Genomic DNA, 230,686 nt, shown 5'->3' with positions numbered 1-230,686 from the left:
CCATGGCGGACGGTGAAATTCAGACCGTCTCGACCGACCACTGCTCCTTCACCATCGCGCAGAAGGAGCTCGGGAAGGACGACTTCCGGAAGATTCCGGGCGGCATGCCCGGCGCGGAGACAAGACCGGCCGTCATCTACTCAGAGGGTGTTGCAAAAGGGCGCATCACGAAGGAAAAAATGTGCGAGCTTCTGGCCGAGAACCCGGCAAGGCTCTACGGCCTCTATCCGAAGAAGGGTGTGCTGAAGGAAGGAGCGGACGCGGACATCGTCATCCTCGACCCAGCAGCGGAGCGAACCATTTCCGTGAAGACCCAGATCTCGAAGGCGGACTATGCGCCGCTCGAGGGCATGAAGCTGAAGGGTGCCATCGACCAGGTCTACCTCAGAGGCGAGAAGGTTGCCGAGGACGGCAGAGTGATCAAGGAGAACAGAGGTCAGTACCTGAAGCGGGGGCTGCCGGAGTTCTTCTGAGAAGAAGGAAAAAAGAGGAGCGTGACAGAAGATGGATTTGCACTTGACAGAGAAGGAAGCCGGACAGGTGCTGGCGATCAAGAGAGACCTGCACATGCACCCGGAGCTCTCGCATGAGGAGTTCAGGACAACCGAAAGGATCCGGGAGGTGCTCTCCGGGCTGCCGGGGATCGAGATCCTTGATCTGCCCGATACATCGGTCGTGAAGACCGGCGTGGTGGCGCGGCTTCGGGGCGGAAAAAGCGGCGGGGAGACTGGCCTTCGGGCGGACATCGATGCCCTTCCGCAGACCGAGCAGGTCGAAAGCCCATACAAGTCCAGATGCGAGGGAAAGATGCACGCCTGCGGACACGACTTTCACACCGCGTCGCTCCTTGGAGCCGCGATGATTCTGTCAAGAAACCGCGCAGAGGTGCCGGGAACCGTCGACTTCCTGTTTCAGGAAGCGGAGGAAACGACGAATGGCTGCCAGGAAATGATCGACGCAGGACTCTTCTCGATCATTTCCCCGAAATACTTCTTCGGTATGCACAACCGTCCGGAGGTTCCGGCAGGGCAGGTCGTGATCCAGTCTGGCGGACTGATGAGCGCAAAGTCAAACTTCGTCATCACTGTCCACGGCAAGGGCGGGCACGGCGCGATGCCGCATCTGTGCATCGATCCGATCGTCTGTGCGGCGGCGATCATCCAGTCACTTCAGACCATCGTCAGCAGGAATGTTGACCCGATGGAGAACGCGATTCTGACAATCGGCTCCATCCATGGCGGGAGCGTCGAGAACCTGATCGTTGAGGATGTGAGGATGACCGGCTGCGTGCGGGCGCTGAGCCAGAAGACGAAGGAGACGCAGATCCGTCGCCTGGAGGAGATTGTGACGAACACGGCGAAGGCCTATCAGTGCACGGCGGACATTGAATATAAGGAAGTGCTGCCGGTTGCGTATAATACGCCGGAGATGACGAAGATCGCCCACAGGGCGGCTGCAGCCGTCGTCGGGGAGGAGAACTGCGTGACGGCGGTGCCGACCCTCGCGAGCGAGGACTTCGCAATCATCATGGACAAAATCCCGTCCTACCTCTACTGGGTCGGCTCCGGGACGGAGGGAGAGTCGCTGCATGCCTGGCACAATCCGAAATTCCATGCCAACGACACAGCCCTTCCGGTTGCGGCGGCGGTATACGCCAGCTCGGCTGTGACGGCAAACCAGCTGTGAGGAGCAAACCAACGGTAACCGTAAACCAGCTGTGAAGGGCAAACCAATTGTGACTGCAAGCCAGTTGTAATGGCAATTAGCTGTGGCAGTAAATCAGCTGTGACGGTAGGCCAGCAGTGAAGAGCCAGGAAGCATGCAAGCATGATGACCGGCTGACAGGAACAAGGAAGGCAAGCCCGTGTGCTGTCAGGCAGCCTGCATGAATAGGATCGTAGAAAATAAGCAAAAAGAAGGAGAACGAATCATGATTTCACTGGATGAAAGAGGGAAACAGTGCCCGATTCCGATTGTGGACACGAAGAAAGCGTTGGAGCCGCTGGGCGTCGGCGAGGTTGTGGAGACCGTTGTCGACAACGAGATTTCCGCACAGAACCTGAAGAAATTCGCAGATCAGAGGCAGTATGCCTATGAGATGGAGAAGGTTTCAGATACTGAGTACAGGGTTCGCCTGACCGTCACCGAGGCCGCAAAGGAGCTCCAGGGCAAGGGAGATGCCACATTCAATGAGCAGGACTATCAGGCCTGTGGCATCCCGGCAGCAGCACCGCAGGGCTATATCGTTGTCATTTCCTCAGACAGCATGGGAGAGCCGGAGAAAGAACTTGGAAAGATTCTGCTCAAGGGCTTCCTCTTCGCTCTGTCGAAGAAGGAGGATGTGCCGAAGAAGATCATCTTCTATAACGGCGGGGCACGGCTGACCTGCGAAGGCTCCGAGTCGTTGGACGACCTGCGGGAGCTTGAGAAATCTGGCGCGGAGATCGCGACCTGCGGCACCTGCCTGAAGTTCCAGAACCTGGAGGACAAGCTGAAGGTCGGCGGCGTGACCAACATGTACGAAATCACCGAGGCACTGACCGGCCCGTACAGGGTTGTGAAGCCGTGCTGAAGTATGCGGAGTAGAGAAGTGTCTATCTGCCCATGAACATGAAATCTACGAATGGGTGCAGGGCAGGCGGCGTGACTTGGAGGATACCAGCATGGAGCAAATTGAATTCTGCAAGGGCGGGGGCTGCACAGCGAAGCTCGGGCCGGACATTCTGGACCGGGTACTAAGCCGTCTGCCGGCTCAGAAAAGAGATCCGGACCTTCTGGTCGGCTTTGATACAAATGACGATGCGGCGGTCTACCGTGTGAGCGGGGACCGGGCGATCGTCCAGACACTTGATTTCTTCCCGCCGATGGTAGATGACCCGTATTTGTTTGGCCAGATCGCGGCAGCCAATGCGATGTCCGATATCTGGGCGATGGGCGGTCGGCCGGTGACGGCGCTGAACATCGTCTGCTTCCCGCAGTCCTGGGATCTGAACATCCTGGGAAGAATCATGCAGGGAGGCGCGGAGAAGGTTGCAGAAGCCGGCGCGTCTCTGTGCGGCGGACACTCGATCAACGACAACGATGTCAAGTACGGTCTGTCGGTGACCGGGCTCATTGACCCGGCGCGCGTCCTGACCAACGTCGGTGCCCGCGCGGGCGACCGCCTGATTCTGACGAAGCCGCTCGGAACCGGCATCGTCTGCACGGCAGGCCGTGTGAAGGCAGCCGATCCGGCCAGTATGGATGAGGCGATCCGTTCGATGACAACCCTGAACAAGTATGCGGCAAAGGTTCTGTCGCGCTACGAGGTTCACGCCTGCACGGACGTGACAGGATTCTCCCTGCTCGGGCACCTGTCAGAGATGCTCGGCATGAAGCGCCGCGCGTCCGGATCCCCGGATGCAGAAGACGGAGGCGGGCAGGTGGCAGGCGGCAGGCAGGCGGGCCAGACAGATCAGACCAGTGATATGACGCTGCCGGACAGTACAGGCCAGACGGCCGGAGCGGGGCTGGCAGGCAATTCAAACCAGACAGACCATGCAGTGCAGGCAGGCAGCAGAAACCAGTCGGGCAGCAGTCCGCTGGGCGCTGTCCTCCACACGAGCACAGTGCCGCATTTTAAGTGGGTGCGGGAATTCGTCGAGGAGGATTTTTTCATCACGGCGAACGGACAGCGCAACCGCAATCATCTCGGAGACCTGGTGGAGTTCCATAACACAGCATTCTGGCAGCAGGAACTGTTGTTCGACCCGCAGACCTCCGGCGGCCTTCTGGCGGCGGTGCCAAATGAAATCGCCGACGAGGTGCTGACAGAGATCAAGAAGCTCGGGCTTCCCTGCAGCCTGATCGGAGAGGTGACAGACCAGTTGGACCACATCCTGGTGACGGCCTGAGGACAGCCTGCACCATATGAGACAGTGAGGAAGGTATGGTAACAGATCAGCTTGTAATCGTGAGAGGCGGCGGCGACATTGCGACCGGCACAATCCGGACGCTGAGAAGAGCCGGGTTCCCGGTTCTGATCCTGGAGTCGGCGCACCCGAGCGCCATCCGCAGGACGGTCGCCCTGTCAGAGGCCGTCTACGAAGGAAGTGCGACCGTCGAAGATGTTTCGGTTATGCTTGCACATAACCTGGACGAGGCGGAGTACCTGCTCTTCCAGGATGGAATTGCCATGCTGGTGGACCCGGACGGCGCCGCCATCCGTGATATCATCCACTCCGGCGAGAAGTATGCCGAGTGGGACACCGGTCTGACGACCCTGGAGGGTGGCGGACGGCATCTGTTTCTTACCTGTGTCGTTGACGCCATTCTGGCAAAGAAAAACCTCGGGACGACGAAAGACATGGCACCGCTTGTGATTGCGCTCGGCCCCGGATTTACAGCCGGGAGGGACTGCGATGTAGTGATCGAGACGATGCGCGGGCACAGCCTCGGCAGGGCCATTATGGAGGGAGAAGCGCTCCCCAATACCGGCACACCGGGGCTGATCGCCGGCCATGCACAGGACCGTGTCATCCACAGTCCGGCAGCCGGCATCGTGAAAACCTGCGCAGCAATCGGCGATATCGTAGAGGAAGGACAGGTCATCGCCAGTATTATGCCGGAGGGTAGTTCATCCGGACAGGGGGAAGTCGGTGTGCCGGTGAGGGCAGGCTTTACAGGCTTGCTCAGAGGCCTGATCCGGGACGGATATCCGGTACCGGAAGGTTTTAAGATCGCGGACATCGACCCCCGCACATCAGAGCATGACAACTGTTTCAGGATTTCCGACAAGGCGCGGGCAATCGGCGGAGCAGTTTTGACAGAACTCATCCACTTTGCAGCGCAGCAGAACTTTGACGAATGATTTATTTTGACAATGCGGCAACTTCATACAACAGGCCGCCGTGTGTGAAGGAAGCGGTCGCAGCAGCCATCGATGCCTTCGGCAATCCGTCAAGAGGTGCCTACAGTGCTTCGCTGGATGCAGACCGCTGTCTGTTTGAGACAAGGATGCAGCTGGCAGCGCTTGCCGGGGCAGAGGGGCCGGACTGCGTGGCTTTCACGACAAACGCAACGCAAGCCCTGAACACTGCCATCCTGGGACTGGGACTTCATGCTGGCGATTATCTGATCGTGAGTCTTCAGGAACACAATTCCGTGCTGCGGCCGGCCTACAGGCTGAGAGAGAGGGGTGTTGTCGTCCATTTTGTCGGGCTTAAGGCGGACGCACGCCTCGATATGGAGGATCTGGAACAGACCCTCAGAACCATCCGCACGCAGAATCCGGATACCCGGATCGCAGTGGCGCTCTCGCACGGCAGCAACGTGACAGGTAACGTCATCGACCTTTCTGTCGTATCGGCACTATGCAGAGAAAGTCGTGCAACCTTGATTCTGGACGCGGCACAGACGATGGGCATCATCCCGATTCGTATGAGGCAATCCGGAATCGATATCCTGTGCTTTTCCGGACACAAGGCGCTGATGGGACCGCAGGGAACCGGAGCGATCATTGTGCGGCGTGGCATAAGGCTCAGCCCTCTGATGGCAGGAGGCTCCGGCATTCGGACATTTCTGGAGACCATGCCGCAGGAAATGCCGGAGCATCTGGAAGCCGGCACGCAGAACGCACACTCGATCGCCGGGCTGCACGCAGCCCTCGCCTTCGCAGAAGGAAAGCGGGAAACATGGAGGGCGCAGGCTCTCAGCCTGCGAAAGCAGCTGCTTTCCGGCATTGATGCCATCAACCGGCAGGCAGGGGAAGAGCGCATCCACGTGTATGGAAGAGGGACAGCTGTAAATCCTGCCTCGGCCAGCTGCCAAGGTGATTCGGAGCCAGTACTTCCGACTGTCGCGTTCAACATCGGTCAGCTCGAGGCTGCAGATGTTGCTGACCGGCTCTGGCGTGACAGACAGATCGCAGTCCGGGCAGGCGGACACTGCGCTCCTTTGATTCATCGCTTTTTTGGAACCGAAAAAAGAGGCATCGTGCGGGCATCATTTTCACATGCCAACACGCCCGGTCAGGTTCAGATACTGATCGAGGAGCTCAGAGATATTGTACAAACAGAGGGCTAGGAGGTAAACACGGTATGGAGGTTGTCGGAAAAAGCATGAAGCGTGTCGACGCCTTCGGGAAGGTAACCGGAGAGGCGAAGTACACGAATGACCTGTGTCCGAAGGACGCGCTGATCGCGCACGTCGTCCATTCAACCATCGCGAATGGCGAGGTGCTTTCCATCGATACATCGGAAGCAGAGAAGGTGCCCGGTGTCGTGAAGATTGTCACCTGCTTTGACGTGCCGGACATCCAGTTTCCAACTGCCGGTCATCCCTGGAGCGTCGAGGCAGCGCACCAGGATATCGCAGACCGGAAGCTTTTGAATACGCGCGTGCGGCTGTACGGGGATGACATCGCTGCAATCGTAGGCGTGGACAACGTTGCCTGCGAGCGCGCCGAAAGGCTTTTGAAAATTGAGTATAAGGAGTATCCGTCGTTCACGACGGTCGAGGATGCCCTTAAACCGGAGGCAACCCCGCTTCACCCGGATCTTCGGAAAACGAACGAGTTGATCCACACATCGTTCAAGTCCTCGCCGGACTACGACTATGAGCAGGCAAAAGAGAGGGCGGTCAGGGAGTACGGGGCTGAGCACGTCCGGGAATATGAGCAGACGTACCGGACGCAGCGGGTTTCACACTGCCACATTGAGGTGGCAACGAGCTGGGCATACGTGGATGTAAACGGAAAGGTCACGGTGACAGCCTCGACCCAGATCCCGCACATCATGCGCCGTGTCATCGCTCAGGCGCTGGGCTGGCCGGTCGGCAAGGTCCGCGTGATCAAGCCGTATCTTGGCGGAGGCTTCGGCAACAAGCAAGACATCCTGTATGAACCGCTGAACGCCTATCTGTCGGTCGTCTGCGGCGGCCGGTGCGTCTGCCTGGAGACCACCCGAGAGGAATGCATCTCCCAGACGAGAGTCCGCCACGCTGTGATCGGGAAGACGAAGGCACTCTACACAACAGACGGCCGCCTCCTTGCGCGCACCCTCGACGGTTACGCGAACAAAGGCGCGTACGCCTCCCACGGACACGCGATTGCAGCCTCCGTCGCAACGGTCTACAAGGATCTCTACAACGACGCCTATGGCTGCCGCGCGGACATGACGACGGTCTTCACAAACTCCGCCTCCGCCGGCGCAATGCGTGCCTATGGCGTGCCGCAGTCGGTCTTCCTGGCGGACTGCCAGATCGACGACATCTGTCACAGGGAGGGCTTTGACCCACTGAAGTTCCGGATGGACAACTGCGTCGGGAAGGGCTTCCGGGATCCGGGCAACGGCATCACTTACTATTCTTACTCCATGAAGGAGTGCATGAGGCGCGGCGCGGAGTACATACACTGGGACGAAAAGCGGAAGGCGTACGCAAACCAGACCGGTCCCATCCGCCATGGTGTCGGGATGTCGATCTTCATGTACAAGGTCGGCGTCTATCCGATTTCTCTCGAGACCTCCAGCGCCCGGATGATCCTGAACCAGGACGGATCAATCCAGGTCGAGCTGTCGGCAACCGAGATCGGGCAGGGAGCCGATACCGTCTTCACCCAGATGGCCTCGGAGACCACCGGCATCACACCGGACAAGGTCTACATCGTCTCGACACAGGATACAGACCTGTCTCCGTTTGACACCGGCGCCTACGCTTCCAGACAGTCCTTTGTCACCGGCAAAGCCGTCAAGAAATGCGGCCTCGAGCTGAGAAACCGGATCCTGGACTATGCCGCCTACATGCTGGGACGCCCGGTCGAGGAACTGATGATCCACGACAACAACATCTGTGAGCGCATTCCGGAGGAGGGAACAACGATCCAGACCGATCTTTCCGCTGGAAATGGCTATGGATACGTCCCGGACGGCTCCGTGGATGAGAATGACAGGTATCAGGACTGGCTTGATGCGGATGTGAAGCATTGGAACATCGATGACCTCCCGTCCGGGAGGAAGTCGATCCTGAGGGATACCGGAAAGATCCTCGCAAAGCCCGGCAAGGTGCTGCTTTCGATGAAAGATCTCGCAGAGAATGCATTCTACTCTCTCGACCGCTCGGAACACATCACAGCCGAGGTCACGAATCACTGTAAGGAAAACACGTACGCATCCGGATGCACATTTGCGGATATTACGGTGGACATGGAGATGGGAACCGTGAAGATCGATCATCTTGTGAATGTTCATGACTCCGGCACCCTGCTCAATCCGCAGCTGGCCGAGGCCCAGGTGCATGGCGGCATGGCGATGGGCATCGGCTACGCCCTGAGCGAGGAGCTTCTGTACAACGAAAAAGGCAGGCCGCTGAACAACAACCTGCTGGACTTCAAGATCCCGACGGCGCTCGATGTCCCGGATCTGAAGGTCATCTTCCTGCAAATGGACGACCCGATGGGTCCCTATGGCAACAAGGCGCTGGGAGAGCCGCCGGTCATCTCCGTTGCCCCGGCGATCCGCAATGCCATCCTGAATGCTACCGGTGTCGCGATGAACGAGCTCCCGATGACTCAGCAGCGGCTGGTAGCGGCATTTCAGCAGCATGGTCTGATCTGAGAAAGGCGGTGCGGTATGTACGATATTGAGAATTACTACGAGGCAAAGTCGGTCGAAGATGCCATCGCGCACCTCGCCGCCGATGAGAAGGCCGAAGTCATCGCCGGCGGGACGGATGTGCTCGTAAAGCTTCGCGCCGGCAAGGATGTCGGCTGCGACCTGGTCAGCATTCATGAGATCCCTGAGCTGAAGGGCGTGGACAGGCTGACAGACGGAACGATCGTGATCGGACCTGCTACCTGCTTTACGGACATTACGAATGATCCTATCATTCAGGAAAGACTGCCGTACCTCGGCGAGGCGGTCGATACCGTCGGCGGCCCGCAGATCCGGAATATGGGCACTATCGGAGGAAACCTCTGTAATGGCGCCACCTCCGCAGACTCCGGCGCGACGATGCAGACACTCGACGCCACCCTCGTCCTGCAGGGACCGGAGGGATCGAGGGAAGTGCCGGTCACCGAATTCTACACCGGCCCCGGTCGGACTGTCCGAAAACGCGATGAGGTTCTGATCGCGATCCTGGTAAAGCCGGAAGACTATATCGGCTACTCCGGCTGCTATATCAAGTACGGTAAGAGACGTTCGATGGAAATCGCAACGCTCGGATGCTGTGTCCGGGTGAAGCTTGAGGCAGTAGATGCAAAGCAGGCAGAGGCAGGAGAGACAGGCGGAACACAGGACAGTTCGACCACGCGGCGGGAGGACGCAGCGAGCACAGAGCAAAAGGATGCGGCAGGCAGCCCCGCGCTTCCGGGCGCCGGATTCTCCCTGGCAGACGTCCGGATCGGCTACGGTGTTGCGGCACCGACTCCGATTCGTTGCAGAAAGACCGAGCAGATGCTGAAAGGCATGTCAGCAGATGACCCGGCGATCTATGACATCATTGCAACGCACGTCGAGGAAGAGGTTCACCCCCGCTCCTCCTGGCGCGCCTCAAAGGAATTCCGTGTCCAGCTCATCCGGGAGATGGCAAAACGTGCCCTTGAGCAGGCTATCCTCAGAGGCATCGGAAAAGGAACCCCCGGAGCGGGAGATTTTCTACCGGTTGAACTCGAAGGGAAACAGAAGATGAGAGAGACCATGACACAGGACACAGCAGAAGTGGCCCGGACCGCCGATGGCGGTAAAGACACTGGCTGCGGGAAAGGCGGTGAGCATCATGCTTGAGATCGTCCATATGACCGTCAACGGAGAAGAGAAAGAACTCGCCGTTGACCCGAGAGAAAGCCTTCTCGACACCCTGAGAAACCGGCTGAACCTGACCTCCGTCAAGAGAGGCTGCGGGGTCGGTGAGTGCGGGGCCTGTACGGTCCTGATTGATGGGACAGCCGTGGATTCCTGCCTCTATCTGACCATGTGGGCAGAAGGCAAGCACATCCTGACCGTCGAAGGACTCAAGAGTCCGTCGGGAGAGCTCAACGAAGTTCAGCAGGCCTTCGTCGACGAAGCGGCCGTCCAGTGCGGCTTCTGCACGCCTGGTTTGATTCTGACCGGAGTGGAACTTGTAAACAGCGGAAGAAAGTACACGCGGGAGGAGCTTCGCAAGCTCATATCCGGGCATCTGTGCCGCTGCACAGGGTATGAGAATATCCTGAACGCGCTTGAGAAAGTCGTCGGGTATCACTGATTTTCCTGCTATTAAATTCGACCTGAACCGTTTCATGTGAACCGCCTATATGAATGTATAAAACAGTGTAGTAGGAAAAAGAATATATATCAGAAAGCAGCTCCGCTTGCGGGGCTGCTTTCTGCGCATTGCCATTCCGGCAGGAGGCCTCCTTCCAGAGGGATCACCGTTGGCCGGAAATCGGTGAAACGGATCAGTGATGATCAACGGGAGTAAGAAGCTTGAAAAATCCCCATGGCGGATATACATTATATATACATAGAGGAGGTATATGCGATGCAGACTCAGGTAAAAGCGTGGGGGAACAGCCAGGGAATCAGAATTTCAAAAGAAGTACTTAAGGAGGCTGATGTAGCTGTTGATGATATACTGGATGTCAAAGTCTCAAATGGAGTGATCATGCTTGTTAAGCCGTTCAGACATAAGACTTTGGAAGAGCGTGCTGCTGCGTATGATGGAAGGCTTGATCTTGACGGGGAATTTGACTGGAGGAAACCAGTAGGGAGAGAGACTTGGGAATGAAAGAAGGAATCTGTCAGGGAGATCTTCTTAAGATTGAAAGAATTAATATGCCGGTGGTGGTTGTAAGTAAGAATTTCTTCAATCAAAGTGGGGAGATTATTGGCTGCCCTGTTTGCAGAGACGGGAAGCCAGGAGCGCTGCACATCAGGATTGAAACAGAAGAAGTTACGGGATATGTTCATTGTGAGAAAATGGCGCTGCTGGATATGAATATTAGAAGATATTCTAAAGTAGGCAGCATACATATGTCAGAGACTATTGATATCACGGATGCAATCCAGGGAATTTTTGATTATGTGTGAGCCAAACGCTCGTAGGGCGTTGGAAGGATCTGCGAGTGTTTTTTATGTTCCTGGCAAACTTCAGGTCAGGTTAAAGGTTCGGATCCTGCGCAGGCTGGTGGCAGTCTTCCGTCTGAGACCAGGTTGTCTGGGCGGAGTCATCAATATTTCGGAACTTGCGGGGGCTGCGGCCATACGTACGGTAGAATTGCTGCGTAAATGATGCAGAGCTTGAGAAGCCACAGGCCGATGCAATTTCCCTGATGGGAAGATCAGAGTTTGTGACGAGCTGGCCTGCAACCTTCAGCTGGTAGGACAGGATATAATTTTTGGGGGATATGCCAAGCTCCTTCATAAAATGTATATTGTCAATAGGTAATCCTCAAAAGAAGATTATCTATTGACAATATACACCCCAGGTTGCCTCGGAAGAAGCGGCAAATAACAAGACCTTTATCGGATTTATTGCGCTGATCATTCGCTGCAGAATTTATACCACGTTAAAAGACAAGGCAGGCACCATGGTAAAAAAGCTGAACTATTTCACGGGTACCTGCAGCTATCCGGGAACTTGAAAAAAATCGAGATGTGCAGGCAGTTGGATGACGTATACAGAATGGATCATGCGGTGACGAAGGCACAGAAAGAAATCCTGAGTGCCTTTGGAATTGAGGCATCTCATGTGAAATATAAGGCTGCCTGCATCAGTAGTGTGATGCAGGAGGGAACAAAGTAGTGGCAAAAACAATTAGCAGAGATGCATTGGAGCAAAAGATCAGTAAGTTTGAAACGGCAATCAGCAAGAACAGGCAACAGTATGATCAATTGACGAAGGAGCTGAAAGAGCTGCTGGACAAGAAGAAAGCACTGCAGAGCGAAGAGCTGATGAAGGCAATCGCTGAAAGCTCACGAAGCTATGAGGACATCCTCCGATACATCAAGGGTGATCCGTCGGAAGACGAAGAATGAAACAGAAAAAATCCAGAGACTGCAAAACCCCATTATATGAGTTTTGGTTGCAAAATCTCTGGGAGTTCACATTGATTTATTCGGGATAGTTCTCGAAGCAAGAAAACTGGAGTAGTTTTCTAGGATCGTTTTGTCCATGCAAAGGTGTAGAGATTCCATTTCCAAAATAACACAGATTAGATATATCCTGAATCCGTGAAGTTCATATTTGATAAAGAGGCAGAAATCCTTTAGTTGCCGCATTTATCACTGTTTCACATTACTGTTACAGCTTCACCCGTCGGGTGAAGGTATTTACCCCTAAATTTCACTCATTTCTCATTCCGTTTGGTACAATTAAGACCATGGAAGAGAGGTGCGCGGAATGAAGAAGATCATCGTTGAAGTATCTAATGAACGGCTTATTACCCCAAGTAGCCTTTTGCTTGTTGGAGGCGCGCTCGGCAAGAGCGACCTGGTCGAACGGGCTAACAGCACAAAGATTGACAATAAGCGTTCCCAGCCTCAGATCAAGAACGGAGATATTCTCCTTACCTATATCGGTCTTCTCTGCCAGGGAAAACCTTCCTTTGAAGCAGTCCGTGAATTGCATGCTGATCCGGATTACTATAAGGCGTTCCTTGGGATATCCTATGCGATCCCTTCTGCAGAGAACCTTCGGCAGAGAATGATCTGGTCGGAAAGCGCTCAGGGACGAGATCCTTGCTGCGAATGTCACGATGTTTAATACGATCGGCGTGAAGCCATCGCCACTCTCCTGTGCTCTTGTTCCCGTTGATATTGATGTCACTCCCTGTGACAATTCCAAGATCAATAAGGAAGGTGTATCAAGGACTTATAAAGGCTTCGATGGCCAAGCCCCTATCATGGCCTATATCGGTGACGAAGGTTTTCTGGTAAATACTGAACTGCGCGAAGGAAAGCGGCACAGCCAGAAGAGACGCCTGATTTTCTTCGGGAAACCCTTCGCCTTGCCCACCAGATGACTGCTCAACAGCTTTTAGTTCGCATGGATTCCGGAAAGGATGCCGCGGAAAACCTCGGCATCCTTATCGAAGATGGTTCCTGGTTTGTCATCAAGCGGAACATGCGCTGTGGTGAGACCAAAGAGGGGTGGCTTGAAAAGGTGCAGGGTTGCTGCATGGATATCCGTCACCCTCGTGAGGGAAAGACTGTATACATTGGAAGCAGCTGGAAGGACGTTCCCTATACGGCCGCCGGTGGAGAGCAAAAGACCATTTGCCTCCGTATAGGCTATGAAATCATCGAGCGCACCATTGACAAGCATGGCCAGTATCTGTTCCCTGCAGATATCGAAGTAAATACCTGGTGGACAAACCTCGGGCAGTCTGATGATGAGGTGATCCAGCTCTACCATGAGCATGGCGAAAGCGAGCAGTATCACAGCGAGATCAAGACAGATATGGATGTCGAGCGGTTTCCGTCTGGAAAGTTTGACACCAATGAACTCGTTCTTGAACTCACTGTACTTGCTTACAACGTTCTTCGCATTATCGGGCAGAAGTCACTTAAGAGCGGCAGCGCGCCCAGGACGAAACGAAAAATAAAGCGCCGAAGGATCCGTACGGTGATCAGCAACTTGATCCTTATTGCCGGTCATGTTTAAGAGCATTTCAGAAGGCTTATTCTCTCACTGGGAAAGAGCAATATCTGGATTCCGGTGTTTGTGGATCTGCATCAGGAACTGGTTTTATCATAATATGAAATCCGCCAGAGCCAGACATTAGGGCTTGCTTTATTAGTTGCGCTCTATTTATCCATGAAAAGTAATTGGCAACCAGAAATTCAACAACAGTAACTCGTGAACAGGGATCATTACCACAAAGGGCATCGGATAAATGCCTTAAACGAGTCGATCCCTACATTTTGAAGCTGAGCTTCACGGATTCAGGTATTATGCAAATATGGCATTTCAGAGATGGTGGACAAAACTTCTGCGAATGGGCCCGGACAACGTGGAGCTTCTGATGTAGAAGCAGAAATACCTTACGAGATGCCATAAATGCATTATAAATAGAATAATAGGTTATCTCAAGGCAAAGTCAATTCCTCACGTACATATGGGCAGACTGGAACTACATTATAATAATGACTGGAATGAGAATTATGGAATAACGGAACGCTCTTTTCCGCTCTGCGGAACGTTTTACAAATAGGCAGCGGAGGATCTTTCTCCCGATCTTCAGGGATGCATCCTGCACTGCCTGTTCCTTCAAACACTTTCTTTATGATTTAAGACATAGCATCAGGGCATCAATAAAATGCTCTCTGGTCTCTTAGCTTCCATAAAATATCTGGTACAGTTCGTCTTCTGATATTATCCTGCCGTTTTGAATGTATATTTCATCGCCTGACATTAACCTGAGTGAAGAAATAGATGAAAATAGGAGGATAATCGTTATCCCACGCTGAGTCAGAAGATTTAACATTTTCCTGGTTGTCTCACGCATCTGCAGATCTGTTTCAATAAAAGGCTTTTCGACAAAAAGGACTTTGGGCGCACTGATCAGGAACCTTGCATATGCAATTTCCTGAAGGGTTTCAGGGGAAAATCGACTGGCAGGGGCGGGCGGTGAGTCAATTTTTTCATAAATATGAAGAAATTGATCTATATTTTTTGAAAAATCACTTTTGAACCAGATATAGTTTACTTTGCGAGACAATGGAAGCATCATATTGTCACGCAGAGACATAGAAGGAACAATTGCATTCTTATAAGGGCTTTCCGGACACCAGCAGATACCTTGTTTCATCGCATGTACAATATCTCTGATCTGATGTGGTGCGCCTCCAATGATGATTTTTCCTGATTTTACCTGAGATTCTCCGAAGATAAGTGAGTGGAAACCTTTAAGAGTTATCTCGTCAAGACATAGAATTTTGATGAGTTCTCCTTTAAATACATCAAACGACACATCATGAAGGATATTTGTAGAGATGTGGTTAAAGGAAAGAAAAGGCTGGGGATCAACATACCCATCTTCATCATCATAATTGTGTTGAATAAAAGGACTTTCCTGACCTTGCTTTCTCTGGGGGAGCATGTATTTGTAAAAGGATCTCCGGTCAATAAAATCGGAGGAGAAACATGCGACAGAAGTACCACCCTTAATGACCAGAATTTCACTTGCGGAATCAAATATTCGGCTCTCCAGAGAGTCAATCATAACAAATGAGAATTCATCCTGAACCATTTTCCGTATGACGGAATCAATGATTTGAAACTCCGAATCTGTGATGAAATCTGTAATATTGTTAAGGACGATGACCTTCCGGTGTTCGTTGTAAGCCTTGATCAGGACGACCAACAGCTGTTCCCAGGGTTCGAGATCTACTACCTGCTGGTCAACTGAAATATCAATATGAAAATCTTTGAAAAGCTGCGCAGTGCGCACCCGGTATTCTGTTGAATGAATCATGGGATTTGAATCAGAAAAGATACAGATATTTTCAGCGATTGATAAATTCTTGATCAGGTTCATATGGTTCCCGACTACAAAGAACATATGATGGAATTTTTTGTAGTATGGCATATCAGTATCAGAGCAACCTGAAAAGAGCAGGTTGCCTTCAATCTGACAGTTTCCGGAAAACATGTTGAGCAGCGCCTGTTCTTCGGTCACGTTACTGCAGATAATTCCCAGTGTACGGCCTTGATATATCTGCATATTAAAATTGGTCAGGAGTTTTACACCGGACAGATATACAGACGAATGTTCCATTTTAAACAATATATGTTTCATATATGGCTTCCTAAACTGATTGCTTGTTGATTGCTGCCGGATAACAAATTTGTATTACGATTTTGCAGTGGAAGGCAGAACGACTTCAATTTTCGTCCCAATATCAACAATGCTGCTGATGTGAATGCCATATTGCTCGCCAAAAAGAAGTTTAATGCGCCGGCAAACATTCTTGAGTGCAATTCCGCTGTGTTTGCCTTTTGCCTCGACGATGGCACCTACAGAAACCCGTCCCAGGCTCCGATTTAATTCATCAAGGATATCCTCGGGAATACCAGAGCCATTATCGATGACATTAATATGAAGATCTTGATCGACAAGTTCTATGTGGATCGTTAAAACTCCGTTGTCCGTCTTTCCCTCAAGTCCGTGTAGGATCGAGTTCTCAATGATCGGCTGCAAAAAGAGTTTCGGGCACTGCATACCGAGGATCAACTGAGGATCATCCTCTATTTCAATGTTCATGGAAAGCTTGTCTCCGAATCGGTATTGCTGGATGATAAAATAATTGTTGACGTTATCCAATTCTTCCTGAATTGTAACGAGATTGCGAGTTTCTGTGATTGTATACCTGAAAAAGGTAGAGAGCGCCTCTGCGACGTTTGCAATAGATTCTACCCCAGCGGCAAGAGCGTCACCCCGGATAGAGTCTAGTGTATTGTAGAGAAAGTGCGGGTTGATTTGATTTTGCAGAGCAAGGAATTCTGCCTGTTTTGTGGAGAGCTGCATTGTGTTCTGACGGTCAAGAAGCATATCCAGCCGGCTGATATCGTCTTTCAGAATTGGAAACAGCCCTCCAATATGATCAATATAATCCTGATAGATTTGCCCATCGCGGAATCGCCTGCACAGCTTTATATAGTAGTGATATTCTGGAAATATGATGGTTATGTCATAAATCAGTATCCAAATTGTACAAGCAAGGAAACATAATAGGATGATTTGTACTGAAAATTTCAGATGGTCAGATGCAAAAACGGCCAATATACAGACTAGTACACTAAACATGGAGAATAGCGAAATAAGTAGAAGCATTTGCATCTTGTAAAACAGTGTTCTTTTTTCAGACATATTTTGTATTACCCGTACAACTTTCTGTAATCGTTTAAAGTCAAGTTCGTTGCTTTGTGAAAGAGTCGTGTGAAGTATTTCAGATCGGTATATCCAACAGCAGATGCAATTGTGGCGGGGGACATGTTGGTTCTGACCAGCAGATCCTTCGCTTTCTCAATCCGGACTTCCTTAACATACTCTAAGAAATTTTGACCGGTGGATTTTTTAAAAACTGTTGAAAGATATGCCGGATTGAAACCAACCTCATGGCTGACTGTCTCCAGAGTGATCGGTTCGCTATAGTGCTCCTGTATATATTTTTTTGCATCTCGGATTGGCTTGTCTTCGAGAGCTTGCTTGACCCTTGTGAACTGTTCAATGATTTTACAGGCAGACTGTATGAACAATTCTCTTAATGACTCGAGAGAATAGATACGTTCAATAGCAAGAGAAAGTTCCTCTGCAGTTGCAGAGATATCCTCTGGTGCATCAGGGAATAGCCGGATGCCGTATATTACAGTTTCACACAATGAAGACCAGGCGCTCTGAACAGCAGAGGCGTTATCTGATACATATCTGATGTAATCAAAATACTTCTCAGCGGCATTGCAAAATCCCTCAGCGTCCAGGAGCTCGATTTTAGTTGAAACTGTCTTGCGATAAGAAGGGGCTATCCCTGGGTATTTTGTATCGATTCCGCAATCCTGAGACAGAAGGAGAAAAGTACCTTCTCTATTGAATCTCCCGAAGAGCATTCTTTCGGCATCCTGATAGCCTTCAACAAGCATCCTTATACTTGTGAATGGTTTGCTGATTCCAATGACTCCATGTAGAGATGAATATATGCTCCTATAGTTGATAAAACTGTTTTTTAATTTCCCCAAAGCCTCATAAATCATTTGGGGATCTTCTGCAGAATAGCCAATAAGGGTAATGACTTCATAATTTCCAATGATGCTAATAACCTCATCACAAAGTGGTGTTAGAAGGCTTTCCAGAATCTCCAAAATCTTTGGGAGAATAAAAGACACCTGCTCCTGATTTTCTGAAGTGTTTCGGATGTCATCCGTGTAGATGTGTGTAACCAGGCACCGCAACTGTGGACTGATCAATTGGCAACCATATTTTTTGTCGAGCTGATCAGGGGACATCATAAGCGGGGATGACAGATGCTGGATCAGTACGTCAGTTAGAAAACTACTTTTTACGCGTTTCTGACTTTCTTTCAGTTGATCAATCAGACTGTCTTTCTCTGCATCCGTTTGATTCATCTTCTGATGTTTCGCCTGGATTTTGTGCAGAACTGATTCCAGATCCTTTTTTTTCAAAGGTTTTAGAAGGTAGTCTTCAACACCTAGTTGAATCCCCTTTTGAGCGTACTCAAATTCGCTGAAACCACTGATGATCACAAAATATGGATGCAAATCTGCCTCGTGTACCCGTTCAACCAGCTCAATTCCATTTAAAGAAGGCATTCGTATGTCAGTGATGACAATATCAGGCTTTTCTTTCAGGATCAGATCAAGTGCCTTCTGACCATCTTTTACCCGAGCTATGATCTGCATATCAAACGAAGACCAATCAACTAACAGTTCGATCAGCTGTATGACTTTTACTTCATCGTCGGCGATTACAACCCTAAGCATGGGATGCCTCCCTTTATTATTGCAATTTTGTCTGTCTCATTGATTTTAACACTTAATGTGAGAGGGGCAAATTGCAGAAAGCATAAAAATGGGATTCCTAAAAAATGACACCCAATTTCTATAAACAATAAGTTGCACAAAGAATACTGAAATTGATACAGTAACTTCATCGAAACAACAAACATGTATTCCTGTAAATACAAGAAGGAGGACAAAATGAAGAAAATTGTTAGCGTTGCACTGTGTGGAATGATGGCAGCTGGACTGGTTGCTGTGCCGGCGATGGCAGAAGATCTTCCTATATTGGGGGCTGGTATTTATTCTTCTACTGATAACTTTAATTCCTACATTGGAAAAGCGATTGTAAAAGCCAGTGAGGGGAAGTTCAAGGTTAATATTGATGATGGCCAGCTTGACCAGTCTACTCAGCTGAATCAGATTGATACAGCCATCGCAAAAGGAGCTAAGGCAATTGCAGTTTCAGTTGTTGATACGACGGCCGCTCCCGCGATCATCCAAAAAGTCCAGGATGCTGGAAACATTCCGGTTATCTTTTTCAATAAAGAAATTACGGATAAGAACGTTGTGAATTCTTATGACAATCTGTATCAGGTAACGTCTACTGGCGGTGATTATGGAGCAACGATTGAGGGCGAGATGATCGCAAAATACTGGAAAGCACATCCTGAAGCAGACAAGAATGGGGATGGAAAGATTCAATTTATAGATCTGATGGGGGACCCGGGACATACAGCGAGCCAGCCGAGAGCGGACTATGTCAAAAAAGCAATTGAAGATGCGGGGATCGAACTCGATGTTCTCGAAGAGGACACCGGCATGTGGGATACTGCGAAGGCCAAAGAAAAGATGGATGCATGGATTTCCAAGTACGGAGATGAAATTGAGTTCATTAATTGTGCGAATGACGCGATGGCTCTCGGAGCACTTCAGTCAATCGAAGCCGCTGGATTTAATGAAAAGGGAGCAGAAAGTGAAAAATACATTCCGGTTATTGGAATTGATGCACTCCCTGAAGCGCTCGAAAAGATCAGAAGCGGAGAAATGATGGGCTCTGTACTTCAGGATGCAAGCACTCAGGGAACACTGATTGTTGAGATTGCACAGAACCTGATCAATGGAAAAGAACCGCTCGATGGAACTGGATTCAAGTTTGATACCGATGGCTCAAAAGCAGTTCGTGTACCATACAAACCGGTCACTGTAGAGAATGTTGATGAAGCAGCTGCAACATATGAAGGCAATGCGGTGTCGACAGAAGTGGAGACCGAGGCGCAGTAAGCATATTTCGAGGACGTGTATACATTGGTGTGTGAGCATGTTATGCCACATACCAATGTACTTATAAAAATAATATGACTGAATGTCAGGATGAATAAAATAAGGACGCTTATGGGAAACAAGTATATTCTTGAGATGAAAGATATCACGAAAACATTTCCAGGCGTGAAGGCTCTGGATCATGTTACGTTGAGAGTAAGGCCAGGAACAGTTCATTCTCTGATGGGGGAGAATGGTGCCGGAAAATCAACATTGATGAATTGCCTGTTTGGTATATATTCTCTGGATGAAGGTGAGATTATATTGGACGGCCGCAAAGTCAGTTTTGAAAACCCGGCTGAGGCGCTTCGAAACCATGTCTCGATGGTGCATCAGGAATTGAATCAGGTCCTCGACAGAAGCGTTATGGAAAATATCTGGTTAGGAAGATTTCCAATGAAGGGAGTCTTTGTAGATCACCAGAAAATGTATGATGATACAAAAAAAATACTGGATGATCTGGACATTAAGGTGGATCCGAAGACTATTACAGGAGCTCTTCAGGTTGCGGACCGCCAGATGTTAGAGATTGCAAAAGCAGTTTCATACAATGCAAAAATAGTTGTAATGGACGAACCGACATCGTCACTGACTGAAGATGAGGTGGCTCATCTTTTTAAGATAATTGGAATGCTGAAGGATAAAGGAGTCAGCATTATCTATATTTCTCATAAAATGGAAGAAATCATGCAGATTTCGGATGAAGTGACCATTATGCGGGATGGCAAATGGGTAGCGACAGAATCTGTACATAATCTGGATACGGATAAAATTATTCGGCTGATGGTTGGACGTGAGCTGAAGGAGCGTTATCCGAAAAGATCAGTAAAGCCAGGGGAAACACTTCTAACAGTTTCAAAACTTTCCAGCATGACACCAAAATTCAAGAATGTGAATTTTACACTGAGAAAAGGCGAGATTCTTGGAATTGCAGGATTAGTTGGGGCGGGTAGAACTGAGATACTTGAAACACTGTTTGGAATTCGTGCCAAGAGAGATGGAAGCATCCGGCTGAATGGAAAAGAGATTGACAACGGGACGCCTGAAAAAGCGATGAAACATGGGTTCGCCATGCTTACAGAAGAAAGAAGACGTGACGGGATCTTTGCAGATCTGAGTGTGTATTTCAATATGACGATTGCCAATCTGAACCCATATATGAAGCATGGTTTTCTGAGTGACAAGAGCATACAGAAGGCGGTAAATAAAGAGATCGATAAGCTGCATGTGAAAACTCCGGGGGGGAAGGCAAAAATCGGTACGCTCTCAGGGGGAAACCAGCAGAAAGTGATTTTTGGGAAGTGGCTTCTTACAGATCCTGAGATTCTTCTTCTGGACGAACCTACAAGAGGGATTGATGTAGGAGCCAAATATGAAATCTATCAGATTATGAATGACCTGGTAGCAGAGGGAAAAAGCATCATCATGGTCAGCTCGGAGATGCCGGAACTTTTAGGCGTATGTGACAGAATTCTGGTGATGAGCAACGGACGGCAGGCTGGGATCTTCGAATCTAGTGAAGCAGATCAGGTAACGTTGATGGAAGCTTCAGCGAAATATGTTTCAGCGGGAGGAGTGGAGTAATGAAATCAAAATCTTCAATCAGTGATTTGATCCGGAAGCTATTTACCGAAAAGATTATCTATGTAGTGCTTCTGGTTCTTATAGTTGTCATTATCTGTATCGAACCTCGATTTTTGTCGGTATCAAATTTCAGTAATATACTGGCGCAGTCTTCGACACGTATCATCATTGCGCTTGGGGCAGGCATGGTACTGCTTGTAAGAGGATGCGATCTTTCAACAGGCCGGATGATTGGCCTTGCGGCAGTTATTTCTGCATCTATGCTTCAGGATGTAGGGTACGCATACCGAATGTATCCTCATCTGAAGGAGCTTCCGATTATTGTTCCACTGCTTCTTGTTATTGCGCTTTGCGCGTTGCTGGGGATGATCTCAGGTATCTGTGTTGCACAGCTAAAAGTTCCGGCAATCATTGCTACATTGGCTATGCAGTTGGTTCTGTATGGGGCATCCTCCATCTATTTTGACCGTGAGCCATATGGAGCACAGCCAATTGGCGGAATTACACCTAGGTTGACAAAACTGTGTACAGGAGGTGTAAAATTTGGGTCTTTCAGACTGCCATATCTGACGATTATTGCGATTGCAGCGATTGTGTTTGTGTGGATTCTTTGGAACAAGACAAAGTTTGGCAAGTATATCTATGCGGTGGGTGGAAATCCAGAAGCTGCACAGGTTTCAGGAGTCAATGTAAAGAAGGTGCTTATAGAAACATACTCTCTCGCAGCAGTTATGTATGCGATTGCAGCAGTCCTGGAAGTAGGCCGTATTGGAAGTGCATCTAATACAACAGGGAATGGATATGAGATGGACGCCATTGCTTCCTGTGTTGTAGGCGGAGTTTCAATGTCAGGTGGTGTTGGTTCTGTTGGCGGCATTGTTATAGGCGTTTTGATTTTTACAGTGATCAATTATGGCCTCTCTTTTATTGGGGTCAATATGTATTGGCAGTATATCGTAAAAGGATTGATTATTCTGCTTGCTGTCATTGTTGATATGAGAAAGTATGCGAAGCGGAAGTAAATCGGGACAGGAGCATACATTTTATTACGTTAGGAGATGGGGCTATGAGAGAGGCTGTTAAAAATACATGTTTAACAGAGAATTGTAGTAAGCTGGAAATTCGTGATTATGTTGAGAATAGGGTGATTCCTCAGCTGACGTTGAAGGAAAAAATAGGAGTGATGTCCGGACAAATCACGGAAGAGAAGCTGCTATATGATCTGTTTGATATTGTACATTATAACCATGATCCGTATCCTACACTGGCGATTGACCGCCTTGGAATACCGAACCTTCGGTTTGTTGACGGACCAAGAGGTGTTGTTGCTGGTTCTGCAACTTGCTTCCCTGTATCGATTGCACGTGGAGCTACATTCGACAGGGAACTTGAGGAAGAAATTGGAAAGTGCATCGGAGCTGAAGTTCGTGCCGTCGGCGGGAATTACTACGGAGGCGTGTGTATAAATCTCCTTCGTAATCCACGATGGGGAAGAGCTCAGGAAACTTATGGAGAGGATAGCTGGCATATTGGAGAGATGGGGGCTGCCCTTGTTAAAGGTGTCCAGAGCCAGAACGTTATGGCGTGTATTAAGCATTTCGCATTGAATAGCATTGAAAATGCGAGATTCACTGCAGATGTTCAGGTGGACAAGCGCACGCTTCATGAGGTGTATCTGCCTCATTTTAAAAAATGTATAGAGGCTGGAGCAGCTTCTGTTATGTGTGCATATAACAGTGTGATGGGAAAGTACTGTTCGGAAAATTCATATTTACTTCGAGACACGCTTCGTGATCGCTGGGGCTTTGAGGGCTTTACACTTTCTGATTTTTTGTGGGCACTTCACAAGGGGCGTGCTGTAGAGTCTGTCAAAGCGGGACTGAATGTAGAGATGCCTTGTATTGCATACTATGAGAACGAGATCCCCAGGGCGATTAAAGAAGGAAAGCTTACAGATAAAGATATCGATGAGGCTGTCAGCTATATCTTGAGAACAATCCTCTATTATGAAACCAGAAAGGACCCCCAGGAGTATACGACGAACGTGATCGCCAGCGATAAACATATTGCTGTTGCAAAAAAAGCAGCCAGGGAGGCTGCAGTTCTTCTGAAGAATGATTGGCAGGTTCTTCCGCTTGACCCGGAGAAGACGAAGAGAATTCTTGTATTAGGGGAATTGGGAAATGCGCAGAACATCGGCGATCATGGATCTTCAATGGTTCATCCATACTACGCGGTAAGCCCACTGGCCGGAATTATGAAAAGAATGTCAGATGCTCTGGTTCTTTATAACAAAGGAGATGATCTTGACCTAGCAAAAAAACAGGCAGCTGATGTAGATGCAGTCATTATTGTTGCTGGATATGTACACAGCGATGAGGGAGAGTTTCTTTCTTCGAAAGTTGAAACAGAAGCGACTGCCGGTGGTGACAGAAAATCCATGAGGCTTCATAAAAGAGACATTGATATCATCAACGCAGTGTCTGGAATATGCAGCAATACGATTGTTTCATTGATTGGAAGTAGCGCAATTCTCATTGATGAGTGGGAGAAACAAGTCCCTGCTATTCTGCTTCCATTCTATGGAGGAATGGAAGGCGGGACAGTGTTGGCTGAAATCCTCTTTGGGGACGTCAATCCGAGCGGAAAACTTCCGTATACAGTCGCATACCATGAGGAGGATTACCCGTATTTTGATCCTGATTGTACAAAAATTACCTACGAGTATTATCACGGATACGAAAAGATGGATAAGGAAAACAAGGAAGTGTTATATCCTTATGGATATGGAATGTCTTATACAACATTTCGTATTGGAAAGCCACAACTCGTTGTGTTTGGACAAAAGGCAAAGCTCATGATGGATGTTACAAATACTGGAAATAGAGCCGGTGCAGATGTCATCCAACTTTATGTAGGATGTGAGGAAAGCAAGGTTGATCGTCCAAAGAAGGTGCTGCGTGATTTTGAGCGGGTGGAACTTGAACCAGGGGAAACAAAGAAAGTTGAGCTATCAGTATCGAAAGAGAATATGGCTTATTTCTCTGAGAAGGATGACGATTTTGTGACGGAAGATATTGACTATATCGCCTATGTGGGCGACAGCAGTAAAGATCAAAACCTTCAGAAACTTAAATTCAGATTTAAGTAAGCGAACGGCAGCATTGTGAAAGGAACCATAAGCAATGAGAATCGGAACAGACTATTATCCTGAGCATTGGGATGAGGAACGGTGGAAAACCGACCTTGAGATGATGCATAAATGTGGAATTAAAGTTGTCCGAATTGGTGAATTTGATTGGTCTCTTTACGAACCGGAGGAAGGATTCTATCAGTTTGAATGGATGGATCATATTCTGGAAGTGTTGCAGAAATATGATATGAAAGTAGTGCTGGGGACACCTTCAGCAACACCGCCCAAGTGGATGTGTGACAAGTATGGCGACGAACTTTACCAAAAAGACAAAAGAGGAAGAGTTCGTCCATTCGGTACGAGGAAACATTATTGTTTCAATAGCGATATTTATCGAAACAAAGTGCGGGACCTTGTCACAAGGATAGCGGAGCGTTATGGTCGTCATCCGACAATTGAGGGTTGGCAGATTGATAATGAGCTGGGGTGGGCCAACACAACGAGATGCTACTGTGAAAATTGCCAGGCAAAATTTCAGAGTTACCTGAGAGACAAGTACAAGACGATTGATCAATTAAATCGAACTTATGGCAGTGTATTCTGGAGTGAAACATTCAACGATTTTTCACAGGTAATCGTTCCGTATGAAGGAGCTTGCTATGCAGCGGATCCGGAAGGAACACAAGGCCAGAACCCGTCTCTGGTTTTGGATTTTGATCGTTTTTCATCCGACTCCGTCATATCTTTTATGAATGAACAGATCGATATAATCAGAAGATACAGTGATTACCCGGTCACGACAAATATGCTTGATGCGGGGGTGAATAGCGGAACAGGAATCGATTACTTCAAACTTAGTAAGACACTCGATTTTACTGCATGGGATAATTATATAAATTTTCAGTGGGGGATTGCAGAAGACGCTGGGGTGTCCAGAGATCATGCACTTGTTCGAAGCTATAAGCACAAGCCCTTCTGGGTGATGGAACAGCAGGCAGCTGCGATAGGATGGTCAAAACTTGGTTCTGTTCCTGAACCAGGGCAGTTGCGCCTTTGGACATATTCCTCATTTGCAAATGGAGCAGATACCGTCATGTTTTTCCGATGGAGATCCTGCCTTTTCGGAACGGAGGAGTACTGGAATGGAATCCTTTCACATGATGGAAAAACAAACCGTAGATTTCAGGAAATTGGTCAGACGGGAGTTGAAATCGAACGACTTAATCAGAAACTTGGAAAACTGATGCCTGTCGTAAAGGTTGCCATCATGAAATCTTTTGATTGCGAATGGAGCCATAAGGTGCATCCGCATGTAGAGGGTTTTCAGTATGATCAACTGTTGCTGGACTATTACAGAGCCTTTTACAATTTGGGAATTCCAGTAGAGTTTGTTTCGCCGGATGATGATCTCTCTTGTTACAAGCTTGTTATTGCCCCTGCGTTGATCATGGTAAGTGATTCGCAGAAGACCAATCTGGAACAGTATATCAAGAATGGTGGTTGCCTGGTTCTTTCCTTTCGAAGTGGAATTAAAACAATGGAGAACACGATGCTCCCGCTTACGCCGCCTGGTATATTTGAAGATATGACAGGAATTAAAGTTGATGACTATGATCCACAATACAGAAAGCATACAGCAGTGGCAGGGGTATTTGGAAGCGGTGTCTCCAGCTTATGGTGTGATATCATCACCCCTCAAACAGCGAAAACATTGGGTGTATATACGGAGCAATACTATTCTGGGAAGTCATGTCTGACTGAGAATGCGTATGGAAAAGGAACAGTATATTATCTTGGTTGCGATCTGAACGAGGAAGCGATGAAACGCTTTGCGCAATATCTATGCCACAGAAACGGAATCAGAATGCTAATTGGAGCACAGGATGGAGTGGAAATCGTGCCTGTAACCGATGGTGTTCAGCAAGCAGTATTTGTACTGAATCACAATTCTCATACCATTATTGTCCCAGTGGATGGAACTTGTATGGAGCTGATAAAGGGAGAAGAAACAAGCGGTCAGATTGAACTCAAACCATACGACGTAGCGATTCTTCAGAGGAAGAGTTCAAATTCATGCAATTGGACTGATATGTGTGATTGATATATTTATTTCAATTGCCAAGGACCCATAGATAGAACTGACCTTTGGGCAGTACTATCTATGGGATCTTTTTATCTTCTTTTGTTCAGTTATAGTTTAGATGAACAGCAAATGAGCCTAGGCCCTCAATTTAAAGATTAGCTTGATAGATCACCATCGCTAAAAAGCAAAAGGGGACGTTCAATATTCTGGATGCGGTTTGGGCGTATCAAAGATTTCAAATTTATTGAGATCTCCGCGGTAGCGGGAAAATGCATAATCTAAAATAGTGCCGTCCTTGCGTCGAGAAATATTATGGAAGCAAAGCATTGGCGTTTCACTGGTCAGTTCAAGGAGTTCTTTGTCCTCATCTGTTTGAAAAGCCGCAGAAACGATGGATTGTGTTTTGCTGATTAACGTTTCTGGATGAGACATAAGCAGCTCGTACAGTGATTTGACAGTAAAGTCTTCACTAAGAACAAATGAGCAAAGGGAATATGGCATATAGTTTTGAATCAGAACCATAGGGGTGCGATCTGCCAATCTTCGACGGAACATATATATTACTTTATCAGATTGCGTTAACCCCATTTTAGCTTTCAAATTCGGATCCGGATCGATTACCTTTAACTGTATCAACTCGGTGTGCGGAACCTTATTTAACCGCTTGACTTGTTGATAAAAAGGTTCAAAAGATCGTATAAAACTTTCATTTTTTTGCTCAGGTTTCGTAACAATGGTACCATTGCTTGCCTCTCGCTTTAAATAACCTTCTGAGACTAATTCTTTGATTGCCTGCCGAACTGTTGAACGACTGATCTGAAAATGTTCGACTAACTGCATTTCTGTCGGGATATTCTCTCCAACTCTTATATTTCCAGATTGTATTTCTGACAAAATTAATTGTTTCAACTGGTAATATAGTGGAATTGGAGTCGATTTATCAAGGTGCTTTGTTAAAAGTGTCATAATGTACCAACTTTCTATATTTTTATAATAGAAAAATGTTCGTCAATGCATACATTGTACGAACAATAATACCTAACAACATCTAACCTTATCATAAGATTATAAAAATAGCAACTACTTACTGAATCTAGATAACTATTAAACATTGTGCACAAAAATATAGATTAATATTTATTAGATTAGTGATATTGACTTATATTAAACATGATGATATAGTCACAACATACGTACAAAAGGATGTAGAGACGATACTATGAAAATACTTAGCGTTGGAATGATGGTTTACGATACTGTTATTGGACCAGTGCCAAATAATATTTTATCAATTGACAGTATAGAGATAGACTCTCCGGTTCAATCGTGTGGGGGAGATGCACTGAATACCGCGATCGGAGCAGCTCGCCTGTCATGTGATGTTATGATGTGCGGCAAGGTTGGAGATGATTTGTATGGGAGATTTTTGCTTGATGAATGCAAGAAGAATGGAGTTGATATAAGCGGTGTGAAAACAGATTGTACGGCGCCTACACCATGTAGCTTTGCATTGCTTGACGGTACAGGCGAACGGCATTTTTTATCGCATAGAGAGATGTTTGAAAAATTATCCTATGATGACATATCAGAAGTATTAATCAAAGATGCAGATATTGTGTATATGGGTTCCTTATTAGCGATGAAACAGATGGATGATGGAGGAATTGAGAGACTTTTTAAAAAGGCGCATGAGTATGGCGCTGTTACGGTGATGGATGCAGCAATCAATGAGAAAGCAAATCAAAACTGGGAGGAGTGTCTTCCGGCAATATTTGAGGAGACAGATGTTTTTTTCCCGAGCTTATTGGAGGCTAGTGCGATTACTAAAAGTTCCAGCCTGCAAGAGATAGCGGCATATTTCTCAACATATCACATGAAGTTTTTAGGAGTCAAATTGGGAGGAAAAGGGTGTTTTGTTACCGACTATCGGACTGAACGTTTTATAGATTGCCCGCATATGTTTCCGGTTGTAGACACAACTGGTGCCGGAGATTCATTCATGGCGGGATTCTTATGTGCTATGACTCATGGGAATGATTTCTTTCGTTGTGCGGAGTTTGCGTCCCTGATAGGAAGCCTGAACGTGAGCAAAAGGGGCTCTGTGGGCGGCGTACCGTCATATGAGGAAGCAGTAAGACAGTTTTATATTTGGAAGAAGGGTAATAACGGATAAAATATCCGTTCAAATAATACAATCACTTATGGAGGACAATACAATGAAACTTGCACCGATGAAACCGATACTGGAACTTGCGGAAGAAAGGAATGTTGCATATGGCGCGTTCGTTACTGTCTCATATGAGATGGCGAGAGCAGCAATTGAAGCTGGGTCTGAATTAGACGTTCCGGTCATTTTTATTACCGGAACAGATTGCGTAGAACTTCTTGGCGGATATGATTCTGCTGTTGAAACTGTAAAGAGAGCGGCATTTGATTCAAAAGTTCCAGTTGCGCTTCATGCTGACCATTTTAAATCATATGATGACATTGTAAAAGCGATTAATGCAGGTTATTCATCGGTTATGTTTGATGGATCGGGATTGCCATTTGAGGAAAACATAAAAGCTACAAAACGTGTTGTCGACTTTGCCCATTGTTTCGGAGTGACAGTGGAAGGTGAGCTTGGAAGACTTGTCGGGGAGGAGGGGGATCTAAAAGTACTTGGACCTGAAGCCGCGCAGACCGATCCTGACGAGGCAGCAGAATTTGTTGAAAGAACAGGAATCGATTGTCTTGCTGTAGCAATCGGAACCCAGCATGGACATTATACGGCTGCCCCCCACCTCAATATCGATCGGCTGGCTAAAATAGAACAACTGGTCAATGTCCCGCTTGTTTTACATGGTGGCTCGGGTACTCCTATCAATCAGGTACAGGATGCCATCAGACACGGGATTCGTAAAATTAATGTTGCTACAGACGTCCTTGTCTCTGTAGCGGATTCATTCGAAACGATGAAGCGGAGAGAAGGATTTAAATATAATACTACTATGTTTATAAACTCTAAAGAATGTGCAAAAGAGTTTATTAAAACAAAGATGAGGCAGTTTAGGTTGGAGACTGTTTGATCTTTGAGCAGAAAAACAATTGATGGTTCGTAAGAAGGAGGACAAAATGAAACTTAGACAGCATCTAGCATTGTTTTTGACGGCTTTAACAGTGGTTTCTCTGGATGCAACAGTGGCGATGGCTGATTCGGAGGCAAATATGGAATCGGCTGACAATATCCCAATTAATGCAACCGTGATCTGGAGAGCTTTTGATGATCAGTTTCAAAGCGGATTTCGTATCATCATGCAGCAGCAGGCTGACTCAATGGGCGGAATTAACCTTGAGATGCAGGATGGCGAAAATAGTGTGACTACGGCTGTTAATAAGTTAGATACAGCTCTTACCAAAGGAACAGACATTCTGGCAATATGTGCACCGGATCGTGAGTCTTGTGAAACGATGGCACAGAAGGCAGATGCGGAGGGGGTGCCAGTTATCTTTTTCAATATGCAGCCTCTTGATGATACGATGAATAAATATAATGACGCTTATTATATTGGAGCAGAGGCGTCTCAATCAGGAGAGATGTGCGCACAGGCTCTGATCAATTACTGGAATGATAATAAAGATATTGCTGATAAGAATGGGGATGGGAAGTTACAGATCTGTATTCTTCAGGGAGAAACGGGGCAACAGGATGTAACGCTCAGAACGCAGGCGTACGAGGATACCCTGAAAAAGAATGGAATAGATTATGAAATTCTTGCAAGTGATACAGCAAACTGGGATCAGTCTCAAGCTTTGGACAAAATGAATACCTGGATTACCGCATATGGAATTGACGGAGTTGAAGGGGTTCTGTCAAATAACGATAGTATGGCGATGGGAGCTCTTCAGGCATGCTTGAATAATGGATACAATCAGGGAGACAAAGGTAAGTTTGTTCCAATTGTCGGTATTGATGCGAATATTGATGCACTTGAGGCAATGAAGAAGGGAGAGCTTTTAGGGACGGTTCTGAATGATAGAAAGAATCAGTCCATTGCGATCATCAATGCTATGAAGGCTATTGTTGCGGGAGAGGAGATCACAGAGGACACGATTGGGGTAGAATGCACAGTTGATGGGAAATACGTATGGGTACCATATGTAATTGTTGACAGCGATAATCTGGATGATACATTAGCACAGATTCAGAGTATTTCCAGCGATACAGAAACAGAGGCAAATTAATTCAAACCTGAACGATGTGGCTAGGGGGCGTCTGACAGATCAAAGCGTCTGCCAAGACGCCCTGACTGTATTCAGGAGAGTGAAGGGGTGATTTAATGGATGAATATCGCCTGAGAATGATAGATATTACAAAAACATTTCCGGGGGTGAAAGCCTTGGACAAGGTACAGTTGTCTGTACGGCCAGGAACAGTACATGCCCTTATCGGAGAAAATGGTGCAGGAAAGTCTACCCTAATGAAATGCCTTTATGGACTGTATCGTCAGGATTCAGGTACAATTGAAATTGACGGGAAACAAGTTGAAATAAGCAGTCCCAATGAAGCTTTGAAGCTGGGGATATCGATGATCCAGCAGGAATTGGCGCCAATTCCTTATATGAATATTGTAAATAATATCTGGGCAGGGAGGATGGAAAAGAAAGGCATTATCATTGATGATGCCCTGATGCTGAAGAAAACTCAGAAATTGCTCAGTGAACTGGAGTTTAATATATCTCCTAAAACGATAGCAGGAACTCTTTCAGTATCACAACTGCAGGCGGTTGAAATAGCGAAAGCGGTTTCTTATGATTCAAAAATCATTGTTATGGATGAGCCTACATCTTCTTTGACGGATGCCGAGACAGAGCATCTATTCAAGATTATCAAGAGATTGAAGAGCGAAGGAAGGTCAATTATCTATATTTCTCATAAGCTGGAAGAAATAATGGAAATAGCCGATGAGATAACGGTCATGCGCGACGGACACTATGTGATGAAAAGCAGTATTAGAGACATAACAATAGATGGCCTGATAAATTTGATGGTTGGCCGGAAGATGGAAGACCGATTTCCTCCAAATGAGCACATTGTAAAAGAGGAAATAAGCCTGGAGGTTCAAAACTTTACGAGTGTTAATCCGAAATCATTTCGGAATATTAATTTCAGTGTCAGAAAAGGAGAAATTCTAGGGATCGGGGGGCTTGTTGGAGCCCAGCGTACGGAGTTAGTTGAATCTATTTTTGGGTTAAGACCAATTGCGGACGGGAAATTGGTAAAATATGGGAAAGAGATACATAATGCAAATCCTAAAGAGGCGATAAAAAATGGATTTGCGATGTTAACCGAGGAACGCCGGGCCACAGGTATTATCCCAATGCTTTCTGTGTTTGATAACACAATGGCTGTTTCGTATAAAAAGCTTTGCGGTAATAAAATCGGCTTGATTGATAATAAAAGGCTTCAGAAGTATGTCGATCAGGTTGTAAGCAACCTGAATGTAAAAACTCCTAGTACCAAGACGCCTATAGAAAATCTTTCAGGGGGAAATCAGCAGAAAGTTTTGATCTGCAGATGGCTTCTTGCCAACAGCGATATTTTGATCCTGGATGAGCCGACAAGAGGGATAGATGTCGGGGCGAAGTATGAAATTTATAAAATAATGAGAAAACTGACCAGTGAGGGTAAGTCGATTATTATGGTATCGTCTGAAATGCCGGAGTTAATCGGAATATCTGACAGAATCATGGTCATGTGCGAAGGAAGACAGACCGGGATGTTGGAAGCTTCCGCCGCCACACAGGAACAGGTTATGAGTTTTGCGACAACTTCATCAAAGACATCAAGGAAATCGAGGTAACACGCATGAATTCGATTAATCGTAAAAAAAAGCTGAATGAAGTGCTGCTGGACAATGCACTGATTATTGCACTTTTTGCTATGATTATTGGCATAATAATAATTGATCCTGCATTCTTTCAGTGGAGGGTGGTGACGGATATCCTTACACAGTCAGCCGTTAAGTTGATTTGTGCGATTGGATTAATGTTTACGTTATTACTTGGTGGAACAGATTTAGCAGGTGGGCGTCAGGTAGGCCTTGCAGCGGTCGTATGCGCTTCTCTGGCACAGGATGTTACCTATTCGAATCGTTTTTGGCCTAACCTGCCTAATTTGCCAATAATTGTACCAATACTGATTACGCTTGGACTTGTGGCTTGTATAGGTCTAATTAATGGATTGATGATTACGAAGCTGCATATGGCACCATTTATTGCAACATATGGGATGGCATCTGCAGTTTATGGGATCAATCAGCTGTATTTCGCTAAAAAGCCTAATAATTCACAGCCGATAGGAGGGATAAAAAACAGCCTTACTGTGCTGAGTCGTTTTAAAATTGGGGGTCAGATTAGTATAATGGTTGTGATTGCCTTTGCAATCCTGCTATTTACGTGGTTTGTGCTGAATAAAACAACCTTTGGCAGAAACATTTATATTGTTGGGGGGAATGCTGAGGCAGCAAAGGTTTCAGGAATCAGTGTAACCAAAATAACGATTGCATGTTTTGTGATAGAAAGTATTCTGGTTGGGTTTGCCGGAATTCTGGAGGTGGCTAGAACTGGTGGAGCAAATAGTTCTTATGGAAACGCATACGAGTTCGATGCCATCACATCATGTGTCATTGGTGGAGTATCATTAAGCGGCGGTATAGGAAAAGTGTCAGGCGCTTTAATTGGTGTTATGATATTTACTTTTATCAGCTATGGCTTGAGTTTCATTGGATTGAATTCGAACTGGCAGTTGGTCATTAAGGGAGTAATTATCTGTACTTCAGTGGCTCTTGATATGAGGAAGAATGCAAAGAAATAAAGTCAATATCCAGAACAGAAAAGGTATTTGTGTGTTATAAGTTGAAGGTCACAAAAGTACCAATAGATCATCATCATTTAAGAAAGGAATATGCTGATAAAATTGAAAATCAGCATTATGGGAAAAGATGAAAAGAGTAAAGATGTCTGACAGGCTTACTTTGTCTGCGGTTGTCCAGGGGTTCTGGAGGCTGGATGGATGGAACATGGACGCAGATGAACTGGCTTATTTTATGAATTGCTGCATTGATCGGGGCGTTACGACGTTTGATACAGCTGAGATATACGGGAACACGGCTGTTGAGAAATTAATGGGAGATGCTTTTTCAAAGGATCCGTCTATAAGAAGCAGGATTGAACTGGTAACCAAGACGGGGATTTTTAATCATAATGGATTCGGATATTACAATACAACCAGTGATCGTATTATTCAGTCATGCCATGAGAGCTTAAAAAGACTGAATACGGATTATATTGACCTGTACTTGATACATAGAGAAGACCCGCTTCTTGATCCATGGGATACGGCAAAAGCTCTTAAAAAACTGAAATCAGAAGGACTTGTGGGTGAAGCGGGTGTATCGAATTTTGATCCATATAAATTTGATGGCCTGAATAAGGCAATGGACGGGATGCTTGTCACAAACCAGATTGAATGGAACCCGGTTTGCTTTGAACATTTTAACTCAGGGATGATCGATTATCTGACCTTCCATAAGATTCACCCTATGATCTGGTCGCCGCTTGCAGGCGGAAGAATCTTTAACAAAGATGATCAGTTATGTGAAAGAGCCTACCGTAAGATTGCTGAAATAGCGGACAGACATCATGAGGATCCGGCAACCATCATATATGCATGGATTATGTATCACCCGGTAGGTGCCATTCCACTTTCAGGAAGTAAAAATCCGACACGCCTTGACCTTGCAATCAGAGCGCTTGACGTGAAGCTGGAACAGTATGAATGGTTCGAGATCTACTCTGCAAGTGGTCAACAACAGATTCGGTAAGAAATAAATACGGCTGGCTCATTCTGAAGCTCAGCCGTATTTATTAATTTGCCGCCAACATGATACGCGCATCATTATCTTTGAAATACTTAAGATACTTGTCATCAATCTGGTCAGTAACTAAAATGTCAATGACAGAAGGAGTGCATAAATAGCAGAAAACTTTCTTATTAAATTTTGTATGATCTATAACTGCTATGGTTTGATCAGCTGCTCTGATCATTTCCCTTTTGACATTCACTTCTTCATAGGAGCGGTCTGATATTCCGAAATCGACATCGACTGCATCGCAGCCGAGAAAGGTTTTATTGACATGCAATGTTTTAAAAAAACTAATTGCAGCTGGACCACTCAAAGTATAGACAGAGTCAATCAATGTCCCTCCGCACATTATAGTAGTGATATTTGCCTTCCCTGCTAATTCCATTGCAATTTTAATGTCATCTGTTACAACGGTAATATGCTGTTGTGTAATGTTTTTGGCAATTTCAAGTGTTGTAGAACCTGAATCCAGAATAATGATGTCCCCATCTTCAATGATTGATGCAGCTCGCATGCCTATTGCCCTTTTGGCCTGCAGATTCTGATCTGCTTTTATTGAGTAAGGAATCTCATGAAGCGGACTTTGGGTAATTGATACGACGCCTCCGTGTGTTTTTACGACTAATCCTTGTTTTGCAAGGGATTCGATATCACGTCGGATTGTTACAGGGGAGACTTGTAACTTTCTGGATAACTCGGCTGTATTAGCTTTGTGAGCGCTGTTAACAAGGTCCAATATTTGCTTTTGCCGTTCGATTTGAAACATATCTTTGCTCCTTGCAATTTTCTGCTTCCATTCTATAACCATGTATCAATAAAAGCAATAAAAACAACAAAAACGAACAACATATAATATATATAGAACAATTCATCTATACAAAATGAATATCGCTATAAAGAACACTCAATGAACCACTAAAAATATTTCTGAAAAAGTTTGAATATAAAATAAATATAAGTTAGTTGTTCAATTATAATAAATTTTATTTCCAATTATCAAAGAAAAGTATATTGACAAAGCAATCGCATAGAATTATCATATCCATAATAAAACAAATAAACGAACACAAAAAGACTTACTTATATGAACTTATGTGTTCAATTATTAACAAAAAGGAGGACACTGTATGAGAAGAGCAATAGCGATTACAATCGCAACTGTTACCGGACTGACGATGCTTTCTGCTCCAACTGTTTTTGCTAAGGGGACTTATACGATAGCGAATACGCCGAAATGTATTGGGATCTCTTGGTGGGACAGAATGGAAGCTGGCAATCAGAAATTTGCTGACGAAACAGGTAACACGGTTTATCAGTCGGGACCCACGGGTGATGCGGATACGGCCGTTCAAATATCCAGCATAGAGGATGCAATTGCCTCTGATGTAGATGCGATAACGGTTATTCCATTTGATCCTTCTTCGTGTGAGACGACACTTGCCAAGGCACGGGATGCTGGCATTGTTGTTATTTCACATGAAGCGGAAGGAATGAAGAATGTTGACTATGATATGGAAGCTTTTGTGAATCAGGAATATGGCGCTCATATGATGGATCTGCTTGCTGAACAGATGGACGAAAAAGGAGGATATGCAATTGTTGTTGGAAGCCTTACAAGTACGTCTCATCAGCAGTGGGCAGAAGGGGCAGTCAAACAGCAGAAGGAAAAATATCCGGACATGTATCAGGTATGTGATGTGGTTGAGGGGTCCAGCCAGGAAGCTGCATATAATACAGCCAAGGAAGTCATTGCTACATACCCGGATATCGCAGGATTCATAGGATGTGATACAAACGATCCGCCAGGAATTGCGATGGCTGTTGAAGAAGCAGGAAAAGCAGGAGAAATTGCAGTGACGGGGACGTGTCTGGTTTCTCAGGCGAAAGACTATATGAATGACGGAACGATTGAAAAGTTTACATTCTGGGATCCGGCAGATGCCGGAGAGGCAATGTGTTATCTTGCAACGATGGTGCTTGATGGGAAGGAAATTAAAGATGGCATTAATCTTGGCGTTAAGGGATATGAGAATTGTAAAGTGAAAGATAACACAGTATTTGGTTCAGCTTGGGTCGATGTAACAAAAGAAAACATGGCTGATTATGACTTCTGATACCGAATTTGATTCTTGAGCAGAAGAGCAGTGGCCAGTGCCGCCGCTCTTCTGCTCAATTAAAGAGGATCGAATGACTTAAAAGGGTGGTGAAACATTGAAGGCTATTGTTGAGGTTCAGAACTTATATAAATCATTCTATGGTGCGCTAGCGTTGAACGGAATGAATTTCACAATCAATGAGGGTGAAATTCGCTGCTTGATCGGTGAAAATGGTTGTGGAAAATCTACGTTGATTAAAGTTATTTCTGGGTTTCATTCATTTGATAGTGGTGAATTGATTATCAATAACAAAAGATATGAAAAGATTACGACTGCTGAAGCAATTGCGGAGGGAATTCAAGTAATCTATCAGGACTTTTCGCTGTTCCCTAACATGACGATTGCCGAAAACATCATGATGTACTCGACAGTGGCGGAAAGAAAAATACATGTTGACTGGAATGACATAAAAGCAAGTGCGAAGAAGATTCTTGACCAGGTTGGTTTTGAGATAGACCCCAATTTGTATGTAGCAGGTTTGAGCGTAGCGCAGAAGCAAATGGTGGCGATATGTAGGGCGATTGTGCAGAAAGCAAAACTACTTATCATGGATGAACCTACAACGGCTTTAACAACGAAAGAGGTGCAGCGGCTTTTCGAAATTGTAAGGAGATTGAAAGATAGTGGTGTTTCAGTGCTGTTTGTGAGTCATAAGCTTGATGAAGTATCACAAATATGTGATAGCTATACGATCATGCGAAATGGGAGAAGGGTATTTCAATCAGACGTAGGTGATGCAAAAATTACAAATGAAGAGATCGTCTACTATATGACTGGGAAAAGATATTCAAATTCCAAGTTTACCTATGTTCCGAAAAACGATATTCCAGCGATGAAAGTAAATGGCTTGTGTTATAAGAAGGCTTTTAGGGATATTCAATTTACGCTTCGTAAAGGGGAGGTCCTGGGGATAACTGGTTTGCTTGGGTGTGGCAGAAGTGAACTGGCTAAAGCATTGTTTGGCCTCATTACGCCGACCAAGGGAAGTATCGAAATTTCGGGGAAAAATGTCGGTATTTTTAGGAATGTTGAAGAGGCGATTCGATACAAAATTGCTTATGTGCCTGAAGACCGATTGACTGAAGGGCTGCATCTGGATCAGTCAATTGCAGACAACATCATAGCAAGAATCATCAGAGATTATACGAATAAAGCGGGTATTGTTAATGTAAAAAGATTAAAGAAAAAACAGTACGAAAGTATGAATTTAATGGAAGTAACAGGAATGATTCCTGGGAATCCGGCAAATTCATTATCAGGTGGAAATCAACAGAAAATTGTACTAATGAAATGGCTGGCTTCAGAGCCGAATATTCTGATTCTTAATTGCCCGACAGTTGGAGTTGATGTTGGCGCGAAAAGTGATATCCACAATATCATCAAAGACTTGGCAATAGAAAAGGGGATAGGGGTCATAGTTGTCTCAAATGATAATTATGAATTGATGCAAACATGTAATCGTGTTTTGGTGATGAAAGAGGGCTGTGTCGTAGAAGAATTATTTATTAAGGATCAAACCCTTGATGAATTTGAGATGATGACGGAACGGGCAGAGAGCTGAGAAGGGAGGGAAGTGAATCATATGAAAAGACTCTGTAAGACAAGCCAATTTGCGTTATTTGCTTTGCTTGTAATAACAATTCTTGTCTTTGGCGTAATGAACCATGACATCCTCTCAGTCGCGAGCTTGTATTCGCTGGCCAGAACATGTACGGTTCCGGCAATCTTCGCATTAGCGATTATGGTTGTTATGGTAATTGGCGAACTGGACATGTCTTATTGTATGATAGGAGCGTTTTCTTCATACGCTGTTTTCTTTGCGTTACACGAAAAAAGTATTACAAAATTTCCTCTCCTGGTTATATTTTTGGCAGCGGTTGGAATTTCTATTGTGCTGCAACTTCTCAACTGGTTTTTAATTGATCAATTGCATATCCTTTCGTTTATCGCCACCCTCGGAACTCAAACTTTTTTAAAAGGGGCTATTCTGGCATTCGTCGGATCATCCTACATCTATGATATCCCTAAGTCTGCGGTTGACTTTGGAACGACATATTTGTTATCAGCGTCGTACAAAAGTGGAGTTGCAACGCAACTTCCATTGGCCGTCATCATTATGATTGGCATGTATGTTCTGATGAATCTGATTCTGGAACATACGGTTTTTGGACGCAAACTTTATGCAATTGGTGGAGACCCGGATGCGGCAAAGAGGGCGGGCATTAATGTATCTCAGACACGTTTGATAGCATTTATCATAGTAGGTGTTATTTGCGGAATCGGTGGTGTGGTACACAACTGTCTTGGACGTTGTTCTTTGCCTATGCCAACGGATCTGGTGGGACAGGAGCTGAACGGAATAGCAGCGGTTGTATTGGGACGCGGAGCTTCACAAAGGGCGAAAGGCACTGTATCTGGTACACTTATTGGTGTCTTATTGCTGCAGTTTATATCGAACAACCTGATTATGATCGGGGTTCCGTCCTACTACCAGGGGTTTGTAACAGGATTGATTATATTTGTCGGGCTCGTTACGCAAACTCAAATTGGAAGTACTCTGTTTTCAAAGATATTGGGCAAGAAAGGGGCGGTACAATGAAAAAGACTGCTGTGAGATCATTTGACCCGGATGTTGCGAAAATGCTTGCCATTACAATTGTGATATTTGTGATCATGGTTGTATTAAACGGAAATTTTGCTAAGTCCAGTAATCTGACATCAATGTGCTACCAACTCCCGGAGCTCGGATTATACTCCCTGGCAATGATGATGGTGATGCTTACGGGCGGGATTGACTTATCTGTTGTCTCTATTGGAAATTTGTCCGCGATACTGGCAGCAAAGATCATGAAATATGCGACAACGAATGGTTTCTCAGGAATAAAGCTATTTTGTTTTGTGATTTTGGGGATTATTGTTGCACTGTGCGTTGGCTGCTTCTTTGGTGCTATTAACGGGTTAGTCGTCTCAAAGATCAAGATCGTACCGATGCTGGCAACAATGGCAACGTCGGAAATAATAGAGGGAATATCTATCATATTAACGCAGGGGCATTCGGTCAATGGCGCACCAGAACAGTTTACAAGATATGGGGCAACAACATTGGCCGCCATTCCTTATAGTATGTGGATTTTGATTCTTGTGATTATGTTTACCGCATTTTTACTGCACAGAACCCGTTTCGGATTTGAGGCGAAGATGGTGGGATCGAATCCGAAAGCGAGTCATTTCACAGGGATGAATACCAGCCAGGTTTATACAAAAGCATATTTATATAGCGGGGTAGTCAGTTCAATATGCGGGATTATGATCCTCATGAGAACCAATGCTGCAAAAGCTGATTATGCGGTGACATATGTTATGCAGGCTATTCTTTGTGCTGTACTGGGGGCAACAAATCCGAATGGAGGACATGCAAAGGTGACTTGCATGGTGCTTGCGCTGCTCTCCCTTCAATTCTTGTCATCTGGTTTCAATATGATGCATTTGAGCAGCTATTTTAAAGAGTTTACATGGGGGCTCCTGTTAATTGCAGTATTAGCATTGAATTTCCTGACAGATTATATTCGCCAGAAAAAAGGCCAGCATAAAGCAGTGCAAACAACAGGCAGCGCGGCGAGCTAAGCGAGAAAAACTATCTGAAGGAGATAAACATGCGAAAAAAGTATCTTTTAGGCGTGGATGTTGGAACTTCTGCGACGAAGGGAACATTAACAGACCTTTGTGGAAATGTACTTTCAGTTGCATCCCGCGAGCATGAGATTATATCTCCGGCTCCCGGATTTGCGGAGCATGACCCCATTGGAGAATGGTTAGAAGATTTTACGAGTATTTGTCTCGACTTGCTTAACCAGATCCATGGAAGTGCAGAGGAGATCGCGTGTATTGGGATAAGCACCATTATGGCAGCTGTTACGGTTGTTGATGAACAATGTAAACCACTCAGGAATGCGATTCTGTACGGGATTGACACAAGATGCACGCAGCAAGTGAAAAAATTAAATGAAGATATTGGTGCCAATACATGGAGAAAGCGATACGGAACTGAATGTACGATTGAACACTTCGGCCCCAAACTTCTCTGGATTAAGGAAAATGAACCGGAATTATTTGCAAAAGCAAAACATGTCACATTTGCTTCAGGATTCCTTACCGCAAGATTAACCGGAAATTTCTATGTTGATCGGTATTCGGCAAGCAGCGCATTACCAATGTTTGATCCTCAGAAACAGGATTGGGACGATGACATGTGCAAGTATGTCTGTCCGAAAGAGATGCTACCACATGTAGCAAATAGTACATACTCGATAATAGGAAGGGTTACCCGGAAAGCATCGGTAGAAACCGGATTATGTGAAGGAACACCAGTGATCTGCGGGACAACGGATGCCGGAGCCGAGGCGGTAAGTGTTGGTGTTGTGAATCCGGGGGATACGATGCTTATGTATGGCTCCACTGCGTTCTATTCGCATGTTACTGATAAGTCAGTAACGGATTCATCACTGTGGGGAACGGGATTCACGATCGATAACAGGTATGCTTACACAGGAGGAATGGCAACGACTGGCTCATTAACAAAGTGGATCAAAAATCAGCTTGCGAAAGATCTGGTGATCAAAGAAAGGAATGCAGGAATAGATGCTTATCATGAGTTGTTTCAGGAAGCTGAGAGTGTTCCACCGGGAAGTAGCGGTTTAATAGTATTGCCTTATTTTCAAGGTGAGCGGATGCCAATCATGGATCCGTTTGCTAAGGGCGTGTTTTTTGGGTTAAACCTCAGTCATACACGGGGACATCTTGTACATGCAGCTTTGGAAGGGGTTGGCTTTGGAATTGATCAGAATCTGGAATTGCTTAGAAAAGCGGGTTTTTGTATAGACACTGTGACTGCAGTTGGAGGTGGTACAAAATGTAAGTTATGGTTGCAAATTGTCAGTGATATTTGCAATATAACGCAACAGGTACCGAAGATCACAATTGGAGCTTCATATGGGGATGCATTATTGGCAGGACTTGCTGTAGGGAGTATTCGGTCGCCGGACGATATTAAGAAGCTGGTAACAACCCACTATATCGTTTCTCCGAGAAACGAGAATAAAGAAACCTATATGCATCTGAAAACGATTTACCGGGAGTTGTATGAGAGAAACAAAGATATCATGCATGAGTTATGGTAACGAGCAAGAATTTTCAAATTATGCGGATCATTGCTATCAGATATTATTATTTTACAGGAGGAAAAGAGGATGAGCTTGAGTTGGATTAAGGATGTCTATGGGACAGAAAAGCCGATTATCGCAATGTGCCATTTACAGGCAATGCCAGGAGACCCTTATTATGATAAAGGGAAGGGGATGAAGGATGTATTGGATAAGGCTCGTCATGACCTACTGGCGCTGCAGAACGGTGGAGTAGACGCCGTAATGTTTAGCAATGAATTTAGTTTACCATACTTAACAAAAGTTCGGACTGAAACAGTCGCGTGTATGGCAAGGATTATTGGCGAGCTTAAAGATGAAATTTCAGTTCCGTTTGGAGTGAATTGTCTGTGGGATCCGATTGCTTCCCTTGACCTTGCAGCTGCAACAGATGCGAAATTTATTCGAGAAATATTTACAGGAGTGTATGCAAGCGATTTTGGGCTATGGAATACGAACTGCGGCGAAGTTGTGCGTCATCAACATGAAATTGGTGCTGAAAATGTTAGATTGATGTTCAATATTGTTCCGGAGGCGGCTCAGTATCTGGTAGACAGACCAATAGAATCTATTGCAAAGACGACAGTGTTTAATTGCAGACCGGATGTCTTGTGTGTATCAGGGGCGACTGCAGGAAGTGCGACAAATCCAGAAATTCTTGAGAAAGTGAAGAAGACAGTTCCGGAAACGGCAGTGTTTGCTAATACGGGGTGTCGTGTAAATACGATCGAGAAGTTTCTTTCGATTGCAGACGGGGCAGTAGTTGGAACAACATTCAAGATTGATGGAAAGTTTGAGAACCTTACAGATGAGGCAAGGGTTAGGGAGTTCATGGACACTGTGAAGGCATTCAGAGACCGGAAATGAGGCGAGTACATGGGTGAGACAGATAAGCGGTGGAAGAAGCTCGGCGATATGCTGATTAATTGGTCGTTACAGATGAAGCCAGGGGAAAAGTTGATGATCATGATGTATGAAACGGAGACATACCCGCTGGCGTTGGCAACTTATGAAGCGTGCATTAAAGCAGGTGGTTATGCGCAGATTCAGTTTATGACTGAGGAGATTAAGCATGCAATTTTGAAATACGGAAACAACGATCAGATCTCCTGGGTCCCGGAAATAGAAAAATATGGAATGGAGTGGGCTGACTGTTATCTTGGGTTACGGGGGGCTTTTAACTTAAGTGAGTGCTTTGATATACAGTCTGAAAAAATTGCCAGCTACCAAAGTGCAATGGGGGTTATTTCTGGGCTGCGATGGAAAAATACACGGTGGGGGCTCGTGAGAGTCCCGAATGAAAGGTTTGCCCAGCAGGCACATGTCAGTTATGAATATATGATGGACATGTTTTTTAATGCATGCAACATTGACTGGAAAGAACATGTGCAACAATGGCAACGTGTAGCTGATATTTTGGATAATGGCTCACATATACATTTGCTAGCTGATGGAACAGACTTTGAGTTTGATTATGGGGGAGAGAAATGGATTGTTTCCGATAACAGGATTAATATCCCGGACGGGGAAATGAATGTTTCACCAATTTGGAATTCTGTGAAGGGATATGTATCATTCGAGTTCCCGGCAACCATTGGTGGGAAGGTCATCCATAATCTGAAACTTCACTTTAAAGATGGGGTTGTCTCTGAAGTGCAGGCGGATGATAACGTGGATTTCGTTAAAAAGATCATTGCCACGGATGAGTGCTCTAATCGTATTGGAGAATTTGCTTTCGGAACCAATCCTTTCATTAATATATGTACGACTGACATTCTAATTGATGAGAAAATTGGCGGTACGTGTCACATGGCTCTTGGACGTCCATATAATGGAGCATACTACTCTTCAATTCACTGGGATATTATCAAAGATACCCGGAAGAATGCAAAGGTGTATATGGATGACAAACTGATCTTTCAGGATGGGAAGTTCTTAATTTAAATTCTATATTGAGATGAAAAAGCCAGGAGCATCGATCGTTACACAGTCAATGCTTCTGGTTTTTCTTGACACCTTGTTCAGATCATATCTACCATTCATCCGCTTGGGTGGCAATGCCGATCCCGTTTACCACTTTCTTGATAAAAAGATTATCTTTTGTACATGACCGCTGACGACAACAGGTTTCTGTGCATCTACTACAGCAAAGTAAAGGAATTCTTGTGGGGACAGAAAAAGTAACTGATTAACAAGCATTAAACTCATATCTTATCGTTGCAAAATTTTTACCATACGGTGGATACTACGTATTGGAAAAAATTGGAGGCTTCTGCCATGATAGTGGGTACTCATGCCTCCTGAGTAGACAGTTTCATATTGAAAACCACCTGTGTTCCGATAGTGTATTAGTGTCCGAACTTTTTTTCTTGATATTTACGAAGGATCAGATAACAACTTCGCTTATAGCAAGCACATATTGTCGCTTCTGCCAGCCCATCATATCTTAATGAGCAGTTCATTAGCAGATGAAACAATAGATAAAATATCTTTCTCCATAACGAAGCTCCTTTTTTAGAATCGATAAACTCCATTATAGAAAGTTATCCCGACTTTTTGATGTTTTTCCTAAAAGGAAGCGCTTTGCCGCAAAAATTCGGGATAAGTCCAAAGTCGGAATAAGTGACGTGAGAAAAAGAGTAGAAAATGATAAATAAAGAGTGAACATGACATGTACAAACGAGTTCACTATAAGTATATTATGGGTAAAATAACGAATTAAAGAGAAATAATGAGTCTATATAATGCAATATTATAGAATATTTAAACAGAACTTTCATTTATGTTTGGCATTAACGCCGAATAGAAACAAACAAAGGAGGGAAAATATGAACAAAAAAATGGTCAGAGGGATCCTCACAGCAACCCTTATCGCAGGGGTGATCGCACCTGCGGCAGTTGCATCTGAAACAGAGGGAGGGGCAACGAGTGATTTAAAAGGTGAGTTCTCACTCTTCCACTTTATGGAGGAAGATGGTGGCGGAACGTCCAAGGCTTTCTGGAACGCAGCGAACAAGTTTATGGAAGAGAATCCGAATGTCAAGATTGATTTCGAATTCACTGATTCGGATAATTACCAGGAAAAGCTTACAACGAAGATGGCTGGTAACGAGCTGGGGGATGTGTGGTTAACGAAAGGAGATATGCTTCCTACATTCGCAGACGGTGGACTGATTCAGCCGGCTGATAAACTGATTGATCAGGATCAGGAGTGGCGTGACAGTTATATTGACGGTGCATTTACAGACTGTACATTTGATGGTACAGAATGGGGCGTTCCGTTCCAGATGCAGGCGAACTGCATTGGAATTTACAACAAGGACATATTTGATGAAGTGGGCATTGATGGTTGGCCGGAGACTTTTACGGAGTTGGAGGAAGATTGCAAGAAACTTAAGGATGCAGGTTATATCCCGATTGCCATGGGCAACAAAGACCAGTGGCTTGCTGAGTCAGCCGTGTTTAACACATTCGCATACCGCTACATTGACCAAGATTGGTTTGATTCACTGTCACAGGATAAAGGAGCAAAATTTACAGACGATCAGTTTGTGAAGGCTTTGACCGATTTCCAGTCTCTTGCACAGTATTTCAATGAAGACATGAATGCCATCAATCAGGATGAGATGTTCTCCCTGTACTACAATAAGAAGGCGGCTATGTTTTTCGATGGTGCGTGGTCGATTGGTACGATGATTCAGAAGGCACCGGCCGATGTTCTTTCTGCAACGCACTGCGGGCTGATGCCTGCGGTTGAGGGTGAACCAGGAACCAAGGAAGACACCGCATCTGGAGCAGGATGGAATTATGTGATCAGCTCGAACCTCGAAGGTGACAATCTGACCGCAGCACTTGCATTTCTGAAGGCTGTCACAACAGGTGATTATGCTGGAGATGCTTTGAATCAGGGATTTATCTCATCGGGTAAGGTAGCAGATGATTTTGATATGTCCAGCCTGCAGCCACTGTTTGCAGAATATTATAATCTGGCAAAGACAATGAAGAATCATACAATCTTTGACTGTGCCCTTCCTGCAGAGATTGGATCAGGTGCACTTTATGCAGATACACAGCAGTTGATCGCAGGAACCATGACGCCGGAGCAAATGGCAGAAGACTGTCAGAATGTTCTCGATGAAAGTCGATGATAAGAACATGTAAATCAGATTTGCTTACATGTGGTGGATGAAAGAACAGATAATATGTAAAGAGATTCCGATAGTGTAATCATTGTCGGTTGAAAAGGGCACATAGATGCAGAACCATGCATGGATGTGCCCTTTCTCGGAGGTTGGGATGAATACGAGAGAGATCAGAACAAAAAAGCAGAAAATCTTCGTATACATACTTGTTCTGATTCCCTTTATTGCATTTGTTTCTGTAATGATCGGACCGTTGGCCAATTCTGTTTATTACAGTCTGACGAAGTGGAAGGGAGTCGGCTCACCAAAATTTATCGGTTTTGCAAATTATATCAAATTGTTTAAGACTGCGGATTTCTGGCTTGTGGTCGGTAATACCTTATATTTGACTTTGGTGTGTACCCTCGGGCAGGTTGGAATCGCGTTGGTCATTTGTTTTCTGATGACGATCCGCCGGCTGCGCTTTAAAACATTTCACCGGGCAGTTATCTTCTTCCCAGTGGTAATGGCTCCGGTTGTTGTCGGTTATGTATGGAGATTTATCTACAATGGGGACAATGGATTGCTCAATGCATTCCTGCGTGCGACCGGGCAATCCAGATTGATGAAAAACTGGCTGGGAGATCCTTCCATTGTTTTGAGATCGGTGTCTGTGCCGGTAATCTGGCAATATATCGGACTGTACATGGTCATCATGCTAAGTGCAGTCGCGGCCATTCCTGAAGAAATTTTTGAAAGTGCGGAACTGGATGGATGCACAGGTTTTAAAAAATCGATTTATATTACGCTGCCCATGATCTGGGACTCGTTTAAGATCTGCATCATTCTGTGTGCTTCCGGAACGATGAAGATTTACGATCATCTGGTGGCTCTTACAAATGGAGGCCCAGGACGATCATCTGAATCGATGGCAATGTACTGTTACGAATATACATTCAGGTATGGAAACTTTGGAATGGGAGCTGCAATTGCCGTAGCGATTCTGGTTTTTGCATTCGCAATAGCCGGAACATTGCAGTTTGTCATGACGAGAAGGAAGATATACGAATGAGTAAGAAAAAAGCCAAGAATGCAGGATGGAATCTTCTTGTAAATATCCCGATTATGTTTTTGTCGCTGTCATGTATCTACCCGGTGGTCTGGCTTATATACTCTTCGCTCAAGACAGACCAGGAGTTTGCAGTCAATCCCATGTCACTTCCACTGCATCCGATGTTCAGCAACTATGTGGAGGCGTTCAAAAAAGCCCATTTTGGAACGTTTTTATTCAATACAGCTTATAACAGCATTGTGTCACTAATCCTTGTTCTCTTTATTTCATTTATTATGGGGTATCTTCTCTCCAGATATAGATTCAAGGGAAGAGGAATCATATTTGGACTGCTTCTTGCGTCGATGATGATTCCGATCTATGCACTGATTGTGCCAATTTTCATCCAGGAGAAAAAAATCGGAATTCTGAATACAAGAGTCTCATTGATTCCGGTATATGTGATGATGGAACTGCCGACGTCTGTTTTTCTGATTGATGGGTACTTGAGAGGACTTTCCACGGAACTAGAAGATGCGGCGGCAATTGATGGTGCAAACCTCTGGCAGACCATGTGGAAGGTTATTTTCCCGATCTGCAAGCCAATCATTTCAACAGTTGTTATTTTGACCTTCATGCACGTATGGAATGAGTTCGCGTTTGCGCAGGTTCTGATCAGCAAAGAGGAGCTGAAAACTATCCAGATTGGGCTGACGTATTTCACATCCCAGTACATGAAGAGCTATACCTTGCTTCTTTCCGGCCTGGCGATGGCAACATTTCCGGTGCTGGTGATTTATCTTTTCTTCTATAACCAGATTATGCATGGGATGATGGCAGGAGCAGTCAAAGGATAAGGAGAGAAAATTGTTGACCTACGAAGAAATCAGAGACATCGATCCTTATATTCGGATGATGAGAGTAAAGAAAACCTATGGTCTTACTGGGAAGTGGAGAGACCTGGATCATGTTTTCACGTATCTTGTCTCAGGAAGTGCTGATTTTATTATCGGAGGCGTAAGCCATACTCTGACAGCCGGGGACGTCATCCTTTTTCCTCCATTGCTCACCCATATGATTATACAGCGGGATCAGCAGCTTCTGACGCAGTATATTTTTCACTTTGATTTCTATGAGGATAAACGAAGAACTGCTATTCCGAATCACGATATTCTCGGAAGCGAGGATGAGAACATCGTACCGCAGAAGGAACTTCTAATGAAGAACGAGGCGGTGATTTCTCACTTCAGCGAGGAATTGAGACAGGAGTTTATGCATCAATATTTGATGATGCGCGCGGAGTTCATGGACCACAGAGAAGGGAGAGAATATTTTCTCAAGCAGTATTGCAGGATGATTCTAGCCATGACACTGCGCTCTGCAGAGCCGGAAAAGATGGACGAATTGAAAAACAAAAAGGCTTGGGCACTTGTGGAAAAGACGGTCAATTTTCTGAATTCAGTACCGGTGGATGAAGAGTTAAGCAACGATGAAATCGCATTTCATATTGGAGTTTCGCCAAATTATCTTACGAAGAGCTTCAGTGAATGCCTGGGGGTATCGCTGCATCAGTATATTATTATGATGCGAATGGAGAAAGCACAGAAACTTCTCTTGAGTGGAAAGGAGAATATAACAGAGATCGCACAGAAGCTGGGATATTCGAACATATTTGTGTTTAGTAAGGCATTCAAGAGATATTTAGGTGTCAGCCCAAGTTATTTCATTGAACACACGGTAAACATCGAACAGGAAAACATGAGTGTGTTTAATCATGACAACAAAGAGGTTAACTGACATATGTGGACAGACGGAAATTACAGAAGGAATTTGATGGACATGCACATAGCAGATGACAATCCGGTTTACTTGAGTCATCTAAATACGGAAGAGTATGTGGATGCGTTAAAAGATGCTGGTATTCAGGCAGCGATGGTCAAGGCAAAACCGCATACTGGCTTGTGTTACTATCCAACCAGAATCGGAGAGATGCATAAAAATCTGAAAGGATATGATTTCTTCGGAGACATGGTTCAGAAGTGCCATGAAAAAGGAATCAAGGTTGTTGCATATTATTCGCAGATATTTGATAACTGGGCTTACGAGCACCATTTATCATGGAGGATGGTCTGTGCGGATGGAAAATGCTTCAGGGAATACAGAAATCTATCAAATTTTCGAACAGGAAGATACGGTATTGTCTGCCCGAACAATCCGGAGTATCGGGAATATGTTCGTGAGAGCCTTCAGGAATTATGCCAGAATTATGAATTCGATGGAATATTTCTTGATATGCCGTTCTGGCCGGATATCTGCTTCTGCCCTTCCTGCCGTGAAAGATATTTCAAAGAGACAGGAAAGGAACTGCCGCGCATGATCGACTGGAACAACCCGGATTTTCTGGAATATGCATACCGGAGAGATCAGTGGATGACAGATTTTGCCAAGGCATCTACACAAGCAGTGAAAGAAATACGCCCGAATGTAATAGTGGAACATCAGTTTTCAAGGATCACAATGCCGTGGTCCGATGGCGTTTCTGAAGAGCTGATGGATGCGTCAGATGTAGCAAGCGGTGATTATTATGGAGGGTTTTTGCAACAGACATTCATAAATAAATATTATCAGAATGTTTCTCCTCGTCTTCCATTTGTTTACCATACTTCGCGGTGTGACCCCGAATTGACTTATCATACGACAACAAAAACTAGGGATGAGCTATTTCTTCATGTAATCACGGCGCTGGTTCATAATGGGGCATTCCTGCTGGTAGATGCCATCAATCCGGATGGCTCTATTGTTCCGGATGTCTATCACAGGACAATGAAGGAAATATACCAGAAAACTTCACAATATGAGCCGTATGTCGGTGGGAAGATGATACATGATGTCTCCATCTGGTTGGCATCTCATGCTAAATACTCACCGGATGAGACAGGGAAAGAGATCAGTGAACATTTGCACGAGCCTGGTGTGTATCTGGATGCTCCGGTATCTGCAGCGTCCATACTGAGGGCAGAAAACATTCCGTTTTCAGTTATTGGATCCAGGAATATTGCAGACGATCCATCAAAAGTACTGATCCTTTCTCATGTTTCCCATATCCGTGCGGAAGAGATGGATGCAATTGAAAGGTATCTTCTGAGAGGTGGAAATCTTCTGATCAGTGGGCCGATCGGAAGCAAACGTCTGCAGAAGCTTCTCGGAGTCAGAGTAACTGGGCGTACGGAGCATACTTTTACCTATATGAGCCCGACGGAAGCAGGAATGCAGTACTTTGAAGGATTCAGTCATCTGGCTCCGTTGACAGTTCCAATGAGGCAGACAACAGTTGAGATTGAGAACCCGACAGATCTGACCATACTGGCAAAACTAACGCTGCCATATACAATGACTGGGACTGGTCGGTTTGCGGCGATTCATTCAAACCCGCCCGGAATTTATACAGATCACCCTGCCGCCATCGAGAAGAAACTCGAACATGGCCGTATCATATGGACGGCGGCTCCGATCGAACTTTCGAAACCCTATATGAGCAGGCTAGTTTTCTTCAGGATGGTTAAAAAACTTGCCGGAAGTCTGTCACTGGAATCGGACGCTCCGAAATATGTGGAAACACTTCACTGGATAAAAGAAGGAAAGGACTATCTGGCAGTGATCAATGAACAGGAGGAGCCACCGGTTGTTCCTGTTGATCATATTCATATCACCATACCGACTGCATATGTAAAAGCTGTGAGTCTGCCGGAAGGAGAGGAACTTCCGTGTGAGGCATCGGACGGAAAGATGACGATTACCATACCTCATCTTGAAATTGTAAAAATGATTAGACTTCAGAATTAAACTTGTTCGGAAGGGGAGCACATGAGATACGGGATATATTTTGCTTATTGGGAGAAGGAATGGAACTGCGACCAGACGAAGTATGTGAAAAAGGTAAAGAAGCTCGGATTTGATACGCTTGAAATATCCTGCGCCATTCTGAAACAGATGTCGGATGAACAACTGCGCGAATTCAGACGTATGGCTGAAGATGAAGGGGTGGTGCTGACTGCTGGATATGGGCCAGGGGCTTCTGAAAACCTCGGAAGTCAGGATCCTGATATACAGAAACATGCCATTGCGTTTTATTCTGATCTTCTTCGAAAACTTGAAATATTGAATATTCATACGATTGGAGGAGGAATCTATTCTTACTGGCCGGTTGATTATTCAAAAAAAATTGACAAAGAGGGGGACTGGGTAGCGAGTGTACGAAATGTCCGGACTGTCGGAAAAGAAGCCTTTGACAGGGGAATCGATTTCTGCCTTGAAGTGCTGAATCGATTCGAGGGGTATCTGCTTAATACATGTGAGGAGTGCAGAAGGTTTGTAGATCAAGTAGATGTACCCTCTGTAAAGATCATGCTGGACACTTTCCATATGAATATTGAAGAAGATGATATGTGCGGTGCGATACGACTCGCAGGAAAGCAGCTTGGACATTTTCATGTAGGGGAAAATAACCGCAGGCTTCCAGGGAAAGGTGGACTGGACTGGTATCGGATTGGCGAAGCACTCAGGGATATTGGCTATGACAAAACGGTGGTGATGGAGCCCTTTGTTCAGGAGGGAGGGACTGTCGGTTCAGATATTAAGATCTGGCGTGATTTGAGCCATCATGCCGATGAAAACAGACTGGATACAGATGCGAAGAATTCTGTCGCGTACCTTCGCTATGTGTTTAGTGGACCTTATTCAGACTACAGCAGATCATATAAGGCTTGACTGGAAAGCGAGGTGTCAGGGGATGAAATCATATCCAGTAATTGGAATCAGACCGATTATTGATGCCAGAAGACTTGGGATACGGGATGAACTCGAGGGGAAAACTGCCTCAATGGCACAGGCGGCCATGAAGCTGATCTCGGAACATGCTTTTTATTCGGATGGAACACGGGCAAAGTGCGTGATTGCTGACACAAGTATATCCGGAAGCGAAGAAGCGGCCAGATGTCAGGAAAAATTTCGCAGGGCGAATGTTGTCGCCACGCTTTCTGTGACGCCGAGCTGGTGCTATCCTATGGAAACCATTGATATCGACCCGCTTACCATCAAGGCCATATGGGGATTTAACGGAACGGAGCGCCCGGGTGCAGTATATCTTGCATCGGCATTATCTGCTCACAATGAAGTTGGAATTCCGGTATTTTCAATTTATGGCAGGGATGTTCAGGACATGGAAGATGATTCCATTCCTGCAGATGTTGCCGAAAAGATTCTCCGCTTTGCGCAGTGCTCCATCGCTGTCGGTGAGATGAGAAACAAATCATATGTCGGCTTTGGCGGCGTGTCTATGGGAATCATGGGATCGTTTATAGACCCAAAGTTTCTGATTCACTATCTGGGGATCCGGCCGGAATGGGTTGATATGACGGAAATTCTGAGGCGAATCGAGTATGGGATTTACGATCACAAGGAATATGAGAAGGCTCTTTCCTGGATCAAGGCAAACTGCCCGGAGGGATTTGATAAAAATTTGCCTCAATTGAAACATACAGATGAGCAGAAGGAAGAAGAATGGAAATTTATTGCTAAAATGACGCTTGTTATAAGGGACATCATGTTTGGCAATCCAAAGCTTGCACAGCTGGATGACGGAAAGTGGAAGGAAGAGGCACTTGGGAAGAATGCAGTATTTGCTGGATTTCAGGGGCAGCGTGCATGGACAGACTGGAAACCAAATGCAGATTTCACAGAGGCGATTCTGAATTCTACTTTCGACTGGAATGGGATCAGACAGCCTGCTGTTTTTGCTACAGAAGGGGATAACAATAATGGAATAGCCATGCTTTTTGAAAACCTTCTGACAGGCCAGGCAGCAGGATTCTCCGATGTCAGGTGCTACTGGAGTCCCTCAGCTTTGAAGCGTGTAACCGGATGGGACCCAACAGGCAAGGCTGAAAATGGGTTTATTCATTTGATCAATTCAGGCTCTACATGTCTCGATGGCTGCGGTGCAAGCATCGATGAAGAGGGAAAGCCAGCCATGAAGAAATGGTGGAAAGTCACGGAGGAGGATGAGAAAAACTGCCTGAAGATGACAGACTGGTGCCCGGCAAGCCTTACAGAGTTCCGGGGAGGAGGCTTTTCGTCACATTTTCTCACAAACGTAGAGATGCCTGTCACGATGGCAAGACTGAACCTGGTAGATGGCATAGGACCAACTCTTCAAATTGCTGAGGGTAACACAGTTGTTATGCCGACTGATGTTTTTGACAAGATAAACAAGAGAACAGACAGGACATGGCCAAGCACATTTTTCGCACCGCGTTTGACTGGGAAAGGTGCTTTCAGTGATACGTATACGATGATGTCGGAATGGGGCGCAAACCATGGAGCATGGACGTACGGGCATATTGGGGCGGATCTGATCACACTTTGTGCAATGCTCCGGATCCCAGTGACTATGCATAATGTGAGCGAGGACAGGATTTTTAGACCTCATGTATGGGGAGCTTTCGGTGATAAAGGAAGCGTTGGTGCAGATATAAGGGCTTGTGAGTATTACGGACCGGTATATGGGTAAAACGAAAGCATATTAAATTCATCGGGAATAATTCTTGAGTATTCATTTTCAATGTTTAAGTCGGTTTGAGCACAGATTAGACGACTTTAGGGGTAGCAAGTTAACTCTCTCGCAGGTGCAGAGTGTCAGGAGCACTCATAGACGCAGAAGGAGGCCGGGGCATATATCCCGGTCTCCTTCTGCATTCTTTTTTCAGTTTGTTCTAGCTTTCTCCCAGCTGCTGCTTTCAGTGATCATTCGTCTTGCGTTTCCTGATCGCTGCAAGCCAGACTGCTGCAGCAGCTGCTGCGATCAGGAGGCTGAACCACATTGACAGATTGTTTTCATCACCGGTGTTCGGTGTTTTCCCGGAATCTTCTTTCGGCTTTGTATCTGTCTGATTGGAATCCGGGGTATTTTTTCTCCACTGTGCAGTCAGAGTTGCGTCTGTGAATGCACCATTTTCATCTTTTTCGTGGTAGGTATCACCCGGCTGATATGTGACCGATCCGGTATTCCATCCCAGGAAGGTGTATCCGCTGCGCTTTGGTGCCGTGACAATCATGGCCGCTGTGTCAACGGAATACGTTTCATCGTAAAGACCAGACGTTCCGTCTTTCCACTTACCGCCCTTCGGATTGTAAGTGATGGTGTAGGAAATCCGCTTCCATTGAGCCGTCAGGACATTCTTTTCGGGCTCCAGAGTATCTATATGTATCTCATCTCCGCGCTTGTAGACCGTGCCGTCAGGAGCACTCCAGCCAAGAAATTTGAAATTGGTTCTTTCAGGATCCTCCTCCATGATCTTGTATCGACTGTTCGGAACATCAATTACGATCGATTTCGCCAAATGGTCGTAGGCATAATCGTAAGTAAGGGTCGTTGTCCGTTCGTCGGCCCACTGTGCCTTCAGGATAAGGTCTTTTCCTTTCATTGTAATGTTGCTGCCGGGGAAATAACCCTTACCGTCCGGATCTGTCCAGCAGAGAAATGCGCTTTTGCCTGTCGGTGGAACAAGTCCGTCTGAAGACGCAGCTTTCACTTTGGACCCTTCCGCATAGCGTGTATTGTCTGTCGGAACCGGACCGCTGCCACCGTTCAGATCGTAGGTAACCTTATATCCTTTGGTGTCCTTCGCCCAGGACGCATACAAATCGAGATCATTTGTGACCGGGGAGGCGAAGCTGAACGGATGGTTATCTGCATCGGTCCAGCCGGTAAATGAATAACCGTCCCGGACCGGTTTCTCAGGCTGCGCTACAAGCTGCCCTGCCTTTGCCGGGACTGTAAAACAAGCCTGCCCGTTTTCCGGATGGAATACAACCTTCACATCTTTTGCAACCCAGTGCGCATACAGGACATAGTCATGACCAGGCATTTTAAGCTGTGAAAAATCTGCCTTTTGGATGAAATCAGCATCCCTATACCATCCGTCAAATACAAAATAGTCGGACAGTCCGTCCGGCCTCACAACCGGAGCCTCTTCGGCAAAGGAGGCAAGCGGAGTCCCGTACTTTAACTGCACAGACTTGATATCCCTGGCTTCTGAGTAATCTGTCTTTGCATTTCGGAATGTTAGCGTGTGTACAGCGCGCTTTTCAAGAACGACCAGTGTTTTGCTGCTGTCCAAACGGGCACGAATGTAGGTTGAAAGGCTGGTATCCCATTGATCATTCCAATTAATTTCCCCGTTGTCATCATCATTATTCCGATAGCCAAACTGATAGCCATAGTAAGTTTTTGCACAGTCCTTCGGGGTAAATGCAAAATAACCGGCCCCTGTCGTCCCACGTTCCTTCAGCTGATAATGGCTGGGATCCCTGTAGGCGGTACACTGCTCATCATGATGATCAACTGTTTCGACGTAGATTTCATATCTGGATCCGTTCGAATATTCCTCCGGATATAGCAGCATCGTATCGCTCTTGATGGCGCCGCCGAAATTGAAACCATCACTAAACTCCCATATCCAGTTGGAGGGATCATACTGGAGCCAGTAACCGGTTTTTCCTTCACCGGTATATGGATTATCGTCGCCCGGTGTAAGTCCGTCATCCTCAAAATAGGACCCGAACCGTCCGGTAAACCGCATCCTGACGTCTCCGTCGGCGGATTTTCCGGTATCTGCATAATTTTTGCAGGCTGCATAACTGTTAAAGAAAAGCAGCGTCATGTTTTGTCTGTCAAAGTAAAGCTCGATGACTGTGCTGCCGTCCGCCTCGACTTTTGTTTTACCCGTTGACTTTTTCTCATTGAAAGTCAGCATTCCATAATAGGGTGTCTTCTGGGTGAAATCATCCGACTGGGCAACTTTATCCCAGTAGCTTTTTGCGCTGATTTCCGAATCCGTCAGAACATTTTTTTCTGTAGTAATCTTATACAGGACATAGGGGGCTGTTGAATCGTGCTTCGGATTGTTGGTCTGGATGTAATAAAGAACTCTGTAATGGGATGTCTTTGCTGGCTCCCAGTGAGCAAACAGGGTGATGTCTTTGTCTAATTTTCCTCCGAATTGATACGGGTCTCCGTTCTCCTTCTGTGTGTACCAGCCTTCAAGCGTATAACCGGGTTTGGTCGGCTGATCCGCAGGCTTTTCAGTTACCTCATTCCAGTGATAGTATTTCGATTCCACCGGTGTGCCTCCGTTGGAGTCAAAATCAACCCAGTGGATATCGCCGACAACCGGATACAGGTTCAGATCTTCTGCACCAGCGACGATTTTACTGTCCGGTTCCGTGGCATTTTTATTGACGGACCAGCCCATCAGCTCGCTCCGGGCGGTTTTGAAGAGATCCCTCAGATCATTTGCCTTCACGGTATCTCCCGGCGCATAGGTCTGGGTATTGATTACAGATGCATCATCGCCGGACGATGACATGAAGTATACAGAAATCTCTTTGACCAGCTTCGCCTGCAGGATGACAGGACTGCTCTCATTGTCCGCTGTCAGAGAACCTCCGTTCAGCTGGGAAGCCGTCTGTCCGAAGCCGTTAAACTCTTTCCCGTCCTGCGTGTACCAGCCTTTGAAACGCTGATGACCATCCGTCGGAGTCCCCGGATTCTGAAGCACCTCATTATCGGAAAGAATATGCTCAGCAAACACATTTCCGTTTGCATCCAGGAAGGTATATTTCTGAGTAAAGTGTGAAACCGGATCGGTTACAGCATAAATAGAGAAACTATCCGCATCAAATACGACCGTATCCGCACTCATGCTGGCTGCGGCGACCTCTGCCGGTGCCGCCTGAGTGGTTGCCAGATGATATACCATCAGGTCGGTGCTGCCATTGCTGATCGCTGCCGACACGGCGGAGTTTGTGATGGCAACTTGAATCGCGCCCTCCTGCGGTTCGTAGATTTTTTCTTCATTGTCTTTCGTATACAGGATTGTGATGTCATACGCTGCCAGCACTTTCTGCCCGCCGATGTTTACACTTACCGGATATGCTTTTACGGAAGCGTTCTCCGGCATGACGCCGGACAGCGTAATGCTGCCATCATCACTGCCGGGCTGTCGGAATGTCCCATCCGTATAGATGGTGGCCTGAAGCGTCTGCCGGATCAGTTTCATTTCTTCCGTGTCTGTTTCTGATTCAGACTTCGATTCAGGCTCCGACTCAGAATCTGTTTCAGACGCGGTTTCTGTATTCCCGGCCGGTTCGGCAGGCTGCGATTCGCCGGATCCGCTGTTTGTTTCGGACGCGTCCTGCGGAACCGTTTCACTGCCGGCTTGCGGAACCGTTTCATTGCTGGTTTCAGGAGACGTTTCTGAACTTCCTGCCGGTGCTGTTTCTGGCGTCTGCTTATGTCCATCTGTGGCGGCTTCAGATGTACCTGCTGTCCCGGTCGGACTTTCTGTCTGCTTCTGCTCAGCTACGGCACTGCCCGCTGTTTCTGCGGCTGGTGCGGAAGCCGGCTGCTCGGATTCCGATCCGGGCGCTGAGTTTGTTTCGGTTGTTGTCTCACTTTGTGCTTCTGCAGCGTGTAAGCTGAACAATCCCGCTGGCGAGCAGGCGGTCAGCGAGGCTGTTAAAAGCAACGCTGTTACTTTTTTAAGAACAACATTTCTTTTTTTCATACGTTCGTTCCCTTCTTTCAAATTATTTGTAGCAGTTTTCTTTATTTATGCCTGCATTAGATAATATTAGCACATTATTTAACATGATATGAAAACTTATATCAGATAATTTACGAATAAATATTAGCAGATATTTGATGCTGGACTGCTTCTGACTCGAAGCCCAGCCGGGTGGGATGGGACTTTTATCTGTGATCGTGAAAGTGCGAAAACCGGGGACTTTATCGGTCAAAAAACCAGGGGATACAGACAGAAGAGGAGGGGTGGAAGAAGATTGGGCGAAAAAGTTTCGCGAAAGTGTCCCGGAATGGGATAAAAACAGAGAATCCGTTTGAGGGGCGTTTGTGGCCTGAGAGTAAACTGAATGGAAAGGAAGCAGGCTCCACCGTCTGGGATGAAGGGAGCGGGTTTTGTATGGAGGGATGCACGATGACACAGAGGAAAAGGTTGCAGAAAGCGTTTTCGTTGCTTTTTGTTTTGTGCCTTGTCTTTTCGCTGGCTGGCGGGATGTCCGCATCAGCGGAAATGACGCTGCATACAGGTGCTTCAAAGGAGGCAGTATCGGAAGAAACGAACGAAAACAGCGAAAAGGAAACGGAGAAAGCGAACGCGGGACAGGCCATCACACCTGTACAGACGGAAGGGAAGACAAAAACGCCAGGGGAGACTGCAAAGGAGAAGGACGGAAGGTCAACGGAAGCGCAGGGGGAGACTGCGCAGCCGGAAACTGCCGGCTGCACGACAGAGGCGCAGGGGGAGACCGCGCAGGAAGCGGGCGGCTGTACGACAGAAGCGCAGGGGGAGACTGCGCAGCCGGAAACTGCCGGCGAATCGGAGCCGCATGACCAGACAACGGAAGGAGATTCCGGAACAGATGCCTGGAATCAGGCGCCAATCACCGAGGCGTCTGCAGGCAGAAGAGGACCGCAGGTGCAGAATTCTGCCATTACCAGCCTGGAAGCGCTTTTGAAGGATGGAAGCGGACCAGTAGGAGATGTCGACCAGTGGCAGGTATTTCGGCTGAATGCGGAGTTCAAGCTTCCTGATCTTACGGTTCATGAAGGCGACACAACCGTGATCACGCTGCCGGAGAAGCTGAAGTTCAATCAGACAACGGAGTTTGACATCAAGGATGGAAGCAGTAATGTTGTTGCGCATGCAGTGATTGATGGAAGAGCAAAAAACATCACCCTGACTTATACGGATTATGCGGAGAACCATTCGGATGTATCTGGAAGTTTCTTCTTCTATGTGCAGATGGACAGAGACAAGGTGAGCGGTGAGGAAACAATTCCTCTTAACTTCGATGTCAGCGGGAAGACGGTTTATGGGGGCGATATCCATTTTAAAGGGATCGGCGAACCACAAAAGAGCACCATTAATAAAAGCGGCTGGCAGTTATCTGATTTATCGAGCGAAGATCACACGACGCTGCAGTATCAGCTCCTTGTAAACACAGCCGGGCAGGCTATTCAGAATGTAACCATCACCGACCAGATCAAAGGCAATGGGATTACGTTTGACACGTCATCCGTCGTCATCTATAAGGGGACATGGGTGGCAGAGCACGGTGACTGGCAGCTGAAAAACGAGCAAACTGTCACTGGAAACTATGCCATCAGCTGGGGTTCTGACGGATCATCCATGACGATAAACCTCGGAAACATAGCTGCTCCAGATGGATTTGTCATACGGTATAAAGCTCAATCAAATTACGGCCTTAGCGATGGAGAGGTCGTCGAGAATGATGCCGCCCTGAAGGGAGGCCAGATTCAGCCGTATCAGACACATTTTAATCTGACCTATCTGGAGGCCGGCGGGTCTGCGGAAGGATATAAGTACGGAATTACGATTCATAAAGAGAATGAGAACGGTTTGCCGCTGGCGGGGGCAAAGTTTCGTGTGGTACGGGTAGCAAACAACTCGGAGGTTGGAACCATCACCACAGACGCGACGGGAACAGGAAGCGTAAGCGGGCTGCTGAAGGACACCTACCAGATCATTGAAGTTGAGGCGCCGGCAGGGTACGTCCTGTCGGAGAGTCCGGTGGAGGTGAAGCCGGAAGATTTCGGAACGGATAAGATCGCCGTAAAAAACAGCATCAATCAGCCGGTGAAGACGCAGGTGAAGGTTTCTAAGGTGTGGGAAGACCAGGATAACCAGGATGGGATCCGTCCGGAAAGCGTCACTGTGAAGCTGCTGGCGGATGGGCAGGAGACCGGCAGGACAGCGGAGCTGAGGGCTGATCATGGATGGACCGCGGAATTCACGGATCTGAATCAGTACCAGGATGGCCGGGAAATTCAGTATCGTGTGGAGGAAGTGCCGGTCAACGGATACACGACAGAGGTGACAGGGGATGCCGAACATGGTATCATCATCACCAATACGCACGAGACGGAGACGGTTGAGGTGAGCGGTGGCAAGACGTGGGACGACAATCGCAACCAGGACGGGAAGAGGCCTGAGAAGATCACGGTCCGGCTGCTGGCGGACGGTGAAGAGAAGGACGCCAGAATTGTGAGCGAGGCGGACGGCTGGCGCTGGAACTTCGGAAGCCTGCCGAAGTACAAGGACGGAGTGGAAATCAAGTATACGATAAAGGAGGATGCAGTCGACGGGTATACAGCTGCGTATGATGGTTATAATGTGACGAACGCTCATACGCCGGAAAAAATGAGCCTGTCTGTGAGAAAAGTGTGGGCAGATCAGGACGATCAGGCGGGAAACCGTCCTCAGAGTGTGACCATCCATCTGCTGGCAGATGGAAAAGATACGGGAAACGAGCTTGTGCTCAGCGGAGAGGGCGGCTGGACAGGAAGCTTTGATCATCTGAACTGTTATCAAGACGGAAATGAGATCGTCTATACAATTGCGGAAGATCCGGTAGACGGATATACGACAGCAATTGAAGGAGACGCAAAGGCGGGATTTACCGTCACCAATACCGGGACAGATACACCTGATCAGCCGAAGGAACAGAAAAAGAACCGGACACCGAATGGATCGAATACATCGAAGACCGGTTCTCCCGGAACCGGAGACAACAGCATGCTGGCCGGTTATTTGTGGCTTTTGCTGTTGTCGGCGGGGGCGATTGCGGTTCTTCTGCTGAGGGGCAGGAAGGAAAGGAAGCGATGATACGGGATATCTGGTAGTCGATCTGACAAAGGATCGGATTCTTGAGAAATCGCCATTCGATTTCTTCAAATCGGACCGCTCCCCGGGGAGCGGTCCGGCTGAAGCAGACTTCAGCAGATACAGTGATCTGAGACGGTGGTTCTACAGACATCAGACGGCTGTCAATTCAAATACATATGCACAGACCAGCGATGGCAGTTATCTGCTGAAATCCTTTCTGCGTGGTGAAAAGTGAGTATCCGTAACTTCTTCTGTGTACAATGGAAAAGGCGGTGAGCTGACCTGCAGGGAGGATTTTTATCTGTATAGGGAACCCTTGACGGGGGATATTATGGCATTTTGTGTGATCGATGATCTGACGGATCAGAAACGGCAGGAGGAAAGGCTTCAGGAGATGGAGGCGGAATGGAAGGAAAACCAGATGAGAGCCTGCTTCAGTCTTGCGATGCCGCATTTCCTTTGCAATGCGCTCGGTTCCATACAGGAGATTTTGCTGGAACATCCCCGGTATGCTTCCAGCCTGATAGGAGATCTGATCGTCCATTTGAGAGGCTGCATCCAGGCCGTCAGAAATGGGAGTCTCATCTCCTTCCACCAGGAGCTTGATCAGATCAAGGCCTATGTCAATATCGAGAAGATGCGCTTTGGCGGGAAGCTGAAGGTTTGCTACGACATAGAGACGGATGGGTTTTCTGTCCCGCCGCTCAGCATCCAGCCTCTTGTGGAGAATGCCATCTGTCATGGAATCTTCGGAAGAGGGACGGCAGGCGGAATGGTCACCATCCGCACCCGGGAAAAACAGGGCTTCTGGATGACGGAAATTGCAGATGACGGAATCGGGTTTCATATGGACACTGGCAAAGGTCAGGCTGGTCGGCCATGCCCTTGTTCCACGACGCAGGAAAGCGTAATGTTCCGGATTGAAAAGGCTGTACATGGAACCGTTCAGATCGAAAGTACGGTCGGGATCGGGACGCGTGTGACGGTGCTGATTCCGAAGGAGAAGAATGTATGAGAACGATCGTTGTCGATGATGAACGGATCATGCTGAGGCAATTCGGACGATTGAGCAGAGACATCGCAGACCTCAATCTTGTGGGATCGTTTGAATGTGCCTCGGATGCGGTTCGGTATGCGATGGAGTATCCGGTGGAACTGGCGTTCATTGATATCGTCATGCCGGTCCTGAATGGCGTGGAGCTGGCGCGCGAGCTTCGGAAGATAAGGCCGGAGATGGTGATTGTTTTTGTGACGGCATATGATTCATTCATCCGTGATTTCAATCAGATCGGCGGGGATTACTATATCCTGAAACCGTTCACGAGAGAGACGCTTGAGATGACCATGTCAAAAATCCGTTATCTGTCCCGCAGGCTGCGAAAGGAAGTTTACATCCAGACCTTCGGGAGATTTGTCGTGCTGAAGAATGGGAAACCGCTCCCGCTTCGCGGAAAGACGAAGGAAATCCTTGCGCTGATTGTCATAAAGAGGGGAAGGGAAATCAGCAACGAGGAAATATACAACACGGTCTGGGAAGAAAGGGCTGGCGGCGGGGACAGGATGAATGTCTACTATAACGCCCTGCACAGGCTTCGGCGTGTTCTGAAAAATGCCGGCTACGGGAATATGCTGATCGCAACGCAGAGAGGGCAGATGGTTGATGTGGACTGTTTTACCTGTGACTACTACGAATGGCTTGATGGGAATGCGGACATGAGCGAAAAATTCACAGGAGAGTTTCTGTCAGAATACTCCTGGAGTGAAGCCTATCTTGCTGACATACTCCGACATGAGGATGATCTGGAGCATGCTCTGTGATCGTCGGACGTCTTGGCAGGGAAACCAGGCAGGCTGAGAAAGGTACCATACAACTTTAATTGTTTTGAAAAGTTAACGTTAGATATGTCCTAAAATAACTCTATTTAATTGGTAAAACTGCTCATTTAACCGAAAATAATTGGGCAGTTTTACCAATTTTTATATCTGTAGACTAGACAACTGCGACAAAGATATGCTTACCTATTGACGTCATTATTCAGTATGACTATACTGAATTTAGTGATGTAAGATGAAAAACGACGAAATTAGTTGAAAAATCTGGGAATAACCTGATGGAATCAACAAACAGAGTTTCGCTTTTCATCTGTTGCAAACAATCCTGCATGGATGACGGCCATGATGTATATGTACAACTTGAACGCCACGGCTCCGGAACGCAGCGGTTAAGGGACAGATGGCCGACAGACGGAAAATAGGTTAAGATCTGGCTCCCGAATCCCGCAGGATAAAAAGCAGGCAATACCCATTTGAAGGAGGGATCATCATGAAACGCAGACTTGTCAGCGCAGTGCTCAGCGCTGCTATGATCGGATCAATGATGGCAGGGGCAACCGTTGCTCAGGCAGATACCATCGACAACAAGGACATCACGATCGGTGTCTCCATCTGGAGCTCCACGGACGTGCTTGGTTCTCAGTGTAAGAAGATTCTGGATGAGGCCGCAAAGGCGCTTGGCGTCAATGTCCAGTATGTCGACCAGGGACATGTATCCGAGAAGGTTACGGCTTCCGTCGAGCAGCTGTGCGCAGCAGGCTGCCAGGGCATCATCATCTGCAACTCCGCGGATTCCGAGATGCAGTCCGCAATCGCGACCTGCAATGCGAACCAGGTTTATCTGGCACAGTTCTTCCGCGTCATCAGCGAGGAGAACAGCAAGGATATCTATGATCTGGCTAAGGCTTCCGATTACTATGTCGGCGCTGTTCATGAGAACGAGCCGGAGAACGGCGAGAAGCTGGTCAACATCCTGCTTGACAAGGGCTGCAGGGACATCGGACTGATCGGCTGGGAGCAGGGCGATGCGACATGGCTTGGCAGATGGGAAGGCTACAAGGCCGGCGTTGACAAGTGGAACAAGGATCATCCGGATGATCAGGCAGCGCTTTCCGAACCGCAGTACGCAGGAACCACTTCCGAGGGCGGCGCAAAGGCTGCCAACGCACTGATGAGTGCGGATCCGAAGCTGGATGCGCTGATTCCGGCAGGCGGCGGCGGAGAGCCTCTGCAGGGTGCAATCTCGGCGGTTGAGGCAGCCGGCAAGACCAAGGATATCTCCATCGTTTCCACAGACTTCCTTCCGGATCTCGGAGAGAGACTTGAGAACGGCTCCATGGCGGGTGAGTCCGGCGGACATTACTGCGATCCGCTATTCGCATTCCTGATGGTTTACAACGCCATCAAGGGCAACTACACAGACTTCGCGGGAACCTTCAACGAGATCAACTTCCCGTACCTGTATGTCTCTTCTGCAGACGATTACAAGGCATATGAGAAGTATTTCGTTGATCAGCTTCCGTACACCGATCAGGAGATCGTGGATCTCTCCAACGAGAGTCTCGAGGATCTGACCAAGTCGGCTGAGGCACTGTCCATCGAAGACGCAGCAGCACGTGCAGGTGGAGCAGCGGCTTCTACCGAGGCTGAGGTGGCAACAGAGTCCGCAACAGAGGCAGGCTGAGAACGCTCTCCGGACGGCTGTGAAGGCTGAGTCAGCCGCACTTGAGCTGAGCGCAGCACAGGCCGAAAGGCCAGGCTGCCTGCGCAACAAAACTGAAAGCAAAGCGGATAGTTCATGACCGCTTTCCAACAGAAATGACCGGGCCGGTATCATTCGGTGATACCGGCCTCTCTTTCAGGATGACTTGTCAAGTACAACTTGTCGGAAAATGAGGTATTGGTATGGGTTCAACTGAACGTGTTAAGAAAGGCGGGAAGCTCTCGGGCAGGACGATGGGATTTCTCATCCTGGTCCTTCTGGTCGTCGCCTCCTGGGCGGTTTTCAAGGTCATCACGCCCGGCAACTTCGGTTCGCCGAAGAATCTGCTCAGCTACTTTGAATCATCGCTGATGATTTCAGCTGGCGCTGCCGGGTTCTATTTTGTCATGGTCATGGGGATGTTCGATTTCTCCATCGGCGCCAACATCATGCTGTCCGCCATCGTGGGAACGACGCTGGCATCCCGTTTCAATATGGGATATTTCGGGCTGATCGTCGGCTGCATCCTGACGGGGGCGATTGTCGGGCTCCTGAACGGATTCTTCTATGTAAAGCTTCACATTCCGTCGATGATTGTCACGACCGGGCTTGCGCTAATCTACGAGTCTATTGCCAGCTACATCGCAGGCGGTCAGTCAGCGACGCTTCCGTCCAATCTCAGAAAACTCGGGGCAATGCCGGGCGACCTGATTCTGGCAGTCATCGCATTCCTGGTGGCGTACCTTCTTCTGAACTATACGAAGATCGGAACCTATACGTACGCTATCGGGTCCAATGAGTTTGTCGCAAAGAATATGGGCATCAATGTCAATCTCTACAAGGTCATCGCGTTCGTCATATCCGGGGCGTTCTTCGGAATCGAGGCGATTCTGACGATCAGCTACGGGTCCTCGATGGTCGCAGAGACGGGCATGGCGTCCATGAGCCGCAATTTCTATCCGACGATGGGCTGCTTCCTCGGCCTTGCGCTGAAGAAATACGGGATCCCGATCCCGGCGATCATTATCGGTGAGTTCTTCCTGCAGATCATCTACTACGGCTTTGTGGCACTCGGTGCACCGACGGCCGTCAACGATGTCATCTCAGGTCTGGCACTGCTGATTATCGTCACGCTGACAACTAAGGTCGGCAAGGGCGAGATTGTCAAGTGATCGGAGGAGGAGAAGGACATGAGTGAAGTCAGATTACAGATCCAGCACCTTTCGAAGACCTTCGGAATCACGAAAGCGGTGCAGGATGTTTCATTTACAATCAACAAGGGTGAAATTCACGCACTGATCGGTGAAAATGGTTCCGGCAAGTCGACCCTTACCAATATGCTGACGGGTATCTATTCCATCGACAGCGGGCATTTCATCCTGGACGGGAAGGAGATCCACCCGAAGAATCAGGTCGCGGCCAACGACGAGGGGGTCTCGATCATCGTGCAGGAGCTCGGAACGCTTTCCGGCCTGACGGTCGCCGAGAATATCTTCCTCGGACATGAGAATCGGTTCGTGCACATGGGCATCAAGAACACGAACGCGATGAACCGGGAGGCGCAGAAGCTGCTGGATGATTACGGGTTCGGGCGCATTAAGGCCAGTGACATGGTGGACGATTATAATTTCGAGGACCGCAAGCTGGTTGAGATTGTCAAGGCGACATACTTCAAGCCGAAGATCGTGGTTGTCGACGAGACGACGACAGCACTGTCTCAGGAAGGTCGTGAGGAGCTGTACAAGGTGATGAAGCGCATCCGCAGTGAGGGCGGGACAATCATCTTCATATCCCATGATCTCGAGGAAGTGCTCCGGCTGTCCGATACCATCACGATTCTGCGCGACGGTGTGTACATCGACACGGTGAGCGCAAGCCAGGTTTCCGAGGAGGATCTCAAGCGCCTGATGGTCGGCCGTGAGGTGACCGGAAACTACTACCGTGCGGATTATGGCGAGCCGGTCAGCAAGGAGGTCGTGCTCTCCGTCAAGGATGTGACCGTTCCGGGGCAGATCGAACATGTCTCGTTCGAACTGCACAAGGGTGAGATCCTCGGATTCGGCGGTTTGTCAGAGTCGGGCATGCACGAAGTCGGAAAGGCATGCTTCGGAGCTTCATTTGACAGGACAGGCTCTGTGACGCTCGCGGATGGAACGCCGATCAACAGCATTCCGACAGCAATTTCCCACAGCATCGCCTATACCTCAAAGGACCGCGACAACGAATCGGTGGTCATGAACCAGAGCATCGGCGATAACATCTGTCTGCCGTCGCTTGATTCCCTGAAGTCATTTGGCTGTTTCCTGAGCGGCAAAAGGATGAAGGAGTTCGCGAACAAGTACGCGAAGGAGATGTCCGTCAAGATGGTCAACACAGACCAGTTTGTCTCGGACCTGTCGGGCGGGAACAAGCAGAAGGTTGTCCTGGCCAGGTGGATCGGAAAGAATTCGGATATTCTGGTGCTCGACAGTCCGACGAGAGGCATCGACATCAAGGTCAAGCAGGATATCTACCAGCTGATGGATCAGATGAGAAAGGAAGGCAAGTCGATCATCATGATCTCCGAGGAGTTGATGGAGCTGATCGGCATGTGTGACCGGATCCTGATCACGAAGGACGGAAAGATCAGCGGCGAACTGGAGCGCAATCGGGACCTCGATGAGAACAGACTGATTGAGAAGATGGTGTAAGGAGGAGAGACATGGCTGAAAAAAGCATAGCAAAAACAGCTTCCCATGAGGAGGAGCTGAAGAAGGTATCCAGAGCGATGCTGATGCGCCAGCTGCTCCCGGCTGTGGGGCTTGTCGCGGTTTTCATCGTCTTCAATATTCTGACGAAGGGCAGGATGGTCTCCAAGTTTAGCCTGGTTATGTCCCAGGTTTATGTGACCATGATTGCCTCCACCGGCGTCTTCTTCATCATGACGATGGGCGGGCTGGACTTCTCCCAGGGCTCGATCCTGGGCATGGCGTCCATCGTGGTCTGCATGGTCTCAAAGGTCAGCATTCCGCTGTCAATCCTTGCGGGAATCGGAACCGGTGCGGCGATCGGGGCGATGAACGGATTCTTCTATGTCAACCGGAAGATCAAGTCCTTTATCGTCACAATTTGCACGATGTTCCTCTTCCGCGGTATCATCAAGTACATGACCTCGAATTCTCCGGTCATGGGGGACATCAAGCTGACGATGCTCGGCATGAACGAAACGCTGAAAATGGTCTGCACGCTGGTTGTCATCGTGCTCGGTCTTCTGGCCTTCCGCTTCACGAAGTTCGGCATTCACCTTAAGGCAATCGGAGCCGGTGAGAAGGCGGCGAAGTATGCCGGCATCCGGACAGACCGGATGAAGTTCCTGGTCTACGTGCTGGCAGGCGCCATCACAGGATTTGCGGCATTCATCAACGCAATCAAGGTTGGTTCGGTCACCGCCTCGGGCGGCAACCAGCTCGAGACTCAGATTCTGATCGCGCTGGTCCTCGGCGGGATGCCGATCTCCGGCGGCGCAAAGTCCAGCTTCCTGAATGTCATCATCGGCTCGCTGCTCTACACCGTCCTGATTTCGGGTCTGAACATGATGGGGCTGACCACGCAGGCAATGCAGCTGGTTCAGGGCGTTGTGTTCCTGATCTTTGTCACCGTCTTTGCGGACAGACAGTCGCTTCAGGTTATCAAGTAAAGGAGATTTTATATGGAAAAGTTATATTTTATCCCGGGAAGCCAGGATCTTTATGGAAGAGAGTGCCTTCAGTCCGTCAGGGAAGACTGTCAGAAGATGACAGATTTTCTGAATCAGAAGCTGGGGGACGTGATCCGAATCGAGCTTCTGCCGACCGTTGAGACGTCGGAGATCTGCGTCGAGGACATGAAAAAGGTTATGGTCGACGACGATTGCGTCGGCGTTATCACCTGGATGCATACATTTTCCCCGGCAAAAATGTGGATCAAGGGACTTCAGCTTCTTCAGAAGCCGCTCCTGCACCTTCACACGCAGGCCAATGAGAAGCTGCCGTATGATTCCATTGACATGGACTTCATGAACCTGAACCAGGCGGCGCACGGCGACCGTGAGTACGGCTTCATCCTGGCAAAGCTTGGAATCCGCCATGAGGTGGTTGCAGGCTACTATCAGCATGAAGCGGTTTTGGAGAAGATTCGCCGCTTCGCACAGGTCGCGAAGGCGATCGGGCTCTCTCACAGAACGCGTGTGGCGACATTCGGCAACAACATGCGCGATGTCGCGGTCACAGACGGCAACCGGCTCGAATGTGAGATCAAGTATGGCTGGGAGGTCAAGTACTGGGGAATCGGCGAGATCGCGGATCTGGCCGGACAGGTGACAGATGACGAGATCGACGCGAAGATGGCGGACTATGAGAGCCGCTACACGATGGCGACCGACAACGTAGAGGCAGTCCGCACGCAGGCGCGTTATCAGATCGCATTCGAGAAGTTCATCGCCGCAAATAGTGTGACGGCCTTCACTGACAACTTCCAGGATCTGCACGGTCTCAGCCAGCTGCCTGGGCTTGCGGCACAGGATCTGATGGCGAAGGGCATCGGGTTCGGACCGGAGGGCGACTACAAGATCAGCGCCTTCTCCTCCGTTCTCATGAAGATGGCAGAGGGAAGAAGGGGAGCGACCGGCTTCATTGAGGATTATACCTACGATCTGACACCGGGACACGAGCTGGAGCTGGCCTCCCACATGCTGGAGGTGCCGGCATCCTTCGCGGCGACAAAACCGGAGATCCAGGTTCACCCGCTCGGAATCGGCGGCAAGGATGACCCGGCGCGCCTGGTCTTTGACGGCGTGACAGGAGACGGTATCCAGTGCACGCTGATTGACCTGGGTGATCATTTCCGGATCATCTGTGCGGACATCGAGCTGGTGAAGCAGCCGCAGCCGATGCCGAAGCTGCCGGTGGCCCGGATCATGTACCGCCACAAGCCGAACTTCGAGATTGGAACCGCAGCATGGTGCTACGCAGGCGGCGCGCACCACTCTGTGGTCTCGACAGCACTGAAGCGGGAGGACATCGCGCTGTTCGCGAAGCTGACCGGGACGGAGCTTGTGACAATCGGCGACGATACGACAGAGGCGGATCTGGCGAAGATGTAAACAACAGGAAACAGCAGGGCGGCATGCAGTGGCTTTGGGCGCGGCATGCCGCCCTGCAGCAGAGCGCCGGGACAGCAGACATACAGGCGCCGGATAGCGTGATATGGCGCCTGGACGGCAGGCTTGTCAGCGGCGAACGGCATGACACACGCCGGGCTGGCAGGCTTGCCAGCTGTGGATGATGGTAAGAGAACCGCAGCAGTGCAGGTGTGAGCAGGAGGAATACCCGGCGTCAGGCAGAGTAAAGCAACAGGACGGGGTAGGCAGATGGCCGGACAGGAAGCGAAATATCAGAAAATCATCAACTGGGTCAGGCAGGAAATCGCGGACGGGTCACTGAGAAGCGGGGACAAGCTTCCGAGCGAGAAGGAGCTGAGCGAGCGTTTCGGTCTCAGCAGGCAGACTGTCCGGCATGCGACCGGCGAGCTGGAGGCACAGCACATCGTCTCCAGGGTGCAGGGAAGCGGGACATACATCGGCGGCGTCCGCCAGCTGGTCTATGAGCCGAGGTACATGAGCGTTGCTGTTCTGAGCACGTTCTATGAAAGCTACATCTTTCCGCCGACTCTCAAGGGAATCGAGCGCGTCCTTTCAAAGAATGGATTCTCGATGCAGGTTTCATTTACGGACAACCGGGTCACGCGGGAACGCGAAATGCTCCGGCAGATTCTTGAGAAGGGAAACATTGACGGTCTGATTGTGGAACCGGCCAAGAGTGCGCTGCCGAACCCGAACATGGATTTATATAGGGAAGTTCAGGAGCGGAGTATCCCCATCATCTTTTTCAACGCCAGTTATCCGCAGATTGAGGCGCCCTGCGTGCGGATTGACGACCAGGCGGTTGCCCGGAGGGCGACACAGCTTCTGCTCGATGCGGGGCACCGGAAGATTGGAGCAATCTTCAAGTCGGACGACCGGCAGGGAGCGCTCCGGTATGCGGGGTATCTGGATGCCATGATGATCGGAGGCGGGGAAGTCCATCAGCGTCATGTTGTCTGGGTTGATACTCCGATGACCACGAACCTTGGGGCGCTTGAGGATTACCTGTTCCAACGGATCGAAGGCTGCTCAGCGGTGATGTGCTACAATGATGAGGTTGCCTATCAGGTGGTCAACCTTGCACTGAAGCGCGGACTGCGTGTGCCGCAGGAACTGTCCATTGTCGGAATTGATGATTCCTACCTGGCAGGGATGGGAAAAGTACAGCTGACGTCCTTTCCGCACCCGAAGGAAATGCTCGGCAGGAAGGTCGCCGAGAATCTGATGGAACTGTTCCGGAAGCCGGATTTTGACGGCAACTATCTGTTCGAGAGTGAGCCGGTGTACCGGGAGTCTGTGTGGGATCTGAATGCACAGATGATCTACAAAGGCGCGGCAGATGAGACACCGCAGCGGGAAGACAGCTGAATCGTATCCGTTCGTTCTGATTTTGTGAAGTCGTGTTATACTGACACTATAGGGGCTTTCAAAGGAGGAACGAGTTATGTTTCAGAAAGAAAAGGATGTGCTGCGATATATCCGGAGGCTTCGCTATCGCGTACGGCTGAATAAAAAAACGTTCAAGCTGCTTATGGTGCTCAGGACACTGGTGATCTTGACGCTGGTGCTGAACGTGCTTCAGCGAAACTATGAGGCAGCCGCACTCTGTATCTTGTCGCTGATCCTGTTTCTGATGCCGTCCTTCTTCGAAAAACAGCTGAAGATTGAGATTCCTCCGCTGTTTGAGGGGATCATCTACTGTTTCATATTTGCGGCGGAAATTCTGGGAGAGGTGAACCATTTCTACACCCTGATTCCGGGATGGGACACAATCCTGCACACGCTGAACGGCTTTCTGTGCGCGGCGATCGGATTCGCGATGGTCGACTTACTGAACCGGCACAGCAGCAGGCTGAATCTTTCTCCGCTCTATCTGGCGGTTGTCGCCTTCTGCTTCTCGATGACGATCGGCGTTCTGTGGGAATTTTTTGAGTTTTTCTGTGATCAGTTTTTCTTCCTGGACATGCAGAAAGATTTTATTGTGAAGACGATCGGTTCGGTGACACTTGATCCGACGCACAGTCAGAAGCCCTTTGTGATCCGGAACATTGCCCGGACGGTGATCGAGACGGCGGACGGAAAGAGCTATGTGGTAAACGGCGGATATCTTGACATCGGAATCATCGATACGATGAAGGACCTGCTGGTAAATTTTGTCGGAGCTGTCGTCTTCAGCGTGCTGGGCTATATCTATGTCAAAACCCGTGACGAGAACAGTCTTGCCGGAAAGCTGATGATCCACAGGCTGACGGCGATGGAGGTCGAGGAGGTCGATGCCTTCGTTGATCAGCAGGAGGCAGAGCGGAAGGAACAGCTTGAAAAAGCCCGGATCATCCGGAAGAAGCCCCGAAACCAAAAGAAGTCCTGAGGACAGACAATAAGTTTCATAAATCATCCCTGGAAACACGAAAAAGGTGTTGACAGGGATGATTTTGAATGCTATTGTACTAATCAGTTAATACAACAACACAACAACACAAATACACATCCGCAGGATGGTGGTGAGCAGGGATAACCCGGAGCAGACACATCAGAATGCACCTGATTGTGGAGCATAAGGGAGATGCCGGGACACGCAGGGCAGAGACGGCGGATGTGGGAGAGGGGGCGCTTCGATGTGGCATGGAGCTTTGAGAACGGGATTCCGATCTATCAGCAGATTATCACGGAGCTGAAGATGCAGATTGCTGCGGGCACCTATCAGCCGGATGACAGGCTTCCGCCTGTACGGGAGCTGGCGATGGACGCGGGCGTCAACCCGAACACCATGCAGCGGGCACTTGCCCAGATGGAACAGGAGGGAGTGCTCTACACAAACCGGACAGCCGGGCGGCATGTTGCCTCAGACCCGGAAAAGATCCGGTCTCTTCGGAGGCAGATTGCGGAGGATGAAATAGCACGGATGTTTGGGAAGCTGCAGGGAATCGGTATGTCGAAGGAGGAAATCACCGCGGCGGTCGATGCCTGGAGCCGGGAAGCCTGACCTGCCGGTGCCGGAGATCCGATCGGTGCATGTGCCACAAGGCACAGCAGGCAGATGGTTTTTCGCAGAAAAAAGGATAGCGGATACGTTCGGAAGGACGCGAGGAGGAGTCATGGAAGAGTTGAAGAAAGAGATGGATACGATACAGCAGCCTGCCTTTGAGTGCAGGAAGCTGACGATGCGGTATGGAAAGACGTTGGCGCTCGATGCGGTGGATCTGACTTTGATGCCGGGACGGATCGTCGGACTTCTGGGGCCGAATGGCTCCGGCAAGACGACGATGATCAAGCTGGCCAACGGCCTGCTTCAGCCAACCTCCGGGGAGATTCTGATTGCGGGAAGCGCGCCGGGACCGGAGTCAAAGTCGTTTGTCGCCTATCTGCCGGACAGGGATTTCCTGCCGCCCTACATGAATGTGACGCAGCTTCTGGAATTTTATAGCGATTTCTTTGCGGATTTCGACCGCGAGAGGGCGGAGAAGCTGCTTGATAGTCTCGGGTTTGAACCGAAGCAGAAGCTCAAGGCGATGTCAAAGGGAACCAAGGAAAAGATTCAGCTGGTGCTTACGATGTCGAGGCGGGCAAAGATCTACCTGCTTGATGAACCGATCGCCGGCGTCGATCCGGCAGCGAGGGATTTCATCATCCGGACAATCATCGGCAATTATGCAGAGGACGCGCTGGTCGTCATTTCCACACATCTGATTGCGGACATCGAGACGGTGCTGGATGAGGTGGTTTTTTTGAAGAAAGGGCACATTGTCCTGCACAAGCAGAGCGATGAGGTGATTGCCGAGAACGGCAAGGATATCGACCATGTATTCCGGGAAGTGTTTGCCTGCTGAGGAGGAGGAGAAGAATGTTCAGGAAGCTGTTGAAATACGATATGAAGGAAGTCGGGATGGTGATGCTGCCGCTGTACGCGGCGATGCTGGTTCTGGCAGCCGCGGCCGGCCTGTCCATGCGGTTCTCGATTATGAAAGGAACACGGGATTTCGTGGCCTCGACAGTGCCGGGCGTCGTGACCCTGATCCTGATGCTGGTTTACGGGGCATTGATTCTGGGGATGGCGGTTATGACGCTGGTCATGACAACCCGGAACTTCAGGGACAACCTGCTTGGAAGCCGCGGTTATCTGATGAATACGCTGCCGGTCACCACACAGTCCCAGGTGCTCAGCAAGTCACTGAACGGGCTCATCTGGATTGCGCTGGGCGGTGCCGCATCAGCTGTGTCCGGAACCATAGCGCTTCTGTTCATCATGAGGAAGCAGGACTGGGCAGAATTTTTCCAAACGATGAATGAGATGTTCGGAGACCGCATGTCGCCTTGGATGATGCTTCTTCAGCTCGTGATTCTGTTTGTGCTGGGGGCCCTGCAGATTGTCACAAAGATCTTTGTTTCCATCAGCGTCGGCAACCTCTGGCGTTCAAAGCGGGGGCTTGGAGCGGTTCTGATGTTTGTCGGGCTGACGGTTCTGCAGACCTTGATTGGCAACAGGCTGACACATCTGACACCGGACGCGTCGATCAGCTACTCTCTGATGGGCAACGGAATCTCGATGGTTTTTGGGCTGAACGGCGGGGAAGCCGGACTGTTCACCGCAAGGCAGATGGGGTTTGCAGCCGGGCAGGACATCGTCTACATCGTCCTGTTCCTGATCGGAACCATCTGGGTGCTCCGGAATAAGATGGATCTTCAGTGAATTTTCAGTGAATTTTTAGACCATTTACAGAAAATAAGAAAGTGATAATGAAAATCACACATCGGCTGGCAGATCGTGTATAATGATTCTGACAGCATAGCACAGAAAAGACAGTTGGGGAAAAAGGCTTCACCGGTAGGGACACGCGGGGTGAGGCGGTAGAAGACGTGTCAGACAATGCAGATGACTGCAGGAATGGAGGAAACATGAAAAAACAGATCAGATTGCTGACAGCAGCGGCGCTGTGCGCGAATCTGGCTTTTGCCGGGGCTGCTCCGGGATTTGCCGATGAGGCGGCAGCTCCGGCGGCTGAGACCGAGTCTGCTCTTCAGGCGGGACAGGAACTGGCTGGCGAGGTGCTGAATGCGGCGAATGAGGCCTGGAAGTTTTCCGGGACGATGGAGTTTGGAGACGGGCTTCTCTCTCTGATGTCCTCAGACGGAACAGATGTCAGCTGGCTGAAATCGGCCGGCGTGGAGGGAGTCGTCGCCGGGGGCGGGGATGGAACCGCAGATGCGAATGAGACGATTTCGCTCAACGGGACAGCAGTATGCGATGTACAGGCGAAATACGATGCAGAGAGCGGCAGGCTGTATTTCAGCTGCCCGGATCTGAAAAAGGGACCTGCATCCGTGGATCTGAACAAGATCTTCTCAGGCATGAAATCAGAGTTTCAGTCTGGATTCGGTTCCGGACTTGAAACAGGGATCCCTTCGGAGGATATGACCCGGCTTCAGAAGGAAGCAGCAGAGCTGTTCGGCTCGATCAGTTCAGATGAGTGGACAGATTTTATCGGCAGATATGCCGGAACCGTCATGGCAGGGGTCAAGACGGAGCAGGAGGGGGAGAGTCAGGTGACGGCGGGAAGCCTGAGTGATACGGTCACCAGGACGACGGTCTCCATTCAGCCGGATGCGATGGACAAGATTGTCAAGGACAGTGTCGGGACACTCCGTGAGGACCCGCTTGTTCTGAAGATCCTCGGAAGCGATTTCGCGGCGGATCTGGTATCGATGGCTGTGAAATCCGGATCGGATAAGACATCGGACGCCGGTACAGATAGCACAGGCAGTGTAACCGGCAGTCAGCTGGTTGAGATGTATCAGAGCGCGCTGGATTCGGCGAAGGACAATCTGTCAGGCCTCCCGGGCTTCTCTGTCAGCGTCGGCAACAACGCGGAAGGAAAGTTCACGAGTATGGATCTGAAAGTTCTGTACTCCGGAGTCGAGATACCGGTATGCACATTTGTGACAATCACCGACGGAACGAAGAATGCAACGGAGCTGGATCTTGGCGAGATGATCGCATCCTCCCTGCTGGGCGCAGCTTCAGGGGAAGGACAGTCCGACGTGGAGACGGAGACAGGTGCGCAGGATACCGCTTCATCCGGGAAGACAGGGCTGCTGATGGAGGGTACGACAGACGGCGGAAAGCTGAATGAGACGATGACCATCCAGGCAGCGGGAACACCGTACGCGACGGTGACAGTCAGCGACTGGGATATCGAAGGCATGAAGAGCGGAAAGTTTGCAGGCAGCGTCCTGGCGCAGCTTGGCGGTGAATCCGTCGGTCTTGACTTTGCGCAGTCTGATGCCGAAGGACAGAGCGTCAGCCTCCTTGTGAACGGGGAGATGTTTGTGAAGGTGACAGGCAGTGTAGGTACAGCGGATCCGTCCTCTGTTCAGAAACTTGACACAACAGGGGCAGTGGAGCTGAAGAGCAGCGATGATTTTGAGAAGTATCTCGCAGACGCGGATCCGTCCGGTCTTCGTGAAAAGCTTCAGGCGGCAGGAGTACCGCAGGAGCTTCTCGGGACAGAGACAGAGCAGGCAGCCGGGGCGGCCGCCTGAGCAGTAGGACAATAGAAAGCAAGGCCCAAAGAGCAGGGAGACGCGGAAAGCGTCCCCTGCTTTTTTTGAAGGCGACAAGCCAGAAGACATGATGCAGGTTTGCTTGCGTATCATGGCTCCTGGCGACCGCTCATCATCGAGTGCGGAGCACGAGATACAGGCGACCGCTCGTCATCGAGTGCAGAATCATTCCACAGCCTTGAGGGATTCCGCCATAGGGATTGCGCGAATGCGCTTTCTCATGAGGAGATTGACCATGTAGGCGAACAGGTTGGTGATCAGGACGGCAAGGACATAGCTGACCGGTCTGATCCGTGTCAGGAAGACCATATTGTCGACGAGAATCCGGCTCATCACGGCGCGGTGGAAGAGCATGCCGAGCGGAAGACCGATGAAGCTGGCAGCGAGTGAGAGAATCAGATTCTCACGGAGAACATAGCTGTCGGTTTCCTTCGGGTAAAATCCAAGGACCTCGACGGTTGCAATTTCACGGCTGCGCTCAGCCAGATTGATCGAAGTCAGGTTATAGATGACGATCAGCTCCAGCGCGCCTGAAAACAGGATCAGCAGAAGGACGATATAGTAGACGCAGGAGAGGGCCTTGTCTGACGTCTCTTTTGAGACAGACAGCAAGCTGACCTGCCGGATCCCCGGAATCCCGGCAATCTGCTGTGCGAGGGAGGCAGCTGCCGTTTCAGAAGAGGCATCCTTCGCAGTCATCTGAGCGTCAGGCGCCCGGATCAGAAGCGTGTCGGGTTTCCATTCCTCAGTCTGTTTTTTTAGCGTATCGGCATTCAGAATCAGAGCATTGTCGATATAGTTGTCAAAGATGCCGCTGACGGTGGCTGTGATTTCCTGATGTGCCGTGTTCTTTATGATCAAGGAGTCGCCGGCGGAGAGAGCCAGCTTCTGTGCGACTCTGGTGCAGACGAGTACCTCTCCGGGCAGTGGGAAACGGCAGACCTGGCCTGCCGTCTTCAGTGTCCAGAACGACAGGAAGGACTTCGGCTGGTCTGTACTGTAGAGTTTGACGGCTGTCATGGCGCTTTTATGTGCCTTGACGCTGACACGGGCCAGGCTGCAAGGGCAGACCGAAGAGCCTGCGGCGGTCCGGGAGAGCCTGGCTGTCACACTCTCCGTCTTCGAAGGCTGGACACTTGCCTCGATCTGGTAGCGCTGGATCGTCTTGTACTGGAGATCGGTGATCCCGATCAGGGAATCCTTGACGCCGAATCCGGTCAGTACAAGCGCTGCGCAGCAGCTGATGCCGACAAGCATCATGAACAGGCGCTGTTTGTAGCGGAGCATGTTCCGGAGCGTGATTTTGTGGAGAAATGAAAGCCGTTTCCACAATGGGGTAACGTGTTCAAGCCAGATTCGTTTTCCGCTTTTGGAGACGCCTGGGCGGATGAGCTCTGCAGGCCGGATTGACAGTTCACTGCGGACAGAGAGCCAGGTGCAGAGCAGGATGCCGGTGATTGATACGGCGCCCGTCAAGCCTGCAATCGGCAGGCTGAAGATATACTCGATTCTGGCAAAGCCATAGACGGAGCTGAGGGCAAGCCAGAAGACCTTCGGGATGAGAAGGGTGCCGGCGAAATATCCGACCGCCCAGCCCAGAAACGCTGCACTCCCGGCGTACAGAAGGTACTTGGCGCTGATCTCCGCAGTTGAAAAGCCAAGTGCCTTGAGCGTCCCGATCTGCGTGCGCTCCTCCTCGACCATCCGCGTCATGGTTGTGACGCAGACCAGCATGGCGATCAGGGCAAAGAACAGTGGGAATAAATCTGCGATACCACTGACGATCGAAATGTCATTTTTGAAACTGATGAGACTGGAATGATCTTCCCGGGTGAGGACGTAGATGTGAAGGGATCTGTTTTCCGCGAGGCTGGTGACGCGGTCTCTGACCTTCTCCACCCGTGTTTCATACGCTTCGCCGGTGTGCGGGATTTCAGGATCAAGCGTGAGATCGATCTCTGTGAATGCAATACTCAGAAATGCGCGCTTCGGAACAAACAGAAAGCCATCGAGCTTGCCAGCGCCGATGGTGGTGCTCCCGCGGCTTGTGCTCAGCCAGAGCGGAGAATCACACAGGCCAACGATGGTGAATGTCTTTGTATCCAGAAAGCCGGCGGCCTGATCGGATTTTGTGGTGTCGACCGTCAGCTTTTTTCCAATGTCAGAGAACGAAAAGAGCCTCCTGTCGGCCAAACATTCGGATGCAGTCTTTGGCATGCGGCCGGCCGTCAGAGACGGAAGATTGACCGTATTCTGGAGCGACTGGATACGGAGCGCATAGCGCTGCGCCGCGCCGGAAGAGGTTCTGCTTTCCGGATCTGCTTCAGATCCTGCGCCCTGCATTGAGGCAACTTCTACCATGGCGTCTGTGCCGGTACCGCCCTCAGCAGTGGCAACCCCTTCGATGTCTGAGAAGGCCCTGACGTCGGAGGACAGTAGAAAATTGCTGCTGAGAATCCGGATATCGTAAAGTTTCTGACGGCTGAGATAGTCGTCGCAGGTCCGCTGCATCGCCGGCTTGGTGATTTTGAGGCCGGCGAAGAAGCCTGTGCTCAGAAAAAAATCAGAAAAAGCGCAAGATACCGTCCGGAAAATGTGCGGATGCTGCGCTTTGTCAGCTTGAAGATGGCACGATGGGTTTTCATAGCGGCACCTCACCACTCAATCTGGTCTGCCGGGATGACAGCTTTATTTCTTTCATTCGACTGGATGCGGCCGCTGCGGATCCTGATGATCCGGTCTGCCATCGGTGCGATTGCCTGATTGTGCGTGATGATCATGACGGTCGTATGGTGTTCGCGGCTTAGCCGGTGGAGCAGCTTCAGAATTCCTTTGCCTGTTTCGTAGTCGAGGGCGCCGGTCGGCTCGTCGCAGAGCAGGAGCTTCGGATTCTTTGCCAGGGCGCGCGCAATGGCGACGCGCTGCTGCTCGCCGCCGGAAAGCTGGGCCGGAAAATGTCCGCCCCGATCCTTCAGGCCGACGAGGGAGAGCGCCGTCGGCGCGTCGATCGGGTTCTTGCAGAGCTGCGCGGCAATTTCGATGTTTTCGAGCGCTGTGAGGTTCGGAATCAGGTTGTAGAACTGGAAGACAAATCCGACGTCATGCCGGCGGTAGTCGACCAGCCTGCGGTCACTGAGCGCCGAGACTTCCGCACCGTCCACAAGGATGCTGCCGGATGTGACGGCGTCCATCCCGCCAAGCAGGTTGAGCAGCGTCGTTTTTCCGGCACCTGAGGAGCCCAGCAGCACGCAGAATTCTCCCTTCTCTACGCTGAACGAGACGTCATTCAGCGCCCTGACAGGGACTTCACTCGTTCCGTACAGCTTCGATACATGATCAAATTCGATATACGCCATGATACCCACCCGGCCTTTCTGATCCTGTTTTGTCTTCACTCCACTATATCATGGAGTCATACACTTTTGTGCGGGAGGACATTGAATTCAGTGCACCTGCATTGGGAAAGCCGTCCCGCACGCCTGCCCGCTGCCGCTGCCCGGGATTCATCTGGAATGCGCCGCATTTACACAGCGAAAGCTGTGCCCGGAGATCGGACTGGATCACCTCCGGGATTCGGAAAGGCTTCGGAAGCAGCCCGGAATATCAGCCGGAACGGTATTTGAAAATATTTCGGAATTATGAAAGCATTTCAGCAATTTCCGCAAATATTATTCTGTCAGATGGAGTATAGTTGTGCTCGAAGCGATGATGGCAGAAAACACAAAGGGATGGAAAATGAACCGGGACGAAGCGGGAGAATACCTGTACTGTGCACTGGATATCGGTCAGCTGCTTCTTGCCAGCGGCGCGGAGGTGAACCGGGTCGAGGATACAATCAGCCGGGTGATGGCGGCGGCCGGTGTTCCGAAGGTCGAGGTGTTCTCGATCACGTCGAACATCACGGTGACTGCGCACCTGGATGGCTTCCAGACGCTGACCCAGATGCGGAGGGTGTACGCGATCCACACCAATATGCGGCGGATCGAGGAGCTCAACCAGCTTTCGAGGGATATCTGCGCAAAGAAGCTGAAGCCGGAGGAAATCCGGGACAGGATCGAGCACATTCAGGAGGAGAAACCGGCAAACAGCCGCCTGCTTCCGGTCGGATATGCCATCGTATCAGGTGCATTTGCACTGTTCTTCGGCGGCGACCTGAACGATTTTGCGGCTTCCGTGCTGATCGGATTTCTTCTCTGTTACATCGAGCGGCTGATTTCAAGGTTCACGGACAATATCCTGATGACAGCGCTGATCTGGTCGACAGCCGGCGGCTTTCTGGCACAGCTGACAGTCCTTTCAGGGCTGGGACATCACGCAGACCTCATCAGCATCGGCAACATCATGCTGTTCATCCCCGGAATCGCCTTCACAAACTCGATCCGGGACATGTTTGTCGGCGATACCATCACCGGCCTGATCCGGTTTATGGAGTCGATTCTCCTGGCGGGCATCATCGCGGTCGGGTTCACGCTGGCGGGGCGCATCCTGACCGGGCTGCTGTAATAAGTGTGCGGCAGGATAATGCTTCCGGGATGTGCAGGGGCAGTCCGTTGGAAAGTGCATGACAGGGAAAGCGCAGGGTGCAGTCCGTTGGAAAGTGCATGACAGGGAAAGCGCAGGAGGAGAGTGAGGTTACTGTATGGAAGTCTGGAAGATTGTGCTGCAGTTTGCCACGGCAGTGGCAGGCTGTTTTGGATTTGCGATCGTGTTTCATGTCGGACGCAATGAATGGCTGGTCGCATCTTTGGGCGGAGCGGTATCCTGGGCAGCCTATCTTTTGATGCTTTCTGTATCCGGGAATGACTATGCAGCGGCTTTTGTCGGGTCATCGGCTTCTGCCTTCTATGGTGAAATGATCGCCCGGAAGGTTCATGCTCCTGCGACAGTCTTTACGGTGATCGCCTTCGTTCCGCTGATTCCCGGAGCGTCCCTGTACCGGGCTGCCGATGCACTGATGAACGGGCACAGCGGGGCAGGCAGACGCCTGGCGGTTTATACACTTGCATTTGCAGCCTGCATGTCAGCCGGCGTCGTTGTCACAACCCTGATTCTTCGGAAGATCGGGAAAGCCAGAGCAGGCAGGATAGCCGGATGAGCGTCTGTCACTCCGTCCGGAAATCGCGTATACTGTTCCTGACATGAAATCGGCAGCGGGTGTCTGCCTGATCGCAGAAGGAGAATGAATATGAGCATCATCGATCTGAGTGGTTTTTGCCGGAAGGCAGAAGAGAATCACGTACTGGGTGTTGTGATTCAGCAGCATGGAAAGGAGATCGCAAGGCAGCTGTGGGATGCCGCGAGGCGCCGTGATGTCTACTCGGTCAGCAAGAGCTTTACGTCTGTGGCGGTCGGGATTGCGCAGCGGGAGGGGCTTCTGTCGCTGGATGAGAAGCTGACGGATGCCTTTAAGGAAGATCTTCCGGACTTTGTCAGCCCGCATCTGGAGAAGGCTACTGTCCGGGACCTTCTGACGATGTGTCTCGGCCAGGAAAAACCCTTCCTGATGGGCGCTGACCGGCCATTTTATCCCGAGACCGACTGGGTGAAGCTGGCGCTTGCGCAGTCCTGGGTCTGTGACCCGGATACGACATTTTTGTACAATAACGCCGGTCCGTATCTGGCCGGCATGCTTGTGCAGCGGCGGTCCGGCTGCGACCTCATCCACTATCTGATGCCTCGACTGTTTGCGCCGCTCGGTATTCACCTGCCGACCTGGGAGATGGATCCGCTTGGCAACAGTTACGGGGCGGGCGGACTGTTTCTGAACATTGACGAGCTGGCAAAATTCGGGCAGCTGCTGCTTCAGGATGGAAGATGGAACGGAAGACAGCTGATTCCGGCGGACTGGGTTCATGAGGCAGGAAGAAAGCAGGTGGACAACGGGGAGGATGGCTACGGCTACCTGTTCTGGATGGGACCGCATGGCAGCTTCCGGGCGGACGGCAAGTACGGCCAGTTCGTGATTGTCATGAAGGATATGGACGCTGTCGTTACGATCATGTCAGAGAGCCACACCGAGCGGAATATCCTGAATGCCGTATTTGAGGAACTCTACCCGCAGCTGGAGGCGGCAGACTGAGCCGGTTTTATGGGCGGACATCACAAAAAAAATCACAGAAATTTCTGAGAGATATCATGGAATTCTGACACCAATTTTACAGGCGCAGGCTATACTGTTTCACGGATGCCGGAAGGATGCACAGTACGCGCTGTGGATTCCCGCGAAAATCAGCATGGCCTGCGCCTCAGGACAGGTGGAAAACCTACGGGATGCAGTCCACGACCGACTTTCGGGCTTTCTTACCCGATTCTTTTTGAAGGGGTCAGAAACAGCGGACAGACGGCATTGCATGCAGATTCATCATTCTGCAATAAATTGATGATTCAAATCTGGAATATCTGAACAAATCATTCCAATACCGTGACATATCTCATTTTTTGTAAGGTATATTCTCCAAATAATTGCGAAGATAATGATAATAATGTTATAATCTCCTCAAGTGTTTAAACAAGAGCGGATCGCTTTCCGGATGCCTGAGCCGGAAATCTGACAAAAAGGAGGAGACGGATATGCTGGAGCAGTCCTGCTATGATCTGGCGGACAGGTGCATAGCAAAACATGGAGCAAAGCCATCCTCGCTCATCCCTGTGATGGAGGACATCCAGGATGAGCTGCGCTATCTCCCGGGGGAGCTGTTATCCTATGTAGCGGAAAAGATCGGCGTCAGCGAGGCGGAGGCCTACGGCGTTGCGACATTCTACGAGAATTTCTCATTTGAACCGAAGGGGAAGTTCGAGATCAAGTGCTGCGACGGGACAGCCTGCCATGTAAAGAAGGGAATTGCCGTGATCGAAGCCCTCCAGAAGGAGCTGGGGCTTGGCAAGGACAAGCATACGACGGACGATATGCTGTTTACGCTGGAGACGGTTTCCTGTCTGGGCGCCTGCGGACTGGCGCCGACCATGATGGTCAACGGGAAAGTTCACCCGCACATGACACCTGACTCTGCTGTCGCGCTGGTCAGAGAATTGAGAGGTGAGGAATCATGACGATCGCATCGAGAGAGGATCTTCAGCGTGCGCGTCTTGACGCTGACCGGGAGATGAAGAAACAGGATGTCCGCGTGCTGGTATGCGCGGGAACAGGCTGCGTAGCCTCGGGGTCAGAGGCTGTCTTTGAGGAGTTCAGGAATCAGCTGGAAGGAAGGGAAGGGATCTCCCTCTCCTTTGCGCCTCACGAGCATACGAAAGTGGCGGCGGTCTGCCATACAGGCTGTCAGGGCATCTGCGAGATCGGCCCGCTTGTCCGGATTCAGAGCGGGGATCAGGTCATTCAGTATGTGAAGGTGCAGCCGTCAGATGTCAGTGCAATCATCATGAGGACCATCCTGCACGGCGAGGTCATCGACCACCTGCTTTATCACCAGCAGGCGCAGTATGTCAGTCCGGACGATATTCCTTTTATAGCGAAGCAGACGCGGGTCGTTTTGTCCAACTGCGGAAAGTACGAGCCGGATTCGCTGGCGGAGTACATCTACTCGGGCGGCTTCTCGGCGCTGGAGAAGGCGCTCTTTGATATGACACCACAGCAAGTGATCGAGGAGGTCTCGAACTCGGGACTCAGAGGACGCGGCGGCGCAGGATTCCCGACCGGGCGCAAGTGGTCGCAGGTCGCCCGGCAGAAGGACCCCGTCCGCTATGTTGTCTGCAACGGGGACGAGGGTGATCCGGGTGCCTTCATGGACGGATCGGTCATGGAAGGCGACCCGTACAAGATGATCGAGGGCATGATGATTGCAGCCTACGCTGTGGGGGCGCAGGAAGGCTATATCTATGTCCGGGCGGAGTATCCGCTGTCGGTCGCACGGCTTCGGGAAGCGATCCGGAATCTGGAGGAGGCCGGGCTTCTGGGATCGAACATTCTCGGAAGTTCATATTCCTTCAGGCTGCATATCAACCGCGGAGCGGGTGCTTTCGTCTGCGGAGAAGGGTCGGCGCTGACCGCTTCCATCGAAGGAAAGCGCGGGATGCCGCGCGTCAAGCCACCGCGGACGGTCGAGCACGGGCTGTGGGCAAAGCCGACGGTTCTGAACAATGTCGAGACGTATGCGAACGTCCCGCGCATCATCACCGACGGTGCCGCATGGTTCCGCTCCATCGGTTCTGAGAACAGCCCGGGGACGAAGACCTTCTCTCTGACAGGCGCAATCCAGAATACCGGTCTGATCGAGGTGCCGATGGGAACGACCATGCGGCAGATCATCTATGATATCGGGGGCGGTATCAAGGACGGGGGAACCTTTAAGGCGGTTCAGATCGGCGGCCCGTCCGGCGGATGTCTGACGGAAAAGGAGCTGGACGTCGGACTGGACTTTGAGTCAGTTAAGAAGTATGACGCGATCATCGGATCAGGCGGCATGGTCGTCCTGAACCAGAGCTCTTGCATGGTCGAGGTTGCCCGCTTCTTTATGGGCTTTACTCAGCGTGAATCCTGTGGGAAATGCACGCCCTGCCGCGAGGGAACCAAGCGGATGCTGGAGATTCTGCAGAAGATTGTCGACGGAAGAGGAGAGATGAGCGATCTGGATGAGCTGGATGATCTGGCGCAGATGGTCCGTTCCATGTCGCTCTGCGGTCTTGGGAAGAGCGCGCCGCTTCCTGTCATCAGTACACTCCATCAGTTTCGGGATGAATATGTGGAGCACATCGTGGACAAGAGATGCCGCGCGCATGTCTGCGCGAAGCTGCGCCGCTTCATCATCGACCCGGACAAGTGTGTCGGCTGCGGAAAGTGCGCGCGCAACTGTCCGGCAGGCGCGATCATCGGCGCGAAGAAGATGCCGCACAAGATTGTCACGGATGCCTGCATCCGCTGCGGAAGCTGCCAGGAGAACTGCGCGTTTGACGCGATCTATATCGAGTACTGAGGAGGGGTGAGAGATGGGGGTCATGACAATCAATGGAAGGCGTGTTGCCTTCACAGATGAGAAGAATGTGCTGTCCGTCATCCGCAAAGCGGGGATCAACATCCCGACTCTGTGCTATCTGTCGGAGATGTCGACCTTCGGAGCCTGCAGACTCTGCATGGTGGAGGACGAGCGGGGGAAGATGTTTGCGTCCTGCTCGGAGGTTCCGAGGGACGGGATGACAATTTATACAAATACAGTCCGCCTTCAGAAGTACCGGAAGATGATCATTCAGCTGCTTCTGGGCTCGCATGACCGGGACTGCACGACCTGTGCGCAGAGCGGGGACTGCCGGCTGCAGGATCTGGCGCACAAGATGAACATCACCTCCGTGCCTTACCACGACACGCGGGATGTGCACACGATTGACACCAGTTCGCCGTCGATTGTCAGAAACATGAACAAGTGCATCCTCTGCGGCGACTGCGTGAGGGCCTGCTCGGAGCTGCAGGGGCTCGGCGTTCTGGAGTTTACGAGAAGAGGGGCGGACGCCCTGGTCTCGACGGCGTTCGACCGCCCGATTGCCCAGACCAGCTGTGTGAACTGCGGCCAGTGCCGTGTCTACTGTCCGACCGGAGCGATCACGATCCACTCCAACGTGGATGAGGTCTGGGAAGCGATCGGCGATCCGACGGTCCGGGTTGTCGCGGAGATCGCGCCGGCTGTCCGGGTCGCTGTGGGAGACGCATTCGGCATGAAGGACGGCGTCGGCGTGATGGGCATGATCGTGAACGCGATGCACCGGATGGGGTTTGACGAGGTTTACGATGTGACGCTGTCGGCGGATCTGACCATCATGGAGGAGGCACAGGAGTTTCTGGAGCGGCTGTCGGAGAACCGGAATCTGCCGCTGATGACATCCTGCTGTCCGGCGTGGGTGAAGTTCTGCCATGACCAGTATCCGGAGTTTGAGAAGAATGTCTCAACCTGCAGAAGTCCGCAGGGCATGATGAGCGCGGTCCTGAAGGAGTATTACAGGGATCCGGAAAATTCGCAGGGTAAAAAGACGGTTGTCGTTTCGGTGATGCCGTGCACGGCGAAGAAGATGGAGATCCGCTGGAAGAGAAATTACACAAGAGGGCAGCAGGATACGGATATCGCGATCACTTCGACGGAGCTGATCAATATGATCCGCGATTTCGGCCTGGAGCTGGGAGATCTCGATCCGGAGGCCTGCGACATGCCGTTCGGCCTCGGTTCGGGCGGCGGCGTGATCTTCGGAACGAGCGGCGGCGTGACCGAGGCGGTTCTCAGGAGGCTGGCGCCGAATCACAGCAAGCAGCTGATGGACAACATCGCCGACTGCGGCGTCAGGGAGAAGAAGTGGATCCGGGAGTTTACGGTCAGCTACAAGGACAGAGACCTGAGGATCTGTGTCGTCTCCGGGCTTGGAAATGCAAGGATCGTGCTCGACAGGCTCAAGGCCGGGGAGGTGCAGTATGATCTGATCGAGGTCATGGCCTGCAGAGGCGGCTGTGTTATGGGCGGCGGACAGCCGGTTATCCTCGGGCGCACACCGCGGGATGCCCGCACGGCAGGACTCTATCGAATCGATAATAATGAATCTGTCCGGAAGTGCGATGAGAATCCGCTCGTCCAGAACCTGTACAAGGGCATGCTGAAGGACAAGGCGCACGAGCTGCTGCACGTACATGCAGCAGAAGAAACCCGGTAACAGGGCGCGCAGCTGCAGGCTTTGGCATGTGCAGGGGACAGACCTTGATCCGTTCACGAGACATATGGAGCCGGTAAAGGCTTTCGCATATACATGCACAGACAGATGATGCCGGTATCCGATGCCGTGGCCTGCAGAGAACCGAACATACAGAAAAAAGCCAGCCGGAGCAATGCAGCCCCGGCTGGCTTTATTTCGAAGACGGCGAGTCAGAAGCCATGATGGAAGCTTGCCTGTATATCATGGCTTCTGGTGAACGCTGACAGAAAATAAGCGAAGAACCTTACTCCAGCTCGAATGCGCCTGTATAAAGCTGGTAGTAGACGCCCTTCTGGGCGATCAGCTCGTCATGCGAGCCGCGTTCGATGATTCTTCCGTGGTCGAGCACCATGATGGCGTCTGCGTTGCGAACGGTGGAGAGTCTGTGTGCGATGACGAAGACGGTGCGTCCCTTCATCAGGTTGTCCATGCCTTTCTGGACAAGGGCCTCGGTTCTGGTATCGATGGAGCTGGTTGCCTCATCGAGGATCATGACTGGCGGGTCAGCGACCGCCGCGCGGGCGATGGAGATCAGCTGGCGCTGCCCCTGTGAGAGCTGCGCGCCGTTTCCGGTCAGGAAGGTGTCATAGCCGTCCGGAAGCCGGGTGATGAAGTCATCGGCGTTTGCAAGCTTCGCGGCGGCGATACATTCCTCGTCGGTCGCATTCAGGCGGCCGTAGCGGATGTTGTCCATCACGGTACCGGTGAAGAGATTGACATCCTGAAGCACGACGCCCAGTGACCGCCTCAAGTCGGGCTTCTTGATCTTGCGGATGTTGATGCCGTCGTAGCGGATCTTTCCGTCCGGGATGTCGTAGAACCTGTTGATCAGATTCGTGATCGTCGTCTTTCCGGCGCCGGTGGCACCGACGAAGGCGATCTTCTGGCCCGGCTTTGCGTAGAGCGTGATGTCGTGAAGCACCAGCTTGTTCGGGACGTAGCCAAAGTCGACATTGAACATCCGGACATCACCCTGCTGCGGCGTGTAGGTAAGCGTCCCGTCATGATGCGGATGCTTCCACGCCCATTTCCCGGTCAGATGGTCTGCCTCATGGATGGTTCCGTCCTTGTCATAGTCTGCATTGACCAGCTCCACATAGCCGTCGTCTTCCTCGGGCTTTTGGTCCATCAGCTCAAAGACACGCGAGACACCTGCAAGGCCGAGTGCAATCATAGAGACCTGCATGGATGCCTGGCCGATGGACTGCGCCAGCTGCCTGGTCATGGCCAGAAATGATACAATCACGCCGATTGTGACGGTGTCGATCCCGGTCAGTGTCAGGTTCGGCGCCTTGAGCGTCACGAGAAAGCCGCCCAGGATTGCCAGAGCGATGTACATGATGTTTCCGACATTTCCAAGAATCGGCATCAGCATGAAGCCGGCGCGGTTCGCGCGGTCACTGTCCTCGAAGAGTTTCTGGTTAAAGGTACGGAAGTCAGCCTTCGCAGCCTCCTCGTGGTTGAAGATCTGGACGACCTTCTGACCATTCATGATTTCCTGAACGAAGCCCTCCTCGGCAGCCAGTGATTTCTGCTGATCGACCATACCGCTTGCGGAACGTCCCGCGAAGGTTTTCGAAATCCGGCTCATGACGTACATGAAGAACGCGACGCCGATGGTCATCCAGACAGAGAACTTCAGCATGGAGATGACGATCGCGATGACGGAAAGGCCGGTCTGATAGATCATCGGGAGCGACTGACCGATCATCTGCCGGATCGCATCCGTGTCGTTGGTGTAGGTGGACATGATGTCGCCGGTCAGGTGCTGGTCGAAATAGCGGATCGGAAGCGTCTCCATGCGGTCGAACATGTCATCCCGCATGTGCTTCAGCGTGCCCTGCGTTACCGTCGCCATGATCTGGGTATAGATGTTGGAGGCAATGACGCCTGCCGCGTACACGGCGATCATGGTTCCGATGATGGAGAGCAGCTGCGGATAGACTGCCTGCAGGCCCTTGGTCAAGCCGGGCGTGATGGCGGTGTCGACGAGGGTCTGCAGGAAGACCGACGCGATGACGCCTGAAAGCCCGGAGACGGCGAGGCAGATCAGGACGATGACAAGGCGCCATTTGTAAAAATGAAACATATATTTCATCATCCGGCTGAAGGTGCCGGGCTTTACCGGCGGACGCCCCGAGGGCTGCTTTTTCCCGGAACGGACCTTGTCTGCGCTGCGCGGATCCGAAGCCAGGGCTTCAGGCTTCGCCTGAGCCGCTGTGGCTGCCTGAACGGCCTGGGTCTGAACGGCTGTTTGATTCTGTGCTGCTGCCATCTTACGCATTCCTCCCTTCCTGATTCTGTGCCCCTGTCTGCGTTTCTGTCTCGTCCTGCTGGGCACTGCGGGTCTGGGAGTCGTAGACCTCCCGGTAGATGCCATGCTTTGCGAGCAGCTCCTCATGCGTACCCTGCTCAACGATGCGTCCGCCGTCCATGACGATGATGTTGTCGGCATCCTGGACGGAGGAGACGCGCTGCGCAATGATGATCTTCGTGGTGTCCGGAATCTCCTCGCGGAATGCCTTGCGGATCAGTGCGTCTGTCTTCGTATCGACGGCGGAGGTCGAGTCGTCGAGGATCAGGATCTTCGGCTTTTTCAAAAGCGCCCTGGCGATGCAGAGCCGCTGCTTCTGACCGCCCGACACATTGGTTCCGCCCTGTGCGATTATCGTCTGGTATTTGTCCGGAAACTCCTGGATAAAGCTGTCAGCCTGTGCCAGCTCGCATGCATGGCGGATTTCCTCATCTGTGGCATCCGGGTCTCCCCAGCGAAGGTTCTCGCTGATCGTACCCGAGAACAGGACGTTTTTCTGCAGAACGCAGGCAACCTGATCGCGCAGGACTGTGAGGTTGTACTTCCGGACATCCTCGCCGCCGACGCTGACGGATCCCTCAGACACATCGTAGAGTCTGGAGATCAGCTGTACGAGGGACGATTTTGATGAGCCGGTTCCGCCGATGATGCCGAGCGTGGATCCGGACGGAATGTGGAGACTGACATCGGACAGCGCATATTTTTTGCTGCGGTCTGAGTATTTGAAGGAAACATGGTCAAAATCCACGCGGCCGTCGGCGACCTGTGTCAGTCCATTTTCGGGTGAGGTGATCGTAGCGTCGTAGGAGAGAACTTCCGCGATACGTTCCGCCGATTCCTCGGCGATCATACACAGCACGAAGATGAAGGACAGCATCATGATGGCAACCAGGATCTGCACACCGTAGTTAATCAGGGACGAAAGTTCGCCTGTGGTCAGCGCGGAACCCTTCGTGGAGATGATCAGGCGGGCACCGATATAGCTGATCAGGGTGATGGAGGCAAACACGCAGGCCTGCATGGAAGGCGTGTTGAAGGCCAGAATCTTCTCAACATGGGTGAAGTCGTGCCGAACCTCCTCCGATTCCTTGTGAAACTTGTCCTTCTCATAGTCCTCCCGTACGAAGGACTTGACCACGCGCATCCCCTGGATGTTCTCCTGCACGCCATTGTTCATCGCATCATAGCGCTTGAAGATGCGGACGAAGATCGGATGCGTCTTGATCGCGATGCCGAAGATAATGATTCCCAGAATCGGAATCATGACCAGGAAAATCAACGACATTTTTCCGTTGATGGAAATGGCCATAACAACCGAAAAAATGATCATCAGTGGCGCACGAAAAGCCCCGCGTACCAGCATTGCGAAGGCGTTCTGGACGTTCGTGACATCGGTTGTCATGCGGGTAACCAGGGAAGCCTCCGAAAAGCGATCGATGTCGTGGAAGGAATAGGTCTGTACGCGGTCAAAGATGTCCTGCCGCAGGTTCTTTGCCAGCCCGCAGGAGGCCTTCGAGGACTCTGCTGCGGCTGCTGCTCCGAAGAACAGGGAGATAAATGAGATGACCAGCAGCCACACACCGTAGTACACGACTGGCTGGATGGACCGTTCTCCCATGTGGTCGATGAGCTTTGCCATCAGGAACGGGATGATGACTTCCATGATGACCTCGCCCGAGACCAGCAGCGGGGAGAGGATGGATTCCCGTTTGTATTCCCGAAGGCTTTTTGCCAGTGTCTTGATCAAAGCTGTTCCTCCTTCTGAGTCTGATTGGGACGGATCGTTTTTGCCGGAATTGTGTCAGGATTGTTTCCAGATACATTGTCCAGCAGCTTGTGCAGAAGGCGCCTGAGCTCGACAGCCTCCTCGGGTGTAAATCCGCGCACAAGCTCCTGCTCGGCCTGCCGTTTCTGTCGGATGGACTCGTCCCGGAACCGGTCGGACTTTTCCGTCGTCCGGACGATTCGGCCACGGTGGTCGTCCGGGTTGACCTCCACCGTCAGAAATCCCTTTTTCTCCATGCGGGAGATGATGCCGACGACCGTCGGGTGTGAAACCTGGAGATGCGTTTCGATTTCCTTCTGCGTCACGGCACCGCCGTGCGTATGGATGAAAAACATGGTCTGAAACTGGCTCATGGTCAGTCCGGATTCCTTCAGGCGGGTGTCCGCCTGGTTTTTCAGCCGTTCGCCTGCAATTTTTATCAGATGGCCGATATCATCGCACACACCACAAAGTCCTCCTTTCTGAGATGGAATCTGCAGCAATATACAGTCAGCATCGGCTGCAGATCGCTCCATATATGTAGCACGCTACAATTAAAAACGAACCTATTATATGCCTCATTTTTCAGAAGTGTAATTGTGAGATGCTCCAAAATGTAGCACGCTACACAATGAAAGCGGGGACATTCTGCACAAGGCCGGATCATCTGTGTCAATTTCTTCGCGCATTGGGGAGAGCATCCATGTTATGATGAAATAAAAGAAGGGCGGCTGCACCATTGGCCGGTACATACAAGAACAGACGGAGGATTGATGATGGCGGAGAGAAATCTTGATTTTGACACATTCGTTGACCGCAGAAATACAGATTGTCTGAAATATGATTTCGCAAAGCGCAGAGGCCTGCCGGAGGATGTACTCCCACTCTGGGTCGCAGACATGGATTTTCGAACCTCGTCCTATGTGGAGGATGCGCTGGTGGAGCGCGCGAAGAACGGTGTGTTCGGCTACACTGAGTCCGGGGAAGCTTATTTTCAGGCGGTTGCCGGCTGGATGGAGCGCCATCACGGCTGGGGGATTCATCCGGAGTGGCTAATCAAGACGCCGGGTGTTGTGTTCGCTCTGGCGATGGCGGTCAGAGCCTATACAAGGGAAGGCGATAACGTCCTTATTCAGCAGCCCGTCTACTATCCGTTCAGCGAGGTGATTCTGGAGAACGGGAGAAATGTGGTCAGCAGCGATCTCTACCTGGGGGAGGACAACCGCTACCACATCGATTTTGACGATTTCGAGCGCAAGATTGAGGAGAATGACATCGGACTGTTCCTGATGTGCAGTCCGCACAATCCGGTCGGAAGAGTCTGGACGCGCGATGAGCTGATGAGGATCGGGGAGATCTGCGTCCGTCACAACGTGATTGTCGTCAGTGACGAGATCCACAACGACTTCGTTTTTGAGGGGGAGCACCATGTCTTTGCGACGCTGAGCCCTGAGTTCGAGCAGATCTCGGTCGTCTGCACGGCGCCCAGCAAGACCTTCAATCTCGCAACGATGCTGCTGTCGAACATCTTTATTCCGGATGTCCAGCTGCGGAAGCGCTTTCTGAGGGAGGTCAGTGCAGCAGGAATGAGCCAGCTGTCAGCCTTTGGTCTGACGGCCTGCCAGGCGGCATATGAGCACGGGGAAGAGTGGTATCAGGCGATGCTTTCCTATGTAAAGGGAAACATTGATTATGTGTATCGCTACGCACAGGAGCATTTTAAAAAGATCAAGGTGGTTCATCTTGAGGGAACCTATCTGCTGTGGCTGGATTTTCGCGGGACAGGGCTGTCGTCCGGGGAGATAGACCAGAAGATCATCTACGAGGCAAAGCTGTGGCTGGATTCCGGAAAGATTTTCGGGAGCGCCGGAAGAGGCTTTCAGCGGATCAACACTGCCTGCCAGCGCGCGACCCTCGAGGAGACGATGGAGCGGATCAGGAGAACTTTCGAAGCGTAAGCCGGCGCAGCAGGGTTGTGATTGTACCACGCAGCCAATAAGACCTGCGTCAGGCAATGTCAGGGGGCGTGAGTGGAAATGGATGAGGAGAAGAAGACCATCCGTGCGCAGATCCGCAGGCTTCGCGCGCAGATGACCCGGGAAGAGATCGGGCAGCGGAGTCTGGAAATCTGGCAGAGGGTCCTGGAGAGCGACGCGTACAGAAGCTGCAGTGTCATTTACATCTATATGAGCCTTCCCGGGGAGGTAGAGACCAGGACACTGATTCAGCGGGCCTGGGAAGACGGAAAGAAGGTCGCCGTGCCGAAGACCGACCTGGAGAAAAGACAGCTCCACTTTTACGAAATCAGGCATTTTGGACAGGTGAAGCCCGGTGTGATGGGGATCCTGGAGCCGTCGGAGGAAGAGGGAGCCAGGCGCGCGCCGGATCCGGATGGGGCTGTTCTCATGATCATGCCGGGGGTTGCCTTTGACAGACGGCGCAGCCGGATCGGATACGGTGGCGGGTTCTACGACCGGTACCTGGAGCTTCATCCGCATCTTCAGACGGCGGCGGCAGCCTTCGATTTCCAGATTCTGGACAAGGTGCCGGCCGGCGAACATGATAAAAAGCCAGACTGCATCTATACGCCCTCGGAAGTGATCCGGTAACGGCGGAGATACAAGAACACAACAGCACAAGAACACAACAACACAACAATATAACAATACAAATATCACAACATGAGGCTGCTCTGGCGACTGGCACAGGGTGGAAAAACTGGTATCGAATGGAAGAAAGTGAGGAGATGGGAGACAGGCCGGGCGTGATGCCTGGGCTGCTCACAGAGGGCAATCGAAGAAAGGAGAGAAGGGAGATGGCAAACAGAAAATGTGCGGGCCGCCTGATCGCGGGAGTTCTTTGCGCAGGACTGGCGTTCTGGGAATTTGGGACGGGACCGGCAGCAGGCATCCTGGCGTTCGCAGGGCTGACAGCCTATGGTGCGGAATCAGACGCGGAGGCCGGCGCTGAGATAAAATCTGAGACGGATACGGAGGAAGATGTGGAGTCAGAAGCAGGGACAGAGACAGCCCTGCTGCTTCACCCGACGATCCGAAGATACTTCATGTATGCCAGCGGGCAGCAGAGCGGGGAGGAGCTTCTGGCCCGGATTTCATACCCGGAGATTCATATTCCGATGGAGGAGGCGCGCTTTTCTGCACTCAGCAGTGCGCTCTCTCAATACAACAGCGAAAAGAAGGTGTCCTCCCTCGAGGCGCTGAAGACACTGACAGAGTCCGCAAAAGAAATCCACCAAGATGGCAATACGGATGTTTCCTGTTCCCAGGAATGCGAAGCTAAGATTGCCAGGGCAGACGGGATCGCTTTCAGTATTGTGGAGAACGACTCCAACTATCTGGGAGGCGTTCACGGTTACTATGAGAAAACCGGGACAGCCTATGACAGCAGGAGTGGACAGCTTCTGGCTTTCACAGACGTGGTGCAGGACTGCGATGCGGCGGCAGCCCGTGTTGTGCAGAAGCTCTCCCAGGAGTATCCGGAACTGAGCTTCCCTCCGGAGAAGGAAAAGCTGGCCTCTTCCATGAAGCAGAGGGATGCCGGACAGGATCAGTCGGTCTTGTTTCACTGGTATCTGACCCCGCTTGGCGTGAACCTTGTCTTTCCGCCTTACACGCTGGGATGTTATGCGGAGGGGCAGCAGGAGATCCAGCTTTCCTTCGAGGAGGATCCTAGTCTGTTTCACTCCAGATACAGCCAGGTTCCGGAGACATTCGTTGTTCCATTTGATCAGGATACGGGCATCCGGGCGGATGTCACAGGAGATGGGGCAGTTGACCGCATCACTGTCGGCGGCGAGATGGACGAGACAGGGGCGTACAAGGATCTTACCGTCAGCGTGAACGACCAGGCGCTGACGCTTTCGGATTTTCCATATTACAGCACGGAGCTTTATCTCATCAGGTCGAACAGCCGCTATCAGCTTTACGCCTTCTGCAAGTCGGACAATGATTACCAGATCCTGAAGGTCTTCTCGCTTGGAAATGGAGCACCGGCTGAGCAGACGCCGCCTTCTGCAGACGAGGGGCGTCTGGACCCGTATAATCTCGGCGTGAGATCGATCGAAACAGATAACGGGAGTGAGACGGCAGAGATCGGCCAAAGCGGCAGCTATGAGCGCGCATACAGTGATGAGACGAATGCGCTGACCGATCCGGGCAGCATGCTGCTTTCGACCCGGATGGATGCCATGAGCACCTACCAGGCCTGCAAAGCCTATACGGCTGAAGCGGGATATCCGGTCAGCAGCGATCCATACTATCAGGCAGACGCAGATAATATCCGGCTGACCCTGAAACAGGCGGCTGAGTTTGAGACCGTCTCGGAAAGTGGAGAGCAGACAGGAAAGGCATTCTACCCGGAAGGTACTGTGTTCACGATTCTGCGGACGGATGGCGCAGGGACGGTGGATCTGAAGCCTGCAGCAGGAGAGGATAAAATTGCACGGGTGAGCGGCGACTTCTCTGACTGGCCGCAGCAGGTGAGCGGATTCGAACTGGAGACACTTTTCGACGGAACCGTGTTTGCAGGGTGATTGTTTTGCGAAACCGTTCTATAATACCGGCTGAGAAGACGTAATTTGGCTGTCTGAAGAGGAGGAACAGAGATGTCTGTGAAGTCTGGTAAGCTCGTGATCGTCGGAGCAGGAAAGGTTGGAAATGCGGTTCTGGATTCGGTTCTGCGTTTGAGCATCATCGATGAGATCGTGGTGATCAACCGAAACCGGGACAAGGCACTGGGAGCGGTCCTGGATGCCAGTCATACGACCGCATTTGAGTACAGCACCAATACGAGCATCCGGGTCGGCGACTATCCGGACTGTGCGGATGCGCAGATCATCGTGGTGACGGCGGGGCCAAGTATTGTCAAGGGTGAATACGACAGGAGCATTCTGCTGAAGCGGAACATCGAGGTGATGAATGGGGTCATGGCGAACATTACCCGGTACACGCGGGAAGCCATCCTGATCATCATATCGAACCCGCTCGATATTCTGACGTACTATTTCCAGAAGAAATACAACTATCCGGTAGACCGGATCTTCGGAACGGGGACGCTCCTGGATACCGCGCGCTTCAACAAGATGTTGGGCGATCTGTGCGGCGTCGATGCCAAGAATGTGACCGGGTTCGTTCTGGGCGAGCACGGGGAGACGTCGTTCATTCCGTGGAATACGGTCAATATCGTGGGGGTGCCGTTTCAGGAGATCGGCGAGAAGTTCAAGCCGTCTGTTCCCATCGACAAGGAGAAGCTTTTGAATGAGACGAAGGTGATCGGTCCGGAGATTGTCCAGCTGAAGGGGTATACCAGCGCCGGGGTGTCCCTTGCGGCCTGCCGCCTGATCGGGGCAATCGTGCGAAATGAGCGCTGCGTCGTCCCCGTTTCCACTGTGCTCCGCGGGCAGTATGGCATCGATGATGTCGCGATGAGCATGCCCTGTATCATTGGAAGCGATGGAATCAGCCGCGTGATCGAACTGACGCTCGACGAGGAAGGCAGGAGAGACCTGGAAGTCTGCCACGCACACCTGAGGGAGCTTCTGGAGTCGGTCGGAGCATAAGGAAAACAAAGACTTGTATATGGATAAAAGGAAGCAATCAATACAAACGAGACAACAGAATCTGAGCACCATGCAGTACCCGACGAGGTGGAGCATGGTGCTTCATTTCCTGCGGGGATCAAAGAGATGGTTTGCTGCCGCGATTTTCAGCGCCTGCGTGGTATCTCTGCTTGATCTGGCAAACCCGAAGATCATTGGCTTTACAGTGGACTCCGTAATCGATTCGGGAAGCGCCTCCGTTCCGTCCTGGCTGTCCGCCTTTGTGAAGGCAGCCGGCGGAATTGGAGGAATCAGAAGGCATCTGTGGCTGATTGCGGTTCTGGTGGCAGGTGTCGCTGCGGTGCGGGCGGTATTTCGCTATTTCTTTGAGTTTTTTAACACGAAGGGGGCGGAAAAGCTGGTCAAGACGATGCGGGATGATCTGTTCGGACACATTCTGCACCTGCCCTACGCATGGCACAGCGAGAATGCGACCGGCGATATTATCCAGCGCTGCACGAGTGACGTCGACACAGTCAAAACGTTTCTGTCAGACCAGCTGTCGGCGCTGCTGCGCACCCTGATTCTGATGGGGCTGTCGCTGTTTTTCATGTTCCGGATTCATGTCAGGCTTGCTGCGGCGGCAGCCGTCTTCATCCCGGTGATTGTCCTCTACAGCCTGTTCTTTCACAGCCGGATCGGGGCGGCTTTTGAGAAGGCCGACGAGGAGGAGGGAAGGCTGTCCACGATTGCGCAGGAGAATCTGACAGGTGTCCGCGTGGTGAGGGCATTCGGACGGGAGCTCTATGAGTGCCGCCGCTTCGAGGAGCAGAACCGGATCTACACGGGATACTGGGTTCATCTGATGAAGGTACTGTCCATGTTCTGGACGAGCGGGGACCTGGTTTCATATCTCCAGACGCTGGTTATCCTGGTTTACGGTTCATATCTGGCTGCGTCCGGCCGCATCACGGCAGGGGAGCTGATCGCATTCATTTCTTACAATGAGCTGCTGAACTGGCCGATCCGTGCCCTTGGCCGAACCATTGCGGAGCTGTCCAAGACGGGCATATCAATCGACAGACTTCGATATATTATGAACGCTGAGGTGGAACAGGACGCTCCGGATGCCGTCTGCCCGCCGATGAACCGCGATATTGTGTTTGACCATGTGAGCTATGCATATGAAAACGGGCAGGGGGAGGTGCTGCGGGATGTATCGTTCCGGATCAGGGGCGGAAGTGTTTTCGGAATCCTTGGTGGAACCGGCAGCGGGAAGTCGACACTGATGCATCTTCTGGACAGGCTTTATGACCTGCCGGAGGGAGACGGGAGGATCCTGATCGGGGATACAGATATCTCGAACATTCAGACAGCCTATCTCAGACAGCATGTCGGGATGGTTCTGCAGGAGCCCTATCTGTTCTCAAGGACTCTGTCAGAGAACATCGCCATCACACAGAAGCGTGTGGTGCTGGACGAGGTGCGCCGGGCGGCGCGGACCGCGAGTCTGGACGACACGATTGAGCATTTCACGAAAGGATACGACACGTACGTCGGCGAGCGGGGGGTGACACTCTCCGGCGGACAGAAGCAGCGCACGGCGATTGCGCAGATGCTGATCCGGCAGCCGGAGATCATGATCTTTGATGACTCTCTGTCCGCCGTCGACGCCGAGACGGACGCGAAGATCCGGGAGGCGCTGAAAAAGCGGACGGCCGGCAGCACGGTGATCCTGATCTCCCACAGAATCAGCACACTGATGCATGCGGACAGCATCCTTGTCCTGGATAAGGGAAGAGTGGCCGCGCAGGGAACGCATGGTGAGCTTCTGGAAATGAACCCGATCTACAGGAGAATCTATCAGCTTCAGATGCAGGGTGCCGAGGAGATGCAGGAAAATAGCCCTGAGGAACGGCAGCCGGAAGGACAGCAGTCCGGCAACCGGCAGGATCCGCAGGAGAATGACCCTGAGGAATGTCAGCCGGAAGGACAGCAGTCCGGCAGCCGGCAGGATCCGCAGGGGCGGGAGACAGTTAGTGGAAAGGCGCGGACGGAACAGAATGGAGAGGAGGCGCGCAGATGAAGGAAGACAACAGGGTTCGCCATCCGCTCTTCGGATTTTTGAAAATCCGTCCCTATGTGCGGGCATACAGACGCACGATCCTGACTATGGTGCTGTGCGGCGCCTTCGTCTCGATGATCGATGCCGTCTACCCGCTGTTTAATCGGTATGCGCTGGATCATTTTGTAGCGGGAAAGACGACGGACACGATGCTGCAGTTTGTTCTGCTCTATGTCCTGGTCCTGATGGTTCAGGTGGTCACGAACTTCACCAGCACCTATTTCAGCGGGAAGGTGGAAATGTCTGTGGACAGGGATCTGCGCGATGCTTCATTTAAGCACCTGCAGGAGCTGTCCTTCTCTTACTTCAACCAGAACAATGTCGGGTACATCCACGCGCGCGTGATGAGCGATACGGGCAAGATCGGGGAAATGACGGCCTGGAGGCTGATGGACCTGGTGTGGAATGGGTCCTACCTGATCTTTATGATGATCCTGATGCTCGTCATCAACCGGCGGCTGTTTCTCTGGCTGCTGATTCTGGTTCCGATTGATTTCTTTCTGATCTGGCTCTTCCAGAAGAAACTGATTGTTCTGAACCGGAAGATCCGGGAGCTGAATTCGCGCATCACCGGGAACTTCAACGAGGGGATTACAGGGGCGCGGAGCATCAAGACGCTCGTGGTTGAGAAGCGGATGCAGGAGGATTTCGAGCAGGATTCCGAGGAGATGCGTCGCGTGTCTGTCGGAGCCGGACACTTCAGTGCGATGTTCATCTCGCTCGTGACGTTGATGGGATCGACAGCGCTGGCTCTGGTTCTCTGGAAGGGCGGCCAGATCACGATGGATGGAGTCATCCGGATCGGGACGCTTTCCGTCTTCATGAGCTATGCGCTCTCGATGATCGACCCGATTCAGCAGATCGTTGTCACCATCAGTCACCTGATCGGAATTCAGGTCAACATCGAGCGGTTCTCCAGGCTGATGGAGGAGAAGCCGGATGTGGCAGACAGCCCGGAGGTTCTTGCAAGGTACGGCGACATCTTTCATCCGAAGAAGGAAAACTGGGAGCCGATTCATGGAGACATCGAGTTTGATCATGTGGACTTCCGCTACCCGGACGGGGAGGAGTATGTTCTGAAAGACTTCTGCCTCAAGGTGCCGCAGGGGACTAATGTCGCCATCGTCGGCGAGACAGGAGCGGGCAAGTCGACACTGGTCAATCTCGTCTGCCGGTTCTACGAGCCGACGCGGGGGAGGGTACTGATCGACGGGCGCGACGCCAGGGAGCGTTCGCTTCTGTGGCTGCACAGCAGCATCGGATACGTACTGCAGACACCGCATCTTTTTTCCGGAACGGTCCGTGACAATCTCCGGTACGGCAATCCGGATGCGGACGATGATGAGATCTGGAAGGCGTTGAAGCTGGTGTCGGCGGAAGACGTCGTCCGCAAGATGGACAAGGGCCTCGACTCGGAAGTCGGAGAAGGCGGCGACCTTCTCTCGACAGGAGAAAAACAGCTGCTTTCATTTGCGAGGGCGCTGCTGGCAGATCCGAAGATCCTTGTGCTGGATGAGGCGACCTCCTCGATCGACCTGATGACGGAGCATAAGATTCAGGATGCAATCAGAACGGTCATCGCCGGGCGCACAAGCTTTGTTGTGGCGCACCGGCTGTCCACGATTGTCGGGGCGGATGTGATCCTCGCTGTAAAGGACGGGAAGATTGTGGAGCAGGGGACACACCACGAGCTGATGCAAAGACACGGCTACTACTACGAACTGTACACCCGGCAGTACGCCGACATGGCGGCAGACCTCGCCGCAGGAGGCTGAGCGCGCCTGATCCGCGCAAGCGACCGCTCCGCAGCGGCAAAATCACGCCTCACTCCTTCGTCCGAGCGGCCATGTAAGCGCCGTCCGGGACAATCTCGATCCAGTATCCGTCCGGATCCTCCAGAAAGTAGATGCCCATCGCGGTGTTCTCAAAGCAGATCCAGCCATTCTTCTTGTGATAGGCATGTGCCTTTTCGAAGTTGTCGGCGGTCAGGGCAAGGTGGTATTCCTGCTCGCCCAGGTCGTACGGCTTTGTGCGGCCTTTCATGTATGTCAGCTCCAGCCGGAACCCGGTTCTGCCGTCGCCGAGAAAGACGATCGTAAAGTCCGGCTGGTCATTTCTGGAAATCTCCTCAAGCCCGAGGGCGTCATGGTAAAATTTTAGGCTCTCCTCCAGGTTTTTCACGTTAAAGTTGAAATGATTAAAAGTAAACATTCTGTACTCCTTTCATGAGGGGATCGCTTGCGAAAGCGTGCTTCGCGGATGCGATGTCTGCGTTTTCGTGCATCGGGTAGATGGCGTCAGCGCTGCAGTACCGGAGAAAATCCCGGATGCCATACCCCGGCTCCTTCAGCCTCAGGTCATAGGGGATCATGGCGGCAGCAAAATGTGTGCCTTTGATCCGCGAGAGTTCATCGTGATAGAAATGAGCCAGACGCCGGTCATCTGCATCGCCGTCCCACCACCAGTTGTTCAGGTCACCCGCATGGTAGAGACTGCCTTCCGGTGTCCGGACCACGAAGGCGACACCGAGGTCGTTGGAAGCCAGCGTATAGACAGAAAACAGTGTGGACGGTGCAAGAGAATCCCGGCTCATACCGGGAGCATTCTGAAGAATGAATGCCTGGCCGGCTTCAGATGACGCGGAAGCTTCGGACACCAGTGACTGGTGCGGACGGAGAAAGAAAAGTCTGCGGCTGTCTCTCAGGTCCGGGAAGCGTTCGTCAATCAGAGGTTTCATGTCCCAGGAGAGGAGATAGGCATCAGCGTCCAGACCGAAGATGTCCGGATTATAGTGATCGCCATGTGAATGGCTGACGAACACATAAAAAGGCTTTCTGTCGTCTGTGCGCGCGGGAAGCGTTCCTTTCCACCAGTCAAACAGAAAGTCCGCCTGCTCCGTTTCAACGAAAAAACCACTGTGAAAAATATGTGTAACCTGCATGAATCGACACCTCACGAAATCATTTCGCAGTCGGAAAGGTTTCCAACCGTCCATTTCCATGATTGTAGGGCATACGGGGCGCTTTTGTCCATGGGGCTGTTCTGCCGGGTGGCACAGATAAACACTGCACAGATCGTCTTTTGAACCGCTGCCTCAATTTAAAACGTTGAAACATGGTGCACGGCTGCGGCATTTTGGCAGCGCCTGGTGTTTCATGGTATACTGGACTAAAACAAAAGGCAGGCGGAATACCGCAGAAGGCAGAACGGGAGAGCATATGACGGATCAGGGACTTGAAGGAAATGAGAAAATCGAGGAGCACATCGGGATGCTCCAGAGGGAGCCGTCCCCGGAAATGCTGGCGGTGACGCTTTCCACGATCCGCCGGAGAATGAAGCAGGGCGGACAGTTTGTCGTGGCGGTGTCGCCGGAGAAGACCCAGAATCTGGAGCTGCGCATTCTGGAGAATGAAGGAAAGCGGTGGCTGGAGGCGTACACCAGCTTTGAGGAGGAGATGAAAGGCGCTCAGCCGGTGATGTCGACCTTCCTGTCTGACATCGGACAGGTGCTGAGGATGGCGCTTCAGAGCGATGAGGTGGAGGGGCTGGCTTTGAATCCGTACCACCGCGCGATCCTGCTCGACAAGCATCTCATCCGGCTGATCCTGGGAGAGGCTTGAGCGGACAGCCGTCAGGGGCTGGGAGGTATCAATGGCACTGTATGCGCTGGGAGATCTTCATCTCTCCTATCAGTCAAAAATCAAGTCGGTGGCGCAGCGGGAGAGTGCGCTCTGGCAGGGACATGAGGAACGGTTTCTCGAAAACTGCCGGGCCATGGTGACGGATGCGGATACCCTTCTCCTGCTGGGGGACCACAGCTGGGGAAACAAGCTGCCATACTGCCGGAAGGATCTTGAGTATATCGAGTCGCTGCCCGGACGAAAGATTCTGCTGAGAGGAAACCATGACCATTTCTGGGATGTCAAGAAGACGGAACAGCTGAACCGGATGTATGAGGGAAGGCTTCATTTTCTGCAGAACAACTATTTTCTCTACAAAGACTACGCACTGGTCGGAACCAAGGGCTACTGCTTCGAGGGACCCTTCTACATGTCCCCCGGCGGGCAGATCGTGGGGTACGACGAGGAGGCATACGCCCACGCGCAGGCCCTGGTGGAGCGGGAGGCGGGGCGTCTTCAGAAGTCGTTTGATGCGGCAGTCAGGGATGGACACCGCAGGTTCATCATGCTGCTCCACTATCCGCCGACCAGTCTGATGGAGAGGGACAGCATCTTTACGAAGATGGCGGAGCAGTACCACGTCGAACAGGTGATCTACGCCCACTGTCACGGCGAGGCACGCTTCCATGACAGCATTCGCGGCAGAAAGAAGGGGATTTTGTACAGCCTCGCTTCCGGCGACTGCCTGAGGTGGAAGCCGCTGAAGGTGCTGAGCTGAGGGGATCAGAGCGGCAGCGGATACCATGCAGAGCCTACGGATCAGGGATCGTACAGTGCTCGCCGTTGTCTCAGTCAAGCACCCCGGGATTGAAGACTGTGCATATGGAAAGGTCGGTCAGAGGCGCTGTGTGCGGACATGAGGAAGGTATGGAGCAGAGTACGGTATGGAGCAGAGTACGGAGGATCATGGAAAAGTCTATATCGCAATTGACCTGAAGTCGTTCTTCGCCTCCTGTGAGTGCGCAGCCAGAGGACTGAACCCGCTGACGACCAATCTGGTGGTGGCGGACGCCTCCAAAACGGAGAAGACGATCTGCCTTGCAGTCTCTCCATCGCTGAAACGCTACGGGATACCGGGGCGGGCAAGGCTGTTTCAGGTAGTCTCGGCTGTTTCCGCAGTCAACAGAGAGCGGAAGAGCAGGGCGCCCGGGCGGGCATTTTCGGGAACATCCGTCGATGACGAGGCGCTGAAAAGGGATCCCGCTCTGGAGCTGGACTATATCGCGGCGCCGCCCAGAATGCGGCTCTATATGGAGACGAGCGCAAGGATCTACGGAATCTATCTGAAGTACGTGGCGCCCGAGGATATGCATGTCTACTCGATCGATGAGGTCTTCATCGATGCGACACCCTATCTGAACACATATGGACTGACTGCGCACGAATTCGCCAGGAAGATGATTGCGGATGTCCTGCATGAGACCGGCATCACGGCGACGGCGGGCATCGGTCCGAACCTGTATCTCTGCAAGGTCGCAATGGATATTGTGGCGAAGCATATTCCTGCGGACAGGGATGGTGTGCGGATCGCGGAGCTGGACACACAGACGTACCGTCGGCAGCTCTGGAGCCACCGGCCGCTTACCGACTTCTGGCGGGTCGGACGGGCGACAGAACGGAAGCTGCAGCAGGTCGGGCTTTTTACGATGGGAGACATCGCCAGGTGCTCGCTCGGAAAGCCGGAGGATTATTACAATGAAGACCTTCTCTATGACCTCTTTGGCGTCAGCGCGGAGCTTCTGATTGACCATGCCTGGGGCTGGGAGCCCTGCACACTGGCGGATATAAGGGCATACAGGCCGGAGAACCGCAGCATTTCATCCGGACAGGTTCTGCTGGAGCCGTACGATTTTGAGCATGGCAGAGTCATCATCCGGGAGATGGCGGAGAAGCTGTCGCTGGAGCTGTTCTCCAGGCGCCTTGTCACCGATCAGCTGGTGCTGGATGTGGGATATGACATCGACAACGTGGAAAACCCGGATCTTCGCGCGTATCTTCGGGGAAAGGTGACGCTTGACCGGTATGGCAGAAAGGTGCCCAGGCCGGCGCATGGGTCGGAAAATCTCACAGCACAGACAGCCTCCACGGAGGAGATCATCCAGGCTGCAGTCCGTCTTTACGACCGGATCGCAGACCGCAGGCTGACGATACGAAGATTCAATCTTTCGGCCAGCCATACCGTCCCGGAATCGGCCGTGAAAAAAGAGGAGACGTACGAACAGATGGACCTGTTTACAGACTATGATCTTCTGGAAAAGCAGAGAAAACAGGAACAGGAAAAGAGAGAGCGGGAGAGAAAGATGCAGGAGGCGGTGCTTGCGATCAAGAATCGCTTCGGGAAGAATGCGGTTGTCCGCGGGACGAGCTTTGAGGAAGGGGCAACCGGACGCAGGCGGAACGAGCAGATCGGCGGACATCAGGAATAGCTACGGCCTGCACCGGTCAGACATTGGCAGGAGCGGACAGATGGAGCGGGCAGATCGGCGGGCATCAGGAGTAGGCGCGGCCTGCACTGGTCAGACATTGGCAGGAGCGGACAGATGCAGCGGGCAGATGGGAGAACCTCAGGCGTGAGCGGGCAGACCAGAGAAGGGGGAAAACAGGCAGTGGGAGAGAACCAGCCGGACTACAGCGATATCATCAATCTGCCGCATCATGTCTCTGTCCGGCATCCGCAGATGTCCCGGACGGCCAGAGCCGCTCAGTTCGGTTCATTTGAGCCGCTGAGAGACTACAGGGACGTGCTCACGGAGGAACGACGGCTCACTGACGAGCGACCGGTGCTATCGGAAGAAGATCAGAAAAAGCTGAATGAGATGGTTGCGAAACTGACGGCGGACACGGCGCAGCCGTCTGCCAAACACCCGAAGATCCGGATGACGGTCTTCGTGCAGGATGAGAAAAAGGAGGGCGGCAGGATCGAGGAGATCCCCGGCATCCTCCGGGCTGTCAATCTGGAGCTGAGATATCTGGTGCTGGAGGACGGCCGGAAGGTTCCGTTCAGAGACCTCCTGAGGCTGACCGCCGAACGCCCGGAGCAGTTCTTTTGAACCGTCGAAACAGACTTGCGGAAATGGGCGCGCGGCGGAAGCCCACTGCCTATGGGCGGTGGGAGGAACCTTGTAAATTCGCAACCGTTAACCTTGGCTCTTGATTCATGAACGGCACCAGGGATTCTCAGGCTATTTTACCGGCGTCGCGGAGCAGGTTTTCCGTGAGGCGGACAGCCTCGTAGACCATATTGTCGCAGTGCTGCTTTTTCGGAGCCCCTTTTTCTGCGTTCACACGGAGCAGATCGCGGCACTGCGTCATGCCGTCGTGGCTCTGCTGAAACTGCTTCCAGTAGGACATGACTGTCCCCGTGTCACTGATACCGTACAGACCCAGGACAAGCAGGCCGCCTGACATGGCACCGCAGACGCCGCCGATTCTCATGCCGGAGCCGAAGTTGGCGGTCAGGTCAGCTGCCATCTGGCTGCTGAGCCCCTTCTCCTCGCAGAAGGCCATCAGCACAGCCTGCGCGCAGTTGTAGTGAACGTTCGGATCATTTCTCAGGGCTTTTGACCGCTCAAGATATTTGCTCATATTTGTCCTTTCCGCTGCTTTTCACTGCAGCAGTTCCCTTCGTACGGGGGATCTCCGGATGTCGAGGCCTGCGGTTTTTGGTGTGGGGCAGCCTCCTTCGCTCCGGGCGATAGGGGATATCTGATATCTGTATAGGTACAGCATGCTCAGAGCTTATAATCCTGAAGCAGCCTGTGCTGCCCCGGATCCGCATCAAACACGCGGATTTCGCAGTTGTGCGCACGTGGCCGCCACATGTAGCCGCTCTTCTTATCAAGCATGTAGCCGGAGAGTGCGCGCATCGTCCCGCCGTGGCAGGCAATCAGGATATTCTCGCAGTGATGCGCCTGTCCCTCTTTCACGATGTCGTCCAGGCAGGCATGCGTGCGGCTGACCAGGGAGGAGATGGGCTCCACGGTTTTCGGGGCCGGAAAGATGCCGGGCATCGCCCAGAACAGGAACATAGGAAGCCCGAGATGAAGATATGGGCGAAGCTCATACTTCCCAAAGTCCACCTCGATCAGTCTGGGATCGATGATGACATCTTTTTCCGGGACATTCCCGATGATGACAGCCGTGTCGACAGCACGCCTGAGCGGACTGGCATAGACCGCGTCAAAGGTGACATCCCCGATCAGCTTCCTTGCCGCTTTTGCCTGACTGAAGCCGGTTTCGTTGAGCGGCTCGTCCGTACGGCCCTGCATCAGATGTTCTTTGTTCAGCTTTGTCTGTCCATGCCTGGTAATCCAGATTTTCATCCTAAGCCCCTTCCGGTACTGCAGAGAAGTCTTTTTCTTTACAATCTTTACAATAAGAAATAAGTGTCAAAAGTACCTTTTGCCACGCGCATGCAGGCATGCGTGGTGGCAGACTTTTGACACCATAATCATAAGTCATCCTTTGTGTTCAGGCAAGGGATCAAATCACCGCCTTGTACCATTGAAAAGGCGTAAAACAGAGTGTAAAACAGAGGTAATGTAAAAATGAACGAATGGAAGGACAAAGCGTTGTTATAGCAACGGATACATTTTTATAACAACGTATAATGGCGGTATAAAAACGTGATACTTGATATTGTCAGATAGAAGTCAGGAGGATCAGGAGATGGCAGAGCTTGGAAATGTACAGCAGCTGAAAGGGATGCTTCAGAGACTGGGAGCGGGTGAAGACCTGGCTTCTGTGAGAGAGGACTTTGTGAAGTCATTCAAGGATGTCCCGGTGAAGGACATCATGGCGGCGGAGCAGGAGCTGATCAAAGATGGAGCAGATCCCAGAAAGATCACGAAGCTCTGCGACCTGCACTCCGCGCTTTTCCACGGCAAGACGGAAGGCGAGGTCATCCGCGAGCAGAAGCGGATGAAAAAGCAGGATCTTCTTCAGCTTCCGGAAGGCCACCCGGTCGATTACTTTATCCGCGAGAACAGTGCACTTGAGCTCATTCTGAACAATCTGCAGATGGCGCTTGAGAATGGCGGACACGATGACAAGGTTCAGCTGGCAATGGTCCGCCTGAAGAAGATCCGCGCCTTGTACGGGAAGAAGGAAGAGCTGATCATGGCCCCGCTGGAGCGCTACGGCATCACCGGCCCGAGCGAGGTGATGTGGGGCGTTGACGATGAGATCAAGGCAGAGGTGGGCAGGCTCGCCCGCGGCCTTCAGAGAACGAGTGCGGAGGAGCTGAAAGAACCGATTCTTGCGGTGATCAAGCGCATGCGCGAGATGATCTACAAGGACGAGAACATCCTTCTGCCGATCGCGATGCAAAACCTGACGGATGATGAGTGGGTGGATGTCTACCGCGATCTTCCCGAGATGGGACCGGTCTTCATCACGGAGATCCCGAAATGGGCGCACGGGGAGCAGGTGCTCATGGAACGGATGCAGGCGGAGAAAAGCGCGGCGGAGGCGGAGGACATGAAAACGCCGGCATCCGGCGCTGATTTTGAGCAGGCGGTCGTTCATTTCGATGGAAATGGATCTGAGAGCCCTGCCGGCGAGATGACGATTGCGCAGCTGCGCGGTCTGATGAAGATTCTGCCGCTGGACATCACCTTCATCGACGACCAGATGATCAACCGTTTCTATAAAAATGGAGACAAGGTTTTTTCACGCCCGCTCTCGACACTGGGACAGTCGACTTATCAGTGCCACCCGGTGCCGATCCGCGCGGTCGTGAAAAACCTGACGGATGATTTCAGGAGCGGTGCGAGGGACTCCTTCACACGCTGGATCCCAAACCCGGACCGGCCGGTGAAGGTGACCTACCTGGCGGTCCGCGACAAGGAAGGAACCTACCTTGGCGCGGCGGAGATCATCCAGGATATGACGGAGGCGTTCCGTCAGTTTCGCAGCATGGAAGCCGCTTCGATGAAGGCGGAGGCGCTGAAGGCCGCAAGGACGCAGCCAGGTCAGCCATAACAAAAACACAGCCGGGTCAGATATCACACAGGAGACCGAGGGACGGTATGGCAGGATCTCCGACGGAAAGACAGGAGGAAAGGGCGATGGGCATGCTTCAGATAAAGAGAGTCTATGAGGCGCCGGAGGAGCAGGACGGCTATCGGATTCTGGTTGACCGCCTCTGGCCGAGAGGGATCAGCAAGGAAAAGGCAAAGCTGGACCTCTGGGAGAAGAGCATTGCGCCGACAAAGGAGCTCCGGGCCTGGTACGGGCATGTGCCGGAGCGGTTCGAGGAGTTTGCCGGAAGGTACCGGGAGGAGCTGAAAGGCAATCCGGACATGGAGGCGTTCAGAAGTCTGGTAGCAGAAAAGCTTCAGGATGGGAATGTCACCCTTCTGTATGCGGCGAAGGAGGGTGCACTCAGTAATGCCGCCGTCCTTCTGGAAGATCTGAAGGCTTGAGCGTATCGGCTGCAGTCTGCCGGCTGCCGGGACAGGGTGTCCCGGCGGCTGGTTTTTTTCTTCTTGACATATACCCCCTGAGGGTATAATATGCTGTTGTCAGCAGATACCCAAGAGGGGTATATAATACGGGAGGCAGATGCAGATGTCGTTTGCAGCCTGCCGGGAATCAGGCATCTCTGCCGGAGGGCGACGGAGGCAGACTCCGCGGACAGAAAGGATCTTCTATGACACAGTATACAGTAACAGGAATGAGCTGCGCGTCCTGCCAGGCTCATGTTGAAAAGGCGGTTTCGAAGGTGCCGGGTGTGAAGGCGGTCTCGGTCTCGCTTCTGACCAATTCGATGGGCGTCGAGGGAACGGCGGACAGCGCCGCTGTCATCGCGGCGGTTGAGAAGGCCGGCTACGGTGCCAGCCTCAGGGAGGAAAGCGCAAAGAGCAGCGAAAGAAGCGCAAGCGCCAGACTCAGGGCGGAGGAGGAAGCCCTGAAGGATCACACGACACCGAAACTGGTCAGGCGGCTGGAGTATTCCGTCTTCTTCCTCGCTGTCCTGATGTACATCACCATGGGCCACAATATGTGGGGATGGCCGCTCCCGGCATTCCTCTCGCACAATCATCTGGGACTGGCACTGACACAGATGCTCCTGGCGGCAGCCGTGATGATCATCAACAAGGACTTCTTCACCTCCGGATTCAAGTCTCTGTTTCACGGTGCGCCGAACATGGATGCACTTGTGGCACTCGGCTCGAGCGTGTCCTTCGGCTGGTCCATCTACATCTTTTATAGGATGACGGTCCTGGTTACGCACGGAACTGCCAACATGGATCTGATGTCGCTGTATCACAATCAGCTCTACTTTGAGAGCGCGGCGATGATCCCGGCGCTGATCACTGTCGGAAAGACACTGGAGTCACTGTCGAAAGGCAGAACGACCGATGCACTGAAGAATCTGATGAAAATGGCACCGAAGACAGCCAGTGTCGAGCGGAACGGCCAGATGGTGACGGTCGGAATTGACGAGGTTAAGAGCGGAGATATCTTTGTCGTGAAACCGGGCGAAGCCATCCCGGTCGACGGGGTGATCGTAGAAGGATCGACTGCTGTCGATGAATCTGCTCTGACAGGTGAATCGATTCCGGTCGATAAGACATCCGGGGATGCTGTCAGCGCGGCGACCATCAACCAGAGCGGATTCATCCGCGCAAGGGCAACCCGGGTCGGCGAGGACACAACCTTTTCGCAGATCGTGCAGATGGTCTCGGACGCGGCGGCAACCAAGGCACCGATTGCCAAGATCGCAGACAAGGTCTCCGGCATCTTCGTGCCGGCGGTCATCGTGATCGCGGCTGTGGTTCTGGCCGGCTGGCTTCTGACAGGACATCCGCTCGCCGTTTCGCTGGAACACGCCATCACCGTGCTTGTCATCTCCTGCCCGTGTGCGCTGGGCCTGGCGACACCGGTTGCCATCATGGTCGGAAACGGGATGGGAGCCAAGAATGGAATCCTGTTCAAGACGAGCGAGGCGCTGGAGAATACCGGAAGGATTCAGATTGTTGCGCTGGACAAGACGGGAACCATCACAGCGGGGAAGCCGGAGGTGACCGATGTGCTTCCTGCGGCAGGAAGGACAGAGGATGATCTGCTGAGCCTGGCCTATGCGCTGGAGATGCAGAGCGAGCACCCGCTTGCAAGGGCGGTCGTCGCGGAGGCGGAGAAGCGTCATCTTCAGCCGAAGAAAGTCCATGACTTTAAGGCACTCTCCGGAAATGGACTGACCGCATCCATCGGAAATACCATCGTTCACGGAGGCTCAGGCAGCTACATCGGCAGCATTGCCGCGATCCCGGGAGATCTTCAGAAGAAGGCGGATGCACTTGCGGAGCAGGGAAGAACGCCTCTGTTTTTCGAGCAGGACGGCAGGCTTGCGGGCATCATCGCGGTGGCGGATGTCATCAAGCCGGACTCTGCACAGGCCATCCGGGAGCTTCAGAAGATGGGAATTGAGACGGTCATGCTGACCGGGGACAATGAGCGGACAGCCCGCGCCATCGGCAGGCAGGCCGGAGTGAACCGGATCATCGCCGGCGTGCTCCCTGACGGCAAGGAGGCTGTCATTCGAGAGCTTCAGAAACGCGGCAAGGTTGCCATGGTCGGAGACGGCATCAACGATGCTCCGGCGCTGACCAGAGCGGACATCGGCATCGCAATCGGGGCCGGAACGGATGTCGCCATCGACAGCGCGGATGTCGTTTTGATGAACTCAAAGCTGACAGATGTCTCAGGTGCAGTCAGACTGAGCCGTGCAACCATCCGCAACATTCATGAGAACCTGTTCTGGGCGTTTGCCTACAACGCACTCCTGATTCCGATGGCAGCCGGCCTCTATCCGGGTATCCACCTGAACCCAATGTGGGGAGCCGCAGCGATGGCGCTTTCAAGCTTTACGGTCTGCATGAACGCCCTTCGGCTGAACCTCGCGAAGGTGCACGATGCCGCTCATGACCGTCCGATGAATAAGAAGGCGCTCGAAACAAAAACAATGGCCGACGCTTCGGATGCGAGCATGGCGGAAGCAAGCCCAGACGACCGTCAGACAGCGGGCAGAACGGAGACGGAGACCGTCCTGGTCGGGGGCATGATGTGCGAGAACTGTGAGCGGCACGTCATGAATGCCCTGAAGTCGGTAGATGGCATCGTCAGCGTCAAAGCAGATCACAAGACGGGGAAAGCCATTGTGACCTACACGTCAAAACCAGATGAGACAGCGATGAAACAGGCCATCGAGGATGCCGACTACGAGTATGAAGGCGTTCAGGCCTGAGCGTGCGTCAATCCCGAGTGAGCGTCAGTCCCGGTACTGAACCGTCGAAATTCTACATATCCATATATCGAAATGAGCCATTGAAAGCCCGCGCCAGATGAGGCGGCCTCAATGGCTCATTTTCTTGTTTGACGCACCTTTTCGGGAGGTGTTACCATACAGCTGTTATGGAAGTATTGAGGTGAGATCAGGCGGAAATACCGGCAGGAGATGAATATGAGACGCAGAGATTCAGATATAAGACACAGAATGGCAGCCGCTGTCCTGGCAGCAGGCGTGCTTGCGGGCAGCGCGGCGGTATACGCGGGGGAAGGAACGACAGCCCCGGCAGGAACAGAAGCCTCGAACGATGCGGAAGTTCAGGCGGGGATGACAGAAGAAGCGATGTCGGAGGCCGGCAAGGTGGCGATATCGGAACAGGAGCACGGGATTCCTGCCGATGAGTGGCTGCCCATCGGATCGGTTGTGAAGGTCAGGGGATATAAACGAAGCTTTATGGTGCTCGGCCGTGCGGTTCTCAACGACAGCGACAGCTGCTACTATGACTACTGCGCCTGTCTCTATCCGGACGGATACATGGGCGGGACCCTCTATTTCTTCAACCAGGATCTGATTGCCCGGGTGGAGTCGGAGGGCTACGAGGATGCCTATGAGAAGCTCTACCGGGAGGAAAATCTGGACGGGCTTGATGTGGAAGCCCTGACAGATGGAAGCCAGACGGAGGCTGCGAAGGGGGAAGGCCCGGAGAGTGGCGCAGCCGCAGGGGCGCAGGAAACGGAAGAAAGCACAGAAGCAGACCAGGCCGGGCAGACGGAGCCAGCGGAAAGTGAAACTGCGGGGACTGTTTATACAACGACAACAAATGTCCGGCTCAGATCAGAGCCATCCACCGACGGAGAAGCGCTGACGACGATCCCCGGCGGCCGTCAGGTGACGGAGGATACCGACCGGAAGGAGAAGGACGGCTGGATTCCGGTGCTTTTCACAGACAACGCCGGGAAGGTTTTGTCTGGCTGGATCAAGAAAACATATCTGAAGTGAGAATAATTTGTTGCAGAAGTACAGCCGCTGCGGATTCAGGCACCGGCTGACAGGTCAGGAGAGAGAAGTTGAACATCAACGAAACCATATCGAAGGAACTGGGCATCGGCCTCTGGCAGGTAGAGGCGGTCGTGAAACTGATTGACGAGGGAAACACCATTCCGTTTATCGCCAGATACCGCAAGGAGATGCATGGCTCTCTGAATGACGAGCAGCTGCGCAGGCTGGATGAGCGGCTGACCTATCTCCGCTCGCTCGAGGACAGGAAGGCGACGGTTCTTTCCTCCATCGAGGAGCAGGGAAAGCTGACGGAAGCGTTGAAAACGCAGATCGAAGCAGCACTGACGATGGTCGAGCTGGAGGATCTGTACAGACCGTACAAGCCAAAGCGCAGAACCCGCGCGACCATCGCGGCGGAGAAAGGGCTCCAGCCGCTTGCGGATATCCTGCTGAAGCAGGAGACGGATGACACGCCTGAGAATCTTGCATCGCCATACGTCGATTCAGAAAAGGGCGTGGCGTCGGTGGAGGAGGCTCTTTCCGGTGCAGGGGACATCATCGCAGAGAACATTTCGGATCGGGCAGATCTGAGGACCAGAATCCGCGAGATTACGACGGCGGAGGGGATACTCACATCGGAAGTGAAAAAGAACCAGGACGATCCGCAGTCCGTGTATGCACAGTATTTTCATTTTCAGGGAAAGGTATCTGCGCTGAAGGGACACCAGATTCTGGCGCTGAACCGCGGGGAGAAGGAGAAGGTTCTGACCGTCTCACTTCAGGCTCCGGAGGATCAGATCCTGGGTGTCATCCGGCATGCTGTCATCACCCGGCCGGATGCGCCGGCGGCAAAGTTTCTGGAGCAAGTCTGTGAGGATGCCTACAGCCGGCTGATTGAGCCTGCGATTGAGCGCGAGGTGCGCGGCGGCCTGACAGCGCAGGCAGAGGACGGAGCGATCGATGTCTTCGGGAAGAATCTCCGCCAGCTTCTCATGCAGCCGCCGATTGCGGGGCAGACTGTGCTTGGCTGGGATCCGGCATTCCGGACAGGGTGCAAGCTGGCGGTTGTCGACGAAACCGGCAAGGTGCTTGACACGACCGTCGTCTATCCGACGGAGCCGACGACTCCGGCAAAGATTGCGGCAGCGAAGAAGAAGGTTGAAGAACTCATCTCAAAATATCATGTGACGCTCATATCCTGTGGAAATGGAACAGCCTCCAGGGAGTCGGAGAAGATTATCGCGGAGATCATCGCGGAGGTGCCGGAGCAGGTGCACTATGCGATTGTCAGCGAGGCAGGGGCGTCGGTGTACTCGGCAAGCGAGCTGGCGACGGAGGAATTTCCCACGTTCGATGTCGGACAGAGGAGTGCGGCCTCCATCGCCAGACGGCTTCAGGATCCGCTGGCGGAGCTCGTCAAGATTGACCCGAAGTCGATCGGAGTCGGCCAGTACCAGCATGATTGTGATCAGAAAAAGCTGGGCGGAAAGCTGGAAGGTGTGGTCGAGGACTGTGTCAATGAGGTTGGCGTCGACCTGAACACAGCATCCTGGCCGCTGCTGCTGTACGTGTCCGGCATCACCAAAAAGACGGCAAAGTCGATTGTCAGCTACCGGGAGGAGAACGGGAAGTTCGAGGACAGAAAGCAGCTCCTAAAGGTATCCGGGCTCGGTCCGAAGGCCTTCGAGCAGTGCGCAGGCTTCCTGCGGATCCGGGGCGGTCAGAATCCGCTCGACATGACCGGGGTACATCCGGAGTCCTATGAGGCGGCAGCCAGGCTGCTGAAGGAATTCGGATATTCCAAGGAGGACGTCGAGAAGGGTCAGATCCGCGATCTTGACAGCCGCATCCGCTCGGAGGGCGGCATCGGAAAGCTGGCGGAGCAATTCGGTGTCGGAAAAGAGACACTCGCAGATATCGCGAAGGAGCTGGAGAAGCCGGGAAGGGATCCCCGCTCTGATATGCCGAAACCGGTCCTCAGATCGGATGTCATGGATATGAAGGATCTGAAGCCGGGCATGATTCTCAAGGGCACCGTCCGGAACATTGTGGATTTTGGCGCATTTGTCGACATCGGCGTCCACGAGGACGGTCTGGTGCACATCTCCCAGATGAGCGACCATGGCTTTGTCAAATCCCCGCTGGATGTCGTCTCAGTCGGAGACATTGTGAATGTGAAGGTGCTGGACGTGGACCTGAGCCGGAACCGGATTTCCCTGTCGATGAAGCTCGGAGAACCGGCGGTTCATGGGAAGAAGCAGGATGGGGCTGCATCCGGCAGCCATAAGCAGGATAAACAGCGTCTGGACAGCCGCCGCGAAGACGACAAGAACGGCAGACAACGCCAGAATGGAAGACGCGGGGGTGTAAAGACCGGGATACAGCATCAAAGTGACAGGCATACAGATGGTAAGAGCGGCGGGCAGCGCCCGGACAGACGGACGGGCAGGGGCAGCCGGCAGGAGAACGGCGGGCTGGATCTGTCGGCACTGCTCCGGAAGTGGAACTGAGCCTGCATGGATGTACCTGGGTCCACTTCTGCATTTGACACCCGTTTGGTGCGGTGATATGGTACGAACAGAGGATGATGATGGCGGGCATAAGAAACCTGGCTGAAGGAAAAGGAAAGGAAATCAGATATGTACGGCAAGATTGCAGTCGTGTATGACGGAGACAGAGATGACATCGTGGATATGGCCGATGCGGTCGCAAAGGGAGCAGAGGACGCCGGCGGGAAGGTTGATATGTTCACCGCCGAGGAGTTCAACACCAACATGGCGGTTTCCTACTCGGGGATTGCACTCGGAACGCCGATGATCAAGAAGGGAGAGGCGCTGAACTGCAGGTTTGGCCGTCTGTATAACGCTCTTAAGCCGAAGCTTCAGGGAAAGAAGGTTGCGCTTTTCACAAACAAGGACGGGGATGACAACTGGATCATCCATCTGGAACGTGATATCCATGGTGCAGGCATCATCCTGGAGACTGCAAGTGTCGTCGCGGACGGTGAGATCACGGATGATATTCTTGCGGAGTGTGAAAGACTCGGAAGGGAGATCGTCTGACCAATCTGAAAGACGCTTCACACAGCGGCGGTGTTCCAGCCTCACAAGAGGAGGGAAGGCAGCCGCTTTTTCCAGCTCATTTTGTACGAAGCGGCAGAAGATGCCGGACTGTATTTTCGCCGGCTGTGCTCCTTGAATAACCGTCAGGCTCAGGATAAAATGATGGCAGCAGTGTGAAAAGCAGTTTCAGATATACAGAGAGGAGTCCTTCATGGACAGAAAAACGACCCGCCGTGTGGTGCTGGCGCTCATTGTCCTGTCAGCAGCCATTTATCTTCTGCAGGTTCTGATCTTTCATGATGAGCGGACAACGGTTTTCTATCTTCTGCAGGATCTTGCATTTATGCCGGTCACCATCGCCATCGCAACCCTGGTGGTCGGAGAACTCGTAGATGAACGTGAGAAGAAAGAGCGGCTCGAAAAGACAAAGATGCTGACAAGTTCATTTTTCACGGGAATCGGCGCTTTCCTGATCCGGGAAATTCTGCGGAGGACCGATGCAGACGATTTTGTACACGAGGTCGTGAAAAATGGCGCTGAGCAGTCCGGGACGGTCAGGGCAATTCAAAGGCAGCTTGAGAATGTGAAGCTGAACGTGCACATTGATGCTGCCGGTTATACGAAAATTCAGCAGATCATCCGTTCGAACCAAACCAATATTCTGGTCATCGCATCCAATCCGCTGATCATCGAGCATGAATGCTTCTCCGAGATGCTCTGGGGCGTGTTCCATCTCATGGATGAATTTCGTCTGCGTGGATCCTGGGATGACCTTTCAGAGCAGGATATCGGACATTTCAACCAGGACTTTGAGAAGGTTCTCCGTCTTCTGCTTATGAACTGGGTCGGGAATGTACGGTATCTGAAGGAAACCTATCCGGCATTTTATGCGGCAGCATCGACAAAGATCGAATGATGCGGGAACGTCGATGGCATAGAAAAATGCAGAGAACCCGGATTCGTGAGCGGAAGGGAGGTGGAGGATGGTGAACACCGTGATCGGGATCAAATCGGCTATGATGGACAGGGCTGGCCAGGAGGACAGAGCCATGGAAGAGTACAGTGAGGAGCTTTGCGGAATTCTATCCAAAATTGAGGAAGCAAAGGACATGCTGGCGCAGCTGACGGATGAGATGGATGACAAGGACCAGAGCACAGAGGATGTGGATGAGGCCATGGATGCGCTGGACGATGCGATCGATATCCTGGGGGATCTGATATAATACACAGAACCTTCATAAAAGATGAGTATATTCATTTACAGACTGTATAAGGGAGGTATTACAATGCTGAATTCGAGAGTCAGGGACCTGATCAATACGCAGATCAACAAGGAATTTTATTCTGCATATCTGTATCTGGACTTCGCAAATTATTTTTATGATGAGGGGCTCGATGGCTTTGCGCACTGGTACGATATTCAGGCGCAGGAAGAGCGCGATCATGCGATGCTGATGAGAACCTATCTTCAGAATAACGGAGAACGGGTGGTATTCGAGGCGGTTGACAAGCCGGATAAAAGCTATTCCAGCCCGGAGGATCCGCTGCATGAGGGCCTGAAGCATGAGCAGTATGTCACAAGCCTGATCAACACCATATATAAGGCTGCACAGGATGTCAATGATTTCCCCACGATGAAAAGCATCAAGGAATAAATGCCGCAACCACGCGGGTTTCCGGGCTTGAAAAAGAGCGTTGACAACAAATTGACAACAATATCGCAACTCATTACGTTCAGGAATGAACGATGATGAATTGTCACAGCAATTGAGACCTAAGAAGCACCTATGTGCTGACAGAGGCACCCTTCAGGAAATATATCCTGAAAGGTGCCTTTTTGCATGCAAAGGAAAGCGGAAATCATTGTCTGATCTGTATTGCAGCTGTTGACGAGGATCTGAAAGGAGAAACGCATGGAGACTGGGAAGGAGTACACCTATCAGCCAATCGCTTCTGAAAAAGAATATTACGATCTGGAGCACCGCTCGGAAATCCGCGAAGGAGCTAGGAAGCTTCGGAGACAATATCTCCGGTACAAGGAGGCAGAGATCATCTACAGCATGTCTCACAAGAAACTGCTGGAGCTTGCCGGAAAGGCGGGTGCGATCTTCCGGATGGATGGAACAGTCCTGATCAAACGGGACATCTTTGACAGTTTTCTGGAACAGTTCAGAGAGGAAAGCACATTGAAGCGCGGACGGAGGTAAGCGATATGAGCGGCTGTATATGGAAGTTTTCAGATCAGATTGATGATGTTGATGTGGAGATGCTTCACAGAGACTTTATTACGTTCAGGGAGGCAATGGAATACTACGGGCTTAATGAAAAGCCCGTAGTACGGTTAGCCAGAGAAGCCGGCGCCGTGTACAAGATCGGCAAGATGGTGCGGGTTCGCAGAACGATTTTTGAGGCGTATCTGAGGCGGATCATGCTGATAGAAACGGCAGAACCAGATGAAGGAGAAGAAGGAATACACAGAACGGGGGAATGATCTATGTGCAAGGTTTACGCAATCTGTAACCAGAAAGGGGGCTGCTCCAAGACCTCGGTAACACTGAATCTCGGGGTGGGTTTAGCAATGGAAGGCAAGAGAGTCGCCCTGATCGATGCGGATCCTCAGGGCAGCCTGACTATCAGCCTGGGCTATCCGGATCCGGACGAACTGCCGGTCACGCTGGCCACCATCATGACAAATATCATCGAAGAAAATGACATGCCGGAGAACTACGGGATGCTTCATCACCAGGAAGGGATCGAACTGATCCCGGCGAACATGGAACTCTCCGGCATAGAAGTATCCCTGGCCAACACCATGAGCCGAGAAATGATCCTGAAGGAATATATCGAAATGATCCGTGACCGGTTTGATTATATCCTGATCGACTGCATGCCGTCGCTTGGCGTGATGACGATCAATGCGCTGGTCGCGGCTGACAGGGTTCTTGTTCCGGTCCAGAGTTCATACCTCCCGGTTAAGGGCCTGCAGATGCTGCTGAAGACCATCTCCGTTGTGAAGAAACGGCTGAACAAACAGCTGGAGATCGAAGGGATCCTGATCACCATGGTGGACTACCGGACCAACTACGCCAAAGATATCACCGCCATGCTGTGGGAGAGCTACGGAATGAACGAAGAGATCGGCGTGCTGCAGACCTTTATTCCGTTCTCCGTCAAGATCCAGGAGGCGAGCTCAGAAGGCATCAGCATCTTCCGGTATGCGCCGAAATGCAAAGCAGCAGACAGTTTCGCAAGCCTGACAAAGGAGGTACTTGAGCATGAGCACTAAGCTGAGAGCAGGACAGAAGATTAAACTTAAGAGTGTAGAGGAGCTGCTGGGTGTTACCAATGAAGAGTCTGCATTGGATATCGAGATCGTGAAGATCCGTCCCTTCAAGAACCATCCGTTCAAAGTGGTCGACGATGAGAAGATGCAGGATCTTGTGGAAAGCATCCGGGCAAACGGGATCCTGTCTCCGGTCCTGATCCGCCCGATCGGATTTGACCGGTACGAGATGGTATCCGGGCACAGACGCATGCATGCCGCGCAGCTTCTGGGACTGGAGAGTCTTCCGTCGATCATCCGGGATATGACAGATGATGAAGCCGTGGTGCGGATGGTTGATTCCAACATTCAGCGGGAAGAATTGCTTCCGAGTGAGAAGGCGTTTGCCTACAAGATGAAGATGGAAGCGATGAAGAGGCAGGGCTATCGTAGTGACCTGGGTTGTGACGGCACTTCTGGCCAAAATGACCAGAAGTTATTTGGAAAGGTTTCAAGAGATATTCTGGCGGAAGAGATGGGTGAAAGTTCAAAACAGATACAACGGTACATCCGTCTCACTGAACTGATCCCGGAACTCCTCGACTATGTTGATCAAAAGCGTATCCAGTTTACCGTCGCTGTCGAGATCTCCTATATCGAACAGGAAATCCAGAGGTGGCTCTTCGCGTATATCAGGGACAACGGTATGGTGAAACTGAACCAGATCAGTATCCTGCGCACCGAGCTGCAGGCCGGTGCTATGACAGAATCAAAGATGATCACGCTGCTGAACAACAGCCAGCCGGGGAAGCTTCCTTCCTCCAAGCTGACATTCACGGAAAAGAAACTGCGGGAATACTTCCCGCCGGAATATACCACAACACAGATGAGAAACGTCATTGAGAAGCTGCTGGGGGAGTGGAAGCAGGCCCAATGACGGCAGAGGGGGTGCTGACTGTATGAAATTCAACTACTATTATGGTTCCGAAGCTGATCTGTTCAGCTTCATACGGATACCGAAGATCATGCTGATTGACAAAGTATTTCAGACGCTTTCTATGGCGGCAAAGGTGCTATATGGGGTACTTCTGGACCGGATGAGCCTGTCCATGAAGAACGGATGGCTGGACGAGGAAAACCGTGTATATATCATCTACCAGATCGGTGAGATCCAGGAGGATCTGGGGTTTACGAAGAAGAAGGCCATGGATCTTCTGGCGGAACTGGAAGAATTCGGTCTGCTAGAGAAGAAACGGCGCGGACATGGCCTGCCGAACATCCTGTATGTGAAAAGCTTCATGTCGGAAAAGGAGACCAGAGGTTCCGAAACGGGAACCTCTGAGGCAGAACAGGAGGGAGACAGAAGTCCCGAAGACAGCACCTCTGAACCAGAGACTTTTGATTCTATTGGTTCCAGAAGTGCAGAAATCAGCACCCAAGAGGTTCCAAAATCTGCACTTCTTGAAGTCCCGGAATCTGCACCTCTTAGGAGTAAGACTAATATGAATAATACTTACAGGAGTAAGACAGAATCTAATCCTATCGTATCGACTGGTGAGGAGATGCCTGCCAGGCAGGATGCGACACGAAGCGAAGAGAAGCGATACACAGATACTCCTGCAGTCAGGGCAAAAATCTATGAGCAGATTATACGGGAGAATATCTGTTATGACGATCTGCTGATTTCCCATGCAGAGGACCGGGAACTAATCGACGGTATCACAGATCTGATCCTGGAGACAGTAGTAGGGACCCGGGATGAGATCCTGATCGCCAGCAGCCGTTATCCTGCGGAAGTCGTCCGGAGCAGATTCCTGAAGCTGAACTATTCTCACATCGAGTATGTGCTGCATTGTCTGAGGCAGAACACGACCAAGGTGAAGAATATCCGGAAATACCTGCTGGCAACACTTTTCAATGCACCGTCCACCATGGACGGATACTACCAGGCAGAAGTTAATCACGATATGCCGCAGTATGCACTGGCACGATAACTAACTTGTTGGAGGGAGAAAAAACACATGTTGGAAAGAGATTTGTCAAGGGGCATTTCACCGTAAAGATGCGGAAAACCTCTATCTCAATGTAGCTATCCTCTTTGCCACAACAACAAACCTACCGTCCTGCGTGTGGTAGTTGCAGGTGGACAGCGCAAGCAGCTCGTCGCCGTACTCTGCGGAAAGGCCGGTGTCATAAATCGCCGCTGCCTTTACTTGCCGGATATGTTCGTCAAACACTTCCTGATCGGACAAGTCCGTATACTCATAGTAGCAGAACACACCGGCGTCCTTTTTGTCATAGATACGGCTGTAAAAGGCCGCGATCACCTGATACTCCCTTTGTTCATAGAGGGTATCAAAACGGATGATCGGGTGATCCTCGTAATAGCTTTTGTCCGCATACTTTGGTAAGCTCCCGAACATGGTCTTGTTTTTCATGTGGTGCCCGTATATCAGATAATACTTCCCGTCGGGTGGGCATTTCCCGTCGATGGAGGGAACGCCGCTGCCGGAATAGGAGCCGTCAAAGGCGCGGTTGAGGTAGTATTCCGGCCTGTCCGGGGAATACATCACGGGATAGTCTATATCCGTTCCCTCAATGGTGATCCAGCCAAAAAAATCTGAGTTCTGTTCATACAACGGGGCATATTGCGGCAGCAGCAAAGCGCCGTGTCCCTTGCCATCAAACTCGTAGACCGTCACCTGATCCAGCTCCCACGTGCCGCGCAGTTTGTCCTTCTTCATCAGAACGATCAGCCCGATCAACACAGCAATCAATATCAGCAGCATAATGCCCATAGCCGCCGCTTGTCGCCGCCGCATTCTTTGCCGCCTTAGACGCTTATCCTGTACCCTTGGCTGTGCCGAGATCATCTGTCTGCGTGAGCCGGTTTGCATGCTCGTAATGCCTGTTTCTCTCATAAAGCAGTTCCCCTAAAAACAAAGTGCGGTGGCGGCATAATACCGTCACCGCACTTCTTCATGGCTCTGTTATATTTTGTTATCTGCTCGTTCTACGCTTCCTACCCTTACCGTAGACGGTCACGCCTCCGAGACCAATCAGGGAAATAGCCATAAGTGCAATCCACAAGCCGATGTGACTGTTATCGCCTGTCTTGGGGGATGTGTCATTTCCACCGATGCCTGTTGTGTTGGACTTCCACCGAGCTGTAAAGGTGTGGTCACCGGTTACTTTGTAGCTTGCGCCTGCCTCATACCTTGAGCCTTCCCAATAGTCGAAGGTGTAGCCGCTCTTTGTGGGCTTCGGCAGGGTAATCGTAGCTCCATCCTCCACAGAAACGGTGACTGTGCCGGTCATGCCGTCCAGCGTACCGCCATTCAGGACGTAGGTGATGGTATACTTGGTGATCGGAACAACATCGTCGCCCTTCGTCCACTTGGCGTACAGCGTGATGTTTGCCGTGATCGGAGTGGCGAAGTCAAACGCGATGTTGCAAGTTGCGTCCTGATACCAGCCGCCAAACTTCCAGCCGGTCGCCGTAGGACCAGCAGGCTTTGTCGCCGTCTTGCCGCTTTCTACGGTCTGAGCAGAAGGAGCCGTACCGTGACCGTTTTCGTCAAAGGTCACGGTGTAGGTGATCGGTACAGGAGGTTCCTCGCCGCCGCCAGCCTTTGTCCACTTGGCATACAGCGTAATGTCTGCCGTGATGGGCGTGGTAAAGTCAAAGGCATTGGTACAGGCCGCTTCTTTATACCATCCGCCAAAGGTCCAGCCGCTTTCCGTGGGATCGGCGGGCTTGGCAGCCGGCTTTCCGTGCTCCACGGTCTGCGCGGCAGGAGCCGTGCCGTGGCCGTTGGCGTCAAAGCTGACGGTGTAATAGGTCGGCGCGGGCGCTGCGTCGGTCATAATTGTCACCGTCTTGTCCACACGCAACTCGCCCAGCGCGGATACATACTTGTCGTAAGCGCTGTTGGACGTGTAGTGACTGCCGTTTTCCACCGCGTCCTTTAGCGCGGGAACCGCGCTCACGTCCAGTGTTGCCAGGTTGTTGCCATAGCAGGAAAGCTCCGTCAGGGCGGTGTTCTGGCTCACGTCCAGCGTTGTCAGATTGTTGTCATAGCAGAGAAGCTCCGTCAGGGCGGTGTTCTGGCTCATGTCCAGCGCCGTCAGATTGTTGCCAACGCACCCAAGCTCCGTCAGGGCGGTGTTCTGGCTCACGTCCAGCGTTGTCAGATTGTTGCCAGAACAGGAAAGCGCCGTCAGGGCACTGTTCTGGCTCACGTCCAGCGTTGTCAGATTGTTGATGCCGCAACCAAGCTCCGTCAGGGCGGTGTTCTGGCTCACGTCCAGCGTTGTCAGATTGTTGTAGGAGCAATCAAGCGCCGTCAGGGCGGTGTTCTGGCTCATGTCCAGCGTTGTCAGATTGTTGTCATAGCAGAGAAGCTCCGTCAGGGCGGTGAAGAACTCCACGCCCTGAAGGGACGCGATGCTTTTCCCCGAGCAGTCCATCGTTGTGACCGCAGCGAGCTCCGCCGCGCTCAGATACCCGTCGCTGTCGAGGTCATACTGCGCCACAAACGCACGGAAATTGTCGTCCGGGAAGTTCACCGCGTCGATCGCGACGCCGAGGGGCGCTGCGGGCACAAGCGTCACCGTCTTGTCCACACGCAACTCGCCCAGCGCGGATTTATACTTGTCGTAAGCGCTGTTGGACGTGTCGTGACTGCCGTTTTCCACCGCGTCCTTGAGCGCGGGAACCGCGCTCACGTCCAGCGTTGTCAGATTGTTGTAGGAGCAATCAAGCACCGTCAGGGCGGTGTTCTGGCTCACGTCCAGCGCCGTCAGATTGTTGCCAGCGCAGGAAAGCTCCGTCAGGGCGGTGAAGAACTCCACGCCCTGAAGGGACGCGATGCTTTTCCCCGAGCAGTTCATCGTTGTGACCGCAGCGAGCTCCGCCGCGCTCAGATACCCGTCGCTGTCGAGGTCATACTGCGCCACAAACGCACGGAAATTGGCGTCCGGGAAGTTCACCGCGTCGATCGCGATATCGCCCGGACCCCTCAGACCGCCGCGAGCAGGAGCTTTGTCTATGGCTTCAGGGAACTCCGGCTCGTCGGGCGTCTCGTCGGCGGTATCCTGCGTCTCCGGCTTAGTTATGCCGTCAGCGGCGTTTTCTTCCACGGCAGGCGCAGGGGCTACTTCGTCAGCCTGCTCGGCGGCTGCTTGCTCCGGCTCAGCCACGTCGTCAGCGGCGTTGTTTTCTTCCACGGCAGGCGCAGGGGTTGCTTCGTCAGCCTGCTCGACGGCAGTTTGCTCCGGCTCAGCCACGTCGTCAGCGGCGGCGTTGTCTTCCGCGGCAGGCACAGGGGTTGCTTCGTCAGCCTGCTCGACGGCTGCTTGCTCCGGCTCAGCCATGTCGTCAGCCGCGGCGTTGTCTTCCACAGCAGGTGCTGGGGCGTCCTCGGCGGTCTGCCCGACGGCAGCACCATGCGTTTCCGGCTCGCTGGGCGTCTCGCCCACAGCCTCCTGCGCTTCGGTGCGTTCTTGCGCACCCTCATTGGAAGGCGCAGGAGCATTCTCTGTCCATTTTGCAACGAGCCTCAGATTCTCGGTAATGGGCGTATTGAAATTGAACCGCGTATCTTTCTCGGTAAACCAGCCGGAAAAGGCATATCCCTCCCGTGCCGGGGCGCCCGGCTCGTTGGCCATTCCGCCTTCTGCGATCTTCTGTTCCTTGACGGCTGACCCGCCTGCGCTGTCAAACGTGACGGTGTAAACCGTACCGTCATTTCCTTCGGCATAGGCCATGCCTGAAAGCGGCGCCATGCCAAGGAGCAGGACCAGTGTCAACAGGACACTTGTCAGTTTCTTCATTGCTTTCATTTTATTACCTCCTCCGGATTATCGCTCGTTCTTCGTTCTATTTACCAGACGCGGATCAAGTGGCTCTCTGTGTCCAGGACGAGGGAGCTTCGGGTCCCTGCCGTTGCCGCTTGTTTTCTCGTTATCTGCTTCTCGCTCATTTTCGTTTTCCTCCTATTCAAGTTTTCTCAGGCATGTCCTCATCCTGGATGAACCGTATCATTGCTTCGGATTTCACATCAAAACCACCCAGATTTCAAAGTCTGCTTATCTCAGACGAAACCTCCATGATTCTGAAACATAAGCAGGTGATATCGTCCAGCATCATTATACCGGGTCAAAATTCAAAACACCCTAACAATAATGTCAGTTTTTCACATGAAAAAGCCCGGCGACATCAAAAAATGTCGTCGGACCTTCCGATCCTTTGTTCTATTCTTCCTTTTTTACCTCCGGGATCGTGATCCCGCTTCGCACGGCGTTGACCGCCAGCTCCGTCCGGGAGGACTGCCCCGTCTTGGAAATGAGGTTGTTCACATGGTAGCGGACGGCGCTCAGGCTCAAATGCAGCCGGGCCGCGATCTCCTTGTCCGTCAGGCCCTCCGCCAGCACCCGCAGAACCTCCAGCTCCCGTTCGGTAAACTCCGTGCTCCTGGCAAAGCCCAGGTTCGTCACCGGCGGCTGATCGGGAAAAATCGTCTCACCGGCCATCACCCTGTCCATAATCTCCAGCATGGGCGCTTCCTGCACCTCCTTGTACCAGAAGGCGTCCACACCGATTTCCTTTGCCCGATGCAAAAACGTGGGGTCGGGCATGGAGGTGACGATGATGATCTTCACCTTTGGATAGACCGCCCTGATCTGCGCCGCCGCGTCCAGGCCGTTGGAGCCGTCCTTCATCACCACGTCCATCAGCACCAGGTCGACCCTTCCGCCCGCGCAGTAGATGTCCGCGACCCGTGCCGTGTCCACGGACGCCGCCAGCTCATAGTTTTCAGAGGCGGCGACAAAGCTCTCAAACAACTGTCTTGACATGATCTGATCGTCCACGATCAGCACTTTATAGGGCATTTTCAACCTCCTTTGGCAGTTCCAGTAAGATGGCGAATGAGGGGGTGGAGCGGATCGTCATGGTGCCGCCCCCCTGCTCCGTCAGAGCACGCAGGGATGCCAGCCCGCCCTTTTCCCGGATTTCACCGTCCGGCTGCTCGCCATTGTTGGCGAACACAGCCATAAGCTTCCTGTTTTCTTCTGTAATCGTAATACGAAGTTCATCCCCGCCCGCGTGACGGAGCATGTTGGTAAGGCATTCGTGCATGGCCGTGGCAAGGATGCGCTTGTGCGGTTCCGTCTGCGGCAGCTTGCCGGTAACGGTGATCTGTACACCCAGTCGCGCCGCCGTTTCCATCATCAGGTCATACTCATCGGCAGGCACTTCCGGTTCCCCCTTAAGGAAGGTAAGGTTTCGGCGCAGCCGCCCGACGATCTCAGCTCGTTCTTCTTTGCTTCCGCCGCTTTGCAGGTATCGTCGGATGGAGAGCAGGTTGCTTCCCAGCTCGTCGTGGATTTTGATCTTTGCGTTAAGAACCTCCTGCGCCGCGGTCAGATCAACGATCTCCCGGTTAGCCTTGGCAAGCCGCCGATTGAGAGAGGACACCTTCTCCTGTATGCTCCGCAGAGCCAACGTCTTTTGATAGGTCTCCGTGATGTCCGATACCCGCAGGATGCGGGTTTTCTCTTTTTCATCGGAAAGGATTTCCTCGGAGAGCGCCCAGGCCGTATCATCCGCAAGGACGATCACCGGCGTTTCCCCCAGCATGACCGCTTTACAGTCGGTTTGCAAGCTGCCGGATCGCAGTGTTTCGGCAAAGGCTTCCCCGTCAGAAAGCACATTCCCCGCTGCTTTTAGGCAAAAGTCCTCCATGGCGCGGTTCGTCATGACGATCTGACCGCCGGGCAGATAAGCGCAAATGCCCATCGGAAGGCTGTCTGTCGCTTCTTTTACGGACATAGGCGTGATCCGGTTTTTTTTATATATACTGACGCTGCGGAAAAGCAGTCCCTCCGCAAGTCCCAAAAGCATGCACGTCAGGAGAACAAGCCAGCCCGGGAGGCCGGCAAACCATGTCACCAGGCTCACAGCGGCAGGGCTGTTAGCAAGAGCGGTATAGGTGCAGATACATTGATACAGGAAGTAGGAAGGCAGGATGACGGGAAGTACCGCCCACAGTTTTCTGTACCGTTTCTGCCGGACCAGCAAGGCAAAGAGGACGACAGCGCCCAGGAACAGAAAGAGGGTGATAAGCCCCATCAGCGCCCACAGCGTTTTATCCAACAAGGCATCTGCAGGAAACACACTCATGACTGCTCCCCTCCTTCTGTGAAGGTGAGCAGAATCATCATGTCCTGCTTGTCCTTTGTAATCACTACCTTGCGGGAAAAGCTGCTCCCGTCATGCCACTGACCGTTTGCCGCATAAACAAAATCGTCTGCCTTGAGCATCATGCGGACAATCAACTCTTTGCCCTCGGCACGCACTGTAACGATCATATCCGACAGGGTATCAAGGCTTTCTTCCGCAATGGCCTCGATATGCTCATAGGCGGCGATTACCATTTCAGAGGGGAATGTCCCTGCCCCGAAGGAGGACACCGCCGTATTGACTCCACACAGCCGCATGTATTCCAGGGATTCCGCAACCGCCGCTGTCAGCTCGTCCACATCCAGGCGTTCAGCGATCAGCAGCTCCAGATTGCTGCGCCGCTTGATATAGGCGGTGAGGACGGCAGCTTTGGCAAGCTGCCGGTCAGGATCTCCTTCCGGGCTGTCGAGCAACGCTTCGATCTGATCGAGCTTGGGTTTCAACAGTCCTGAGATACGGTCGTACAGACGGCTGCGAGTCTCGACCTCTGCTTTTTCCTGCTTGATCCGGTTTTCCTCTGCCAGGTAAGCATTGCGGGCCTCCATCTGTGCCGTCGCATCCTCCAGTTGCTGATTCAGGGAGCGGACCTGCTTCAAGTCCACCATCCATTCCGCGCTGCCGCCGGAAATGGGATGCCGCATGACCTTCACGTCATCGCTCTCCGGGAAGGGGTACTCCGTCTCGGCAGTCTGATACACCACCGATCCTTTGCTGTCCAGAATGACGGCGGGAAGGCGGGTGGCAAAAAACAACTTTTCGTAGTTTTTGTTGGCAGGGATCATACCGACAATGATACAGGCTTCCAGAAAAGCAATCATGCAGAAGCCGAAAAACTCTCCTCCGTTCCATAGGATGATGCCGTTGACTCGGGGAGCTGTATCCAAGAGGTAAAGAACACAATAGACTGTTTCGGCAATCAACGGAAGAACCGGAAGAAATCGAAGCTTGCCGCGTATCGTCCGGCGACACTTTCGCAGAATGATCCAGTAAGACAGTATGAACAAAACCAGAAAGCCAAACGCAAACAGGAAAAACAGAGGGCCATTCCGGTGCCCGACCCCATCGCTCAAAATCCCGGAAGGAAAGTGAAACGCCAGAAAGTGCAGGTCGTTGGTGAGGACACCCAGCGCCAACAGAACACCGATGACGATGGGAAGATAGCTGACCGCGGGCAAAGGCTTCTCTTTGGGCCGGTAAATGTACAGCGCCAGGTAAAAGCAGAGCAGGGAGATAGCCATGACTGGGATATAATAGGCGTACCATAAATACCGCTGCACCGACGTAAAGCCGTAAAACAGCCGGTACTTCATGATCTGCAAAACATAAAACAGAATCATAAGCACCGCGATCCAGAGAAGAAGTTTGCGCAGGCGGGCGTCTGTGACACGCTTTTGGACCGTCAGGACCCATAAGAGCGTGAGTATGCTCATAAAGAGTTGTGAAAAAGTGTATGTGAAATCCACGCCCCACAGAATGACGTGCAGGACGCCACACAGAATAAAGGCTGCGGCAAACAGGGCGATATTCCGCTTTGAGGTTTTTGAAAGCATCACCCTGCACTCCTCCTTTCGCATCCTGCCACAATTAAACTGTCTTTATTATAGAAGTCACAATACGCTTTGTCCCTAACAGAAATGTCAGGATTTTGCGTTCCGTTATGGAAAAACACCGGCTCATCGGAACAGGGACAGGCTGCTTTTGACGATGCGGTTGACAAAGGAGATCACTTCCTCCCGGCTGTACTTGTCATACCCGCCCACCACAACATTCATCAGTCCGTTTGACAGATGGGTATAGAGCATTTCAAGCTCCGCATCGGAGGCGTGGTGAAGCTGATGCTTCCACGCCGCAATGCTGGACGGCCTTGCAAGGTCGATCATCCGTCCGAGAACGGAGGGGCTTGCGCCGCCGAAGATCAGTACGCGGCAGGCGTCCCCATGCTGCTCCACCATGGTATAGAGCGCGGCGATCAGCGCACTCACGTCAAAGCCGTCGATCAGCCGCAGAGATTGCCCAAAGGCATCCAAAAGCTCCTGCTCGATGCTCTCCATCAGCGCAAAGCAATCGCTGTAATGGGCGTAGAAGGTGGCCCGGTTCAGCTCCGCCAGCTCGCAGACCTCCTTGACCGTGATCTTGTTGACAGGCTTTTCCCGAAGCAGGGACAAAAAGGATTCCTTCAATACACGCTGCGTATAGCGCACTCTTGCGTCGTTCTTTCTCATGCCGCTTCCCCCGTACACAAAAAGTTTACCGTTATTCTCAACACCGTCCCGCGCGGTGTTGCTTTTCTTTCTCGGATTGAAACATTGTTGATTGCCGGTCCTTTATTTTTTTATTATACTGTAAGTGTGAAAGATAATCAACATTTGTCTTTTTATGGAGGCGACGGCGTATGTTCCATACCTATCTTGTGACAGGCGCAAGCGGCTTTCTCGGACGGGCCGTGCTTTCGGAGCTGAAAAAGAAGGGCGTTCCGATCCGTGCTTTGGTGATGGAAAACGACCCGCTGGCCTCCGGGCTGCCGGAGGGTGTTTCCGTCCTCTATGGCGACGTGTGTGATGACGCCTCGTTGGAGTGTTTCTTTTCCGATGCAGACAGCGGGACCTGTGTCATCCACTGCGCCGGGATTGTTTCGGTGGCGTCTCGTCCGGGGGAGCGGATTTATCGGGTGAACGTGGGCGGCACAAACAATATCCTGCGGCATTGCGAAAGGGCGAGGGTCGGCAAACTGGTCTATGTCAGCTCCGTCCATGCGATCCCGGAAAAGCCGAAGGGAACGGAGATCACCGAGGACGCCGTATTTTCGCCGGAACTGGTGCGCGGGGATTACGCCAGGAGCAAAGCGATTGCGACATCTCTTGTCTTTGAGACGGCAGGCCGTGGGCTGAACGCCAGCGTGGTATTTCCCTCCGGGATCATCGGGCCGGGCGACGTGGGGAGAGGCAGCATCACCAATATGCTGCTGTCCTTCCTGGCGGGAAAGCTCCCCGTGGCGGTAAAGGGCGGCTATGACTTTGTGGACGTGCGCGATGTGGCGGCCGGTATTGTCGCCTGCGCAGAACAGGGGCAGCCGGGGCGCGGCTATATTCTCTCCGGGGAGTATGCGACCATCCGCGATATACTCAACGCGGCAAAGGACGCGCTGGGAATAAAACGGGCCGTATCATTCCTTCCGATCTGCCTGGCAAAGCTGATCGCGCCCTTTTATGAAAAAAGGAGCCTGTGGAAAAAGCAGCCCCTGTATTTCACGCCCTATTCTATTGCCGTCCTTGATTCCAACGGTTTGTTCAACAGAAGCGCCGCAGCCGCCGCTTTCGGCTATGCCCCGCGCTCCCTGCAAAGCAGCGTCCGTGACATGGTGCTGTGGCTGAAACATCTGTAAAAGTTCCTTGATAGCAAAGGACACCCCTGTTTTATCGTTCCTGTTCTCTTGGCCTCCTTCTTCTTTGTGGCTGGTTCTCCCGACCATGTCCCTCCGCCTTGTTTTTTCTTAAAACCTCTTGAATAGACCGCTTCTGTTCAAACGTCCATTTCTCGCCTGAAAGCTCCTTCACCTGTACTCTTGCCATGTCCATGATCGCCGGATCGTACTTGATGCCATAAGCGTCCTGCACCTTGGAAGCGGCCTCTTTTTCCGTTTCCGGTCTTAGCTCCAGGCGCGCAGCCCATAGCTCCGTTTGGTCAAGGCCGGCACTCTTTTCCTCCAGCCCGTGATACTCCGCAAGGGCAGCGTCCAGCTCCCCAGAAAAGCGGGCGTCGACGGTTTCGGCTTTCTGAAGTTCTGTCTCCATATCTGTCACCCATTTCTTGACTTCCTTCATCTCACTATCGTCTGCCCGATGGAGGTCTGAAAGGATACGGGTCTTTTCGGATTTCAGCTCCTCTACATCCTCCGTCAGTGCGGCTATGCGCTGGCTAAGCCTGCGATGCTCTCCAATTTTCAAAGGAGACAACTCCTTTTTCTCTGCAAGCAAAGCCTTCCGTTCCGTGAGCAATTCTTTAAGCTTTGCAGCGATCTCGGTGTAGCGGTTGAATCGTGGCCGGATACTCCGCAGAGAGTCTTTGTTTCTCTGAATAAAGCTCCGTGTGCGGATACCCTGATAGGAGAGGATGAGCATTTTCATTCGCACCCGCTCCATCGCCTTTGCAATGACCGGGATGGTGTCCTTTAACGTTTTTAAGAGCTTTTGCACCTGCGCCTTGAGTTCACGTAACAAGGCATTGTCCTTCCTGATCTGCCGGTTCAGCTCATATCGGTCGGAGACAAAGCCCTTTGCCTGCCGTGTGCGCAAGTTGCAAAATGGTTTTTCGATTGTAATATCTGTCCGCAAAGTAGAGCAGGGTTTCGTACTTCAATCCCTTGCTGCGGATGTGGCCTGCCAGAAGTTCATAGGGGTCTTCAGCATCAACAGGGGCTTTTTCCAGAAGTTCCAAAGCATCCAGCGTTTGCAGATAAGCCTTGTTTTCCACGTTGACGGTGACTTTGGGCGGACATATAGAGACGCCAAGCTTTTCATCATGGCGGATACAGTCCCTCGCTGCATTTGTGGCAAGAAGATACTCCGAGGGCATCTGGGTTGTCAGCCCCATGTGGTGGAGGAGCCGCAATCCGGTTTCATAGCCTTTGTCGGGGAGAAGGTACTTGTCGGCAATCAGCTTTTCTTTATTGATCCCCATTTCTCCGAAGGGTGTAATAAGCGTCCGAAAATAGATGCCCTTCTGATGGCAGCGCAGCTCCGGCACTTTTCCTCCATCCATCAACCGCTTGACTGCCACGGCAACTGCCGCCGCAGCTTTCTTCCCCGATAGGTTAAAGGCTGCCGCCATATCACCGGCAATCTTCTCCGTATAGATCGGGTCGCCGGGTGTCTGTTGTTCAAGATAGTCCAATATATATGCCGTATAGGTCACGCGAATTCACCTCCTTGTGATATATCTTATTCGTATTACTCTTTAATATTCCGAATAGATTATATTATCAGTTTCCCTATGTGTCAACAGAGTTGACATGATATTCACAGGCTGTTGATGAAGTCCATCGCCTTGTCCAAGTCCTCATTTTCCATAGGATCGGTGACGGATGCCTGGGCAGGCTGCCCGCTCTGTAACAGGGCGACCAGTGCGCCAAGGCCGCCCGTTCCGCTTTCCTTCAGCCCTTCCTTTATCGTGTCCAATACCTGCCGAAGAAACACATCCTCTTTTTCTCTCGTTTCCAGATACGGGTCCGCCGCCAGCTTTGCCTCCCGGTCAAAGTATCCATTTACGGCGGCGATCACGGCGTCGCTGTAAGAACGGTATTTACCCCTGTCTCTGTTTTGGAGATGCTCCCATGCCTTGCGTCCCTCCAGCTTGTCCAGGTTAATACGCAGCGTGGTTGTAAACAGATTCTTCATACCGTCCCTCCCAAGCTGCGGCGAGCCGGCAGCTCATAGCCCTTTGCTGTGGCGCAGATGTCGGAATTGATGGTGACACGGCTGGGATCATACTCGGCAAAGTTGCGGATCAGGCAGCTCCCGCCGCCCATCACATGGAGCTTCATCAGCTCCGGGGTATATTCGTGTTCCCGGAGACGTCGCATGATCCCGGCTACATACTCGGCGGCAGTTTCCCGGATGGCGTCCAGATATTGCTTGCCAATGTCCGCCTTGCCGTAGCGCAGAACATCCTCGATCACGGTATCGTCCACCGCCACGCCGAAACGCTGCATCAGCTTTTCCCGGACAGCGATCATGCACTGATGGGTGCCGAACTTCTCCGTGTAGCACTTGCTGGGGATGGGCTTGCCGTTGTTGATATACATGACGTTCATGGTGCCGTTGCCTATGTCGCAGAGCATATTGACGCCGCGAAATTCACGCAGACGATCCGCCACGGCGGAGAAGCCCTGGGGGAACACGGCCGCTCCGGCAAACGTCACATGATAGTCCTTGCCCCGGAAAGAGAAGTCAGCCGCCTTCCTTTGGAGCAGGTACGCCTTGAAACTGTCCTTCTGTTCGCTCACCCATGTGAGGGGCAGGCCGACGGCCAGATAGACAGAAGCGGAGGACAGTCCCCGAATCAGAAGTTCCCTGGCAACGGCAGCCAGCGTCAGGATATAATAATCCGTATCGCCCATCTTATCGGCGGCAAACTCCTTGTGTTCGTCCCCGATGATATAGTACCGGCCCTCATAGATCAGAAGATCGCTTTGGAAGGTCGGCTCCTTGTCATAGGCGGTGTCAGCGGAACTGTTTTTTGAGAGAATCCAATAAAACTTGAAAAAAATTTTTTGAAGGGAGGTGTCGGCGGTGTATGAGAACGAGCGTAAAGATGAGATTTATCTGTTGAGCGACGGGGAAGAGCGCAGCGATTCAGAAAACAAAGGCAGTCCGTCGGCACTTCTCATAGAGGAAACGGCAGATTATGAGAGTGAGGATATTCTTACAGAGGAGATCGAACGGCAGCTTACTATAGAACGGGCCGTAATCGAAGAACTGGAAAATGAAGCGAAGGAAAGCCCGCCGGACGAAAGGGACGAGAATGAAGCCCCCGAACGAAAGCAGCTCCGCAGGGAAGTAGAGGCAGCGTCCCTTGCCCGATTGGAGGATGCCGCCAGAACACAGGCCGACTTTGAGAATATCGTTGCCTGGTGGGACAGGCTGGACGCCAACCGGGAGCGACGGGAGCGCTATCATGAAATCCTCCGCAGCGGAGACGATATTCCCTTGGATTACGGCGCTTCAACCAGCGAACCACTTTTCCCGGATACGCTGAGCGGCGTATTGGAAAAGCAGATTCGGGCGGGGGATTTTCTCGACGCCATTTTCTACTGCCCTTATGACGTCCATGAGTTTGTGACGGAGGAATACCTTTCCAAAAACCTTTACGAGCTGTCTGAGGGGCACAAGGAGCTGCTGTTCCTCTGGGCTGTGTGTCTGTTCAGCTCGGCCAGGATCGCCGCCATACGGGGCCAGACAGATCGCAACATCCGTAAGGTGCGCACAACGATGCTGAAAAAGATACGAAAAAAGCTGCTTGCCGCCTTGAAAGAAAAGGCGGAAAAGCAGCAGTCCATGACCTTGCAGGAAAAGAAATTTCTGGCGGAGAACGGCGGGATGGTTGACGGAGAGAAAACACGATAGCATAATGATAATATGATTTTAGCTTATTCAGATTACAGTACATATCGGAGGGGTTGCGCATGAAAAACCTGTTTGAACGCACCAGCTCAAATTGGGTGCGGTACAGCGAATATGAGTGGCGGACGGCAGAGGACGGCACCCTGTATCTGACGCCTGCGAAAACGGCGCAGCCGAACATTTACGACCCGTTGGCGGAGTACCAGCGGATCGTACTGGATGCGATTGATATAGGCAGAATGGGTATGGGACACAAGCCGGACGCGGAGATACAAAAGGCAATCCAGCAGTTCGCCGTGAAGTATGGCTTACTCGGCCTGATGACGGCCCTGCCAACGACACCCGCCTTCATGGACTATGAGGCGGTGTACCTGCCCAAAAACCACTTTCTCAAAGAGGAAACCATGTCTACGGAGGAGTACCTGGTCCTGTTTTTCCCCTTTGACAAGCCGGATATCGTCAAGCGCGGCGTGGAATCCATGTGGAATATCGAGAATGACCGTATTATGATGGCGCTGGCGATGACCATGTCCGATAAACCGATGGCGGTCAACATGAGTTTCCAGCGGGAATATGCCGAACGCTATGAATGGATGAAGCAGCAGTTTACCGATTGGGCCTTTACCTATGTAACAAGTATGCTCTATTATGAGGACTATGACAGGATGAGCCCGGAATCCCGGCTGTTGATGCAGCAGGGGATGGCGGCCTTCGGCGGGATCGCGCCCACCTATCATATCGCCCTGTTGGATAAGCCGACGATCATTTGGGACTTTCATTCCCTCCTGTTGGGCGTGCAGATGATGTTCAGCTTCATGCTTACAGACAGCGAGAAGCCCATACGCCTTTGCAGGCATTGCACCAAAGCCTTTGTCGCCAGTAGGCCAAGCGCCGTATTTTGCAGCCCGCAATGCAAAAATAAATACAACGTTTACAAGAGTAGGGGGAAGAACAAGGGACCGAACGGTGGGGAAACAGAAAACGACTGATCTCTGATTGACGAAAAAGAAAAATTTCGCTGTTTTCTTTCACACTAATATCGTTCAAATTGTAAGCGTGAAAGAATCTAAAGCGCAAAAAAGCCCGCGTTCGGTTATATTTGCCGAACGCGGACTTTGGTATTATAGTGAGTATCGCCGTCAGAATCGGCGGGAATCATGCCTCATAGACCAACTCATGCAGGATGATTTCCTCTGCGCGGCTGTGGATGCTGTTCATGCGACGCACCCACTCCATTTGATCAGAGGCTTTCAAAGTCTCCGTCACGCCCTCCTGCTTTGCCATGGCTGCTACGATGTTTTCCATGCGATCGTTGCAAGTCCGGTTGATTTCGGACAAATGCCGGAATATGCTTTATTCTAGGATTACTGGAATGCTGAAAGTGGCTGCGCATTTGGAATACCAAGTTCTGGTACTTGGTGCCTTCGGGTGCGGCGCATTTGGTAATGATGCGAAGGTGGTATCGGACTTGTTCTATAAGGCATTAAAAGAGTTCGATTACGACGGGATGAAAGCGAAGGATTTCTTCCGTCGGATTGATTTTGCTGTACTGGATCGTACTCCGGATCAGTATAATTTCAAAGAGTTTTCCCGGAACTTCTCTGATTTCTACCGGGAAGAGGATAATGAAGAAATCCAATATGCACTGAAGAAGATGAAAGAAACTGAGGTGAAATTGGATCAGATCAGGGGAAGTATGATCGGCGGAGCGATCGGTGATGCACTCGGATATGCGGTCGAGTTTTCATCCGAAAATGAAATCTTTGGAACCTATGGAGCTGACGGAATTACGGAGTATAAGTTATCTGGCGGAAAGGCACTGATCTCGGATGACACACAGATGTCGTTGTTTACGGCAAACGGTATTCTTGTCGGAGAAACAAGAATTGATCTGCTTTACGGAACGGAGCATTACGAGCTCTTTAAGTGGGAAGCCATTAAGACCTGGAGAGATGAATGGTTCAAGCCAGCGGAAAGCTTCCCATCATTTGGGGAGAGGTTTTCTGCTGCCCGGAAAGGTCTCGGATGGTTCATGGACAACAGTCGCATGCATCCGAGTACCGGTGTGGTTAAGCTATGGGAGAAGGAACCGGAAACCGTTGAAAAGCTGTTCAACGAAGTACTCTTTGCAAAGACCAGAGATGTGAATAAACTGCAGAACCAGATGGATACCTTTATCGAAGAGTATGAACTTCTGCGCCAAAGGCATTTTCCCGGGAACTGGTCTTATAAACATGACCGGCATTCTATATCCATTTTTCTGGCTATGAATGATCCAGATTTCAATTATGTTTTCAAAAGCAGTGAAGCACATGCCATGGCAAAGTATACGGACTTTGGTTTTGCTATTGGTGCAGGCGGAAGTTTCAGCCTGGAAAACTACTACAGACTCTGCGATGAGATAGTTGGAGCGCTGAAGGAACATCCGACTTTACTGGAGAAGCACTTCGATAAGCTGACAGACAAATGCTATCGTGATGAAAGCCTGCATCTATTGGCCTTCGACTTGATATATTGCTGTAATACGTATGGATATTACCGCGGGCTTGTTGCACCAGTGACCGGAAAAACAATCAGGAAGACGGTTAAGAATGAACTTACTCCTGAACAGGCAGCAAAAGCAGAGGCAGAAAGAGAAGCCCGGATCCAGAACTTAGAGCAGGAGCTCTCAGAACTGGAGCAGAGTATCAGCGATTATGTTGATATCTCTCTGATTGGTGTACAGGTCACTTCTGGAAAGTACGGGACTGGAACTGTCGTTTCCCAGGATATTAACCGCGTTACTGTGCGGTTTCCGGGTATCGAAAGGTTTTTTATTCTTGATGAAAAATATGCTGCACGTCCGCGTTTTGAGAACGATGATGAGATTGTGTCAGTCTTCACAAAATACGGAAGAGTGCAGGAACGGATAAAAGCGATACAAAAAGAAATAAAGCTGTTGAACGCGTGAGGCTATAACCGTGATATTTCACCTGTGCATTTTTTATGAGGAGTGATCTTGTGAAAAAAAGCGATATCAAGAAAACAAAACTGGATATCCTTAATCAGACACGCGACCGCGATCCGATGCCGCGGCCAACAGTGTTTCGTGATAAAAAGAAATATGACAGGAACATTTTGAAGGATGAAGACCGAAAGGGAAAATCTCGTAATGAATGAAAGGATGTGAGACTATGGGAAAGAACCTGGTGGTATATTTTTCACCGACAGGGACGACAAAGAAAGCAGCACAGAAACTGGCTGGCTTGACAGGAGCTGATCTGTATGAGATTAGACCTGAGATCCCGTATACTACTGCAGATCTGAATTGGCAGGACAGTGGATCCAGAAGCTCTGTAGAGATGAAGGATTCTGCATCAAGGCCGGCTATTGCAGATCACGATGCTAATGTTGAAGCCTATGATACAGTCTTTATTGGATTCCCAATTTGGTGGTATACAGCACCGACTATTATCAAGACATTTATTGAGGCATATGATTTTTCCGGAAAGATTATCGTATTCTTTGCAACATCCGGTGGGACAGATGTAATGAAAGCAACGACGGATCTGATGGAAACGTTAAACGGTAAGGGGAAGGTCCGAGGCGGTATACTGATGAGCAATCCCGTTTTTTCAGACAAGATGCTGAAGGAATGGGTAAATAATCTGCAGCTTCCCTGATTGAGGTTGCTGGTGAACAGGCATTTATATGCTGAGAATGGAACACAGACATGGCGGAAAATGAAAAGCTCACAATCTTACATCTGATGGACCTTCTCCTGGATCGGACAGACCGTGATCATACGATGACAGCAGATATGATCTGTACGACTCTGGAGAAAGATTATGAGATCGTCTGTAGCAGGAAGACTGTTTATCGCGACATTACCAGGCTTCGGGAGTATGGCCTGAAGATCGGACAGCTGCGCGGCAGCACTCCGGGATACTATGTTGATGAGCGGGATTTTGAACTGGCTGAATTAAAGCTTCTGGTTGATGCAGTGCAGTCATCTAAATTTATAACGGAAGAAAAGTCCAGGGAACTCATCAGGAAGCTTGGAAGACTGACCAGCAGGGAGAACAGCAAGCAGCTGCAGCGTCAGGTGTATATTATTAACCGGCCGAAAACGGGTAATGACGCGATTTATCAGAATGTCGATGCGATCCATGAGGCGATCCGCGAAAACCGACAGGTGACGTTCCACTATCTGGAATGGACTATGAAGAAGGAGCTGCAGCAGAAGCATGGCGGGCAGCTTTACCATGTATCTCCCTGGAGCCTTACCTGGGATGACGAGAACTATTATCTTGTCGGATTTGATGAGGAAACAAAGCAGATCAAACACTATCGCGTAGACAAGATGGAGGACATCAGTCTCACTCATGACAAGCGAAATGGCCGTGAACAGTTCCGGGATTTTGATCTCGCTGCGTTTGCCAAGAAGACTTTTGGGATGTACGGAGGAACGGACACAAAGGTTACGCTCTGCTGTGAAGAGAATATAGCCGGCGTGATTCTTGACCGCTTTGGCAAGGATATCATGATGTTCCCGAGAGATAACCATACATTCAGGGTGACTGTGTTAGTGACTGTCAGTCCTCAGTTTTTTGGATGGATCACTGGCATCGGAGCGGGAATCCGCATTGACGGGCCAGAGGAGGTACAGGAGGAATACAGGGAATACTTAAGGAAAATAATGAACCTTTACGAAGATAGCCAGGATCCGTGATTCTGCACAAAAATCCCGAATTACCCAGATTTGGGCATTCCGTTATGCCATTATGATAATCGTCAGGGAGACCCCTGCGGTGGAAGTATATGATGCATGATGGAGGGGTTCATTATGGTTATTCTGAAAAACAGTCTGCGTGAGTGCAGAGAAGCAGCTCATATCAACCAGAAGGAACTGGCAGCTCAGATCGGGATTGCCAGGGAGACACTCGGAAAGCTGGAACGGGGAGACAACCAGAATCCCTGTTACAGGCTTGTATATGAAGTTGCTTCATATTTTGGCAAGCCGGTAGAAGAGATATTTCAGTATGAAGACGCCGGCGAGTAAACCGGGACAAGTAAGGAGGTCCTGATGACGAGTAAAATGGATTGGACATATGTTTCCACTTATGACCACATGCTGATGCTGTAGCGGTATTTATCCTCTGATGATCGCTGCAGCGTCAGTAAATCTTATATCAGAGGTGGTCATTATGGAAACAAGAGGCAGAGCATACAGACGATATCGCAGGCATCTGGCGATCGTTCATAAGAAAGGCCTGTCAAGGCGGCTTATAGGCGAGGACTGGTTTCAGGTGGACGGAAAGTACAGCAAGGGCCATATAGGATGCGGCTGCGGGTTGTGCAAACCGGGGAAGCGGTTCAGAGAACCATCCTGGGCTGATGAACGGAAGTCTGCAGAATATTATCGTGATATCGATGACTATGAGGACGGTCGGTATTGAACTTCTGGCTGATCAGCAAAAGAAATGCAATGAAGAGGGGCACGGGAATCCGTATGGGTGGATTCTTCGTGCCCTCTTTGTGTGCTGACGTTATCCGACGACTTTACCGAAAATCTTGAAGCCTTTGCTTTCGTCGATTTCAATCGGATCATATTTTTTGTTCAGGGAGATCAGCTGGATCCCATCTTCGTTGTCCATATATTTCTTACAGTAGGCGTTGCCATCGTAATAGAAGATTCCGATCTCACCGCTGCTCAGCGTTTCCTGCCGGTGAACCCAGACAGTCTGTCCATTCACATACAGAGGCTCCATACTGTCGCCGGCGAGGGTGATGCCGAAATCGGCATGGCTTGACACTTCATTTCCCACATCAATCATTTCATAGGCATCCGAATCCAGATATTGTCCGGTACCGGCTGAAGCTGCCAGATAGAACCGAGGGAGCTGCCTGCGGAAGGGCAGGATCTCTGCCGGTGACCGCTTATAGAGGTCATTCTGCAGCAGAAGATCGGCATAGTCGTAGATCTTTTTCATTCCGGCACTATTCAGATGAGAGAGGGGATTGGCCTGATCGAATACACCGAAGGTTTCGTTGATATTCTGAATCTGGTATACCTCACAGAGCCTCAGGAATTGCCAGGCGTTTGGCATAGAGTCTCCCTTCTCCCAGTGGCTGATGGAGCCGGCTTTCACATCCATTCCATATTTTTTCATCAGAAGGGTGGATACATCCTTCTGCTTGAAGTTCTTCGCTTTTCTTGCAATTGCAAGAGTCTCGCCAAATGAGAGCATATTTATAGATCTCCTATCCCCTGTGAATTCTCAGTGTGACCTCGACGGAAGGCAGAGTGCCCCGCAGTGTGAATCTACCATATGACCAGTATCCATGTCAACAGTTTTTATGGGCAAAAATCTAAATGAAAGAGAAAAAGAGACTTATAAATCTCTTGAAATCTCAGAATAATAGTTTTATACTCGCCATACAACAAGCGGATACCGAAGGGAAAACAGGAAGGGGAGAGATGACATGGGGCGTACAATTCTTCATTCAGACTGTAACTGCTTTTATGCCAGCGTAGAGATGCTCCACCATCCTGAAACCAGAAATGTTCCCATGGCTGTAGGCGGAGATCCTGAAGCCAGACACGGCATTGTACTGACGGCAAATTACATCGCCAAGCGCATGGGAGTTAAAACAGGCATGGCGTTGTGGCAGGCCAGACAGGTGTGTCCGCAGATTGTCTTCATATCACCGCACTATGACCAGTATATCCGGTTTTCCAGGTACGCCAGGGAGATCTATTCTTCATTTACTGATCAACAGGAACCATTTGGCCTGGATGAGTGCTGGCTGGATGTAACAGAGAGCACTTCCATCAAAGGTGAAGGTCTGAAGATCACAGAAGAGATCAGCAGCCGGATCAAAAAGGAACTGGGTATTACCGTCAGCATAGGGGTGTCATGGAACAAGATTTTTGCCAAACTGGGATCCGACTATAAGAAGCCTGATGCGATCACTGTTTTTACGCAGGAGAACTTCAGGAAACTGATCTGCCCGCTGCCAGCAGGAGACCTGTTCTATGTTGGCCGCGCAACACAGAGAAAACTGGGGAAGCTGGGGATCTTTACCATCGGGGATATTGCGGAAAGCGATCCGGAGATATTGCATTCCCATTTCGGAAAGGTCGGATATGTGCTGTATTCCTATGCGAACGGCTGGAATGATGATCCGGTCTGTAAGGAAGGATATGAGGCACCGGTAAAATCCGTTGGCAACAGCTGTACAACGCCCCGGGATCTGACTACCGATCTGGATGTCAGGATCATCCAGCAGGCACTGGCGGAAAGCGTCAGTGCAAGGCTTAGGGAGAACGGGTTCCTGTGCAGGACAGTCGAAATCTCGGTTCGGACAAACGGGCTGGTCTGGTTTTCCAGGCAGAAGAAACTTCCACGGCCTACGAATGTGACGGATGAGATTACAAAGGCTGCATGGGAACTGTTCCGGGCCAACTACCGGTGGGAGGCACCGATCCGCAGCCTGGGAATCAGAGGAACAGATCTTGTGTCCGGTCAGATGCCGGTGCAGCTGGATCTGTTTACGAATGAGCAGCAAAGAGATAAAAAAAACGAATGGACAGGGCTGTGGATGAGATCCGCAGACGGTTCGGATACTACGCAGTGCAGCGGGCATTTGTCTATGAGGACAAGGCTCTGATGAAGCTGGACGCGAAGAAGGATCATACGATACATCCGGCCGGCTATTTCCACAGCGCGATGTAGAACAATAAACTTGTGATGAATATCAGCGGAGGATGATCATGAAGACTTATGACAGGAAATGTCCGTATTGTAATCATATGAACAGGAAACTGTACCTGGAAGAGACCGGAGGCCTGATGGAATGTGAAAAGTGTGGGGAGGTATCCTATGTCCTGATCCCGCAGGCAGGCGAGGTATATGACATGAGAAGCCGCAGCATCAAGAAGGTACGGGAATTCATTAAAGGATCAGCGCTAAGTGCAGCTGGACCTCTTGAGGCGATATGACAGGCTGCATCCGGATCGAGACAGGAGGCGATGTAAGTGAAGGTATATGTGGAGGTTCTGGTCAGGTATACGGCGGAAGGAACCGTAGTGCCGGTATCTTTCATGTGGGAAGATGGCCGCCGGTACCAGATTGAACGGGTGAAAAATGTTCAAAGATGTGCCAGTCGGAAAGCCGGAGGATGCGGGATCATGTACACCTGCATCGTGCAGGGGAAAGAAACACATCTGTATTTTGAGGATGACTCCGCCGGCAGGTGGTTCCTTGAAAGAAAAGCTTCATGAGGAGGATGATTATGTACGGGAAAGACGGGAGATGGTATACGACGCATCACAGAAGTGTCGGAAAGAAACTGGAGACATACCGTTTTCTGGTGAGGTTCATCGGAGAGACGGGTTACTCCCCGACTGTCCGGGAGATTGCAGATGAGATGCGGGTATCCACATCAACGGCGCTGTCTTATCTGCGGGATCTGGAGAATGCAGGCCTGATCCGCCGTGAGGCGGACAAACCGAGAACAATCAGAATTGCAGAGACGACATCTTATGGAATCTGATACATGGTGTTGCCTGGATGCCCGCTTACGGTCAGCTTAAGCAATTACCAGGCAAATGGAAAGCATATCTTTTCAAAGCGGGATATGGAGGCTTATACATCTTGTCCGCAGCATGGCTTTGGTGCTTCGGAACGGCGGACAGCAGCTCCTAAGCGGTTTTTATTTCCCTTATCCGTATGAGAGCGTAATAATTCATATGGAGGATCGCAAATAGATGACACCCAGAGGAAAGAAACCATACAATGACAATAACGTTGACAGAGCCCCATGGCTGAAAGCGGTTTACTGTCCCAAATGCGGCAGGAAGATCAGTGAAGTCAATATGGCTGATGGTTATTTTACCTGTGGAAAGTGCAGATACAATTTCTATAAGATCATGATTGGCGGGTTCGAGGTAAACGTCTCGGCAGAGCTGATCGACAACAACAGGCTGGTAAGAGCTTTGCTGAAGCTTATACGCTGTGAACTTTTTAAAATCCTTTTGAATACTGATATTACGAAGACAGCAATGATTGACGAACAGATCCGGGATGAAGACGTGGATTCTGAATTCCCTTACCCCGGGTATTATTGATACCGATTAACAACACATGAAATACAACTGAACAGATTGAGGATATGAGGGCCGGGCGACGGACTGTGAAAAGATGGCACTTAGGGTCGCGCTTCGTATCCAAGAGTTTGCTAAGGGACTGAATCTGAGCACTCCTCGAAGTTATTGCGGGGAAGTGTAGGTCACCAGTAGTCCGGCAAAACGTTTATTACTTCCGATCTGGAAGATGCTGTGGGCAGATATGTCCGGCAGCGTTTCTTTCAGGTCATGGAAGGAACGTTTTGCCGGGCTTTTTTGTTTACAAGCACATAACTATTCACAATCACATAACGGACCCGAGTTGCAATAGGGTAAAGGTTTATGGACATATTGACTGCTCGTATCATCCGCAGGGATGGTGCGGCGGCAATAGAGTACCTTTCATTATTGCGCTCATTTTCGGGGAAGGTACTGCGGACTCCACATTCAAGATCAGGCCTTTACCCTTCCGGCATCCGGCGTCGGAAGGGAAGGCCAAGATGAAACCTGGAGATAAAAACAAAACCAACAGCTGGGGCGAGAGAAGGGAAACCGCCAATACCTCCTGGGAAACCCCAGATGACCGCCGGCACAAGATGCAGGAGTATCTGTCTGCGAAAAGAAAAGTAACTTACCGGGAACTGGCCGATGAATACGGGATCACCAGAAGAACAGCTATGCGGGATATAGAGATACTTACCGCGTCGGTTCCGTTGGAGACAGTTCCAGGCAATGGCGGTGGTGTGAAAGTGATGGACGGATGGCACAGCAACCGTTTGTACATGAGTGAAGACCAAAAACTTTTGCTGATCGAGCTCAGGGAAACTCTTACCGGAAAGAAACGCGAAATCATGGAAAGCATCCTGACAGACTTTATTATGCCGATTTCCTGAAGACGAAGAAAAGAAATTATTTCAAAGGTGACAAATCTTCGTAACTTTGGCTGATACCATGCAGCCATCGAAGGAAACAGTGATCACGGTTGAGTGTGCAGGCCAGCTGCAGACGGCGCACACGTTCTTCGAAATAAATCATAAAAGGAGAAAAGAAACCGATGATGAAAAAAGTATTTGTATGTGTCTCCATGCAGAAGAATGCGGAGCACACGATCCAGTTTGCAAGAGCGTGCTGCAGCCATGTAAGAGAGAGAGGAATGATCCCGATCGCATCCCAGTATCTGTTTCACGATGAGACAAGAAATGTTCCCGTTGTTGCTGATCTGGATGCCGGGCATGAGTATCTGGTTGATATCCGGATCTGCAGGGAACTGATGATGATCTGCGATGAGGTCTGGGTATTCATGGATAAGGATCCGGACGATCTGATGGTCATGGTCCTGAGTATGGCGGATGAGCTTGAGATGAAGGTACATATCTTCAGGAAGGGAGAAGCATGCGAATTGTGTATGGCTTAAACACTGGAGACAGGTTGACGGTTGCGGATACACAGATGAGGCGTTGGAGCAGGGAACTCGGAACACGGATCAGGAAATGTACGGTGATCCATGAATATCCCCATTTTATCCAGGCAGACTTCGGCGCCTACCGTGAGTCCATTAATAAAGCAAGTATTCACTGCAATGCAGTTCTTATTTGGAAAGGATGGGAAGAAGGATGAAGTTAAGGAGTGTAAGGCCGGTCGGCAGCGGATATCAGAGTTCCGGATGCCGTAATCATGAAGGATACCCGGATCCGACTGCTGGCAGCGCATTGGCCGGATATCAGAATGGCAACAGACCATCCGGCAGGCAGAGGACCCGGAAAAAAGATAAGACCATCAAGAGAAAGATCCATCCGGTATCTGAGATGGCAATGGATCTGGCAGCGTTAGGAGCGCTGACATAAAGGCAGGTAGCAGACAGGAGGAGAGTAATGAACAGGAGCAAACCGGTCAGACAGATAACAGTCAAGCTAAATCCCGAGGATGTGGTTTCCATCGACTTCTTCCATCGCATTGAAAACCGCGACCGGGAACTGTATCCGACTATCTTCTCCTACCTGAATGCTGCAGTCGAAATGCTGGAAGTCTCTGTCAGTGGAGACAGGGACTTCCCGGTCCTGACACAGATGGATCTGCAGCAGATTGAATTGAAAGTGCTTGAAGCACTCCGGGTTTATGAGATGAAGAAGAAAGAAGAGCGGATGGCACCGTAGATATAGGATGGGGGCAGACACGTGAAGTATGGAAAAATGACACCGGAACAGATGCTGTTTTATGTCAAAACAATGGACGAGAACCACGACAGATTATGCCAGTCACGGGACAGGCTCATGAATGAAGTAAAGGCAATTCAGGACAGAAAAGAAATACTCTCATGGGATGAGATCGCATCCGCTATCGCGTTTCCGAAAGCGACCTCTGATCAGGAAAGAACCAGCGGAGGGAATCCAGATGAGTATAAGTTGCTTCATCAGGCAGAAAGGATCAATCAGATCTACAGATCCCAGATGGAAGAGCTTTTTGACGAATTGGAAAGTGTGGAAACGCAGATCACAAAGTATCAGTATGTTAACCGCTGTATCACCAGGCTTGAAGCAAGAGACAAGGAGATTATAAATCAGTTCACAAGGAAAAACCTGACGTTCGCGAAAGGGGCAGAGTTGCTTCATATGGTTAGAAGTACCATATATAAAATGCAGCGGAAGGCTTTGATAAAGCTGACAGAGATTTATAATTCAGGAACTTGAGAGGGACAGCGGGAAGAGACAGGTTTGAGTTGGCGGGGCAGTGGATGTTGCTCCGCCTTTAATCTGCTGCGAACATACCTTTTCACAACTGCGGCATTTCAAGCATGCCTGCGGAAGTTTATCCTCCGGAAGTGCTGAAAGTGCCATCGGCGCAATAAAGCCGCCACCCGTATATGCTTTTTTCATTCCTGTCCGGCATGGCTGTTAACATCATTGTGCAAATATTTATCTGCCCTGTTTCATATAGTTCAGAAAGAGGTTGACTGCCGGAGTAAAGGATTCATATTTTTTCCAGATTACGGTGGCTGCCTGTATGATCTGTGTTTCCAGAGGGCGGAAAGCCAGAGCACTGTCACCGGAAACGTTGATCAGTCCGTCAAAGCCGATCGCATAACCGACCCCATCTTCCACGAAAAGAGAGGCATTGTAGATCAGGTTGTAAACGGTGACGATTTTCATATCTGCCAAAGCGGGATCGGATGACAGCAGACCGGCAGCTGCACGGGGAATGATCAGGGGCTGATCCTTCATGTCGTGAACGGAGATTACGTCCTTCCCGGCGAGAGGATCATCCCTGCGCATCAGGACACCCAGCCGGTCCTCCTGTGGCAGGCGGATCCCCTGATACTGATCATGGTCATAGTCCGTAAAAATCAGGGCAACATCTATAAGTCCACTTTCCAGCTGCTCCATAAGGTCGGCGGTATCTCCGCTAGTAATGGTAAAATGGATGTCAGGATACTGTGCGTGGATTTTCCCTGCAGTTTCCGAGATGTGGTGGAATGACCTGGATTCACCGGCACCGATGTGGATTTCACCGGAAACATTGTGATGTGCCCTGGAGATTTCCCCTTCGGTCATCTGCATCAGGTGAATCATCTCTTCCGCCCGTCTGCGCAGGATCATTCCTTCCTCGGTAAGACGGATCCTGCGGCTGCCACGTTCAAAGAGGGTAACGCCAAGTTCTTCCTCCAGGTCCCGCATCTGTCTTGAAAGGCCGGGCTGCGATACATGCAGGGCCTGTGCGGCGGCGGAAATGTTTCCTTCCCTCACAACAGCAAGATAGTATTCCATGATCCGGATATCCATGGGAGCCTCCTTTCTGAAACTATGCAATTATAGCATAGATTAGTATCAGATATAAGTATTTGTTTATAAGATTTCGACTCATTATAATAAAACCGGAAAACAGATATCAGGAGGGATCATCATGAAGGAAAAAATGCTGGACGGGAAAGTGGCAATCGTATCAGGAGCCAGTTATGGTATGGGCCAGACAATGGCGGAACTCTTCGCCTCTGAAGGGGCAAAGGTGGTCATGACAGCCCGTGGAAAAGAGAAACTGGACGCGGCGGTGGAAGAGATCCGGGCGAAAGGATACGAGGTGACCGGCGTTGTGGCGGACAATAAAAATCTGGAAGATGTAAAACATGTCATTCAGACAGCGTTGGATACCTACGGTGATCTCGATATCGTGATCAACAACGCGGCGATCGGGGAACAGAAGATGATCGATGAGACGGATGACGAATGGCTGGAGCATGTGTACCAGACAAATGTGTTCGGACCCTTCCGCTTTATCCGTGAGGCCCTGAAAATTTTCCTGCCGAAGAACGAAGGCTGTATCATCAATATTTCTTCCGTCAACGGAGACAGACCGTTCTGCGGAGCATCCTATACATCATCCAAGGGTGCCATCAATACGCTGACAAAGAACGTGGCTATGCGCCTGATCGACACGAATATCCGTATCAATGCGGTTGCCCCCGGAGCAACGGTCACACCGGCCCATCTGGTAAATAAGGCCGGAGAGCAGCCCGGCGGAGCAAAGATGCTTGAATACAGCAAACACTTTGTATACTTCCCGGGGCCGGAATGTGACCCGATCGATCAGGCCAATGCCTGCCTGTTCCTGGCTTCTGACATGGGAAGGCATGTAAAGGGACAGGTCATCCAGGTGTGCAACGGAGCTTTTTTATAAAGAGGTGATGATAATGAAGCTGTATCAGGATCAGGTTTTCGACGAAGAAAGAACGTTATACGGGGCAGAAGATGTGAATGTCGTTTCCTGCCGGTTTGACGGACCGGCAGACGGAGAAAGTGCCCTGAAGGAGAGCCGGGATATTCAAGTAAGTGACAGCTTTTTCAACTTAAGATACCCGTTCTGGCATGACCATAACCTGCAGATCAGTCATAGCGAGATGACGGATCTTTGCCGGGCAGCGCTCTGGTATTCCAGGAATATTCATATCAGGGATTCGAAACTGCATGGTATCAAGGCACTTCGGGAATGCGATGATGTTGTGATCGAAGGCAGTGATATCATATCTTCGGAATTCGGCTGGTCTGTACGAAGCATTGCTATGCGGGATACAACTGTGTGCAGCGAATATTTCATGATGCGGTCGGAACACCTTACTTTTGACCACGTAAAACTGAACGGAAAGTATTCGTTCCAGTACATCACGGACTCTGTATTTACCAACTGTGAATTCGACACCAAGGACGCTTTCTGGCATGCAAGGAATGTTCTGGTAAAGAACAGTGTGATCAAAGGTGAATACCTTGCATGGTACAGTGAAAACGTGACGTTTGAAAACTGTACGATCATCGGAACACAGCCGCTTTGTTACTGTAAGGGGTTGAAGCTGATAAACTGCCGTATGATCGATACAGATCTTGCTTTCGAAAAATCCGAGGTGAATGCTTCCATCACTACCGTGGTGGACAGCATTAAGAATCCGAAGAGCGGAGTGATCACAGTTCCTGATATTAAAGAGATGATCATGGATGATCCGGCGGCCAAAGGACAGATCTGTATTGAGAGTGTTGCGATCAGCGCATGATATTTGCGGAAGAATTAGAGAAGGATTAAGGCAGGAGGTCAGAATCCATGAAGAGCAAGAGAGTTATTTTAGCAGCTGGTCTGCTGGCATTGGCTGTATCCGTTTCCACGATTGTATTCGGAGCGTCAGGTGAGGAGGAAACGAAAAAGGTTGCCTCTGATGGAGCCTTCATACAGACAGATGATCCGCAAATGCCTACGAGGGTAATTGAGGAAGGAACGAAAATACTGCTGCACTTTGGTGATACGGTTATTCCCGGAATCCTTAACGACTGTGATACGGCACAGGCATTGATCGAAAAACTGCCCTATACAGTTCACATGAACAGCTATTCTCACGATTTTTGCGGTGTCATGCCGGACGAACTGCCCTACAATGAAGAGGAAGTGCATTATGGCTGGCTGAACGGAGATATCGATTATGCGATCGATGCACCGTATTTCACCATTCTGCATTCGGATGAGGATATTTCAGAGCAGTACGGCTACCAGGTAAATATCGGGGTGATCACCTGTGAGCTTTCACGGATCAGGGATCTTGACGGAAGCTATGATGTACTGATTGAACTGGATGAAGCAGACGAAAACGAGCAGGTTACAGAGAACACTACGGAAAAGGAGTAAGCCATGTATGATTTTGCCAGAGGGAGAACGTATATCGCTGCGGCAGCCTGCATTCTTGGGATAGGGCTGTTTTCAGGCAGTTATACTGTAAACGCTTCGGGAACGTCCGGATCTGAGAATTATTCAAAGTACACAGAGTACACACCGGTTAAAGCTGAACCGGAAGAGATCATCCGCGGAGATAACGAGCATATACTGGTAGCCTATTTTTCCCGTTCCGGAAACACACAGATCAGTGCGGATGCGGTATCTTCCGCAAGTTTCACGGTAAACGATGACGGCACAGCAACAGGAAATGCGCACCGGATGGCGCAGTGGATCGAGCAGGAAACCGGCGGGGATCTGTTCCTGATCCAGACGGAGTACACATATCCTGTCAATTACGCTCAGGCAGTAGAGGTGGGAGAAGGCCAGGATACCGATGGATATCATCCGGCGCTTGCTTCCCACGTGGAAAATATGGAGCAGTATGATATCATTTATCTGGTATATCCGATCTGGCACTACACACTGAGCGTTCCGGCCTGTGCCTTTCTTGATGAATATAACCTGTCCGGGAAAACCATCTGCGCATTCGCGGCCAACGCGGGAAGCCGGTTCGCCGATTCTCTGGAACGCATTTCAGAAGCAGAACCGGATGCCGTCGTGATCGAAGGGGTATCTGTCAGTGAAAGGGAAATTGATGGCGCTGAGGAGACAGTGAAAAACCGTGTAAGGGAAATTGAAAAGGAACTGTCGGAGGCCAGCCTGGCAGAACAGACAAAAGATCAGGATATGAAGCTGATGATAGGAGAGACCGCTGTTGCGGTTGCCTGGGAAGATAATGAATCCGTAAAGGAGCTTAAGAAGCTGGCTGGTGAAGGGCCTGTGACCATTAATATGTCCATGTATGGAGGCTTTGAACAGGTGGGCGCAATCGGTTCATCCCTTGTCAGCAATGATGTTCAGACAGTAACAGAACCCGGGGACATTGTGCTCTATGCAGACAGCCAGATCGTGATCTTCTACGGATCCAACTCGTGGGCCTATACAAGACTGGGTAAGATAACAGATTGCACAAACGAGGAGCTGGCTTCTTTACTGGGCAACGGGGATGTTACAATTACACTGTCTTTGTGAAGCGCGCGGAAAATAATCATGGCTTAAAAGCAGGAGTAAAATGAATGAGAGAAATCAACATAAGGTCACGGAAGATGCTGAGACTGTTTCTTCTGCTTCTGTTATGCTCTATGGGCATGTCAGCTCATGTACAGGCTGCAGCGAAGGCAGTTGCCATGACCGTTGGCCAGAAGAAGCAGCTGCCGGTTAAGAAAACCTGGAAGAAGGTCAGTTGGAAGAGCAGCAAACCCCAGATAGCTGCTGTTTCAAAAAAAGGGAAGGTCACGGCAAAAAAGGCAGGGAAAGCGGTTATAACTGCGAAAAGCGGGAAAAAGAAACAGAAGTTCCTCATAACCGTGAAGAAAAACCGGATAAAGCTTGTCATTGGCGGAAAAACATTTCAGGCTGACATGGAGAACAACAGGACCGCCCGGGCATTTATTCGCCTGCTGCCGGCGACGCTGCGAATGGAAGAACTGAACGGAAACGAAAAGTACTGCTATCTGGATCAGACACTGCCGGTTAATGCAAAGAAGCCAGGAACAATAAGGGCCGGTGACCTTATGCTGTATGGTGATGACTGTGTGGTTTTGTTTTACAAGACTTTTCAAAGCAGTTACAGCTATACAAAAATCGGGCATATAAGCAATATAAGAGGTCTGGAAGATTTATTGGGGAATGGAAACATAAAAGTCCTATTAAAGCCCTGAACCCCTTTGGCAATAGCGCAGAATAATGAGGATGCGGAAAAGATCTATCAAATGGGGTACAAATACAACTGCGTTTGATTCAGATGAACAAAGAGGAGCTATTACAGGAATAAATAGGAAACGTACGGAAACATAAAAATACATTCGGGAAACGTCAGGAAACAAAAACCCGCAAATTGGAAACAAAGTGCCCTCAAGTAGAAACACAAAAAAACATTTTCATGGGTATAATGATATTGTCGAAAACTGAATAGACGGGGCAGACAGAAACCAAGGATCGCTAAGTGCAGCGGTCCTTTTCTTTTGCCCTTCTGCCGGGAAGGAGGAGAGCAATTACAGGCAGATGAAAGCAATGGGTTATCTTATGAAGAGGAGGCATGTGAATGACAGTAGCAAAGAGAGCAATGTCCATCCTGCTTTCAGCGACGATGCTGATGGGAAACCTGGTTTCACCCATAACAGCATTCGCCGGGGAGACAGGAACAGAAGGAAATGAAGCATACGAAGTGCCGGCTGGTGAAACCGGAGCGGAGCAGCCGGTTACGGAGGCACCGGATTATCTGGTAACAATCCCCTATTATGAGGAAGCAGCATTCATGGTTGACGAAAACCATGTAAAGAAGCGCGAAGATGAGAAGGAGACAGTTCTTGCCTACAAAGCCGGGGATGATGTGAAGATCACAGTATCGCAGCGCGAAGGATACGAACTGGAAGAGATCAGGCTTCTTGATGATAAGAAGAACGAGCAGGGATACACCTGGGAGAAGGAAGATACTTTTGTTTTCCTGATGCCTGAGAAGGATTTGAAGGTAAATGCCTCTTTCAGGGAACTTCCGGTTGAAGAGGAAACAGCAGCTGCAGCAGTGCAGACCAACGAAGCTGCAGAGGACACACTTGCACCGGCTGAAAGTACAGCACCATCTGAAGAGTCTGCGTCGGATGATAACACAGTATCGGAGGCTGTCCCGGAAGATGAAAATGCTGGCGAAGCAGAACCTGCGTCACTGGAGGAACCTTCCAACGATGAAGAAACAGATGCGGCAGCAGAGACCGGAATAGATATGGTTAATTCCCATAATGAGGAAACCACTGAGTCCAAAGACCTGCAGATCCCTGCTATTGATCCGGAGACAGAAGCTGACGGATATCCTGTTGGCGGCAGCATTGTCTGTCTTGGAGAGATCAGCATCAGTGCGCAGGCTTCGGAATATGACACGGAGTTTACCTTTGATGATACACCATATCCGCAGGATACCTGCCGCTACGAGCTGAAGTCCAGCTCCGTGCAGAACGGCGTTCCCGGTCTTTACGAGATGATATACCGGGTGGATGAGAGTACGACAGGCCGCTTCTGGTATGTTGTGCGTCCGGTCAGGGTACTGGAAAACGCCGGGCAGACAGACGCGGCGGGTGTCGATCGCAGCGGGGATGAGAGTGAGCAGGACTCTGAAGATGACGGGGAGGATCACATAGAAACGGAGGCGGATACATCAGCTGCGCTGGAAAGTGTTCTGGCCCCGGCAGAAGAAGAGACCGAAGCGGTTTCTGAAGTGGTATCAGAGGCAGTATCAGAAGAGCCGGGCAGTGAAAGCCTTGCAGATACTGAGGATATGACGGAAGGAATTGAAACCGAGACGGAATCAGATCCTGAGGAGGCTGCAGAGAAAAAGAACTCTCACACGGTCCATATTTCGCTTTCGGAGTCATACGTGGTTACACTCGATCATGAGGATGGATCTTATGCATCCGGGGAAACCGTATGGTTTTCCGTCACATCTCCCGCTGATGTTTATATCAGCAGTGTGGCCGCTCAGCTTTCCGGAACTGTTTTCGATGAGGAGGCTTCAGAGCGCAACTATCTTGATATGACTTATCAGGAAGATGAAGGTGGTTACACTTTCGTGATGCCGGATGAGGATGTCGACATTGTGGTAACCATTACCGACGGACCGAAGGCGGAAGAAGCTGTCCAGATCAGTGAGGAAGCCATCGAGATGCCGAGGATGCTCCTGGCTGCGGCGTCTGCAGACGATGATGAAGACTGGGACGAAGCGACTCAGATCGAGGCAAATAAGTATTACTTCACCAGAAAGAGCGGTACTTATTCCCTGAGCTCCTCCCTGGTCAACCAGCAGTCCAACGACCATATGAAGAACGTCCGCTACAGTGTGGACGGAGTTGCAAAGAAAGTACAGGCCTTCTGCCTGCAGTCGACGCTTCCCGCGCCGCCTTCCAATACGACCTATAAGAACTATGTGGATCTGGACGGCGGCGGAGATGAAAAGCTGCTCCGCAAGGGCCTGTTTTACATGTACGGCGGACCGGCGTTCGGGGATACCATCAGCGGGATTAACATTAAGACCCAGATGACCAACGGAGGATGTTCCAATAACACGGATTACTATGGCATTACCCACTACACACTGGGATATATCTATACGGATTCCTTTGGAGGACATCTTTCCGACAAGGCAAAGACGCTGATCAAAAACATTATCGCAAACCTGAAAAAACTTCCGGATCCCGGCAAGGTGGAGCTGGATCCGCTCTCCGGGACGGGAACCTATTCGGCAGCAGACGGATGCTATAAGACAGGAAACTTCAAGTTCTCCGGCTATGCAGAAAACACTGCAACCATTGCACTGGAGAACGGCGTGACGCTGCACAACGTCACGAAGGGAACGACCGGAACCGGCAGCGTGACCATATCTGCAGGAGATACCTTTTTCCTGACAGCGGCAGCGGGCACCGGAACGGTTTATTCCGGGAAGTACTCCGTGAGCACCAAATATCCGGTGGATTATCATGCCTGCGCACTGAAGTTCTCCGGGTACCAGGACATCGGCTTTGCCTATTACACCGGCGGCGCGATTAAGTTCTCCGTGGACTGGCCGAAGGAAGCAATCGTGAAGATTGTAAAGAAGGATAGTTCGACAGGTGTGCCCCTGGCAGGTGCCGTTTATGGTCTGTACTCCGATGCAGCCTGCACAAAGCTTGTGGCACAGTTCCCGCCGACGGACGCAAACGGAGCTTCCCAGGTAATCATTCCTGCTACACAGGCGACCATGTATGTCAAAGAGATCTCAGCCCCGAACGGGTATTACAGAAATCAGACAGCATATACGGTATCAACGCTGGCAGGTGTGACGACGAACCAGGAAGTAACGGATGAAAGAGTAAAGGCAACGATCCATCTGGTAAAGAAGGATCAGGAGACCGGCAGCACCCCGCAGGGAGATGCGGCTTTTGAGGGAGCCGTTTACGGCCTGTACGCAAAAGCAGCAATCAATCATCCTGACGGGAAGACCGGGACAGTGTACGCTGCTAATGACCAGGTAGGAACCTTCCGCATCGATAAAGCCGGGAACGCATCTCTGTCGGATCTGTTCCTTGGCAGCTATTACATCAAGGAGATCACGCCTCCGGTCGGATATCTGATCGATCCGGATGCCCATGATGTCACCTGCGACTATGAAGGCGACATGGTGGCGGTTGTGGAACGTACGGCGGAGTCTTCCGAGACCGTGAAAAAGCAGCCGTTCCAGATCATCAAAGCAGGCAATGACGGAGAGACAACCGATGCGCCGCTTCTGAAGGGTACCGTATTTTCTGTCTATCTGATCAGTTCACTGACAAAGAATGCGGACGGCAGTTACAATTTTGACGCTGCTACGCCGATTGTGGTAAATGCGGACGGCAGCCGCGAGCTGTTTACGGATGAGAAGGGCTATGCGAAGTCTATCCCGATCCCGTATGGAAAGTATATTGTGAAGGAGACCACAACGCCGCATAATTTCAATCCGGTGGATGACTTCAGGGTAACGGTGTCGGAGAACCTTCCGGATACACCTCAGGTCTGGAGAGTGCTGCTGGATGAGCAGTTCAAGGCCAAACTGAAGATCATCAAAAAGGATGACGAGACAAAGAGACCGGTCCTCCTTCCGAATACGGAGTTTAAGGTATTTGACGTAACGAATGACTGCTATGTGGAGCAGGTGACAACATATCCGTTCCCGGTGAAGCATACTTCCTATTTTACGGATGAGGACGGATACCTGATCCTGGCGCATGCGCTTCCGCTTGGTGAATACCGGATCGAGGAAGTGAACGCACCCGATGGATACACCATCAACACTGAGGGTGTTCCGGTAACCGTGGATCAGAATACCGCGCATCTGATCGAAGAGATGAGTGGCGATGTGATGATCGAAGTGACACTGGAAAATCATCCGGTAAAAGGTGAACTGACCGTTTATAAGGAAGGCGAAGTGCTGACCGGTTACAACGGAAAGGAATTCACCTGGGAGGTACAGAAACTGAAAGGTGCTTCGTTTGAAGTCCGCGCGGCAGAAGATATCTTCACACCGGATCATCAGAAAGACTCAGACGGGAACCGCCTGATTGTCTACAGCAAAGGGGAGCTTGTCGATACCATTACAACCGGCGATGACGGCATGGCCGTACTGAAGGATATCCCGCTCGGCAGCTATGAGGTGCGTGAGAAGAATGCTCCTTACGGATACACATTAAACGCTGAGCCGCAGGGTGTTTCCTTTAGCTATGTGGACCAGAATACGCCGGTAATCAGCAAAGAACTGACCTTCTCCAATGAGAGGCAGAAGGTATCCATCACCACCAGGAAACTGGACAAGGAAACCGAAGTGCCGGTGGCCGGTGCGGTGTTCGGACTCTATACGGACGAGGATATCATGCTGGGAGATAAGACACTGGTGGAGAAGAATACGCTCCTTCAGGAGATGGAGAGCGGAAAGGACGGAAATGCGGTATTTACCCTGGATGTTCCTCTTGGAAAATACTGTGTGAAGGAAATCAAAGCGCCGGACGGATATTTCAGCTCGGATGAGGTCATCCCTTATGATGCCTCTTACCGGGGACAGGATATCCCGGTAGTGAAGCTGACGGCTGACAAAAAGAACGCGCCGACAGAGGTGGACTTTACGAAGTCCGATATCACCACCGGTGTGGAACTGGATGGTGCGACACTGAAAGTACTGGATGATAAGGGCAATGAGATCGAGACCTGGACATCCGTAAAGAATGAGCCGCATGTCATCAAACGCCTGCTGATCGGAAAGACCTACCGTCTTCGTGAGGAATTTGCTCCGTACGGATATCTGGTTGCAAACGAGATCGAATTTACGATCGCGGATGACGGAAAACCGGTGAAGGTGGATATGAAGGATGAGGTCCCGATCGCCAGACTGCTGATCAATAAGAAGGGGGAATTCCTGGATAAGATCACCATGTTGGATAACCTGAAGGGAACCGTGGAGTTCTTCTTCGATTACATCAGCGGCAGCCTGAAGCCGGTCACCTTCGAGGTATATGCTGCGGAGGATATCAAAGCGGCAGACGGCGAGAACGGGGATTACTTTAAGAAGGACGAACTGGTAGCCACGATCACGACGGATGACGACGGAATTGCCATGGCGGATAATCTGCCGGTCGGCAAGTACTATGTGAAGGAAGTCGAGACAGCGTATGGCTATGTGCTGGATGACGAGATCCGGTACGTGGACCTGTCATACCGCGACCAGAACACACCCATCGTGACCTACGATGAAGCCTGGCAGAACGCAAGGCAGAAGGTTGCCGTATCCGTCCTGAAGAAGGAGAAGGATACGGAGCGTCCCCTGAAGGGCGGTGTGTTCGGGCTGTATTCGGGGGAGGATATTCTCTCGCAGACAACCGGCGATGTGCTGCTGAAAAAGGATGAGCTGATCGAACTGAAGACAACGGATGAGAACGGCCTGATCCGGTTCATCGCGGATCTTCCCATTGACGGAAAGTACTATGTGAAGGAGCTGCACGCTCCGGCCGGATTTGTCTGTACGTACGAAGTGAAGGACTTCACTGCTTCCTACGAGGGACAGGACCTTATCAGCGTATCTTACGACTTTACCTTCGAGGATGAACCTACCACTGTTGAGATCACCAAGTCCATCCTGACAACAGGGGAAGAACTGGAAGGGGCGCACCTGACAGTTACGAATTCCCTGGGTGAAGTGATCGATGAATGGGTATCCGGCAAAGAACCCCATGTGATCAAGGAGCTGGTTGTCGGCCAGATTTATACGCTGACTGAGACAAAACCTGCTGACGGTTATGCGACCGCTGAGTCTGTCGACTTTGTGATCGGAGAGACCGCCGAGGTTCAGAAAGTGGAGATGAAGGACGATGTGACGAAGCTTGAGATCACAAAGAGCGATATCACGAACGGAGAGCCCGTGATCGGTGCCGAGCTGACTATCACGGATGCAGACGGCAATGAGGTGGCGAAGTGGACGACAACGAAGGAGCCCTATTACATCGAGATGCTTCCGATCGGGACCTATACCCTGACGGAAGTGACAACGCCGGACGGCTATGCCACAGCCGAAACCATAACCTTCGAGGTGAAGGATACTGCCGAGATTCAGAAGGTGGACATGAAGGATGCCCCGATCACGGTAGAGATCTCAAAGAAGGATATCGTGGAGGGTGAGAACGGGCAGGAGCTTGCCGGAGCGAAACTGGAGGTGAAGGATGCGGACGGCAATGTTATCGAGTCCTGGGTATCCGGACAGGAACCGCATAAGATCTCGCTGCTCAAGCCCGGAAAGTATACGCTGACCGAGGTGACGGCACCGAAGGGATACGAGGTTGCCGAGAAGGTTGAATTCGAAGTGAAGGATACGGGAGAGATCCAGAAGGTGACGATGTATGACGCACCGAAGGAAGAAACCGTGGACCTGACCGGTAAGAAGAAAACCACAACAACCGGCGGAGGGTATACACCCGGACCGGGAGGAACGACCAGTGTTGTAACACCGCCTGTCAAGACCGGTGATGATACACCGATCATGCTTTGGGTACTGCTTGCAGCGCTTGGACTGTTTACCGGAGGGCTTGCCATCTCCCTTAAGAAGAAGGGAAGGATTGTCTGAGGCAGGCAGGAAAATGAGTAACCATTATCAGAGAGGACAGCGTAAGAACTGTTCTTTTTTATTGCCCTAGTGAAGGCGGAGTGATCCGCCTTCGCCGGAAAGGAGGCTGAATTGAAAAGACAGAAGAAACTGATCAATAAGGCAGCTGTATTGGGCGCGGGTCTGTCTGCGATTTTTGCTCAGACAGCATCTGCAACGGCAGTTGTTACCCAAAAACTGGGATCACTGAACGAACTGGTCCTTGGGATTGTCACGGCTGCCGGCGTGATCGTGCTGGCCTGGGGCATTTTTGAGTTTGCTACGGCCTACCAGTCCCATGATACTTCGCAGCAGACAATGTCGCTGAAGAAGGTGGTATCCGGGATCATTATGGTGGCGGCACCGCAGATCATTGCCCTGTTGAAGTGACAGCAGGGACAGGAGTAAAGAAAGAGGGAGGGCTGAGAATATGGGCTTAATCAGCGGCGCGATCGATGCCGCGCTCGAGAGCATCGGAAAATCCCTCCTGGATGTGGGGGAGTGGTTTCTGGAGACCGGTTATACGCTCTGGAAAAACGCCGGCAAGCTGACACTGGACTACGTAAAGATCAGTCCGATGTCACAGTCCGGAGCGTGGGGCGTGGTGACCGGTTCCGTTTACCAGATGTCCCTGGCAATTGCTGCTTCCCTGGCTGTCCTGTTCTTCGTGATGGGATGGCTGAGGGAGTCCATTGATATCCGCAACAACTTCACACTTGAAAACATGTTCCGGTTTTTTGTCAGGTACGCGATAACAGCGTCCCTGATCGTCAATTCCCTGTCCCTTGTAACCGGGATCTGTGAATGTGCCACAGCGGTTACGTCCCAGATCAGTGTCAACATGGAGTCAAAGGACGTTGAGAACGTGTTTGAAACGGTGAGGGATCAGCTTGAGGACGATGATGACGCGGATGGCGGCACCTGGATCGGCATGGGACTGGCCGGAATGCTGGGAGGTTTTTTCGGAGGTGCGGTGATCATGGTCTGCGGAGTCAGTCTGGTCCTGTCTGTTTTGTCCAGGCTGTTCAGGCTGCTTTTGTGCGTGCCGTTTGCGCCGGCGGCTTTTGCGGGGTTTGCAGGAGGACATGAATTTGCCCAGACCGGCATAGCATGGCTTCGCACTTTCATCGGGTATGCGCTGGAAGCGGTCGTCATCGCACTGGCGATATCGATCAGCTATGGCATGTTCAAGGATGCGAATATGTTCAGTGCCGGGGCCAAGAGCGGTTCGATTGTTTCCCTGCTTCTTCTGATCTGCGGGTACTGCATGCCGATGGTAACAGCCTGTGCCTGTGTGAAGGGAGCAGAGATGACTGTCAGAAGATGCCTGGGGCTTGGGTGACAAGCATAAAGCATTGTAGTTGAAGTGCTATGTGAACATTGTTATATTTGTATTGTTAGATGTATATACTCAGCTGTAATCAAATTCAAGGCGCAGGTAAGTTGAGGGCAAATCATGAAGAACGAAATAGTCTTGTTTACAGATGGAGAACTCTCTTTAGAGGTTCCAATCACTCCGGAACAGGAAACAGTGTGGCTGAGTCAGGCACAGATGAGTGAATTGTACGGGCGTGATGTATCTGTTATCTCGAGGCATATCAATAATGTTTTTAAAGAGCATGAGGTTGATAAAGAAAGCAATTTGCATTTTTTGCAAATTGCAAATTCCGACAGGCCGGTGGCATATTACAGTCTGGATGTGATTATTTCAGTTGGATACCGGGTAAAATCCCAACGTGGTGTTGCTTTTCGAAAATGGGCTTCCAAAGTATTAAAAGACTATATTCTTCAAGGCTATGCTGTAAATCAGCGAAGAATGGAAGATCTTGGCAATGTTGTCCGGTTGCTGAAGCGTACACAGGATTCCCTCGATAGCCGTCAGGTACTTTCCGTGATCGAGAGCTACAGTATAGCATTGGATTTGCTGGATGACTATGACCACCAAACAATGAAACGGCCGGCGGGATCGGATGCTGTTTATGTATTGTCATACGAGGAGTGTAGATCCGTTATCGACAACATGCGTTTCGGGAACGATTCAGAGTTATTCGGACAGGAGAAGGATGGGTCTTTCCGGGGCAGTATTGGGAACATCTACCAGTTCTTTGGCGGACAGGAGATCTATCCGACGTTGGAGGAAAAGGCGGCAAACCTGCTTTATCTTGTTACAAAGAATCACAGTTTCTGGGATGGAAATAAGCGAATTGCAGCGACCATGTTCCTGTATTTTCTGGACAGGAACGGGATCCTGTATGATGAGAACGGTGAAAAACTGCTGGATGACCATACACTGGTTGCGCTCACGATCATGATTGCAGAGTCCAGACCGGAAGAAAAAGAGATGATGATCAGTGTGATCATGAATTGCATTGGTTGATGGTAATATCTGAAATGAATAGCAGGAGCAGTGAAGGATCGTAGAATACGGTCCTTTTTTAATGCTCCGGATATGAGGAGGGGAGCTCAATGCTGATACCGGTGAACCAGAACATTGATGAGTATAAAGACGATTTTTACAAGGGACTGACCCTGCGGCAGAGTGTGATCTCACTGATCACGATTGCAGTCGGAGCGGCAGTGTATCTGACACTGACCGGTGTGCTTCATCTGCCGCAGTCTCTGGCTTTGTACCTGACACTGCCGGTTGTTTTTCCGATCGCTGCATATGGCTTTTTGAAGATACACGGAATGAATATAGCAGAATACCTGAGGAAAAGCGGCGCGGTGAAAGAACGCAGCAGCTATTCTTTTATCCCGCAGATGCTGCTGTATGGAACAGAGGAGGATGATCAGACCGTAAAAGTGAAAACGACTGGCGGGTCCATGGCGGCAGGTGCAGCGGAATACAAGGCTGACGGCAAGACCCGGAAAGCAAAGATCCTGTACCTCGAGACAGAAGACAGCTTGAGGGACCTGATGGAAGCGCATGAGGAGGTGATGCAGATCACATGAAAGGAATGAAAGAATACCGGGAGCTGACGGAGAAGCTTTACAGAGTTCCCGAGAGCGTACAGCAGCTGATTCCGGTTCATAAAATTGCAGAGGACGGGATCTTTCTGCTGGAAAACAAACCGGAAGGGGCAGAGGTGCTGTTTGATAAAGCGTATCTGTTCCTGGACACCAACTTCGCAACGATGGATGATGCGGAGAAAGATGATTTTCTGCGGCAGTATTGCATGCTCTTAAACTCCATGTCCGTCAGCTTCAAGGTGATCGTGATTAACAACAACCAGGATCTGGCCGGGGTGCACCAGCAGATCTGTATACGGGAGCGGGACGGAGAGTTTCGGGATATGGTTCGTTCTTTCAACGCATATATTGAAGACTGCGTGATGAGGGGACAGGCAGGACTGAAGCAGGTGCGTCTGTTTGTGATCACCTGTAAGAAGAAAGACATACAGCAGGCCCGGGATTACTTCCGGTCCATTGAAGCCAACCTGATGGTGAATTTCTCACGGATGGAAAGTGCGCTGATCCCGCTGAATGCGACGGAGCGGCTGATGCACCTCAGGTCCTTCTACCATCTTGGAGAGGAATTTCGGCAGGGATTTTCCATACAGGACCTTAAGGGGAAACGGGACTGGCTCGATTACCTTGCACCGAGACACTTAAAGTATTTCCAGGATGAATACGGATCCCTGGACGGGAAAACGCTGCAGATCAATGACCGGTATGTGAGAGTCCTGTATCTTCCGCAGATGCCAAGCGGCATCAATCCGGATGTGATGGGCAAGTTCATGTCAGGCTCGTTCCAGTGCGCGGTTACGACAGATGTGGCATCCATTCCGATGGAAGTGGTCCGCAAACGCCTGTCGGAACTGTACATGCAAAACGGCCGGTCTATTGAAAAACAGCAGGAGACAAGGAACAAGGCCGGAGCCTGGTCATCAGACGTTTCATATGATGTCCGGCGTCAGAAAGCGGAACTGGAGGAACTGCTGGACGTGATCAATGACAATAATGAAAAGATGTTTTATGTCGCCATGTATGTAACGATCAGCGCCGATACAAAGAAAGAGCTGGAAAACAACGTGGTGGCTTTTTTATCGGCTGCAGAAGGGGAAGGTTTCCACTTTACGGATGCCATCTGGGAGCAGATCGAAGCTTTCAACACGGCTTCACCGGTAGGCTGCCGGTTCTGCAGCATTATGTATCCAATGTTGTCACAGCCGTTATCTGCCCTGACACCGTTCATCGTGCATGAACTGTACCAGAGCGGCGGCATCGTGTACGGAGTCAACCAGATCAGCCGAAACATCCTGGTGGGTGACAGGAAGACGCTGCTCAACGGAAACGGATTTATCCTTGGTCTTTCCGGATCCGGTAAAGGTATGGAGACAAAGAAGGAGATCACGGAGATCTTCCTGACGACGGAGGATGACATTATTATCATCGACCCGATGAATGAGTATGAAGGAATCGCGGACTACTTTAAGGGACAGTTTATTGATTTCTCGTCGGCCTCAAAGCATTACATCAATCCTCTGGATACGGATACCTTCCAGTACATGGACTCAAAGGCGACGTTTCTGAAGGATAAAACGAACCTGATGCTGGGAATTTTTTCCCAGATCAAGGAGAATGCGATGGAGCCGGAGGACAATTCCCTGATCGGACGCGTGGTGCAGGAGGTATATACGGGCCTTGGACAGAAGGGCTTTGAGACGCCTACGCTGAAGGAATTCTACGAAATCCTGAAAAACCAGCCTGAGCTTCGGGCACAGGCGCTGGCGCTTTCAATGGAGCTTTTCGTGACCGGTGCCATGAACATGTTCTCCCGGCCGACAAATGTCAACACGAAGAATCGTATGACTGTTTACGGTATGGCGGATATCGACAGATCGCAGTCCGGCATGGGGATCATCATTATGCTGGAGAGTATCCGGTCCCGGATCGCGGATAACGCGAAGAAGGGAAGATGCACCTGGGTATTTATCGATGAATTCCACAATCTTTCCCATAATCCGTATTCGGCAGCTTACCTGGAAAAGATCTGGAGAGAGGTCAGAAAGATGGGAGGTCTGTGTACGGCCATCACGCAGAACGTGGCGGACCTTCTTACGACCCAGGCGGTGGAATCAATGCTTTGCAACAGTGAGTTCCTGATGCTGTTAAACCTCAAGGAGAATGAAAGAAAACTCCTGGAGAATGAGCTGGGGATTTCACCGAACCTGATGCAGTACATTTCCAACCCGGATCATGGGTGCGGCCTTTTGAAGTTTGGCAACCGGGTCATCCCGATTGACGGGCGGCTGCCGCACGAGAGTGAGATGTATAAGCTGTTCAACACGAATTTCCATGAACTCTCGGCAATCAGGAAAAAGAAGCTGAAAAGGGAGGCGGGAAGCCTGGAAAACATACTCCGGACAGGAAGCTTTTCACAGGCTTGAGAGATTGCGAAGAGAGCAGGATGGTCACGAAGAAAAATTAGCATGTCACGATAGTATCTGCAGAAGAATAATAAAAACTATCGTGTGACGCAAATACCAGCCGGGAGGAAGGGAGGATGCGAAAAGTCAGAACTGCGCTGGATACAGCGATACGGACCAAAAATGTAAGAAGCTTTTCCGGAAGAACCGGCTGGCATGGAAGAAGCACCCGGGGGCATCCGGGAAGGTATGCAGTCGGAACTTCATTTACAGGGATGCATTGGAGAAGGAATGCCGCTGCAATTACATATCGGAAAGAGGCGCTTTCGAAGCTGTCACCGTCACAGCGACGTGCATTTGAAAAGCTGCCGGCAAAAACACAGGAAGAACTGCTCATCAAAACTGAGAAGAGGATCGACAGACGGATCGGCACTGGCAGATACAGAGACAACGGGACAGCTGCAGCGGTGGCTGAGGGGTCAGCCGGAATAAGGAATGGCAGGATGAATTCCCGGGGCTCTCGTGTACGGACATTCTCTGAGCAGATGGATGAGTATGGCTGGAATGATTATCGGCCGATGACCGGACAGCCAGGATATCCTGAAAGAAAAACAGATCCCGCACTGCTGCAGACAAAGATGCGGCAGGCAGGAAAAAACAGGAAGGACGCAGAGGATTCAGCGGATGAGACGGACGTAAGGAAAGACGGATACAGGGATTACAGTGAAGCTTATTCACGATCTGATGATCTGTACGCCCGCAATTTCCGGAGAAGGAGAATGTCCCGGCAATTCGCCCAGAGGACGAGAGATAAAAGACCAAAGACCTGGCGAAAGGTCGTAGGAGGTTCCAGAACCGGGAATCCGGTGCTGGAACTGAAAGACCAGCCTACACAGGGTGGCGGTTTTGGAGAGAATTTCCGTGAGAGCGGCAATCCGGCAAATGGTAATGACGCCAGGAAAAGAAATGGTGCCGGCAGTGAAAAGCAAAGAGGGACCGGAGATAAGGCCGGAAAGAAGATCAGCCGCGATTATGCCAGGACACTGGGACGGCTTATTGAGTCACAGGTACGCTTTACGAAGCAGTTGGAAAACAGCCGGATGGAATATCAGAAACAGAAAACAGTGCAGGAGATGGAAGCGAAAGAAGCGAGAAGGGCATACCGGATCGTTTCTTTTTCTTTATCCCGGCTGAAGGCGGCCGGCGGGGAACTGGTGAAAGCCGTCAGGTTTCTGGCATCGAAAGGAAAGGGATATCTGATTCTGCTTCTGGTGCCGGTTATGCTGCTGGTCATGATGGTTCCGCTGTTGCTGTCTTCGATCTCTTTGACACAGGAAGAGCCGACAGCCAATGCAACAGCCGCAAAGCTTGTGGAATATGCGCTTTCCTGGGTGGGTGTCACCAAGTATGTATGGGGAGGCGGCCGGGCATACGAAACAGACTGGCAGGACTATACGGACTGCTCCGGGTTTGTGCATGGCGTCTTCTCGCACTTTGGTTTCGAGATCGGCGGTGACACGGTCTCCATGGAAGGAAGCGGAACACTGGTTACGGCCAACAGCACGGACAAAGCCTTGCCCGGAGATATCATCCTCTTCTTTACAGGCGGGATTGCTTCCGGCAATTCCACACATGTTGGGATCTACATCGGGGATGGGCAGATGGTGCACTGCACCGGAAGCAGGTCAAATACAACACCTGGAAATGCAGGACCTGGAGTCATGGTGACAATGGTTTCCTACAGCACCAGGCAGTATCAGGTGAGAAGGATCATTCCGGAAGGTGCAGCCGGCGGAGTGGGAACCGGAGGGCACAGGGTCGATCCGACCAATTATTCCGTGGCGGACCTGCAGCTGATCTGGGCGATCGTAGCACAAGAAGACAACGGTTCTTACGAAGGAGCCCTGGCAGTCATCTCATCAGCCATGAACCGTACGGAGTCGCCGACCTGGAGTTATCTGGGGAACACGGCGATGAAACAGCTGTGTGCTCCGGGCCAGTACTGTTACAGCAATGATCATTACTGGGAAGCAAGGCTTGGCGGCAATGTACCCGAATATGTCAAGCAGGCAGTGAATGACTGTCTGAAGAAGGGAATCAGAAACCATTCCTTTACAAGCTTCAGAAGCACGAAGGGTAAAACAACCGGACCAAATGCGGTCCAGATCGGAGGAAACTGGTTCTTTGGAAACTAAGGAGGCGATCAAGTGAAACACAAAAAGGTATTGGCACTGCTTATAAGTGCTGGTCTCTCAGCCGGAAGCCTTCATGGCTGCAGCCTTATGCCGCAGACAGCATTCGGAATGGAGACACAGGAGCAGGAAGAGGCAGGAGAGGATATGACAGATGGAACAGAGGAGAACGCACAGAATCCGGCGCCGGCAGATGAGATGCCTGCCCCGGAGGAAGGAGAGAAAACGGGATCGGAAGAAATCGTCCTTGAAGCGGCGCAGGAGGACAGCCCCGGCACAGATGAGGGATCAGCGCAGACAACTGATCCGGATGGAGCGGACATGGAACCGCAGACGGCAGCAGAGGGGGGCGGCGGTGACGAAGCGCATTCTTCCGATGAAACTGGCACGTCATCCGGGCAGGAGACGGTGGCGCCTTCGCCGGAGGAACCATCAGATCATGCCGGCAGCAGTGCCCCGGAAGAGACGGACGGCATACAGGAAACAGAACCTCCGGTATCCCAGTCGGCAACGGAAGAGACAACAGAGAAACCTTCCGGGACTGGTCAGCAGGGGAGTCCCGGAGATCAGCCGCAGTCTGAGCCGGGAACCGAGACCGAAAGAATAACGGAAACGCAGGATGACCTGCCGGATCCTGAAAGCGAGACTGCAACGGAAGAACTGCAGACGGAGAAGCCGGTAACAGAGACGGAAGAACTGCTGGCAGAAGAAATCGAAACAGAGGTAGAAGAGGACCTTTTTGGAGGGTCCGGCTATGGAGGTGCTTACTACTCGAATGGAAGCTACTGGGACAAGAGCTGGTATTTCAAACGGGATTTTCGGTTTACCCAGGTTGATAAGGTTTTCGGAATTGCCGGCACCTCGCGTCTGGCCAGGATCTATGAGGCACCTGACACCGGTTCCGGAATTGTCGGGGAGATTCCCTATTTTGGCCTGGCTTATGTGCTGGATGAGAAAGACGGCTTTTATTACATCGAGTCCGGTGATGCCCGGGGCTTTATCCCGAAGGAAGACCTGTCAGTAGGAGACCATACGGATGAAACAGTAGATCTTCTGGGTGAAGAAGCATTTGAGGAAGCGGATGCAGATGTGGAGATTTCCGATAATGCGGCGTTCACTTTTACTAAGACTACTACGCAGGATGTGGTGACAGAGAAGGACTACGCAATCACTTACATGCCCGGCTCCATTCTGGAGTATCCGAAGGATGGCGCAAGGACGGTCGGTGAGATCGGAAACGGCACCCTGGTATATGTGCTGGAAGATGCAGGCGATGGATGGCTGTTTGTGGAATCCGGTGATGTAAGAGGGTTTGTCAAAGCGTCGATGCTTCTTACAGGAGAAGGGGCAAAAGCCGTGACGGAGGATATGGGAGAGGGAACGATCTCTCTTGCGGAGGAAGTGATTACCCCGGAGGAGAACCGCTCCCTTTATTATACCCTCACTTCCGTAAAACCGGCTGTTGATCAGATGGGCGAGTCAGTATGCGAGTATGCGCTGTCCTTTGAGGGGAAGCTCCCATATGTATATGGCGGTACAAGCCTTGGATTCGGAGCGGACTGCTCAGGTTTTACCCAGAGTGTATTTGGCTGCTTCGGGGTCAGCATTCCCAGAACTGCCCAGGAGCAGGGGGCCAGCGGACAGGTGGTAAACGGACTTGGAGATGCAAGGCCGGGCGACATTATCTATTACGGATCCGGGCCGCATGTCGGGATCTACCTGGGGGATGGAAAGGTGATCCAGTGCAGCGGCAATGAGAGCAACACTGCTTCGAATCCCGGAAAGGGACCGACAATCAGTGCAGTCGACTACATGCCGATCACATCCATCAGAAGGTACATCATTGAAACGCAGGGAAAAGTACCCGGCATCAGTGAGAGCGGGAACCGGCAGGACGGATCTGTTTATTCACAGGATCAGCTGGAACTGATCTGGGCAATCGTTGCGCAGGAAGACAATGGTTCCTATGAGGGAGCCCTTGCGGTCATTTCTTCCGCCATGAACAGAACCGAGTCAGAACGGTGGAGCGGCTGCGGAGGGGATGCACTCACACAGCTGACCGCTCCGGGACAGTACTGCTACAGCCTGGATGACTACTGGAGGCCTCGTCTTGGAGGAAATGTTCCGGAATATGTGAAGCAGGCGGTCAACGACTGTCTTGTGAAAGGCATCCGGAATCATAACCACACAAGCTTTAGAAGCACGAAGGGAAAGACAACCGGCAATGACGCGGTGCAGATCGGCGGCAACTGGTATTTCGGGACCTGACGGGAGGTGCAGATGAAAGACAGAAAAATGTATTACCTGACAATGATGGCCGGAATTCTGATCCTGACGTTCATGGTTCCGGTCTTCATCCGTGCGGCCTCCCGGGCTTTCATCAATCGCTTTGCCCCGGCAGCTGCAGAAGAACAGACGGAGGCAGATGTGGAGCGTTACCGTGTGATGGAAGGATTTGCGGAAACGGAAGATGACGGCCTGCTATCTGAAATTTCAAGTTCGGGCGGGAACAGCGAAACCGGAGAAAAGAACAGCGATGAACAGCATGAACATGATCCGGATCTTGTGAGAAAAGAACTGCAAGAGCAGAAGGAGCAGACGGACATCGAACTGTCTTCTTACCTTCGCAGACAGAAACCGGCTTTATCGGAGAGCCGGGCGGGAATGCTGGAGGCTTTTGCGGAAGGGAGAGAAGAGGCTCTGACAAAGGCAGTGGCTGATCATCTCTACGGCACTTATGGATCTTTGTACGACATTTCCGCCATCGATGTGGTGGACTTTATTGATGACAACAAAACAGAGCTGACCTGCCAGATCATGGTGACGGCAAGGATCGGAAGCAGGGAGTACTCCGAGTACTACTTTGCCACTTACAACAAGGCATATGACTTTTACAGCATATATGCCTATCACGAATAAGGAGGAGACTGTATGTATAAGAAGAAAAACAGGATGCCCGTGATCGTAACGGGAGCAGCTGTCGGGGCATTGATCCTGGTTCTTTTGCTGCTTTCGCTGTTTACGAAGAAAAAGCCGGAGGCACCGGTGGAAGAGATTGCAAAGCACGAAGTGCTGATCTATAAAGCGACCGGCGGAAGCCTGGAATTTCCTGAGAGTTACCTGGAAAGCGAGAACGACTCCGAGGTAAGGCTGTCCGTTGAGGAAGATGCCATGGTGACTTTTATTGCCAAACCGCAGACCGGCAAGATCTTTGGCGGCCTGACAATCAACATGGCAAAAGACATCAACCAGGAGATTTCCTATCTGGTGAACGATGTAAAGGGAGAGGATAAGCGGATCAATTTTGTAATGCCCCAGGGCGATGTGCTGGTAAACATGAAGTTTGTCATGGAAGAGGAAGCACAGGAGCAGACGCCTCCTGCGGATGAACCGGAGGAAACCGAGGCAGTAAGCGAAAAGACGCAGGAGGCGCCGTACGGGTTAACACTTCACGGACTGACCGGAGAGATCCTTGCATCGTACGATGGCGCATTTGATGATATCGCGTTCCTGCAGGCGCTCGGAGACGATCTTCACATTAACTCTGCCAGGAGCGAGTACCGTACGGTAACGGATGTGTACTTCTCCGACGAGGCATATGACGGTGAGAAGGAAGACGGGAAGGTTTACCATTACATCTACTTCAACAATGATCCCAGATGGCGTGTGCTTTCCACATACTTCAAAAAAGAGCGCACCTACATGTTTACGGAAATTCAGGAAGACGAGACAGAAAACACTGCAGCTGATGCTGACAGTAACACTGCAGGATCCACTGCAGGAACTGCATCCACATCCGCAACAGGATCCGGCAGCACGGGCGGTTATTCCCAGGGATCACCGGTTACGACTACAACATCTTTCGATATCATGCAGGTGTCAAAAACTTTCCTGAAGTACGTTGGAGATCAGGACCGTTTTTATGAGGAATGCTTCCAGTACGTGCTTCTGAAGGGTGGCAGCGGCAATATCGTCGGAACCATGAGCAGCTATGAAATCCTTCCGGAGAAGGATAAGGCGAAGTTCACCATTACCTTAAGCACCGGCGGTGTGATCGAAGGATCCTACAACAGAAAGAAGGATGCCTACAGTTTCGGAGGACTGTAAAAAGATGAACCTCAACGGATAGAACATATTTTGAAGGAGCCGTCTCACCGGCTCCTTTATCATGCACGGACAAGAGAGGAGTGCAGATGAAAGAAGACATGATTAAGAAAGATAAAGACGGAATCCTGCAGGCACAGGATGACAATATGATTGATAGAAAAACCGACTGGACGGGGGAACATCCGGAGATTGAAGAAGTCTCACTTGAAGATGATTCGCCCGGATTTGAGTGGGGATGGATGAATGATCGTTCCCTGATTATGAAGGCTGTCCTGCCTGCAGTCTGTTTAATGATCGGCGTGCTGATCCTGATCATCGCAGGAGTTTCTTCGGGGAACTCCAAAAAGAGGCCGGTGAAGGAAACATACGTAAGCAGTGTTCCCAGAGAGGATACAGAGACTGCAGCAGATAAGGCGCTGAGTCCGGAAACAGAAGATATGGAAACCGAAGAGAACAATACCGAAAGCAAAGGTAGTGGAGCCAATGACAGACTGATGGAAGAACTTGATAAAATCCAGGATCAGCTGACGGAGACGAAGAACAGCCTTCAGTCCCTGCATGACACGGTCTTTGGTGAAACAGGACAGGGAACCTCGCTTGGCTGCGTCACAACGGTCACGGGGTTTACCGACAGGGAGAAGAGGGAGATCGGTTTTCTGGAATCTGACTTTCTTAAGGATGCCGGGGCATTTCTTGCCGGACAGCAGATTCAGACAAAGCGCATCATTATCGAAGACCGGATCGCCGGTTCATCCAGCGCGGCCGTTGCTTTTCAGGGAAGGCTGGAAGGAAAAGATGATTATATCCTGGATGTAGTTTTTTATCCTGATCTTCCCGGAGAGTACATTTTCCTGCTCAGAAACGTGAAGGGCAATGAGAGGGGAAATAACGGTCAGACTGCGCAGGGCACTGACGGGCAGAGTACATCGCAGGCCTCCCAAAACAACAATTCGGCGCAGACAACGCGGGCGGAAGCAGCTGTGGGGCAGAATACGGAAAGCACACCGACTCCGCAGAATTCTTATGATGCCACAAATCTGGCAATAAAGAAGATCCCGGAGACACTGCTCAATTACATCGACAACCGGTACGAGTTTCAGTACAGCCTGTATGACTGGCTTTACAACCATGGGAAGAAGGACGTCGAATCAGCGACGGTCACGGATTACAGCATCGATGGCGATTCGAGGACAGCATCGATCTCACTGTCTCTTTCAGACGGGAGCAGTATATCGGCCGTGTATGACAAGACAGGCAACAGCTACAGTTTCAAGAGGTGAAGCGATGGGAGAAGAGCAGATCATCATTAAGGCCGGACCGGTCGGGATCGTACTTGGAAGCCGGTCGAGGGAAGACATGGAAAAACTCCGTTTCCTTGTATCGCTTGCAGGAACATATGAATATGTGCAAAACGGATCGTTGCGGCTCCTTTGCTGTGACAGGCGAAAAGATGCTGACGATGCCCTGGCGGATCCGAAGGCAAAAAGCAGTACTGAGCTTTTAGGGGAGTTTGATGGACATTATTATCTGGCAGCAGACCAGGCCGGTGCACTGCATCTGATGAAAAAGCACCCTGGCTGCTTCAGGGTCGTGGATGAGTCTGAACTGCTTAAGCTGCTTCAAAAGATCAGCAGCAGTCAGGATGCGGCGGCAATGCGAAAGTATCAGAAGCTGCAGAAGCACATCGATGTCGGGACGGAGGTGAAATCGTCCTGACAGGATGAGTTCGGCGCAAAAACCACCAAACTGGCAATTACCAGTTTGGCTGCCATTTTTAAGGGGTCTCAGGGGCTTCCCCTGACAAGATGCGTTTGGCTGCCAAAGGCGTATCTTGCAGTTCGACCCGGGAAAATGATGGATGATTGATACAGGGATTGGAAATTCGGAGGAGAAGGAGAAAATGGCACAGGCAAAGGACAGAAACAGGACCATCAGGTTTACGGTACGTGTGAACGACCAGGAAGCAAAATGGCTGCGGGAAGCTGCATGGAGGGAGAAACGGAGCATTGCGGACTTTATCAGGAACCGGGCAATTTCCGGAGATCTTCCCAGGATCCCGGTAGAAGTATCGGAACTGATGAAGCAGCTGAACTATGAGGTCAACCGGATTGGCGTGAATATCAACCAGCTGGTACGCAGTTACCACATTAACGGTTATCAGACCAGTGCTGAGAAAAGAAGGCTGGAAGAAGATCTGAAGGAGATCCGGTCCTTACATGTAAAGATCTGCAGCCGGCTTACGGAGATGGCGGATGGCAATCACAAAACTACTGCGCCTTAAGGAATGCAGCCGCGGGAATAAAGCGCAGCACCTGAAGAACAACATCCGGTATATCCTCAACCCGGAGAAGACACAGGGAGGTCTCAATATCGGAGGGAATGCCGGTGTTACCTGGGACTGGGTATACGAGACGATGGTGGAGAATAAGAGATACTGGCATAAGGAAGACGGATCGCAGGGGTTTCACTATGTAATCTCTTTTCCACCGGAAGCAGATGTCTCCATACAGACAGCGCATGAAGTCGCACAGGAATTCTGCAGCGAACTGCTTGGTGAAAACTATTATTACGTTTATGCCATCCATGACGATAAACCACATCTTCATATCCATGTGACTTTCGACAGCGTTTCGCGCCTGACAGGTTTGAAGTATCATTCCCCGCATGGGGACTGGGAAAAGAGGATCCAGCCTATTACCGCCGCAGTCTGCAAAAAGTTCGGACTGCCGCCCTTAACTTACGGCGAGGAGAGAGTGGGTGCTCCTTATGAAACCTGGAGGGAGAACAAAGAAAGACAAAATGGTGAGAAGACGGATCCAGACAGGGTTTCCTGGACGGATATCATCCGGGACGATATTGATGAGGCGGTAAGGAACAGTGATTCCTACGCCTCATTTCTGTCTTACCTTCAGGCCATGCATTACCAGGTCCGGGAAGGCAAGTATCTTTCCCTGAAACCTTACGGTAAGCCGAAGGCAGTGCGGACCAGATCGCTTGGTCCGGGATACGGGAGGGAGGAACTGATTGCCCGGATCAAGACTGCGAAGACAATGGAGCGCACGGAGCCATTTGTTGTGTATGGGGGTATACAGGCGATCAGACTCCTGATGATCAGAAAGAGGCAGAAGAACAAAAACTTTCACCTGACACCGTTTCAGCGGCATTTCTATTATCGCTGGCGAAACACCTGCTTCATCCGCAGGCCGGAGCTTAAGGATGCATGGAAATATAAAAAGGATGTGGTCAGGCTGAAGGAACTGTCGGAGCACATTACTTACCTCCTGGATCGTGATATCGGATCATTGGATGACCTTGCTGAGAGGCGGGCTGGACTTGAAACAGAGCGGAAAGCTGCAGGCACGGCCTTTAACTTCGCAAAAAGAAAACTCTACCGGAATCCGATGTTTGCCCTGGTGCGGGAGAGAAAGAGGCTGATTGAAAACAGAGAAGAAAACCGGGAAAGGATCCGGGAGCTTGAAAACCAGATCCTGGAGCATATGCCGCTTGAAAAGGCACTGAACCAGTATATGGAAGCACAGCAGGAATATGACCGGTGCCGCCTGTACTTAAAGGATCTTCGGCATGAGATCAAACTTCTTGAAGGCATCAGGCAGGAGGCAGAGAAAGAACGGCAGCAGACTGCGTCTGTACCGGGAGATGAAAAGAAGCAGAAGGGCATTGAAAGAAACCGTGATGTACCGGAGCGCAGACTTTAACAATGAAAAGAAAGGTGATCGGGTAAATGTCTACAGAAGCATTAACAGAGAAAACGTTTGAAGAGACAAAAACGGAGAGCGTAACGCCTGCCAAGGAGGAAGCGCAGAATAACAGTCAGATAGATGTTCCGGCAGACAGTACCGGGGAAACGGTGATCGGGAAAAAGGAGCGTTATGAGCAGCTGATTATCAGGCATGGCATTCCGGAACAGGAGAAGTTCATCCATAAACGGGAGCAGTTGTATCTGATGGTGGAGCAGATGCTCAGTGATGCCTTCATCGGGAAGGTGATCGATTATCCTTCGCAGACGATTGACCGGCTGCGGATGGCCGCATTTGCCATCGGGGAGGATTTTCTGCTGAAGCAGCTTACGGATCAGGAACCGCAGGAAGAGCAGATCCGGGAGTGGATTGAAGACTTCATGAAGTCAACGAATGCGGAGGAAGAGACCGGACCAGCAAATTCTTCTGTTGAGAAGAGTCTTGACATCATGGGACGGCATATGGTTCGGCAGCAGGAAATAGCCAGTGCACAGATCACGCGGCTGACGGAATATATCAGACAGATCAATGAAATGGAAAGGAATAAAAACGAACGGGAGATTCAGGATCTGCGGGAAGAACACCAGAAAGAGCGGGAAAATGCGCAGAAGCGGATCGATCTTCTGTCTGATGAAAACTTCCGCCTGAGCATGCAGATCGAAGAAACACAGGAAGAGGCGAAAAAGCAGGCCGACCCCGGTCTGTTTGCGCAGAGGCGCCGGAACAGGGAGCAGAAGCGGAGGGAAGAGTTTATTGCTTCCGTCCTCGGCAACGGAGATTTTTCCAGAGAGCAGCTTGCCGTGATCGAGCGGGTCGTCTCGAAAGACTTCTCCCTGCTTCAGCTGCAGAAGATCTGCGATCCGAAAGTGAAGCCGGAGAACATGGAACTGCTGGAAGCATATTACGAGAGGAGACGAATACATGGGTAAGAAGTCCGGGAATGAAAAGAGAGCAGAAACCAGTAACCATATGCGACAGCAGAATGATCAAAGGAAGCAGGAAAAGATGCTTGAGAGATTCCTCGCGGCAACGATTGAGGAGTTGATCCTTGCAATCAGCGAGCTGCCGGACGGTATCATTCTGGAGGTGTATTTCGATGATGAAGGATAACCGGGGACTTCCTATCGTGAGAGTGCGTTTGGAACAGGACCGGGTGATCGGAAAAGAGTCGGTCAATACACAGGATAAAGCGGTGGAATACATTATCCGCGAGTTTGCGGATCTGGACCGGGAGGTCTTTATGATCCTGAATTTGGATACCGCCTTACGTCCGATCAATCTGAACGTTGTCAGTATGGGAACGCTGAATGAAGCCATGGTACATCCCCGCGAGGTTTTTAAGGCAAGCATTCTCTCCAACGCAAACAGCGTGATCTGCATCCATAATCATCCGGGCGGGGATGTCACACCCAGTGATCCGGATATTGCCGTAACAAACCGTTTGACGGAATGTGGTAAGATCCTCGGCATTGAGGTTGCGGATCATCTGATCATAGGCGGCAGAGATGGCACATACTTCAGCTTTCAGGAAAGTGCCAGAGCGAATATGCAAACGATGGGAATGACGGAGAACGAGCGGGCGGCTGAGAAACGGCTGTAATGAAAAGATTAAGTTACCGAGCCGGCAAAAGGTTTAAGGAGCTGCTGGTATGATTATCGGAAGGAGGGATTATATGGACAAGATGGTGAAGCGCCTGATGGCATACGCATCGTACCTGAAAAGAATGAAGGGATGATGCATGGAATGAATTGAGAGAAAACCATGAAGCGAAGACCAGACCGGTCTTTTTTTTATTTGCCAGTTATGGAGGAAATGTATGGATTATAAGGAATTTTGCGAGCACATCAAAGATGAGATCAAAGGCTTTCTGCCGGAGCAGTATGCTGCATATGACACACAGCTGCACACAGTCTCAAAGCCGAATGTCGGAGAGCAGGTCGGACTTACCTTCGTACCGCCGATAAGCGGCACTCCCGCACCGGTGATCTATCTGGAGCCCTACTATGACGCATACCTGAACAGAGGGATGTCAGTAGGACGGCTCATAACACAGATCGCCGATACGGCAGTGAAAGGAATTGAGAGGGGAAGAAGCGGGGTAGGCGGCATGCTTGGCCTGGTTCCCGATATGGCTGACTGGAATAAGGTAAAGGATAAGGTCACCGTACGGGTGATCGGTGTATCGCGAAACACGGAACTTTTGAAAGAGATTCCCTGCAGGCTTTTTGGGGATATTGCCCTGATCTACCAGGTCAGTGTGAAAGCACCGGATGACACTCTGATGACCGTCCGCATCACCAACAACCTGATGGAGCAGTATGGCATCTTAGAACCGCAGCTGTACGACACGGCCATGGAGAACTCCCAGCGTCTTCAGAAGGTTACCTGCCGCCCGATGGGCGAGGTGATCGGAGACCTGCTTGGACCGATGGATGATCCGATCATTGATGAAGCACCGGCAAAGCTCTATGTATTGTCGAATGAAACACTGCAGTTTGGAGCTGCAGCCCTGTTTTATCCGGGCGTGATCGAAAAGATCGGGAATAGCATTCCTGAAGGTTTTTATATCCTGCCCTCATCCATTCATGAGGTCCTGATCCTGCCGAAGAACCAGGGAGAGAAGGCCATGCTTGAAAACATGGTGCAGGAGATCAATGAAACGCAGGTGGCACCGGATGAAGTGCTTTCGGATTTCGTCTCCGAATATGATGCACGAACCCGGACCATGGAGTGGGGCAGAGATCCGAATCTTACGCTGCCGGAACAGCTGAAAGATAAGACTCCGGATAGAACGCCGATGCTCCCGAAGGATGTGATCCTGTGACAACAGTCTGCATGATGGAAGGGGAGGCGAACAGGCGATGGCTCATGATGTGGAACTGGAACGGATCGAGGAGGAGATCCGCCGGCATGACGAGCGCCGGAAAAGGCTTGTTGAGAGGAAAAACCGCAGGATGCGGCAGATCCGTGAGAAGCAGCTCAAAGACAAGGAGGCGTGGATGAAGAAATTCATCCCGCTTCTTGATAAAACCCTGGAAGAGCGTCTGGGGGAGCTCTACTGGTATGGCCATGCAGCGGAAGACATCTGTACCGGATTTGGGCAGATAAAGAAAGCAGGGAAAGATGCGGCTCATCATAATGATCATGAAAAAGAAGAAGGAGGAGTGCAGGGGTGAAGGTCAGAGCAGAAATGAATATCATTGACAAAGGCAGTCTGGTTGCTGCCGGCGATGTGTTCCTGGAGGAAAAGATCGTGATCCATCAGGTCAAGCTGATCGCGACGAAGAATAAGGAGACCGGGAACGACATGTGGGTTGTTGTAATGCCGGACAAGAAGAAAGGCGATTCCTGGGACAAGGTAGTTTATATCAAAGACAGGGATGTCTATAAGGAAATCGAGTCCGCAGTCATCCAGAGTGTGGAGCATGCACTGAAAAAAGATATGGGGGAGTATCGCCTGGACGTGAGTATTCGCCTGTTTGATAAGGGAGATACCAAAGCATACGCTACGATTACCTTTAATGATGCCGTTGAGATCCACGGAATCCGACTGTATGAGCGGGAAGGGCAACTGAAAGTAGCATACCCTTATGAAAAACGGGATGAGACATACCAGAACCTGGCCGGTCCGGCGACGCTGTATGTGAAAAGCTTCATGGAAGAGGATATCAAAGAAGCCTATGAAAAGAAGATAAAGGAGATCGGCGGGCAGTCACAGGTTCCGGATGAGATCCCACCGGAGTTTCTGGCCGGATCCCCTTTTGAAGAAAGGAGCCGGTAACGAATGAGTGAAGTTGGAGATGCCGTGCAGGTTGTCATGCTCTTTGGCCGCGGAGCAATGCTGGTTGGGAATATTTCGCTGAAGCTTGCCATGCAGATCGTAAAGCTGATGAATACGATCTATCTGGCCAAGTGGGAGGGTAAAGTTTCCCTGAACAGGCTCCGCCAGACGAAGGGGGATGATTTTGTCTTTATAAATGTTTCCTCAGAAAAAAGGGAAGATCTTGCCGCAGTAGAAAGGGAAATGAAGGCGCACGGGATCATGTTTGCCAGAATGCCGGACCTTTGCGGGGGAGATGCGAGGACGCAGTACGCTATTGCGTCCTCTGACGCGGTGAAGATGAAGGCAATGCTGCTTGACCACACAGCCGGTCCGAACCGGCATATCCGTGTCGGTCCAATCAGTGAAGCTGATTATATGATGACCGGGAAGAAAGCGGATGGAACGGACACAAAAGAGATGGAAGCGCTGAAACAGTCTGCACAGAAAAATGTAGAAGCTACCATGAGAAAGGGAAAGGATTCGGTGGAGAAAACGCCCGATTACAGGAAGCGCGCAGGCAGCGGCGTTGCTCAGCAGGCGGAGCAGGAGCATGTGAAGGTAAAGAATACCTTCTCTCAGATCCAGCAGAAAGAACAGAAGGTTCGGGAGACCGTTTCAGACGTTCGGATACGTGTGCGGGACAGCGTCGCTGAAAAGGGCGAAGAAAGTGTTTTCTGGATCAGCCAGAAACCTGTTTTTGAGAACCGGCAGTTTTCCCAGTTCATGCTGCCGGACGGGATCCATTCCATCTTTGTCCGGCATGAGGATATTCTTCCCTATAAGGATGCTGCTACAGGGAAAAGGGTTGCCGTCATCTTCAAAGATCAGGCATACAGCATGATGAACATGCAGAAGGTGGATGTGGTCGCAGCGGATGGAAGCAAAGCAATCGCCATGTTCAAACTGCCGGGCGGGGCCGTTGTTGCACATGGGAGTCAGCAGCCTGATAGGAAGAAACCGGGATCGGAAGTAGCTGTAAAATCAGAAAGGGAAGGCTTTGTCCCACAAGTTGGCAAAGAGGTTAAGCCTCCAGAAAAAATTAGATAGAAATTAATTACGCATGTATTGATTTTTCAGATATTATGATAGAGTATAGCTGTGAGGGGATTTTAATAAACAGATTGAGATTTATCATTTGCAAAAGGAGAGGATCAGGCATGCGTAATGATTGTTCTTTAAGAAACAGCAGGTTTTCTTTGCCCGGTTTATTTATAATTGCAGTACTGTTTATCCTGCTTCCGGGGATGACAGCAGAGGCGGATGTTGTTAGAAACTATAAAGCCAGTGAACTGCCGGATGGAGAGTGGTTTTTCCAATACGACGATGTGGACACAACCACAAACATAACGCTTGATAAAGACTGTACTATTGAGAGTATAGAACAAAGATTTGCGGATGCTTATACCTATGGCAAACTGAATATTATTGGTAATGGGCATAAGCTTATTATTGGGAGTGGTGGAATTTATGCCTCTACTTCAAGCATCAGTATTCAGGATGCGATCGTTGAGATTGATACGACATATCCTTACGAAGGTTCTTATTGTGATGGTATTCACAGCAGTGAAGGAATACAAATTGTACGATCTAACCTTGATATTATTACATCCAGTTCGTTTCACCCCATGTGGAGCAGTGATCCTGAATATATTGAATGCGCCAAAGTTTCCGGAAGTGAAACCGGTAATAACCTTTCTGTAAGGGCAACGCATGTGATTGGCAGTGTAAATGTCACGGTGACAGAACCGAAAGCCGGAGAAAAAGCAGTCTTTAAAGGCTCTGTAAATGATAAGAACATCCAACTGACTGCTGGAACACTTGATGACGAAAAGATCAGGTGGTATGAAGGAACAAAAGAATACAAAGAGACGGACAATCTCACTTTTGAGGCGGGGCATACTTACAAATGCGTTGTACATCTTTCTGCCAAGCGTGGTAAAGTGACTTCTGCCACAAATGTAAAGATTAATGGGCATGCTGCTATATTTGCTGAGGACCAAGTGGATTACGGGAGCTATACATGGCATGCATGGTTTACTTATGAATTCGAGATTCCCAAAGCAGTACCTGCTCCAGTTGCTGACCCGGCGCCAGCAGCCACTCCGCCTTCTGGAGAAACCGGTGTCCTGACAGTCACAGCAGGAAACGGGATCTATACTATTCAGGGACAGCAGGCTATACTGACCGGCCCGGTATCGAAAAATATTAAGAGTATTGTCATTCCGGCGTCAGTAAAGAAGAGCGGAAAGAAATATCCGGTCACGAAGATCGCCTCAAAATCATTGTCCGGGTTGAAGAAGCTGAACAGTGTTACGATTGGGAAGAACGTCAAATTCATTGGAGCAAAGACATTCTGGAAATGCGGAAGGCTGAAGAAGCTTACGATAAAAACGAAGAAGTTAACAAAGAAAACGATCGGGGCAAGTGCCTTCAAAGGAATAAATAAGAAGGCGACAATAAAATGCCCGAAGGGAAAGAAGAATGCATATAAGAAGATATTCCTGAAAAAGGGAATGAAAAAAACGATGAAATTCAAGTAATAGAAATTACATTTTGTAGCCGGTAGGAGCCTCTTAAAGGGGCTCCTTTTTGAATCCGGAGAGGGGAGGCACATACTGATTGGAGCATTTGAATAAACGAAAACCGAACCTGTTATTCTTCTGGTTTTTGCTGCCATTCGTATTATATGCCGGATATGGCATCGGAAAGTTGGAAGATACAAAAATCACGATTAGCAATCTACAGGATATCCTGCTTTATTCATTGACGCATCCCTGGCCGCCCAGGTTCACAGTGCTTACAGTAAAAGCGGTTTTGATCCTGCTTCTGGTCTGGGGATTTGCGGTGATCTGGTATGTCGGTAACTACCGCAGCCTGATCCCGGGACTTGAGTATGGATCCGCGAAGTTTGCTGATCCGAAGAGGGTGAACGAAAAACTGGAAGATACTGACGAGGCAAAGAATAAGATCCTGTCAGAGAATATCCGAATGAGCATTGATACCAGGAAGACAGGACTTAATAACAATGTAACTGTGATCGGCGGATCCGGCTCCGGCAAGAGCTTCCACTATGTAATGCCGAACGGAATGAAAGGGGATACATCAATGGTCCTGACAGATCCCAAAGGTGAGCTCTATCATAAGCTTGGCAACATACTGGAACTGAAGGGGTACCGTGTGATTGCTTTCAACCTGGTGGACATGGACAACTCGGACTGCTATAACCCCTTCGAGTATATCCGGTCTGATAATGACATCATCAAGCTGGTTACAAACATGATGAAGAATACATCGCCCAAAGGCGCGTCATCCTCGGATCCGTTCTGGGATAACGCGCTTTCCTTATACCTGCAGGCGATCATGTCCTATGTATGGTATGAGTGTCCGAAACAGGGCAAGAAGGCAAACATCAGGGAAATGATGGACCTGCTGACAAAGGCGAAGGTTGCTGAGAAGGAAGGGCAACGGTCAGACCTTGATCAGATGATGGAAATCCTTCCGGATGATCATCCTGCGAAGGTTGCTTACCTGAAGGTACGTAGCGGCGCAAAGGATACGATCCGGTCAATCATCATATCGGCGCATGCAAGGCTTGCGTATCTGCAGAATCCGAAGGTGCTGCGGATCCTGGACAGGGATGACATGAATATCCGGGCCCTTGGAGAAGGGGTGTATGAGAACCCGGACCGGAAGACTGCCTTGTTCTGTATCATTCCGGATAATGACAAGAGCTACAACTTCCTGGTTGGAATGCTGTATACGCAGATCTTCCAGGAACTATACTACATTGCGGACTTCCAGTATGGCGGTGCGCTGCCGATCCATGTGGCATTCTGGATGGATGAGTTTCCGAATGTCGCGCTGCCGGATGGCTTCACGGAGATCATCTCCACTATGCGAAGCCGCAACATTTCCTGCAACGTGATTCTGCAGAACCGAGCGCAGCTGCAGGCACTTTTCAAGGATTCCTGGCAGGCAATCATTGGAAATACTGATGTCCTGATCTATCTTGGCGGCAATGAGGCGGAAACGCATAAATATATGACAGAGATGTTGGGGAAATATACTGTCGGCAAACAGTCCAAGGGAGAGAGTGCCGGCAAAAGCGGATCTTCCAGTAGCAACTACGATGTGATTGGCCGGGACCTTCTGACACCGGATGAGGTCCGCAAAATGGATAACAGCAAGTGCCTGATCTTTATCAGGGGATTTGACCCGATCATGGATGATAAGTTCCATACACTGGAGAGTGATGAATTTGCACTGTCAACATCCCTGGGAATGTACGACGGGAATAAGCAGAAGGATGAAGCCTATGAGGAGGAACAGGTTCATTTCTACATTGACGCTGAGGGTGAGGATGCCCTGGAGAAATCATACAGGTACCAGTTGGAGAATTACGGGGGCATCTTCAAAGAATCCAACGTCTTTTCCCATCTGGAAGAGACACAGGACGGACTGTATAAGATCCCATTCGAATACGGCGGATATATGCTCAAGTATGAGAGCGGCCAGGCGGAAGTCCTACCAGCCTTAGATCCGCTTGGTATGGTCAGGATTCATGCAGGCGGCGCGGTTCTCTCCAAGATCCCTGTCTGCGGTTATTACGAAGAGGAAATGTACATGGAGCTTACAGAGGAACAGGAGAAGGAACTGTTTGTATTACGTAACCGGATGACACCGGCAAAGCGAAATCTATTGTAACCGTGCAGCATAATAAGTGCATCGTCATTGGTGGTAAGAGCAAGGGGAGGAGAATTTTCGTGCAGAACATAGAATATCTGTCGGAACGGGATTTGAAATACTTTGAAAAGAAAGAAGCCTTGGGGGAGGCAATTATCATACGGATAGAACCAGAAGCCCTGCTGTCACTGGATCTGGATGCGCTGTTCCAAGATCATCCGAAGGACCAGACACTTTCGGCGGAAGAACTGGAATTATTCCTGCATGGGAAGAATATGAACGGATCGGATAAGGTCGAACAAAAAAATCAGGATACAGCTGTTTATGATCTGGAGAACGACCTGAAGAGCGTCAGCCTGTCAGAAGAGCAAAAGTTCACTTTCTTGCAGGCTGTGCGCAGCGGGGCAACAGACGAAGAACTTATGAGGATCCTTCAAAATGAAAAAGTCAATTAGCGCTGCGATACAATCATTCTACGGGGAGGAGAAAATGGACTGGAGAAAGGAACTGAAAGAGATTGTCGGCACTGCAGATGACAATAATGTCGCAGATCTTACGGACATGGAAGAGAGGGAGATCCTGGAAGAGCGGCACCTGGGTCTCATATCAGCAGTAATAAAGAAACAGCCGGAAACAGATTCTGATGTTATTGATTACAATTCTCATATATAATACGCAGAGAAGACAATGTCAGGAAGGTGTTGGCTGTTATTTAGGAGGGCAAATGAAATGAATGCGATGGAAGCGATTCTCACCAGAAGAAGTACCAGGAATTATAAACCTGATCTCGTCGAAGAAGAGAAGATAGAGCAAATCCTTGATGCTGCCATACAGGCACCAAGTGGTGGGAATAACCAGACCAACCATTTTCTGGTTATCAGGAACCAGGATGTTCTTCGGAAACTGGCTTTGATGGCGGAAAAAGCCTTCTCTGCAATGGAAATCAGCGAAGATACCTATGCAAGCCTGAAACACTCAATCAATTTATCAAAAAGGGGCGGGTATGTGTTTTACTATAATGCGCCGGTCCTGATCGTTGTCGCCAACCAACGGGATTACGGCAACAACATAGCGGATTGTGCATGTGCCATCGAGAACATGATGATCGCTGCCAATGCCCTGGATTTGGGTAGCTGCTGGATCAACCAGCTGAAGTGGCTGAATGAGGAACCGGAGATCGTGGATTATCTGCACGAACTGGGCATGGAAAAAGATGAACGTGTTTATGGCGCGGTTATTATAGGATATCCCGCCAGTGATACCGGTCTGCCAAATAGGAAACTGATGCCGCAGAAGGGAAACAAGGTTACATATATTGACTGACATAAAGAGCACCTGAAAGAGTCATTGCCAAGGTAATGAAACATTACTGGAAAGGGGTAGGATGAACATGAAGAAGGTTGCAATATTATGGTCAAGCCCTAACACGGACGGGCTGACAGCATCAGCAAAAGATGAGATCATGCGCGGACTTACGGACGCCGGGACAGAGGTTGAGGAGATCCATCTGAACATTAAAAAACTGGAGCACTGCAGGGCATGCGGAAATGGATGGGGAACCTGCAACAAGACCGGAGCCTGTGTGATCAAGGATGACTTTGCGGAGATTTACCGCACAATATCGGAGGCAGACGGCATTGTGTGGATCAGCGCAGTTTACTGGTCAGACATGACAGAATGCTTCAAGGCGTTCTTCGACAGGCTTCGCAGGTGTGATGCGGCACATAACCAGTTCCTTGCTGAGAAACGCTGTGTACTGGTCGCCTGTGCCGGTGGGACCGGGAGAGGGACTCTGGAATGCCTGCAGCAATTTGAACGCGGGCTGGTCCACATGGGGATGCGTACTTATGACCGGATCTCCGTAGGGCGGTATAACAGAGAATACATCCTTCCTGCGCTGTATGCAGCAGGTAAAACCTATGCAGATCGCCTTGAGAATGGCTTTGACATGTACTATTAAGACTGGTTTCCGGGAGGTAATATTATGCAGTTTATCATTACCGCTTATGACGGATCAGATCCGGATGCATTGTCACGGAGAATGAATGTCCGCCCGAAGCATCTGGAGAATATTGCAAAAGTGAAGGAAGCAGGGCATGTAATCTGTGCCGGCGGGATTACAGATCCGGAGGGCCTGCTTAAAGGGTCATTCCTGGTCATGGATTTTGGTACAAGGGCAAAACTGGATGAATACATGGAGTCTGAGCCATATGTAACAGAAAATGTCTGGCAGGATATAAGAATAGAAACCTGTAATGTTGTGGTTATGGGAACCATAAAGAAGTAAGAAAAACAGGGTAATAATGAGCCTGAAGAAGTCATTTGCATTTGCAGATGACTTTTTTTAGACCTGAAAAGGGGGTAGGAATGGCGGGAGCATTTGAAATCGTAATGCAGGAGAGAAAAGCTTTGGTGGATAAGATCATTGGCATGATGAAACAGGGAGACTTCTTTCATAATGCTTCCGAGTGGGACAGAGCAGCACTCAGGCCGCAGAACCCATTATCGAAGGTGTGGTATCGCGGAGGAAACCGTATGAAGTTGATTGCGGTCGTAACGGAACGGGGATACCGGGATCCCAGATGGGCTACGGCTAAGCAGCTGTTTGAAAAAGGCTACCACATCAAAGCCGGGGAACATGGAACGATCTGTGAGAAATGGATCTTTGAGAAAGAGAAGAAGACGAAGGATGAGCATGGAAATACAGTCAGGGAAGTAGTGCAGCTTGACCGGCCGCAGGTCATGTACTTCAGGGTATTCAATGGCGAACAGGTCGAGGGCTTTCCTGAATATGCCCCATCTGCCTTGGATGAGGACAGGACACAGCTTGGGGATATGATTGATCAGATCATTTCAACCAGTGAATGTCCCGTGATTGAAGCTGCGCAGGATCGGGCATACTATTCTCCATCCCAGGATCGGATCGTGCTTCCGCTCAGGAGCATGTTTAAGGATGAGGAAAGCTTTGTCAAGACGGCCATTCATGAGATGGGACACAGCACAGGCCATCCAGCCAGACTGAACAGACCTTTGGGAGGCATGTTCGGATCAGAAGAATACGCGAAAGAAGAGCTCCGGGCTGAAATCGGAGCTCTTTTCACGGAGGCGGATCTTGGGATCTCACTGAAAGGTGAGCATTATGAAGATCATTCCGACTATCTTCGCAGTTGGATCGGTGCCCTGCAGAATGATTATAACGAGTTCTTCAGGGCCTGCGCTGATGCGGAACAGATCGCAAAACGGCTGGTCGGAAACTACACAAAAAAGTATGAGCTGAAAATGGAAGTGGATGAAGTTCCAGACATGAGCAAGGCTGCCCCATGCGATCTGTCCATTCCAATGGAGGAGAAAAGCTTGTGATGTCCCCAGGAGTATTCTTCAGGATTACATTTGTGATTCAATGACAGTCTCGGATCCGGAGATTATAATGATTGTGATTCTATATTCTGAATGGTTATGGAGTATGGGGAAGTGAGGTGAAGCATGGTACCTGCAATTGATCAAAAGGCAACCGGCAGGCAGATACATAGATTACTGAAGCTGCGCGGTTTTACTGTCCAGGATGTGAAGGAGAGGCTGATGCTGGGATGCGTTCAGTCGGTATACCACTGGCTTGATGGCCAGAGTCTCCCGTCTTTGGATAATCTTTATGCTTTAAGCAGAATGCTGAGAGTGCCGATGGACCGGCTGATAATCGGAACCGAAGATTATGAGAAAACAAGGCCTTTGAAGAGAAGGTCAAAGCACCTGTTGTATTATGGCAAGATGGTTCGTGAAGGGATAGCAGCATAGATAAAAGGACATATAAGAAAAACAAACATGCACGATGAGGGCCCCGTATGGAAACGGAGCTCTTTTCGATCGATGATTAGGAGGAGCATATGGGTTACAAAAGAAGCGACGTGGAAAAAACGAAAAATGCAGCCAAGAAATTTGTCCGGTATAAAGAAGGGGCAGAGCGTTACAGTATCGGACTGACGAAATTCCAGGCACTCGCAAAAGAAGCCGGCGCTGTATACAAGGTGGATAAGATCGCACTTGTAAACTGCGAGATATTCGATAAGTTCCTGGAGACATTCCGCGAATACTGATAGACCTCTGTCGGGAACAGACCTTGTTGCACATCAGAGACATTTCAATAAGTGCAATAATTGCACATTTAGATTGACTTAAATGTGCAATTATTGCATAATAGGAATGCCAGAGGGGGTGCAGAATATGACAGAGTTAAAATCTCGTAGACTTCAAAGAAAGATGACTCAAAAGGAGGTTGCTGAACAGATCGGCATATCCCTGCGTTCCTATATCATGTATGAGAATGACGAGAGCAAAGAAGGCACACCGAAATACAGGTTCCTTCTTCAGGAATTGGACAGGATCTGCTTATTGGATGAAACCCACGGGGTACTCTCAATCGAAGAGATTAAGCAGATTTGTGCAGATGTCTTTGCTCTGTATCATGTCGAGTTTTGTTATCTTTTCGGTTCCTATGCAAAGGGAAAAGCTACTGAAGACAGTGATGTGGATCTTCTGGTTTCAGCTGAGACAAGCGGTCTTGCATTCTTTGAAATGACAGAACGTCTGCGAGAGTCCCTTCACAAGAAAGTAGATCTTCTGGATTTGAAACAGTTAAGTAATAATGAGAATCTTCTCAGGGAAGTCTTGAAAGAGGGCATAAAGATTTATGGATAACATAAAAAATGATCAGTATTTTGTCGGAAAAATTCAAGATGATCTCGCTTTTATAATAAAGCATATGAATGATGTAGATCAGGAGGAACTTGCGCATAATGAACTGCTTTTGGATTCCATGATGTTCCGCCTTATCCAGATTTCAGAGAATGCCAGGAAGTTAAGCGATGAATTCAGGCTGTCAGAGCATCCGGGTATACCCTGGATTGCAATGTTTGGGCTCAGGAACCGCATTGTTCATGATTATGGAAGTGTAGATCTCAGTATTATCTATGATACTCTGAAAAACAGCATTCCCGAGTTATACAATCAATTATGCGAAGAAATGAATTGAATAATATCCGATAGTTGCGGATAAATGAGTATTTGACCTCCCCATAGTGATGTGTGGGAGGTTTTTTCTGTATATCGACATAACAGAAACGGAGGGAGAGCACGTTTATTTTAAGGATTGACTTTCCGTATGACGAAATTTATAATGGTAAAGAAGAGAGGTATGCTATGGCTAAGATTGGACGTCCGAGAAAGGAAAATAAAAAAGAGAAAGTTGTCTCTGTCCGTCTTTCTGATGAAATCTATCAGAAGCTGCTTGCATATATCTCAAGTACAGATCAAACAATGACGGAAGTAATCCTTCGCGGATTGGAAAAGGAATTATCCAGTCAGAAATAGGTGTTGAATCCCTTCTTGTGATTAACGAGAGGAGAATTCAATGGGGAAAGCACGCAAGGATTCAAGAGGAAGAGCGCTTCGGAAAGGAGAAGTACAGAGGGCGTCAGATGGCCGCTATATGTTTACGTATACAGATCCACTGTGTCGAAGAAAATTCATATATGCCAACACGCTGGCGGAATTACGTGAGAAAGAGAGAAAGCTGTTCAAAGATCAATTGGATGGATTGAACCTCTATGCAGCAGGGAAATCTACTGTAAATGATGCCTTTGACCGGTATATTTCTACAAAGTACAATCTTAGAGAAACCACGAAAAGTAACTATACCTACATTTATGATCACTTTGTCCGTGATACCTTCGGCAGGAAAAAGCTGGCTGATATAAAGTATTCAGATGTGCTGCAGTTTTATCTGCATTTAATTCAAACAGAAGGATTGGCAGTCAGTACGCTGGATTCGGTTCATGGCCTGCTTCATCCGACATTTGACATGGCTGTGAGGGATGATATCATCAGGAAGAATCCCAGTGATGGAGTCATGAAGGAGCTGAAGAAGGATGAAGGGAAAAACAAAGGAGTACGTCATGCCCTTAGTGTAGAGCAGCAGCGTGCATTTATGGATTTCATCGCGAATCATCCGGTGTATTTTCACTGGTGGCCGCTGTTCACCGTTCTTTTGGGTACAGGATGCCGCATTGGAGAAGCACTTGGTTTAAGGTGGGAAGATCTCGATTTTAATCTTCGTATCATCAGTGTCAATCATAGTGTGGTATATTATCCTGTCGGCAAAGATCGAAAAACTGTGATGCGTATTTCAAAACCTAAGACGGAAGCTGGTATCAGGTCAATTCCTATGCTTGACATGGTATACGATGCTTTCATGATGGAGAAGGAGGCGCAGAAAGAAAACGGCGGTAATATTTCTGAGATCGACGGAATGACAGACTTTGTGTTCTGCAACAGGTTTGGTATGGTTCCGAATCCGCAGTCAGTCAACAATGCGATCAAGAGAATTGCGCACAGTTATAATAAGGAGGAGGCACTGAAAGCAGAAAAGGATAAGCGTGAGCCCATCCTTCTTCCGGATTTCTCCTGCCACCATCTCAGGCATACTTTTTGCACGAGACTCTGTGAAAATGAAACGAACCTGAAAGTGATCCAGTCGATCATGGGACACAGGAACATTGAAACAACAATGGATGTGTACGCTGAGGCGACGGACCGTAAGAAGAAAGAAACATTCGAGAATTTGTCAAAGCTGGATATATTTTGAAGGGATTTATCTCTTATGCTTGACAGCAAAAAGCGATAATGACAGCAATTTGACAACAATGCTCTTGTAATAGCAACTTATTATGATGCTTTTAGAATTCAACTGATATCTGAGTTTGAATTGTAATGAAGGGTTATAAAGAGTAAAGAAATATCATTCGTTGTAATCCCCACTATGCAGTGCTTTGACTGGTTTGTAAAAGAGCAGGGCGAGGAAGAAAAGAATGCCGATGACCTGATCAAAAAGTACAAGCTGTTTGGCCATGATCCGAAGGGGCTGTACGCGCTGAACCAGGAGCTGCTCGGAAGAGTCTACACGGCTCCGTCTCTGGTTCTCTGATGAGCAGGGAAGATGTGATATGCGCTTGCCGCCACGTGACGAAGGGGGAAGTCCGGGATGCCATGAAGGCAGGGGCGGACTGTTTCAAGGATGTCCGGAAGGCAACCGGTGCAGGCGGCAAATGCGGCAAGTGTAAAAAGAAGATCAAGAAGTACATGGACAGGCACCGCGATGCAGATCCCTGAGACATACGCTCACTGGTAAGCTTCGCAAAGTGTTTCCAGAACCTGAATGTACCGCTGTGTCAGCTGCGAGGGACGGATCGAGACCGGCAGAATATAGCCGATTTCCATGAAGTCATCGACCAGGAGCGGACGGGAGATGATGTGCGGCCCGTTCAGCTCCTCACTGATGATCCCGCTGCTGATGGTATATCCGTTGATCCCGACCAGCATGTTGAACAGGGTGGCACGGTCACAGACATAAAGCTCACGGTCACAGTCCATGGTGCTCAGTATTTCCTCGGAGAAATAGAAGGAGTTGTGGCTGCCCTGCTCGAAGCTGAGGCGCGGATAAGGCTTCAGATCCTCAGGAGTCACCGTGCCCCGGGCAGCGAGTGGATTGTCTTTTCCGATAAAGACATGCGGCCGGGCGATGAAAAGCCGGGTGAAGGAGAGCCCCTGGTCCCGCGGTGTTTTTCGAAGGACGGTCTCGTTGAAGCTGTTCAGATATAATATTCCGAGCTCGCTTCTGAGGTGCGCGACGTCATCGATGATGTCGTATGTCTGTGTTTCCCTCATAAAATTCATACTTTGTTCCGGCGTACTTCTTCAGCAGCCGGACAAATGCCTCTACGGCGAATGAGTAATGCTGTGAAGAAACGCAGAAGCGCTGCTTCACGGCATTCTTCTTTTTATATCGTTCCTCGACCAGGCTGGTCTGTTCCAGGATCTGTCTGGCATATCCAAGAAACTCGTCCCCCTCCGGCGTCAGTTCCATCCCTTTTCTTGACCTTGTAAAGATCGGGATATCATATTCTTTCTCAAGCTCGTGGATGGCCGCGGTAAGGCTCGGCTGAGCGATATAGAGTTTTCTTGCGGCCTCTGTGATACTTCCGGTCTCCGCCACAACGATCAGGTATTCCAGCTGTTTCAGTGTCATATATCCCACCCGCTTCTAATGCTCTTTATCCGGCGTCTCAGACAGTCTCTTTTTAATCGATAGATTTCAAACAAAGTGTAACATGATCCATAGATTATATCTATGGTATTTCAAATGAAACAGGTATTTTACCAGAAAAGATGTCTTCCATATAATCAGGGACAGGATCCAGACAGCGGGAATACAGCCGCGTGCATGCCAGGTGTTCCTTTTCATTGGAAACAGGAAGAAAGCGAAAAGGAACTGACAGGGGATCGTCAGGAAAACAACAGGAGGACCGGGACAGATGAAGACACTTCAGACACCATTTCGATATGATTATGTAGGAAGCTTTCTCAGGCCACAGAAGCTCAAGGAAGCCAGAAGGGCATTTGACACAGGGAGGATCAGCCACGACGACTTGAAGAAGGTTGAGGATGAGGCCATCACGGAGCTGATCGGGAAGCTGAAGGAGCTCGGCTACCCTGTTCTTACGGATGGGGAATTCAGAAGGGCGACCTGGCATCTTGATTTTATGTGGGCATTCGACGGAATCGGACATGAACCGACAAAGACCGGACTTCCATTTCACGGCGAAGCGGCGATGATCGATGACACCTATATCAATGGGAAACTCGGACTGACCGGAGAGCATCCGTTTGTGGAGCATTTCCGGTTTGTCAAGCAGTTTGAGGATGAGAAGACGGTTGCAAAGCAGACGATCCCGGCGCCGGCGCAGTTTCTCGCGCAGTTTGCGATGCCTTTCAACCGGGCTGCCACGCGGGAATTCTACAGTACTGATGAGGAGCTTGAGGATGATATCGTCCGGGTTTATGGCAAGGTGATTCACGATCTCTATGCTGCCGGCTGCCGGAATCTGCAGCTGGACGACTGCACCTGGGGAATGCTGGCGGACAAAATCGGACCGTCTCTATACGGGACAACAAGAGAAGGAGCAGCTGCCATCCAGAAGAAGCACAGGGACATCAACAACAGGGTGATTGCGGAGGCACCCTCGGATATGATTGTCAATACCCATGTCTGCAGAGGAAACTTCCATTCGACCTTTGCAAGCAGCGGGCCGTATGACGGCGTGGCGGATATTCTGTTCGGGGAGGAGAACGTCAATGCCTACTACCTTGAGTTTGACGATGAGCGCTCCGGTGGTTTTTCACCGCTGGCAAAGGTGAGCGGAGACAAGAAAGTGGTTCTTGGCCTGGTCACGACAAAATCCCCGAAGCTCGAGAGCAGGCAGATGCTCATCGACAGGATTCACCAGGCAGCCAGATATATTCCGCTTGAAAGGCTCTGCCTGAGCCCGCAGTGCGGCTTCGCCTCCTGCGAGATCGGAAATAAGCTGACGCAGGAAGAACAGTGGGCGAAGCTCCGGCTGGTGAAGGAAGTCGCGGAGGAAGTGTGGGGATAAGCGGCCGGCATCATGGTCAAGTTCCTGCTTGACTCTTGTATAATACCAGGGTTTACGATCCTCCCAACAAGCAAAAAGCAGTTCAAGTACACAGTTTCCGGATGACAAAGACGTCTTCTCACATGAGGAGGCGTCTTTTTTGTGAAGGCGGCCGCTCATCATCGAGTGCGGAGCAGGAGATTCTGGAATGTATCGAGAGATGAGGAGGTATGTATGGCGGATTCGAGAATTGATTTCATCTATCTCAGTGAGCCGGATATGATCCGGGCGGGCGTGAAGGACATGAAGGCCTGTATTGAGTCGATGGAAGATATGCTTCTGCTTCTGAAGGCAGGAGATTACATGATGGGCGGCGAGAATCACAATTCCCACGGATGCATGGTGATGTTTCCGGATGATCCGAAGTTCCCGGGCATGCCGAAGAACGCACCGGACAGACGGTTCATGGCGATGCCGGCGTACCTTGGCGGCAAGTACCAGATGGCTGGCGTCAAGTGGTATGGCTCCAACATTGAAAACAAGAAGATCGGTCTTCCGCGTTCGATTCTGACGATGATGCTGAACGACAAGGATACAGGGGCGCCGCTGGCGCTGATGTCTGCGAATCTTCTCTCAGCTTATCGGACCGGAGGGATCCCGGGCGTCGGAGCGAAGTACATGGCACAGAAGGATTCCGAGACAGCGGCGATCATCGGACCCGGCGTGATGGGAAAGACGAGCTTTGCAGCATTTGCGGCAACCTGCCCGAACCTCCACAGAGTTCACATCAAAGGAAGGGGCAGACGCTCGATCGATTCCTTCATCGAATTCTTAAAGAAGGAATATCCGCAGATTGATGAAATCACGGTTGCGGACACCATCGAGGACGCAGTCCGCGGGGCGGATGTCATTTCCTTCACAACAACAGCATTCTGCGGAGATGACCCGGAGATCGTCAGGACCTACCCGTATGTGAAGACCGAATGGGTGAAGCCGGGCGCCTTCATCGCGATGCCGAGCGCGGCAAGGTTCGATGATGATCTGCTTCTGAAGAGCAAGCTCGTGGTCGACAACCGCAAGCTCTACGACGCCTGGGAGATGGAATATCCGTATCCGACCTATCCGAAGATGGGCATCATCGGCTGCAGATTCACGGACCTGATCCATGAGGGGAAGATCAGCAGCGGGGACATCACGGATATGACCGATATCATCGAGAAGAAAGCACCCGGCCGGACATCGGATGACCAGATCATCATCTACTCGGTCGGCGGAATGCCCGTCGAGGATGTTGCCTGGGGCTGCAGCGTGTACAGAAGGGCGAAAGAGCTTGGAATCGGTGTAAAGCTGAACCTCTGGGAGAAGCCGGAGATGGCATGACAAAAAGACTGTCGGGAGGAGATCGGATATGGCTGCATTATCAAGAATCGAAATCATCTGTGATATGTCCAAGTTTTCGGTACTGAAGAAGACGCTCAGTGAGAACCATGTCGGCGGCATGACATTCACCCAGGTGCTTGGCTGCGGCGTCGAGAAGGGGACCAAGGAATACGAGGTTGATGAGAATTATGAAATGGAGCTGCTTCCGAAGATCCAGGTCTCCATTGTGGTCCCATCCGAGCGGGTCAGAAGCCTCACGGACATCATCGAGAAGGCGCTCTACACGGGCCATATCGGAGACGGCAAGATCTTCGTCTATGACGTGACGAATGTCATCCGTGTCCGTACCGGCGACGAGGGCGAACAGGCGCTCTGAGTTTTCAGACTTGCAGAGGAAGAACGCTTATGGATGAGAAGAAATTAGGTCTGAGAGACGTGGTGGCTGTTTCCGTCGGACTCGTCATCGCGACCAGCAGTCTGGTCTCCCTCGGACAGGGCGCCGGACGCATCGGGGAGCTGTTCATCGTCGCGATGATCATTGCCTGTGTCTTCAATATGATCACGATGGCGACGATGGCGGAGCTCAACGCACTGATGCCGAATACGACAGGTGGTCTGGCGCAGTATACGCTGGCCGGCATCGGCCCCCTTCCGACCATGGTGCTGATGGTCGGCGGTTATTTCGCATCGAACATCCTCTCAAGCGGTGTGGAGGCGTCGATTTTCGCCTATGCGATGGGCGAGGTGATCCCCCTTCCGCTTCCGAACTATTTCTGGACGCTCCTGATCAGCGTGGTTATCCTGATCGCGAATCTGAGAGGCGTGGACATGTTCGCGAAGATTCAGAACCTGGTCTGCTATCTTCTGCTGGGATCGATGCTGATCATGGGCCTGATCGGGGTATTTGGCCTGGGAACGGGAGCGGCCGTCCGGCAGCCGGCTGTCATGAATGCCACGCCGAAGAACGTCATCGCGATGACGGCGACGGCCTTCTGGCTGTTCATCGGCGCCGAGTATGCGATCCCGATCTCAAAGGACGTCCGGAATGCAAAGAGAAATGTCCCGCTTGGCATGTTCCTGGGGCTCGGGCTGATCTGTCTGGTTCAGTCCATCATGGTGCTCGGTTTTCACCGCTATACGAAGTGGCCTGATCTGATGAATTCGGCAGCTCCGCATATGCTATACGGAAGCAACCTTCTCGGGATGCCCGGAAAGATCTGGATGGCGTTTGTCGCGGCTCTGGCGGTCATCAGCTCACAGAATTCCAGTGTCCAGGCGCTGTCGGCGATTGCACAGGGCATGACGAAAATGAATATGATGCCGCAGTGTTTCGGCAAAACGAACAGGTATAAGGTACCGCATGTGGGAGTCTGGTTTGTGACAATCGCGATCCTGGTCTGCGGGTATATCAGCCAGGATTCCTCAGAGCGCATCAGTTTCCTCATCCAGGTCGGCTCGGTATTCTGGATGCTTTCTTACATCGTCGCTCACATCGATCTTCTGGTATTCAGAAAGCGTCTTCCGCATGCGCCGCGCAACTTCAAGGTACCGGGCGGGCCGGTGCTCCCGCTGATCGGGATCAGCGGAATCGTCTATATGATCTGCAACATATCGACCGATTTCCATACCAGAATGATGATCTACCTCGCGACGGGCGTTACATTCGCCGCTCTTTCTGTCTGGTCCGTCCTCTGGATCAAACTCCGGATGAAGATGCCGCTGATGAAGCCGGTTCCGATCAACAAAGTCCTGGCGATGGAAAATTCGATGTTCTACAAGGTCCGGAGGAACAAGGGCCTTTGCAGGTGAAGGAGGAAAACATGGATCGTATTCAAAATCATCCGATACTGGGAGAGAGTCCTGTGGGAAAGAGTGTGACGTTTACCTACGATGGCCGGGTGCTGACCGGATATGAGGGCGAACCGATTGCGATGGCACTGAAGGTCAACGGCATCATGATCCACCGCTACACCGCAAAGCGCCACGAGCCGAGAGGGATCTTCTGCGACATTGGGCGATGCACGGACTGTGTCATGGTAGTGGATGGTCAGCCAAACGTCAGAACCTGCATCACCCCGCTGAGAGCGGGCATGAAGGTTGAGACGCAGTATGGGGCAGGCGCAGAGCCCTTTCCAGAAAATGCTGAAGACGCGATGCGATTCGTAAGGGATGAAAGGGGCTCGCATCCGATTTCAGAGGATGCCGGAAAAGATGCCAGGGAGGAGAAGCACTCATGAAGATCGAGAGAAAAGAGTTCATCGTTGTCGGGGCGGGGCCTGCCGGTCTTTCGGCTGCGATCGAGGCTGCCAGATCAGGCGTTTCGGTGACGGTCTTTGACGAAAATGCCCGTCCGGGCGGACAGCTTTTCAAGCAGATTCATAAGTTCTTCGGCTCCAAGGAGCACATGGCGAAGATCCGCGGTTTCAGGATCGGCGAGGAGCTTCTGAGGGAAGCGGAGGAAAAAGGCGTCGAGGTTGTGCTCAATGCGACCGTCATCGGTCTGTACCGGGAAAAGGAGATTCAGGTCCAGATCGGAACAGAGGTTCATCACTACAAGGCGGACGCGATCCTGATCGCAACAGGGGCATCCGAGAACATGGTGAACTTCCGCGGCTGGACGCTTCCGGGTGTCATTGGCGCCGGCGCCGCACAGACGATGATGAACCTTTACCATGTCAAGCCGGGCAACCGGATTCTGATGCTGGGGTCCGGCAATGTCGGCCTGGTGGTCTCCTATCAGCTGATGCAGGCAGGCTGTGAGGTTGTGGCGCTGGTGGATGCCGCGCCGAGGATCGGCGGGTACGGCGTCCATGCCAGCAAGGTTGCCAGATGCGGCGTACCGTTTTATCTCTCCCACACGATCAAGGAGGCAGAGGGGACGGACTGTGTCAGGGGCGTGACAATCGCGCAGATTGACGCAAAATACCAGTTCATCCCGGGAACGGAGAAGCATTTCGATGTCGACACCATCTGCGTGGCAGTTGGTCTCTCTCCGATGACGCAGCTGCTCAAGATGGACGGCGTGGAGATGGCGGACACGCGCGGCGGATACATTCCGGCCTGCGATGAGACCGGCGCGACATCCATCCCGGGGATTTTTGCCGCGGGTGATGTCGCCGGAATCGAGGAGGCTTCCTCGGCGATGATCGAGGGCCGTATGAGCGGTGAGGCAGTCGCGGCGTATCTCGGCTATGCATCGACGGATGAGAAGGCGCTCCGCGAGAAGGAGCTGGAGGAGTCGCTGGGAGCGCTCAGGCAGGGGATGTTCGCGCCAAAGAACCGTGGAAAGAAGCTGGAAAAGACGGACGAGGGCATCGAGCTGTCGGAAATGCTGCTGGAGAAGGGCTACATCGGCGACGATGAGATCAAGCGGTTTCCCGGATACAGGGCGGAGATCAAGGTGCACCCGGTCCTCGAGTGTACACAGAATATCCCATGCAATCCCTGCCAGACTGCATGTCGGAAGGGCTGCATTTCCATCGGGGACAATATCACGTCGCTGCCGATCTCGGTGAAGGATTCGACCTGTATCGACTGCGGGATGTGTGTTGCCAGCTGCTCGGGGCAGGCGATCTTCCTCGTCTCGGAGAATCCGGAGAAGGGGACGGGAGAGGTGACAATCCCGTATGAGTTTCTGCCGCTTCCAAAAGTGGGCGAGAAAGGATACGGGCTTTCCAGGAGCGGACAGAGGATCTGTGATGCGACGGTCCGGAAGGTTCGGACATCGAAGACCTATGACGGGACGGCGCTCGTGACCATCGAGGTCCCGATCGGGTATACAGACCGCGCCAGATTCTACCGCAAGGCAGATGAGGCGCAGTGAGAGGAGGAGACGTCATGTTTGATATTCAGGAAAAGCTGAAGGAGATCGGTCCATACGTACCGGAGAGTGACGACGACCTTCTCGTCTGCCGGTGTGAGGAAGTGACGAAGGGCGAAATCAGAAGGGCGGTTCACGAGGGCATCACGACGATTGAGGAGATGAGGCGGTTTCTCCGCTGCGGCATGGGGCTGTGCCAGGGACAGACCTGTGGAACGCTGACCAGACGACTGGTTGCCAGGGAGCTGAGGGTTCCGCAGAGCGAGATGGATGTCGCGACCTCGCGCGCACCGATGCGGCCGGTTGCGATGGAAACCGGCGGGAGAGACCTGGGCGTTGAGAAACCGGCAGCAGGAGGGGACGCAGAATGAAGAAGACGGCGGATGTCATCATCATAGGCGGCGGAATTGTCGGCTGCGCAAGCGCTTACTACCTTGCGAAGGCAGGTGTGAAGGACATTATCGTGCTGGAGGCGAGCCGGTCGATCGGCCATGGCGGCTCCAGCAGAAATGGAGGTGGTGTCCGCCAGTCGGGCCGTGATGTGCGGGAGCTTCCGATTGCCATGTGCGCCGTGCAGAAGTTCTGGCCTTCCCTGTCGGATGAACTCGGGGTGGATACAGAGTACACAAGGCAGGGCAACATCCGGATGGGGAAGACGGAGGCACATCTGAGAAAGCTGGATACGCTGACGACAAATTGCCGGAATATGGGGCTGGACGTACGCATGATCGATCGGAAAGAGGTGCATGCGATCAACCCGTATCTCTCGGACCAGGTCATCGGCGCGAGCTTCTGCCCGACGGATGGTCATGCGAATCCATTGACCACAACACTCGGCTACTACATCAGAGCGCTTGAGAAGGGCGTGCGGTTCTACACCGACGCGCGTGTCATGGCGCTGGAGAAGGTCCGCGGGCAGGTACGGAAGGTGCGGATGGAGGACGGAGCGGTACTCGAGGCAGATACGATCCTGCTTGCGGCTGGATATGCCAGCCGCAAGATCATGAACACGGTCGGACTTGAGGTCCCGATGTATGACGAAATTGACTGCTGCCTGGTCACGGAGATGGAACCAAAGATGTTTCCCCAGATGCTGGGCTGCGCGGACGCGGATTTCTACGGCCATCAGACCCGGCATGGCTCCTTCGTGTTCGGAGCCGTCGCCGGCCCGGAAATGCTGATGGATGAGGATACCGACACGGTGAACTTTGCGCATGCGGCGACACTCGGGGCAAGCTGCCGGGCAATCGAGGGCTATGTGCCGCTTCTGAAGAATGCGAAGATCGTCCGGAGCTGGACGGGCTGGTGCGACTGCACGAGCGACGGTGTCTGCGTCCTGGGGCGCCCGGAGGAGACACCCGGCCTTGTCCTGGCCTGCGGCTTCAACGGACATGGCTTTGGAACGGCACCGGCTGTCGGATATATGATGGCGCAGACCATCCTGGACGAGCAGACACTCATCGACCTGTCGCCGCTCCGCTATGAGCGGTTCCAGGAGATGATCGGGTAAGCAGAGAACGCATAAAAGGGACGCTGCATGTGAGCTGGCTGACCCGATGCGGCAGAATCAGCGGCTGCGCTTCCTGACTTCGACCGGCAGCTGCAGCTCCGTCAGGTACTCGCTCTCGACGTTCGTTTCATACCGGTCGATGTGACAGAACTCCATCGGATCCCCCATGACCGCCATGTGATGCCGGGAGGCGTAGGCAAAAAGCTTTGGAACCAGCTGCTTTGTCTTCTGAAAACCGCCCCGGTAGCAGACGGACAGATAGGTGCCGGCTGGCAGCGTATAGTTACAGTGAAATTTCAGATAGGGCGAGTAGAAGAATACCTTTTTGGTTCTGTAGTCGGTCCCGTCGTCGTTGTGTGCATGGATATCGAGCATGTAGCAGTCACAGGCTCCGATCGTGGAGATGGTGTCTGTTCTGGAGACAAGGGACGGATCCCTTTTTTTCATGTCCTTCCAGACCGCGTCTGTGTAGCGGGCAAGCTCCAGGTTGATCTCCTCATCCGGCATGTAGGAATCGCGGAGCATAAGCACATGCCGCGCAGGAAGCTCGAGCTGTGTGACAGAGCCGCTGCAGTCCCGCTCCAGGTTCTCACGGATGGAGCGCAGCCGGCCCTCGATATTCGCTCTCTTTTTCTCAAGCACCCGGATCTGTTCCTGGATCCGGGTGCGTTCTGTCTCCAGCATCTCTGTGACATGGCGGATGTTCCGGTCCCTCTCGAAGGTCAGAATTTCGTCTGTCGAAAAGCCAAGGTCCAGCAGCTCCCGCACCGTATTCATCGTCCGGACATCGTCAATCGTATAGGTGCGGTAATTGCTGGAGGGATCCCGGACGGGATGAAGGAGCCCGACCTTCTCATAGTACCGGATGGAATCCTGACCGATATGGAAGAGCCTGGACAGATCTCCAATCTTAAAGCGTACTTTTTTTGCCGGCATCTGAAAACGGAAGCCTCCCTTTCTGAATGATCTCAACAAATTTGTTAGAGAACGGGATCAAGGTTATAATCGAAGAAACAGATGAAACTTATTATAATGGATTGCAGCTTCAGATACTACCAGACGGACGCATCAGAAAGGGAGCTTTTCGGTGGAGAGAAATAATCTCCATTGCCGATTGCATTCTGTAAAAGAATCGGATAGAATAGCCTTATAAATTGATTAAAACCAAATAGATATCAATTTAATTAACGCAAACCAGCAGTTGAAAAGGAGCAGAGACGATGAAAAACGCTGTCAGGTATTATTCAAGATCAGGGAACACAAAGACGGCCGCAGAGGCGATCGCACGGGCAATCGGAACAGATGCGGTATCTGTGGACTCCGCCTCCGCGCCGCTTCAGGAGCCTGTTGATGTCCTGTTCATCGGCGGGGCACTGTATGCCTACGGAATTGACGAGCATCTGAAAGCGTACCTCGGCAGTCTGAAGAAGGATCAGGTCAAAAAGGCGGTCGTATTCTCCACCTCCTGGATATCGAAGCACGCTATTGACCTGATCAGGGGCGAGCTGAACCGGAAGGGGATTCCGGTTGAGAAGGAAACGCTTTACTTCAAAGGAAAGCCAGGTGAGAAACAGCTGCAGGATGCGGCGAACGCGGCAAGAAGAATCTGCGGACAGTGAGGTAGATCATGAGGCTGGGCATCAGGGAGCTGAGACATAACTGGAAAAAATACCTGCTGGTAGAGATCATCGTTGTGCTGATGATGTTCATGGTGTTGTTTCTGTCCGGGCTGGTCAAGGGACTGGGCAGAGCCGTGTCATCCGGCATTGACAACATGAAGGCAGATACATTTATTCTCAAGGAGGACGCGGAGAAGCAAAACTCAGCAATATTGTGAAATCCTATGAAGACGGACGGACAAGAAGGACGATTCTGAGCCAGGTCAATCTGACCGTGAAGGAAGGAGGGTATGCGGCGATTGTCGGACCCTCCGGCTGCGGCAAAAGCACCCTTCTGAATATTGCCGGCATGATGTTGTCGCCGGATGAGGGCGAGGTTGACCTGTGCGGAACGAATGTCACGAAGCTTTCGCCAGGGAAATGGACGAAGCTCCGCAAAGAGCAGATTGGCTTTATCTTTCAGAGCCATCAGCTTCTGCCGTATCTGAAGGCAGGTGAGCAGCTTTCGGTGCTTCTGAAGACGAGTCAGACGGAGGTACAAGGCCTGTTCCAGGAGCTCGGCATAGAGAACATCATTGATCAGTACCCGGCGAAGCTATCCGGAGGAGAACGGCAGCGTGTGGCGATCGCAAGAGCATTTGCCACGGACGCGAAGCTGATTCTCGCAGACGAGCCGACCGCTTCACTTGACTCTGAGCGCGGCAGACATGCAGTTGAGATGATCCAGATGGAAGTCCACAGACGCAGCAAGGCAGCCGTCATGGTCACACATGACGAGCGGGTTCTCGATCTCGTCGATACCATCTACAGGATGGAAGATGGAAAGCTCAGAGCGGTCTGAACGTGGCATTTGGCGCATCCTTTAGGAGGAGACCTTCCGGGGATTTGCTCCTCGGGAGTTTTTCTGAAGCGTGTCGATTTTCATGAGCGGCCGTGTTACAATTCTCATATCAGTTTACAGCAGGCACCCGGTCACAGGTACCTGAAAAAGCGTGAAAGGCGGAAGAAAGATGAAAGAATTTTCAGGAAAGAAATCAGTGATCACACCGGAGGGCGTATTTATCATCGGGACTTATGATGAAAATGGGATTCCGAATGCCATGAACGCGGCATGGGGACAGCAGAGCGATTATGGCGAGATTACGCTTTTCCTCGGAAAGCACAAGACAACAGAAAACATCAAGAAGACAAGGGCGTTCACGGTTGCCATGGCGACAAAAGATACCGTTGTCATCTCCGATTATTTTGGTGTGGAGACGGGCAGCAAGGTCAACAAGATCGAGAAAGCCGGGGTGCACGTCCACAAGGCCGCTCATGTGAATGCACCGATTATTGAGGAGTATCCGCTGACGCTGGAATGTGAGCTGAAATCATGGGACGATGCGACCGGAATCCTGGTTGGAACGATTGTGACTTCACAGGCAGACGACAGCATCCTTACCGATGGTAAAGTGGATCTGGATAAGATGCAGCCGATTATGTTTGATGCGGCGACGAGCACATATCGCGTCATCGGACCGGTCGTGGGAAAAGCATTTCATGACGGACTGCAGCTGAAGGGATAATATCCAGTCCAGCTGTAGAACGTTGAATGTGAGATTGGGGTAAACCGAGTGGAGCGGTCACCTCGCAAGGTAACAGCGAGTCTGTTTCTGTGTACGCAGGAGCAGGCTCGTTTTTTGTGTAGGGTGATAGGGCTGCTGCAGATCAGAAATCTGATGATTACGCATAAAAAGGATTACAGGTCCATCGTTCAGGACCTGAACCTTGTTCTGAAGGATTGAGACAAGGAATTGCTGGAAAAAGCTGAACAGAGCCGTGTTTGATGCCTTTAACAGAGAGATCCTGCAAAAGTTGATCGGCGACCGAAAACTGAGGAAGGGTTTGTCGGAGGACATGGTGGAGGATGTTTTCCGTCAGCTGCAGAATGGGCTGAATGCAGATTTCCGGAATAAGAAGGCTGGGGATTCACATGATAAGCTGATTGCACACGAACTGGCCTGCCAGACTGCCTTGTCTGTGTTTCTGTACGGTATCCTGGATGTAGGCGGAAATGCGACAGATTGATGCGATCTGCCTACTTCATTGAACTATTGATTTCGATCCTTTTTTTAACTATTGGACGTGTTTAACCACCTCAGGAGGCATCATAAGATGGGACTTGAATTGATTCGTTGGCTTGCTGCACTGACTTTTGCATTCCTGCTGGGAAAACTGATGACAAGGATCAAACTGCCGGCGATTCTCGGCTGGCTGATCGGGGGAATGCTGTTGGGACCGCATGCGCTGGCTCTGCTGCCGCAGTCGCTGATGGATACAGCTGTATATAAAACGGTCGTCACCTGGATGCAGGTTTCCTTTGGTCTGATGCTTGGAACGGAGCTGATCTTCCGGAAGATCAGGAGCTATGGAAAAGCACTGATGATCACGACACTGACACAGTCGCTTGGAACATTCTTCGTTGTTTCCATGGTGTTTGCTCTCGTATTCTGGATTCAGAAAGTACCTGTTTATCTGGCATTCGCGTTCGGAGGAATCGCGCTTGCAACGGCTCCGGCTCCGGCGCTGCCGATTGTACAGGAGTTCCGTACACATGGGCCGGTGACGGACACACTGCTGCCGATGGCGGTTCTGGATGACATCGTCGGAATCGCGGTCTTCTTTACAGTCAATGCCTGCATTGCACGCGCTGTGTCAGGCGGCTCTGTGCCACTCTACATGATTCCGGTGATGATTTTTCTTCCGATTGGAATCGGACTGGTTATGGGATACCCGGCGGGGCTTTATACCTTTGTGTACATTGCAGCGCGTACATTCGGAAAGTATTTCGGGGCAAGATTTGGGGCGACCGTGACGCATATGCCGAAGACGGTGTGCAGGTATCTGGGACTGACCCTGCTGCCTCATTCTGGTGTATCACTCGTCTTTACGGGCATTATATGCAGTGTGCTACAGGCATCAGAACCGAAGCTCGCAGCGATTGTACAGGGAACCATTGCCGCAGCTGCGGTGATCAATGAGATCATTGCGGTGATCGCAGCGAAAAAAGGTTTTGAGCTGGCAGGAGAGATTTCATAGATAAAAGGTGAACAAGTTCCAAACCAAAACAAAAACATACCATGTATAAAAATAATAATCAACAACCAATTATTCCGTCCGTACTCGATTTTCCTTACTACAATGAATCATTTAACTCTGGCATAATGAGATAGAACCAAAGGGATAGGAACGCAGCAATCAGATCTGGATCGTTCCGGTATAAGGCGCCGGCGACAAGAAAGCAGGCAAATTCCAGTTCTCCAGGCAGGAGAACGCAGGAGCAGGCAACGCCGCCATTGATATGGCATTTATTATTTATGAGCAATACACCTCTTTTCGAATGTTGGGTCAGACCACCTGACATGATGCACAAAAGCAGGAGTATTGCTCTATTTATGTCCAAATCCCCTGAAATAATAGGCTGATTCAATGGTTTCATGCGTTATACACGACACGATCCGAGGCGTCGGAGAAGAAAAACATGATGATGAAAAAAATATATGCAGCGCTGGCGCTTGCCGGTACGTTTGCAGTCAGCGCAGACCTGTCCGGATGCGCGGAAGAGACGACAAGGTCAGTGTTTGCGGAGCTGGAGGAAGCATACAGTGCCGGGACGTCGGAGGGCGGTGAAGCGGTTTCTGCTGAATCTGCGGACGGGGAAATCGTTTTCTCCGGTGGAACCGGGAGCACAGAGCCGGGCTGGACCCTCATGATCTACTTGTGCGGCTCTGATCTGGAGAGCGAGAACGCCATGGCATCCATGAATCTGGAGGAAATGTGCAGTGCCTCGATTCCGGAGGGTGTCAACGTGCTGGTGGAAACCGGCGGATCTTCTGCCTGGTATTGGGACGGGATCGAAACCGACGTGCTCGGACGTTACCAGGTCCATGACGGCGTGCTGGAGGAAATGGAGACAGCGGAGCTGGCATCCATGGGGGATTCCGCTACGCTGACAAATTTCATTCAATGGGGTGTTTCCAGTTATCCGTCGGAGCATTACGGTGTGATTCTCTGGGATCACGGCGGCGGGAATGCGGATGGCGTCTGTTATGACGAATTGTATGACGGCGACAACCTGACGCTGCCGGAACTTGGGTCAGCCCTTCGCGATGCAGGCAGCATGCTGGATTTCATCGGCTTTGACGCCTGTCTGATGGCGAGCATGGAGACGGCCTCCGCGGTCAGCGGGACCGGATATTATATGGTGGCTTCAGAGGAGACAGAGCCCGGACTGGGATGGGATTACGAGGCGATGCTGAATGCGCTCGGAGAGAATCATTCCATGAAGGGAGATGAGCTGGGGCAGATCGTCTGCGATGCTTTTCTGGAAAAATGCACGAGACTCGACTGCGCCGATGAGGCGACGCTTTCCGTGATTGATCTCTCTCAGACAGGAAAACTGGATGCCGCTTTCGATGAATACACCGGCAGCATGGCGCTGGCGGCGAACGATGTGCGGACGCTGAACAGTGTGGCTTCCGGCGCGGACAGGACAGAGTCCTATGGCGGCAATACAGACACAGAGGGTTACTGCAACATGATCGACCTGGCTGATCTTGTGACCAACACGCAGGACTACGTGCAGACGGACGGCACTGCTCTTCTGTCGGCAATCGAAGAGGCGGTCGTCTACAGCGTACACGGTCCGGGAAGAGAGAATGCCAACGGCATTTCGGTCTTTTATCCGATTGGCGCGACAGAGGATGAGCTGTCGATGTACATGGAACATTCAGATAATACGCCGTATCTGCAGTATATCGCAGCTGTCACGGACACCTACGGCGATGTGGACTGGCAGGCGGCCTGGACGGAATACGACTCGTCTGGTGCCGAGTCAAATTCATCGGGGGACGGTGCTTTCTGGCAGGATATGCAGGAGCAGCTGACAGAGCTGCAGCCTGTGACAGGAAGCGACTTCGATGTACAGTTTTCGCAGTCGGTGGGCGAGGACGGGTACCTGAATCTCTCGATTACCTCGGGACTGGAGGCAGTGAAGTCCGTCCATTTCCTTCTGCTGTATATGCCGGACGGACAGGAGGATGGATCATCTTCCGAATATGTCTACCTCGGTGAGGATAACGACATCAACGGCGACTGGGAAAGCGGCACATTCCAGGATAATTTCTGGGGACAGTGGATGACGATCGGCGGTGAATTTGTGAATGCTGAGTTGATTGAGGAAACAGACTATTACAATCTGTATTCCATCCCGGCGAAGGTGAACGGACAGGAAACCAATCTTCACGCCATTTATGATTATTCTGCGGAGAAATATCGGGTACTTGGCACGTATGACGGCATCTCAGACAGCGGAGATGCGTCCGGCAGTAAGACAAGCCGGGGCATCACTCCGCTGCAGGCAGGCGATGAGGTCGTCTTCCTGCTGCCGGCCTATGAGGCTGATACGGATGAGGACGCCTGGTATACCACCGACGCGGTGACATGGTCGGAGGATGTGGTCATGCAGAACGAGGATATGGGCGACGGCTTCTACATGTACATGTTTGAAATCAAAGACATCTTCGGCGTGGAGTATGACACGGAACCGGTTGTCATGGAGGCTGCGGGCGATACCATTTATCCGATCATGGAGTGATGCGTCCGTGTAAATGACCAAAACTTCCCGCACCGAAAAGGCGAATCCTACCCTCTTGACCTTATACCAGATATAGACTATAGAGTATTACTTATCAGGTGATCATCATTGTATCAGCTATATGTTTATGTATCGTATCAAAGAAGGAGGAGCGTTAATGGGAAAAAAGGTGCTCATTCAAAACGCACGTGCCATCGTGACCTGTGATCAAAACGACACGGTCTGCAGGAATGCCGATATTCTGGTGAATGGACCGGAAATTGAATCCATCGGGCCTTCGCTCAGCGGAACGGAACAGGCTGAAGGCGCGGAGGTGATTGATGCGACCGGTATGCTGATCTATCCGGGACTCATCAATACGCATCATCATTTCTTTCAGACATTTGTCAGAAATCTGATCACGATAGACTATGCGAATATGACTGTGCCTGAATGGATCGCGAAGATCTATAAAATCTTTCAGGCGATCGATGATGATGTGATTTATTACTCTTCGCTGACTGCGATGGCGGATCTGATCAAGCACGGCTGTACGGCGGCTTTTGACCATCAATACTGCTACACGGATAGAACAGGCAAGCGGCCTGTAGACCGGCAGATGGAAGCAGCGGATCTCCTCGGAATCCGATATCATGCGGGAAGGGGAACGAATACACTTCCGCCTGAGTCCGGCAGCGACATGCCCGTGAATATGGTGGAAACAACGGAAGAGTTCCTTGATGACTGTGAGCGGCTGAGAAAGCGATATCATGATCCCCGGCCTTTTTCGATGCATCAGATCGTTCCGTCTCCGTGTCAGCCCATGAATTGCAGAAAAGAGACGTTCGTTGAAACGGTGAAATACTGCAGGGAGAACGGACTCCGGATGCATACGCATTTGGGTGAAGGCGAGAACGAAGTGATGGTCCGGCGGTGGGGCAAGCGTACGCTGGAGTGGGCGGAGGAAATCGGGTTTGTGGGCCCCGATGTATGGATCGCCCATGCATGGGAACTTACGCCGGAAGAGTGGAAAACACTCGCAAGGACGGGAACAGGTGTTTCACATTGCCCGACGCCGGCACTGCTGGGAGGATTCCCGATTCTGCCGATTAAAGATATGCAGGAAGCAGGAGTCAATATCAGCCTGGGATGCGATGGCTCGGCAACAAATGATGGATCAAGTCTTCTTGATTCTATGAGACTTGGATGGATGGCGCAGTCGTACTTCAGCAAGAGCCGCGGCGGGGCGATCTCTCCGTATGATATGCTCAAGATTGCGACCGTAAACGGGGCGAAAACGCTTGGCCGTGACGATCTTGGGAGTCTGGAACCTCATAAAGCAGCAGATCTCTTTATGATCGATTCTGCGAAGCTCGAGCTTACAGGGGCTTTCCATGACCCAAAGAATCTTCTCGCCCGCTGCGGTGTGACAGGATATACGGATCTTACCATGGTCAATGGCCGTGTGGTCTGGCGTAACGGCACGTTGACAGGCGTTGATGAAGAAAAACTTTCTGCTGAGGGAGAAAAAGTATTCGACCGGGTTATCAAAGAACCGTTTCACACGTTCTATTCAGTTTCCTGAATGGGAAAATGGATCCGTACAGGCAAAAATAATAAAGGCATCGGTGACATACATCCCGAACTTGCTATATAGGTTCTCGGAATCGGATTTGAATGCAGGATCAATAATGTGCGTCTCCAGATTGCTCAGGGGCAAAACTGATCACAATAGACAGAAATCAGGAATACAGCAAAACAATCGGAATCGAGGACGCATCCCGCTATCGATCTGAAGCCGCCTATGAGGAGAAAGAGGTAGAAAACCATGTTGAGCATTCTGGCACTTATTTTTATCATAATCGGGCTGTTTAAGCTTACGGGATTGTTTTTCCGGGCTGTCGGCACACTGCTCGGATGGATTTTCGGAGGTATCGGCTGGCTGTTTTTGGCCGGGCTTGCAGTGACGGTCTTCGGTCTGGCACTGATTGCAGTTTCCGTAGTCCTTGTTATCGGCCTTGTTGCATTGATCGCAGCAGCGGTATCCTGATGTGGAGGATAAGGCAATGAATGAAGTTTATGACAGGAATAAAGAGATACGAGAAGCAATCCGGGCCGGAGAACGTGCGCTGGACAGCCTGAAGGAAGCAGATCGGCAGCTGAGCAGTGCCGGAACCTGGGGATTGATTGATATTTTCGGCGGCAACACATTCTCCGGTCTGATGAAGCATATGAGGGTAAACAACGCCAGCCGTTACGTGGATGACGCGAGACGAGATATGGCGGCGTTCCGGGATGAGCTTGGTGACATTCGCGATCTTGAAAATTTGAATGTAGACATTGACGGGTTCCTTACCTTTGCAGATTTCTTCTTTGATGGATTTGTGGCAGACATCTTCGTTCAGTCAAAGATCCGAAAGGGACAACAGCAGGTGAGAGAGGCAATCCGGAGAGTGGAAGATATACTGTCTTCTTTGCGTAAATACTAAATAGATTCGTAAACCTATTTAGAGAGCAATGAACCTGTGCATAAGGAGAAGTTTGAAGGTATACTTTCTGAAATGAAGGAGGCAGGAGAATTCAAGCGCATCAAATACCGCCTCGGTTATTGTAATTATTGCTTTGAACTTTGGATGGTACTCCACAAGCGGGCATGTAATGGACCGCTCAGTCATAGAAGCCAGTATCTGGGGCCGATCAACCAGGCGTTTGGAGAGCATTTTGAGAACCTGGATCAGTACAAACATGAGAATGATTTTAAGAGATGTCTTTCCGGTATCACGGTCGAAGATGTGAAAAATGCGGTAAAACGCGCAGACATAATAACTGAGGATAACAGCAAGAACGGAAATAAGCTTATAAAATACAAAGGATGATCGGGCAACACCGGGCTTTGTGCGGCGGTATTGCCCGGTTTTTTGCGGCTGATTACGGGGTTACTACTGAAGCAGGGAGGAAAAATCGGAGGTATGATCATGAATAATATTGAAATAAGGGCGCTGTTAAGGACACGTTATTTCAGAAAATTGCTTGATTTATGAAATAATAGGCCTATAATTAAGTCGCTATTTCAAAATAACAAGGAGAATAACATATGAACCGCGCAGGAGCATACGTAAATAATATAACTGGTAACGCGACATACCAATCCTTTCGGCCTGCTCCTTTGCCGCCTGAGTCATTGGAACTAAACAGCGATTCTGTACAGCTTCTGATCGAGGCCAATCGGGAGTTGGCAAAACTGAATACTGCCGCCAGTCTGATTCCAAGCACCGACCTGTTTGTGTCTATGTACGTGCGTAAAGAAGCACTCATGACATCCCAAATTGAGGGGACACAATGCACTTTGGATGATATTCTGGATCCCGATATGGATACCAACGTAAATCTGGATGTTGGTGATGTAGTCAATTATGTAAATGCTGCACAATATGCGATTATTCGCATGCAAGAACTGCCGCTGTGCAATCGTTTGCTTCGGGAAACGCATGCAATATTAATGGCCGGCGTTCGCGGCCAGGAAAAGAATCCCGGTGAGTTCCGCCGCTCGCAAAACTGGATTGGTCCAGCAGGCTGTACATTGAAAGATGCCCGTTACATTCCTCCAAATGTAGAGGATATGAACGAGGCCATGCCCGCCCTGGAAAAGTATATGAACGAAGATAAGCGGTATGACGCGCTGGTACGGGTGGCATTAATCCATTACCAGTTTGAAACCATTCATCCCTTCCTTGACGGCAATGGGCGTATCGGGAGATTACTGATCCTGCTGTACCTGATGGAACAGCAATTACTGCGTAAGCCAGTGATCTATGTGTCTTATTTTCTGAAAAAGAACCAGGTGGAATACTATGACCGTATTGCGGAAGTACGTCGAAGCGGAAACTATGAGCAATGGGTTCATTTTTTCTTGGAGGCAGTCCGCGCAGCGGCGGTGGATGCGATGGATTCGATTCAAAAACTGTCGAAACTTCATGACCGAAATTTGGCAATCCTGCCGCCATCCAAACGCAAAATAGATCATGTGCACAGGCTGTTTGACTATCTGGAGCAGCATCCGATCATTGACATTAAAAAGACGGCGCAGGCATTAGATGTCAGCTACAATACCGCAGCTTCTGCCGTTCAAAAGCTGGTTGATCTGGATATCCTTCACGAAACTACAAATGCGGCCAGAAATCGGATATTCGCGTATCAGGAATATTTGGATGTGCTACGCAAGGACACATGAGATGCAATCATGCACTTTCGGACTTCAGAACAGCCGACGGGTTCCGAAAGGGTGAGATGACACCGGTTCGATTATGTTTCATTATTACATCTAAGGAATGGCGTATTGAATAGCAGTGGGAAAAGTAGCGCTCCACACGGTATGGATTATTAACTGGATAATCTTTTAATTGACTAAACACAATCATTTAGGGATAAACTGAAAAAACAGAAAAAAATGTACATTTGCCAGCCGGCATTTTCCCCTCTGGGAAAACGGCTCTTGAATGTCCGCAGCATGTCATATCCTGCCGCCCATTGTCGCCCAAGGCCTTACTACCGGAATTTTCGGTTCATGGTGTACATTTGAAAGAGAAGAAGAAACCCCGCAAAAGAGCGCAGAACACGGCACTCTCCTAACGGACGCCTTCGATGTGCGGCATCTGAGAAAGGATATTTTCTGTGATAAGAAGACTTTTTGTTTGCCACGGCAATATTTGCCGCTCTGTCGGAGTCCAGTATATTCTCCAGGATCTTGTGAACAGAAATAAGCTGGCTAAGGATTTTCTGATTGATTCTGCAGCGACTTCTACGGAGGAGATCGGAAATCCGATCTATCCTCCGATGAAGGCTGCGCTTGAGCGTGCACACATTCCGATCGGCGCACACAGAGCCAGGCAGCTGCGAAAGGAAGATTATAGTCTCTATGATCTCTTCATTGGCATGGATGAGGAAAACGAGTACTATATGAGACAAATCCTGGGGGAAGATCCGGACAGCAAGATTCATTATCTGATGGAATATACGGACAGTCCTGAGGAGATCATCGAGGATCCATGGTATACCAGAAAATTTGATCACTGCACAGATCAACTGAAGCGCGGCTGCCAGGGGCTATTGGCGCACTTGGTTATTCAAATTTCCAACAGCAAAAGTGGGCCAGTACACTGAAATATCAATCTTTTCAGCTATGCATCCAACTCCGTATAGAAAGTTGGAGGTGTCGCTTTATCGGACATCGCCTGGATCTGCGGGAAGATATCGGTAAAATGAGGCGTCCTGTTATGTATATCAAAGGCTTTCTGATCTCTCCAAACCTCCACGAACGTAAAAAGGCAGGGATCATCTAGACTTACATTGATGGAATAGGACAGATTTCCTTCTTCGGCGCGGGACTTCATAATCAGTTCCTTTGCCAGGACAGTGAACTTTTCCAGCTGATCTTTTTTGATATGATTGGAAGCTATAAGTTTTAACATAATCATCCCCACTGAATTTCTCCAAGGAGAACCTTGGCTCCAAGATCGATAACTCCGGTGTTGATGTAATCCGGATAGGCTGTTTTCAGAGAAGCAGCAAGCTCCTCTGACCTGGAGGATGCCTTTGTGAACTCAATAGCTTTCTGTAAATATTCCTTCGTAGCAGAAAGCGCCTTTTTGTCAAAGGAAGCATTCAGATCAGCATGGCTTGGGATTACAATTTCCGGATTCAGAGCTTCGAGAGAAGTCAGCCTGTCGATCCATGCCTGCAGCTTCTCTTCGGATCCTGTGTCTGCAAGGAAAATATGCAGCTCATTGAAAATATCAATACCGCCGATCAGAAGTTTATCATTCTTTTCAAACAGGTTGATACGATTCTTGTCGTCTCCGACGAACTCGAACTCTGTGCCGAGAATATTCAGCTTATCGCCTGTAACAGCTTTTGGAAGGATGACATTTACAGGGGCCTGTTCCTGCAGCGCGGAAGACCAGACAGCAAGTTTTCCGATGACACTCTCCGCGATATGCTGCTGAGTCTCCTCTGTTGAAAGAATCTCCAGCTTCGGAATAGAGCGCAGAATCTGTTCCATTCCGAAATAGTAATCCGGATCGCCGTGGATAACAAATGCGCCTTTCAGATTCAGTTTTTCGGTGTTTATAAAATCAACAAGCTCATTTGCCGCAGCTTTGGTAAAACCTGCATTGATGAGATAAACGTCAGCTTCTTTCTGAAGGATGACTGCGGTTACATTGAAGCTGTTGTCATCTGTGCCGAACACATGAATCTAAAAATTCTCTGTGGATAATGATTTTCTCATTGATTTGTTCCTTTCGCCTGTCATCAGACATCAGTCCATGATTTTCAGTGTGCCTTTGTGAAGAAGTTCAGCTCTTTTACCGCGCGCATTCTCATCCGGCCAGGTCATAAAGGCATAAACCCTGCCATTTGCAAAATCTGCAATCTGGGATACTACAAGACCGGACTCCTCAATCCAGTTGACCATGTATTTTCCATCGCCGAGGTCATAAGAAGTATACGGCTCGTCCTCATGTGCCGGAGCGCCCTCGGCGATCTTTGAGAGTGCGTCCCAATGCAGTTTATTCTCACTGAGATAGGTAATTACAAAGTGGTAGCCTGTCTCATAATCTACATCGACCTTTTTCCCCTTAGTAAATTCATAAATAGACATCTTTGTTTTCTCCTTTGTTGATGTTAAAAAACTGAAATACTAATAAAAGTAAAACAAGTATTAAACTAATACTACACTTACTATATAGCATTTACAGAAATTGAAAAGTACGCTTTTTTTGGCGACCAGGTCACCTGAAAATTACCGCCTGGGGAAAAATCGGTCTCTTATATTTGAAAAAGTCCGGTCGGTGTAATTTTTAAGGCGGGGAAACACAGGCAGAAGTATAATGGTTGCAGGATCGATCTTTCTTGCAGCCATTTTCGGATGAGCTGATCCGGAAGGATGACAGAACAAGAAAAGGCGTAAGTTTCAATAAAAGAAGGAGGCGCGCAGTGGGAAAACATTTATCAGAGAGCATCCGTGTTCCAATTGAGGCAGACAATCCTGCCATCCGCCGCATAGAAAATCTCTGTATTAAGTGTGGTCAGTGCAGAGACATCTGCCGGGATTATATCAGCGTGCTCGGCTATTATGACCTGTCAAAGACCAACGACACTGCCGTCTGTATCCATTGCGGCCAGTGCGCGAATGTCTGTCCGGTCAGCTCGATAACAGAGAAACCGGAGATGGACGCCGTAATAGCCGCAGCAAAGGATCCGGATAAGGTTCTTATCTTCAGTACATCACCATCCGTCAGGGTTTCCCTGGGCGAAGCTTTCGGAATGCAAAGAGGAAGCTTTGTCGAAGGAAAGATGATAGCACTCCTCCGGAAACTGGGCGCAGATTATGTGCTCGACACAAATTTCGCGGCAGATATGACGATTGTGGAGGAAGCCAGCGAACTTGTGGAGAGGCTTACAATGCACGATAAGCCACTTCCCCAGTTCACATCCTGCTGTCCGGCTTGGGTGAAGTTTGCCGAGATCTATTACCCCGAGCTTTTGCCGAATATTTCGTCCGCAAAGAGCCCTATAGGGATGCAGGGTCCTACGATCAAGACCTATTTTGCAAAGAAAATGGGGATAGATCCAAAGAAAATCGTAAATGTGGCGCTGACGCCCTGTACCGCTAAGAAATGCGAGATCCGCCGCGGAGAAATGAATGCTTCCGCCAGGTATCTGGATCTTCCCGGTCTCAGAGATATGGATCATGTCATCACAACGCGTGAGCTCGCAGACTGGGCGAAAAAGGCTGGTATTGATTTTTCATCGCTGGAGGATTCAAAATTCGACAAGCTGATGGGAGAGGCCTCCGGCGCAGGCGTAATCTTCGGCAACACAGGCGGCGTCATGGAGGCTGCCGTCCGCACTGCCTACGAATTTGTCACACATGAACCTGCTCCAAAGGAACTGTACACACTCGAGCCCGTCCGCGGCATGCAGGAAATCCGTGAAGCGGCCGTAGAAATCGGAACACTGTGCCTTCAGCTGGCCGTGATCTATGGCACATCGAATGTCCGCAGATTCCTTTCCATGGCGAAGGAATCCGGAAAACATTATGATTTTATTGAGGTCATGACCTGTCCGGGAGGATGCATTGGCGGCGGAGGACAGCCGAAAGCCGATGTGGAAGAGCGCAGAACTATGGTGGATTCCCGTATTGAAAGTCTTTACAAGCGGGATGCGCAGATGAAGCTGCGAAAGAGTCATGAGAATCCAGAGCTGAAGCAGCTGTACGAAGAGTTTTACAGAAAGCCTCTCTCGCCGATCGCTGAAGAAATGCTCCATACATCCTACACGGACAGGAGTGGGCTGCTCGGTGAAGATGCCGGAAAATATAAGACATTACGGACATTTGCCGTAGATGGAGCAGAAGCGAAAAACGGTGCAGCAGCTTTTTTCGGAGAAGAAATAGGCAAAAATGCAAGGTCAGAAGGCACCGGCGATTATGAGGAAGTGACAACGCCCGGATCTGCAACACGAAAATGGAAATGTCGTGTCTGCGGTTATATCTATGAAGGAGACAATCCGCCGGCTGAGTGTCCGATCTGTCACAAGGACAGCTCCTACTTCGATGAGATCGAATGACACCGTGACCGGCGCGCAGTCACCAGCGCGCCGGTCACAATGTGGTGAATCAACAATGAGGATGATCTATGTGACACTGGATCAGATCGGAAGCGTGAATGATCGGATGTCATTTATCGATCACAACCTGTTGTTTGATGACTGGTGGCATACTGACGAACTGATTAAATATGTTGCGGACCTGGATTTTAAAACAGCCCTATCCTATGTGGGAAAATATGTGCTTTCAGACCATCCGTTTATCCGCAGATGGGGATATGTCATGTTGATCAGCAAACTGGGCAGAGGGCACGCGGAAAATCTTCTGCCGCTTATGAAGGATGATAATCATTATTACGTGCAGATGGGAGAGGCCTGGCTGATCGCGGAACTCGCCGTGGATGAACCGGACAAGATCTACCGGTGGATGGCGAACGATGGAATGAAATATAACATCAACGGAAAGGCCATTCAGAAGATCTGTGATTCTTATCGGATTTCTGATGAATGGAAAGAGCACTTCAAAGGACTTCGCAAGGCACTCAGGACACGAAAGTAATTTTGCATTTTTGAGGTAGAACGCAGAACTGAGCAGGGAGTATTATGAGGGATCATCTGGAAAGATTTAAAGAGGCGCATCAAAGAGACTATGCAACTGCACTTGCAGAAATCCGCTCCGGCAGAAAGAAAAGCCACTGGATGTGGTACATCTTTCCGCAGATCCATGATCTGGGCTTCAGCAGCATATCGCAGTTTTATGCCATTCAAAACCTGCGGGAGGCACTTGAATATCTTAATGACAGCATCCTGGGCACTCATTTGGAAGAGATCAGCACAGCCCTCCTTGCATTGAAAACGGATGATCCCCATGAAGTCTTTGGCAGTCCGGATGATATGAAGCTTTGCTCCTGCATGACACTGTTCGAAAAAGCGGATCCGGGAAAAGAAATATTTTCAAAAGTACTGGATAAGTTCTATCATGGGAGGCGAGATACAAGGACCTTGGAGATTCTTCGAAGCGAGGCCCGGGAAGCACTCAGCGACAGGAAGATCTACGACACGCAATTGGTCCTGTGTGCATGTCAAAAACAGCAATAACAAAATATTCCCCCTTACAGCAGCATCCCCGGCATTACTGTCGGGGATGTTCTTTTAATGAGCGATAAGCCCTCAGGTATATTTCATGCCAGCAATGCGCATCTGAGAGCAACGGACAATCAAGTGGGGCGTTTTCTACACTGCTCAAATTTACTTTATATCAGTATATTAACTCTTGCGGTCAAATATAGGACACCGTCTCTGCCAAAGACTTTCTTGATGAATGATTCGGAAGAGGCTTAACTCCCTCCGCTGCATGACCGAGATCCATAATCATCAGAATTTCTTCATCCTCCGGCAGGTGCAAAGCGGCGGCAAGCGCATCCGGATCAAAGAAATTCACCCAACAACTGTCCACACCCTGATTGGCAGCCGCCAGCAGCATGTGTGTCGCCACAATAGTCGCGTCCTCGATACCGGAATCCCTCTTTCCGCCCGGATAAGTAAAGACATTGTTCTTATGGAATGCAACAACCAGGCACACGGGTGCGCCATAGCGGCAGGGTGTTGCTTCATCAATCTTCGCAATTCCTTTCTTCGACTGAACAACATAAATATGCTGCTCCTGCAGATTCTTGGCGGTCGGCGCCATTCGCCCTGCCTCTAAGATTGCCTGAAGTGCTTCTTCATCCACCTTTGTATCGCTGTATTTTTTGCAGGAATAGCGATTCTGAATCAGTTCTGAAAATTCCATATCCTGGCCTCCTGAAAAATAGTCGCAACGTTCATCAACCTAAGTCTGCAGTAATGATGAGTATTGCTTAACTGGAATATCTGGCTTTATTATAGCATTCATAAACCTTCAAGTTGGTATTACATATTTAAGTACATAAAAATGATAAATATTGCATTTTTATGTACTTATTTTCGTATAACAAATCAATGTTACGTACATAAAAATGTAATTTCGTGATATACTCTTTACAGAATATTTTCATCGCTAAATGGGGGATTGATTGGAATCCTATTTCTCCTTTACAAAGCTTTCTTATTTTCCGGAGGTATGTTCATGAAGCGGAATCTGATGAAGAGTTTAAAGGAATGGAAAAATTCTCCTTATAGAAAGCCGCTGATTCTAAGCGGAGCGCGACAGGTGGGAAAAACCTGGCTGATGAAGGAGTTTGGCAGGACAGAATATGCGAATATCGTATATGTCAACTTTGATCAGGACATCAATGCTGCAGGGCTCTTTGAGGGCAGTATTAATCCAGATCGCATCATTCTTGGACTTCGGGCACTCAGCGGCATGGAGATTGATCCGGATAATACACTGATCATTTTTGATGAAGTGCAGGAAGCGCCACGCGCATTAACTTCTCTTAAATATTTTTGTGAAGAAGCGCCGCAGTACTCCATCATTGCAGCCGGCTCCCTCCTGGGCGTTGCACTGCACGCAGGGACATCCTTTCCCGTTGGAAAGGTCGACAGAATGCATCTTTATCCACTGAATTTTCAGGAATTCCTGTATGCCATGGGGGAGGATGCGGCGGCTGAAATCCTGCAGACTAAGGATCAGAGGATGATCACTGTATTGCGGGAAAAGCTCTCAGATCTTCTTCGGCAGCATTACTATGTTGGCGGGATGCCTGAGGCTGTAAATTACTACAAAGACAACAAAGAATTTACCGGCGTACGGCAGATTCAAAAAAATCTTCTTGCATACTATCAGCAGGATTTCTCAAAACACGCTGAACCAAGGCTGACCGAACGTCTGAATCTCGTGTGGTCCAGTATACCTGTACAGCTTGCAAAAGAGAATCGAAAATTCATTTATGGTCAGATCAGACAGGGTGCACGTGCCAAAGATTTTGAACTGGCGATACAATGGCTTTCTGACTGCGGACTGATTCATGTTATACACAGAGTGACCAAACCGGGGTATCCTCTGAAGGCATACGAAGATCTGAATGCCTTCAAGATCTATCTTTTGGATGTAGGTCTTCTGGGCGCAATGGCTGATCTTTCTTCCAATACGATCGTGGAAGGAAATCGTATTTTTACAGAATTCAAAGGTGCTCTGGCAGAACAGTATGTACTTCAAGAGTTGATTGCAGAAGATCATTTGAATCCTATGTATTATTCTGCGGAGAATTCAAGAATGGAAATTGACTTTATCGTGCAAAAAGGCGATGAAGTAATCCCCATCGAAGTAAAGGCAGAAGAAAATTTGCGTGCAAAAAGCCTCCGCTCATATTGTGAAAAATATAAGCCTAAGACGGCCGTCCGCTTTTCCATGTCAGATTACCGGGAACAGGACTGGATGGTCAATGTGCCTCTGTATGAGATTAACTGGCTGATCGAACAAGGCAAAGATAGTGAGATGAAATGGCATTCATAAAAGACTATGCGGTATATAAATTTCCCTTCGGTTGGCTTCAGGTCGAATATGTTGGCGGGACTGTCATATCTCTGGACAAACTGGATGAGGAGAGGTCCGGAGGCCACAAGACAGCGCTTACGGATCGCGTTTTCTCTCAGATCACGGAATATCTGCAGGGGAAGCGCAGATCCTTTGATTTTCCTTTTCAAATGGAGGGAACGCCATTCCAAAAAAAGGTCTGGAATGCACTGCAGAACATTCCATATGGAGAAACAAGGACTTATAAGCAGATTGCGGAGGAAATTGGAAATCCAAAAGCCTGCCGGGCAGTCGGCATGGCGAACAACAAAAATCCAATGATCATCGTTGTTCCCTGCCACAGAGTCATCGGCGCAAATGGAAAGCTGGTTGGTTACGGCGGAGGGCTCGAGATGAAGAGAGCGCTGCTGGACCTGGAGAGCAAACCATTGCGAAAGAGTAAAAACAGCTCCCCGGAAAATTCCTAAAACCGAATGAGAATACATTCATTCGCTCTGAGATGTCCAGAGAGCTGTTTCCTTCATATTTGTAGTTCTGAACGATTTGAACCGCAGATCAGAAACGGATAACTTCCGGCTCTGCTGTAAAGCTGCAGATCTCCGCTGTCGCATTCTTCAGGTAGAAGACAGCCGTATTACCGTCACCTGCGGCATACATAGACTTCAGGCTGGGATTGGCATCCAGCATGGACTGCTGTGCCTCTATCCGCTCGTCGTGTACTGCCTCTGCGTTCAGGCGGATCCACTTGCCGTCGGCCATCCCACTGATCGCAATCTGCGGATGCGCCAGCATCTGCTTTGCCACCTTCTTCTTCAGACCTGTCTGGATGTACAGTTTTCCTTCAAAAATATTCTGTGCGCCGAACGGGCGAACCTGCGGATTACCTTCCTCATCGACCGTTGCAAGATACCAAACGCCGGCCTTTTTTAAAAACTCAAGTACTTTCTCCATTTCTGTCTCCTTTATGCATTAGCATTTGTCTCAAATAAATAACCTGTCATTGCCATAGATCCCAGATTGCAGATATTGTTGAAGACCTTTACCTGATCTCCCTCCGTCGCGCCAAGGCAGTAGAGGAGGGGAAGAAAATGATCTGGTGTCGGCACAGCATAGGACGCATCCTGCAGCTGATCATAATGAATCACAATGTCCTTTTTCGCTGATAGAACTGCATCTGTGATTTCCTTATTAAAGCGCAGCGTCATCGGCGTGCCGCCGTCATTGTCCCATTCCACACGCATCAGGTTATGCACGACATTTCCGCTGCCGAAGATCAGGTATCCCTTATCCCTCAGCGCTGTGAGCTTTTTGCCGATCGCATAGCTCTGTGCAGCGGAGAGCCTTCCGTTTACGGAGAGCTGAACCACAGGGATATCGGCCTTTGGAAACATATGTACCAGAACCGTCCATGTGCCGTGATCGATTCCCCAACTGTCATTGACGGATACCTGGTCTCCCAACAGGTTCTGCACCTTGGCCGTGAGCTCTTCGTCCCCATGAACAGGGTACTTCACTGCATACAATTCTGCGGGGAAACCATACATATCATAGACCTGCCTGGGAATTGGCGCACTCTGCACATATGTGCCGTCTGTGTACCAGTGTGCAGAAATCGACAGTATTGCCTTAGGTTTTCCGTAATGCTCTGTGATGTAACGGCCAACAGAAGCCATCCCTTCTGTAATTTCATTATTCTCAATGGCAATCATAGGACTGCCGTGCCCGGAGAAAACTACCGGCATTCTTGTACTCATGATGTTTCCCTTCCTATCATCTATTGTTTTTGAAAAAAGGTCAGATGCGCTTTAAATCATTGACATAGTCAATTAATTGAAGTAACTTAAGAATATCATATAGAGTGCAATCGTCAATCAGGATTTTTTACAGGACTAAGTCATTTTCAAGTGACTGGATACTGAAAATACAAGCAAGTTAATGAATAACCGCGTAAAGGCCGTGCAGAGTGTTCTCCCAAGTATGCCTTAATCTATCATTATTCCGACAGTGAAGGAGATATGCAGAAATGGAAATAGAACAAATAGAAGAGACGACAAAGAAGCAGGGAAAGGAATTGTTCGGCATCTGTCCTTATGTCACAACGCAGACAGTGCTGCAGGGGAAATGGGCAATTCTCATCCTTTATCAGTTGGAAAACGGCCCTGTGCGCTTCAATGAACTGCTCCGTAGAATTGATATCGCCCAGGGAACACTTTCCAACCAGCTCAAATACCTGGAAAAAGAGGGAATGATCCGCCGCAATGTGTACACGGAAGGCGTACTGCGCGTGGAATATGAGCTGACACCGATCGGAGAGAAATTCAGAACAGTATTGCAGTCGATCGAAAAATGGGGGAATGAATATATCACTTATCTGAAAGCAAAGCATCTTTGACCTTCTCTAGAGCTCCCTCCACACAGCAAAATGATCTTAGATGTAGAACATTAAACATTGATTATATAAAAAAGGAGTATTCCAGACTCTTAAGAAGCCTGTAATACTCCCTCTTTCCATGAATCATATGTTCGTCATCACTGCATCACTGAACTGATGAACTCAGTTGACTGTCTTCTCCATCTTGAGGCATCAGGCGAATGATCTGCGCCGAAGAACTGCTCAGAGAGCTTTTTCAGTGTTCCATCCTCCTGGAGCTTGACCAGAACCTGATCGATCTCATCCCGAAGCGCTGCTCCCTGATCTGTCATAGGGAACAGAAAATATGCACTGAGGTCAGCTGTAAAAATCTGCTCAGATACATCCTCCGGAAGGGGAGTTCCCTGGAGTTTAAATCCAAAATCCTTCTTGTAAGTATCAAAAATTGGCTTGTCATCGATTCTGAAATCACTCGTCCCATCCACGATGTGTTCAAACCATACGGAAAGGTCAGCATCGCTGTATATCAATGTGATCTGCTTATCCGGGTTCTCCTCGTTCCATGCCTCGATTGCATTCGACACATTGGAACCAGCATCTGATTCAATCTTATATCCCCGCATCTGCGGAACCGGTCTGTGCCAAAGAAGCCGCTGCAGTACCTGATGGGTCATTCGGACATCAGCGTAACGATGAACACCTACACGTATCTGGGACTGGAGGATGCGGAAAATGAATTGCGGAGACTGTCGGAGATAAACAGCGCACGAGTTGAGCTGGACCGGCTGAACGGAACGGGCTTCAGCATCGAGAGCAGTGTGAAATTCGGATAAGGGAAGAAAAAAAGACTGGATGAATGTGACCAGAAGGAGCATATAGATCAGAAGGACCCGGGAGGCAGATGCGATTGTGTAAAATGCTTTCTAGGTCTTTTGTCGTCTCCGGCATCATGATAAACTGAAATATCAGGAGGAAGGAAATATTATATGATAAAAATACTTTTCGTCTGCCACGGCAATATTTGCCGCTCTGTCGGAGCCCAGTATATCCTTCAGGATATGGTGAATCGCCGTGGGCTTGCCGGAGATTTTCTGATTGAGTCTGCAGCGGCAACTACGGAGGAGATCGGAAATCCGATCTATCCGCCGATGGAGCGGGCGCTTCGAAAAAAGGGCATTCCGATCGGCGATCACAGAGCGCGCCAGCTTCGAAAGGCGGACTATAACCGATATGATTTGCTGATCGGAATGGATGAAGAGAATCTGAGCGACATGAACTGGATCCTCGGCGGCGATCCGGAGGGAAAGCTGCATTACCTGATGGAGTATACAGGCAGACCGGAACATAAGATCGAGGATCCCTGGTATACCCGGCGGTTTGATGCCTGCGCGGATGAGATCATCGAAGGATGCGAGGGGCTGCTCGCGCACTTTGAATCAAAACGGCGCTGACAGATCGTCTTGAATGCAGCTTGATAAATGAATCTGAAAAAGGAGATAAGCAGGTGGAAGAGGGCAATTCTGATAAGATATATATCGGCTGCCATTTATCCATATCGAACGGATATGAGGCCATGGGCAGGGAATGTCTTTCGATGGGCGGCAATACATTCGCATTTTTCACACGCAATCCGCGGGGCGGTCAGGTGAAAAAAACGGAACCGGCCGATATGGCTGCGCTTGAGGGGTTTCTGAAAGCGCATGGGTTCGGGAAGCTTGTAGCGCACGCGCCATATACCATGAATCTGTGCTCAGATAAAGAGCGGGCACGCGAATATGCGGAGGAGTGCTTTCGAGATGATCTGGCGAAAATGGAGCAGCTTCCGGGCAATTTCTTCAATTTCCATCCGGGAAACTCGCTGAAGCAGGATCAGGAGAGTTGCATGGATCGCATTGCGCAGGTTATGAACCGCTATATCAGTCCGGGGCAGAGTACGGTTGTACTGCTGGAGACGATGGCAGGGAAGGGAACGGAGATCGGCAGAACATTTGAACAGCTGCGTGAGATTCTGGACCGGATCGATGAGGACAAGCGGGAGAAGGTTGGGGTCTGCTTTGATACCTGTCATGTATGGGATGCAGGGTATGACATTGCTGGGGATCTGGACGGCGTGCTTTCGAAATTTGACCGGGTGGTGGGTCTCCGGAATCTGCGGGCAGTGCATCTGAACGATTCCAAAAATCCGTGTGGTTCTCACAAAGACCGGCATGAGAAGCTGGGGCAGGGCTGCATCGGATTAGAAGCACTTCGGCGCGCCGTGTGTCACCCGGCGTTGTCAGGGAGACCGTTCATACTGGAAACACCGAATGAACGGGACGGATACATCCGGGAAATCAGAATGGTGAAAGCGTGGCAGGCTGCATGAGAGACTCCAGGGAAAGGAAAGAAGAAAGATGCTTTAATGTCTGATTGTTGCCGCCGGAGGGGCAGCCGGCGCAGTGCTGCGTTATCTGATGGGTCTGCTTCCGATGAACCCTGAAAATGGATTCCCGTTCAAGACATTTCTGATTAATGTCATCGGGGCCTTCGTCATCGGCCTGGTCGCGGCGGCTGCTGCGAAGAATTCACTCAGTCCAAGACTGGTGCTGTTTTTGAAAGTCGGAATCTGCGGAGGCTTTACGACATTTTCCTCCTTTGCGCTGGAGACGGAGGCACTGATGGCAAAGGGACAGAACGGGGTGGCATCTTTGTATGTCATTCTCAGCCTTTTCTGTGGCATATTGGCGGTGTCGGCAGCAGAGCATATTGTGTAAGAAAGGTATGTGGGAAAGGCTGCATCGTGTAGAATCAATAAAGAGCAGGATCGGATGGGCATAGAGGGAAGTCGTAAAGTCCGGCTTCCTTCCGACGTGAAGAAACTGTCATTTTTACTGGATGCGGAGGGCCCGGAGCTTACAGGAAATAATAGCTTGTGGGAATTGGCGTATGAGATGAATGAAGAAAAAGTACCAGAAGATGAGGCAAATTCAGTTTGTTGGTACTGACATTCGGAATGTTGCCTGCTTTCAGGGCGGAAACACTGCTCCAGAGGTGAAATGAAGACTATTATGAGAATTACAGAAAGAGAAAAGATGCTTATGGGAGACCTGTATGACCCATCAGATGAAGAATTGACCAGCTTACGTATAAAAGCACGCAGACTGGCCAGACGCTTTAATCAAACTGATGAAGATGAACCCGAAAAGCAGAGGGAATTGCTGAAGGCATTGCTCCCAAATACAGCGTTTATTCCAGGACTGCAGGCTCCGGTCTATTTTGATTACGGCTGTAACACCACGTTCGGAAGATATAGTGGCGCCAATTTCAATTTTACTTGTCTGGATGTTTGTAAGGTCACAATTGGAGAGAATGTGCAGATTGGGCCTAACGTAACCCTGGCAACACCGATGCACCCGCTTCTGCCGAAAGAACGCAATATTCGTCAGCGCGAGGATGGAAGCGTTTATAATTTGGAATACGCCAAGCCAATCGTAATTGAAGATGACTGCTGGCTGGCTTCCAATGTGGTCGTTTGCGGAGGAGTAACAATTGGAGAGGGATCTGTTATCGGAGCAGGAAGTGTTGTTACACGGGATATTCCGCCTCATAGCCTGGCTGCAGGCAGCCCCTGCAAAGTGTTGAGAAAGATAACGGAAGCGGACAGCATGTTTAAGGCGTGATGGTTGTCTGCAGTCCTTGGGGAGGGAGATGGGAAGACTCGATTTACCCGACTAGGGACGGATTTCGGGAATGATGGACACCTTATCTGGAAAGAAGGCTTTCTGTAATGATATAATAGTTTGACTCCAGAGATGGGGATCAGCTGATCTGGAGAATATAAAATACAGGAGTGCGAATCCGAACAGATGGCAGGAATACGAGATGTTGCGGCTTATGCGGGAGTTGGTGTCGGGACGGTGTCCAGAGCGCTGAATCATACTGGATATGTTTCCAAAGAAGCGAGGGAGAAAATAGAGGAAGCGGTTAAAGTACTGAATTATCATCCGAATGAACTTGCTAGAAATCTCTACCGGAACAGAAGCGGAATGATCGGCGTGATTGTACCAGACCTTGAAAATCCTTTTTTTGCAAAATTTCTGAAGTGTACGGAAATTGAATTATATAAAAATCACTACAAGGCAGTCGTTTGCAATACAGTAGAGATTAGTAATCGTGTCGAAGAGCTGATCGATATGATGAACCAGAATGTGCTGGACGGGCTGATTGTTGGAGTAGACCCTCCGCCAGGGCTTAACTTGGAAAAGATCCGGAAGCCGATTGTAAGCCTTGACCGAAACTGGGGATCGTGCATCCCAGTTGTGACCTCTGATAATAAAAAAGGAGGTGCTCTTGTTGCCAATGCATTGATCGAAGCGGGATGCAGGAATGTGCTTATGTTTGAGTCAAAGATACAGACTGAGCAGCCTTTTGATGTTCGTGCCAGAGAGGTGAAGCGGATATTGAAAGAACATGATGTTTCTTTCGTCGGGGCGGATATTGACTGGAATATGCTAAGTTATGAGTATTATCTGAAGGTTGTTGAGAAATACCTGTTGATTTTTGATCGTGTAGATGCGGTATATGCAGGAGACCTGATTGCCTCAGCCTGTATTGCAATTGCGGCAAGAAAGGGAATACGGATTCCGGAGGAGCTGAAGGTGATCGGATACGATGGCCTGGAGATATCAAAGCTGACAGTTCCTACGCTTACGACCGTGAAACAGGATATTCCCCAGATGGCTAAGTGTTGTGTGGATACCATTATCCGAATTTTGAACAGGGAAGAAGACATTCCGATGATGCGTGTATGCGATGTGGAACTTCAGCAAGGTGGAACAATATGATTTGTTCCATATAATTAAAGAAGGAAATATAATTATGCACAAATGAACGAATCTAAAATTGTTCTATGTGCATAATTTTTTTGACTTATTTTGAATAATATTGACAGTAATACATGAACAATATATACTGTCTGCATGGAACCCGTTCCACCAGCTAAGAGAGAGATGAGGCATGAGAATATACAGTGGAAACCATCGCAAACTGGAGCTGTTCGTACAGGCAGAGGATGCAGATTCCGGATTTTTATCAGTAAGGGATGTGGAAACCGGGAAGGTATTGTTTCAATCAGCGATTCCTGCGGGGCCATTTCGGTTTTTGGAAATTGCGCTTGAAACAGAAAAGACGTACAAGCTGCTTTTTCAGGATGTGTTAATCAGTCAGATGTACTTATCAGGAAATGACGACATCATGGAAACCGGTGTGACTTACCTGATGGTCAACGGGGAAAGTATGGAACAGCTTCGTTATGAAGATATTCTGGATACACCGATTCGGGAACAGTACCATTTCACACCATTCGTGAACTGGTGCAATGACCCAAACGGATTATGCTGGTACAAGGGATATTATCACTTGTTTTACCAAAGTAACCCTAACGAACAAAAGTGGGGGAATATGTACTGGGGGCATGCGGTCAGCAAAGATTTGATGCAATGGAAGTATATGCCATATGCGCTGAAACCGCAGAGAGAGCTATTTCAGTCGAACAAGCTGGTGGGCGGGGCCTTTTCGGGGTGTGCGGTTCCCCAAAAAGATGAACTCCAGATTTTTTTTACCAGGGACATTGAAAAGATAGGGGATCCGGAAAGCATACGTCAGTCTCAATGGACGGCTGTGAGCAAAGATGGCATAACATTCTCAGATGAAGAGGAACTGATTCCAGCACTGTCTTTGAAAGGTGCCGATGTTAATTTCCGGGATCCCAAGGTGTTCTTTCGTGACGAGAAGTGGTATATGCTCCTTGCTTCTAATTACGGTGGCAAAGGCACAATTCTATTGTACAGTTCTCTGGATCAGAAAAAATGGAATTTTATCAGGCCGCTTCTACAGTTAGATGATAAGAATGTGCCAAGCCTTGAATGTCCGGATTTCTTTCGTGTGGATGGATGCGACGTCTTAATGGCAGCTGTGATGGGAATTCGAACAAAATATGGCGTCTACCAGCCTGTCCAATATTACATAGGGCAATGGAAGAATGAACAATTTACGATCAGGAAAACAGGTGTCTGCGATTTCGGGAGCAATTTTTACGCTGTTCAGTCTTTCGAACACCTGGGACGACGAATCCTCATTGGATGGATTTGCGACTGGGCGGGAGAGCATGAGACAATCAGGCATGGTGCATATGGAAGCTTTACTCTGCCGAGAATTGTAGCGGTCAGGGATGGTGTGCTGTACCAAAAACCGGCTGATGAGGTTTACCGGTTTGCTGGGGACACACTTCTGGAGGCCTGTCACTGCGACAAGGCGAAAGTGCTCATACAGCAGAATAATTATTATGCCTGTATTCAGTTTGAGGGTGAAACATCTTTTGAAATCCTGGCGGCCAGGGATGGGGACAGTTATTTGAAACTTCGGGGGGATGGTAGAAAACTGGAGATCCTTTCTGACAGAAACAAAGACACACAGGCCAGATATATAGCGGAAACTCAACGGATTGAAAAAGTTGAGCTATTTATGGACAGGAGGGTACTGGAGGTCTACATCAACAACGGGGAACAGGTTGGGACCAGATTGTTCATCAAACACTCTAAAGATGGGGTTTTCAGTGCTGCTTTTGAGGAAGGACAGAAAGTCGGGCATATTGTTGTGAAACAGATGATGCCGATCTGGAGAGAGAACAGAGGGTGACTGGAATGAAGTTTAAAAAAGCAATTGTTCATAACTGGAGACTGTATGTATTGATGCTCCCTGCGCTGATCTGGTTGATCATTTTTGCATACTACCCTATGTATGGCCTGCTGATCAGCTTTAAGGATTATAAAGGGGCTCTGGGGATCATGGGGTCGCCGTGGGCAAAACCGATATGGAAACACTTTGCGGAGTTTTTCACAACTAGTATTGCAGGCAACGTGATCAGAAACACACTGGTTCTGAGCTTTCTGACCATATTGTTTTCTTTTCCGATACCAATTGTTTTTGCAATTTTATTGAACCAGCTGAATGGAAAGAGAAAGAGAAAACTGATCCAAACAGTTTCATATGCCCCATATTTTATTTCAAACGTAGTGGTTGTAAGCATTTTGAATGTAATTTGTGCACCAAGTGGGTTTGTCAACACCATTATTAAAGGCATCATCGGACGGCCGCTTCTGCTAATGTCTTCGGCGGAGTACTTTCGGACGATGTATATTGTGTCAAACATCTGGCAGACCATGGGATTCTCTGCAATTGTTTATATTGCGGCATTGACCGGAATCAGCCCGGATTATTATGAGGCTGCCATTATGGATGGGGCAACAAAACTTCAGAGAATACGGCACATTGATCTTCCTTTGATTATGCCCACGATCATTATCATGCTTGTCCTTGCACTGGGCAATGTCATGACGATTGGATATGAGAAGGTTTATCTGATGCAGGCAGGAACCAACACGCAGGTTAGTGAAATTATCTCAACGTACGTATATAAGGTAGGACTTCAGAACGCTCAGTACAGCTTTGCTACTGCAGTTGGTCTGTTCAACTCAGTTGTTAATTTCTTGATCCTTATGGCAGCCAATGTTGTGGCGAAAAAAACGTCAGATATCAGTATATTCTGATGCTAATATCAGGAAATGAACCTGGACAGGAGATGGCATGAGCAGAAAAAAAGGAAATGATAAGGTATTTAATCTGGTGAATGGTCTTATTATGGTGATTGTATGTATCTTTATCGCTTATCCGTTATGGTACGTGCTGATTGCATCCATTACCGATTCGGCAATTGTTAATTCCGGAAAGCTGCTGGTACTCCCTGAAAAGATATTCCTGGGTGGGTATAAAAAAATACTGGGATACAAACCAATCTGGACGGGATATTTAAACACAATCAAATATACAGTGGCGGGAACTGCCGTTTCCATCGCTACAACAGTTCCTTGTGCATATGCATTATCCAGAAAAGATTTGGCAGGGAGAAAACTGATCAGTGTATTGTTCACATTTACCATGTTTTTCAATGGCGGAATTATCCCGCTATACCTGGTTATTAACAAATTGGGTATTTATAATACGATATTTGCAATGATCCTGCCATCAGCGGTCAGCGTATATAACTTGATTGTATGTCGGTCATTTTTTGATTCCAATGTACCGAACGAGCTGGTAGAAGCGGCAAAAATCGATGGGGGCAATGACTTCGATATATTTTTCAAAATTGTTCTTCCGATATCTTCAACGATCATTGCCGTCATGATTTTGTTTTATGCTACATCCATCTGGAATTCCTTTATGAATGCTCTGATGTTTATGGGAGATCAGGAAAAAATGCCTCTTCAGGTAATCCTGCGTAATCTGATTCTCTCAAACCAGGCGTCATCTGTATTGTCGGCAGGAACGGATATGATCGAGCGGATGAAGCTGGCTGAGCAGCTGAAATATGGTGTGATTGTAGTATCGGCGTTGCCACTCCTTATTGTGTATCCGTTTGTTCAGAAATACTTTGCAAAGGGAGTCATGATAGGAGCCGTGAAGGGATGACGCCGTTCATATAAACAGGGTAACAGGGTTTGCGCAAACCCCTAAATATAAATCAAGAAGGACTCACCACAGGAGGAGGAGCATGAGAAACAGAAAAATTGCTACATTAATCTCTGCAGGTACACTGATATTCAGTATGCTTGCAGGGGCAGGTTCGGCTGCCGCAGATGAAAAAAAGGCAGGGGAAAATCTTTTTAATCTGGATGGGACACTACCGATTGTGAAGGATGCAAGCAGTATGGATCCGATTACCATTGCTTATGTATCCCCTCCGGAAAAAACGGTAGCAGTTGCAGAGATGCCAATGACAAAGAAGATTTTTGATGAAACAGGCATTCCGGTAGAATGGATAGAGATCCCTTCGGATGGGGCGACAGAAAAAATAAACCTGATGCTGAATGGTGGTGACTATCCGGATGTATTCTGGAATGGAATATCGTCAGATATGGCGATACAGTACAGTGACCAGGACATCTTCATTCCGACAGAAGACCTGATTCAACAGTACTGTCCGAGGTTAATGGACATATTTGAGAAACGGCCAGAATATAGAAAAGGATCCGTTGCCCCGAATGGGCATAGCTATGGGTTCCCATATGTAGAGGAAATGTATGGGCTTGTAAAGACTCCGGGGCCGTTTTTAATTAATAAAAATTGGCTGGATAAGGTCGGAAAGAAAGTGCCTACTACAGTTGATGAGTGGGTAGATTGTCTGAAGGCCTTTCGGGATGGCGGCGATCTGAATGGTAATGGCGTTGCCGATGAAGTTCCTTATTCATTCGGGATGGGATGTGATGGCCTATTCAATTCTTATGACACATTCAATTATTTCACAGGCTGCTTTGGCTCGGCAGATTCCGTTTGCTCTGCAAACGCTCAGGCAAATCATCTTAGGATCGTCGATGGGAAGATTCATTTTACCGCTGCAGATGATGCATTCAGGAAAACAGCGAACTTTTTCAACAAGCTGTATTCTGAAAACCTGATTGATATGGACTCTTTCTCTCCAGGCCCGAATGCCGATACGCCGCTGTACATCAGCAAAATGTCCGGGGATGAGGCAGTAATCGGATGTCTTGGAACCTGGGCTCCTGTGAATGAAATTGTGAATCCGAAAGTCAGAAGCCAGTATGTTGCAATTCCAAGACTAACTGGAGAAGATGGAAAGGGTGGAGTAGAAGTTAATTATTCCGAAATGGCTGAGACGTCCATGGTTGCAATCACGAATAAGTGTAAGTATCCTGAAGTGATTGCTGCGTTGGTAAACTATTGCATGGATCCAGAGATATCTGTCACATTGAACTGGGGGCCGGAAGGCTATACGTATGTCAAGGGTGATGACGGAGTTCTCCATTTTAACCTTGATAAGGACGGAAATATTATTCTGAAGAATGGATATCAGTCTTTCACAGAACAAAGAGCCAATACGACTCCGGGAAGAGGTTCCTTGGTTGTTTTAAGTGACTATTACGGAAAGGTTGCCGATTATACATGGGATGCTATCGATTTGCTGCAAGGGCAGAAGGAGAACGGAAAAGAAGAAATCATGGAAGACATTGATGCGGTTCCAAAGATGATGCTTACATTGGAGGAACAGCAGACGATTGCCCGGATCTATCCGCAGGTTGCCAATGTGGTTGATACATTCCAGATGAATGCAATTCTTCAGGGCGGAGCGGATAATCTTTGGGATCAATATCTGAATGATTTGAAGTCCGCAGGTGTGGATGAATTGGTTGATACCTATCAGGGTGCTTACGAGAGGTTCAGTGCTTCGTAATATAGACCAGCGGCACACAAGAAGCAAAAAGCAAAGAAATGTTCAAGCCGGATAACTGACGGGGACATTTCTTTGTTTTTGTGCTTTATAATTTTGCCTCTGCCCAAACCGGCAATCAGAACAGTCTGTATCCTGAAGGACAACAGCGTGTATAATAAATATAATTGAGTGAACTTGCCCTTGTATTCCTGTTCTGTCAGAAGCAGATTTATTTGGGGATTTCGGGCGATATAGTCAAGGGCTGAGGAGGCAGCAAGTTTACGACATGAAAACCTTTACACTGAATGGAACATGGAGCATGCTGGAACCGGATGGAAACAGGACCGAGGGGAAAATTCCCGGATCTGTCTACAGTTTCCTTCTGGACGCAGGCAAGATGGAGGATCCTTACTACAGGGATCATGAATTCAAGGCGCTGGAGCTTGTGAAGGGGGACTATACCTTCGTG

General features: G+C 50.4%; 218 protein-coding genes and 8 pseudogenes (2 of these 226 only partly in view). 186 read left to right on the top strand and 40 right to left on the bottom strand.

Annotated features, from left to right (window positions below; genetic code table 11):
• The 12 genes and pseudogenes from hydA to FYJ35_RS03695 form a co-directional block, all read left to right on the top strand.
• Positions 1 to 473: the final stretch of a dihydropyrimidinase gene (hydA, locus tag FYJ35_RS03745; RefSeq protein WP_154523317.1), read on the top strand. Its footprint begins 904 nt before the window's first position; the window shows 473 of its 1,377 coding nt (coding positions 905-1,377); the start codon falls outside the window, past its left edge; it ends in the stop codon at positions 471 to 473.
• Between the two features lie 31 nt (positions 474 to 504).
• On the top strand, positions 505 to 1,686 hold the full coding sequence (locus FYJ35_RS03740) for a M20 metallopeptidase family protein (RefSeq protein ID WP_154523314.1): 1,182 nt from the start codon (positions 505 to 507) through the stop codon (positions 1,684 to 1,686).
• A 244-nt stretch (positions 1,687 to 1,930) separates the two neighbouring features.
• The gene (yedF, locus tag FYJ35_RS03735; protein ID WP_205839695.1) at positions 1,931 to 2,572 is read left to right on the top strand and encodes a sulfurtransferase-like selenium metabolism protein YedF; all 642 of its coding nucleotides are present in this window, start codon (positions 1,931 to 1,933) and stop codon (positions 2,570 to 2,572) included.
• A gap of 91 nt (positions 2,573 to 2,663) precedes the next feature.
• Positions 2,664 to 3,365, top strand: a pseudogene (selD, locus tag FYJ35_RS15340) (selenide, water dikinase SelD); the annotation flags it as partial.
• The gene (locus FYJ35_RS15335) at positions 3,363 to 3,893 is read left to right on the top strand and encodes an AIR synthase-related protein (RefSeq protein WP_408634756.1); all 531 of its coding nucleotides are present in this window, start codon (positions 3,363 to 3,365) and stop codon (positions 3,891 to 3,893) included. The pseudogene selD and the gene FYJ35_RS15335, both read left to right, overlap by 3 nt.
• A 35-nt stretch (positions 3,894 to 3,928) precedes the next feature.
• Positions 3,929 to 4,849, top strand: a complete 921-nt coding sequence (yqeB, locus tag FYJ35_RS03725; protein WP_154523305.1) for a selenium-dependent molybdenum cofactor biosynthesis protein YqeB — start codon at positions 3,929 to 3,931, stop codon at positions 4,847 to 4,849.
• Positions 4,846 to 6,063 (top strand): aminotransferase class V-fold PLP-dependent enzyme, encoded by a 1,218-nt coding sequence (locus FYJ35_RS03720; protein WP_154523302.1) that lies wholly within the window; start codon positions 4,846 to 4,848, stop codon positions 6,061 to 6,063. The genes yqeB and FYJ35_RS03720 overlap by 4 nt, the downstream gene beginning before the upstream one ends.
• Positions 6,064 to 6,077: 14 nt before the next feature.
• Positions 6,078 to 8,591 carry a xanthine dehydrogenase subunit XdhA gene (xdhA, locus tag FYJ35_RS03715; protein WP_154523299.1) on the top strand — a complete coding sequence of 838 codons (2,514 nt, stop codon included), beginning with the start codon at positions 6,078 to 6,080 and terminating at the stop codon, positions 8,589 to 8,591.
• Between the two features lie 15 nt (positions 8,592 to 8,606).
• Positions 8,607 to 9,761 (top strand): FAD binding domain-containing protein, encoded by a 1,155-nt coding sequence (locus FYJ35_RS03710; RefSeq protein WP_154523296.1) that lies wholly within the window; start codon positions 8,607 to 8,609, stop codon positions 9,759 to 9,761.
• Positions 9,754 to 10,221 (top strand): xanthine dehydrogenase subunit XdhC, encoded by a 468-nt coding sequence (gene xdhC, locus FYJ35_RS03705; RefSeq protein WP_154523387.1) that lies wholly within the window; start codon positions 9,754 to 9,756, stop codon positions 10,219 to 10,221. The genes FYJ35_RS03710 and xdhC overlap by 8 nt, the downstream gene beginning before the upstream one ends.
• Positions 10,222 to 10,497: 276 nt before the next feature.
• A complete protein-coding gene (locus FYJ35_RS03700; protein WP_154523293.1) occupies positions 10,498 to 10,743 on the top strand; it encodes an AbrB/MazE/SpoVT family DNA-binding domain-containing protein in 246 nt (81 codons plus the stop codon).
• Positions 10,740 to 11,045 carry a type II toxin-antitoxin system PemK/MazF family toxin gene (locus tag FYJ35_RS03695; protein ID WP_154523290.1) on the top strand — a complete coding sequence of 102 codons (306 nt, stop codon included), beginning with the start codon at positions 10,740 to 10,742 and terminating at the stop codon, positions 11,043 to 11,045. The genes FYJ35_RS03700 and FYJ35_RS03695 overlap by 4 nt, the downstream gene beginning before the upstream one ends.
• A gap of 70 nt (positions 11,046 to 11,115) precedes the next feature.
• On the opposite strand, the gene FYJ35_RS15330 is transcribed toward FYJ35_RS03695, so the two are convergent.
• On the bottom strand, positions 11,116 to 11,379 hold the full coding sequence (locus FYJ35_RS15330) for a helix-turn-helix domain-containing protein (protein ID WP_154523287.1): 264 nt from the start codon (positions 11,377 to 11,379) through the stop codon (positions 11,116 to 11,118).
• A 216-nt stretch (positions 11,380 to 11,595) separates the two neighbouring features.
• On the opposite strand from FYJ35_RS15330, the gene FYJ35_RS03685 reads away from it, so the two are divergent.
• From FYJ35_RS03685 to FYJ35_RS03675, 3 genes and pseudogenes are all read left to right on the top strand, one after another.
• Complete coding sequence (locus FYJ35_RS03685) at positions 11,596 to 11,760, top strand: hypothetical protein (protein ID WP_154523284.1); 165 nt, start codon at positions 11,596 to 11,598, stop codon at positions 11,758 to 11,760.
• Positions 11,760 to 11,993, top strand: a complete 234-nt coding sequence (locus tag FYJ35_RS03680) for a hypothetical protein (RefSeq protein ID WP_154523281.1) — start codon at positions 11,760 to 11,762, stop codon at positions 11,991 to 11,993. The genes FYJ35_RS03685 and FYJ35_RS03680 overlap by 1 nt, the downstream gene beginning before the upstream one ends.
• A 364-nt stretch (positions 11,994 to 12,357) precedes the next feature.
• Positions 12,358 to 13,713 (top strand): annotated as a pseudogene (locus tag FYJ35_RS03675) (IS1380 family transposase).
• A gap of 577 nt (positions 13,714 to 14,290) precedes the next feature.
• Here FYJ35_RS03675 and FYJ35_RS03670 read toward each other — a convergent pair.
• Genes FYJ35_RS03670 through FYJ35_RS03660 form a run of 3 tightly spaced genes read right to left on the bottom strand, consistent with a single transcriptional unit; the run spans position 14,291 to position 18,456 of the window.
• The gene (locus FYJ35_RS03670; RefSeq protein WP_154523278.1) at positions 14,291 to 15,757 is read right to left on the bottom strand and encodes a sugar ABC transporter ATP-binding protein; all 1,467 of its coding nucleotides are present in this window, start codon (positions 15,755 to 15,757) and stop codon (positions 14,291 to 14,293) included.
• Between the two features lie 54 nt (positions 15,758 to 15,811).
• Positions 15,812 to 16,828: a sensor histidine kinase gene (locus FYJ35_RS03665; RefSeq protein ID WP_154523275.1), complete on the bottom strand. Its 1,017-nt coding sequence runs from the start codon at positions 16,826 to 16,828 to the stop codon at positions 15,812 to 15,814.
• Between the two features lie 8 nt (positions 16,829 to 16,836).
• Positions 16,837 to 18,456 carry a response regulator transcription factor gene (locus FYJ35_RS03660; protein WP_154523272.1) on the bottom strand — a complete coding sequence of 540 codons (1,620 nt, stop codon included), beginning with the start codon at positions 18,454 to 18,456 and terminating at the stop codon, positions 16,837 to 16,839.
• 216 nt (positions 18,457 to 18,672) lie between these two features.
• Between FYJ35_RS03660 and FYJ35_RS03655 the strand changes: the two genes are divergently transcribed.
• The 5 genes from FYJ35_RS03655 to FYJ35_RS03635 all read left to right on the top strand — a co-directional run bounded on the left by FYJ35_RS03655 (position 18,673) and on the right by FYJ35_RS03635 (position 26,612).
• Positions 18,673 to 19,755, top strand: coding sequence for a galactose ABC transporter substrate-binding protein (locus FYJ35_RS03655; RefSeq protein ID WP_205839694.1), 1,083 nt, complete (start codon positions 18,673 to 18,675; stop codon positions 19,753 to 19,755).
• 90 nt (positions 19,756 to 19,845) lie between these two features.
• Positions 19,846 to 21,378 carry a sugar ABC transporter ATP-binding protein gene (locus FYJ35_RS03650; RefSeq protein WP_331469118.1) on the top strand — a complete coding sequence of 511 codons (1,533 nt, stop codon included), beginning with the start codon at positions 19,846 to 19,848 and terminating at the stop codon, positions 21,376 to 21,378.
• The gene (gene mglC, locus FYJ35_RS03645) at positions 21,378 to 22,400 is read left to right on the top strand and encodes a galactose/methyl galactoside ABC transporter permease MglC (protein ID WP_154523263.1); all 1,023 of its coding nucleotides are present in this window, start codon (positions 21,378 to 21,380) and stop codon (positions 22,398 to 22,400) included. Before FYJ35_RS03650 ends, mglC begins: the two co-directional genes overlap by 1 nt.
• Positions 22,401 to 22,444: 44 nt before the next feature.
• The gene (locus FYJ35_RS03640; protein WP_154523260.1) at positions 22,445 to 24,529 is read left to right on the top strand and encodes a beta-glucosidase family protein; all 2,085 of its coding nucleotides are present in this window, start codon (positions 22,445 to 22,447) and stop codon (positions 24,527 to 24,529) included.
• A gap of 34 nt (positions 24,530 to 24,563) precedes the next feature.
• Positions 24,564 to 26,612, top strand: a complete 2,049-nt coding sequence (locus tag FYJ35_RS03635; RefSeq protein ID WP_154523257.1) for a beta-galactosidase — start codon at positions 24,564 to 24,566, stop codon at positions 26,610 to 26,612.
• A gap of 180 nt (positions 26,613 to 26,792) precedes the next feature.
• Here FYJ35_RS03635 and FYJ35_RS03630 read toward each other — a convergent pair whose 3' ends face one another.
• Positions 26,793 to 27,560, bottom strand: coding sequence for a GntR family transcriptional regulator (locus tag FYJ35_RS03630; RefSeq protein WP_154523254.1), 768 nt, complete (start codon positions 27,558 to 27,560; stop codon positions 26,793 to 26,795).
• Between the two features lie 253 nt (positions 27,561 to 27,813).
• On the opposite strand from FYJ35_RS03630, the gene FYJ35_RS03625 reads away from it, so the two are divergent.
• From FYJ35_RS03625 to FYJ35_RS03600, 6 genes are all read left to right on the top strand, one after another.
• Entirely contained in the window at positions 27,814 to 28,767 is a 954-nt protein-coding gene (locus FYJ35_RS03625) for a carbohydrate kinase family protein (protein ID WP_154523251.1), read from the top strand.
• A 43-nt stretch (positions 28,768 to 28,810) separates the two neighbouring features.
• A complete protein-coding gene (locus FYJ35_RS03620; protein ID WP_154523248.1) occupies positions 28,811 to 29,662 on the top strand; it encodes a class II fructose-bisphosphate aldolase in 852 nt (283 codons plus the stop codon).
• Positions 29,663 to 29,708: 46 nt separating this feature from the next.
• Positions 29,709 to 30,818 carry a galactose ABC transporter substrate-binding protein gene (locus FYJ35_RS03615; protein WP_235906333.1) on the top strand — a complete coding sequence of 370 codons (1,110 nt, stop codon included), beginning with the start codon at positions 29,709 to 29,711 and terminating at the stop codon, positions 30,816 to 30,818.
• A 95-nt stretch (positions 30,819 to 30,913) separates the two neighbouring features.
• Positions 30,914 to 32,437: a sugar ABC transporter ATP-binding protein gene (locus FYJ35_RS03610; protein ID WP_154523242.1), complete on the top strand. Its 1,524-nt coding sequence runs from the start codon at positions 30,914 to 30,916 to the stop codon at positions 32,435 to 32,437.
• Between the two features lie 5 nt (positions 32,438 to 32,442).
• Positions 32,443 to 33,450 (top strand): ABC transporter permease subunit, encoded by a 1,008-nt coding sequence (locus FYJ35_RS03605; protein WP_154523239.1) that lies wholly within the window; start codon positions 32,443 to 32,445, stop codon positions 33,448 to 33,450.
• Between the two features lie 127 nt (positions 33,451 to 33,577).
• On the top strand, positions 33,578 to 34,459 hold the full coding sequence (locus tag FYJ35_RS03600; protein WP_154523236.1) for an aldo/keto reductase: 882 nt from the start codon (positions 33,578 to 33,580) through the stop codon (positions 34,457 to 34,459).
• 43 nt (positions 34,460 to 34,502) lie between these two features.
• Here the strand turns inward: FYJ35_RS03600 and FYJ35_RS03595 are convergent, their stop codons facing one another.
• Positions 34,503 to 35,267 carry a DeoR/GlpR family DNA-binding transcription regulator gene (locus FYJ35_RS03595; protein ID WP_154523233.1) on the bottom strand — a complete coding sequence of 255 codons (765 nt, stop codon included), beginning with the start codon at positions 35,265 to 35,267 and terminating at the stop codon, positions 34,503 to 34,505.
• A gap of 361 nt (positions 35,268 to 35,628) precedes the next feature.
• On the opposite strand from FYJ35_RS03595, the gene FYJ35_RS03590 reads away from it, so the two are divergent.
• The 14 genes from FYJ35_RS03590 to FYJ35_RS03525 all read left to right on the top strand — a co-directional run bounded on the left by FYJ35_RS03590 (position 35,629) and on the right by FYJ35_RS03525 (position 53,595).
• Entirely contained in the window at positions 35,629 to 36,615 is a 987-nt protein-coding gene (locus FYJ35_RS03590) for an autoinducer 2 ABC transporter substrate-binding protein (RefSeq protein ID WP_154523230.1), read from the top strand.
• 97 nt (positions 36,616 to 36,712) lie between these two features.
• Positions 36,713 to 38,218 (top strand): sugar ABC transporter ATP-binding protein, encoded by a 1,506-nt coding sequence (locus FYJ35_RS03585; protein WP_235906331.1) that lies wholly within the window; start codon positions 36,713 to 36,715, stop codon positions 38,216 to 38,218.
• 21 nt (positions 38,219 to 38,239) lie between these two features.
• Positions 38,240 to 39,256 carry an ABC transporter permease gene (locus FYJ35_RS03580; protein ID WP_154523227.1) on the top strand — a complete coding sequence of 339 codons (1,017 nt, stop codon included), beginning with the start codon at positions 38,240 to 38,242 and terminating at the stop codon, positions 39,254 to 39,256.
• The gene (locus FYJ35_RS03575; RefSeq protein WP_154523224.1) at positions 39,253 to 40,281 is read left to right on the top strand and encodes an ABC transporter permease; all 1,029 of its coding nucleotides are present in this window, start codon (positions 39,253 to 39,255) and stop codon (positions 40,279 to 40,281) included. The genes FYJ35_RS03580 and FYJ35_RS03575 overlap by 4 nt, the downstream gene beginning before the upstream one ends.
• A gap of 29 nt (positions 40,282 to 40,310) precedes the next feature.
• The gene (locus tag FYJ35_RS03570; RefSeq protein ID WP_154523221.1) at positions 40,311 to 41,834 is read left to right on the top strand and encodes an FGGY-family carbohydrate kinase; all 1,524 of its coding nucleotides are present in this window, start codon (positions 40,311 to 40,313) and stop codon (positions 41,832 to 41,834) included.
• A gap of 69 nt (positions 41,835 to 41,903) precedes the next feature.
• Positions 41,904 to 42,722, top strand: coding sequence for a BtpA/SgcQ family protein (locus FYJ35_RS03565; RefSeq protein ID WP_328597032.1), 819 nt, complete (start codon positions 41,904 to 41,906; stop codon positions 42,720 to 42,722).
• Positions 42,723 to 42,731: 9 nt separating this feature from the next.
• Positions 42,732 to 43,799 (top strand): aminopeptidase, encoded by a 1,068-nt coding sequence (locus tag FYJ35_RS03560; RefSeq protein WP_154523219.1) that lies wholly within the window; start codon positions 42,732 to 42,734, stop codon positions 43,797 to 43,799.
• Positions 43,800 to 44,683: 884 nt separating this feature from the next.
• The gene (locus FYJ35_RS03555) at positions 44,684 to 46,003 is read left to right on the top strand and encodes an ABC transporter substrate-binding protein (protein WP_205839693.1); all 1,320 of its coding nucleotides are present in this window, start codon (positions 44,684 to 44,686) and stop codon (positions 46,001 to 46,003) included.
• A 148-nt stretch (positions 46,004 to 46,151) separates the two neighbouring features.
• The gene (locus FYJ35_RS03550) at positions 46,152 to 47,048 is read left to right on the top strand and encodes a carbohydrate ABC transporter permease (protein WP_205839692.1); all 897 of its coding nucleotides are present in this window, start codon (positions 46,152 to 46,154) and stop codon (positions 47,046 to 47,048) included.
• Complete coding sequence (locus FYJ35_RS03545; protein ID WP_154523210.1) at positions 47,045 to 47,884, top strand: carbohydrate ABC transporter permease; 840 nt, start codon at positions 47,045 to 47,047, stop codon at positions 47,882 to 47,884. The genes FYJ35_RS03550 and FYJ35_RS03545 overlap by 4 nt, the downstream gene beginning before the upstream one ends.
• 13 nt (positions 47,885 to 47,897) lie before the next feature.
• Positions 47,898 to 48,824 carry a helix-turn-helix transcriptional regulator gene (locus FYJ35_RS03540; RefSeq protein WP_154523207.1) on the top strand — a complete coding sequence of 309 codons (927 nt, stop codon included), beginning with the start codon at positions 47,898 to 47,900 and terminating at the stop codon, positions 48,822 to 48,824.
• Positions 48,825 to 48,860: 36 nt separating this feature from the next.
• Positions 48,861 to 50,870 carry an alpha-L-fucosidase gene (locus FYJ35_RS03535; protein ID WP_205839691.1) on the top strand — a complete coding sequence of 670 codons (2,010 nt, stop codon included), beginning with the start codon at positions 48,861 to 48,863 and terminating at the stop codon, positions 50,868 to 50,870.
• 21 nt (positions 50,871 to 50,891) lie between these two features.
• The gene (locus FYJ35_RS03530; protein ID WP_154523201.1) at positions 50,892 to 51,794 is read left to right on the top strand and encodes a D-psicose 3-epimerase; all 903 of its coding nucleotides are present in this window, start codon (positions 50,892 to 50,894) and stop codon (positions 51,792 to 51,794) included.
• A gap of 22 nt (positions 51,795 to 51,816) precedes the next feature.
• Positions 51,817 to 53,595 (top strand): L-fucose isomerase, encoded by a 1,779-nt coding sequence (locus FYJ35_RS03525; protein WP_154523198.1) that lies wholly within the window; start codon positions 51,817 to 51,819, stop codon positions 53,593 to 53,595.
• Positions 53,596 to 53,821: 226 nt separating this feature from the next.
• Here the strand turns inward: FYJ35_RS03525 and FYJ35_RS03520 are convergent, their stop codons facing one another.
• Positions 53,822 to 57,652, bottom strand: a complete 3,831-nt coding sequence (locus FYJ35_RS03520) for an InlB B-repeat-containing protein (protein ID WP_154523195.1) — start codon at positions 57,650 to 57,652, stop codon at positions 53,822 to 53,824.
• 429 nt (positions 57,653 to 58,081) lie between these two features.
• Between FYJ35_RS03520 and FYJ35_RS03515 the strand changes: the two genes are divergently transcribed.
• The 14 genes from FYJ35_RS03515 (at position 58,082) to FYJ35_RS03450 (ending at position 76,023) form a co-directional block, all read left to right on the top strand.
• Complete coding sequence (locus FYJ35_RS03515; RefSeq protein WP_205839690.1) at positions 58,082 to 60,793, top strand: Cna B-type domain-containing protein; 2,712 nt, start codon at positions 58,082 to 58,084, stop codon at positions 60,791 to 60,793.
• Between the two features lie 331 nt (positions 60,794 to 61,124).
• Positions 61,125 to 61,808: a sensor histidine kinase gene (locus FYJ35_RS03510; RefSeq protein WP_154523189.1), complete on the top strand. Its 684-nt coding sequence runs from the start codon at positions 61,125 to 61,127 to the stop codon at positions 61,806 to 61,808.
• Entirely contained in the window at positions 61,805 to 62,611 is an 807-nt protein-coding gene (locus tag FYJ35_RS03505) for a response regulator (protein WP_154523186.1), read from the top strand. Before FYJ35_RS03510 ends, FYJ35_RS03505 begins: the two co-directional genes overlap by 4 nt.
• A 556-nt stretch (positions 62,612 to 63,167) precedes the next feature.
• Entirely contained in the window at positions 63,168 to 64,310 is a 1,143-nt protein-coding gene (locus FYJ35_RS03500) for a sugar ABC transporter substrate-binding protein (protein WP_408634755.1), read from the top strand.
• A 221-nt stretch (positions 64,311 to 64,531) separates the two neighbouring features.
• Positions 64,532 to 65,500: an ABC transporter permease gene (locus FYJ35_RS03495; RefSeq protein ID WP_235906330.1), complete on the top strand. Its 969-nt coding sequence runs from the start codon at positions 64,532 to 64,534 to the stop codon at positions 65,498 to 65,500.
• 18 nt (positions 65,501 to 65,518) lie between these two features.
• Positions 65,519 to 67,018: a sugar ABC transporter ATP-binding protein gene (locus FYJ35_RS03490; protein ID WP_154523180.1), complete on the top strand. Its 1,500-nt coding sequence runs from the start codon at positions 65,519 to 65,521 to the stop codon at positions 67,016 to 67,018.
• Between the two features lie 11 nt (positions 67,019 to 67,029).
• A complete protein-coding gene (locus tag FYJ35_RS03485) occupies positions 67,030 to 68,004 on the top strand; it encodes an ABC transporter permease (RefSeq protein ID WP_154523177.1) in 975 nt (324 codons plus the stop codon).
• 12 nt (positions 68,005 to 68,016) lie between these two features.
• The gene (araA, locus tag FYJ35_RS03480; RefSeq protein WP_154523174.1) at positions 68,017 to 69,447 is read left to right on the top strand and encodes an L-arabinose isomerase; all 1,431 of its coding nucleotides are present in this window, start codon (positions 68,017 to 68,019) and stop codon (positions 69,445 to 69,447) included.
• 267 nt (positions 69,448 to 69,714) lie between these two features.
• Entirely contained in the window at positions 69,715 to 70,854 is a 1,140-nt protein-coding gene (locus FYJ35_RS03475) for a GntR family transcriptional regulator (RefSeq protein ID WP_154523171.1), read from the top strand.
• 76 nt (positions 70,855 to 70,930) lie between these two features.
• The gene (locus FYJ35_RS03470; RefSeq protein WP_154523168.1) at positions 70,931 to 71,854 is read left to right on the top strand and encodes a hypothetical protein; all 924 of its coding nucleotides are present in this window, start codon (positions 70,931 to 70,933) and stop codon (positions 71,852 to 71,854) included.
• A gap of 195 nt (positions 71,855 to 72,049) precedes the next feature.
• Positions 72,050 to 72,469, top strand: a complete 420-nt coding sequence (locus FYJ35_RS03465; RefSeq protein WP_154523165.1) for a GntR family transcriptional regulator — start codon at positions 72,050 to 72,052, stop codon at positions 72,467 to 72,469.
• Between the two features lie 112 nt (positions 72,470 to 72,581).
• Positions 72,582 to 73,313 carry an ABC transporter ATP-binding protein gene (locus tag FYJ35_RS03460; protein ID WP_331469116.1) on the top strand — a complete coding sequence of 244 codons (732 nt, stop codon included), beginning with the start codon at positions 72,582 to 72,584 and terminating at the stop codon, positions 73,311 to 73,313.
• Positions 73,314 to 73,327: 14 nt separating this feature from the next.
• Positions 73,328 to 74,173 (top strand): hypothetical protein, encoded by an 846-nt coding sequence (locus FYJ35_RS03455; protein WP_154523162.1) that lies wholly within the window; start codon positions 73,328 to 73,330, stop codon positions 74,171 to 74,173.
• A gap of 206 nt (positions 74,174 to 74,379) precedes the next feature.
• Positions 74,380 to 76,023, top strand: coding sequence for a hypothetical protein (locus tag FYJ35_RS03450; RefSeq protein WP_154523160.1), 1,644 nt, complete (start codon positions 74,380 to 74,382; stop codon positions 76,021 to 76,023).
• A 186-nt stretch (positions 76,024 to 76,209) separates the two neighbouring features.
• Here FYJ35_RS03450 and FYJ35_RS03445 read toward each other — a convergent pair whose 3' ends face one another.
• Both FYJ35_RS03445 and FYJ35_RS03440 read right to left on the bottom strand, forming a co-directional pair.
• On the bottom strand, positions 76,210 to 78,555 hold the full coding sequence (locus FYJ35_RS03445; protein WP_154523157.1) for an ABC transporter permease: 2,346 nt from the start codon (positions 78,553 to 78,555) through the stop codon (positions 76,210 to 76,212).
• A 143-nt stretch (positions 78,556 to 78,698) separates the two neighbouring features.
• Complete coding sequence (locus FYJ35_RS03440; protein WP_154523154.1) at positions 78,699 to 79,400, bottom strand: ABC transporter ATP-binding protein; 702 nt, start codon at positions 79,398 to 79,400, stop codon at positions 78,699 to 78,701.
• Positions 79,401 to 79,737: 337 nt separating this feature from the next.
• Between FYJ35_RS03440 and FYJ35_RS03435 the strand changes: the two genes are divergently transcribed.
• The 6 genes from FYJ35_RS03435 to FYJ35_RS03410 all read left to right on the top strand — a co-directional run bounded on the left by FYJ35_RS03435 (position 79,738) and on the right by FYJ35_RS03410 (position 86,685).
• Positions 79,738 to 80,547, top strand: coding sequence for a threonine/serine exporter family protein (locus tag FYJ35_RS03435; RefSeq protein WP_328597031.1), 810 nt, complete (start codon positions 79,738 to 79,740; stop codon positions 80,545 to 80,547).
• A gap of 136 nt (positions 80,548 to 80,683) precedes the next feature.
• On the top strand, positions 80,684 to 81,139 hold the full coding sequence (locus FYJ35_RS03430; protein WP_154523151.1) for a threonine/serine exporter family protein: 456 nt from the start codon (positions 80,684 to 80,686) through the stop codon (positions 81,137 to 81,139).
• Between the two features lie 90 nt (positions 81,140 to 81,229).
• Positions 81,230 to 82,123, top strand: a complete 894-nt coding sequence (locus tag FYJ35_RS03425) for a serine hydrolase domain-containing protein (RefSeq protein ID WP_154523148.1) — start codon at positions 81,230 to 81,232, stop codon at positions 82,121 to 82,123.
• A gap of 491 nt (positions 82,124 to 82,614) precedes the next feature.
• The gene (locus tag FYJ35_RS03420; protein WP_154523145.1) at positions 82,615 to 83,094 is read left to right on the top strand and encodes an NADH-quinone oxidoreductase subunit NuoE family protein; all 480 of its coding nucleotides are present in this window, start codon (positions 82,615 to 82,617) and stop codon (positions 83,092 to 83,094) included.
• Positions 83,091 to 84,971, top strand: coding sequence for an NADH-quinone oxidoreductase subunit NuoF (locus tag FYJ35_RS03415; RefSeq protein WP_154523142.1), 1,881 nt, complete (start codon positions 83,091 to 83,093; stop codon positions 84,969 to 84,971). Before FYJ35_RS03420 ends, FYJ35_RS03415 begins: the two co-directional genes overlap by 4 nt.
• Positions 84,972 to 84,984: 13 nt before the next feature.
• Entirely contained in the window at positions 84,985 to 86,685 is a 1,701-nt protein-coding gene (locus tag FYJ35_RS03410; RefSeq protein ID WP_154523139.1) for a [FeFe] hydrogenase, group A, read from the top strand.
• Positions 86,686 to 86,968: 283 nt separating this feature from the next.
• On the opposite strand, the gene FYJ35_RS03405 is transcribed toward FYJ35_RS03410, so the two are convergent.
• The 3 genes from FYJ35_RS03405 to FYJ35_RS03395 all read right to left on the bottom strand — a co-directional run bounded on the left by FYJ35_RS03405 (position 86,969) and on the right by FYJ35_RS03395 (position 91,267).
• Positions 86,969 to 88,825 (bottom strand): ABC transporter ATP-binding protein, encoded by a 1,857-nt coding sequence (locus FYJ35_RS03405; protein WP_235906346.1) that lies wholly within the window; start codon positions 88,823 to 88,825, stop codon positions 86,969 to 86,971.
• 175 nt (positions 88,826 to 89,000) lie between these two features.
• Positions 89,001 to 90,785, bottom strand: a complete 1,785-nt coding sequence (locus FYJ35_RS03400) for an ABC transporter ATP-binding protein (protein ID WP_205839689.1) — start codon at positions 90,783 to 90,785, stop codon at positions 89,001 to 89,003.
• Positions 90,782 to 91,267 (bottom strand): MarR family winged helix-turn-helix transcriptional regulator, encoded by a 486-nt coding sequence (locus tag FYJ35_RS03395; RefSeq protein WP_205839688.1) that lies wholly within the window; start codon positions 91,265 to 91,267, stop codon positions 90,782 to 90,784. The genes FYJ35_RS03400 and FYJ35_RS03395 overlap by 4 nt, the downstream gene beginning before the upstream one ends.
• A gap of 312 nt (positions 91,268 to 91,579) precedes the next feature.
• Between FYJ35_RS03395 and FYJ35_RS03390 the strand changes: the two genes are divergently transcribed.
• The 6 genes from FYJ35_RS03390 to FYJ35_RS03365 all read left to right on the top strand — a co-directional run bounded on the left by FYJ35_RS03390 (position 91,580) and on the right by FYJ35_RS03365 (position 100,260).
• Entirely contained in the window at positions 91,580 to 92,761 is a 1,182-nt protein-coding gene (locus FYJ35_RS03390; RefSeq protein WP_154523366.1) for a MalY/PatB family protein, read from the top strand.
• A 78-nt stretch (positions 92,762 to 92,839) separates the two neighbouring features.
• A complete protein-coding gene (locus FYJ35_RS03385) occupies positions 92,840 to 93,412 on the top strand; it encodes a 5-formyltetrahydrofolate cyclo-ligase (protein WP_154523362.1) in 573 nt (190 codons plus the stop codon).
• A gap of 206 nt (positions 93,413 to 93,618) precedes the next feature.
• A complete protein-coding gene (locus FYJ35_RS03380; protein WP_205839687.1) occupies positions 93,619 to 95,355 on the top strand; it encodes an RsiV family protein in 1,737 nt (578 codons plus the stop codon).
• 72 nt (positions 95,356 to 95,427) lie between these two features.
• Positions 95,428 to 96,381: a lactate/malate family dehydrogenase gene (locus tag FYJ35_RS03375; protein WP_154523127.1), complete on the top strand. Its 954-nt coding sequence runs from the start codon at positions 95,428 to 95,430 to the stop codon at positions 96,379 to 96,381.
• A gap of 70 nt (positions 96,382 to 96,451) precedes the next feature.
• Entirely contained in the window at positions 96,452 to 98,446 is a 1,995-nt protein-coding gene (locus FYJ35_RS03370) for an ABC transporter ATP-binding protein (protein WP_154523360.1), read from the top strand.
• On the top strand, positions 98,443 to 100,260 hold the full coding sequence (locus FYJ35_RS03365) for an ABC transporter ATP-binding protein (RefSeq protein WP_154523124.1): 1,818 nt from the start codon (positions 98,443 to 98,445) through the stop codon (positions 100,258 to 100,260). Before FYJ35_RS03370 ends, FYJ35_RS03365 begins: the two co-directional genes overlap by 4 nt.
• Positions 100,261 to 100,309: 49 nt before the next feature.
• On the opposite strand, the gene FYJ35_RS03360 is transcribed toward FYJ35_RS03365, so the two are convergent.
• Positions 100,310 to 100,696, bottom strand: coding sequence for a VOC family protein (locus FYJ35_RS03360; protein WP_154523121.1), 387 nt, complete (start codon positions 100,694 to 100,696; stop codon positions 100,310 to 100,312).
• Positions 100,683 to 101,426 carry an MBL fold metallo-hydrolase gene (locus FYJ35_RS03355; protein WP_205839686.1) on the bottom strand — a complete coding sequence of 248 codons (744 nt, stop codon included), beginning with the start codon at positions 101,424 to 101,426 and terminating at the stop codon, positions 100,683 to 100,685. Before FYJ35_RS03355 ends, FYJ35_RS03360 begins: the two co-directional genes overlap by 14 nt.
• 277 nt (positions 101,427 to 101,703) lie before the next feature.
• On the opposite strand from FYJ35_RS03355, the gene FYJ35_RS03350 reads away from it, so the two are divergent.
• The 4 genes from FYJ35_RS03350 to FYJ35_RS03335 all read left to right on the top strand — a co-directional run bounded on the left by FYJ35_RS03350 (position 101,704) and on the right by FYJ35_RS03335 (position 105,215).
• Positions 101,704 to 102,105 (top strand): SseB family protein, encoded by a 402-nt coding sequence (locus FYJ35_RS03350; protein ID WP_154523115.1) that lies wholly within the window; start codon positions 101,704 to 101,706, stop codon positions 102,103 to 102,105.
• A gap of 31 nt (positions 102,106 to 102,136) precedes the next feature.
• A complete protein-coding gene (locus tag FYJ35_RS03345) occupies positions 102,137 to 102,883 on the top strand; it encodes a metallophosphoesterase (protein ID WP_154523112.1) in 747 nt (248 codons plus the stop codon).
• A 166-nt stretch (positions 102,884 to 103,049) separates the two neighbouring features.
• Entirely contained in the window at positions 103,050 to 104,591 is a 1,542-nt protein-coding gene (locus FYJ35_RS03340; protein WP_154523109.1) for a Y-family DNA polymerase, read from the top strand.
• A 114-nt stretch (positions 104,592 to 104,705) separates the two neighbouring features.
• A complete protein-coding gene (locus FYJ35_RS03335; protein ID WP_154523106.1) occupies positions 104,706 to 105,215 on the top strand; it encodes a hypothetical protein in 510 nt (169 codons plus the stop codon).
• A 127-nt stretch (positions 105,216 to 105,342) separates the two neighbouring features.
• Here the strand turns inward: FYJ35_RS03335 and FYJ35_RS03330 are convergent, their stop codons facing one another.
• Both FYJ35_RS03330 and FYJ35_RS03325 read right to left on the bottom strand, forming a co-directional pair.
• Positions 105,343 to 105,750 carry a C-GCAxxG-C-C family protein gene (locus FYJ35_RS03330; RefSeq protein ID WP_154523103.1) on the bottom strand — a complete coding sequence of 136 codons (408 nt, stop codon included), beginning with the start codon at positions 105,748 to 105,750 and terminating at the stop codon, positions 105,343 to 105,345.
• Positions 105,751 to 105,896: 146 nt separating this feature from the next.
• A complete protein-coding gene (locus FYJ35_RS03325) occupies positions 105,897 to 106,487 on the bottom strand; it encodes a histidine phosphatase family protein (protein ID WP_154523100.1) in 591 nt (196 codons plus the stop codon).
• Positions 106,488 to 106,833: 346 nt separating this feature from the next.
• Between FYJ35_RS03325 and FYJ35_RS03320 the strand changes: the two genes are divergently transcribed.
• The 14 genes and pseudogenes from FYJ35_RS03320 to FYJ35_RS15325 all read left to right on the top strand — a co-directional run.
• Complete coding sequence (locus tag FYJ35_RS03320) at positions 106,834 to 108,147, top strand: DUF438 domain-containing protein (protein WP_154523097.1); 1,314 nt, start codon at positions 106,834 to 106,836, stop codon at positions 108,145 to 108,147.
• A gap of 47 nt (positions 108,148 to 108,194) precedes the next feature.
• A complete protein-coding gene (locus FYJ35_RS03315; RefSeq protein WP_330683452.1) occupies positions 108,195 to 108,590 on the top strand; it encodes a DUF488 domain-containing protein in 396 nt (131 codons plus the stop codon).
• Positions 108,591 to 108,817: 227 nt separating this feature from the next.
• Complete coding sequence (locus FYJ35_RS03310) at positions 108,818 to 111,415, top strand: heavy metal translocating P-type ATPase (protein WP_154523094.1); 2,598 nt, start codon at positions 108,818 to 108,820, stop codon at positions 111,413 to 111,415.
• Between the two features lie 216 nt (positions 111,416 to 111,631).
• A complete protein-coding gene (locus tag FYJ35_RS03305; protein ID WP_205839685.1) occupies positions 111,632 to 112,456 on the top strand; it encodes a DUF4176 domain-containing protein in 825 nt (274 codons plus the stop codon).
• A 68-nt stretch (positions 112,457 to 112,524) separates the two neighbouring features.
• Positions 112,525 to 114,966, top strand: coding sequence for a Tex family protein (locus tag FYJ35_RS03300; protein WP_154523088.1), 2,442 nt, complete (start codon positions 112,525 to 112,527; stop codon positions 114,964 to 114,966).
• A 129-nt stretch (positions 114,967 to 115,095) separates the two neighbouring features.
• The gene (locus FYJ35_RS03295) at positions 115,096 to 115,518 is read left to right on the top strand and encodes an NADPH-dependent FMN reductase family protein (protein ID WP_154523086.1); all 423 of its coding nucleotides are present in this window, start codon (positions 115,096 to 115,098) and stop codon (positions 115,516 to 115,518) included.
• A gap of 211 nt (positions 115,519 to 115,729) precedes the next feature.
• The gene (locus tag FYJ35_RS03290) at positions 115,730 to 116,434 is read left to right on the top strand and encodes a hypothetical protein (protein ID WP_154523083.1); all 705 of its coding nucleotides are present in this window, start codon (positions 115,730 to 115,732) and stop codon (positions 116,432 to 116,434) included.
• 67 nt (positions 116,435 to 116,501) lie between these two features.
• Entirely contained in the window at positions 116,502 to 116,741 is a 240-nt protein-coding gene (locus tag FYJ35_RS03285; protein WP_154523080.1) for a hypothetical protein, read from the top strand.
• A gap of 63 nt (positions 116,742 to 116,804) precedes the next feature.
• Positions 116,805 to 117,173, top strand: a complete 369-nt coding sequence (locus FYJ35_RS03280; RefSeq protein WP_154523077.1) for a ferritin — start codon at positions 116,805 to 116,807, stop codon at positions 117,171 to 117,173.
• 258 nt (positions 117,174 to 117,431) lie between these two features.
• Positions 117,432 to 117,725 (top strand): DUF6462 family protein, encoded by a 294-nt coding sequence (locus tag FYJ35_RS03275; protein ID WP_154523074.1) that lies wholly within the window; start codon positions 117,432 to 117,434, stop codon positions 117,723 to 117,725.
• Between the two features lie 5 nt (positions 117,726 to 117,730).
• Positions 117,731 to 118,009 (top strand): excisionase, encoded by a 279-nt coding sequence (locus tag FYJ35_RS03270; protein WP_154523071.1) that lies wholly within the window; start codon positions 117,731 to 117,733, stop codon positions 118,007 to 118,009.
• A 3-nt stretch (positions 118,010 to 118,012) separates the two neighbouring features.
• On the top strand, positions 118,013 to 118,804 hold the full coding sequence (locus tag FYJ35_RS03265) for a ParA family protein (RefSeq protein WP_154523068.1): 792 nt from the start codon (positions 118,013 to 118,015) through the stop codon (positions 118,802 to 118,804).
• The gene (locus tag FYJ35_RS03260) at positions 118,794 to 119,717 is read left to right on the top strand and encodes a ParB/RepB/Spo0J family partition protein (protein WP_154523065.1); all 924 of its coding nucleotides are present in this window, start codon (positions 118,794 to 118,796) and stop codon (positions 119,715 to 119,717) included. Before FYJ35_RS03265 ends, FYJ35_RS03260 begins: the two co-directional genes overlap by 11 nt.
• Positions 119,718 to 119,739: 22 nt before the next feature.
• A pseudogene (locus FYJ35_RS15325) lies at positions 119,740 to 119,994 on the top strand (replication initiator protein A); the annotation flags it as partial.
• Positions 119,995 to 120,021: 27 nt separating this feature from the next.
• On the opposite strand, the gene FYJ35_RS15320 reads toward FYJ35_RS15325, so the two are convergent.
• On the bottom strand, positions 120,022 to 120,219 hold the full coding sequence (locus FYJ35_RS15320) for a DUF6132 family protein (RefSeq protein ID WP_408634754.1): 198 nt from the start codon (positions 120,217 to 120,219) through the stop codon (positions 120,022 to 120,024).
• Between the two features lie 63 nt (positions 120,220 to 120,282).
• Here FYJ35_RS15320 and FYJ35_RS15315 point away from each other — a divergent pair, with 63 nt between their 5' ends.
• Complete coding sequence (locus tag FYJ35_RS15315) at positions 120,283 to 120,774, top strand: DUF6017 domain-containing protein (RefSeq protein ID WP_408634753.1); 492 nt, start codon at positions 120,283 to 120,285, stop codon at positions 120,772 to 120,774.
• A gap of 81 nt (positions 120,775 to 120,855) precedes the next feature.
• On the opposite strand, the gene FYJ35_RS03250 is transcribed toward FYJ35_RS15315, so the two are convergent.
• From FYJ35_RS03250 to FYJ35_RS03225, 7 genes and pseudogenes are all read right to left on the bottom strand, one after another.
• Positions 120,856 to 121,602 carry a class B sortase gene (locus FYJ35_RS03250; RefSeq protein WP_205839684.1) on the bottom strand — a complete coding sequence of 249 codons (747 nt, stop codon included), beginning with the start codon at positions 121,600 to 121,602 and terminating at the stop codon, positions 120,856 to 120,858.
• A gap of 178 nt (positions 121,603 to 121,780) precedes the next feature.
• Positions 121,781 to 124,105 carry an InlB B-repeat-containing protein gene (locus tag FYJ35_RS14950; RefSeq protein WP_328597030.1) on the bottom strand — a complete coding sequence of 775 codons (2,325 nt, stop codon included), beginning with the start codon at positions 124,103 to 124,105 and terminating at the stop codon, positions 121,781 to 121,783.
• Positions 124,106 to 124,327: 222 nt separating this feature from the next.
• Positions 124,328 to 124,549: pseudogene (locus FYJ35_RS15310) on the bottom strand (InlB B-repeat-containing protein); the annotation flags it as partial.
• 486 nt (positions 124,550 to 125,035) lie between these two features.
• On the bottom strand, positions 125,036 to 125,674 hold the full coding sequence (locus FYJ35_RS03240; RefSeq protein WP_154523053.1) for a response regulator transcription factor: 639 nt from the start codon (positions 125,672 to 125,674) through the stop codon (positions 125,036 to 125,038).
• Positions 125,664 to 126,965 (bottom strand): sensor histidine kinase, encoded by a 1,302-nt coding sequence (locus FYJ35_RS03235; RefSeq protein ID WP_154523050.1) that lies wholly within the window; start codon positions 126,963 to 126,965, stop codon positions 125,664 to 125,666. The genes FYJ35_RS03240 and FYJ35_RS03235 overlap by 11 nt, the downstream gene beginning before the upstream one ends.
• Positions 126,962 to 128,578, bottom strand: a complete 1,617-nt coding sequence (locus FYJ35_RS03230) for a coiled-coil domain-containing protein (RefSeq protein ID WP_154523047.1) — start codon at positions 128,576 to 128,578, stop codon at positions 126,962 to 126,964. The genes FYJ35_RS03235 and FYJ35_RS03230 overlap by 4 nt, the downstream gene beginning before the upstream one ends.
• 120 nt (positions 128,579 to 128,698) lie before the next feature.
• Entirely contained in the window at positions 128,699 to 129,247 is a 549-nt protein-coding gene (locus tag FYJ35_RS03225; protein WP_154523044.1) for a TetR/AcrR family transcriptional regulator, read from the bottom strand.
• 170 nt (positions 129,248 to 129,417) lie between these two features.
• On the opposite strand from FYJ35_RS03225, the gene FYJ35_RS03220 reads away from it, so the two are divergent.
• Positions 129,418 to 130,407 carry an NAD-dependent epimerase/dehydratase family protein gene (locus FYJ35_RS03220; protein WP_154523041.1) on the top strand — a complete coding sequence of 330 codons (990 nt, stop codon included), beginning with the start codon at positions 129,418 to 129,420 and terminating at the stop codon, positions 130,405 to 130,407.
• 31 nt (positions 130,408 to 130,438) lie between these two features.
• Here the strand turns inward: FYJ35_RS03220 and FYJ35_RS03215 are convergent, their stop codons facing one another.
• The 4 genes from FYJ35_RS03215 to FYJ35_RS03200 form a co-directional block, all read right to left on the bottom strand.
• Entirely contained in the window at positions 130,439 to 131,242 is an 804-nt protein-coding gene (locus FYJ35_RS03215; RefSeq protein ID WP_154523038.1) for a hypothetical protein, read from the bottom strand.
• A gap of 31 nt (positions 131,243 to 131,273) precedes the next feature.
• A complete protein-coding gene (locus FYJ35_RS03210; RefSeq protein ID WP_154523035.1) occupies positions 131,274 to 131,936 on the bottom strand; it encodes a hypothetical protein in 663 nt (220 codons plus the stop codon).
• A 104-nt stretch (positions 131,937 to 132,040) separates the two neighbouring features.
• Entirely contained in the window at positions 132,041 to 132,418 is a 378-nt protein-coding gene (locus FYJ35_RS03205) for an adenylate cyclase (RefSeq protein WP_154523032.1), read from the bottom strand.
• Positions 132,415 to 133,200, bottom strand: a complete 786-nt coding sequence (locus FYJ35_RS03200; protein WP_328597037.1) for a ParM/StbA family protein — start codon at positions 133,198 to 133,200, stop codon at positions 132,415 to 132,417. Before FYJ35_RS03200 ends, FYJ35_RS03205 begins: the two co-directional genes overlap by 4 nt.
• 112 nt (positions 133,201 to 133,312) lie before the next feature.
• On the opposite strand from FYJ35_RS03200, the gene FYJ35_RS03195 reads away from it, so the two are divergent.
• Positions 133,313 to 134,146, top strand: coding sequence for a hypothetical protein (locus FYJ35_RS03195; protein ID WP_154523026.1), 834 nt, complete (start codon positions 133,313 to 133,315; stop codon positions 134,144 to 134,146).
• A gap of 59 nt (positions 134,147 to 134,205) precedes the next feature.
• The gene (locus FYJ35_RS03190) at positions 134,206 to 135,132 is read left to right on the top strand and encodes a hypothetical protein (RefSeq protein ID WP_154523023.1); all 927 of its coding nucleotides are present in this window, start codon (positions 134,206 to 134,208) and stop codon (positions 135,130 to 135,132) included.
• A 166-nt stretch (positions 135,133 to 135,298) separates the two neighbouring features.
• Here FYJ35_RS03190 and FYJ35_RS03185 read toward each other — a convergent pair.
• Positions 135,299 to 135,493 (bottom strand): annotated as a pseudogene (locus FYJ35_RS03185) (TnpV protein); the annotation flags it as partial.
• Here FYJ35_RS03185 and FYJ35_RS03180 point away from each other — a divergent pair.
• From FYJ35_RS03180 to FYJ35_RS03155, 6 genes are all read left to right on the top strand, one after another.
• On the top strand, positions 135,426 to 137,093 hold the full coding sequence (locus FYJ35_RS03180; RefSeq protein ID WP_154523017.1) for a TIGR02452 family protein: 1,668 nt from the start codon (positions 135,426 to 135,428) through the stop codon (positions 137,091 to 137,093). The pseudogene FYJ35_RS03185 and the gene FYJ35_RS03180 overlap by 68 nt on opposite strands.
• Positions 137,094 to 137,143: 50 nt before the next feature.
• Complete coding sequence (locus FYJ35_RS03175; protein ID WP_154523014.1) at positions 137,144 to 137,302, top strand: hypothetical protein; 159 nt, start codon at positions 137,144 to 137,146, stop codon at positions 137,300 to 137,302.
• Between the two features lie 14 nt (positions 137,303 to 137,316).
• A complete protein-coding gene (locus FYJ35_RS03170) occupies positions 137,317 to 137,805 on the top strand; it encodes a flavodoxin (protein WP_154523011.1) in 489 nt (162 codons plus the stop codon).
• Positions 137,806 to 137,855: 50 nt separating this feature from the next.
• Positions 137,856 to 138,854: a helix-turn-helix transcriptional regulator gene (locus tag FYJ35_RS03165; RefSeq protein ID WP_154523008.1), complete on the top strand. Its 999-nt coding sequence runs from the start codon at positions 137,856 to 137,858 to the stop codon at positions 138,852 to 138,854.
• Between the two features lie 114 nt (positions 138,855 to 138,968).
• A complete protein-coding gene (locus FYJ35_RS03160) occupies positions 138,969 to 139,184 on the top strand; it encodes a helix-turn-helix transcriptional regulator (protein ID WP_205839682.1) in 216 nt (71 codons plus the stop codon).
• A gap of 145 nt (positions 139,185 to 139,329) precedes the next feature.
• The gene (locus tag FYJ35_RS03155) at positions 139,330 to 139,581 is read left to right on the top strand and encodes a hypothetical protein (RefSeq protein ID WP_205839681.1); all 252 of its coding nucleotides are present in this window, start codon (positions 139,330 to 139,332) and stop codon (positions 139,579 to 139,581) included.
• A 90-nt stretch (positions 139,582 to 139,671) separates the two neighbouring features.
• Here FYJ35_RS03155 and FYJ35_RS03150 read toward each other — a convergent pair whose 3' ends face one another.
• A complete protein-coding gene (locus FYJ35_RS03150; protein ID WP_154523002.1) occupies positions 139,672 to 140,373 on the bottom strand; it encodes an XRE family transcriptional regulator in 702 nt (233 codons plus the stop codon).
• Between the two features lie 235 nt (positions 140,374 to 140,608).
• Between FYJ35_RS03150 and dinB the strand changes: the two genes are divergently transcribed.
• The 10 genes from dinB (at position 140,609) to FYJ35_RS03100 (ending at position 145,939) form a co-directional block, all read left to right on the top strand.
• Complete coding sequence (gene dinB / locus FYJ35_RS03145) at positions 140,609 to 141,796, top strand: DNA polymerase IV (protein ID WP_331469113.1); 1,188 nt, start codon at positions 140,609 to 140,611, stop codon at positions 141,794 to 141,796.
• Positions 141,797 to 141,899: 103 nt separating this feature from the next.
• Complete coding sequence (locus FYJ35_RS03140; RefSeq protein WP_154522999.1) at positions 141,900 to 142,127, top strand: hypothetical protein; 228 nt, start codon at positions 141,900 to 141,902, stop codon at positions 142,125 to 142,127.
• Between the two features lie 36 nt (positions 142,128 to 142,163).
• Positions 142,164 to 142,409, top strand: a complete 246-nt coding sequence (locus FYJ35_RS03135) for a hypothetical protein (RefSeq protein ID WP_328597029.1) — start codon at positions 142,164 to 142,166, stop codon at positions 142,407 to 142,409.
• Between the two features lie 11 nt (positions 142,410 to 142,420).
• Positions 142,421 to 142,681 carry a LexA family protein gene (locus tag FYJ35_RS03130; RefSeq protein ID WP_205839680.1) on the top strand — a complete coding sequence of 87 codons (261 nt, stop codon included), beginning with the start codon at positions 142,421 to 142,423 and terminating at the stop codon, positions 142,679 to 142,681.
• Positions 142,682 to 142,895: 214 nt separating this feature from the next.
• Positions 142,896 to 143,255 carry a hypothetical protein gene (locus tag FYJ35_RS03125; protein ID WP_154522993.1) on the top strand — a complete coding sequence of 120 codons (360 nt, stop codon included), beginning with the start codon at positions 142,896 to 142,898 and terminating at the stop codon, positions 143,253 to 143,255.
• 497 nt (positions 143,256 to 143,752) lie between these two features.
• Positions 143,753 to 144,145, top strand: a complete 393-nt coding sequence (locus tag FYJ35_RS03120) for an HTH domain-containing protein (protein WP_154522990.1) — start codon at positions 143,753 to 143,755, stop codon at positions 144,143 to 144,145.
• Positions 144,146 to 144,306: 161 nt separating this feature from the next.
• Entirely contained in the window at positions 144,307 to 144,666 is a 360-nt protein-coding gene (locus tag FYJ35_RS03115) for a DUF7768 domain-containing protein (RefSeq protein WP_154522987.1), read from the top strand.
• 199 nt (positions 144,667 to 144,865) lie between these two features.
• Positions 144,866 to 145,096, top strand: a complete 231-nt coding sequence (locus tag FYJ35_RS03110) for a hypothetical protein (RefSeq protein ID WP_154522984.1) — start codon at positions 144,866 to 144,868, stop codon at positions 145,094 to 145,096.
• Between the two features lie 27 nt (positions 145,097 to 145,123).
• A complete protein-coding gene (locus tag FYJ35_RS03105) occupies positions 145,124 to 145,405 on the top strand; it encodes a hypothetical protein (RefSeq protein WP_154522981.1) in 282 nt (93 codons plus the stop codon).
• Positions 145,406 to 145,426: 21 nt separating this feature from the next.
• Complete coding sequence (locus FYJ35_RS03100; protein ID WP_154522978.1) at positions 145,427 to 145,939, top strand: sigma-70 RNA polymerase sigma factor region 4 domain-containing protein; 513 nt, start codon at positions 145,427 to 145,429, stop codon at positions 145,937 to 145,939.
• 225 nt (positions 145,940 to 146,164) lie between these two features.
• Here FYJ35_RS03100 and FYJ35_RS03090 read toward each other — a convergent pair whose 3' ends face one another.
• On the bottom strand, positions 146,165 to 147,028 hold the full coding sequence (locus FYJ35_RS03090) for a LysR family transcriptional regulator (RefSeq protein ID WP_154522975.1): 864 nt from the start codon (positions 147,026 to 147,028) through the stop codon (positions 146,165 to 146,167).
• 121 nt (positions 147,029 to 147,149) lie between these two features.
• On the opposite strand from FYJ35_RS03090, the gene FYJ35_RS03085 reads away from it, so the two are divergent.
• The 43 genes and pseudogenes from FYJ35_RS03085 to FYJ35_RS02880 all read left to right on the top strand — a co-directional run bounded on the left by FYJ35_RS03085 (position 147,150) and on the right by FYJ35_RS02880 (position 189,275).
• Positions 147,150 to 147,920, top strand: a complete 771-nt coding sequence (locus tag FYJ35_RS03085; protein WP_154522972.1) for an SDR family NAD(P)-dependent oxidoreductase — start codon at positions 147,150 to 147,152, stop codon at positions 147,918 to 147,920.
• A gap of 13 nt (positions 147,921 to 147,933) precedes the next feature.
• Complete coding sequence (locus FYJ35_RS03080) at positions 147,934 to 148,785, top strand: DUF3737 family protein (RefSeq protein WP_154522969.1); 852 nt, start codon at positions 147,934 to 147,936, stop codon at positions 148,783 to 148,785.
• Positions 148,786 to 148,832: 47 nt separating this feature from the next.
• The gene (locus tag FYJ35_RS03075; protein WP_154522966.1) at positions 148,833 to 149,408 is read left to right on the top strand and encodes a cyclophilin-like fold protein; all 576 of its coding nucleotides are present in this window, start codon (positions 148,833 to 148,835) and stop codon (positions 149,406 to 149,408) included.
• Between the two features lie 3 nt (positions 149,409 to 149,411).
• The gene (locus FYJ35_RS03070) at positions 149,412 to 150,527 is read left to right on the top strand and encodes a cyclophilin-like fold protein (RefSeq protein WP_154522963.1); all 1,116 of its coding nucleotides are present in this window, start codon (positions 149,412 to 149,414) and stop codon (positions 150,525 to 150,527) included.
• A gap of 155 nt (positions 150,528 to 150,682) precedes the next feature.
• On the top strand, positions 150,683 to 151,216 hold the full coding sequence (locus FYJ35_RS03065; RefSeq protein WP_235906328.1) for a cyclophilin-like fold protein: 534 nt from the start codon (positions 150,683 to 150,685) through the stop codon (positions 151,214 to 151,216).
• A 383-nt stretch (positions 151,217 to 151,599) separates the two neighbouring features.
• A complete protein-coding gene (locus FYJ35_RS03060) occupies positions 151,600 to 158,163 on the top strand; it encodes a SpaA isopeptide-forming pilin-related protein (protein WP_154522957.1) in 6,564 nt (2,187 codons plus the stop codon).
• A 111-nt stretch (positions 158,164 to 158,274) separates the two neighbouring features.
• A complete protein-coding gene (locus FYJ35_RS03055) occupies positions 158,275 to 158,571 on the top strand; it encodes a hypothetical protein (RefSeq protein WP_154522954.1) in 297 nt (98 codons plus the stop codon).
• A 40-nt stretch (positions 158,572 to 158,611) separates the two neighbouring features.
• The gene (locus FYJ35_RS03050; RefSeq protein ID WP_154522951.1) at positions 158,612 to 159,523 is read left to right on the top strand and encodes a hypothetical protein; all 912 of its coding nucleotides are present in this window, start codon (positions 158,612 to 158,614) and stop codon (positions 159,521 to 159,523) included.
• Positions 159,524 to 159,637: 114 nt separating this feature from the next.
• Positions 159,638 to 159,994: pseudogene (locus tag FYJ35_RS15160) on the top strand (virulence RhuM family protein); the annotation flags it as partial.
• 3 nt (positions 159,995 to 159,997) lie between these two features.
• Positions 159,998 to 160,558, top strand: a complete 561-nt coding sequence (locus FYJ35_RS14940; protein WP_328597036.1) for a type II toxin-antitoxin system death-on-curing family toxin — start codon at positions 159,998 to 160,000, stop codon at positions 160,556 to 160,558.
• A gap of 89 nt (positions 160,559 to 160,647) precedes the next feature.
• Positions 160,648 to 161,133, top strand: a complete 486-nt coding sequence (locus tag FYJ35_RS03040; RefSeq protein WP_154522945.1) for a PrgI family protein — start codon at positions 160,648 to 160,650, stop codon at positions 161,131 to 161,133.
• Positions 161,130 to 163,571, top strand: coding sequence for a VirB4-like conjugal transfer ATPase, CD1110 family (locus FYJ35_RS03035; protein ID WP_154522942.1), 2,442 nt, complete (start codon positions 161,130 to 161,132; stop codon positions 163,569 to 163,571). Before FYJ35_RS03040 ends, FYJ35_RS03035 begins: the two co-directional genes overlap by 4 nt.
• 116 nt (positions 163,572 to 163,687) lie before the next feature.
• Positions 163,688 to 165,745: a C40 family peptidase gene (locus FYJ35_RS03030; protein ID WP_154522939.1), complete on the top strand. Its 2,058-nt coding sequence runs from the start codon at positions 163,688 to 163,690 to the stop codon at positions 165,743 to 165,745.
• 12 nt (positions 165,746 to 165,757) lie between these two features.
• Complete coding sequence (locus FYJ35_RS14935; protein ID WP_154522936.1) at positions 165,758 to 168,010, top strand: NlpC/P60 family protein; 2,253 nt, start codon at positions 165,758 to 165,760, stop codon at positions 168,008 to 168,010.
• Positions 168,011 to 168,022: 12 nt separating this feature from the next.
• Complete coding sequence (locus FYJ35_RS03020; RefSeq protein WP_154522933.1) at positions 168,023 to 168,661, top strand: hypothetical protein; 639 nt, start codon at positions 168,023 to 168,025, stop codon at positions 168,659 to 168,661.
• Positions 168,662 to 168,673: 12 nt separating this feature from the next.
• Positions 168,674 to 169,849, top strand: coding sequence for a hypothetical protein (locus FYJ35_RS03015; RefSeq protein ID WP_154522930.1), 1,176 nt, complete (start codon positions 168,674 to 168,676; stop codon positions 169,847 to 169,849).
• An 86-nt stretch (positions 169,850 to 169,935) separates the two neighbouring features.
• Positions 169,936 to 171,129, top strand: a complete 1,194-nt coding sequence (locus FYJ35_RS03010; protein ID WP_154522927.1) for a hypothetical protein — start codon at positions 169,936 to 169,938, stop codon at positions 171,127 to 171,129.
• A 4-nt stretch (positions 171,130 to 171,133) separates the two neighbouring features.
• The gene (locus FYJ35_RS03005) at positions 171,134 to 171,565 is read left to right on the top strand and encodes a hypothetical protein (protein WP_154522924.1); all 432 of its coding nucleotides are present in this window, start codon (positions 171,134 to 171,136) and stop codon (positions 171,563 to 171,565) included.
• A gap of 184 nt (positions 171,566 to 171,749) precedes the next feature.
• The gene (locus FYJ35_RS03000; protein ID WP_205839679.1) at positions 171,750 to 172,130 is read left to right on the top strand and encodes a plasmid mobilization protein; all 381 of its coding nucleotides are present in this window, start codon (positions 171,750 to 171,752) and stop codon (positions 172,128 to 172,130) included.
• Positions 172,102 to 173,565, top strand: coding sequence for a relaxase/mobilization nuclease domain-containing protein (locus FYJ35_RS02995; protein WP_154522918.1), 1,464 nt, complete (start codon positions 172,102 to 172,104; stop codon positions 173,563 to 173,565). Before FYJ35_RS03000 ends, FYJ35_RS02995 begins: the two co-directional genes overlap by 29 nt.
• A 26-nt stretch (positions 173,566 to 173,591) precedes the next feature.
• Entirely contained in the window at positions 173,592 to 174,536 is a 945-nt protein-coding gene (locus FYJ35_RS02990) for a hypothetical protein (RefSeq protein ID WP_154522915.1), read from the top strand.
• Complete coding sequence (locus FYJ35_RS02985) at positions 174,529 to 174,717, top strand: hypothetical protein (RefSeq protein ID WP_154522912.1); 189 nt, start codon at positions 174,529 to 174,531, stop codon at positions 174,715 to 174,717. Before FYJ35_RS02990 ends, FYJ35_RS02985 begins: the two co-directional genes overlap by 8 nt.
• Positions 174,704 to 175,207: a JAB domain-containing protein gene (locus FYJ35_RS02980; RefSeq protein WP_154522909.1), complete on the top strand. Its 504-nt coding sequence runs from the start codon at positions 174,704 to 174,706 to the stop codon at positions 175,205 to 175,207. The genes FYJ35_RS02985 and FYJ35_RS02980 overlap by 14 nt, the downstream gene beginning before the upstream one ends.
• A gap of 217 nt (positions 175,208 to 175,424) precedes the next feature.
• Positions 175,425 to 176,432 (top strand): DUF5688 family protein, encoded by a 1,008-nt coding sequence (locus FYJ35_RS02975; RefSeq protein WP_154522906.1) that lies wholly within the window; start codon positions 175,425 to 175,427, stop codon positions 176,430 to 176,432.
• Between the two features lie 37 nt (positions 176,433 to 176,469).
• Positions 176,470 to 176,784, top strand: a complete 315-nt coding sequence (locus FYJ35_RS02970; RefSeq protein WP_154522903.1) for a hypothetical protein — start codon at positions 176,470 to 176,472, stop codon at positions 176,782 to 176,784.
• Positions 176,781 to 177,389: a septation protein SpoVG family protein gene (locus FYJ35_RS14930; protein WP_154522900.1), complete on the top strand. Its 609-nt coding sequence runs from the start codon at positions 176,781 to 176,783 to the stop codon at positions 177,387 to 177,389. Before FYJ35_RS02970 ends, FYJ35_RS14930 begins: the two co-directional genes overlap by 4 nt.
• Positions 177,390 to 177,392: 3 nt before the next feature.
• Complete coding sequence (locus FYJ35_RS02960; RefSeq protein WP_154522897.1) at positions 177,393 to 178,478, top strand: DUF3801 domain-containing protein; 1,086 nt, start codon at positions 177,393 to 177,395, stop codon at positions 178,476 to 178,478.
• 110 nt (positions 178,479 to 178,588) lie between these two features.
• On the top strand, positions 178,589 to 179,971 hold the full coding sequence (locus FYJ35_RS02955) for a leucine-rich repeat protein (RefSeq protein ID WP_205839678.1): 1,383 nt from the start codon (positions 178,589 to 178,591) through the stop codon (positions 179,969 to 179,971).
• 79 nt (positions 179,972 to 180,050) lie between these two features.
• Positions 180,051 to 182,135: a VirD4-like conjugal transfer protein, CD1115 family gene (locus FYJ35_RS02950; RefSeq protein WP_235906327.1), complete on the top strand. Its 2,085-nt coding sequence runs from the start codon at positions 180,051 to 180,053 to the stop codon at positions 182,133 to 182,135.
• Positions 182,136 to 182,194: 59 nt separating this feature from the next.
• Positions 182,195 to 182,569 (top strand): hypothetical protein, encoded by a 375-nt coding sequence (locus FYJ35_RS02945; protein WP_154522891.1) that lies wholly within the window; start codon positions 182,195 to 182,197, stop codon positions 182,567 to 182,569.
• The gene (locus FYJ35_RS02940) at positions 182,553 to 182,786 is read left to right on the top strand and encodes a hypothetical protein (protein ID WP_154522888.1); all 234 of its coding nucleotides are present in this window, start codon (positions 182,553 to 182,555) and stop codon (positions 182,784 to 182,786) included. Before FYJ35_RS02945 ends, FYJ35_RS02940 begins: the two co-directional genes overlap by 17 nt.
• 57 nt (positions 182,787 to 182,843) lie before the next feature.
• On the top strand, positions 182,844 to 183,437 hold the full coding sequence (locus FYJ35_RS02935; protein WP_154522885.1) for a nitroreductase family protein: 594 nt from the start codon (positions 182,844 to 182,846) through the stop codon (positions 183,435 to 183,437).
• Positions 183,438 to 183,504: 67 nt separating this feature from the next.
• Positions 183,505 to 184,074 carry a flavodoxin family protein gene (locus tag FYJ35_RS02930; RefSeq protein WP_154522882.1) on the top strand — a complete coding sequence of 190 codons (570 nt, stop codon included), beginning with the start codon at positions 183,505 to 183,507 and terminating at the stop codon, positions 184,072 to 184,074.
• 24 nt (positions 184,075 to 184,098) lie between these two features.
• Positions 184,099 to 184,401 carry a YciI family protein gene (locus FYJ35_RS02925; RefSeq protein ID WP_154522879.1) on the top strand — a complete coding sequence of 101 codons (303 nt, stop codon included), beginning with the start codon at positions 184,099 to 184,101 and terminating at the stop codon, positions 184,399 to 184,401.
• Between the two features lie 80 nt (positions 184,402 to 184,481).
• Entirely contained in the window at positions 184,482 to 185,474 is a 993-nt protein-coding gene (locus FYJ35_RS02920; RefSeq protein ID WP_205839677.1) for an ArdC family protein, read from the top strand.
• A gap of 123 nt (positions 185,475 to 185,597) precedes the next feature.
• Positions 185,598 to 185,906, top strand: coding sequence for a helix-turn-helix domain-containing protein (locus FYJ35_RS02915; RefSeq protein ID WP_154522873.1), 309 nt, complete (start codon positions 185,598 to 185,600; stop codon positions 185,904 to 185,906).
• A gap of 89 nt (positions 185,907 to 185,995) precedes the next feature.
• Positions 185,996 to 186,205 (top strand): DUF6462 family protein, encoded by a 210-nt coding sequence (locus FYJ35_RS02910; protein WP_154522870.1) that lies wholly within the window; start codon positions 185,996 to 185,998, stop codon positions 186,203 to 186,205.
• 127 nt (positions 186,206 to 186,332) lie between these two features.
• On the top strand, positions 186,333 to 186,806 hold the full coding sequence (gene mntA, locus FYJ35_RS02905; RefSeq protein ID WP_154522868.1) for a type VII toxin-antitoxin system MntA family adenylyltransferase antitoxin: 474 nt from the start codon (positions 186,333 to 186,335) through the stop codon (positions 186,804 to 186,806).
• Positions 186,799 to 187,140 (top strand): HepT-like ribonuclease domain-containing protein, encoded by a 342-nt coding sequence (locus FYJ35_RS02900; protein ID WP_154522865.1) that lies wholly within the window; start codon positions 186,799 to 186,801, stop codon positions 187,138 to 187,140. The genes mntA and FYJ35_RS02900 overlap by 8 nt, the downstream gene beginning before the upstream one ends.
• A gap of 167 nt (positions 187,141 to 187,307) precedes the next feature.
• The gene (locus FYJ35_RS02895; protein ID WP_154522862.1) at positions 187,308 to 187,478 is read left to right on the top strand and encodes a CopG family transcriptional regulator; all 171 of its coding nucleotides are present in this window, start codon (positions 187,308 to 187,310) and stop codon (positions 187,476 to 187,478) included.
• 40 nt (positions 187,479 to 187,518) lie between these two features.
• Positions 187,519 to 188,751: a tyrosine-type recombinase/integrase gene (locus FYJ35_RS02890; RefSeq protein ID WP_154522859.1), complete on the top strand. Its 1,233-nt coding sequence runs from the start codon at positions 187,519 to 187,521 to the stop codon at positions 188,749 to 188,751.
• A 171-nt stretch (positions 188,752 to 188,922) separates the two neighbouring features.
• Positions 188,923 to 189,090, top strand: a pseudogene (locus FYJ35_RS02885) (ferritin); the annotation flags it as partial.
• A gap of 14 nt (positions 189,091 to 189,104) precedes the next feature.
• Positions 189,105 to 189,275, top strand: coding sequence for a (2Fe-2S)-binding protein (locus FYJ35_RS02880; RefSeq protein WP_320808553.1), 171 nt, complete (start codon positions 189,105 to 189,107; stop codon positions 189,273 to 189,275).
• 9 nt (positions 189,276 to 189,284) lie between these two features.
• Here the strand turns inward: FYJ35_RS02880 and FYJ35_RS15460 are convergent.
• Positions 189,285 to 190,191, bottom strand: a pseudogene (locus FYJ35_RS15460) (LysR family transcriptional regulator).
• 286 nt (positions 190,192 to 190,477) lie between these two features.
• Here FYJ35_RS15460 and FYJ35_RS02870 point away from each other — a divergent pair.
• The 8 genes from FYJ35_RS02870 to FYJ35_RS02835 all read left to right on the top strand — a co-directional run bounded on the left by FYJ35_RS02870 (position 190,478) and on the right by FYJ35_RS02835 (position 198,285).
• Entirely contained in the window at positions 190,478 to 191,596 is a 1,119-nt protein-coding gene (locus FYJ35_RS02870) for a 5-methyltetrahydropteroyltriglutamate--homocysteine S-methyltransferase (RefSeq protein WP_154522853.1), read from the top strand.
• 213 nt (positions 191,597 to 191,809) lie between these two features.
• Positions 191,810 to 192,955, top strand: coding sequence for a tyramine oxidase subunit B (locus tag FYJ35_RS02865; protein WP_154522850.1), 1,146 nt, complete (start codon positions 191,810 to 191,812; stop codon positions 192,953 to 192,955).
• 28 nt (positions 192,956 to 192,983) lie between these two features.
• Positions 192,984 to 193,331 carry a P-II family nitrogen regulator gene (locus FYJ35_RS02860; protein WP_154522847.1) on the top strand — a complete coding sequence of 116 codons (348 nt, stop codon included), beginning with the start codon at positions 192,984 to 192,986 and terminating at the stop codon, positions 193,329 to 193,331.
• A gap of 29 nt (positions 193,332 to 193,360) precedes the next feature.
• Positions 193,361 to 194,764, top strand: coding sequence for an APC family permease (locus tag FYJ35_RS02855; RefSeq protein ID WP_154522844.1), 1,404 nt, complete (start codon positions 193,361 to 193,363; stop codon positions 194,762 to 194,764).
• An 11-nt stretch (positions 194,765 to 194,775) separates the two neighbouring features.
• Positions 194,776 to 195,192, top strand: coding sequence for a (2Fe-2S)-binding protein (locus FYJ35_RS02850; protein ID WP_154522841.1), 417 nt, complete (start codon positions 194,776 to 194,778; stop codon positions 195,190 to 195,192).
• The gene (locus tag FYJ35_RS02845) at positions 195,189 to 196,778 is read left to right on the top strand and encodes an FAD-dependent oxidoreductase (RefSeq protein ID WP_154522838.1); all 1,590 of its coding nucleotides are present in this window, start codon (positions 195,189 to 195,191) and stop codon (positions 196,776 to 196,778) included. Before FYJ35_RS02850 ends, FYJ35_RS02845 begins: the two co-directional genes overlap by 4 nt.
• Before the next feature lie 14 nt (positions 196,779 to 196,792).
• A complete protein-coding gene (locus FYJ35_RS02840) occupies positions 196,793 to 197,146 on the top strand; it encodes a (2Fe-2S)-binding protein (RefSeq protein ID WP_154522835.1) in 354 nt (117 codons plus the stop codon).
• Positions 197,143 to 198,285 (top strand): NAD(P)/FAD-dependent oxidoreductase, encoded by a 1,143-nt coding sequence (locus FYJ35_RS02835; RefSeq protein WP_154522832.1) that lies wholly within the window; start codon positions 197,143 to 197,145, stop codon positions 198,283 to 198,285. Before FYJ35_RS02840 ends, FYJ35_RS02835 begins: the two co-directional genes overlap by 4 nt.
• A 57-nt stretch (positions 198,286 to 198,342) precedes the next feature.
• Here FYJ35_RS02835 and FYJ35_RS02830 read toward each other — a convergent pair whose 3' ends face one another.
• Entirely contained in the window at positions 198,343 to 199,221 is an 879-nt protein-coding gene (locus FYJ35_RS02830; RefSeq protein ID WP_154522829.1) for a MerR family transcriptional regulator, read from the bottom strand.
• Between the two features lie 284 nt (positions 199,222 to 199,505).
• Here FYJ35_RS02830 and FYJ35_RS02825 point away from each other — a divergent pair, with 284 nt between their 5' ends.
• The 13 genes from FYJ35_RS02825 (at position 199,506) to FYJ35_RS02765 (ending at position 210,678) form a co-directional block, all read left to right on the top strand.
• Positions 199,506 to 199,904, top strand: coding sequence for a flavodoxin domain-containing protein (locus FYJ35_RS02825; RefSeq protein WP_154522826.1), 399 nt, complete (start codon positions 199,506 to 199,508; stop codon positions 199,902 to 199,904).
• A gap of 8 nt (positions 199,905 to 199,912) precedes the next feature.
• On the top strand, positions 199,913 to 200,122 hold the full coding sequence (locus FYJ35_RS02820) for a hypothetical protein (RefSeq protein ID WP_154522823.1): 210 nt from the start codon (positions 199,913 to 199,915) through the stop codon (positions 200,120 to 200,122).
• The gene (locus FYJ35_RS02815) at positions 200,119 to 200,745 is read left to right on the top strand and encodes an ABC transporter ATP-binding protein (protein WP_328597028.1); all 627 of its coding nucleotides are present in this window, start codon (positions 200,119 to 200,121) and stop codon (positions 200,743 to 200,745) included. The genes FYJ35_RS02820 and FYJ35_RS02815 overlap by 4 nt, the downstream gene beginning before the upstream one ends.
• 169 nt (positions 200,746 to 200,914) lie before the next feature.
• The gene (locus tag FYJ35_RS02810) at positions 200,915 to 201,469 is read left to right on the top strand and encodes a flavin reductase family protein (protein ID WP_154522820.1); all 555 of its coding nucleotides are present in this window, start codon (positions 200,915 to 200,917) and stop codon (positions 201,467 to 201,469) included.
• 319 nt (positions 201,470 to 201,788) lie between these two features.
• Complete coding sequence (locus FYJ35_RS02805; RefSeq protein ID WP_205839676.1) at positions 201,789 to 201,971, top strand: hypothetical protein; 183 nt, start codon at positions 201,789 to 201,791, stop codon at positions 201,969 to 201,971.
• 87 nt (positions 201,972 to 202,058) lie between these two features.
• Positions 202,059 to 202,982, top strand: a complete 924-nt coding sequence (locus FYJ35_RS02800; RefSeq protein ID WP_154522814.1) for a cation:proton antiporter domain-containing protein — start codon at positions 202,059 to 202,061, stop codon at positions 202,980 to 202,982.
• Positions 202,983 to 203,424: 442 nt separating this feature from the next.
• Complete coding sequence (locus tag FYJ35_RS02795; protein WP_154522811.1) at positions 203,425 to 205,539, top strand: clostripain-related cysteine peptidase; 2,115 nt, start codon at positions 203,425 to 203,427, stop codon at positions 205,537 to 205,539.
• Between the two features lie 157 nt (positions 205,540 to 205,696).
• A complete protein-coding gene (locus tag FYJ35_RS02790) occupies positions 205,697 to 207,103 on the top strand; it encodes an amidohydrolase (protein ID WP_154522808.1) in 1,407 nt (468 codons plus the stop codon).
• 243 nt (positions 207,104 to 207,346) lie between these two features.
• Entirely contained in the window at positions 207,347 to 207,568 is a 222-nt protein-coding gene (locus tag FYJ35_RS02785; protein ID WP_154522805.1) for a hypothetical protein, read from the top strand.
• 16 nt (positions 207,569 to 207,584) lie between these two features.
• Complete coding sequence (locus tag FYJ35_RS02780; RefSeq protein WP_154522802.1) at positions 207,585 to 208,007, top strand: hypothetical protein; 423 nt, start codon at positions 207,585 to 207,587, stop codon at positions 208,005 to 208,007.
• Positions 208,008 to 208,043: 36 nt separating this feature from the next.
• The gene (locus FYJ35_RS02775; RefSeq protein ID WP_320807819.1) at positions 208,044 to 208,394 is read left to right on the top strand and encodes an RloB domain-containing protein; all 351 of its coding nucleotides are present in this window, start codon (positions 208,044 to 208,046) and stop codon (positions 208,392 to 208,394) included.
• Positions 208,395 to 208,612: 218 nt separating this feature from the next.
• The gene (locus FYJ35_RS02770; RefSeq protein WP_154522796.1) at positions 208,613 to 209,749 is read left to right on the top strand and encodes a Fic family protein; all 1,137 of its coding nucleotides are present in this window, start codon (positions 208,613 to 208,615) and stop codon (positions 209,747 to 209,749) included.
• A 440-nt stretch (positions 209,750 to 210,189) separates the two neighbouring features.
• Positions 210,190 to 210,678: a low molecular weight protein-tyrosine-phosphatase gene (locus tag FYJ35_RS02765; protein ID WP_328597027.1), complete on the top strand. Its 489-nt coding sequence runs from the start codon at positions 210,190 to 210,192 to the stop codon at positions 210,676 to 210,678.
• 17 nt (positions 210,679 to 210,695) lie between these two features.
• Here FYJ35_RS02765 and FYJ35_RS02760 read toward each other — a convergent pair whose 3' ends face one another.
• The 3 genes from FYJ35_RS02760 to FYJ35_RS02750 all read right to left on the bottom strand — a co-directional run bounded on the left by FYJ35_RS02760 (position 210,696) and on the right by FYJ35_RS02750 (position 212,176).
• Positions 210,696 to 210,986, bottom strand: a complete 291-nt coding sequence (locus tag FYJ35_RS02760) for a putative quinol monooxygenase (RefSeq protein WP_205839675.1) — start codon at positions 210,984 to 210,986, stop codon at positions 210,696 to 210,698.
• A 2-nt stretch (positions 210,987 to 210,988) separates the two neighbouring features.
• Positions 210,989 to 211,765 (bottom strand): MBL fold metallo-hydrolase, encoded by a 777-nt coding sequence (locus FYJ35_RS02755; protein ID WP_154522790.1) that lies wholly within the window; start codon positions 211,763 to 211,765, stop codon positions 210,989 to 210,991.
• A 69-nt stretch (positions 211,766 to 211,834) separates the two neighbouring features.
• A complete protein-coding gene (locus FYJ35_RS02750) occupies positions 211,835 to 212,176 on the bottom strand; it encodes a MoaF-related domain-containing protein (protein WP_154522787.1) in 342 nt (113 codons plus the stop codon).
• 335 nt (positions 212,177 to 212,511) lie between these two features.
• Here FYJ35_RS02750 and FYJ35_RS02745 point away from each other — a divergent pair, with 335 nt between their 5' ends.
• The 3 genes from FYJ35_RS02745 to FYJ35_RS02735 are packed head-to-tail and all read left to right on the top strand — an operon-like array spanning position 212,512 to position 215,223.
• Complete coding sequence (locus FYJ35_RS02745; RefSeq protein ID WP_328597026.1) at positions 212,512 to 214,146, top strand: [FeFe] hydrogenase, group A; 1,635 nt, start codon at positions 212,512 to 212,514, stop codon at positions 214,144 to 214,146.
• Positions 214,147 to 214,201: 55 nt separating this feature from the next.
• Entirely contained in the window at positions 214,202 to 214,684 is a 483-nt protein-coding gene (locus FYJ35_RS02740; RefSeq protein WP_154522784.1) for a DNA alkylation repair protein, read from the top strand.
• A gap of 44 nt (positions 214,685 to 214,728) precedes the next feature.
• Positions 214,729 to 215,223 carry a DUF1810 domain-containing protein gene (locus tag FYJ35_RS02735; RefSeq protein WP_154522781.1) on the top strand — a complete coding sequence of 165 codons (495 nt, stop codon included), beginning with the start codon at positions 214,729 to 214,731 and terminating at the stop codon, positions 215,221 to 215,223.
• A gap of 181 nt (positions 215,224 to 215,404) precedes the next feature.
• Here FYJ35_RS02735 and FYJ35_RS02730 read toward each other — a convergent pair whose 3' ends face one another.
• The gene (locus tag FYJ35_RS02730; protein ID WP_154522778.1) at positions 215,405 to 215,917 is read right to left on the bottom strand and encodes a nitroreductase family protein; all 513 of its coding nucleotides are present in this window, start codon (positions 215,915 to 215,917) and stop codon (positions 215,405 to 215,407) included.
• A gap of 309 nt (positions 215,918 to 216,226) precedes the next feature.
• Here FYJ35_RS02730 and FYJ35_RS02725 point away from each other — a divergent pair, with 309 nt between their 5' ends.
• Positions 216,227 to 217,561, top strand: coding sequence for an ATP-binding protein (locus FYJ35_RS02725; protein WP_331469106.1), 1,335 nt, complete (start codon positions 216,227 to 216,229; stop codon positions 217,559 to 217,561).
• The gene (locus FYJ35_RS02720) at positions 217,549 to 218,049 is read left to right on the top strand and encodes a methylated-DNA--[protein]-cysteine S-methyltransferase (RefSeq protein WP_154522772.1); all 501 of its coding nucleotides are present in this window, start codon (positions 217,549 to 217,551) and stop codon (positions 218,047 to 218,049) included. The genes FYJ35_RS02725 and FYJ35_RS02720 overlap by 13 nt, the downstream gene beginning before the upstream one ends.
• Before the next feature lie 88 nt (positions 218,050 to 218,137).
• On the opposite strand, the gene FYJ35_RS02715 is transcribed toward FYJ35_RS02720, so the two are convergent.
• Positions 218,138 to 218,533 carry a pyridoxamine 5'-phosphate oxidase family protein gene (locus FYJ35_RS02715; RefSeq protein ID WP_154522770.1) on the bottom strand — a complete coding sequence of 132 codons (396 nt, stop codon included), beginning with the start codon at positions 218,531 to 218,533 and terminating at the stop codon, positions 218,138 to 218,140.
• A gap of 11 nt (positions 218,534 to 218,544) precedes the next feature.
• Complete coding sequence (ygiD, locus tag FYJ35_RS02710; RefSeq protein ID WP_154522767.1) at positions 218,545 to 219,336, bottom strand: 4,5-DOPA-extradiol-dioxygenase; 792 nt, start codon at positions 219,334 to 219,336, stop codon at positions 218,545 to 218,547.
• A 269-nt stretch (positions 219,337 to 219,605) separates the two neighbouring features.
• Between ygiD and FYJ35_RS02705 the strand changes: the two genes are divergently transcribed.
• Entirely contained in the window at positions 219,606 to 219,974 is a 369-nt protein-coding gene (locus FYJ35_RS02705) for a winged helix-turn-helix transcriptional regulator (RefSeq protein ID WP_154522764.1), read from the top strand.
• Positions 219,975 to 220,111: 137 nt separating this feature from the next.
• Here FYJ35_RS02705 and FYJ35_RS02700 read toward each other — a convergent pair whose 3' ends face one another.
• Positions 220,112 to 220,627, bottom strand: a complete 516-nt coding sequence (locus FYJ35_RS02700) for a type 2 periplasmic-binding domain-containing protein (protein ID WP_154522761.1) — start codon at positions 220,625 to 220,627, stop codon at positions 220,112 to 220,114.
• Here FYJ35_RS02700 and FYJ35_RS14370 point away from each other — a divergent pair.
• The 12 genes from FYJ35_RS14370 to FYJ35_RS02640 all read left to right on the top strand — a co-directional run.
• Positions 220,619 to 220,786, top strand: a complete 168-nt coding sequence (locus FYJ35_RS14370; protein ID WP_205839674.1) for a hypothetical protein — start codon at positions 220,619 to 220,621, stop codon at positions 220,784 to 220,786. The two genes, FYJ35_RS02700 and FYJ35_RS14370, sit on opposite strands and share 9 nt — an antisense overlap.
• Before the next feature lie 153 nt (positions 220,787 to 220,939).
• Positions 220,940 to 221,404 carry a low molecular weight protein-tyrosine-phosphatase gene (locus FYJ35_RS02695; RefSeq protein ID WP_154522758.1) on the top strand — a complete coding sequence of 155 codons (465 nt, stop codon included), beginning with the start codon at positions 220,940 to 220,942 and terminating at the stop codon, positions 221,402 to 221,404.
• 53 nt (positions 221,405 to 221,457) lie between these two features.
• A complete protein-coding gene (locus tag FYJ35_RS02690; RefSeq protein ID WP_328597025.1) occupies positions 221,458 to 222,318 on the top strand; it encodes a deoxyribonuclease IV in 861 nt (286 codons plus the stop codon).
• A gap of 40 nt (positions 222,319 to 222,358) precedes the next feature.
• Complete coding sequence (crcB, locus tag FYJ35_RS02685) at positions 222,359 to 222,706, top strand: fluoride efflux transporter CrcB (RefSeq protein WP_154522755.1); 348 nt, start codon at positions 222,359 to 222,361, stop codon at positions 222,704 to 222,706.
• A gap of 54 nt (positions 222,707 to 222,760) precedes the next feature.
• Positions 222,761 to 222,937, top strand: a complete 177-nt coding sequence (locus FYJ35_RS02680) for a hypothetical protein (protein WP_154522752.1) — start codon at positions 222,761 to 222,763, stop codon at positions 222,935 to 222,937.
• Positions 222,938 to 223,000: 63 nt separating this feature from the next.
• Positions 223,001 to 223,612: a sugar O-acetyltransferase gene (locus FYJ35_RS02675; protein ID WP_154522749.1), complete on the top strand. Its 612-nt coding sequence runs from the start codon at positions 223,001 to 223,003 to the stop codon at positions 223,610 to 223,612.
• Positions 223,613 to 223,798: 186 nt separating this feature from the next.
• A complete protein-coding gene (locus tag FYJ35_RS02670) occupies positions 223,799 to 224,776 on the top strand; it encodes a LacI family DNA-binding transcriptional regulator (protein ID WP_154522746.1) in 978 nt (325 codons plus the stop codon).
• A 172-nt stretch (positions 224,777 to 224,948) separates the two neighbouring features.
• On the top strand, positions 224,949 to 226,628 hold the full coding sequence (locus FYJ35_RS02665; protein ID WP_154522743.1) for a glycoside hydrolase family protein: 1,680 nt from the start codon (positions 224,949 to 224,951) through the stop codon (positions 226,626 to 226,628).
• Between the two features lie 5 nt (positions 226,629 to 226,633).
• Complete coding sequence (locus tag FYJ35_RS02660; protein ID WP_205839671.1) at positions 226,634 to 227,539, top strand: ABC transporter permease; 906 nt, start codon at positions 226,634 to 226,636, stop codon at positions 227,537 to 227,539.
• Between the two features lie 37 nt (positions 227,540 to 227,576).
• Entirely contained in the window at positions 227,577 to 228,458 is an 882-nt protein-coding gene (locus FYJ35_RS02655; RefSeq protein ID WP_154522740.1) for a carbohydrate ABC transporter permease, read from the top strand.
• A gap of 82 nt (positions 228,459 to 228,540) precedes the next feature.
• Complete coding sequence (locus tag FYJ35_RS02650; protein ID WP_154522737.1) at positions 228,541 to 230,238, top strand: extracellular solute-binding protein; 1,698 nt, start codon at positions 228,541 to 228,543, stop codon at positions 230,236 to 230,238.
• 265 nt (positions 230,239 to 230,503) lie between these two features.
• Positions 230,504 to 230,686, top strand: the beginning of a protein-coding gene (locus tag FYJ35_RS02640; RefSeq protein WP_154522734.1) for a beta-mannosidase. It continues 2,493 nt past the right edge of the window; only the first 183 of its 2,676 coding nucleotides appear in the window; its start codon is at positions 230,504 to 230,506; its stop codon lies off the right edge, out of view.

The sequence above is a fragment of the Porcincola intestinalis genome (assembly GCF_009696445.1).
GTDB lineage: Bacteria > Bacillota > Clostridia > Lachnospirales > Lachnospiraceae > Porcincola > Porcincola intestinalis.
Note: the sequence above shows the minus strand (reverse complement) of the source record. Positions and strands in the feature narration are given on the sequence as shown.

What these genes read in the sequence shown, in the direction of transcription:
- FYJ35_RS03235 (WP_154523050.1), bottom strand. Translation starts at nt 126,965, where the DNA reads ATGAGTGTGTTTCCTGCAGATGCCTTGTTGGATAAAACGCTGTGGGCG.
- dinB (WP_331469113.1), top strand. Translation starts at nt 140,609, where the DNA reads ATGGGGCGTACAATTCTTCATTCAGACTGTAACTGCTTTTATGCCAGC.
- FYJ35_RS03405 (WP_235906346.1), bottom strand. Translation starts at nt 88,825, where the DNA reads ATGATGAAATATATGTTTCATTTTTACAAATGGCGCCTTGTCATCGTC.
- FYJ35_RS02925 (WP_154522879.1), top strand. Translation starts at nt 184,099, where the DNA reads ATGCAGTTTATCATTACCGCTTATGACGGATCAGATCCGGATGCATTG.
- FYJ35_RS03500 (WP_408634755.1), top strand. Translation starts at nt 63,168, where the DNA reads ATGATGGCAGGGGCAACCGTTGCTCAGGCAGATACCATCGACAACAAG.
- FYJ35_RS02900 (WP_154522865.1), top strand. Translation starts at nt 186,799, where the DNA reads ATGGATAACATAAAAAATGATCAGTATTTTGTCGGAAAAATTCAAGAT.
- FYJ35_RS03545 (WP_154523210.1), top strand. Translation starts at nt 47,045, where the DNA reads ATGAGTAAGAAAAAAGCCAAGAATGCAGGATGGAATCTTCTTGTAAAT.
- FYJ35_RS15335 (WP_408634756.1), top strand. Translation starts at nt 3,363, where the DNA reads ATGCTCGGCATGAAGCGCCGCGCGTCCGGATCCCCGGATGCAGAAGAC.
- FYJ35_RS03005 (WP_154522924.1), top strand. Translation starts at nt 171,134, where the DNA reads ATGGGAGAAGAGCAGATCATCATTAAGGCCGGACCGGTCGGGATCGTA.
- FYJ35_RS03625 (WP_154523251.1), top strand. Translation starts at nt 27,814, where the DNA reads ATGAAAATACTTAGCGTTGGAATGATGGTTTACGATACTGTTATTGGA.
- xdhC (WP_154523387.1), top strand. Translation starts at nt 9,754, where the DNA reads ATGCTTGAGATCGTCCATATGACCGTCAACGGAGAAGAGAAAGAACTC.
- FYJ35_RS02810 (WP_154522820.1), top strand. Translation starts at nt 200,915, where the DNA reads ATGAAAGAATTTTCAGGAAAGAAATCAGTGATCACACCGGAGGGCGTA.
- FYJ35_RS02705 (WP_154522764.1), top strand. Translation starts at nt 219,606, where the DNA reads ATGGAAATAGAACAAATAGAAGAGACGACAAAGAAGCAGGGAAAGGAA.
- FYJ35_RS03015 (WP_154522930.1), top strand. Translation starts at nt 168,674, where the DNA reads ATGTATAAGAAGAAAAACAGGATGCCCGTGATCGTAACGGGAGCAGCT.
- FYJ35_RS02660 (WP_205839671.1), top strand. Translation starts at nt 226,634, where the DNA reads ATGAAGTTTAAAAAAGCAATTGTTCATAACTGGAGACTGTATGTATTG.
- FYJ35_RS02970 (WP_154522903.1), top strand. Translation starts at nt 176,470, where the DNA reads ATGGCTCATGATGTGGAACTGGAACGGATCGAGGAGGAGATCCGCCGG.
- FYJ35_RS03455 (WP_154523162.1), top strand. Translation starts at nt 73,328, where the DNA reads ATGTTCAGGAAGCTGTTGAAATACGATATGAAGGAAGTCGGGATGGTG.
- FYJ35_RS14940 (WP_328597036.1), top strand. Translation starts at nt 159,998, where the DNA reads ATGGAAGATCTTGGCAATGTTGTCCGGTTGCTGAAGCGTACACAGGAT.
- FYJ35_RS03340 (WP_154523109.1), top strand. Translation starts at nt 103,050, where the DNA reads ATGGAGCAGAGTACGGAGGATCATGGAAAAGTCTATATCGCAATTGAC.
- mglC (WP_154523263.1), top strand. Translation starts at nt 21,378, where the DNA reads ATGAAATCAAAATCTTCAATCAGTGATTTGATCCGGAAGCTATTTACC.
- FYJ35_RS03290 (WP_154523083.1), top strand. Translation starts at nt 115,730, where the DNA reads ATGGACAGAAAAACGACCCGCCGTGTGGTGCTGGCGCTCATTGTCCTG.
- FYJ35_RS02860 (WP_154522847.1), top strand. Translation starts at nt 192,984, where the DNA reads ATGGCTGCATTATCAAGAATCGAAATCATCTGTGATATGTCCAAGTTT.
- FYJ35_RS03530 (WP_154523201.1), top strand. Translation starts at nt 50,892, where the DNA reads ATGAGATACGGGATATATTTTGCTTATTGGGAGAAGGAATGGAACTGC.
- FYJ35_RS02915 (WP_154522873.1), top strand. Translation starts at nt 185,598, where the DNA reads ATGGTACCTGCAATTGATCAAAAGGCAACCGGCAGGCAGATACATAGA.
- FYJ35_RS03190 (WP_154523023.1), top strand. Translation starts at nt 134,206, where the DNA reads ATGAAAAACCTGTTTGAACGCACCAGCTCAAATTGGGTGCGGTACAGC.
- FYJ35_RS03485 (WP_154523177.1), top strand. Translation starts at nt 67,030, where the DNA reads ATGGCTGAAAAAAGCATAGCAAAAACAGCTTCCCATGAGGAGGAGCTG.
- FYJ35_RS02720 (WP_154522772.1), top strand. Translation starts at nt 217,549, where the DNA reads ATGGCATTCATAAAAGACTATGCGGTATATAAATTTCCCTTCGGTTGG.
- FYJ35_RS03180 (WP_154523017.1), top strand. Translation starts at nt 135,426, where the DNA reads ATGGCTGCTACGATGTTTTCCATGCGATCGTTGCAAGTCCGGTTGATT.
- FYJ35_RS03335 (WP_154523106.1), top strand. Translation starts at nt 104,706, where the DNA reads ATGCAGCGGGCAGATGGGAGAACCTCAGGCGTGAGCGGGCAGACCAGA.
- FYJ35_RS02785 (WP_154522805.1), top strand. Translation starts at nt 207,347, where the DNA reads ATGTTGAGCATTCTGGCACTTATTTTTATCATAATCGGGCTGTTTAAG.
- FYJ35_RS03560 (WP_154523219.1), top strand. Translation starts at nt 42,732, where the DNA reads ATGGGTGAGACAGATAAGCGGTGGAAGAAGCTCGGCGATATGCTGATT.
- FYJ35_RS02825 (WP_154522826.1), top strand. Translation starts at nt 199,506, where the DNA reads ATGAAAAACGCTGTCAGGTATTATTCAAGATCAGGGAACACAAAGACG.
- FYJ35_RS03310 (WP_154523094.1), top strand. Translation starts at nt 108,818, where the DNA reads ATGACACAGTATACAGTAACAGGAATGAGCTGCGCGTCCTGCCAGGCT.
- FYJ35_RS02695 (WP_154522758.1), top strand. Translation starts at nt 220,940, where the DNA reads ATGATAAAAATACTTTTCGTCTGCCACGGCAATATTTGCCGCTCTGTC.
- FYJ35_RS02665 (WP_154522743.1), top strand. Translation starts at nt 224,949, where the DNA reads ATGAGAATATACAGTGGAAACCATCGCAAACTGGAGCTGTTCGTACAG.
- FYJ35_RS03115 (WP_154522987.1), top strand. Translation starts at nt 144,307, where the DNA reads ATGATGAAAAAAGTATTTGTATGTGTCTCCATGCAGAAGAATGCGGAG.
- FYJ35_RS03225 (WP_154523044.1), bottom strand. Translation starts at nt 129,247, where the DNA reads ATGAGAAAGAACGACGCAAGAGTGCGCTATACGCAGCGTGTATTGAAG.
- FYJ35_RS03040 (WP_154522945.1), top strand. Translation starts at nt 160,648, where the DNA reads ATGCTGATACCGGTGAACCAGAACATTGATGAGTATAAAGACGATTTT.
- FYJ35_RS03060 (WP_154522957.1), top strand. Translation starts at nt 151,600, where the DNA reads ATGACAGTAGCAAAGAGAGCAATGTCCATCCTGCTTTCAGCGACGATG.
- FYJ35_RS02670 (WP_154522746.1), top strand. Translation starts at nt 223,799, where the DNA reads ATGGCAGGAATACGAGATGTTGCGGCTTATGCGGGAGTTGGTGTCGGG.
- FYJ35_RS03650 (WP_331469118.1), top strand. Translation starts at nt 19,846, where the DNA reads ATGAATAAAATAAGGACGCTTATGGGAAACAAGTATATTCTTGAGATG.
- FYJ35_RS03445 (WP_154523157.1), bottom strand. Translation starts at nt 78,555, where the DNA reads ATGCAGCGGACCTGCGACGACTATCTCAGCCGTCAGAAACTTTACGAT.
- FYJ35_RS03580 (WP_154523227.1), top strand. Translation starts at nt 38,240, where the DNA reads ATGAAAAGACTCTGTAAGACAAGCCAATTTGCGTTATTTGCTTTGCTT.
- FYJ35_RS03350 (WP_154523115.1), top strand. Translation starts at nt 101,704, where the DNA reads ATGACGGATCAGGGACTTGAAGGAAATGAGAAAATCGAGGAGCACATC.
- FYJ35_RS03550 (WP_205839692.1), top strand. Translation starts at nt 46,152, where the DNA reads ATGAATACGAGAGAGATCAGAACAAAAAAGCAGAAAATCTTCGTATAC.
- FYJ35_RS03205 (WP_154523032.1), bottom strand. Translation starts at nt 132,418, where the DNA reads ATGAAGAATCTGTTTACAACCACGCTGCGTATTAACCTGGACAAGCTG.
- FYJ35_RS02940 (WP_154522888.1), top strand. Translation starts at nt 182,553, where the DNA reads ATGAAAAAGTCAATTAGCGCTGCGATACAATCATTCTACGGGGAGGAG.
- FYJ35_RS02995 (WP_154522918.1), top strand. Translation starts at nt 172,102, where the DNA reads ATGGCAATCACAAAACTACTGCGCCTTAAGGAATGCAGCCGCGGGAAT.
- FYJ35_RS03295 (WP_154523086.1), top strand. Translation starts at nt 115,096, where the DNA reads ATGTACGGCAAGATTGCAGTCGTGTATGACGGAGACAGAGATGACATC.
- FYJ35_RS02980 (WP_154522909.1), top strand. Translation starts at nt 174,704, where the DNA reads ATGATGAAGGATAACCGGGGACTTCCTATCGTGAGAGTGCGTTTGGAA.
- FYJ35_RS02790 (WP_154522808.1), top strand. Translation starts at nt 205,697, where the DNA reads ATGGGAAAAAAGGTGCTCATTCAAAACGCACGTGCCATCGTGACCTGT.
- FYJ35_RS03330 (WP_154523103.1), bottom strand. Translation starts at nt 105,750, where the DNA reads ATGAGCAAATATCTTGAGCGGTCAAAAGCCCTGAGAAATGATCCGAAC.
- FYJ35_RS03160 (WP_205839682.1), top strand. Translation starts at nt 138,969, where the DNA reads ATGGTTATTCTGAAAAACAGTCTGCGTGAGTGCAGAGAAGCAGCTCAT.
- FYJ35_RS03515 (WP_205839690.1), top strand. Translation starts at nt 58,082, where the DNA reads ATGACACAGAGGAAAAGGTTGCAGAAAGCGTTTTCGTTGCTTTTTGTT.
- FYJ35_RS03065 (WP_235906328.1), top strand. Translation starts at nt 150,683, where the DNA reads ATGACCGTTGGCCAGAAGAAGCAGCTGCCGGTTAAGAAAACCTGGAAG.
- FYJ35_RS02890 (WP_154522859.1), top strand. Translation starts at nt 187,519, where the DNA reads ATGGGGAAAGCACGCAAGGATTCAAGAGGAAGAGCGCTTCGGAAAGGA.
- FYJ35_RS03665 (WP_154523275.1), bottom strand. Translation starts at nt 16,828, where the DNA reads ATGTCTGAAAAAAGAACACTGTTTTACAAGATGCAAATGCTTCTACTT.
- FYJ35_RS14370 (WP_205839674.1), top strand. Translation starts at nt 220,619, where the DNA reads ATGGGTCATTCGGACATCAGCGTAACGATGAACACCTACACGTATCTG.
- FYJ35_RS03440 (WP_154523154.1), bottom strand. Translation starts at nt 79,400, where the DNA reads ATGGCGTATATCGAATTTGATCATGTATCGAAGCTGTACGGAACGAGT.
- FYJ35_RS03590 (WP_154523230.1), top strand. Translation starts at nt 35,629, where the DNA reads ATGAGAAGAGCAATAGCGATTACAATCGCAACTGTTACCGGACTGACG.
- FYJ35_RS02910 (WP_154522870.1), top strand. Translation starts at nt 185,996, where the DNA reads ATGGGTTACAAAAGAAGCGACGTGGAAAAAACGAAAAATGCAGCCAAG.
- FYJ35_RS03240 (WP_154523053.1), bottom strand. Translation starts at nt 125,674, where the DNA reads ATGCCCTATAAAGTGCTGATCGTGGACGATCAGATCATGTCAAGACAG.
- FYJ35_RS03700 (WP_154523293.1), top strand. Translation starts at nt 10,498, where the DNA reads ATGCAGACTCAGGTAAAAGCGTGGGGGAACAGCCAGGGAATCAGAATT.
- FYJ35_RS02850 (WP_154522841.1), top strand. Translation starts at nt 194,776, where the DNA reads ATGGATCGTATTCAAAATCATCCGATACTGGGAGAGAGTCCTGTGGGA.
- FYJ35_RS03620 (WP_154523248.1), top strand. Translation starts at nt 28,811, where the DNA reads ATGAAACTTGCACCGATGAAACCGATACTGGAACTTGCGGAAGAAAGG.
- FYJ35_RS03220 (WP_154523041.1), top strand. Translation starts at nt 129,418, where the DNA reads ATGTTCCATACCTATCTTGTGACAGGCGCAAGCGGCTTTCTCGGACGG.
- FYJ35_RS03150 (WP_154523002.1), bottom strand. Translation starts at nt 140,373, where the DNA reads ATGCTCTCATTTGGCGAGACTCTTGCAATTGCAAGAAAAGCGAAGAAC.
- FYJ35_RS02700 (WP_154522761.1), bottom strand. Translation starts at nt 220,627, where the DNA reads ATGACCCATCAGGTACTGCAGCGGCTTCTTTGGCACAGACCGGTTCCG.
- FYJ35_RS03250 (WP_205839684.1), bottom strand. Translation starts at nt 121,602, where the DNA reads ATGCGGCGGCGACAAGCGGCGGCTATGGGCATTATGCTGCTGATATTG.
- FYJ35_RS02865 (WP_154522850.1), top strand. Translation starts at nt 191,810, where the DNA reads ATGGCGGATTCGAGAATTGATTTCATCTATCTCAGTGAGCCGGATATG.
- FYJ35_RS03325 (WP_154523100.1), bottom strand. Translation starts at nt 106,487, where the DNA reads ATGAAAATCTGGATTACCAGGCATGGACAGACAAAGCTGAACAAAGAA.
- FYJ35_RS02960 (WP_154522897.1), top strand. Translation starts at nt 177,393, where the DNA reads ATGAGTGAAGTTGGAGATGCCGTGCAGGTTGTCATGCTCTTTGGCCGC.
- FYJ35_RS03370 (WP_154523360.1), top strand. Translation starts at nt 96,452, where the DNA reads ATGCAGTACCCGACGAGGTGGAGCATGGTGCTTCATTTCCTGCGGGGA.
- FYJ35_RS03470 (WP_154523168.1), top strand. Translation starts at nt 70,931, where the DNA reads ATGTTTCAGAAAGAAAAGGATGTGCTGCGATATATCCGGAGGCTTCGC.
- FYJ35_RS03270 (WP_154523071.1), top strand. Translation starts at nt 117,731, where the DNA reads ATGAGCGGCTGTATATGGAAGTTTTCAGATCAGATTGATGATGTTGAT.
- FYJ35_RS03415 (WP_154523142.1), top strand. Translation starts at nt 83,091, where the DNA reads ATGACGATCGCATCGAGAGAGGATCTTCAGCGTGCGCGTCTTGACGCT.
- FYJ35_RS03525 (WP_154523198.1), top strand. Translation starts at nt 51,817, where the DNA reads ATGAAATCATATCCAGTAATTGGAATCAGACCGATTATTGATGCCAGA.
- FYJ35_RS02735 (WP_154522781.1), top strand. Translation starts at nt 214,729, where the DNA reads ATGAGGGATCATCTGGAAAGATTTAAAGAGGCGCATCAAAGAGACTAT.
- FYJ35_RS03355 (WP_205839686.1), bottom strand. Translation starts at nt 101,426, where the DNA reads ATGCAGGTTACACATATTTTTCACAGTGGTTTTTTCGTTGAAACGGAG.
- FYJ35_RS03345 (WP_154523112.1), top strand. Translation starts at nt 102,137, where the DNA reads ATGGCACTGTATGCGCTGGGAGATCTTCATCTCTCCTATCAGTCAAAA.
- yqeB (WP_154523305.1), top strand. Translation starts at nt 3,929, where the DNA reads ATGGTAACAGATCAGCTTGTAATCGTGAGAGGCGGCGGCGACATTGCG.
- FYJ35_RS03565 (WP_328597032.1), top strand. Translation starts at nt 41,904, where the DNA reads ATGAGCTTGAGTTGGATTAAGGATGTCTATGGGACAGAAAAGCCGATT.
- FYJ35_RS15315 (WP_408634753.1), top strand. Translation starts at nt 120,283, where the DNA reads ATGAATAATACTTACAGGAGTAAGACAGAATCTAATCCTATCGTATCG.
- FYJ35_RS02930 (WP_154522882.1), top strand. Translation starts at nt 183,505, where the DNA reads ATGAAGAAGGTTGCAATATTATGGTCAAGCCCTAACACGGACGGGCTG.
- FYJ35_RS03460 (WP_331469116.1), top strand. Translation starts at nt 72,582, where the DNA reads ATGGAAGAGTTGAAGAAAGAGATGGATACGATACAGCAGCCTGCCTTT.
- FYJ35_RS03030 (WP_154522939.1), top strand. Translation starts at nt 163,688, where the DNA reads ATGCGAAAAGTCAGAACTGCGCTGGATACAGCGATACGGACCAAAAAT.
- FYJ35_RS02975 (WP_154522906.1), top strand. Translation starts at nt 175,425, where the DNA reads ATGGATTATAAGGAATTTTGCGAGCACATCAAAGATGAGATCAAAGGC.
- FYJ35_RS02840 (WP_154522835.1), top strand. Translation starts at nt 196,793, where the DNA reads ATGTTTGATATTCAGGAAAAGCTGAAGGAGATCGGTCCATACGTACCG.
- FYJ35_RS03125 (WP_154522993.1), top strand. Translation starts at nt 142,896, where the DNA reads ATGACACCCAGAGGAAAGAAACCATACAATGACAATAACGTTGACAGA.
- FYJ35_RS03570 (WP_154523221.1), top strand. Translation starts at nt 40,311, where the DNA reads ATGCGAAAAAAGTATCTTTTAGGCGTGGATGTTGGAACTTCTGCGACG.
- FYJ35_RS03640 (WP_154523260.1), top strand. Translation starts at nt 22,445, where the DNA reads ATGAGAGAGGCTGTTAAAAATACATGTTTAACAGAGAATTGTAGTAAG.
- FYJ35_RS03410 (WP_154523139.1), top strand. Translation starts at nt 84,985, where the DNA reads ATGGGGGTCATGACAATCAATGGAAGGCGTGTTGCCTTCACAGATGAG.
- FYJ35_RS03695 (WP_154523290.1), top strand. Translation starts at nt 10,740, where the DNA reads ATGAAAGAAGGAATCTGTCAGGGAGATCTTCTTAAGATTGAAAGAATT.
- FYJ35_RS02855 (WP_154522844.1), top strand. Translation starts at nt 193,361, where the DNA reads ATGGATGAGAAGAAATTAGGTCTGAGAGACGTGGTGGCTGTTTCCGTC.
- FYJ35_RS03510 (WP_154523189.1), top strand. Translation starts at nt 61,125, where the DNA reads ATGGCATTTTGTGTGATCGATGATCTGACGGATCAGAAACGGCAGGAG.
- FYJ35_RS03000 (WP_205839679.1), top strand. Translation starts at nt 171,750, where the DNA reads ATGGCACAGGCAAAGGACAGAAACAGGACCATCAGGTTTACGGTACGT.
- FYJ35_RS03020 (WP_154522933.1), top strand. Translation starts at nt 168,023, where the DNA reads ATGAAAGACAGAAAAATGTATTACCTGACAATGATGGCCGGAATTCTG.
- FYJ35_RS03360 (WP_154523121.1), bottom strand. Translation starts at nt 100,696, where the DNA reads ATGTTTACTTTTAATCATTTCAACTTTAACGTGAAAAACCTGGAGGAG.
- FYJ35_RS03085 (WP_154522972.1), top strand. Translation starts at nt 147,150, where the DNA reads ATGAAGGAAAAAATGCTGGACGGGAAAGTGGCAATCGTATCAGGAGCC.
- FYJ35_RS03425 (WP_154523148.1), top strand. Translation starts at nt 81,230, where the DNA reads ATGAGCATCATCGATCTGAGTGGTTTTTGCCGGAAGGCAGAAGAGAAT.
- FYJ35_RS03660 (WP_154523272.1), bottom strand. Translation starts at nt 18,456, where the DNA reads ATGCTTAGGGTTGTAATCGCCGACGATGAAGTAAAAGTCATACAGCTG.
- FYJ35_RS03385 (WP_154523362.1), top strand. Translation starts at nt 92,840, where the DNA reads ATGGATGAGGAGAAGAAGACCATCCGTGCGCAGATCCGCAGGCTTCGC.
- mntA (WP_154522868.1), top strand. Translation starts at nt 186,333, where the DNA reads ATGACAGAGTTAAAATCTCGTAGACTTCAAAGAAAGATGACTCAAAAG.
- FYJ35_RS03710 (WP_154523296.1), top strand. Translation starts at nt 8,607, where the DNA reads ATGTACGATATTGAGAATTACTACGAGGCAAAGTCGGTCGAAGATGCC.
- FYJ35_RS02750 (WP_154522787.1), bottom strand. Translation starts at nt 212,176, where the DNA reads ATGTCTATTTATGAATTTACTAAGGGGAAAAAGGTCGATGTAGATTAT.
- FYJ35_RS02730 (WP_154522778.1), bottom strand. Translation starts at nt 215,917, where the DNA reads ATGGAATTTTCAGAACTGATTCAGAATCGCTATTCCTGCAAAAAATAC.
- FYJ35_RS03140 (WP_154522999.1), top strand. Translation starts at nt 141,900, where the DNA reads ATGAAGACTTATGACAGGAAATGTCCGTATTGTAATCATATGAACAGG.
- FYJ35_RS03380 (WP_205839687.1), top strand. Translation starts at nt 93,619, where the DNA reads ATGGCAAACAGAAAATGTGCGGGCCGCCTGATCGCGGGAGTTCTTTGC.
- FYJ35_RS03090 (WP_154522975.1), bottom strand. Translation starts at nt 147,028, where the DNA reads ATGGATATCCGGATCATGGAATACTATCTTGCTGTTGTGAGGGAAGGA.
- FYJ35_RS02760 (WP_205839675.1), bottom strand. Translation starts at nt 210,986, where the DNA reads ATGTTAAAACTTATAGCTTCCAATCATATCAAAAAAGATCAGCTGGAA.
- FYJ35_RS03520 (WP_154523195.1), bottom strand. Translation starts at nt 57,652, where the DNA reads ATGAAAAAAAGAAATGTTGTTCTTAAAAAAGTAACAGCGTTGCTTTTA.
- FYJ35_RS03505 (WP_154523186.1), top strand. Translation starts at nt 61,805, where the DNA reads ATGAGAACGATCGTTGTCGATGATGAACGGATCATGCTGAGGCAATTC.
- FYJ35_RS03555 (WP_205839693.1), top strand. Translation starts at nt 44,684, where the DNA reads ATGAACAAAAAAATGGTCAGAGGGATCCTCACAGCAACCCTTATCGCA.
- FYJ35_RS03110 (WP_154522984.1), top strand. Translation starts at nt 144,866, where the DNA reads ATGAAGTTAAGGAGTGTAAGGCCGGTCGGCAGCGGATATCAGAGTTCC.
- FYJ35_RS03450 (WP_154523160.1), top strand. Translation starts at nt 74,380, where the DNA reads ATGAAAAAACAGATCAGATTGCTGACAGCAGCGGCGCTGTGCGCGAAT.
- FYJ35_RS15330 (WP_154523287.1), bottom strand. Translation starts at nt 11,379, where the DNA reads ATGAAGGAGCTTGGCATATCCCCCAAAAATTATATCCTGTCCTACCAG.
- FYJ35_RS02740 (WP_154522784.1), top strand. Translation starts at nt 214,202, where the DNA reads ATGAGGATGATCTATGTGACACTGGATCAGATCGGAAGCGTGAATGAT.
- FYJ35_RS03420 (WP_154523145.1), top strand. Translation starts at nt 82,615, where the DNA reads ATGCTGGAGCAGTCCTGCTATGATCTGGCGGACAGGTGCATAGCAAAA.
- FYJ35_RS02680 (WP_154522752.1), top strand. Translation starts at nt 222,761, where the DNA reads ATGGGCATAGAGGGAAGTCGTAAAGTCCGGCTTCCTTCCGACGTGAAG.
- FYJ35_RS02800 (WP_154522814.1), top strand. Translation starts at nt 202,059, where the DNA reads ATGGGACTTGAATTGATTCGTTGGCTTGCTGCACTGACTTTTGCATTC.
- FYJ35_RS03535 (WP_205839691.1), top strand. Translation starts at nt 48,861, where the DNA reads ATGGACATGCACATAGCAGATGACAATCCGGTTTACTTGAGTCATCTA.
- FYJ35_RS03720 (WP_154523302.1), top strand. Translation starts at nt 4,846, where the DNA reads ATGATTTATTTTGACAATGCGGCAACTTCATACAACAGGCCGCCGTGT.
- FYJ35_RS03070 (WP_154522963.1), top strand. Translation starts at nt 149,412, where the DNA reads ATGTATGATTTTGCCAGAGGGAGAACGTATATCGCTGCGGCAGCCTGC.
- FYJ35_RS03260 (WP_154523065.1), top strand. Translation starts at nt 118,794, where the DNA reads ATGAGCACTAAGCTGAGAGCAGGACAGAAGATTAAACTTAAGAGTGTA.
- FYJ35_RS02955 (WP_205839678.1), top strand. Translation starts at nt 178,589, where the DNA reads ATGCGTAATGATTGTTCTTTAAGAAACAGCAGGTTTTCTTTGCCCGGT.
- FYJ35_RS03390 (WP_154523366.1), top strand. Translation starts at nt 91,580, where the DNA reads ATGGCGGAGAGAAATCTTGATTTTGACACATTCGTTGACCGCAGAAAT.
- FYJ35_RS02650 (WP_154522737.1), top strand. Translation starts at nt 228,541, where the DNA reads ATGAGAAACAGAAAAATTGCTACATTAATCTCTGCAGGTACACTGATA.
- xdhA (WP_154523299.1), top strand. Translation starts at nt 6,078, where the DNA reads ATGGAGGTTGTCGGAAAAAGCATGAAGCGTGTCGACGCCTTCGGGAAG.
- FYJ35_RS02820 (WP_154522823.1), top strand. Translation starts at nt 199,913, where the DNA reads ATGAGGCTGGGCATCAGGGAGCTGAGACATAACTGGAAAAAATACCTG.
- FYJ35_RS03575 (WP_154523224.1), top strand. Translation starts at nt 39,253, where the DNA reads ATGAAAAAGACTGCTGTGAGATCATTTGACCCGGATGTTGCGAAAATG.
- FYJ35_RS03600 (WP_154523236.1), top strand. Translation starts at nt 33,578, where the DNA reads ATGAAAAGAGTAAAGATGTCTGACAGGCTTACTTTGTCTGCGGTTGTC.
- FYJ35_RS03285 (WP_154523080.1), top strand. Translation starts at nt 116,502, where the DNA reads ATGGTGAACACCGTGATCGGGATCAAATCGGCTATGATGGACAGGGCT.
- FYJ35_RS03465 (WP_154523165.1), top strand. Translation starts at nt 72,050, where the DNA reads ATGCCGGGACACGCAGGGCAGAGACGGCGGATGTGGGAGAGGGGGCGC.
- FYJ35_RS03365 (WP_154523124.1), top strand. Translation starts at nt 98,443, where the DNA reads ATGAAGGAAGACAACAGGGTTCGCCATCCGCTCTTCGGATTTTTGAAA.
- FYJ35_RS02795 (WP_154522811.1), top strand. Translation starts at nt 203,425, where the DNA reads ATGATGATGAAAAAAATATATGCAGCGCTGGCGCTTGCCGGTACGTTT.
- yedF (WP_205839695.1), top strand. Translation starts at nt 1,931, where the DNA reads ATGATTTCACTGGATGAAAGAGGGAAACAGTGCCCGATTCCGATTGTG.
- FYJ35_RS02895 (WP_154522862.1), top strand. Translation starts at nt 187,308, where the DNA reads ATGGCTAAGATTGGACGTCCGAGAAAGGAAAATAAAAAAGAGAAAGTT.
- FYJ35_RS03170 (WP_154523011.1), top strand. Translation starts at nt 137,317, where the DNA reads ATGGGAAAGAACCTGGTGGTATATTTTTCACCGACAGGGACGACAAAG.
- FYJ35_RS03320 (WP_154523097.1), top strand. Translation starts at nt 106,834, where the DNA reads ATGGCAGAGCTTGGAAATGTACAGCAGCTGAAAGGGATGCTTCAGAGA.
- FYJ35_RS03495 (WP_235906330.1), top strand. Translation starts at nt 64,532, where the DNA reads ATGGGTTCAACTGAACGTGTTAAGAAAGGCGGGAAGCTCTCGGGCAGG.
- FYJ35_RS03280 (WP_154523077.1), top strand. Translation starts at nt 116,805, where the DNA reads ATGCTGAATTCGAGAGTCAGGGACCTGATCAATACGCAGATCAACAAG.
- FYJ35_RS03595 (WP_154523233.1), bottom strand. Translation starts at nt 35,267, where the DNA reads ATGTTTCAAATCGAACGGCAAAAGCAAATATTGGACCTTGTTAACAGC.
- FYJ35_RS02655 (WP_154522740.1), top strand. Translation starts at nt 227,577, where the DNA reads ATGAGCAGAAAAAAAGGAAATGATAAGGTATTTAATCTGGTGAATGGT.
- ygiD (WP_154522767.1), bottom strand. Translation starts at nt 219,336, where the DNA reads ATGAGTACAAGAATGCCGGTAGTTTTCTCCGGGCACGGCAGTCCTATG.
- FYJ35_RS03080 (WP_154522969.1), top strand. Translation starts at nt 147,934, where the DNA reads ATGAAGCTGTATCAGGATCAGGTTTTCGACGAAGAAAGAACGTTATAC.
- FYJ35_RS03275 (WP_154523074.1), top strand. Translation starts at nt 117,432, where the DNA reads ATGGAGACTGGGAAGGAGTACACCTATCAGCCAATCGCTTCTGAAAAA.
- FYJ35_RS02845 (WP_154522838.1), top strand. Translation starts at nt 195,189, where the DNA reads ATGAAGATCGAGAGAAAAGAGTTCATCGTTGTCGGGGCGGGGCCTGCC.
- FYJ35_RS03610 (WP_154523242.1), top strand. Translation starts at nt 30,914, where the DNA reads ATGGATGAATATCGCCTGAGAATGATAGATATTACAAAAACATTTCCG.
- FYJ35_RS02830 (WP_154522829.1), bottom strand. Translation starts at nt 199,221, where the DNA reads ATGCCGGCAAAAAAAGTACGCTTTAAGATTGGAGATCTGTCCAGGCTC.
- FYJ35_RS03490 (WP_154523180.1), top strand. Translation starts at nt 65,519, where the DNA reads ATGAGTGAAGTCAGATTACAGATCCAGCACCTTTCGAAGACCTTCGGA.
- FYJ35_RS03105 (WP_154522981.1), top strand. Translation starts at nt 145,124, where the DNA reads ATGAACAGGAGCAAACCGGTCAGACAGATAACAGTCAAGCTAAATCCC.
- FYJ35_RS03155 (WP_205839681.1), top strand. Translation starts at nt 139,330, where the DNA reads ATGGAAACAAGAGGCAGAGCATACAGACGATATCGCAGGCATCTGGCG.
- FYJ35_RS02835 (WP_154522832.1), top strand. Translation starts at nt 197,143, where the DNA reads ATGAAGAAGACGGCGGATGTCATCATCATAGGCGGCGGAATTGTCGGC.
- FYJ35_RS03120 (WP_154522990.1), top strand. Translation starts at nt 143,753, where the DNA reads ATGAAACCTGGAGATAAAAACAAAACCAACAGCTGGGGCGAGAGAAGG.
- FYJ35_RS03615 (WP_235906333.1), top strand. Translation starts at nt 29,709, where the DNA reads ATGAAACTTAGACAGCATCTAGCATTGTTTTTGACGGCTTTAACAGTG.
- FYJ35_RS03165 (WP_154523008.1), top strand. Translation starts at nt 137,856, where the DNA reads ATGGCGGAAAATGAAAAGCTCACAATCTTACATCTGATGGACCTTCTC.
- FYJ35_RS02770 (WP_154522796.1), top strand. Translation starts at nt 208,613, where the DNA reads ATGAACCGCGCAGGAGCATACGTAAATAATATAACTGGTAACGCGACA.
- FYJ35_RS02990 (WP_154522915.1), top strand. Translation starts at nt 173,592, where the DNA reads ATGTCTACAGAAGCATTAACAGAGAAAACGTTTGAAGAGACAAAAACG.
- FYJ35_RS03670 (WP_154523278.1), bottom strand. Translation starts at nt 15,757, where the DNA reads ATGAAACATATATTGTTTAAAATGGAACATTCGTCTGTATATCTGTCC.
- FYJ35_RS03635 (WP_154523257.1), top strand. Translation starts at nt 24,564, where the DNA reads ATGAGAATCGGAACAGACTATTATCCTGAGCATTGGGATGAGGAACGG.
- FYJ35_RS02870 (WP_154522853.1), top strand. Translation starts at nt 190,478, where the DNA reads ATGAAGACACTTCAGACACCATTTCGATATGATTATGTAGGAAGCTTT.
- FYJ35_RS03265 (WP_154523068.1), top strand. Translation starts at nt 118,013, where the DNA reads ATGTGCAAGGTTTACGCAATCTGTAACCAGAAAGGGGGCTGCTCCAAG.
- FYJ35_RS03075 (WP_154522966.1), top strand. Translation starts at nt 148,833, where the DNA reads ATGAAGAGCAAGAGAGTTATTTTAGCAGCTGGTCTGCTGGCATTGGCT.
- FYJ35_RS03605 (WP_154523239.1), top strand. Translation starts at nt 32,443, where the DNA reads ATGAATTCGATTAATCGTAAAAAAAAGCTGAATGAAGTGCTGCTGGAC.
- FYJ35_RS03655 (WP_205839694.1), top strand. Translation starts at nt 18,673, where the DNA reads ATGAAGAAAATTGTTAGCGTTGCACTGTGTGGAATGATGGCAGCTGGA.
- FYJ35_RS03630 (WP_154523254.1), bottom strand. Translation starts at nt 27,560, where the DNA reads ATGACACTTTTAACAAAGCACCTTGATAAATCGACTCCAATTCCACTA.
- FYJ35_RS03035 (WP_154522942.1), top strand. Translation starts at nt 161,130, where the DNA reads ATGAAAGGAATGAAAGAATACCGGGAGCTGACGGAGAAGCTTTACAGA.
- FYJ35_RS03315 (WP_330683452.1), top strand. Translation starts at nt 108,195, where the DNA reads ATGGCAGGATCTCCGACGGAAAGACAGGAGGAAAGGGCGATGGGCATG.
- FYJ35_RS02675 (WP_154522749.1), top strand. Translation starts at nt 223,001, where the DNA reads ATGAGAATTACAGAAAGAGAAAAGATGCTTATGGGAGACCTGTATGAC.
- FYJ35_RS03305 (WP_205839685.1), top strand. Translation starts at nt 111,632, where the DNA reads ATGAGACGCAGAGATTCAGATATAAGACACAGAATGGCAGCCGCTGTC.
- FYJ35_RS02985 (WP_154522912.1), top strand. Translation starts at nt 174,529, where the DNA reads ATGGGTAAGAAGTCCGGGAATGAAAAGAGAGCAGAAACCAGTAACCAT.
- FYJ35_RS02780 (WP_154522802.1), top strand. Translation starts at nt 207,585, where the DNA reads ATGAATGAAGTTTATGACAGGAATAAAGAGATACGAGAAGCAATCCGG.
- FYJ35_RS02935 (WP_154522885.1), top strand. Translation starts at nt 182,844, where the DNA reads ATGAATGCGATGGAAGCGATTCTCACCAGAAGAAGTACCAGGAATTAT.
- FYJ35_RS02725 (WP_331469106.1), top strand. Translation starts at nt 216,227, where the DNA reads ATGTTCATGAAGCGGAATCTGATGAAGAGTTTAAAGGAATGGAAAAAT.
- FYJ35_RS03050 (WP_154522951.1), top strand. Translation starts at nt 158,612, where the DNA reads ATGGGCTTAATCAGCGGCGCGATCGATGCCGCGCTCGAGAGCATCGGA.
- FYJ35_RS03375 (WP_154523127.1), top strand. Translation starts at nt 95,428, where the DNA reads ATGTCTGTGAAGTCTGGTAAGCTCGTGATCGTCGGAGCAGGAAAGGTT.
- araA (WP_154523174.1), top strand. Translation starts at nt 68,017, where the DNA reads ATGGAAAAGTTATATTTTATCCCGGGAAGCCAGGATCTTTATGGAAGA.
- FYJ35_RS03475 (WP_154523171.1), top strand. Translation starts at nt 69,715, where the DNA reads ATGGCCGGACAGGAAGCGAAATATCAGAAAATCATCAACTGGGTCAGG.
- FYJ35_RS03010 (WP_154522927.1), top strand. Translation starts at nt 169,936, where the DNA reads ATGAAAGAAGACATGATTAAGAAAGATAAAGACGGAATCCTGCAGGCA.
- FYJ35_RS02920 (WP_205839677.1), top strand. Translation starts at nt 184,482, where the DNA reads ATGGCGGGAGCATTTGAAATCGTAATGCAGGAGAGAAAAGCTTTGGTG.
- FYJ35_RS02715 (WP_154522770.1), bottom strand. Translation starts at nt 218,533, where the DNA reads ATGGAGAAAGTACTTGAGTTTTTAAAAAAGGCCGGCGTTTGGTATCTT.
- FYJ35_RS03130 (WP_205839680.1), top strand. Translation starts at nt 142,421, where the DNA reads ATGTACGGGAAAGACGGGAGATGGTATACGACGCATCACAGAAGTGTC.
- FYJ35_RS03740 (WP_154523314.1), top strand. Translation starts at nt 505, where the DNA reads ATGGATTTGCACTTGACAGAGAAGGAAGCCGGACAGGTGCTGGCGATC.
- FYJ35_RS03430 (WP_154523151.1), top strand. Translation starts at nt 80,684, where the DNA reads ATGGAAGTCTGGAAGATTGTGCTGCAGTTTGCCACGGCAGTGGCAGGC.